The organism is Pseudanabaena sp. PCC 6802, from assembly GCF_000332175.1.
In the GTDB taxonomy this organism is placed as follows: Bacteria; Cyanobacteriota; Cyanobacteriia; order Pseudanabaenales; family Pseudanabaenaceae; genus PCC-6802.
In genome coordinates, this window is record NZ_KB235914.1 from 4004920 (window position 1) to 4235605 (window position 230686).

216 protein-coding genes, 1 tRNA gene and 4 pseudogenes (1 of these 221 cut by a window edge) are annotated in these 230686 nt (G+C 46.2%); 131 read left to right on the plus strand and 90 right to left on the minus strand.

The window, feature by feature from the left end; all coding sequences use genetic code 11:
* Nucleotides 1-22: 22 nt before the first annotated feature.
* The 37 genes from PSE6802_RS0124505 (at nucleotide 23) to PSE6802_RS0124695 (ending at nucleotide 46696) form a co-directional block, all read left to right on the plus strand.
* On the plus strand, nucleotides 23-1303 hold the full coding sequence (locus tag PSE6802_RS0124505; protein ID WP_026103536.1) for a class I SAM-dependent methyltransferase: 1281 nt from the start codon (nucleotides 23-25) through the stop codon (nucleotides 1301-1303).
* Between the two features lie 3 nt (nucleotides 1304-1306).
* A complete protein-coding gene (rfbC, locus tag PSE6802_RS0124510; RefSeq protein ID WP_019502655.1) occupies nucleotides 1307-1846 on the plus strand; it encodes a dTDP-4-dehydrorhamnose 3,5-epimerase in 540 nt (179 codons plus the stop codon).
* A gap of 88 nt (nucleotides 1847-1934) precedes the next feature.
* Nucleotides 1935-3275: a DUF4910 domain-containing protein gene (locus PSE6802_RS0124515; RefSeq protein ID WP_019502656.1), complete on the plus strand. Its 1341-nt coding sequence runs from the start codon at nucleotides 1935-1937 to the stop codon at nucleotides 3273-3275.
* Between the two features lie 73 nt (nucleotides 3276-3348).
* Nucleotides 3349-4203: a glucose-1-phosphate cytidylyltransferase gene (locus tag PSE6802_RS0124520; RefSeq protein ID WP_019502657.1), complete on the plus strand. Its 855-nt coding sequence runs from the start codon at nucleotides 3349-3351 to the stop codon at nucleotides 4201-4203.
* 200 nt (nucleotides 4204-4403) lie between these two features.
* On the plus strand, nucleotides 4404-5378 hold the full coding sequence (locus tag PSE6802_RS0124525) for a glycosyltransferase family 2 protein (protein WP_019502658.1): 975 nt from the start codon (nucleotides 4404-4406) through the stop codon (nucleotides 5376-5378).
* 11 nt (nucleotides 5379-5389) lie between these two features.
* Nucleotides 5390-6154: a glycosyltransferase family 2 protein gene (locus PSE6802_RS0124530; RefSeq protein WP_019502659.1), complete on the plus strand. Its 765-nt coding sequence runs from the start codon at nucleotides 5390-5392 to the stop codon at nucleotides 6152-6154.
* 59 nt (nucleotides 6155-6213) lie between these two features.
* Nucleotides 6214-6870 (plus strand): PIG-L deacetylase family protein, encoded by a 657-nt coding sequence (locus tag PSE6802_RS0124535; RefSeq protein ID WP_019502660.1) that lies wholly within the window; start codon nucleotides 6214-6216, stop codon nucleotides 6868-6870.
* Nucleotides 6871-6966: 96 nt separating this feature from the next.
* On the plus strand, nucleotides 6967-8172 hold the full coding sequence (locus PSE6802_RS0124540) for a glycosyltransferase family 4 protein (RefSeq protein WP_202950726.1): 1206 nt from the start codon (nucleotides 6967-6969) through the stop codon (nucleotides 8170-8172).
* 310 nt (nucleotides 8173-8482) lie between these two features.
* On the plus strand, nucleotides 8483-10093 hold the full coding sequence (locus PSE6802_RS0124545; RefSeq protein ID WP_019502662.1) for a DUF6298 domain-containing protein: 1611 nt from the start codon (nucleotides 8483-8485) through the stop codon (nucleotides 10091-10093).
* Nucleotides 10094-10112: 19 nt separating this feature from the next.
* Nucleotides 10113-11948: an ABC transporter ATP-binding protein gene (locus tag PSE6802_RS0124550; protein WP_019502663.1), complete on the plus strand. Its 1836-nt coding sequence runs from the start codon at nucleotides 10113-10115 to the stop codon at nucleotides 11946-11948.
* Between the two features lie 84 nt (nucleotides 11949-12032).
* Nucleotides 12033-13670, plus strand: coding sequence for a GMC oxidoreductase (locus PSE6802_RS0124555; protein WP_026103538.1), 1638 nt, complete (start codon nucleotides 12033-12035; stop codon nucleotides 13668-13670).
* A 65-nt stretch (nucleotides 13671-13735) separates the two neighbouring features.
* Nucleotides 13736-14848: an NAD-dependent epimerase/dehydratase family protein gene (locus tag PSE6802_RS0124560; protein WP_019502665.1), complete on the plus strand. Its 1113-nt coding sequence runs from the start codon at nucleotides 13736-13738 to the stop codon at nucleotides 14846-14848.
* 37 nt (nucleotides 14849-14885) lie between these two features.
* Complete coding sequence (locus PSE6802_RS0124565) at nucleotides 14886-15986, plus strand: Gfo/Idh/MocA family protein (protein ID WP_019502666.1); 1101 nt, start codon at nucleotides 14886-14888, stop codon at nucleotides 15984-15986.
* The gene (locus PSE6802_RS0124570) at nucleotides 15986-16855 is read left to right on the plus strand and encodes a glycosyltransferase (RefSeq protein WP_019502667.1); all 870 of its coding nucleotides are present in this window, start codon (nucleotides 15986-15988) and stop codon (nucleotides 16853-16855) included. Before PSE6802_RS0124565 ends, PSE6802_RS0124570 begins: the two co-directional genes overlap by 1 nt.
* A gap of 27 nt (nucleotides 16856-16882) precedes the next feature.
* Nucleotides 16883-18010 carry an NAD-dependent epimerase/dehydratase family protein gene (locus PSE6802_RS0124575; protein ID WP_019502668.1) on the plus strand — a complete coding sequence of 376 codons (1128 nt, stop codon included), beginning with the start codon at nucleotides 16883-16885 and terminating at the stop codon, nucleotides 18008-18010.
* Between the two features lie 12 nt (nucleotides 18011-18022).
* Nucleotides 18023-19276: a glycosyltransferase family 4 protein gene (locus PSE6802_RS0124580; RefSeq protein ID WP_019502669.1), complete on the plus strand. Its 1254-nt coding sequence runs from the start codon at nucleotides 18023-18025 to the stop codon at nucleotides 19274-19276.
* A gap of 28 nt (nucleotides 19277-19304) precedes the next feature.
* Nucleotides 19305-20237: a decaprenyl-phosphate phosphoribosyltransferase gene (locus PSE6802_RS0124585; protein WP_019502670.1), complete on the plus strand. Its 933-nt coding sequence runs from the start codon at nucleotides 19305-19307 to the stop codon at nucleotides 20235-20237.
* 93 nt (nucleotides 20238-20330) lie between these two features.
* Nucleotides 20331-20924, plus strand: coding sequence for a YqeG family HAD IIIA-type phosphatase (locus tag PSE6802_RS0124590; RefSeq protein WP_019502671.1), 594 nt, complete (start codon nucleotides 20331-20333; stop codon nucleotides 20922-20924).
* Nucleotides 20925-20959: 35 nt separating this feature from the next.
* On the plus strand, nucleotides 20960-21298 hold the full coding sequence (locus tag PSE6802_RS0124595; RefSeq protein ID WP_019502672.1) for an SMR family transporter: 339 nt from the start codon (nucleotides 20960-20962) through the stop codon (nucleotides 21296-21298).
* Between the two features lie 55 nt (nucleotides 21299-21353).
* Nucleotides 21354-22502 carry an acyltransferase family protein gene (locus tag PSE6802_RS0124600; protein WP_019502673.1) on the plus strand — a complete coding sequence of 383 codons (1149 nt, stop codon included), beginning with the start codon at nucleotides 21354-21356 and terminating at the stop codon, nucleotides 22500-22502.
* A gap of 160 nt (nucleotides 22503-22662) precedes the next feature.
* Nucleotides 22663-23184, plus strand: a complete 522-nt coding sequence (locus tag PSE6802_RS35665) for an acyltransferase (RefSeq protein ID WP_318655549.1) — start codon at nucleotides 22663-22665, stop codon at nucleotides 23182-23184.
* A 40-nt stretch (nucleotides 23185-23224) separates the two neighbouring features.
* Entirely contained in the window at nucleotides 23225-26461 is a 3237-nt protein-coding gene (locus PSE6802_RS0124610; RefSeq protein WP_019502675.1) for a glycosyltransferase family protein, read from the plus strand.
* A gap of 140 nt (nucleotides 26462-26601) precedes the next feature.
* On the plus strand, nucleotides 26602-27948 hold the full coding sequence (locus tag PSE6802_RS0124615) for a hypothetical protein (RefSeq protein ID WP_019502676.1): 1347 nt from the start codon (nucleotides 26602-26604) through the stop codon (nucleotides 27946-27948).
* A gap of 395 nt (nucleotides 27949-28343) precedes the next feature.
* Nucleotides 28344-29474, plus strand: a complete 1131-nt coding sequence (locus tag PSE6802_RS0124625) for a glycosyltransferase (RefSeq protein ID WP_019502678.1) — start codon at nucleotides 28344-28346, stop codon at nucleotides 29472-29474.
* Between the two features lie 100 nt (nucleotides 29475-29574).
* The gene (locus tag PSE6802_RS0124630) at nucleotides 29575-30492 is read left to right on the plus strand and encodes a phytanoyl-CoA dioxygenase family protein (RefSeq protein ID WP_019502679.1); all 918 of its coding nucleotides are present in this window, start codon (nucleotides 29575-29577) and stop codon (nucleotides 30490-30492) included.
* Between the two features lie 78 nt (nucleotides 30493-30570).
* A complete protein-coding gene (locus PSE6802_RS0124635) occupies nucleotides 30571-31500 on the plus strand; it encodes a hypothetical protein (RefSeq protein WP_019502680.1) in 930 nt (309 codons plus the stop codon).
* A 27-nt stretch (nucleotides 31501-31527) separates the two neighbouring features.
* Entirely contained in the window at nucleotides 31528-32676 is a 1149-nt protein-coding gene (locus PSE6802_RS0124640; RefSeq protein WP_019502681.1) for a glycosyltransferase family 4 protein, read from the plus strand.
* A gap of 54 nt (nucleotides 32677-32730) precedes the next feature.
* Nucleotides 32731-33885: a glycosyltransferase gene (locus tag PSE6802_RS0124645; RefSeq protein WP_019502682.1), complete on the plus strand. Its 1155-nt coding sequence runs from the start codon at nucleotides 32731-32733 to the stop codon at nucleotides 33883-33885.
* Nucleotides 33886-33887: 2 nt separating this feature from the next.
* On the plus strand, nucleotides 33888-35138 hold the full coding sequence (locus tag PSE6802_RS30230) for a glycosyltransferase family 4 protein (protein ID WP_019502683.1): 1251 nt from the start codon (nucleotides 33888-33890) through the stop codon (nucleotides 35136-35138).
* Complete coding sequence (locus PSE6802_RS0124655) at nucleotides 35139-36302, plus strand: glycosyltransferase (RefSeq protein ID WP_019502684.1); 1164 nt, start codon at nucleotides 35139-35141, stop codon at nucleotides 36300-36302.
* Nucleotides 36303-36600: 298 nt separating this feature from the next.
* Nucleotides 36601-36840, plus strand: a complete 240-nt coding sequence (locus PSE6802_RS0124660) for a hypothetical protein (protein ID WP_156815649.1) — start codon at nucleotides 36601-36603, stop codon at nucleotides 36838-36840.
* Between the two features lie 131 nt (nucleotides 36841-36971).
* Nucleotides 36972-37499 (plus strand): ElyC/SanA/YdcF family protein, encoded by a 528-nt coding sequence (locus PSE6802_RS30235; RefSeq protein ID WP_202950727.1) that lies wholly within the window; start codon nucleotides 36972-36974, stop codon nucleotides 37497-37499.
* A gap of 71 nt (nucleotides 37500-37570) precedes the next feature.
* Nucleotides 37571-38299 (plus strand): GDSL-type esterase/lipase family protein, encoded by a 729-nt coding sequence (locus PSE6802_RS30240; protein WP_202950728.1) that lies wholly within the window; start codon nucleotides 37571-37573, stop codon nucleotides 38297-38299.
* Between the two features lie 83 nt (nucleotides 38300-38382).
* Entirely contained in the window at nucleotides 38383-40332 is a 1950-nt protein-coding gene (locus tag PSE6802_RS30245) for a glycoside hydrolase family 55 protein (protein WP_026103542.1), read from the plus strand.
* 60 nt (nucleotides 40333-40392) lie between these two features.
* Complete coding sequence (locus tag PSE6802_RS32885) at nucleotides 40393-43731, plus strand: PA14 domain-containing protein (protein ID WP_019502689.1); 3339 nt, start codon at nucleotides 40393-40395, stop codon at nucleotides 43729-43731.
* A gap of 241 nt (nucleotides 43732-43972) precedes the next feature.
* The gene (locus PSE6802_RS0124685; RefSeq protein ID WP_019502690.1) at nucleotides 43973-44737 is read left to right on the plus strand and encodes a sugar transferase; all 765 of its coding nucleotides are present in this window, start codon (nucleotides 43973-43975) and stop codon (nucleotides 44735-44737) included.
* A 705-nt stretch (nucleotides 44738-45442) separates the two neighbouring features.
* On the plus strand, nucleotides 45443-46696 hold the full coding sequence (locus PSE6802_RS0124695; protein ID WP_019498360.1) for an IS256 family transposase: 1254 nt from the start codon (nucleotides 45443-45445) through the stop codon (nucleotides 46694-46696).
* Here the strand turns inward: PSE6802_RS0124695 and PSE6802_RS34360 are convergent.
* Nucleotides 46685-47179, minus strand: a complete 495-nt coding sequence (locus PSE6802_RS34360; protein WP_019502692.1) for a hypothetical protein — start codon at nucleotides 47177-47179, stop codon at nucleotides 46685-46687. The two genes, PSE6802_RS0124695 and PSE6802_RS34360, sit on opposite strands and share 12 nt — an antisense overlap.
* 475 nt (nucleotides 47180-47654) lie before the next feature.
* On the opposite strand from PSE6802_RS34360, the gene PSE6802_RS0124705 reads away from it, so the two are divergent.
* Genes PSE6802_RS0124705 through PSE6802_RS0124715 form a run of 3 tightly spaced genes read left to right on the plus strand, consistent with a single transcriptional unit; the run spans nucleotide 47655 to nucleotide 49418 of the window.
* Nucleotides 47655-47888, plus strand: a complete 234-nt coding sequence (locus PSE6802_RS0124705) for a DUF433 domain-containing protein (RefSeq protein WP_019502693.1) — start codon at nucleotides 47655-47657, stop codon at nucleotides 47886-47888.
* Entirely contained in the window at nucleotides 47885-48226 is a 342-nt protein-coding gene (locus PSE6802_RS0124710; protein WP_019502694.1) for a DUF5615 family PIN-like protein, read from the plus strand. Before PSE6802_RS0124705 ends, PSE6802_RS0124710 begins: the two co-directional genes overlap by 4 nt.
* Nucleotides 48227-48260: 34 nt before the next feature.
* Nucleotides 48261-49418 (plus strand): site-specific integrase, encoded by a 1158-nt coding sequence (locus PSE6802_RS0124715; RefSeq protein ID WP_019502695.1) that lies wholly within the window; start codon nucleotides 48261-48263, stop codon nucleotides 49416-49418.
* 4 nt (nucleotides 49419-49422) lie between these two features.
* Here the strand turns inward: PSE6802_RS0124715 and ureG are convergent, their stop codons facing one another.
* Nucleotides 49423-50019 (minus strand): urease accessory protein UreG, encoded by a 597-nt coding sequence (gene ureG, locus PSE6802_RS0124720; RefSeq protein WP_019502696.1) that lies wholly within the window; start codon nucleotides 50017-50019, stop codon nucleotides 49423-49425.
* Between the two features lie 324 nt (nucleotides 50020-50343).
* Between ureG and gpmI the strand changes: the two genes are divergently transcribed.
* The 4 genes from gpmI to PSE6802_RS0124740 all read left to right on the plus strand — a co-directional run bounded on the left by gpmI (nucleotide 50344) and on the right by PSE6802_RS0124740 (nucleotide 58115).
* Nucleotides 50344-51945: a 2,3-bisphosphoglycerate-independent phosphoglycerate mutase gene (gene gpmI, locus PSE6802_RS0124725; RefSeq protein WP_019502697.1), complete on the plus strand. Its 1602-nt coding sequence runs from the start codon at nucleotides 50344-50346 to the stop codon at nucleotides 51943-51945.
* 139 nt (nucleotides 51946-52084) lie between these two features.
* Nucleotides 52085-54991, plus strand: a complete 2907-nt coding sequence (locus PSE6802_RS32890) for a BON domain-containing protein (protein WP_019502698.1) — start codon at nucleotides 52085-52087, stop codon at nucleotides 54989-54991.
* Nucleotides 54992-55005: 14 nt separating this feature from the next.
* On the plus strand, nucleotides 55006-55539 hold the full coding sequence (locus tag PSE6802_RS0124735; RefSeq protein ID WP_019502699.1) for a Rab family GTPase: 534 nt from the start codon (nucleotides 55006-55008) through the stop codon (nucleotides 55537-55539).
* A gap of 185 nt (nucleotides 55540-55724) precedes the next feature.
* Nucleotides 55725-58115, plus strand: a complete 2391-nt coding sequence (locus tag PSE6802_RS0124740) for a hybrid sensor histidine kinase/response regulator (protein ID WP_019502700.1) — start codon at nucleotides 55725-55727, stop codon at nucleotides 58113-58115.
* Here PSE6802_RS0124740 and PSE6802_RS0124745 read toward each other — a convergent pair.
* From PSE6802_RS0124745 to PSE6802_RS0124775, 8 genes are all read right to left on the minus strand, one after another.
* Nucleotides 58112-59785: a serine/threonine-protein kinase gene (locus PSE6802_RS0124745; RefSeq protein ID WP_019502701.1), complete on the minus strand. Its 1674-nt coding sequence runs from the start codon at nucleotides 59783-59785 to the stop codon at nucleotides 58112-58114. The genes PSE6802_RS0124740 and PSE6802_RS0124745 overlap by 4 nt on opposite strands.
* 127 nt (nucleotides 59786-59912) lie before the next feature.
* Nucleotides 59913-60671 carry a Ycf66 family protein gene (locus PSE6802_RS0124750; RefSeq protein WP_019502702.1) on the minus strand — a complete coding sequence of 253 codons (759 nt, stop codon included), beginning with the start codon at nucleotides 60669-60671 and terminating at the stop codon, nucleotides 59913-59915.
* A gap of 183 nt (nucleotides 60672-60854) precedes the next feature.
* Nucleotides 60855-60977: a photosystem II reaction center X protein gene (psbX, locus tag PSE6802_RS32275; RefSeq protein WP_071592322.1), complete on the minus strand. Its 123-nt coding sequence runs from the start codon at nucleotides 60975-60977 to the stop codon at nucleotides 60855-60857.
* A gap of 92 nt (nucleotides 60978-61069) precedes the next feature.
* Entirely contained in the window at nucleotides 61070-61513 is a 444-nt protein-coding gene (locus PSE6802_RS0124755; RefSeq protein ID WP_019502703.1) for a phosphate-starvation-inducible PsiE family protein, read from the minus strand.
* Nucleotides 61514-61649: 136 nt separating this feature from the next.
* Entirely contained in the window at nucleotides 61650-62507 is an 858-nt protein-coding gene (locus PSE6802_RS0124760; protein WP_019502704.1) for a nitrate ABC transporter ATP-binding protein, read from the minus strand.
* Nucleotides 62508-62557: 50 nt separating this feature from the next.
* Entirely contained in the window at nucleotides 62558-64561 is a 2004-nt protein-coding gene (locus PSE6802_RS0124765) for an ABC transporter ATP-binding/substrate-binding protein (protein ID WP_019502705.1), read from the minus strand.
* Nucleotides 64562-64677: 116 nt separating this feature from the next.
* Nucleotides 64678-65505 carry a nitrate ABC transporter permease gene (ntrB, locus tag PSE6802_RS0124770; RefSeq protein ID WP_026103544.1) on the minus strand — a complete coding sequence of 276 codons (828 nt, stop codon included), beginning with the start codon at nucleotides 65503-65505 and terminating at the stop codon, nucleotides 64678-64680.
* A 110-nt stretch (nucleotides 65506-65615) separates the two neighbouring features.
* On the minus strand, nucleotides 65616-66989 hold the full coding sequence (locus tag PSE6802_RS0124775) for a CmpA/NrtA family ABC transporter substrate-binding protein (RefSeq protein WP_019502707.1): 1374 nt from the start codon (nucleotides 66987-66989) through the stop codon (nucleotides 65616-65618).
* Nucleotides 66990-67446: 457 nt separating this feature from the next.
* Here PSE6802_RS0124775 and PSE6802_RS0124780 point away from each other — a divergent pair, with 457 nt between their 5' ends.
* The 7 genes from PSE6802_RS0124780 to PSE6802_RS35555 all read left to right on the plus strand — a co-directional run bounded on the left by PSE6802_RS0124780 (nucleotide 67447) and on the right by PSE6802_RS35555 (nucleotide 74561).
* Complete coding sequence (locus tag PSE6802_RS0124780; protein WP_026103545.1) at nucleotides 67447-68364, plus strand: LysR family transcriptional regulator; 918 nt, start codon at nucleotides 67447-67449, stop codon at nucleotides 68362-68364.
* Nucleotides 68365-68629: 265 nt separating this feature from the next.
* Nucleotides 68630-70786 carry an IMS domain-containing protein gene (locus PSE6802_RS0124785; protein WP_019502709.1) on the plus strand — a complete coding sequence of 719 codons (2157 nt, stop codon included), beginning with the start codon at nucleotides 68630-68632 and terminating at the stop codon, nucleotides 70784-70786.
* 13 nt (nucleotides 70787-70799) lie between these two features.
* A complete protein-coding gene (gene lpxD, locus PSE6802_RS0124790; RefSeq protein ID WP_019502710.1) occupies nucleotides 70800-71840 on the plus strand; it encodes a UDP-3-O-(3-hydroxymyristoyl)glucosamine N-acyltransferase in 1041 nt (346 codons plus the stop codon).
* Nucleotides 71841-72164: 324 nt separating this feature from the next.
* A complete protein-coding gene (locus PSE6802_RS0124795) occupies nucleotides 72165-72596 on the plus strand; it encodes a tetratricopeptide repeat protein (protein WP_019502711.1) in 432 nt (143 codons plus the stop codon).
* Between the two features lie 181 nt (nucleotides 72597-72777).
* Nucleotides 72778-72987 carry a hypothetical protein gene (locus tag PSE6802_RS0124800; RefSeq protein WP_036947030.1) on the plus strand — a complete coding sequence of 70 codons (210 nt, stop codon included), beginning with the start codon at nucleotides 72778-72780 and terminating at the stop codon, nucleotides 72985-72987.
* A gap of 282 nt (nucleotides 72988-73269) precedes the next feature.
* The gene (locus tag PSE6802_RS0124805; RefSeq protein WP_019502713.1) at nucleotides 73270-74106 is read left to right on the plus strand and encodes a hypothetical protein; all 837 of its coding nucleotides are present in this window, start codon (nucleotides 73270-73272) and stop codon (nucleotides 74104-74106) included.
* A 212-nt stretch (nucleotides 74107-74318) separates the two neighbouring features.
* Complete coding sequence (locus PSE6802_RS35555) at nucleotides 74319-74561, plus strand: hypothetical protein (protein ID WP_193372424.1); 243 nt, start codon at nucleotides 74319-74321, stop codon at nucleotides 74559-74561.
* Between the two features lie 382 nt (nucleotides 74562-74943).
* Here the strand turns inward: PSE6802_RS35555 and PSE6802_RS0124815 are convergent, their stop codons facing one another.
* Both PSE6802_RS0124815 and PSE6802_RS0124820 read right to left on the minus strand, forming a co-directional pair.
* Entirely contained in the window at nucleotides 74944-75345 is a 402-nt protein-coding gene (locus PSE6802_RS0124815; protein WP_019502715.1) for a hypothetical protein, read from the minus strand.
* A 12-nt stretch (nucleotides 75346-75357) separates the two neighbouring features.
* Nucleotides 75358-75696, minus strand: a complete 339-nt coding sequence (locus tag PSE6802_RS0124820) for a helix-turn-helix domain-containing protein (protein ID WP_019502716.1) — start codon at nucleotides 75694-75696, stop codon at nucleotides 75358-75360.
* Nucleotides 75697-75857: 161 nt separating this feature from the next.
* Here PSE6802_RS0124820 and PSE6802_RS0124825 point away from each other — a divergent pair, with 161 nt between their 5' ends.
* A complete protein-coding gene (locus PSE6802_RS0124825; RefSeq protein WP_019502717.1) occupies nucleotides 75858-76256 on the plus strand; it encodes a hypothetical protein in 399 nt (132 codons plus the stop codon).
* Between the two features lie 291 nt (nucleotides 76257-76547).
* Complete coding sequence (locus tag PSE6802_RS0124830) at nucleotides 76548-77174, plus strand: hypothetical protein (protein ID WP_019502718.1); 627 nt, start codon at nucleotides 76548-76550, stop codon at nucleotides 77172-77174.
* Here PSE6802_RS0124830 and PSE6802_RS0124835 read toward each other — a convergent pair.
* The 7 genes from PSE6802_RS0124835 to PSE6802_RS0124865 all read right to left on the minus strand — a co-directional run bounded on the left by PSE6802_RS0124835 (nucleotide 77160) and on the right by PSE6802_RS0124865 (nucleotide 82994).
* Entirely contained in the window at nucleotides 77160-77864 is a 705-nt protein-coding gene (locus PSE6802_RS0124835; protein ID WP_019502719.1) for a DNA alkylation repair protein, read from the minus strand. The two genes, PSE6802_RS0124830 and PSE6802_RS0124835, sit on opposite strands and share 15 nt — an antisense overlap.
* A gap of 62 nt (nucleotides 77865-77926) precedes the next feature.
* The gene (gene thiD, locus PSE6802_RS0124840; protein ID WP_019502720.1) at nucleotides 77927-78766 is read right to left on the minus strand and encodes a bifunctional hydroxymethylpyrimidine kinase/phosphomethylpyrimidine kinase; all 840 of its coding nucleotides are present in this window, start codon (nucleotides 78764-78766) and stop codon (nucleotides 77927-77929) included.
* Nucleotides 78767-78871: 105 nt separating this feature from the next.
* On the minus strand, nucleotides 78872-81037 hold the full coding sequence (locus tag PSE6802_RS0124845; protein WP_019502721.1) for a tetratricopeptide repeat protein: 2166 nt from the start codon (nucleotides 81035-81037) through the stop codon (nucleotides 78872-78874).
* Between the two features lie 68 nt (nucleotides 81038-81105).
* Entirely contained in the window at nucleotides 81106-81543 is a 438-nt protein-coding gene (locus PSE6802_RS0124850) for a hypothetical protein (protein ID WP_019502722.1), read from the minus strand.
* 69 nt (nucleotides 81544-81612) lie between these two features.
* The gene (locus PSE6802_RS31495; protein WP_193372425.1) at nucleotides 81613-82086 is read right to left on the minus strand and encodes an esterase/lipase family protein; all 474 of its coding nucleotides are present in this window, start codon (nucleotides 82084-82086) and stop codon (nucleotides 81613-81615) included.
* Nucleotides 82087-82243: 157 nt separating this feature from the next.
* Entirely contained in the window at nucleotides 82244-82639 is a 396-nt protein-coding gene (locus PSE6802_RS0124860) for a type II toxin-antitoxin system VapC family toxin (protein ID WP_019502724.1), read from the minus strand.
* Between the two features lies 1 nt (nucleotide 82640).
* Nucleotides 82641-82994 carry a DUF2281 domain-containing protein gene (locus PSE6802_RS0124865; protein ID WP_019502725.1) on the minus strand — a complete coding sequence of 118 codons (354 nt, stop codon included), beginning with the start codon at nucleotides 82992-82994 and terminating at the stop codon, nucleotides 82641-82643.
* On the opposite strand from PSE6802_RS0124865, the gene PSE6802_RS0124870 reads away from it, so the two are divergent.
* Nucleotides 82993-84033: an IS630 family transposase gene (locus PSE6802_RS0124870; RefSeq protein WP_019499741.1), complete on the plus strand. Its 1041-nt coding sequence runs from the start codon at nucleotides 82993-82995 to the stop codon at nucleotides 84031-84033. The two genes, PSE6802_RS0124865 and PSE6802_RS0124870, sit on opposite strands and share 2 nt — an antisense overlap.
* Nucleotides 84034-84129: 96 nt before the next feature.
* On the opposite strand, the gene PSE6802_RS0124875 is transcribed toward PSE6802_RS0124870, so the two are convergent.
* A complete protein-coding gene (locus tag PSE6802_RS0124875; protein ID WP_019502726.1) occupies nucleotides 84130-85602 on the minus strand; it encodes a protein adenylyltransferase SelO in 1473 nt (490 codons plus the stop codon).
* A 657-nt stretch (nucleotides 85603-86259) separates the two neighbouring features.
* Between PSE6802_RS0124875 and PSE6802_RS0124885 the strand changes: the two genes are divergently transcribed.
* The gene (locus PSE6802_RS0124885) at nucleotides 86260-86571 is read left to right on the plus strand and encodes a hypothetical protein (protein WP_019502728.1); all 312 of its coding nucleotides are present in this window, start codon (nucleotides 86260-86262) and stop codon (nucleotides 86569-86571) included.
* An 11-nt stretch (nucleotides 86572-86582) separates the two neighbouring features.
* On the opposite strand, the gene PSE6802_RS30275 is transcribed toward PSE6802_RS0124885, so the two are convergent.
* Entirely contained in the window at nucleotides 86583-86969 is a 387-nt protein-coding gene (locus PSE6802_RS30275) for a hypothetical protein (protein ID WP_019502729.1), read from the minus strand.
* A 252-nt stretch (nucleotides 86970-87221) separates the two neighbouring features.
* Here PSE6802_RS30275 and PSE6802_RS0124895 point away from each other — a divergent pair, with 252 nt between their 5' ends.
* From PSE6802_RS0124895 to PSE6802_RS0124910, 4 genes are all read left to right on the plus strand, one after another.
* Complete coding sequence (locus PSE6802_RS0124895) at nucleotides 87222-88034, plus strand: M15 family metallopeptidase (protein ID WP_156815650.1); 813 nt, start codon at nucleotides 87222-87224, stop codon at nucleotides 88032-88034.
* Between the two features lie 16 nt (nucleotides 88035-88050).
* Nucleotides 88051-88713 (plus strand): hypothetical protein, encoded by a 663-nt coding sequence (locus PSE6802_RS0124900; RefSeq protein WP_019502731.1) that lies wholly within the window; start codon nucleotides 88051-88053, stop codon nucleotides 88711-88713.
* Between the two features lie 142 nt (nucleotides 88714-88855).
* Nucleotides 88856-89071 (plus strand): NAD(P)H dehydrogenase subunit NdhS, encoded by a 216-nt coding sequence (locus tag PSE6802_RS0124905; protein ID WP_019502732.1) that lies wholly within the window; start codon nucleotides 88856-88858, stop codon nucleotides 89069-89071.
* The gene (locus PSE6802_RS0124910; protein ID WP_019502733.1) at nucleotides 89068-89817 is read left to right on the plus strand and encodes a glycosyltransferase; all 750 of its coding nucleotides are present in this window, start codon (nucleotides 89068-89070) and stop codon (nucleotides 89815-89817) included. Before PSE6802_RS0124905 ends, PSE6802_RS0124910 begins: the two co-directional genes overlap by 4 nt.
* Nucleotides 89818-89826: 9 nt before the next feature.
* Here the strand turns inward: PSE6802_RS0124910 and PSE6802_RS0124915 are convergent, their stop codons facing one another.
* The gene (locus tag PSE6802_RS0124915; protein ID WP_019502734.1) at nucleotides 89827-90177 is read right to left on the minus strand and encodes a hypothetical protein; all 351 of its coding nucleotides are present in this window, start codon (nucleotides 90175-90177) and stop codon (nucleotides 89827-89829) included.
* Nucleotides 90178-90376: 199 nt separating this feature from the next.
* On the opposite strand from PSE6802_RS0124915, the gene PSE6802_RS0124920 reads away from it, so the two are divergent.
* The 4 genes from PSE6802_RS0124920 to PSE6802_RS0124930 all read left to right on the plus strand — a co-directional run bounded on the left by PSE6802_RS0124920 (nucleotide 90377) and on the right by PSE6802_RS0124930 (nucleotide 93922).
* Entirely contained in the window at nucleotides 90377-90661 is a 285-nt protein-coding gene (locus PSE6802_RS0124920; protein ID WP_019502735.1) for a DUF427 domain-containing protein, read from the plus strand.
* A gap of 201 nt (nucleotides 90662-90862) precedes the next feature.
* Nucleotides 90863-92362: a carotenoid isomerase gene (crtH, locus tag PSE6802_RS0124925; protein ID WP_019502736.1), complete on the plus strand. Its 1500-nt coding sequence runs from the start codon at nucleotides 90863-90865 to the stop codon at nucleotides 92360-92362.
* A 486-nt stretch (nucleotides 92363-92848) separates the two neighbouring features.
* Nucleotides 92849-93169, plus strand: a complete 321-nt coding sequence (locus PSE6802_RS32285) for a DUF3155 domain-containing protein (protein WP_071592323.1) — start codon at nucleotides 92849-92851, stop codon at nucleotides 93167-93169.
* Between the two features lie 174 nt (nucleotides 93170-93343).
* Nucleotides 93344-93922, plus strand: coding sequence for a hypothetical protein (locus PSE6802_RS0124930; protein WP_019502737.1), 579 nt, complete (start codon nucleotides 93344-93346; stop codon nucleotides 93920-93922).
* Between the two features lie 34 nt (nucleotides 93923-93956).
* Here PSE6802_RS0124930 and ileS read toward each other — a convergent pair whose 3' ends face one another.
* A complete protein-coding gene (gene ileS, locus PSE6802_RS0124935; protein WP_019502738.1) occupies nucleotides 93957-96815 on the minus strand; it encodes an isoleucine--tRNA ligase in 2859 nt (952 codons plus the stop codon).
* Between the two features lie 342 nt (nucleotides 96816-97157).
* Here ileS and hemJ point away from each other — a divergent pair, with 342 nt between their 5' ends.
* Nucleotides 97158-97727, plus strand: coding sequence for a protoporphyrinogen oxidase HemJ (hemJ, locus tag PSE6802_RS0124940; RefSeq protein ID WP_026103549.1), 570 nt, complete (start codon nucleotides 97158-97160; stop codon nucleotides 97725-97727).
* 70 nt (nucleotides 97728-97797) lie between these two features.
* Here the strand turns inward: hemJ and PSE6802_RS0124945 are convergent, their stop codons facing one another.
* The 3 genes from PSE6802_RS0124945 to PSE6802_RS0124955 all read right to left on the minus strand — a co-directional run bounded on the left by PSE6802_RS0124945 (nucleotide 97798) and on the right by PSE6802_RS0124955 (nucleotide 99085).
* Complete coding sequence (locus PSE6802_RS0124945; RefSeq protein ID WP_019502740.1) at nucleotides 97798-98022, minus strand: DUF2811 domain-containing protein; 225 nt, start codon at nucleotides 98020-98022, stop codon at nucleotides 97798-97800.
* A 573-nt stretch (nucleotides 98023-98595) separates the two neighbouring features.
* Entirely contained in the window at nucleotides 98596-98736 is a 141-nt protein-coding gene (locus PSE6802_RS33910; protein WP_019502741.1) for a hypothetical protein, read from the minus strand.
* Nucleotides 98723-99085, minus strand: coding sequence for a nuclear transport factor 2 family protein (locus PSE6802_RS0124955; protein WP_019502742.1), 363 nt, complete (start codon nucleotides 99083-99085; stop codon nucleotides 98723-98725). Before PSE6802_RS0124955 ends, PSE6802_RS33910 begins: the two co-directional genes overlap by 14 nt.
* Nucleotides 99086-99150: 65 nt before the next feature.
* Here PSE6802_RS0124955 and PSE6802_RS0124960 point away from each other — a divergent pair, with 65 nt between their 5' ends.
* The 18 genes and pseudogenes from PSE6802_RS0124960 (at nucleotide 99151) to PSE6802_RS0125050 (ending at nucleotide 117659) form a co-directional block, all read left to right on the plus strand.
* Entirely contained in the window at nucleotides 99151-99591 is a 441-nt protein-coding gene (locus tag PSE6802_RS0124960; protein ID WP_026103550.1) for a MarR family winged helix-turn-helix transcriptional regulator, read from the plus strand.
* A 243-nt stretch (nucleotides 99592-99834) separates the two neighbouring features.
* Complete coding sequence (locus PSE6802_RS0124965) at nucleotides 99835-100863, plus strand: J domain-containing protein (protein WP_019502744.1); 1029 nt, start codon at nucleotides 99835-99837, stop codon at nucleotides 100861-100863.
* Between the two features lie 109 nt (nucleotides 100864-100972).
* Nucleotides 100973-102586 carry a transglutaminase-like domain-containing protein gene (locus PSE6802_RS0124970; protein ID WP_019502745.1) on the plus strand — a complete coding sequence of 538 codons (1614 nt, stop codon included), beginning with the start codon at nucleotides 100973-100975 and terminating at the stop codon, nucleotides 102584-102586.
* 219 nt (nucleotides 102587-102805) lie between these two features.
* Nucleotides 102806-103366 (plus strand): elongation factor P, encoded by a 561-nt coding sequence (gene efp, locus PSE6802_RS0124975; protein WP_019502746.1) that lies wholly within the window; start codon nucleotides 102806-102808, stop codon nucleotides 103364-103366.
* Nucleotides 103367-103858, plus strand: coding sequence for an acetyl-CoA carboxylase biotin carboxyl carrier protein (gene accB / locus PSE6802_RS0124980; protein WP_019502747.1), 492 nt, complete (start codon nucleotides 103367-103369; stop codon nucleotides 103856-103858). It begins immediately after the preceding gene.
* Between the two features lie 19 nt (nucleotides 103859-103877).
* Nucleotides 103878-104213 carry a rhodanese-like domain-containing protein gene (locus PSE6802_RS0124985; protein WP_019502748.1) on the plus strand — a complete coding sequence of 112 codons (336 nt, stop codon included), beginning with the start codon at nucleotides 103878-103880 and terminating at the stop codon, nucleotides 104211-104213.
* A gap of 20 nt (nucleotides 104214-104233) precedes the next feature.
* Entirely contained in the window at nucleotides 104234-105058 is an 825-nt protein-coding gene (locus tag PSE6802_RS34565; protein ID WP_019502749.1) for an endonuclease/exonuclease/phosphatase family protein, read from the plus strand.
* Complete coding sequence (locus tag PSE6802_RS0125000; RefSeq protein ID WP_019502750.1) at nucleotides 105055-105498, plus strand: hypothetical protein; 444 nt, start codon at nucleotides 105055-105057, stop codon at nucleotides 105496-105498. The genes PSE6802_RS34565 and PSE6802_RS0125000 overlap by 4 nt, the downstream gene beginning before the upstream one ends.
* A 317-nt stretch (nucleotides 105499-105815) precedes the next feature.
* Complete coding sequence (gene glmM, locus PSE6802_RS0125005) at nucleotides 105816-107192, plus strand: phosphoglucosamine mutase (RefSeq protein WP_019502752.1); 1377 nt, start codon at nucleotides 105816-105818, stop codon at nucleotides 107190-107192.
* 145 nt (nucleotides 107193-107337) lie between these two features.
* Nucleotides 107338-107568: pseudogene (locus PSE6802_RS0125010) on the plus strand (Uma2 family endonuclease); the annotation flags it as partial.
* 79 nt (nucleotides 107569-107647) lie between these two features.
* A complete protein-coding gene (locus tag PSE6802_RS0125015; protein WP_019502754.1) occupies nucleotides 107648-108475 on the plus strand; it encodes an ABC transporter permease in 828 nt (275 codons plus the stop codon).
* A gap of 104 nt (nucleotides 108476-108579) precedes the next feature.
* Nucleotides 108580-109338: a Uma2 family endonuclease gene (locus tag PSE6802_RS0125020; protein WP_019502755.1), complete on the plus strand. Its 759-nt coding sequence runs from the start codon at nucleotides 108580-108582 to the stop codon at nucleotides 109336-109338.
* 77 nt (nucleotides 109339-109415) lie between these two features.
* Nucleotides 109416-110675 carry an ABC transporter ATP-binding protein gene (locus PSE6802_RS0125025; protein WP_019502756.1) on the plus strand — a complete coding sequence of 420 codons (1260 nt, stop codon included), beginning with the start codon at nucleotides 109416-109418 and terminating at the stop codon, nucleotides 110673-110675.
* 6 nt (nucleotides 110676-110681) lie between these two features.
* Nucleotides 110682-111332: a class I SAM-dependent methyltransferase gene (locus PSE6802_RS31500; protein ID WP_019502757.1), complete on the plus strand. Its 651-nt coding sequence runs from the start codon at nucleotides 110682-110684 to the stop codon at nucleotides 111330-111332.
* Between the two features lie 173 nt (nucleotides 111333-111505).
* Nucleotides 111506-112663 carry a glycosyltransferase gene (locus PSE6802_RS31505; RefSeq protein WP_019502758.1) on the plus strand — a complete coding sequence of 386 codons (1158 nt, stop codon included), beginning with the start codon at nucleotides 111506-111508 and terminating at the stop codon, nucleotides 112661-112663.
* Nucleotides 112653-114515, plus strand: coding sequence for a glycosyltransferase family 2 protein (locus tag PSE6802_RS0125040; protein ID WP_019502759.1), 1863 nt, complete (start codon nucleotides 112653-112655; stop codon nucleotides 114513-114515). Before PSE6802_RS31505 ends, PSE6802_RS0125040 begins: the two co-directional genes overlap by 11 nt.
* Before the next feature lie 164 nt (nucleotides 114516-114679).
* The gene (locus PSE6802_RS0125045) at nucleotides 114680-115639 is read left to right on the plus strand and encodes a glycosyltransferase family 2 protein (protein ID WP_019502760.1); all 960 of its coding nucleotides are present in this window, start codon (nucleotides 114680-114682) and stop codon (nucleotides 115637-115639) included.
* 151 nt (nucleotides 115640-115790) lie between these two features.
* The gene (locus PSE6802_RS0125050) at nucleotides 115791-117659 is read left to right on the plus strand and encodes a glycosyltransferase (protein WP_019502761.1); all 1869 of its coding nucleotides are present in this window, start codon (nucleotides 115791-115793) and stop codon (nucleotides 117657-117659) included.
* A 21-nt stretch (nucleotides 117660-117680) separates the two neighbouring features.
* Here the strand turns inward: PSE6802_RS0125050 and PSE6802_RS0125055 are convergent, their stop codons facing one another.
* Both PSE6802_RS0125055 and PSE6802_RS0125060 read right to left on the minus strand, forming a co-directional pair.
* Nucleotides 117681-118640, minus strand: a complete 960-nt coding sequence (locus PSE6802_RS0125055) for a glycosyltransferase family 2 protein (protein WP_019502762.1) — start codon at nucleotides 118638-118640, stop codon at nucleotides 117681-117683.
* A gap of 104 nt (nucleotides 118641-118744) precedes the next feature.
* Nucleotides 118745-119515 (minus strand): Uma2 family endonuclease, encoded by a 771-nt coding sequence (locus tag PSE6802_RS0125060; protein ID WP_019502763.1) that lies wholly within the window; start codon nucleotides 119513-119515, stop codon nucleotides 118745-118747.
* An 81-nt stretch (nucleotides 119516-119596) separates the two neighbouring features.
* Between PSE6802_RS0125060 and cbiB the strand changes: the two genes are divergently transcribed.
* Entirely contained in the window at nucleotides 119597-120601 is a 1005-nt protein-coding gene (gene cbiB / locus PSE6802_RS0125065) for an adenosylcobinamide-phosphate synthase CbiB (protein ID WP_019502764.1), read from the plus strand.
* Nucleotides 120602-120664: 63 nt separating this feature from the next.
* Here the strand turns inward: cbiB and psb27 are convergent, their stop codons facing one another.
* A complete protein-coding gene (gene psb27, locus PSE6802_RS0125070; protein WP_019502765.1) occupies nucleotides 120665-121087 on the minus strand; it encodes a photosystem II protein Psb27 in 423 nt (140 codons plus the stop codon).
* Between the two features lie 364 nt (nucleotides 121088-121451).
* Between psb27 and PSE6802_RS35670 the strand changes: the two genes are divergently transcribed.
* Both PSE6802_RS35670 and PSE6802_RS34370 read left to right on the plus strand, forming a co-directional pair.
* Entirely contained in the window at nucleotides 121452-123629 is a 2178-nt protein-coding gene (locus PSE6802_RS35670; protein ID WP_019502766.1) for a DUF4912 domain-containing protein, read from the plus strand.
* A 371-nt stretch (nucleotides 123630-124000) separates the two neighbouring features.
* Nucleotides 124001-124153 (plus strand): hypothetical protein, encoded by a 153-nt coding sequence (locus tag PSE6802_RS34370; protein WP_019502767.1) that lies wholly within the window; start codon nucleotides 124001-124003, stop codon nucleotides 124151-124153.
* Between the two features lie 136 nt (nucleotides 124154-124289).
* Here PSE6802_RS34370 and rfbD read toward each other — a convergent pair whose 3' ends face one another.
* Both rfbD and PSE6802_RS0125090 read right to left on the minus strand, forming a co-directional pair.
* Nucleotides 124290-125183, minus strand: coding sequence for a dTDP-4-dehydrorhamnose reductase (rfbD, locus tag PSE6802_RS0125085; RefSeq protein WP_019502768.1), 894 nt, complete (start codon nucleotides 125181-125183; stop codon nucleotides 124290-124292).
* Between the two features lie 19 nt (nucleotides 125184-125202).
* Nucleotides 125203-126075, minus strand: coding sequence for an MBL fold metallo-hydrolase (locus tag PSE6802_RS0125090; RefSeq protein WP_019502769.1), 873 nt, complete (start codon nucleotides 126073-126075; stop codon nucleotides 125203-125205).
* A gap of 197 nt (nucleotides 126076-126272) precedes the next feature.
* On the opposite strand from PSE6802_RS0125090, the gene PSE6802_RS0125095 reads away from it, so the two are divergent.
* Together PSE6802_RS0125095 and PSE6802_RS0125100 are read left to right on the plus strand one after the other, a co-directional pair.
* Nucleotides 126273-127895 (plus strand): FAD-dependent oxidoreductase, encoded by a 1623-nt coding sequence (locus tag PSE6802_RS0125095; protein ID WP_019502770.1) that lies wholly within the window; start codon nucleotides 126273-126275, stop codon nucleotides 127893-127895.
* 48 nt (nucleotides 127896-127943) lie between these two features.
* Nucleotides 127944-128123 (plus strand): hypothetical protein, encoded by a 180-nt coding sequence (locus PSE6802_RS0125100; RefSeq protein ID WP_019502771.1) that lies wholly within the window; start codon nucleotides 127944-127946, stop codon nucleotides 128121-128123.
* A gap of 14 nt (nucleotides 128124-128137) precedes the next feature.
* On the opposite strand, the gene PSE6802_RS31510 is transcribed toward PSE6802_RS0125100, so the two are convergent.
* Nucleotides 128138-129508 (minus strand): serine/threonine phosphatase, encoded by a 1371-nt coding sequence (locus tag PSE6802_RS31510; protein ID WP_051050600.1) that lies wholly within the window; start codon nucleotides 129506-129508, stop codon nucleotides 128138-128140.
* 461 nt (nucleotides 129509-129969) lie between these two features.
* Between PSE6802_RS31510 and PSE6802_RS0125110 the strand changes: the two genes are divergently transcribed.
* Nucleotides 129970-130671: a PHP domain-containing protein gene (locus PSE6802_RS0125110; protein ID WP_019502772.1), complete on the plus strand. Its 702-nt coding sequence runs from the start codon at nucleotides 129970-129972 to the stop codon at nucleotides 130669-130671.
* A 94-nt stretch (nucleotides 130672-130765) separates the two neighbouring features.
* Here the strand turns inward: PSE6802_RS0125110 and PSE6802_RS0125115 are convergent.
* A tRNA-Ser gene (locus tag PSE6802_RS0125115) sits at nucleotides 130766-130850 on the minus strand.
* 169 nt (nucleotides 130851-131019) lie between these two features.
* Here PSE6802_RS0125115 and ilvN point away from each other — a divergent pair.
* Nucleotides 131020-131526 (plus strand): acetolactate synthase small subunit, encoded by a 507-nt coding sequence (gene ilvN / locus PSE6802_RS0125120; protein ID WP_019502773.1) that lies wholly within the window; start codon nucleotides 131020-131022, stop codon nucleotides 131524-131526.
* 61 nt (nucleotides 131527-131587) lie between these two features.
* Here the strand turns inward: ilvN and thiC are convergent, their stop codons facing one another.
* The 5 genes from thiC to PSE6802_RS0125140 all read right to left on the minus strand — a co-directional run bounded on the left by thiC (nucleotide 131588) and on the right by PSE6802_RS0125140 (nucleotide 139578).
* Nucleotides 131588-132961 (minus strand): phosphomethylpyrimidine synthase ThiC, encoded by a 1374-nt coding sequence (gene thiC, locus PSE6802_RS0125125; RefSeq protein WP_019502774.1) that lies wholly within the window; start codon nucleotides 132959-132961, stop codon nucleotides 131588-131590.
* Between the two features lie 208 nt (nucleotides 132962-133169).
* Nucleotides 133170-133295 (minus strand): hypothetical protein, encoded by a 126-nt coding sequence (locus tag PSE6802_RS35560; RefSeq protein ID WP_263970396.1) that lies wholly within the window; start codon nucleotides 133293-133295, stop codon nucleotides 133170-133172.
* A 34-nt stretch (nucleotides 133296-133329) separates the two neighbouring features.
* Nucleotides 133330-138189, minus strand: a complete 4860-nt coding sequence (locus tag PSE6802_RS32900; RefSeq protein WP_019502775.1) for a tetratricopeptide repeat protein — start codon at nucleotides 138187-138189, stop codon at nucleotides 133330-133332.
* Between the two features lie 62 nt (nucleotides 138190-138251).
* Complete coding sequence (locus tag PSE6802_RS0125135) at nucleotides 138252-138851, minus strand: GNAT family N-acetyltransferase (RefSeq protein WP_019502776.1); 600 nt, start codon at nucleotides 138849-138851, stop codon at nucleotides 138252-138254.
* A gap of 4 nt (nucleotides 138852-138855) precedes the next feature.
* Entirely contained in the window at nucleotides 138856-139578 is a 723-nt protein-coding gene (locus PSE6802_RS0125140; RefSeq protein WP_019502777.1) for a J domain-containing protein, read from the minus strand.
* Nucleotides 139579-139796: 218 nt separating this feature from the next.
* Between PSE6802_RS0125140 and PSE6802_RS0125145 the strand changes: the two genes are divergently transcribed.
* Nucleotides 139797-140387, plus strand: a complete 591-nt coding sequence (locus PSE6802_RS0125145; protein ID WP_202950730.1) for a Pycsar system effector family protein — start codon at nucleotides 139797-139799, stop codon at nucleotides 140385-140387.
* Between the two features lie 109 nt (nucleotides 140388-140496).
* Here PSE6802_RS0125145 and PSE6802_RS0125150 read toward each other — a convergent pair whose 3' ends face one another.
* The 3 genes from PSE6802_RS0125150 to PSE6802_RS0125160 form a co-directional block, all read right to left on the minus strand.
* Nucleotides 140497-141447: a cation diffusion facilitator family transporter gene (locus PSE6802_RS0125150; protein ID WP_026103555.1), complete on the minus strand. Its 951-nt coding sequence runs from the start codon at nucleotides 141445-141447 to the stop codon at nucleotides 140497-140499.
* 193 nt (nucleotides 141448-141640) lie between these two features.
* Entirely contained in the window at nucleotides 141641-141820 is a 180-nt protein-coding gene (locus tag PSE6802_RS30305) for a hypothetical protein (protein ID WP_019502780.1), read from the minus strand.
* Between the two features lie 135 nt (nucleotides 141821-141955).
* Complete coding sequence (locus PSE6802_RS0125160; RefSeq protein ID WP_019502781.1) at nucleotides 141956-142411, minus strand: nitrate reductase associated protein; 456 nt, start codon at nucleotides 142409-142411, stop codon at nucleotides 141956-141958.
* Nucleotides 142412-142583: 172 nt separating this feature from the next.
* Between PSE6802_RS0125160 and PSE6802_RS0125165 the strand changes: the two genes are divergently transcribed.
* From PSE6802_RS0125165 to PSE6802_RS0125170, 3 genes are all read left to right on the plus strand, one after another.
* Complete coding sequence (locus PSE6802_RS0125165) at nucleotides 142584-142955, plus strand: hypothetical protein (protein WP_019502782.1); 372 nt, start codon at nucleotides 142584-142586, stop codon at nucleotides 142953-142955.
* A gap of 153 nt (nucleotides 142956-143108) precedes the next feature.
* Nucleotides 143109-143258 carry a hypothetical protein gene (locus tag PSE6802_RS33915; RefSeq protein WP_156815651.1) on the plus strand — a complete coding sequence of 50 codons (150 nt, stop codon included), beginning with the start codon at nucleotides 143109-143111 and terminating at the stop codon, nucleotides 143256-143258.
* Between the two features lie 30 nt (nucleotides 143259-143288).
* Nucleotides 143289-144767, plus strand: a complete 1479-nt coding sequence (locus tag PSE6802_RS0125170; RefSeq protein ID WP_019502783.1) for a serine/threonine-protein kinase — start codon at nucleotides 143289-143291, stop codon at nucleotides 144765-144767.
* Between the two features lie 22 nt (nucleotides 144768-144789).
* On the opposite strand, the gene PSE6802_RS0125175 is transcribed toward PSE6802_RS0125170, so the two are convergent.
* The 3 genes from PSE6802_RS0125175 to PSE6802_RS0125185 form a co-directional block, all read right to left on the minus strand.
* Nucleotides 144790-146673 (minus strand): WD40 repeat domain-containing serine/threonine-protein kinase, encoded by a 1884-nt coding sequence (locus tag PSE6802_RS0125175; protein WP_019502784.1) that lies wholly within the window; start codon nucleotides 146671-146673, stop codon nucleotides 144790-144792.
* A 38-nt stretch (nucleotides 146674-146711) separates the two neighbouring features.
* Nucleotides 146712-147479 (minus strand): ATP-dependent Clp protease proteolytic subunit, encoded by a 768-nt coding sequence (locus PSE6802_RS30310; RefSeq protein ID WP_019502785.1) that lies wholly within the window; start codon nucleotides 147477-147479, stop codon nucleotides 146712-146714.
* 358 nt (nucleotides 147480-147837) lie between these two features.
* A complete protein-coding gene (locus tag PSE6802_RS0125185; protein ID WP_019502786.1) occupies nucleotides 147838-149910 on the minus strand; it encodes an SPFH domain-containing protein in 2073 nt (690 codons plus the stop codon).
* 376 nt (nucleotides 149911-150286) lie between these two features.
* Between PSE6802_RS0125185 and PSE6802_RS0125190 the strand changes: the two genes are divergently transcribed.
* Together PSE6802_RS0125190 and PSE6802_RS0125195 are read left to right on the plus strand one after the other, a co-directional pair.
* On the plus strand, nucleotides 150287-151303 hold the full coding sequence (locus PSE6802_RS0125190; RefSeq protein WP_026103556.1) for a sulfate/molybdate ABC transporter ATP-binding protein: 1017 nt from the start codon (nucleotides 150287-150289) through the stop codon (nucleotides 151301-151303).
* 46 nt (nucleotides 151304-151349) lie between these two features.
* Complete coding sequence (locus tag PSE6802_RS0125195) at nucleotides 151350-152360, plus strand: pentapeptide repeat-containing protein (protein ID WP_019502788.1); 1011 nt, start codon at nucleotides 151350-151352, stop codon at nucleotides 152358-152360.
* 91 nt (nucleotides 152361-152451) lie between these two features.
* On the opposite strand, the gene PSE6802_RS0125200 is transcribed toward PSE6802_RS0125195, so the two are convergent.
* From PSE6802_RS0125200 to PSE6802_RS0125225, 6 genes are all read right to left on the minus strand, one after another.
* The gene (locus PSE6802_RS0125200) at nucleotides 152452-153180 is read right to left on the minus strand and encodes a peptidylprolyl isomerase (protein ID WP_019502789.1); all 729 of its coding nucleotides are present in this window, start codon (nucleotides 153178-153180) and stop codon (nucleotides 152452-152454) included.
* 194 nt (nucleotides 153181-153374) lie between these two features.
* Nucleotides 153375-154958 carry a calcium-binding protein gene (locus PSE6802_RS0125205; protein ID WP_019502790.1) on the minus strand — a complete coding sequence of 528 codons (1584 nt, stop codon included), beginning with the start codon at nucleotides 154956-154958 and terminating at the stop codon, nucleotides 153375-153377.
* A gap of 637 nt (nucleotides 154959-155595) precedes the next feature.
* The gene (locus PSE6802_RS0125210) at nucleotides 155596-156126 is read right to left on the minus strand and encodes a phosphate-starvation-inducible PsiE family protein (protein WP_026103557.1); all 531 of its coding nucleotides are present in this window, start codon (nucleotides 156124-156126) and stop codon (nucleotides 155596-155598) included.
* Between the two features lie 284 nt (nucleotides 156127-156410).
* Entirely contained in the window at nucleotides 156411-157268 is an 858-nt protein-coding gene (locus PSE6802_RS0125215; RefSeq protein ID WP_019502792.1) for a hypothetical protein, read from the minus strand.
* Nucleotides 157269-157289: 21 nt separating this feature from the next.
* Nucleotides 157290-158201: a CDF family zinc efflux transporter Cdf31 gene (cdf31, locus tag PSE6802_RS0125220; RefSeq protein WP_019502793.1), complete on the minus strand. Its 912-nt coding sequence runs from the start codon at nucleotides 158199-158201 to the stop codon at nucleotides 157290-157292.
* Between the two features lie 12 nt (nucleotides 158202-158213).
* On the minus strand, nucleotides 158214-158576 hold the full coding sequence (locus tag PSE6802_RS0125225) for a single-stranded DNA-binding protein (protein ID WP_019502794.1): 363 nt from the start codon (nucleotides 158574-158576) through the stop codon (nucleotides 158214-158216).
* A 573-nt stretch (nucleotides 158577-159149) separates the two neighbouring features.
* On the opposite strand from PSE6802_RS0125225, the gene PSE6802_RS0125230 reads away from it, so the two are divergent.
* The 3 genes from PSE6802_RS0125230 (at nucleotide 159150) to PSE6802_RS31520 (ending at nucleotide 162834) form a co-directional block, all read left to right on the plus strand.
* A complete protein-coding gene (locus PSE6802_RS0125230) occupies nucleotides 159150-160703 on the plus strand; it encodes a diguanylate cyclase (RefSeq protein ID WP_019502795.1) in 1554 nt (517 codons plus the stop codon).
* Nucleotides 160704-160944: 241 nt separating this feature from the next.
* Nucleotides 160945-161421, plus strand: coding sequence for a hypothetical protein (locus tag PSE6802_RS31515; RefSeq protein WP_156815652.1), 477 nt, complete (start codon nucleotides 160945-160947; stop codon nucleotides 161419-161421).
* A gap of 36 nt (nucleotides 161422-161457) precedes the next feature.
* Nucleotides 161458-162834: a J domain-containing protein gene (locus PSE6802_RS31520; protein ID WP_019502797.1), complete on the plus strand. Its 1377-nt coding sequence runs from the start codon at nucleotides 161458-161460 to the stop codon at nucleotides 162832-162834.
* Nucleotides 162835-163084: 250 nt separating this feature from the next.
* Here PSE6802_RS31520 and psbN read toward each other — a convergent pair whose 3' ends face one another.
* Nucleotides 163085-163219 (minus strand): photosystem II reaction center protein PsbN, encoded by a 135-nt coding sequence (gene psbN, locus PSE6802_RS0125245; RefSeq protein WP_019502798.1) that lies wholly within the window; start codon nucleotides 163217-163219, stop codon nucleotides 163085-163087.
* A gap of 79 nt (nucleotides 163220-163298) precedes the next feature.
* On the opposite strand from psbN, the gene psbH reads away from it, so the two are divergent.
* The 5 genes from psbH (at nucleotide 163299) to PSE6802_RS0125270 (ending at nucleotide 166436) form a co-directional block, all read left to right on the plus strand.
* Nucleotides 163299-163493 carry a photosystem II reaction center phosphoprotein PsbH gene (psbH, locus tag PSE6802_RS0125250; protein WP_019502799.1) on the plus strand — a complete coding sequence of 65 codons (195 nt, stop codon included), beginning with the start codon at nucleotides 163299-163301 and terminating at the stop codon, nucleotides 163491-163493.
* A 91-nt stretch (nucleotides 163494-163584) separates the two neighbouring features.
* The gene (locus tag PSE6802_RS0125255) at nucleotides 163585-163833 is read left to right on the plus strand and encodes a TatA/E family twin arginine-targeting protein translocase (RefSeq protein ID WP_019502800.1); all 249 of its coding nucleotides are present in this window, start codon (nucleotides 163585-163587) and stop codon (nucleotides 163831-163833) included.
* Nucleotides 163826-164458 (plus strand): aminoacyl-tRNA hydrolase, encoded by a 633-nt coding sequence (gene pth, locus PSE6802_RS0125260; protein ID WP_019502801.1) that lies wholly within the window; start codon nucleotides 163826-163828, stop codon nucleotides 164456-164458. The genes PSE6802_RS0125255 and pth overlap by 8 nt, the downstream gene beginning before the upstream one ends.
* Nucleotides 164459-164760: 302 nt before the next feature.
* Nucleotides 164761-165912 carry a sugar phosphate nucleotidyltransferase gene (locus PSE6802_RS0125265; RefSeq protein WP_019502802.1) on the plus strand — a complete coding sequence of 384 codons (1152 nt, stop codon included), beginning with the start codon at nucleotides 164761-164763 and terminating at the stop codon, nucleotides 165910-165912.
* Between the two features lie 38 nt (nucleotides 165913-165950).
* A complete protein-coding gene (locus tag PSE6802_RS0125270; protein ID WP_225902708.1) occupies nucleotides 165951-166436 on the plus strand; it encodes a hypothetical protein in 486 nt (161 codons plus the stop codon).
* A gap of 30 nt (nucleotides 166437-166466) precedes the next feature.
* On the opposite strand, the gene PSE6802_RS0125275 is transcribed toward PSE6802_RS0125270, so the two are convergent.
* The gene (locus PSE6802_RS0125275) at nucleotides 166467-167660 is read right to left on the minus strand and encodes a pyridoxal phosphate-dependent aminotransferase (RefSeq protein ID WP_019502804.1); all 1194 of its coding nucleotides are present in this window, start codon (nucleotides 167658-167660) and stop codon (nucleotides 166467-166469) included.
* A 132-nt stretch (nucleotides 167661-167792) separates the two neighbouring features.
* Between PSE6802_RS0125275 and trpB the strand changes: the two genes are divergently transcribed.
* The 9 genes from trpB to patD all read left to right on the plus strand — a co-directional run bounded on the left by trpB (nucleotide 167793) and on the right by patD (nucleotide 176517).
* Nucleotides 167793-169019, plus strand: a complete 1227-nt coding sequence (gene trpB, locus PSE6802_RS0125280; RefSeq protein ID WP_019502805.1) for a tryptophan synthase subunit beta — start codon at nucleotides 167793-167795, stop codon at nucleotides 169017-169019.
* A 19-nt stretch (nucleotides 169020-169038) separates the two neighbouring features.
* A complete protein-coding gene (locus PSE6802_RS0125285) occupies nucleotides 169039-169614 on the plus strand; it encodes a Uma2 family endonuclease (protein WP_019502806.1) in 576 nt (191 codons plus the stop codon).
* Between the two features lie 35 nt (nucleotides 169615-169649).
* Nucleotides 169650-170546 carry a branched-chain amino acid ABC transporter permease gene (locus PSE6802_RS0125290; RefSeq protein WP_019502807.1) on the plus strand — a complete coding sequence of 299 codons (897 nt, stop codon included), beginning with the start codon at nucleotides 169650-169652 and terminating at the stop codon, nucleotides 170544-170546.
* A gap of 329 nt (nucleotides 170547-170875) precedes the next feature.
* Nucleotides 170876-172420: a trigger factor gene (tig, locus tag PSE6802_RS0125295; RefSeq protein WP_019502808.1), complete on the plus strand. Its 1545-nt coding sequence runs from the start codon at nucleotides 170876-170878 to the stop codon at nucleotides 172418-172420.
* A 75-nt stretch (nucleotides 172421-172495) separates the two neighbouring features.
* Complete coding sequence (clpP, locus tag PSE6802_RS0125300; RefSeq protein WP_019502809.1) at nucleotides 172496-173182, plus strand: ATP-dependent Clp endopeptidase proteolytic subunit ClpP; 687 nt, start codon at nucleotides 172496-172498, stop codon at nucleotides 173180-173182.
* A gap of 7 nt (nucleotides 173183-173189) precedes the next feature.
* The gene (gene clpX, locus PSE6802_RS0125305; protein WP_019502810.1) at nucleotides 173190-174545 is read left to right on the plus strand and encodes an ATP-dependent protease ATP-binding subunit ClpX; all 1356 of its coding nucleotides are present in this window, start codon (nucleotides 173190-173192) and stop codon (nucleotides 174543-174545) included.
* Between the two features lie 41 nt (nucleotides 174546-174586).
* The gene (locus tag PSE6802_RS0125310; RefSeq protein WP_026103560.1) at nucleotides 174587-175135 is read left to right on the plus strand and encodes an NYN domain-containing protein; all 549 of its coding nucleotides are present in this window, start codon (nucleotides 174587-174589) and stop codon (nucleotides 175133-175135) included.
* 3 nt (nucleotides 175136-175138) lie between these two features.
* Nucleotides 175139-176065 (plus strand): polyphosphate kinase 2, encoded by a 927-nt coding sequence (gene ppk2, locus PSE6802_RS0125315; RefSeq protein ID WP_019502812.1) that lies wholly within the window; start codon nucleotides 175139-175141, stop codon nucleotides 176063-176065.
* A gap of 62 nt (nucleotides 176066-176127) precedes the next feature.
* Nucleotides 176128-176517, plus strand: a complete 390-nt coding sequence (gene patD, locus PSE6802_RS0125320) for a heterocyst frequency control protein PatD (RefSeq protein ID WP_019502813.1) — start codon at nucleotides 176128-176130, stop codon at nucleotides 176515-176517.
* Here the strand turns inward: patD and rsmI are convergent.
* A complete protein-coding gene (gene rsmI, locus PSE6802_RS0125325) occupies nucleotides 176470-177354 on the minus strand; it encodes a 16S rRNA (cytidine(1402)-2'-O)-methyltransferase (protein ID WP_019502814.1) in 885 nt (294 codons plus the stop codon). The two genes, patD and rsmI, sit on opposite strands and share 48 nt — an antisense overlap.
* Nucleotides 177345-177668 carry a phasin family protein gene (locus PSE6802_RS0125330; protein ID WP_019502815.1) on the minus strand — a complete coding sequence of 108 codons (324 nt, stop codon included), beginning with the start codon at nucleotides 177666-177668 and terminating at the stop codon, nucleotides 177345-177347. Before PSE6802_RS0125330 ends, rsmI begins: the two co-directional genes overlap by 10 nt.
* A 273-nt stretch (nucleotides 177669-177941) precedes the next feature.
* On the opposite strand from PSE6802_RS0125330, the gene PSE6802_RS0125335 reads away from it, so the two are divergent.
* Both PSE6802_RS0125335 and PSE6802_RS0125340 read left to right on the plus strand, forming a co-directional pair.
* Complete coding sequence (locus PSE6802_RS0125335; RefSeq protein ID WP_019502816.1) at nucleotides 177942-178361, plus strand: peptidylprolyl isomerase; 420 nt, start codon at nucleotides 177942-177944, stop codon at nucleotides 178359-178361.
* A gap of 283 nt (nucleotides 178362-178644) precedes the next feature.
* Nucleotides 178645-181206 (plus strand): mannose-1-phosphate guanyltransferase, encoded by a 2562-nt coding sequence (locus PSE6802_RS0125340; protein WP_026103562.1) that lies wholly within the window; start codon nucleotides 178645-178647, stop codon nucleotides 181204-181206.
* 350 nt (nucleotides 181207-181556) lie between these two features.
* Here PSE6802_RS0125340 and PSE6802_RS36025 read toward each other — a convergent pair.
* From PSE6802_RS36025 to rpsM, 16 genes and pseudogenes are all read right to left on the minus strand, one after another.
* A pseudogene (locus tag PSE6802_RS36025) lies at nucleotides 181557-181742 on the minus strand (type II toxin-antitoxin system VapC family toxin); the annotation flags it as partial.
* Between the two features lie 42 nt (nucleotides 181743-181784).
* Entirely contained in the window at nucleotides 181785-182972 is a 1188-nt protein-coding gene (locus PSE6802_RS0125350) for an RNA-guided endonuclease InsQ/TnpB family protein (protein ID WP_019502819.1), read from the minus strand.
* A gap of 317 nt (nucleotides 182973-183289) precedes the next feature.
* The gene (locus tag PSE6802_RS0125360) at nucleotides 183290-183556 is read right to left on the minus strand and encodes a hypothetical protein (protein WP_019502820.1); all 267 of its coding nucleotides are present in this window, start codon (nucleotides 183554-183556) and stop codon (nucleotides 183290-183292) included.
* A 239-nt stretch (nucleotides 183557-183795) separates the two neighbouring features.
* A pseudogene (locus PSE6802_RS0125365) lies at nucleotides 183796-184302 on the minus strand (FtsK/SpoIIIE domain-containing protein); the annotation flags it as partial.
* Between the two features lie 85 nt (nucleotides 184303-184387).
* Entirely contained in the window at nucleotides 184388-185866 is a 1479-nt protein-coding gene (locus PSE6802_RS0125370; RefSeq protein WP_019502822.1) for a PDZ domain-containing protein, read from the minus strand.
* 40 nt (nucleotides 185867-185906) lie between these two features.
* Entirely contained in the window at nucleotides 185907-186335 is a 429-nt protein-coding gene (locus PSE6802_RS0125375; protein ID WP_019502823.1) for a hypothetical protein, read from the minus strand.
* A gap of 379 nt (nucleotides 186336-186714) precedes the next feature.
* Entirely contained in the window at nucleotides 186715-187065 is a 351-nt protein-coding gene (locus PSE6802_RS0125385; RefSeq protein ID WP_026103563.1) for a DUF5615 family PIN-like protein, read from the minus strand.
* Between the two features lie 3 nt (nucleotides 187066-187068).
* Nucleotides 187069-187422 carry a DUF433 domain-containing protein gene (locus PSE6802_RS0125390; protein ID WP_019502825.1) on the minus strand — a complete coding sequence of 118 codons (354 nt, stop codon included), beginning with the start codon at nucleotides 187420-187422 and terminating at the stop codon, nucleotides 187069-187071.
* Between the two features lie 72 nt (nucleotides 187423-187494).
* Nucleotides 187495-188247: an amino acid ABC transporter ATP-binding protein gene (locus tag PSE6802_RS0125395; RefSeq protein WP_019502826.1), complete on the minus strand. Its 753-nt coding sequence runs from the start codon at nucleotides 188245-188247 to the stop codon at nucleotides 187495-187497.
* Nucleotides 188248-188428: 181 nt separating this feature from the next.
* A complete protein-coding gene (gene rpsI / locus PSE6802_RS0125400) occupies nucleotides 188429-188842 on the minus strand; it encodes a 30S ribosomal protein S9 (protein ID WP_019502827.1) in 414 nt (137 codons plus the stop codon).
* Between the two features lie 3 nt (nucleotides 188843-188845).
* A complete protein-coding gene (rplM, locus tag PSE6802_RS0125405; RefSeq protein WP_019502828.1) occupies nucleotides 188846-189313 on the minus strand; it encodes a 50S ribosomal protein L13 in 468 nt (155 codons plus the stop codon).
* Between the two features lie 85 nt (nucleotides 189314-189398).
* Entirely contained in the window at nucleotides 189399-190259 is an 861-nt protein-coding gene (gene truA / locus PSE6802_RS0125410; protein ID WP_019502829.1) for a tRNA pseudouridine(38-40) synthase TruA, read from the minus strand.
* Between the two features lie 23 nt (nucleotides 190260-190282).
* Nucleotides 190283-190633 carry a 50S ribosomal protein L17 gene (gene rplQ / locus PSE6802_RS0125415; protein ID WP_019502830.1) on the minus strand — a complete coding sequence of 117 codons (351 nt, stop codon included), beginning with the start codon at nucleotides 190631-190633 and terminating at the stop codon, nucleotides 190283-190285.
* Between the two features lie 139 nt (nucleotides 190634-190772).
* Nucleotides 190773-191723: a DNA-directed RNA polymerase subunit alpha gene (locus tag PSE6802_RS0125420; RefSeq protein WP_019502831.1), complete on the minus strand. Its 951-nt coding sequence runs from the start codon at nucleotides 191721-191723 to the stop codon at nucleotides 190773-190775.
* 76 nt (nucleotides 191724-191799) lie between these two features.
* On the minus strand, nucleotides 191800-192195 hold the full coding sequence (gene rpsK, locus PSE6802_RS0125425) for a 30S ribosomal protein S11 (protein WP_019502832.1): 396 nt from the start codon (nucleotides 192193-192195) through the stop codon (nucleotides 191800-191802).
* A 152-nt stretch (nucleotides 192196-192347) separates the two neighbouring features.
* Nucleotides 192348-192731: a 30S ribosomal protein S13 gene (gene rpsM / locus PSE6802_RS0125435; RefSeq protein WP_019502834.1), complete on the minus strand. Its 384-nt coding sequence runs from the start codon at nucleotides 192729-192731 to the stop codon at nucleotides 192348-192350.
* Nucleotides 192732-193038: 307 nt separating this feature from the next.
* Here rpsM and PSE6802_RS0125440 point away from each other — a divergent pair, with 307 nt between their 5' ends.
* A complete protein-coding gene (locus PSE6802_RS0125440) occupies nucleotides 193039-194499 on the plus strand; it encodes an aminotransferase class I/II-fold pyridoxal phosphate-dependent enzyme (protein ID WP_019502835.1) in 1461 nt (486 codons plus the stop codon).
* 251 nt (nucleotides 194500-194750) lie between these two features.
* Here PSE6802_RS0125440 and PSE6802_RS0125445 read toward each other — a convergent pair whose 3' ends face one another.
* Both PSE6802_RS0125445 and PSE6802_RS0125450 read right to left on the minus strand, forming a co-directional pair.
* On the minus strand, nucleotides 194751-194966 hold the full coding sequence (locus PSE6802_RS0125445; RefSeq protein ID WP_019502836.1) for a hypothetical protein: 216 nt from the start codon (nucleotides 194964-194966) through the stop codon (nucleotides 194751-194753).
* A 79-nt stretch (nucleotides 194967-195045) separates the two neighbouring features.
* On the minus strand, nucleotides 195046-196965 hold the full coding sequence (locus PSE6802_RS0125450) for a transglycosylase domain-containing protein (protein WP_026103564.1): 1920 nt from the start codon (nucleotides 196963-196965) through the stop codon (nucleotides 195046-195048).
* 34 nt (nucleotides 196966-196999) lie between these two features.
* Between PSE6802_RS0125450 and tyrS the strand changes: the two genes are divergently transcribed.
* Nucleotides 197000-198316, plus strand: a complete 1317-nt coding sequence (gene tyrS / locus PSE6802_RS0125455) for a tyrosine--tRNA ligase (protein ID WP_019502838.1) — start codon at nucleotides 197000-197002, stop codon at nucleotides 198314-198316.
* 164 nt (nucleotides 198317-198480) lie between these two features.
* Complete coding sequence (locus PSE6802_RS31525) at nucleotides 198481-201063, plus strand: bifunctional diguanylate cyclase/phosphodiesterase (RefSeq protein WP_019502839.1); 2583 nt, start codon at nucleotides 198481-198483, stop codon at nucleotides 201061-201063.
* 93 nt (nucleotides 201064-201156) lie between these two features.
* Here the strand turns inward: PSE6802_RS31525 and PSE6802_RS0125465 are convergent, their stop codons facing one another.
* From PSE6802_RS0125465 to egtC, 3 genes are all read right to left on the minus strand, one after another.
* Nucleotides 201157-201732 (minus strand): Uma2 family endonuclease, encoded by a 576-nt coding sequence (locus PSE6802_RS0125465; RefSeq protein WP_019502840.1) that lies wholly within the window; start codon nucleotides 201730-201732, stop codon nucleotides 201157-201159.
* A 43-nt stretch (nucleotides 201733-201775) separates the two neighbouring features.
* Nucleotides 201776-202783 (minus strand): GTP 3',8-cyclase MoaA, encoded by a 1008-nt coding sequence (moaA, locus tag PSE6802_RS0125470; protein WP_225902709.1) that lies wholly within the window; start codon nucleotides 202781-202783, stop codon nucleotides 201776-201778.
* 194 nt (nucleotides 202784-202977) lie between these two features.
* On the minus strand, nucleotides 202978-203766 hold the full coding sequence (gene egtC / locus PSE6802_RS0125475; protein ID WP_019502842.1) for an ergothioneine biosynthesis protein EgtC: 789 nt from the start codon (nucleotides 203764-203766) through the stop codon (nucleotides 202978-202980).
* A 60-nt stretch (nucleotides 203767-203826) separates the two neighbouring features.
* On the opposite strand from egtC, the gene PSE6802_RS0125480 reads away from it, so the two are divergent.
* The 3 genes from PSE6802_RS0125480 (at nucleotide 203827) to PSE6802_RS0125490 (ending at nucleotide 206438) form a co-directional block, all read left to right on the plus strand.
* A complete protein-coding gene (locus tag PSE6802_RS0125480; protein WP_019502843.1) occupies nucleotides 203827-204408 on the plus strand; it encodes a D-glycero-alpha-D-manno-heptose-1,7-bisphosphate 7-phosphatase in 582 nt (193 codons plus the stop codon).
* Nucleotides 204409-204449: 41 nt separating this feature from the next.
* Nucleotides 204450-205343 carry a 16S rRNA (cytosine(1402)-N(4))-methyltransferase RsmH gene (rsmH, locus tag PSE6802_RS0125485; RefSeq protein WP_019502844.1) on the plus strand — a complete coding sequence of 298 codons (894 nt, stop codon included), beginning with the start codon at nucleotides 204450-204452 and terminating at the stop codon, nucleotides 205341-205343.
* A gap of 126 nt (nucleotides 205344-205469) precedes the next feature.
* The gene (locus PSE6802_RS0125490) at nucleotides 205470-206438 is read left to right on the plus strand and encodes an NAD(P)-dependent alcohol dehydrogenase (RefSeq protein ID WP_019502845.1); all 969 of its coding nucleotides are present in this window, start codon (nucleotides 205470-205472) and stop codon (nucleotides 206436-206438) included.
* 144 nt (nucleotides 206439-206582) lie between these two features.
* Here the strand turns inward: PSE6802_RS0125490 and PSE6802_RS0125495 are convergent, their stop codons facing one another.
* Nucleotides 206583-207176: a Uma2 family endonuclease gene (locus tag PSE6802_RS0125495; protein WP_019502846.1), complete on the minus strand. Its 594-nt coding sequence runs from the start codon at nucleotides 207174-207176 to the stop codon at nucleotides 206583-206585.
* A 149-nt stretch (nucleotides 207177-207325) separates the two neighbouring features.
* Between PSE6802_RS0125495 and PSE6802_RS0125500 the strand changes: the two genes are divergently transcribed.
* From PSE6802_RS0125500 to PSE6802_RS0125545, 9 genes are all read left to right on the plus strand, one after another.
* Entirely contained in the window at nucleotides 207326-208444 is a 1119-nt protein-coding gene (locus tag PSE6802_RS0125500) for a LuxR C-terminal-related transcriptional regulator (protein WP_019502847.1), read from the plus strand.
* A gap of 305 nt (nucleotides 208445-208749) precedes the next feature.
* Nucleotides 208750-210036 carry an MSMEG_0569 family flavin-dependent oxidoreductase gene (locus tag PSE6802_RS0125510; protein WP_019502849.1) on the plus strand — a complete coding sequence of 429 codons (1287 nt, stop codon included), beginning with the start codon at nucleotides 208750-208752 and terminating at the stop codon, nucleotides 210034-210036.
* Between the two features lie 161 nt (nucleotides 210037-210197).
* Nucleotides 210198-210680: an MSMEG_0572/Sll0783 family nitrogen starvation response protein gene (locus PSE6802_RS0125515; RefSeq protein WP_019502850.1), complete on the plus strand. Its 483-nt coding sequence runs from the start codon at nucleotides 210198-210200 to the stop codon at nucleotides 210678-210680.
* 284 nt (nucleotides 210681-210964) lie between these two features.
* Nucleotides 210965-212008 carry a Nit6803 family nitrilase gene (locus PSE6802_RS30340; RefSeq protein WP_019502851.1) on the plus strand — a complete coding sequence of 348 codons (1044 nt, stop codon included), beginning with the start codon at nucleotides 210965-210967 and terminating at the stop codon, nucleotides 212006-212008.
* A complete protein-coding gene (locus tag PSE6802_RS0125525) occupies nucleotides 211983-213071 on the plus strand; it encodes an MSMEG_0568 family radical SAM protein (RefSeq protein ID WP_019502852.1) in 1089 nt (362 codons plus the stop codon). Before PSE6802_RS30340 ends, PSE6802_RS0125525 begins: the two co-directional genes overlap by 26 nt.
* 108 nt (nucleotides 213072-213179) lie before the next feature.
* Nucleotides 213180-213722 carry an MSMEG_0567/Sll0786 family nitrogen starvation N-acetyltransferase gene (locus tag PSE6802_RS30345; protein WP_083901780.1) on the plus strand — a complete coding sequence of 181 codons (543 nt, stop codon included), beginning with the start codon at nucleotides 213180-213182 and terminating at the stop codon, nucleotides 213720-213722.
* Nucleotides 213682-214662: a sll0787 family AIR synthase-like protein gene (locus tag PSE6802_RS0125535; protein ID WP_026103569.1), complete on the plus strand. Its 981-nt coding sequence runs from the start codon at nucleotides 213682-213684 to the stop codon at nucleotides 214660-214662. Before PSE6802_RS30345 ends, PSE6802_RS0125535 begins: the two co-directional genes overlap by 41 nt.
* Nucleotides 214663-214678: 16 nt before the next feature.
* Nucleotides 214679-215011, plus strand: a complete 333-nt coding sequence (locus tag PSE6802_RS0125540) for a glycosyltransferase (RefSeq protein WP_083901741.1) — start codon at nucleotides 214679-214681, stop codon at nucleotides 215009-215011.
* Complete coding sequence (locus PSE6802_RS0125545) at nucleotides 215004-215300, plus strand: MSMEG_0570 family nitrogen starvation response protein (RefSeq protein WP_019502856.1); 297 nt, start codon at nucleotides 215004-215006, stop codon at nucleotides 215298-215300. The genes PSE6802_RS0125540 and PSE6802_RS0125545 overlap by 8 nt, the downstream gene beginning before the upstream one ends.
* 44 nt (nucleotides 215301-215344) lie before the next feature.
* On the opposite strand, the gene PSE6802_RS0125550 is transcribed toward PSE6802_RS0125545, so the two are convergent.
* Together PSE6802_RS0125550 and PSE6802_RS0125555 are read right to left on the minus strand one after the other, a co-directional pair.
* Nucleotides 215345-215983, minus strand: coding sequence for an NADPH-dependent F420 reductase (locus PSE6802_RS0125550; RefSeq protein ID WP_019502857.1), 639 nt, complete (start codon nucleotides 215981-215983; stop codon nucleotides 215345-215347).
* A gap of 2 nt (nucleotides 215984-215985) precedes the next feature.
* On the minus strand, nucleotides 215986-216705 hold the full coding sequence (locus PSE6802_RS0125555) for a type 1 glutamine amidotransferase domain-containing protein (protein WP_019502858.1): 720 nt from the start codon (nucleotides 216703-216705) through the stop codon (nucleotides 215986-215988).
* Between the two features lie 91 nt (nucleotides 216706-216796).
* On the opposite strand from PSE6802_RS0125555, the gene PSE6802_RS0125560 reads away from it, so the two are divergent.
* The gene (locus PSE6802_RS0125560; RefSeq protein ID WP_019502859.1) at nucleotides 216797-217702 is read left to right on the plus strand and encodes a LysR family transcriptional regulator; all 906 of its coding nucleotides are present in this window, start codon (nucleotides 216797-216799) and stop codon (nucleotides 217700-217702) included.
* Between the two features lie 456 nt (nucleotides 217703-218158).
* Here the strand turns inward: PSE6802_RS0125560 and PSE6802_RS0125565 are convergent, their stop codons facing one another.
* The 11 genes and pseudogenes from PSE6802_RS0125565 to PSE6802_RS32300 form a co-directional block, all read right to left on the minus strand.
* The gene (locus PSE6802_RS0125565; RefSeq protein WP_019502860.1) at nucleotides 218159-219568 is read right to left on the minus strand and encodes an aromatic ring-hydroxylating dioxygenase subunit alpha; all 1410 of its coding nucleotides are present in this window, start codon (nucleotides 219566-219568) and stop codon (nucleotides 218159-218161) included.
* 67 nt (nucleotides 219569-219635) lie between these two features.
* A pseudogene (locus tag PSE6802_RS36105) lies at nucleotides 219636-219719 on the minus strand (IS1 family transposase); the annotation flags it as partial.
* A gap of 31 nt (nucleotides 219720-219750) precedes the next feature.
* The gene (locus PSE6802_RS0125570) at nucleotides 219751-220497 is read right to left on the minus strand and encodes an FHA domain-containing protein (RefSeq protein ID WP_019502861.1); all 747 of its coding nucleotides are present in this window, start codon (nucleotides 220495-220497) and stop codon (nucleotides 219751-219753) included.
* 101 nt (nucleotides 220498-220598) lie between these two features.
* Entirely contained in the window at nucleotides 220599-222434 is a 1836-nt protein-coding gene (locus tag PSE6802_RS0125575) for a serine protease (RefSeq protein ID WP_156815654.1), read from the minus strand.
* 47 nt (nucleotides 222435-222481) lie between these two features.
* The gene (locus PSE6802_RS0125580) at nucleotides 222482-224119 is read right to left on the minus strand and encodes a tetratricopeptide repeat-containing S1 family peptidase (RefSeq protein ID WP_019502863.1); all 1638 of its coding nucleotides are present in this window, start codon (nucleotides 224117-224119) and stop codon (nucleotides 222482-222484) included.
* A gap of 258 nt (nucleotides 224120-224377) precedes the next feature.
* A complete protein-coding gene (locus PSE6802_RS0125585) occupies nucleotides 224378-224914 on the minus strand; it encodes a COP23 domain-containing protein (RefSeq protein WP_051050602.1) in 537 nt (178 codons plus the stop codon).
* Between the two features lie 21 nt (nucleotides 224915-224935).
* Nucleotides 224936-226135 carry a serine/threonine-protein kinase gene (locus PSE6802_RS30350; protein WP_051050603.1) on the minus strand — a complete coding sequence of 400 codons (1200 nt, stop codon included), beginning with the start codon at nucleotides 226133-226135 and terminating at the stop codon, nucleotides 224936-224938.
* Nucleotides 226136-226653: 518 nt separating this feature from the next.
* Entirely contained in the window at nucleotides 226654-228039 is a 1386-nt protein-coding gene (locus PSE6802_RS0125595) for a hypothetical protein (protein ID WP_019502866.1), read from the minus strand.
* Between the two features lie 145 nt (nucleotides 228040-228184).
* Nucleotides 228185-228868, minus strand: a complete 684-nt coding sequence (trmD, locus tag PSE6802_RS0125600) for a tRNA (guanosine(37)-N1)-methyltransferase TrmD (protein WP_019502867.1) — start codon at nucleotides 228866-228868, stop codon at nucleotides 228185-228187.
* The gene (locus PSE6802_RS0125605) at nucleotides 228868-229284 is read right to left on the minus strand and encodes a hypothetical protein (RefSeq protein WP_019502868.1); all 417 of its coding nucleotides are present in this window, start codon (nucleotides 229282-229284) and stop codon (nucleotides 228868-228870) included. The genes trmD and PSE6802_RS0125605 overlap by 1 nt, the downstream gene beginning before the upstream one ends.
* Before the next feature lie 100 nt (nucleotides 229285-229384).
* Complete coding sequence (locus tag PSE6802_RS32300) at nucleotides 229385-230152, minus strand: DUF4241 domain-containing protein (protein WP_071592324.1); 768 nt, start codon at nucleotides 230150-230152, stop codon at nucleotides 229385-229387.
* 27 nt (nucleotides 230153-230179) lie between these two features.
* Here PSE6802_RS32300 and PSE6802_RS35565 point away from each other — a divergent pair, with 27 nt between their 5' ends.
* A complete protein-coding gene (locus PSE6802_RS35565; RefSeq protein WP_263970398.1) occupies nucleotides 230180-230314 on the plus strand; it encodes a hypothetical protein in 135 nt (44 codons plus the stop codon).
* 30 nt (nucleotides 230315-230344) lie between these two features.
* Here PSE6802_RS35565 and PSE6802_RS0125615 read toward each other — a convergent pair whose 3' ends face one another.
* Nucleotides 230345-230686, minus strand: the final stretch of a protein-coding gene (locus PSE6802_RS0125615; protein WP_019502870.1) for a DUF4351 domain-containing protein. 504 nt of this gene lie beyond the right edge of the window; 342 of the gene's 846 nt are visible here — the last part of the coding sequence; its start codon lies beyond the right edge, outside the window; the stop codon is at nucleotides 230345-230347.

The following is a 230686-nucleotide window of genomic DNA, read 5'->3' on the forward strand; positions in this document are numbered from 1 at the left end:
ATCGCTATTCTGGAGGTAACTAATGACTAAGCAAGCCCACTCCGTAAAGCTTCTAGACAAATCAACTGAGCAAGCCCCTAAATGCCGATTTTGCGGGACTGGCTTGCGACATACCTTGGTAAATTTAGGCATGTCACCCCTATGTGAAAGCTTTTTGGATAGCGAGCAACTCGATCGCATGGAGGCATTTTATCCATTGCATGTTCGAGTTTGTGAAAATTGCTTTTTGGCACAACTGGAGGCATATGTTAGCCCGGAGCATATCTTTACAGAATATGCATATTTTTCATCCTACGCTGATACCTGGTTAAGGCAATGTAAAGAATATAGCGATCGCGCGATCGATCGGTTTAATTTAAATGAAAACAGTCAGGTGGTCGAACTTGCTAGCAATGATGGCTATCTTTTGCAATACTTTGTAGAGAAAAATATTCCTGTTTTGGGTGTTGAACCTGCCACCAATATTGCCAAAGTGGCGATCGCTAAAGGCATGCCCACCCTAAATGAGTTCTTTGGAAGGGAATGTGCCCGAAGATTGGTGCAGCAGGGGAAGCAAGCAGATTTAGTAGCGGCAAACAACGTGCTGGCACACGTACCCGACCTGAATGACTTTGTCGCAGGCATCAAGATTTTGCTCAAACCGCACGGTGTTTTCACTGGAGAGATTCAGCATCTTGTGAAATTGATGGCAGCAAACCAGTTTGATACGATTTACCACGAGCATTTTTGCTATCACACCTTCACTACTCTTGAGAAAATTTTTGCTGCACACGGTATGACACTCTTTGATGTGGAAGAGTTGCCCACACATGGTGGGTCTTTACGAATTTATGCACGTCACTCCGATGACCTATCGAAACCTGTGGGAGATCGCGTCACTGAGCTGAGAGACCGCGAAGAAGCTGATGGATTTACGACACTCGATCGCTATACCAACTTTGAAGAGCAGGTGCGAGAAACTAAACGCAAGCTTCTAGACTTTCTAATCAAAGCTAAGCGAGAGGGGAAAACAGTTGCGGGCTATGGTGCACCTGGCAAGGGCAACACGCTTCTTAACTACTGTGGCATTAGAACAGATTTTCTTGACTACACGGTCGATCGCAACCCTTACAAGCATGGCAAGTTTTTACCTGGAACCCATATCCCAATCTATCCTCCTAGCAAAATTCAGGAAACCAAGCCAGATTATGTTCTCATCTTGCCCTGGAACTTTAAAGAAGAAATCATGGAACAAATGAGCTTTATTCGAGATTGGGGCGGTCAGTTCGTTATACCAATCCCTGAAGTTAAGGTCTATCCTTAAACAATGCTTTTCACTCAAACCAAGCTGCAAGGTTCTTACATTGTTGAGCCAGAAAAACTGGAAGATGGGCGTGGTTTTTTTGCTCGAACATGGTGCCAGCAGGAATTTAGTACTCTGGGGCTTGATGCTAACCTGGTTCAATGTAGCATTTCTTTCAATAACAAGAGGGGAACGCTACGCGGCATGCATTTACAAATTCCACCTTGTGCCGAAACAAAGTTAGTGAGATGTACGCAGGGAGGTATTTATGATGTCATTATCGATCTACGCTCCCACTCAAGCACGTATATGCAGTGGACTGCCGTTCACCTGACTGCTAAAAATCGAAAAGCCCTATACATTCCCAAAGGGTTTGCACATGGCTTTCAAACTTTGGCAGATAACACAGAAGTCTTTTATCAGATGTCTGATTTTTATCGCCCAGATTTTGCCCGTGGTTTCCGCTGGAACGATCCAAACTTCAAAATTCAATGGCCCGAGCCAGTTACTATTATATCAGTGCGCGATCGAGAATACGAAGACTTTGAACCAAGTTGGTTATAGCCAGCACATCTTTACTTTAATCTGACACGCGCCATAATGCAATTGCTAATTTCAGACGTTCACGATAAAGCAAGTTGGTATGAGTAGTATGAACATTTATGCGGAAGCACAGAATCTCCATCAACTTGGGTTGGAAATGTACGATCTGATCGCTAAACTATACCCCATTTGTCGGAGCATTACTGGCGATGGGGTTCGAAAATCACTGCATATCCTCCAAGAACTAATTCCACTAGTAATTCATGAAGTGCCAACGGGTACGCAAGTCTTTGACTGGACAGTTCCCAAAGAATGGAATGTTCGAGATGCTTACGTGAAGAATGACTTGGGCGAAAAAGTAATTGACTTCCAAGTATTAAATTTACATTTGCTAAACTACAGTACTCCAATTCATCGAAAGATGTCTTTATCTGAGTTAAAAGAACATCTGTTCACATTACCCGAACAACCCGATCTAGTACCATATCGTACTTCCTACTACAAAGAGAACTGGGGATTTTGCTTAAGTCATAATAGACTGAAGCAACTTGAAGATGGCGAGTACGAAGTATTCATTGATTCCTCGCTTGAAGATGGATACCTTACCTATGGTGAATACTATCTACCTGGAGAAATAGAAGATGAAGTTCTGTTTTCTTGCCATGTTTGTCATCCGTCATTGTGTAATGATAACCTCTCAGGTTTAGCTTTAGCGACTTTCTTGGCCAAATATCTTGGTTCGCAGCCAAATCGATACTCGTATCGACTTCTATTTATCCCTGGGACAATTGGCTCTATTACCTGGTTGAGTCTGAATGAATCTAAGACACATCACATAAAGCATGGTCTGGTAATATCTGGTGTAGGAGATGCAGGTGGCATGACCTACAAAAAGAGTCGTCGTAGCAATGCTGAAATTGATAGAGTAGTAGAACATGTTTTAAGCCACACTGAGCGGGAAAGCAAAATTGAAGAATTTTCTCCATACGGTTATGATGAGCGCCAATATTGCTCGCCAGGGTTTAACCTACCAATCGGACGTTTAACCAGAACGCCATTTGGGAAGTATGCAGAATACCACACATCAGCAGACAACCTGAAGTTTGTCAAACCTAGCTCTTTAGCAGATTCATTAGGAGTTTATCTAGAAGTTATTGACATTCTTGAAAGTAACAAAAGATATCTGAATATAAATTCAAAATGCGAGCCCCAATTAGGTAAACGAGGCTTGTACGGTAATTTTGGTGGCAAGCAAGATAAGAGGGCTGATGAGATGGAAATGTTATGGGTACTTAATCTCTCAGATGGAACCCACTCATTATTAGATATTGCTAATCGGGCTGGAATAAAATTTCAGGCAATTAAGGGTGCGGCGATCGCATTGAAAAAAGCTGCGCTATTACAAGAATGTTCAGAAGAAGTAGTCAGTAGAAATGCTATAGAAAAATAGTAAAAAAGCTGAAAAACAGTAGAGCTAAATGTGATTTTGATTTCTTAATATAAACAATCAAAGGAGCTTGAATATGAAGGTAGTTTTATTCTGCGGTGGTCTTGGCACGCGACTGAGAGAACATTCTGAAACAATTCCGAAGCCAATGGTTGAAATCGGTTGTCGCCCGATTATTTGGCACCTAATGCGGTACTATGCGCACTTTGGGCATAAGGACTTTATCCTATGTCTCGGTTACATGGGGAACTATATCAAGAACTATTTTCTTAACTATAATGAATGTTTCTCTAATAACTTTACCCTTTCTAAAGGTGGGAAAAACATTCAGCTCCATAACAGTGACATTGAAGATTGGACAATTACGTTTGTTGATACTGGACTTAACTCCAACATCGGTCAGCGACTTGTGGCTGTAAAGCCATATTTAGAAGGAGAAGAAGTTTTCTTAGCTAACTATGCAGATGGTTTAAGCGATCTCAACCTTGACGATTACCTCAATAACTTCCAGAGAAGAGGCAAAATTGCGAGTTTCCTCGCAGTACAACCATCACAATCTTTCCATGTGATTTCCTTGAGCGAAAATTCTCTAGTTCAAACTATTGAGCCGGTTGGCAACTCCGATCTCTGGATTAATGGTGGCTTTTTTGCCTTAAAGCAGGAAATTTTTGATTATATTCAGAACGGGGAAGAATTAGTTCTTGAGCCATTTCAGCGCCTAATTCGGAAAGAGCAATTGATTGCCTATCGAAATCCGGGGTTCTGGGCGTGTATGGATACGCTAAAGGAAAAGATGATGTTTGACGAGATGCATGCTAAAGGCAATACTCCATGGTCTGTTTGGGAAACTTCTAAATCTGCAACTGGTGAAATCCTAAAACCTCAACTCTCTGATATGCAGCAAAAGCATCTTTTAGGGGTAAAGAAATGAATCCTGAACCTCACCAGTAGCTGAAGTTCACTAAGCGACGTATACACTGCGTCTTCATCACCAATAATGCCCAGAGCATTTCATCGATGAAGCGCTCTAGTAGTGATTAAAGTAGTGCTTAAAGTCATCGCCAAAGAATCGGTATCTATACATGCTACCGATGTCTGTACTTCCAGAACTTGATATTTCAGAGGTCAGCCATGCCTAAGGTTAGCGTTGTTATTATTAACTATAACTACTCTCAGTATCTAGACGAACGCATTCAGAGTTTCCTAGGCCAAACCTATCGAGACTTTGAATTGCTTATTATTGATAATGGCTCAACGGATAACAGTGTTGATGTAATTCAGCAATACACAAAAGATCCCAGAGTTTCTGTAAAATATTACGATGAAAACGATTCACCCTTGAAACGTTGGAATGAAGGCGTAGAATCTACTCAAGGTGAATATGTGATGATCGCTGCTTCCGATGACAGTTGCGATCCTAGACTCCTGGAGAGGCTTGTTGAAAAACTGGATAATCACCCTTCTGTAGGCTTTGCCTATTCTCAATCTTGGGAAATTGACGATCGGGGCAACAGGCTGTATCTATCCAAACAGTTGATGGATCATCTCCATCCAGGTCTTTGGGATACAGATTTTGTTGCAAGTGGTCGAGAAATGTGCCAGCACATGCTGTTTCTCAATATAATTCGATTCTCTGGGATTGCACGGCGATCTGTTTTTGTCAGCGCTGGTAAGTTTGACACACAATTGCCATACGAAGCGGATTGGCTGCTCTGGTCAAAAATCTTGCTCGTTTCAGATCTCGCCTACGTTGCTGAGCCTTTAACTTTTGGTAGAACACATGCAAATTCACTCGGCAAAGTAGTAAAGAATGCATCAGTCCTTGAAGGAAGACTGATAGTCATTCACTATTTGCTATCTAACATTGAACCACCTGAACACTTCTGGGAAATAGTATATGTCCCAATCATAGCGTATTGGACAAGACTTATGTTATCGGGACAAGTTCCTCTCAACAAAAATCTAAGAATTTATGGTTTATTGAGAGTGATCGATCCTCATGTAAATTATCGGTTGGTTGAGAACCTTTATAGGGTTTCTACGAAAAAACTTGCATTACTCTATAAGATCTTCTCTAAAAAGCAAGAGGTTTCTACTTTAAAATAGTGAGATATACAATGAAAGTCCATGTCTTTTCAATGGCTCATAACGAGTCTCATTTAATTCCCTATTTTGTTCGTCATTATCAGAATTGCTTCCCCAATTGTGATATCACAATACTTGATAATGAGTCCACTGATGACACTGCAACCATTTGTAAAAACTTGGGCTGTGAAGTCATTCCTATTTTTTCAAATGGTTATGTCGATCAACTCCTTTCAGACATGAAGAATGAGCGGTGGAAAAATAGTCAGGCTGACTGGATAATCGCCTGCGATGTAGATGAATTCTTGCAGATTGACCAAGTGGAACTAGAAAGGCTAAATGATTCTGGAGTAACGATTTTACGGACTCAGGGCTTTGATATGGTTGGCAGCAACGGTAACCCTGATAAGATTACAGCCAAGTATCCAAATGATTGGTTTAGCAAGTCTGTATGTTTTAAGCGAACTGAAATCGAAAATATTAACTACACTCCGGGAGCACATCACTGTTATCCAACTGGGCATGTTCAGTGGAGTCCATCAGCTTATGCATTGTTTCACTACAAGTATCTTTCACCAAGCTTAACCTTCGAAAGAATTAAGCTGCGGTGCGATCGCACAAGTGATGATAATCGGAAAAAAGGAATTGCCTACGAGTATTTTGAGTTTAGTGAAATTAAGGTACGCAGAGAATTTGCTCGCGCACGACGGAAAGCCATCGGGTGGAGACTCCTCAGTAAAATTATCCCAAAAGATAAATATATTTTGGGGCATAAATTGATATCAAAAATACCGTAAAGAGGCTCAATGTTAGCTTTCTATAACATCTACTAGATGATTGCGATAAAAACATCTCTATGATTAATCTGTTAAATAATCGTCATCAAAATCCAATTCGCCAACTCCTTTGTCTAGGTGCCCACAGTGATGATGTTGAAATTGGGTGTGGTGGAACAATTCTCAAACTGATTGAAACTTATCCAGATATCAGTATTTATTGGATCGTTTTTGGTGCCGCCGACAAGCGCCAAGAAGAGGCTTTAGCCAGTGCCCATGCTTTTTTAAAAGACGTAGAACACAAAACTATCGTAGTCAAGGGGTTTCGCGATCGCTTCTTTCCGTACATCGGTGCAGACATCAAAAACTTCTTCGATCAGCTCAGTAAAGATGTCCAACCCGATTTGGTTTTGACTCACTATCGCCACGATCTGCATCAAGATCATAGAGTGATCTCTGACTTAACCTGGAACACGTTTCGCAATCACCTAATATTGGAATATGAGATCCCAAAATATGATGGTGATATGGGCATTCCAAATATTTTTGTCCATCTTAACGAGTCAATTTGCCAGAGAAAAATAAATTACTTGATGGAGTACTTTGCTACTCAGTCAAATAAGCATTGGTTTTCCAGCGATACTTTTCTATCAATCCTTAGACTGCGCGGTATCGAGTCAAATGCTCCTGACAAGTATGCAGAGGCATTTTATTGCCGAAAAGCTGTCTTAATTTGATGCACATGTTTGGGGATCCCCAACTAAAGAGTAGTGGTAGCCTATCTCAAAGAATCATAGTCTGTTTTTACGTTAATTAACTCAGAAATTCGGCAAATGCTTGCCAAGGAAGCTAATATGAAAATAGCCTGGGTAACTGCGTACGATGCGCAGGATCTTAACTCTTATGGCACGCGTGGCTATTATGAACCTAAATCTCTCCAGGATCAATCGATCCCAGTTGAATATATTGGGCCTCTCCAAACTCCAAAATTATACCAACCTTTCTTTTATATAAAGCGCCGCCTTCATCATAATCGTTTCATGAAACCAAGTGACAGACGGTGGTACTCTGTTGAAAGATCTCCTCTCATATTGAAAGAATATGCCCGTCAAATCTCCAGAAAACTATCTAAGCTGGGTGATATAGATATAGTATGTAGCGGCCCCACCCCTTGGTCTCAGCCAGTTGCCTACCTCGAATCAGATCTTCCAATTGTGATTTGGACAGATGGTGTCTTTGCCAGTGTAATAGATTTTTACCCTGCATTCTTTAGAAATGTAATATGTCAAGAGAGTATAGAGAATGGAATTGCTAATGAAAGATCGGCACTAAGCCGATGTAAGTTGCTTATTTATGCTTCAGAGTGGGCAGCTCAAAGTGCGATCGCGCATTACCAAATCGATCCTGCAATTATACGAATTGTTCCTTGGGGACCTAATTTTGAGTGTAATAACACTCTAGATGACATCAAAACAATAATAAATGCAAGATCTACTAATTGCTGTAAATTATTGTTTTTTGGGCTTGATTGGTCCAGAAAGCGCGGGGATATTGCGATCCAGGTAGTTAAGCAGCTAAATCAAGCTGGGGTAAACGCGGAACTAACTGTTATTGGCGACTATCCATATCTAGACGAATCTATTCCACATTTTATCAAGTTAACGGCTCCCATCGATAAGACTACTAAAGAAGGATTAGATAGGCTTTTTAAATTACTTGCTGAGTCTCATTTTCTAATTTTACCTACAATAGCTGATGCTAGTCCTTATGCTCTGCCTGAAGCCGGAGCCTTTGGCTTGCCTTGTTTAACTACGGATGTTGGTGGCATTCCTACTATGATTTTGGATGATTTAAATGGTAAGAAATTCCCAGTTAACGCAAGTATTGACGATTACTGTAGTTACATCTCAAATTTATTCGCTAATTACTCTCAATATAAAAAATTATCTTTATCTTCATTCAGCGAATATGAGACACGCCTAAATTGGTCAGTAGCTGGTAAAACAGTCAAAAAGCTATTAACAGATCTAATTTCTTGAAGGAAAGATATCTTCATGGCTCAATCGCCTAACTCAAAGTTAGAACCAAAATCCTGTCTAATCGCTTTATAGTCTGCCAGCAGTTAATTTCTTGTTAATCTTCTTATAACGCTCCCCAGAAATCGGGCAGGAGAATAAAACTATTAAAACACTGGAAAAGTTTAGGGTTAATCTTAATGTCGCCATACTGATTGCACTGAATCTTAACCACGCTTTTGGTAACTGCAATTACATTTTATATTAGCTAACAATACAAGTATGTTCACAACTCAAATGGAACCGCTATAGTGGTTTGCAATTTAATACTCAAATGTCTAAATCTCAATATTTGCTTTCGAGAAAAACTATTGGGCTATTAGGACTTTTTGTTATTGTCCTATGTATTTCCCTTTTAGCAAATAAAATTCCTCGAATCGCAACTAAAATTCTTCACTTACCGAGCGAAATACAAAGAATTGTCAAGTTTAATTTAAGCCCTAATATTGCTGTTACTTCTAGGGATAAAATTTCAATCCAACCCTTAACAGAGATGCGAGCTACTTCGGCAACTGGAGTGTTACGGGTTAATCCAACAAATCCACGCTACTTTACTGATGGTGGAGGTAAAGCTGTTTACCTGACTGGGTCGCACACATGGTCAAATTTGCAGGATAGTGGGGGTTCCCCCTTCCCCCCCAAGTTCGACTATGCTACCTATCTGGGTTTCTTACAGAAAAATAATCATAATTTTTTTCGTTTATGGACTTGGGAGACATCCGGTCCCTGGATACAAACAACCGTTAAAAATTACTGGTTCTATCCAATACCATATCAGCGTATTGGTTCCGATAAAGCGCTAGATGGAGAACCAAAATTTGATTTAACTCAATTTAATCAAGCCTACTTTGATAGGTTGCGCGAACGGGTTAAAGAAGCAGGCAATCGGGGAATTTACGTTTCCGTGATGCTTTTTAATGGTTGGAGTGTAGACAATGGGAAAGGGAATTTCCATAGTAGCAATCCTTGGAGAACACACCCTTTTAATAAAGCAAATAATATTAATGGAATTGATGGTGATTTCAATGGTGATAACAATGGAGAAGAAATTCACACATTGGTTTCACCTGCAGTAACAGCAATACAGGACGCATACGTTCGTAAAGTTATCGACACTGTGAATGATTTCGATAATGTCCTTTATGAGATCAGTAATGAAAGTAATAAGGATTCTCAGGATTGGCAATATCACATGACTACCTATATAAAAAACTATGAGAGAAGAAAACCTAAACAACATCCTGTTGGGATGACTGCATTTGACGAACTTAAGTCTAATTCACCTCTTTTTGATAGTCCCGCTGATTGGATATCTCCTATTGGAGATATTGACGAGCGTCCTGTTGCTAGCGGCAAGAAGGTAATTCTTGCAGATACAGATCATTTATGCGGAATTTGTGGGAATAACCCGCAGTGGGTATGGAAGAGCTTTACAAATGGAGAGAATCCAATTTTTATGGATGCTTATGATAATGCCTTTGTCTTAGGATCAACTTTGATAAATCAAGCACCACCAGATTCACTAAATTATAGTCCGTGGGTCGTGTTACGACGTTATTTAGGATACACTCTAACCTACGCCAATCGGATGAATTTGGCTGCAATGACCCCACAAGGCGATCTGGCATCTACGGGGTATTGTCTAGCTAACCCTGCGTCAAGTGGTGCGGAATATTTAGTTTACGCTCCCTCGGGTGGTAGAACGATCGTCGATCTATCAGCTACTAAGCATGAATTAGTAGCCGAATGGCTGAATCCAAGCACTGGCATAGTTACCAGTGGAATTAAAACGGCTGGAGGCGGCAATCGTTCATTTTTCCCTCCGTTTAGTGGAGAAGCAGTACTTTACATCAAAGATGCTTCCCCTACCTATTCACAGTCCTAGAGAGGGATATACTAATTAGATGAATTATCTATCTAGATTTTTGTATGTTATTCCTGCCCAAAAAGCAAAACTTATACTGATTGTATTTCTTTTTATCACAATCTCTGCATTGGACGCTCTAGGCATTGGTCTCGTCGGTCCATTTATTGCTTTAGCAGTAAAACCAGAAATGATTCAACACAATATCTGGTTATTCAACTTTCAAGAGTATTTGGGATTAAAGAGTGCCAAACATTTTATTGCCTTATTAGGACTATCAATTGTTGTAGTTTTTTACTTTAAATCATTTCTCTACTACCAAATACAGAATTATGTATTGAAGTTCTGCTATACTCAGCAGGTCTTGCTTCGCCTCAGGATGTTGCATACTTATCTATCGCTACCCTATACATTTTATCTAAAAACTAATTCCGCTCATGTAATTCAGAATATCTCCGGCGAGTCTGCAAATTTCACCTATTCGATTGCCATCCCACTTTTGAATTCGATTGCCAATGCTTTTGTTCTCATCGTTCTTTTATTGTTGCTGGTAAAGACAGACTTACTAGCTACAGTCAGTGTTTTAGGGCTTCTTTTAGTAGGCATTGCTCCATTTCACTATTTCAGGCACAAAGTCGCTCGTTGGGGTAAAGAAGGGCTAGAGGCAAATACTGAAACTATCAGGATTGTCAATCATGCAATTGGAGGATTAAAAGCAACAAAACTGATTGGATGCGAAGGCTTTTTTGAAAACCAATTAGTCGCTCAAGCCAATAAGTATGCAAGAGCAGCTAGCCTTTTTCATTCTTTTCAACAGCTCCCTCGAATTGTTATAGAAACTCTTTTAATTACGTTTGTTGTTGGGTTTGTTTCCCTATCTTTAATTTTTGTAGAGAGATCGGAAAACTTAGTTTCGGTTTTGAGTATTTTTGCAGTTGCTTCAATTCGCATAATACCATCAGCTAGCCAGCTTGTAACTTGTATGGGTGTGCTGAGAAATGCAAAGCCTACACTTGATAGACTCTATCTAGATTTGAAGGAATTAGAGAAACCAGATTCTGTGAGATATCTTGCAATGTCCCCTACCTCGACTTCAAGTGACATTTCCAGAAATCATAATATCGATAGCTTGAATATTGATAGAGTAGGAGGGTCTCAAGCTTTCACGGATCGCATAGCCATTGATAGAGTAAATTACTGTTACCCTGAAGCTTCTACAAATGCACTGAAAGATGTTGGCTTGACGATTCGAAAGGGGGAATCGATCGCTTTAATTGGTAAGTCAGGATCTGGCAAAACTACTCTCGTTGATGTTTTCTTAGGGTTATTGATTCCTCAGTCTGGTGATATTCAAGTTGATGGTTTGTCTATATACAACAATCTGCGATCCTGGCAAAATCTGATTGGCTACATACCTCAGTCCATTTTTCTAATGGATGACACTATTGAGAGAAATATTGCATTTGGCTTACCAGACAGTCAAATTGATAAGCAAAAACTCGATCGTGCGGTCAGAATGGCTCAACTCTCAGAGCTAGTAGAACAACTGCCAGATGGTCTGCAAACCTTTGTTGGAGAAAATGGAGTTCGTCTTTCTGGGGGGCAACGTCAAAGGATCGGCATCGCCAGAGCACTTTACCACGATCGCGAAATATTGGTGTTAGACGAGGCAACTTCTGCCTTGGATAATGAAACGGAAAGTTTGATTGGCGATGCACTGCGAGAATTAAGCGGTACTAAAACAACGATCGTGATTGCCCATCGTTTAACAACGGTAGAACATTGCGATCGCATTTATGAAATGAACAGTGGACGCATCGTTAGAAGTGGTAGCTATCAAGAAATTGTCATAGAAGGCCAAAACTACCAGAGTTAATGATACTGTAGCAGTACCTGCGTTCCCTTTTACTAAAACTTTGTGTAGATATTAATTCAAATACTTATTGTTCTATTAAAAGTAATGATGATTGATGCGCGATCGCTACCACCAGATGAAGTACTGGAAACACATGTTTGCATTATTGGGGCTGGGCCAGCAGGCATTACCTTAGCCCGAGAGTTTGCCAACCAGGATTTTCAGGTTTGTTTGCTAGAAAGTGGCGGATTGGAATTCGATCCGGAAGTTCAATCTTTGAGCGCTGGCACTGTAATTGGCGATCCTTATCCCGAGGTCAGTAGTACACGCCTTCGTCAATTTGGCGGTACTTCTCATACTTGGGAAGGGCAGAATGGTTATAAGGAATACGGCTTTCGGTGCTTGCCCCTCGATGAAATTGACTTCGAGCAGCGAGACTGGGTGCCTTATAGTGGCTGGCCTTTTACCAAGGCGCATCTAAATCCATTCTACGAGCGAGCGCATGAGGTTTGCCAAATAGGCCCTTATGCTTACGATCCTGAGGATTGGCAAGATCGACGAGCAAAGCCATTAGCTTTTAAGAGCGATCGCGTTACCACGTCCATGAGCCAATATGCTCCCCGCTATCCCTTTACGGAAGGGTATCGAGAGGAAATTAGGCGATCGCCAAATATCAAAACAATCCTTTATGCCAATGTAGTTGAAATCGTTACCGACGAAACAAGGCAAGCAGTCACGCGCTTGCGTATTGCCTCATTCCCAGATCGACAATTCTGGCTGAACGCCAAGGTATTTATTTTGGCTACAGGGGGACTAGAAAATGCCCGTTTAATGTTGGCTTCTAACCGCCAGCAACCAGCAGGATTGGGCAATCAAAACGATTTAGTGGGTCGATTCTTTATGGATCGCCCCATTTTAAGCTGTACGCTATTTCCGTACAGCCATAAACTACTGGAGCAAACTGCCCTGTACGATATTTATCGAACTAAGGGAGTTCCAGTTATGGCGAGAGTTCATCTCACAGAGGATTTGATGCGCCGCGAACGCCTTTTGAATAACGGTGCTCAAATCTTCCCTCGACCGTTACAACATCAACGGGAGGCTACTCTTGCCCTCCGTTCTCTAGTCTCTGCAATTCGCGAGCGCAAACCGCTTGAGGATTGGTTTAAGCATGTGAGTGTAGCACTGAAGGGCAGTGACTATATTATGGCATCAGGATTCTGGGCAGCAATCCGACAGTTGCCGACACTGCGACGCGGTGCCTGGTCTTACCTACCCTACGAAAAAAGACGGTTTTCTCAGTTTGAGATCTTCTATCAAATCGAACAAACTCCCGATCCTAATAACCGCGTGATGCTAAGTGCAGAGCGCGATCGCTTCGGTCAAAACAAAGTCGAGATTCACTGGCGTTTAAACGAGATAGACATTCAAAATGCCACTCGGGTACAGGAGATTTGGGCAGAAGAGTTTGACAAAGCAGGGCTGGGTGAATTGCAGTTTGCGCGGAAACGAGAAGATTGGAAATTAGAGAAACCTGCGATGCACCACCACATGGGCACCACCCGGATGCACGACAATCCCAAACAGGGAGTAGTTGATGCCAACTGTAAAGTTCATAACATTGCAAATCTATTCATAGCTGGTTGTTCTGTATTCCCCACCGCAGGGTATGCTAACCCCACACTTACAATTATTGCCTTATCTCTGAGACTAGCAGATCGTATCAAAACATTGATGCAATAACGAACTGCTTCTTCGATCCGACTTAACTTAATTGTGTAAACTCTAGCTTTCTAAAGTAAACGATAATGAAGATTGGTATTGTAGGAGCCAACGGATTTGTTGGCAATCGGGCTGTTGAAATACTTCATCTTGAAGGAAACGAAGTGCGCCCGATCGTAAGGTCTGCTGCCAGTATCGATCGCCTGACGCAAAAAAACTTAGACTGTCGCATTGCGGGTGCCTTCGATCGAGCTGCACTAGAAGCAGCATTTAAAGGCTGCGATGTTATAGTACACTCAATTTTAGGCAGTCCTGGATTGATTCGCGGTAGCATTGCCCCTGCCTATGAAGCTGCCCAGCGAGCTGGAGTTCGTCGCATTATCTACTTAAGCTCGATGATCGTCCATCGTTCTGCGCCAGCCGTCGGTACTACCGAAGCCAGCCCCTTTGTGGAAGATCAGCCTTTCCCTGCTCATTCTGCCAAAATCTATGCAGAGCGCAAACTATTGGAATTGCGAAAAAATGGTTCTGTAGAGGTTGTAATCTTTAGACCCGGAATTGTATTTGGACCGCGATCGAGATGGGTCATAGATCTGGCAAATCAACTTTCTCAGGGCACAGCATACTTTATCAATGAAGGTAAAGGCATTTGTAATAGCGTCTACATCGATAATCTCATTCATGCAATTCGATTAGCGATGACGGTGCCAGAAGCGGATGGGGAAGCATTTTTTGTGGGCGATCGCGAGCGTGTTACGTGGTTCGAGTTCTATCGTCCTTTTGCCGAAGCTTTTGGAGTCGATCCAACGCAAATTCCGCATCTGAATGCCCCTGAGTTTAACCATAGCTGGAAGCAACAAGTTAAGGATACACTTTGGAACTCACAAGTTGTGCAAAAAGTTTTAGCAGCAGTATCTGACGATCTGAAGCAAAAAATTAAGTCTGCAATTCCAAAACGGAATAAACGGACAATAGAGATAGAGCCATTTCAGCAAGCTGAGACTAAACCACAACCTGTAGTAACTGAAATGATGGCTGAATTACAACAGTCTCAGTACAAACTTCCCTTTAGCAAGGCAGAAAAAATATTAGGCTATGAACCCATCATTTCCTTCGACGAAGGTTGCCGTCGCTCTATAAAGTGGTTGGCAGAGACCAAACAATTCCATCAACTACTAAAGCTAGTTGAGATCGATTAATACTAGACCTCCTCTATAAAATAAAGGGGATATCATCATGACACTCAAAGTTGCAATTGCTGGGGCAGGACATATTGCTAACGTTCATGCCAAGGCTGTTACCAATCAGGGATGTGAAGTGGTAGCATTGATTGAAAAATTTCCAGACAAAGCTGCCGCTTTTGCCCAAAAGTTCCACATAAGACACCAATATTCCACATTAGAAGCAGCACTAGCTGAGGCAAAGTTTGACGCTTTAGTTATTGGTACCCCTAATTTCTTGCACGCTTCACAGGCGATCGCTGCTCTCAATGCTGGAGTGCCAGTGATGGTCGAAAAGCCAATGGCAATGAACGCTATTGAGGGCGAGCAAATGTTAGCGGCAAGCCTGAAATCAGGCACGGTGCTGATGGTAGCGCACTGCTGGCGCTTTGATGAAGAGGTACTATGGCTCAGAGCGCAGACTGATAAATTGGGTAAGATCGTCCGTACGAAGAGTTACGGCGTGCATACCCACTGGGGGCCAGGCGGTTGGTTCGTCCAGAAAGAATTTGCTGGGGGTGGTGCAATCGCGGATATAGGTATCCACGCACTCGATACAGCACGTTTCTTGCTCGGCGACCCGCAGCCTGTAAGCGTGTTTGCCCAGATTGGCACGCATTACCAGGATTTCGACGTGGACGACACTGGTCTTATCATCGTCAATTGGGATAGCGGTGCCACTTCGTATATCGAATCAGGCTGGTGGCAGCCTTATGCCGATGGGCCACAAGCCAGTACGCAGCTCTATGGAACGCAGGGTTTTGGCCAGCTCTTTCCCACTCGGTTGCTGCTTCCCAACCCGAAACCACAAAAAAGTTTTACTCAATTCCTTCCCAGTCGCCTGCGGTCGAGGCTAAGGAGTAAAGAAGTAGTGGAGGTTAAATCTGGTTTTCAGTTCCCACGCAAAGCACATTATCCACAGTCTATGTACGATCGACAGATGGCACATTTTTTTAAATGCATTCAAGCCAATTGCAATCCTATCTCCGAAGCAGTAGGCGGAGCAATTAACATGAAGGTTATTGATGCAGCTTATGAGAGCGCAAAAACGGGGAAAGCGATCGAGCTTTCTAGAATTGCACAGAGTAATTTTGAAAAATTATCGAACAGGATGTAATGGGACAGTTTATTCACTTCTTTCTCACCAAATTCAATGTCAGAAGTTTCCCGGAGCTGAAACCTGGCTGCGATCCTATCTGGCTTAATAGAAGGTTTGAACTGTTTGACAAGTTCTGCTTTCCATCCGTCCGCAGCCAGTCCAATCAAAATTTCAAGTGGTTGGTTTTCTTTGACATTGACACACCAGAGCCTTTTAAACAAAAAATATCAGAATACGTTCAAACATGGGGAAATTTTGTGCCAGTCTATCTTGACTGCCCATTACCCTATGGGGAATTTCCTGACGAGGTGAGGAAGGTAGTCAGTCAATACATTCCTGCTGATTGTGAATACCTGATTACAACCTGGCTTGATAACGACGATGCTATCCATAAAGATTACGTCCAAATGATTCAGGACAATTTCGATTGCCAGGATGGAGAAACTTTGAATTTCTTCTTTGGTTACCAGTTAGCTGAAGGCAGGCTTTACTTTGATTTTGAGCTTGCCAACCACTTCATTAGTTTAATTGAAAAATATAACCCGGAATCATTTAATACTTGCCTTTGCAGACCGCACAAGGAGCTATATAGGGTATGCAAATCTGCTAAGAAGATATTTTGCAAGCCAGTTTGGGTTGAAGTTGTCCATAACTCCAACTATATGAATGTTTATCGCAAAGGTTTTCGCGTACCACCTGGAGACATTTTAGATGAATTTTCGATTAAGGTAGAGAAGAAGAACGATCGCGCAATTCCATTTCTGCTCGAACAAGCTAAAATTGCAGTTTTCTTCCCCTACTACTTCCTTAGAAAGGTCTTTCTAAGAGTCAAGCACAAACAGCTTGAGGAGTTGACTATGAGTCGCTTCGAATTTAAGAACTATTGATACTTAAAATTAACAGGAATTCTACCTATGAAAATTCTCATTACTGGTGGAGCTGGCTTTATCGGCAAGTGGTTGATTGAGAAGATACCACCTGAAGTTGAGATTGTTGTCATAGACTCTCTAGACAAGCAAGTTCACCGCAAGTCTCAGGATTTTGCACCAGAGTTAATAGCACGTGCTAAATGCATTAAAGCCGACGTTCAAGAGATCGCCGATTACCGAGAGAGCGTAGAAGGGACGGATGTAATCGTTCATTTGGCAGCTCAAACTGGAACAGGTCAGTCAATGTATGAAATCAGCCGTTACGTGCAGGACAATGCAAATGGTACGGCAAAGTTACTTGAGTTGATTTCAGCGCTCGATCGCAAACCTCGTCGCATAGTCTTGTCTTCCAGTCGAGCAGTTTATGGTGATGGGGCTTATACCAACGGACAGAACGTCCTTTACCCCAAAGGGCGATCGCTAGAAAATTTACAACGAGGAATTTGGGAGGTTTGTGGCTCTGAAGGTGAAATATTAACGCCGTTGCCTATGCAGGAAACCCATCTCACCAAACCGACTTCTGTCTATGGCTTAACCAAACTATGGCAAGAGCAGTTACTAGAAAATTACTGCGAGAGCCAAGCGATCGATCTAGTGACGCTCCGTTTTCAGAATGTTTATGGCCCGAAGCAAGAACTAGGAAACCCATACACTGGGATTATTGGCATTTTCACCAATGCGATCTCGCAAGGCAGTCCGTTAGAAATTTTTGAAGATGGGCTGGTAACAAGAGATTTTGTATTCATCGGCGATGTTGCTGATGCTGTAATTAAATGTGTCGCTGACACAAGACCGCTGACCACTACTATTAATGTAGGTAGCGGTCGAGCTGTTACTCTGATCGAAGTAGTAGAAACCATCGCCCAGCTTTTGCATAAAAAAGCAGACTTTAGTGTCTCAGGGCGTTTCCGTGTAGGGGATGTTCGCCATGCTGTTGCTGACATGAATCACTATGAAACCATATTTGGGAAATGGCAACCCACATCTCTCAAAGCTGGACTAGCTCAATATCTTGAGTGGTATTTACATCAGGAGCCTCTTAACCCAAGTACTTTACAAGCATCATTAAAAGAAATGGAGCAGAAAGGTTTGTTATTAGCTAAACATACTTAGGCTCTGAAAAAGATGAAAGTTTTACACCTGAGTACTTCTGATGTTGACAACGGGGGGGCAAGAGCAGCTTACAGGTTACATCAAGGTCTACAATTGCTTGGCTGTTCTTCGCAAATGTTAGTGCGAGCTAAGTTCAGCCACGAAAATACGGTTATTGCCGAAAAGTCTTTACTAACCAAGCTAGCCCCCCCCATTTCTAGCTTTCCTCTGCGGATTTACCCCCAGCGTAATTCTGCCATGTTCTCGCCACAGTGGTTTCCTGATGTACTAGAAAGAAGAGTCAAGCAACTCAATCCAGACATCATCAACCTTCATTGGGTTTGTAATGGGTATCTGCAAATTGAAACGCTTCCGAAATTTAGCAAACCTTTAGTATGGACCCTTCACGATATGTGGCCCTTTACTGGAGGGTGTGACTATATCAGAGATTGCGAAAATTTTAAGGAATCTTGTGGAAATTGCCCGCAGCTACTAAGCAGATCGCCATGGGATCTTTCCCGTTGGGTATGGCAGCGAAAACATAAATCTTGGAAAAATGTAAACCTGACTGTTGTTGCAACTTCCTCATGGATGGCAGATTGCGCTCGATCGAGCTCGCTGTTCCAACATCTACGCATAGAAACAATTCCCCTTGGTCTTGATACGGAAAAATATAGGCTGATCGACAAACAGGTAGCCCGCAACTTACTAAATCTGCCTCAAGATAAACAACTCGTGCTTTTCGGTGCAGTTAACGCCACCTCAGATCGAAGAAAAGGATTTCAGCTATTGCTGCCAGCTCTACAGCAACTTAGCAGTAGTGGATGGCAAGATCGTCTAGAACTAGTTGTTTTTGGTTCGTCAACGCCAGAACAATCGATTGATTTGGGTTTCAATACTCACTATCTGGGATTCGTACATGATGACATCGCGTTGGCATTAATCTATGCAGCAGCAGATGTAGCGATCGTGCCATCAATTCAGGAGGCATTTGGACAAACTGCTTCTGAGTCTCTCTCCTGTGGTACCCCTGTTGTTGCTTTTAATACAACTGGACTGAAAGATATTGTCGATCACAAAAAGAATGGGTATCTTGCCACCCCTTTTGAAATTGAAGATCTGGCTAAAGGAATTGTTTGGGTTCTGGAAGACGTAGAACGCCATCAAAAATTGCAGGACTCTGCCCGGGAGACAGGTTTACGGGACTTTGCTTCTAAAATTCAAGCTCGCCGCTATCTAACCTTATACGAAGAGATTTTAGGCGGCAGTAAACCAGGACGTACATAAGTACAGAGAAATATTGCTAGCTAAGTTTATGAAGTTAAATTCTCTACGATCGCATTTAAAGGCACTGCGGCCAAGACAATGGACAAAAAATTTAGTTGTATTTGCTGCACCTCTGTTTGCTTTTGAAATTTCAACTAAATCACTATTTGGAGGCTTATTGGCATTCTGCCTTTTTTGCGCAGCTTCTAGTAGTTTTTACCTGCTTAACGATATTTTTGATGTCAAATCCGATCGCCAGCACCCGGTTAAATGTAAACGCCCAATAGCATCTGGTGCCGTAGCAATTCCAACTGCGATCGCCATGGCAGCGATCCTCTTAATAACTGCACTGGCTATAGGTTGGTGGAATTCAACAGGTTTAGGGTTAGCAATTCTTTGTTATGCCCTTTTGCAGGTTGCCTATAACCTCCGGCTCAAACATACAGTAATTTTGGATGTTATCGCGATCTCAAGTGGATTTATTCTCAGAGCATTTGCGGGTGCTGCCGCTACCGATATTGTACTGTCTTCTTGGTTCCTGCTCTGTACTGCCATGCTAGCTCTATTTTTAGGAATTGAGAAGCGAAAAGCAGAGCTGAGACTTTCAGAGCTAAGAGGCGGTAAATCTCGTTCAGTTCTCCATCGTTATTCTCTTCCCTTGCTAAGCAGAATGGAAAGTGTCGTAACCAATGGCACGATTATTACCTATGCACTGTGGAGTTCTGGCCCCTTGGTGCGAGGTGCCTCTACAGCTTGGATGATGTTGACATTACCTTTTGTGTTGTATGGAGTCTTTCGCTATCAATTGCTAAGCGATCCCCAGGAGATCGCTCGCCGTAACAATGAGAGTGAAAGTGGAGGACAAACTGAGCGCCCAGAAGAAGTTCTACTGGGTGATAAGCCATTATTGCTAACCGTAATGGCTTGGGTAGCAACAACGTTTAGTATTTTATTTTTAAAACGATATGGATATATATCCTGAATATTTTCTGACAGCCAGAGTGATAGCAATCTGCAGGCTGTTTAAGAGACAATACTTTGAGGTGTATGCCAACTTACCTTTTGTGAAGAGTAAATGTTAAATAGTTTAACTATCATCCTCAAAAAACTCCTGTTCTTTATTCCACAATTCTCATTACGGCAATCAAGTGAGAGAATTCAAAAGAGGCAAGCGGCATATCTTCCAAGTCAGGCAGATATATTAGCTTCTATCGATCTGAGTTGCTTAATATCATTTGGAATTTGTGGGGTTATTCTCGACCTGGATAATACCATTGTCTCTGAAGACGATCGCTACCTGTCTCCCAATGCCGAAATTTGGATCGAGCAAGCCAAGGGTAACAACATCAAATTTTTTTTGTTGTCGAATGGTAAGAAGCGTTATCGTGTCGAATATTGGTCGGCACGTTTGGATATACCAGCGATCAGCCCAGCTAGAAAACCGTTCCCTAAAGCATTTCGAAGAGCTATAAAGCATATGCAGCTTCAACCCAAACAGGTTGCTGTAATTGGAGATAGCCGCCATACTGACGTTTTGGGGGCATGGCTGGCGGGGTGTACGAGCATTCAAGTTGCGTCCCTACCCCATCCACCTCGTTGGTGGGAAAAACTGCTAGGAAAATACGTGCAAAAACCTTATCCTAAAGGTCTTAGTCTTTGGAATTTTTAACCATTTGACTCCTACAAGCGAAATTGAGTTTTCTCATGCCAAGTTATCTTTTACCGAGTTTACTGATTCTGATCACCGTTGGGTTAAATACTTTAGCACAATATCTGCTAAAACTCGGCTCTGGTCAAAATCTCCTGAACCTCTACTTAGTGGGGGGACTTTTTGCTTATGGATTAAGCACAATTTTCTATATCCTGGTTTTGGGTAAATTAAATTTATCTGTTGCCTATCCTATTGCAATTGGGTTGACTGTTACGTGCACCACCATTACTGGTGCAACTCTTCTAGGAGAAAAGGTAACTACTGTACAATGGTTTGGCATAGGGTTGATGTTAAGTGGGATTTCTGCAATCGCTTCTGGAGTCAAACAATAATTAACTTGCTACTCTCGATTAATTTGTGCAACAGCAGAAATAGCAATTATTGATTATGATCGATCCTTTAGCTCAGCACGAATCGCAAGAAGAGAAACAATTAAAATTACCCCTAAAACAAACATCAAAATTTCATGGGTTTGATTTTTTGCGTGCCATTTTTTCAGTTGCAATAGTAGCAGATCACGCTGGTCTTTTTACTTTAGCAACTGTGCAAGGAGTAGATACGCTAACGAACCTGCTATATGGCAATTTTAGTTATCTTGCCGTTCCAACTTTTTTTCAAATTTCTCTCTTTTTGTTTTATTTCAAAAGTAAAAAAGTAGAGTTTCGTAGATTTTTTCAAAAAAGAATTATTAGACTGATCTCTCTTTATCTTTTTTGGGTTAGTCTTTTTGTATTGCTGAGGTTTTTATTTAAAGGAGGAAATGCTGGAACTGCTCAATTTGCACCTATATCAGTAAGGGGATGGATAGAATTTATTGTAAGTGGTTGTAATTCCCCATTTTACTTCTTTTTTTCACTAATTTTCACAACCATTCTCGCAGCTCTTATAGCTTTATTTTTTAAAGCCTCGGAAAATAATTCAATAAGAGTGATTTACTTTTTGTTTGTTATCTCTTGTATTCTAATATTTCTCTTTTCGATATTCGATCCAATTATTAGTAATAGTTATATTGGCGATCGAGAATCATCGCTTGTACAGACAATATCCGGTATTGCTCAGTGGGATTATAATCCCCTCAATTTCCTACCCTATGTTTTTAGCGCTGCTATTGTTGTACATGAGTTGGATCGGGGCAAGCTTGAAGAAATAACTCCACTATTCCAACTGAAACTATGGAGTTTATTAACCTTATTTTTAATATTTACTTTGTTAGAGTGGATACTACTTGCAAGTTTAGTTCACTATTCCAGACTGTCGCTTGTTTTTGGTTCTTGGCTCCTCTTGTACCTTGCCTTGCTAACAACTAGGCAAGTCCCTTGTGTTGTTAAACTAATCTCAGACTGTTCTTTGGGACTCTACGCACTTCATTTATTTTTTACACATATTCTCTTTGCGGAGAATACAAGCTTTCTGCACGCACTTAGCGCTCTAGTCCCCGGTCTAGATATATTAGTCGAGTTCTTACTGGCTTTAATCGGTTCGATTGCCCTAACACTTCTTCTAAAGAAGATCGAAGGTTTGAAAAATTTTGTTTAAAGTATTAAGTAGTTAAAATTTTAGGGCTTAGGAGTAGTTACTGCGTCACTGCGATTGAATAACTGAAATATTAAATATAATGAACCCTCGATTAATTCTAAAATCTATAATATGGTGCTATCAAAAGTATAGATTAGGTGCAATTGGACAAAAAACCAATGTGAGTGTTTTTGCCGACTTTCTTGGCGACAGAAAAAAAATATTTTTGGGGCAAGAGATCACAATATGTAAGTATGCCACTTTGGAAGTCGATCCGTCGGATACCGATCGCTCGAAGATTATTATTGGCGATCGCACGCTAATTAGTTCATTTGCAATTCTTCGTACCTATGGCGGCACGATTAAAATCGGAAGCTCATCTTTTGTGAATTCCTTCTCGGTGCTCTATGGACATGGAGATCTCACAATTGGCAACGGTTGTTTGATCGGGCCGCAAGTAACAATCGTTCCAGTCAACTATGGTTTTCAAGACCGCAATATCCCGTTTAGGGAACAAATTCCCAGCTTAAAAGGAATTGTAATTGAAGATGATGTATGGATTGGCGCAGGAGTAACAATTTTAGATGGGTGCATAGTTGGAAAAGGTTCTGTTATTGGCGCGGGAGCAGTAGTAACTAAAAGTGTGGAACCTTACTCAATAGTTGCTGGCGTTCCAGCCAAGAAAATCGGGAGCCGAGAGTAAACAAGATCGGGTGAAGATGAACGGGATAAACGGAAAAGTAATGAATTTAAAGTTAGTGACTTTACCACTGGTAAAGCATATTCGCCAGTATCGGATCGATATTGCGATCGCTATAAGTTTGTCGATTGCGATCGCAATTGCCACCTATTTCGGTACCTATGCAATTCCTGACCCCATTTTTACCGATTTTTACGCTCAAGATGTCTGGTTCGGCAGCGATATTCCCACTGTGTTTGGGAATATCACTAGTGTAAACAGCGATTTTGGCCGCAATAACAAGCATCCCCTGTTTCCTCTGCTAGTCTTTCCATTAGTCTTTGCCGTAAGTAAGCTTTTTCACCTCGAGCCGCTCTCAGCAGCGAGAATTGTAGCGGTTGGTGTGTCCGTGCTGTGGGTTAGCTCGCTCTATGCTCTATTCAGAGTTATGGGCTGCTATCGACTCGATGCCACTTTATTTAGTCTCGTAGGTGCAGTCAGTGCGGCAGGAATTTTTTGGCTCGTCATTCCCGAATCGTTTTCCTTTGGCTCTCTAACTATTATCCTGGGCTTAGTATTTGTTGCTTTAACCCAATTTCGTTCGCTGTCTACTGCTTGGTACGTTGCAGTCAATGTCCTCACGGTTAGCATTACGATCACAAATTGGATGGTTGGGATTCTCGCTACGTTTGCAAATCATCGCTGGCGCAAAATGCTTCAGATCCTGGCTATTTCTTTACTAGTAGCAACAGGGCTATGGATTTTGCAACGGATTGTCTTTACCAATTCTGGCTTTCCTTTCCAGCCTGGAACTTTTATTGGGGAAAAGAAATTCATCTCTACTCCTGGTAAGGGTGGCATTCTGGCAGTCATGAGTGCGATCTTTTTCCAAACTATGGTCATGCCAGCCACCCAGATTGTGGACTTTCCCATTCGCCCCGATTGGATAAAGTTTGATGTTAATACCCTGGCTCCGGCATCGGGAAGTTGGTGGGGGGCGATCGCCGTGTTTAGCTGGACGGCGTTACTTGGCTTGGGCGTGTGGGGCTTCTTTACGACCAAACAGCAACCTAAACTACGCCTGGTTCTAGGATTGACCCTCATTGCCCAGGTTCTTATGCATAGCATCTATGGTGTGGAAGAAACATTCCTCTATTCTCTCCACTTCATTCCTCTGTTGCTTACCCTAGCAGCATTTGGTCTGTTTACTCGCCTTCGTTTACTCAGTCTTCTCCTGGTTGCCACCTTGATCGTTAGTGCCGGGATGAATAACCGATCGCAGTTTAGTGCGGCTGCCGCTACCCTCTGGGATTACGGTACTCCCCAGCAGCAAGTCAAAGCCCAAATGAAATTGCGATCGTCCGATCCCTGGCCGCGCGGTGCAGGACATGTAGTGTTGGCACAGCCCGGCAGCACTCCAGAGCATAAGGCTTTCCACGAACCAGGTGGTAGTTTTAGCCCACAACCAGGTAGTTTCGGCGTTTCAATCTGGGTGGTTGACCCTCAAGGTAATCTCAAAGCCACTAGCGACAGTATTCCTCTCAGCGAAATCCAACAGCAATTCACCGACCTTTCTGCCCAGAACGTTCCGGGGATCTTAACTAAAACCAAATATTACGAAGCATCTTGGTCGGCACCGCGATTGGGTAATTGGCTGCTTAACCTTAAATCGCTAGCTGGTAATCAAGATCGGTTAGTCGTTGCAATCCGCAGCGTTGGACCAGCGGGTGGAGCAATTCCATCCCTTGATTGGGATGGCAATCGCCTCTCAATCGGCGATCGCTGGATCGTCAACGATATAACCAAGCAGGCAAAGGTTTATTTAGGTAGCGAAAATACAGCGGGTTGGAGCCGCGAGCAATCCTCCCGTTCTCGCTGGGAAGACCCATATGGATGGGGGTACGCTCGCATTGAGCTTAACCCTGGAGAAAGTAGTAACCTTCTGATTAGCGATCGTCGGACTAGTCCAGACACGACATCACCAGTGACTGGGGTGACATCCAGTTTAAGCCTGGAATTGCCAGATGTACAATTTACCGATAGCCTAAAGGCTCAGGTCAGCCATCTGATGATGGGGCTTGCAGGTAACCGCACGTACCCCAGCGATCCTATTAGTTATCCCCTACCTCGATTCCGCGATGGAGCTTACCAAATGGTGGCTCTAGCTCGAGCTGGAAAAGTTGAGCTTGCCAAGCAGCTATCTTCCTACTTTGCCGAAAATGATTTCTTCAACGGCAACCTACCAGAAACAGATATCCCAGCCTTGGGGATTTGGGCACTTGAAGAGGTAGCGATCGCGATCGAGCAACCGGACTACGATCGCTGGCTCTGGCCGCATGTACAACGTAAAGCTAAATTAATCGAGGATATGCTGTCGAGTAATCGACCAGGCTACCCTGTCTTAATGAACGCCAAATCTCCACTCGCGGAAAATCCCGATCTTGTCAGAGTCGATCTGATAGCGGGTAAGATGGAGAGCGTACCTGGTGCCATCAGCCTCGACCCTGCTGCCAATGCCATGAGCTATCGCGCCTTGCTCGATGCGGCAGATCTTGCCGATCGCATGAAACAGCCCGATGATGCCAAGCGCTGGCGATCGCGAGCAGAGCAATTAAAATCTGCGTGGCAAAAAGCCAATCAAACTGGCACTGCCGACCTGACAAATAGTCTCTGGCCGAGTGGAATTGCGGAAGGCGATCGCGCCACTCTAACCCAGAAATTCCAAGAACGTTGGGAAGCATCCCGAGATGCTACGGGAACTTTTCGCCAAAATCCGCCTTCCATGCAGGCTCAACTCTCAGAGGCGCATCAATGGTTGTTGCTGGGCAGGCCAGAACGATTATGGGTAAGCCTCAAGTCCGCTTGGCACAATCAGGCATCACCAGGTTTATATACCTGGTGGGGCGATCCCGATGGGCTGGGAAAAGAGATATTGCCCAAGAGCTTTTCGCAATGGCAGCGCTTGCGGGGATGGAGCGATCGAAGCGATCTGACACCTCATTATTGGACAACAGCAGAGATGTTGCTGCTGCAGCTAGATATGTTGGCTTATGTCGATCGTTCAACGAGTTCGCCGACTTTGATCCTTGGAGCAGGCATTCTACCAGTATGGCTAAAACAGCCCATAAGTGTCAAAGGTCAATTGGTTGAGGGCAATTTAGTTAATTGGGCTTGGGACGGAAAGCAAGTGACAGTACAAATTAAAGGTAAACCGATGAAGGTAAAAGCTGGTAATGGGTTTCCTGCCGGGACACAAGTAAAAGTGGAACATTTACCCAAAAAACTTCCTCAACCAACATGAAAACCAAGGTGATTAAGGATCTGTTTGACAAACGCTATCCTCAGAGCCTGCTTGTGCGCTAGCTTGAGAATAGGCCACTGTTGGCTGCGGCAGGTAAACTGGTTGTAGAGCTTCTGAGCTACTAAAAGATAGACAGATAAATGAGTATTGCATCAAAATCAACATCTAAGTCAAAAGGAAGTGTTAACAACGTAAACTTGACCCTACTTGGAGTCGGTACTGCTCTCTTTCCTAGAGTGCTTACCGCACTAAAGATACCTTCTTTAATTAACTTTCTGCACTTTGCCGCAGTTCCATTCGCCTGTGGGTCGGTATTGCTTAAGTCTCGTATTACAGATCCAAAGCAGCGTGCCATTTCAGAAAATCTTTTATTCAGTTTATTTCTTTTTTTAATAGTTGTCTTTGCCAGTACTCTCCTAAATGAAGCTGGAATTATTAATGGAGTTTTGGACTACTTATTACTAACAGAACCATTTATTTTGATTCTCACGATTGTCAGCATTCCCATGACGCCTGAAAGCTACCAACGCTTTCGGGATTGGGTTTTGCAAGCTGCTCTAATCAACATGCTGTTTGCTTATGTCCAGAAATATGTATTTCGAATGGATAAACTGATTGGTCTTGAAGATAATATTAAGGGAATTTTTATAGGACAGGGGGCAGGACATGTCATTGGTGGTTCTGTAGCAATGACTTTTGCAGCTTATTACTTTGTCAGTGCGAAGAACAAACCTCTCTGGTTTCGCATTGTCATTCTTTTGGCTTGCCTCAACCAACTTATTATTTCAGATACTAAACAGGTGTTAATATCATTTGGTTTGGGCTATGTACTCCTGTATTTTCTCAATCTCAAGGATATAGTGAAAGCTCTAACATATTTGATCCTTGGAGCTGTCTTTTTTAGTATCTTCTACTGGGCTATCTATAATATTGAATATCTATCAAGCTATACAGTTTGGATTAGACCAGAACTCTATGGATCGGATGGAGAAGCAACCCAATTAAAATTCGCAACTTTTCGCATTGTCCCTCAATATTTTCATTCTCCTCTCAACTGGTGGCTTGGCTTGGGACCCGGTCACACCGTTGGGCGATTGGGAGGATGGATGTTGGAGACTTACTGGAATTTATTGGCACCCCTAGGAGCCACCATACATCCTGCTAGTAAAGCGATTTGGGTCGCGGTAAGTAAAAGTTGGTTGGGCGATCAATCCAGCATGTTTTCCCCTCTATTTGGTTGGGCAGGCATCTGGGGAGATTTAGGCCCACTGGGGTTAATAGCCTACTTTTATATGGCGTTTGTAGTCTGGCGTTTTGTTTGCGTGACCGACATGTCTAAATACCTCATGTTAACGGTATTTGCCTTTGGTCTGATCTTCTCCCAACTTGAGGAGCCGGGGTATACCCTTTTTGTCGCTAGCATGATTGGGTTAGGCTGGCAGGATAGTAGAATTGCTGAGGAAACCAAGCTTGCACCTAATGTTTAGCACTTTTTGACTTCGAGGACTTATTGATAAAACTGGGTTGGTAATTCAGGGTAAGTTAAAAGTGTGAAGGATTCTTAACACAATAGCCGTAATGACAATTTGCACGATCACCTGAATGGGGGACTGCTCGTTTCCACCTCCTTCGCCCCCTCCTGTTTGAGCCAATGCAGGGTAAGAAATACTCAGAAACAGCATAAACGCAAGCAAAAATTTGAATCTAGAATACATCAAACTCAAAAGTTATTGATTACTAAACGATGCTAAACCTAATAAGGATGCTGCCATCTAATTCATGATGTGTCAAGAGTTGAGAATGTGCGATCGATAATTTCAAATGCGAATATTCTATGGGGGTTCAGTTTTGATACAGTTAAAACTAGTAAGGTGGTAAAGGCATGTCTGAAATCAGTCCCCGCGTTGCTTTTTTTATTGGCTCTTTTGGTGGCGGTGGAATTGAGCGTATTACTGCTCGTCTTGCCCATAATTTTGTGAAGTTAGGCATAAAAATTGATTTAATCCTTAATCGGAGCGAAAGCCCTCATCTATGGAGAATGCCAACAGAAACGCGGGTTATCGATCTTAAAACTCCTAATTTATACATGAGTTTACCTGGACTAGTTCGATACATAAAACAAGAGCGACCGACTGCTTTACTAGCAGCCGATCATTACTTGAATGAGATTGCCCTGCTGGCAAAACGCATTTCTGGAGTGCCGTTGCAGTTAGTTGTAGCCGAACACAACCAACTTTCCAAAACAGCTCGAAATGCAACCACATGGAAAGGACGATTAGCTCCCGTGTTTGCACGGTTGTTGTATCCCTGGGCTGATGGAATAGTAGCTGTTTCTCAAGGAGTTGCCAAAGATCTTGCTAGTACGGCTGCTATACCTTTAGAAAGCATTCACACGATCTACAACCCAGTCATTAATTCTGAAATGTTGGCAAATGCAAAAGAGTCCGTAGAACACCCCTGGTTTAAGTCAAAAGAGATACCAGTTATCTTAGGTGTTGGCAAGCTGGAACAGCAAAAAGATTTTCCTAACCTGATTCATGCTTTTGCCAGAGTACGTCAACTTAAGCGCGCACGCCTCGTCATCCTGGGTTGGGGACCAGATCGCCCAGAACTAGAATCACTAATCAAAAAGTTGGATTTGCAAGATGATATAGATCTCCCAGGATATATACAAAATCCTTATGCTTACATGGCGCGATCTTCAGTATTCGTACTATCATCAGCTTGGGAGGGGTTGCCCACAGTCTTGATCGAGGCAATGGCGTTAGGTACACCTGTGGTATCTACCGATTGCGAGAGTGGCCCCTCTGAGATCCTGGCAAATGGCGAGTATGGCTATTTGACTCCGGTGGGTGACAGTGAAGCTCTTGCAGATTCAATTTTAAAAGTTCTATCAGGTAATCTAAAGTCAATTGCTCCAAACTGGCTCGACCAATTTGGTCTAGAGGTTGCCACTCAAAGATATCTCGATGTGTTAGGGATTACTACCACTTGTCCAGCTATCAATTGCTGATATTAAAGAACCTTAGACGATATCTCAAATGATGCGTTTATTTTTTCCAATATAAAATATATTGCGCTAAAATTAAAAATATAGTATCGGAGTTTAGTTTATGTTACTCACAAAACTTTCTATTAGTGAAAAACTCGCTATCAAAGAATACTACGATTCCTACGGTTATGTGATTATTGAGAATCTGTTGAGTCAATCTAAAATTGAGGAATTCCTCATCTCTTACGAAATAGTCAAGCACTCAAGTTCCTTTGTATTTTTTAGTCAGGATACGCATCTTCCGAGCCGACCAAGACTAACTCCAGAAGGTTTCATTGAAAATTCGATGTTAAATCCTGCAAGTTTAAAACTTTGGAAACAGTTTTCGCAATCTGTGGAAGAATGTCTGGTAGATGAGGGTATCACTACAGCACTTAGCATTCTTTCAGGAGTATCTAAGCATGTAATGATGCAAAATATGTTTTTTGATAAGTCAACAGGAACAATCGAACATCAAGATCACTACTATCTAGACTCGGATCCACCAGGTAGAATGATAGCTGTTTGGTATGCTTTAGAGGATATCCACAAAGATGCTGGTTGCTTTTTTGTGCTACCTGGTAGCCATAAGGGTAAAGTAGTACAGAGAAAGAGTGCATCAAACTTTTCAGATCACGATGCCTTTGTAAAAGAAATTGCACATTTGATTAATGAGGGCAAATATGAATATCGCAGTTTTCCCCTAAAAAAAGGGGACGTACTTTTCTGGCACCCATACACCATTCATGGAGCATATAACAATCGCGATCCGCGTTTCAGTCGCAAGTCGCTAACTGCTCACTATTATCCAGCTAATTTGAATCCCCTTTATGCAGGTACAATCCCAACCGTTAGAAAAACATCTAATTCAAACATTTCAATCTTGGGTAGCGAACGAGAATGCTATGTGTCCAATGTCATGCACTACGTAAGATATATAGCAAATTATATAAGAGGTAGGGGTCCTGATTATGATATGCGCAGGAATAGCTATGAATAAATATGGGAACTACTTTAAACTTGATAGTAATTGAGAGACCTTTAGCAAATAGCTCCCATAAGTTGAGGTAAGTTTAGTGTGAAGTTAGCCATTTTGTTTTGGTTTTATAAAGAGCCAGATATTTGTAAGAATCGTCTGGAACTCCTGCGTCAACATAATCCTACAATTCCTATTTATGGTGTTTATGGAGGCGATCCATCTGCTGCGGACCAATACAAACTTCAATTAGATCGATACCTCGACGACTTTTATGCATTTACTGAGGATAAGGATTCTCTTTGGAAGTGGCTTCAAGGAGATCTAATGTTAGCACATTGGTATCGAGAGCGTGGTAACCACCTATCTTGGGATACGGTGGTGGTCATTCAGTGGGATATGCTGGTTTTCGGTGCTATTGACCAACTTTTTGCTATGCTCAAGCCAGATCAGATCTTGCTATCAGGACTTAGACCGATCGCGGAAGTTGAGAATGACTGGATGTGGGTAACCCCAAAAATTCCAGCTAATAGAAATCAATATATGAAATTTTTAGAGTACGTCGGCAAGAAATATAGCTATCGCCAAGATCCCATGGGGTGTATTTTTATTGTTGCATGCATGCCAAGGATTTTTCTGGAGGCTTATTCAAAGATAGAGCAGCCAGAGCTAGGATTTCTCGAATATAGAATTCCAATATACGCTCAGATATTTGACATTCCCTTTTGCGAGAATCATCCTTTTGAAGCTTGGTGGGTAGATGGCGATCCAAAATTTCACGCTCGAAATTCGATTCAGCGAGCTATTAACTTATTGCACCTCAGGTTAAATCCTAATTCACTGAATCCGACTCGCAGTGACATTTCTTTAATCCCGATATGCAGGCATTTGAGCCATAAGAAAGGTTCTAGAATTTTCCATCCTTATCAATATCTGTTTCCCCTAAAGAAACAACATTGGCCAGGGGCTTTACTGCGTGAGTTTAGGAGGGATTTTGATTGGCTAGCCCAGAAATTAGTCGCTCGGAATTAAATTTTGCGAAATTAATTGTTGCGTGAAATGAAAAATACTGATAGTCCTTGTATTGCCTGGCTTCTCCCAGTAGCTTGGTTTTACTGGCAACCTTCTCTAGTCGAATTTACTCGATTCTTTCCCAATACAACTATATTCACGGGTCTCTTTCCTGGATTTGTCAAGGGGTCAGAAGAACAGCTTAAGATTGAAGTAGTTGGACAGTTCAGGGTAATTGAAATCAATCGGGATAAGGGTAGTTATGGTGATAACTTTACCTATTTATCACCGAAAATTATTGGGCATTTGCTGAGGCTTAGACCACAAGTCATTTTCTCCAGTTCGTTTGGAGTTTGGACAATTTTGGCTCTATTGCTAAAGCTTCTATTTTGGTGGAGAGTTATCATTGCCTATGAAGGTAGTTCTCCAGGAGTTGATTATCGTAATTCGGCGTTAAGATTGTTTGTGCGCCGGTTAATGGTTTGGCTAGCTGATGCCTATATTACCAACAGTCAGGCTGGCAGTGCGTATTTAATTGACATATTAAAGGCTAAGAAAGATCGTGTTTTTGTTCAACCATATGAAATTCCAGACGAGCGAACTTTACCTGGTAGTGCTGAAGTCAAAGAGCCAAAGGCACTGGAATTACAGCGTCCGGTCTTTTTGTTTGTTGGGCACGTGATTCCTCGTAAAGGACTGCCTCTACTATTACAAGCTTGTGCTATGTTGCAAGCTAGAGGTTATGAACAATATACTTTACAGATAGTGGGAGATGGTTCGCAGCAGCAAGAATTGAAGGCTTTTTGTCAGGAGCATCACTTAAGCGATCGCGTGCAATGGGCAGGACGAGTCGCCTATGACAGCATTGGCAATTATTTTCATAATGCAGATGTTTTTGTCTTCCCGACACTGGAAGATACTTGGGGGGTAGTAACTTTGGAGGCAATGCTACTGGGCAAGCCAATCCTCTGTTCTCAAGGGGCGGGCACCTCCGAACTAGTCGTTCATGGTGAGAATGGTTATGTGTTTGCACCCGACGATCCCGATAAGCTAGCCGATTTGATGCAGAAGTTCTTGAACGAGCCAGACTTAATTCCCGCTATGGGTGAGCGATCGAAACAGATTATGGCTCAGTACACCCCAGTAGCAGCAGCCCAATGCCTAGCTGAGATTACCAAGTTGGTGATGACCAATTAACCCAAGCTCCTAATTTTAATTGCAAGCCCATGACAGAAATAAATTGTAGCAGTAATGAATACACCTAAGATTTCAATACTAACGCATGATATTAGTGGGGGGGCATTTACGAACCTCTGCACGGCGCTCGTACGAGGATTTCAGGAACTGGGAGTAGATTGCAATTTAGTTATTTTGTACGCTAGTGATAAAGAATTAGCTAAGTATTCTGATATCCCCATTGTAACTTTGAATGTAAAACGCACTACTTTCTCGCTCATGGCAACTGTTCGCTATCTGCGTGAATATCAGCCAGATACCATCTTACCCATGCCTTGGTATTTCAATATTGTGGCGATTTGGGCACGGTATATTTCAGGAGTAAAGACAAAAGTAATTATTGGAGAACACAACATCATTAGCTTAGAAGCTAGTGTTGAGCACCGTGATAAACTTCATCTCCGTTTCTTACCAGTTCTCATGCGGTATACATATCCGCACGGTGACGGATTAGTTGGAGTATCGAAAGATACGATTACTGATTTAGTTGAGACGCTCAAGATTGCTGCGAAAATTCCAATGCGGGTAATTTTGAATCCAATTAACCCTGTTCGCTTACAGAAACTTGCCCGAGAGCCAATTACCCATCCTTGGTTTCAAAACTCGGAGATTCCAGTAATAGTCACAACTGCCCGATTAGCAAAGCAAAAACAGATAGATAACTTGCTTAGAGCTTTTGCTCGAGCGATCGAGGAGACTCCGAGCAGATTGGTAATTTTAGGAGAAGGTCCATTGAGAGCCGATCTAGAAATCCTATGCCAGAATCTTGGCATTAAAGAATCAGTGTGGATGCCTGGATACGAGCCAAGTCCTTATCGCTATATGGCTAACTGCGATCTATTTGTCTTAGCTTCGGCTTGGGAAGGTTGCCCGATCGCACTGCAAGAAGCAATGGCATGTGGAGCAGCAGTAGTAGTCACAGATGCCCCTGGGGGAATGAAAGATATTGTCGATGATGGCAAGTATGGCATGATGGTACCAACGGGCGATCCTGATGCTTTAGCTAAGGGAATGCTGCAAATACTGACACAGCCTGATTTAAAGCAACATTATCGAGAACAAGCAAAGCAGCGATCGCAGGATTTTCATTATTTGAATATCAGCAAACAGTACTTTGACTTTTGTCTATCTGTACTAGCATCCCATTCTAAGAACAAGGAGATCGTTTAGTTATGAAGGTTTTGCTGTCAGCTTATGCCTGTGAGCCAGGACGAGGGACAGAACTCGGAGTAGGCTGGAACACAGCTTGGGAAATTGCTAAGTACCACGAAGTGTGGGTGTTGACGCGACCTGATGATGGGCGAGAAGCGATCGAATCAGAGCTCAGTCGCAATCCAAATCCAAATCTACACTTTGTCTATTTTACACTTCCTGTTTTGGGATCTATTTGGCGATTTGGATCTATTGCCTTCCTGATTCACTACTATTTTTGGCAGGTACAGGCATATTTTGTGGCTCGCCGCTTGCACCAAGAAATCAACTTTGATGTGGCTCACCATGTGACATTTGTACGGCACTCAACACCCAGTTTTCTAGCATTGCTCCCGATTCCTTTCATCTGGGGGCCGGTGGGTGGCGGTGAATCAGCACCCAATCCGTTTTGGCGAGATTTCAGCTTTCGCAATAGAGTTTACGAAATTCTGCGTAGCGCGGCAAGATGGTTTGGCGAACGCGATCCATTTGCCCGCATGACGGCTCGTCGTAGCACTATTGTGCGGGTTACCACTCAGGATACTGCTATTCGCGTTCAAGAAATGGGTGCAAAGAAGATCGAAGTATTTCCTGAAGCCAGTCTCACCAAAGAAGAGATCGTGCGCCTAACCCAATATGCCAGTACGGATATTACTGTAGCTCGATTTATTAGCATGGGTCGCCTTTTGCATTGGAAAGGCTTTCACCTTGGGTTGCGAGCGTTTGCTCTGGCAGGACTCCCAGAGGCTGAGTATTGGGTTTTTGGGGATGGTCCCGAACGCCAAAGATTGGAGTCTCTAGCCGCAGAGTTAGGTATCGCCAACCAAGTTAAATTTTGGAATCGGCTGCCACGGGATGAAGTTCTTCAGAAGCTAGGAAGTTGTACTGCGCTAGTTCATCCCAGTTTGCATGATTCTGGAGGGTGGGTTTGCCTGGAAGCTATGACAGCAGCACGACCAGTGATTTGTCTTAATTTAGGTGGACCTGCCATTCAGGTAACTGATAAAACGGGGTTTAAAGTAAATGCCTCCGATCCCGATCTTGCCGTTCAAGGTTTGGCAGCAGCAATGGTGCGTTTGGCAAATGATCCTGAACTGAGATTGGCAATGGGGCAAGCAGGTCAACTACGAGTCAAGGAGTTCTACAATTGGGAGATTCGCGGACAACAGATCGTCAAGCTGTATGGAGATGTGGTTAGGGCGACGTCGCTATCAGTTGGGGTTAGTTCGTAAATGAGAGTTTTAACCGTCCACAACAACTACCTGCAACCTGGCGGCGAAGAGCAAATTTTTGCTACGGAGAGCGCTCTACTGGAATCCTACAGGCATGAAGTTTTGCGCTACACCCTCGACAACGACCAGATTTCTCGGACAAATCCGCTTTTGCTGGCTAAAAATACGGTGTGGAACAGCACGGTTTACGATGAATTGCGATCGCTAATCCGCCAAAAAAAGCCGCAAATTGCACATTTTCACAACACCTTTCCCTTGATTTCTCCCGCAGCCTATTATGCTGCTAAAGATGAGGGTGTAGTCGTCGTGCAAACATTGCATAACTATCGACTGCTCTGTCCTAATGCCCTCTTTTTTCGAGAAGGGCGCGTTTGTGAAGATTGCCTGGATAAAGTGCTGCCGTTACCAGGTATTATGCATGGCTGCTATCGAGGTAGTCGGAGCGCAAGTGCGATGGTGGCTGCAACGGTGAGTTTTCACTCCCTGCTAGGTACCTGGAATAAGGCGGTAGATGCGTTCATTGTCTACAGCCAGTTTGCGATGAACAAGTTTATTCAGGGTGGCTTACCTGCCGAAAAACTTGCCTTTAAAACCAACTTTCTACATCCCGCACCTTCAGTCGGTGAAGGTAAGGGTGGCTATGCTGTATTTGTTGGGCGGCTGTCGGTCGAAAAAGGGCTAGGAGTAATGCTGGAAGCATGGCGACAACTCGATCGCAAGATCCCGCTCAAAATCCTAGGAGACGGCCCAATGGCTGGTTTAGTAACTGAGGCGGCACAGGAAATACCTGAAATAGAATGGTTGGGGCGCAAACCTTTAGAAGAAGTATATGAAATAGTTGGTAATGCATCCTTTCTCGTGTTTCCTTCCGAGTGGTATGAGACGTTTGGGAGGGTAGCGATCGAAGCTTTTGCAAAGGGTACTCCAGTGATAGCCTCCAACATTGGGGCGATTGCAGAACTCGTAGAACATGGTCGTAACGGATTGCTTTTCTGCCCTAGTGACCCCACCGATCTGGCACGCAAGATCGATTGGCTCCTGGCACATCCTCAAGAAATGAGTCAGATGAGATTAGCGGCACGAGCAGAGTTTGAGGCTAAGTATACCGCTGACGACAATTGCAAGCGGCTCATAGAGATTTACCAAACTGCTATCAATCGGTAACTAGCTGACGACAATTGCAAGCGGCTCATAGAGATTTACCAAACTGCTATCAATCGGTAACTATAGGATAAATGCGATGCGTATTAAAAGCCTAAGTCTATATCAATTTAGATATCTAAATCTTGACAACCTATACCCACTTTATATCTAGCTAATCGGCTATTTAATAAAGTTTTGAGCATACCTTCCGATGCTGCTTGTAAACTCAATTACAACAGTTAATCCATACTAATTCCTCTGATTGGCTAACCTCTTGCATTGGCAAAGCTGGAACGGTTATGTTTACTGACACTGCCCGATGCTACTATCGTGGGAAACCACCTTCAAAAAGCGATCGCGCCGCGATTTTTTCCACTATTTCAGCTATCGTCCTAAAAATCCCTTCTACTGCGATCGCTCTCCCCTATCTAGCCAGCAAATTGCAGACTTTAACAAACAGCTTCCGCCCCATCTTCAAGGATATCTCACCTGGAGAGAGCAGTACCCAGGCATTGGACGATACATTCCCAAAAATTATATGCGAGTTGATAATTGGTAATCGCTAAATATTAATGTTTATTACTATTTTCTGTATCCAAATAGGAGGAACAGCAATAGTAGGACTGGTAATTTTTATGAGTTGCTTAACTGCTTTGGGTAGTTTGGCAATTTTAAATATCCATCCCTATCTTGGCTAAAAGCTCACCTATAAACGCAGATATTTTGGTTGTGGAAGGATGGCTACCAGACTATGCCATCCAGTCAGCAGTAACTGAATTCAAACAGGGTTCATATCACAAACTTATTACAATTGGTGGTTCGTTGCCCAAAGGCTTCTATTTATCTGAATATAAAACCTTTGCGGAACTTGCTGCGGCAACTTTAATGGCTCTTGGTGTTGATCGAGAGCAACTGATCGTAGTTTCCGATCCCAGCCAATCTCAAAGTCGAACCTACAATTCTGCTGTGATACTCAATCAATGGTTATCCACTTCAGAACTACAGATAAAATCACTTAATATCTATACTCTCGGTACGCATGCTCGCCGAAGTTGGTTGCTATTTAAGCAGGCACTAGCAACCAAAATATCAGTGGGGATTATTGCAACTGAGCCATTAAACTACGATTCGAAAAATTGGTGGCACTCTAGTGAAGGGGTTCGAACAGTCATTCCTGAACTACTTGCCTACCTGTATGCGTGCATCTTCAAATTTTGATGTTACTTGGAGTGAAAGTGAGATCTCTGACTACACAAGGATCTATGAGAACTAGGGCGCTCTTGAAATCGATGGCTATTTCGATCGCAAAGATACTTCTACCTAATTTGTGGCAAAAGTGGGAGCAACAGAAAGCTCATTTGAATGATTGGCCGCAACTGAAAGTATATCAACAGAGCAACCTTGCTCTTGCTGCTCTAGAAACAGACGAACATCGGGTTGTCTTCTTTGGTGATTCCATTACTGAGTTCTGGGATTTGAAAGCAGCTTTCCCAGAGAAAAATTATATCAATCGTGGTATCTCTGGACAAACAACTGCACAAATGCTCGTCCGCTTTCGTCCAGATGCAATCTCCTTACGCCCCAAGGTTATTGTAATCCTCGCAGGGATAAACGACATTGCCGGAAATACAGGATCGATGACCCTCGAAGCGATCGAAGGTAATTATTTATCTATGTCCCAAATTGCTCGAAGCAGTGGTATTAGCGTTATCTTCGCTTCGGTCTTACCCATCCACGATTGCAGCCCCATAAAACAATCCGATCCATATTCTCCTGAAAAGATTCGCGCATTAAATAACTGGCTACAACTTCACTGCAATGAGCAGCAGCACATCTATCTTGACTATCACAGTCATATGATAGACAGTCATGGGATGTTACAAACAGAGCTATCTGACGATGGAGTACATCCAAATATGAAAGGCTACAAGATAATGACTGCATTGGCAGAAACTTATATTCAGAAAGTGTTTCAGCAATTAGAACTTATTACACGCAACGCTACATTATTATCATGATCTAAGAAATAGATGTGAGCCTAATTCTTTGCTGACTCACAATAATAATCTGGATATACTAGTAATTTACCTTTCCCTCAAACATGAGAAGTCCAATAGTTATGAAGCTGTTAATTCTAGGTATATTTCTCTCCTTACCTTTAGTTTTTGTATCGCTCTCAAAACAAGAAAATGCTGGTGATAGGGCTGATAGAAATCTTGTCAGAAATACAGAAAAACAACTCAAAGCAGCTAACCAACCTGGAGAGAATATCATTTTTCCAGCAGATGCTGGCGTACTCAATGTTAAAGACTTTGGGGCAAAGGGGGATGGCGTTACTGATGACACAGCAGCAATTCAAGCTCTACTCAACGCTTACCCTAATGGTCAGCGAATTATTTATCTGCCCAATGGAACTTACTTGGTCTCTGAAACATTAAGATGGCCAGCAGGTACCCCAGGCAAGGGTGATGACTACAAGAATACTATTTTGCAGGGACAGAGCGAGCAAGGGGTAATTATTAAACTGAGAGATCGTGCTGCTGGCTTTACAAATGAGTTATTCCCCAAAGCGGTTATTTTCACCGGTCCCGCTCCTGCACAACGATTCGGCAACTCAATTCGCAACCTGACTGTAGATACGGGAAATGGAAATTCTGGGGCGATCGGCGTCCAGTTTAACGCCAGCAACCAAGGTTCCATGCGCAATGTGACTATCCAATCTGGAGATGGGCTGGGCGTTAATGGATTGGACATGAACTTTGCTGATGAAATTGGACCGTTGTTGATTAATGGGGTCACAGTAAAGGGTTTTAGGTATGGTATTCGAACTGGTTACAGAGTTAACAGTCAGACGTTTGAGAATATCACACTTCAGGACCAAAGCGAGTACGGACTTTACAATACAGGACAGATTATCAATATTCGGAAACTGCATAGCAATAACACCGTTACTGCAATTTACAATGCAGGTGGACGCATGACTGTTATTGACTCAACATTAAATGGCACTGGCAATGCTTCGAGTAAACCTGCGATCAAGAGTGATTTCCCTCTAGATCTTCTGGTTAGAAATGTGACAACTTCAGGCTATCAATCAGCAATCCAGAATGCTGGTACTACCCTTGTAGGGCCAGGTATTGTAGAGCTTGTGTCTGGTGCGATAATCAGCCAGTTCTCATCTCCAGCGCGAACTATGAATCTGCCAATTAAGGAGACCCCAGATGTTCCTTGGGATGACCCGATCCAAACTCCTTGGGCAAATGTAGTATCTTATGGTGCTGTACCAAATGATGGTAAGGATGATACAGATGCAATTCAAGCTGCTATTGACTCAGGGCAGACAACAGTTTACTTTCCAGTTGGATATTACAACCTGCAAGGAACCATCTTAATCCGCAAGAATGTTCGTCGAATTATCGGGACAGAGTCACTTGTTGAGGTACCAAATACAGTCAGTCCAGGTTTTAAAGTTGTGGATGGGACAAGTCCAGTTGTCGTGTTTGAGCGGATTAGCAGTGGATACAATCCAACTCCCACGCTTGAAAATGCTTCAGCCAGAACTTTAGTTATTCGCGATGCTACTAATGTATCTGGTAATATGACAGGATCTGGAGATGTATTTATTGAAAATGTAGTCTCCAACCCATGGCAAAGTTGGACGTTTAATAAACAAAACATCTGGGCACGCCAGTTCAACGTGGAGAACGAAGGCACTCATATTACGAACAATGGTGGGAATTTGTGGATTTTGGGACTAAAAACAGAGCGCGGTGGAACGTTAATTGAAACCAGAGGGAGTGGCAAGACAGAAGTACTGGGATGTTTAGCTTACACAACTACAGGTGGCCCAAATAACACCCAAAGTTTCCCAATGTTCATCAATGATAAGTCTTCAGTTTCTATTAGTTGTGGAGAAGTTAACCACGGGGCACCAAACTATAAGATCTACGTTAGAGAGACAAGGGGTAACACCACTCGGGATTTACCCGCAAGTAGCCTGACAAATTATGTTGACACAGGAAAGCATATTCCGCTCTACGTGGGATATTAGACAGAGTGTTAGACACTCAATACCGCAGATCCTAAATTAAAAATCGTTTAGAAACTGGACATGGAAAATATTAGATCCTTTCTACACGCTAATGATGATTTTTTGCCAAACATCAATACGGATTCCCAAACACTAATTGGATATGGCTCCGATCCCTGTAATCTCTCTCACGGTTCTGGTCACAGGCAATCTGCGATCTCATCGAAAGAGCTAGGATTTCTGGATGACCATATTATTGCTTCTTGGTTGGAGCGATATCCCAAAATTGAGGTAGCAGTTCTTAGGGAAGCACTACGAATAACTGTAGAGCATCTAGCTGCTTTTGCCACATCTACAGATTTTCCTCAAAAGATGGGTCTGACTTTTGGAGATTCCCTTTTAAATAACCAGTTGACAAACTTACATAATGAGTGGTTAGAAGGCGACTATTGGAATTTTCCTAATATCAAGATTTTGCCTGGAGAGCAGCTAAATGGTGCATTTGGAGCTTTTGGACGGGAAACAAATACTATTTATCTGGCACAGGATTATATCGCTCGCAATGCTGCCAATCCTGAAACGATTTCAAGCGTATTGCTAGAAGAATTAGGTCACTTTGTTGATTCAAAAATTAATTTGAACGATGCTCCAGGTGATGAAGGTGCAATTTTTGCAGCACTTGTGCAAAGTGGTAATCTAGATAATTCAACCTTCCAAGCACTCAAAGCAAAAGACGACAGCGCTACCATTACTTTGGGTGAAAAGGTTATCCAGGTCGAACAAGCTACGACGGACACAGGAAATGGCTTGCGAGGAGAGTATTTCGATAATGCTAACTTGACCAACCTTAAACAAACTCGCACTGACAGCACTGTTAACTTCAACTGGGGAACAGGTTCTCCTGATGCTGCGATCGCTTCCAATACTTTTTCAGCCCGTTGGACAGGACAAATACTGCCCACTACTTCTGGTACCTATACGTTTTTTGTGCAGGCAGATGATGGGGTGCGATTGTGGGTAAATGGCAGGCGGTTGATTAATGATTGGGAAGACTATGGGACTGTTCGCGAAAGGCGCGGAACTATCTCTTTGAATGCCGGACTGCAATATGACATCCGACTCGAATATTTTGAAGAGAGCGGACAGGCATCTGCTGTCCTACTATGGTCAGGGCCGGGGGTAACTAAACAGGTTATTCCCCAAAGCCAGCTATTCTCAACCTCCCTGGTCGATTCAACCTTGCCAACTGCTACGGCAACAGCAGCAAATGTCACAACCGCAGGCAGTGCTACCTATGACTTTACCGTTACCTATTCGGATAATGTAGCGGTGAATGCCTCAACCATTGATGGTAGTGATGTGCGAATTACTGGCCCCAATAATTTCGATCGGCTTGCCAGTCTGGTGAGTATCAATCCCAGCGGTAATGGCACACCGCGCACGGCAACCTATCGCATTACTGCACCCGGTGATGCTTGGGATAATACTGATAATGGAACATACACTTTAGCGTTGCAAGCCAACCAGGTCAGCGATACCAGCGGTAACTTTGTCGCAGCCAATACTTTAGGAACCTTCTTAGTAAATCTGATGCCGCCTAGCTCTGGTGAAAATACCATCTTTCCAGCAGATGCAGGTGTTATCAATGTCAAAGACTTTGGTGCTAAAGGAGATGGGGGTACCGACGACACAGTGGCAATTCAGTCAGCGCTTAACGCCTTTCCCAATGGCAAGCGCATCATTTATTTACCGAATGGCACTTATCTAGTCTCGAAGACATTAAGCTGGCCTGAGGGCAGTCCAGGGACAGGGGATGACTTCAAAAATACTATCTTGCAAGGGCAAAGTGAAGGATCGACAATTATCAAATTAGTTGATGATGCTTCAGATTTTAACGATCCCAACAATCCGAAAGCTGTAATCTTTACCGGTCCAGCTCCTGCTCAAAGATTTGGCAACTCGATTCGTAACTTGACAGTAGATACTGGGAACAATAATCCTGGTGCGATCGGCATTCAGTTTAATGCCAGTAACCAGGGTTCCATGCGTCAAGTAACAGTGAGATCGGGTGATGGACAGGGGATTGTCGGATTGGATTTTGATTTTACAGATGAAATCGGACCACTTCTGGTGAAGGATGTTACAGTCAATGGGTTTCAGTATGGTATTCAGAGCGGCTACACCGTCAATAGCCAGACCTTTGAAAATATTACGCTCCAGAATCAAAGCGTCTATGGCTTCTGGAATTACAGCCAGGTAGTCAATATCCGCAATTTGACCAGTACCAATTCGGTCCCGGCAATTTACAATGCCCTTGCTGATAGTTTTAACCCGAATGGATTAGGTCATATGACCCTGCTTAATGCCTCTCTCAAGGGCATTGGCAGTGCTTCCAGCCAGCCAGCTATTGTTAATGGCGGAACCCTGCTAGCCCGAGGGATCGCGACCACAGGCTATCAGTCTGCGATCGCCAGCGGCAGCACGACGATCTCTGAACCTACTGTCAATGAGTTTGTGTCAAAACCCGTGACGAGTTTGTTTACATCGCCCGCTCAAACATTAAATTTACCCATTCGAGAAACCCCTGATGTGCCCTGGGATAACCTGACAGACTGGGCAAATGTAGTGTCTTTTGGTGCCGTTCCCAACGATGGCCTCGATGATACAGTTGCAATCCAGGCGGCGATCGATTCCGGCAGCACTACAGTCTATCTTCCCGTTGGTAGTTATAACCTTCAAGACACTGTCTTTATTCGTAATAATGTTCGCCGGATTATTGGGACAGAAGCACTCGTTGATGTACCTAATACAGTTAATCCCGGCTTCAAAGTGGTTAACGGTAGCAGTCCAGTAGTTGTGTTTGAGCGGATTAGTAGTGGCTTTGCCTCTACCCCAACACTTGAGAATGCTTCGGCAAGGACGCTAGTTATTCGCGATGCCATTAACGTGGCTGGCAATATGACGGGATCTGGCGATGTGTTTATTGAAAATGTTGTCTCCAGTCCATTCCAAAATTGGACATTTAACGGACAAAATGTTTGGGCACGCCAATTTAACGTGGAGAACTCGGGTACTCACATTACGAATAATGGCGGTAACCTTTGGATTTTAGGACTGAAGACCGAACGAGGCGGCACCTTGATTGACACAAGAGGTGGTGGGAAAACAGAATTATTGGGTGGCCTAGCTTACACTACTACGCCTGGTCCTGACGGCACCCAAAACTCCCCGATGTTTATCAACAATGAGTCTTCAGTCTCCTTTAGCTTGGCTGAGGTGAACTATGGCGCGCCCAACTACACCACTTACATTAGAGAAACCCGAGGAGGAGTGACTCGTGACTTATCCGGTAGTAGCTTGCCAAACTACTGGGGAAGTGGCAAAGATATCCCCCTGTATGTAGGATATTCGGGCAATTAAACAACATGTCTCTAGTGTTGCAAATCATAAATTTTGCAACATGGGGGAATGGGGGCAAAGCCCCCAGAAGGGGGTGAAACCCCCTCCACCCCCTCCAAAACTTTGGTTTTGGTGTACTAGCTTTGTATTTGGGTATAAAACCGATCGCAACCAGACTAAACCTTCCCGAGTTTTTCACTTATTTCGCCTATAAATGTACTCAATAAGTAAAAAATAAAAACAACAGGGGAGGAGATTGAGGATGCAATCTCAGAGAAAACTTAAGGTCGTGCAACCTGACCAACCTGAAGTACGACTCTTAGCAGGCAAGAAAATTGTTAAGGTTCTTTCTGAGCAAAATCTGCAATCCCTCGATCGCAGTGTGGGGGAGGCGAAAAACAACCTGCTTCAGCAGGAACTACATTGCTCTGCCTCTAGTAAAGCTAAGCGTTTTATTGATGTTGTGGGTGCGATCGCTGGTCTAATTATTACCGCCATTATTTTTATCCCTATTGCAGTGGCAATCTATATAGACAGCCCTGGGTCTGTCCTTTATTCGCAAATCCGCTGCGGGTTGCAAGGCAATCTCTTTACGATTTGGAAATTTCGGACAATGTGTACTGATGCCGATCGCAAGCAGCATCTGGTTGAAAACGAAGTTGAAGGGCATGTCTTTAAAAACAAAAATGACCCCCGCGTCACCCGAGTCGGCAAGTTCCTACGTTCCACTAGCTTAGATGAGTTCCCCCAATTTTGGAACGTGTTAAAAGGGGAGATGAGTCTAGTCGGCACTCGTCCCCCTACCCCCAATGAGGTCGAGAAATACGAAGGTCATCACTATCAGCGCTTGCTAGTAAGGCCAGGCATTACAGGTGAGTGGCAGGTACGCGGTCGGTCTGGAGTCAAAAGTTTTGACGACATCGTGCGTCTAGACATCGATTACCAGCGCAAATGGTCTCCCCTTTACGATCTGAGTCTGATCGTGCAAACCATAGGTGTTGTATTTAAACGAGACGGAGCGTATTAGAAAGCTATCGGCGTTCGGCAGTCAGATCCCTTCTTGGCGATCTGAGCAGATCGCATAGAACTGCCGTGACGTGTATTCCTTAAAGCACCATTCATTTATCATCTAACGTGAGTTCGGGTTAAGCCGAAGGTAGCAAATTGTGGTCAATGGCAATCGCGGGCTTCTTGGGTTGGTGACAGTAGGCAATCAATCCGCAGTTGAGTCCGGCACACGTCCAGCGATCGCGCGAACGTAGGCACGGCTTAAAGCTTCGGCAATGTGTTGGGCAGTTAACAAAGTTGCTTACTGGTAAGACAAGGCTAAATATAGTACCAATTTCCATAGGCTTTATGCACCAGCTTAGCTGTGTCAGTCCGCTACAAGATAGCGATCTCGCTATGGCGTTGTTTGTGGAGAAGAGGTTGATGAAGAATTTGTTGGGGCAGGAGAGTTTTGTACAGGATTACTTTTCAAAGAATCAACTTTTGAAGCGAAAGTGTAATAAGAAAGTATGTTGGTTCCTATGACTGTTACTAATGCAAAAAATAGCCCAATTAGATTATTCCTGAAGTGACTATCAACAGAACCTTCTATCTTTGATACTTGTTGACTTAACCTGGCAAAATCATCTTTAGAGACCAAAGGACTAGTTGAATTTGATAATTCGAGACTGATCAGAATTTTGTGTAAGCGGTCTAGAATCACAAAAACCAAGGAGACCGCAACATGTTAAGAGGCAAACAAGCAACTAATCGTACAGATGAACTACTAGACGAGTTGGTGTCAGAGTGCCATAGCCCCGAGGACATTCTAGGAGAATCGGGCTTACTGAAGCAACTGAGTCAACGACTAATCGAGCGAGCGCTCACGGGAGAGCTGAGCCATCACCTCAAATCAAGCACGCCTAAGGGAGAGGAAGCGGTAGAAGACGAAGTTGTGCGACGCAACAGCCGCAATGGCTACTCGCAGAAGACGGTGCAGTCGCAACAGGGCGAAATGGAGTTGTCGATACCGCGAGACCGTAACGGCGAGTTTGACCCCGTGCTGGTACCGAAACACCAAAGGCGAATAGCAGGACTCGATGAGAAAATCCTGGCTATGTATGCACGGGGATTAAGCACCCGAGACATTAGTGCTCAACTCGAAGAACTCTATGGTGCCAAGATCTCCGCCGCACTCATCAGTGAGGTCACTGATGCAGTTAGCGACGAGGTCAAGGCTTGGCAGTGCCGTCCCCTGGAACCTGTATATCCCATCATTTACCTCGATGCCCTCTACGTGAATATCAAGGTGTCGGGTCGGGTGAGCAAGCGAGCGGTCTATGTCGTCTTGGGTATTACGGTTGAGGGCAACAAAGAATTGCTTGGGCTGTGGATTGGGGAGGTGGAATCCGAAGGCGCTAAGTTCTGGCTCAAGGTGCTGACTGACCTCAAAAACCGTGGGGTCAAGGACATTCTGATTGCCTGTTGCGATGGCTTAGTGGGATTCCCCCAGGCGATTGAGGCTGTTTTCCCGCAAACCCAGGTGCAACTATGTATTGTGCATCTGATCCGCAACTGTTTGCGTCATGTGCCCTGGAAAGACGCTAAAGCTGTTGTGGCTGACCTCAAGCCCATTTATCATGCTGCCACTTTGGCAGAAGCCGAAGCTGCGCTTGAGGCTTTTGCCGCCAAGTGGGATCGCCTATACCCCGCGATTAGCCAAATCTGGCTGCGCCATTGGCAGAACATTATCCCCATCTTTGACTATCCCATGGACATCCGCAAAGTCATCTACACTACCAATGCCATTGAATCCCTCAATCGCTCCCTGCGCAAGGTGATTAAAACCAAGGCTGTCTTCCCCGATGAGGAATCTGTCTTCAAGCTCATGTTCTTGGCCATGCATAACATTGCCAAGCGTTGGACTCGCCCCCTTAAAGATTGGAAGGCAGCGTTGTCATATTTTGCTATCCTATTCCCAGGACGTTTAAATTACTGACCTTATTTCTCGCTTACACAAAAATCTGAGCACTCTCGATAATTCCTTTCTAATAACCTCCAGACTTGGAAGCTCTTTTACTTTTTCATTAATTCTATCTAAATCTAGCTCCCGAATTCCCTTAAGTGATGTCTCTAGAAGTTCCAGAGCTTTGCCTTGATTGTTAAATTTTTCTACAAAAATTTGAAATCTATCCTTAAGATTGTCATCAATACTGCTAGAGTATTTCTTAAAACGATCTGTTTCATCCTTAAATTCGTCTAATTTCTTATCAATGGCTCTAACGGATTCATTAGCTTCACGAATTAGTTTTTCATGTTCGCCTTTAGCAGCCTCCCACATAGAAAATAGGATCTCTTGCTTATCTGCTGTGAGCGCCAGCTTATCTCTTGTATCCTTGAGTTCTTCCCCGATCTTGTCAATAACCGTTTTCAAGCTATTTAGGAATTGAATACGATCTTCTTCTGTAGGTTTAGTTGTCATAATCTTACAATCATAAACAATTGTTAATTTTTTATGTCCTAATGCTTCTAAACGTCAAGTAGGCTTCCAGTAATTATATTCTTGATTTTCTTAAATCTGGCACCAGCATATAATCATAATAAAGCACCAATAAGTGTTCGCCCCTACAAATCCGTCACATAATGCAGAATCTTTACATGATTATTATCAATACTCCGGACAAATTTTGGGAATCAACGCTAGAATTAGGATTCTAGTCAAGTTATTCATTGAGTTGATGAACGAGAAATCAAAGGTTTCAGACTTTCTCTAAAAAATGTCCGAACCATTGATTATGTAGATTTGAATTATACAGAAACTTTACTTTATAGTAATTCCCTACTTGATGCCACGAAAACATTCTGCCTATTCAACGTACGTGGGGATTGCTAGGTGGCAGATTTTGCATAATTAATCATTAAACTGGAGATCGACAAACTAACTTGTAGGTATCCTCATGAATTCAACAACGAGCTTGTTAACTCGTATTACTCAAACTCCCGGTCAGTGCGGCGGTCGTCCCTGTATTCGAGGGATGCGAATTCGAGTTACCGATATTTTAGAAATGCTGGCTGAAAATGTTAGTGTGACTGAGATTTTAGAAGATTTTCCAGATTTAGAATTTGCCGATATTCAAGCCTGCCTAGTCTTTGCCGCAAGACGTACTGATTTTCCTAGACTAACGGCATGAAGATTTGGATTGATGCTCAACTACCTCCAACTCTGGTAAATTGGCTGATAGATAACTTTGATTTAGAAGCAGTTGCATTGCGGGATTTGCAACTACGTGATGCTAAGGATACTGAGATTTTTGAAGCAGCACGCCTCGCGAATGTTGTAATCATGCCCAAAGACAGCGATTTCATCGACTTAGTATGCCGATTGGGATCGCCTCCTCAAATTTTGTGGTTGACCTGTGGTAATGTCACAAACTGTAACTTACAGCGATTGCTTGCTGCCATTTTACCAGATGCTTTAGTAAAACTACGGCAAGGAGAAGTAATCGTAGAAATTAGTAACAAACCTTAAAAAATCTCATAACTCGAACCCAAACCCCATCACAATGGAAGATTTTGATGAAAAGTTAGCGGCAATCAATCAGACCTTTAGGGCAGTAGAGATGGGGTTGCAGATCGAGCAGCGCGGCGGGCAGTTGGTCTTGAGGGGGACGCTGCCGCCTAAGCCCAGTAGCAAGAGGTTGCAAGCACATCAACAACGCATTAGTTTGGGATTGCCCGCAAATTCAGAGGGGTTAAACCTGGCGGCACAACAGGCTAAGTTAATTGCGGCACAGACGATCCAGGCTAGTTTTAACTGGCAGGGGTACGATGCGGCGGATGTTCTGAGCGATCGCGGTGGGAATAAAAGCGATACGTGGAGCGATCGCATTGCTGCATTCGAGCAACATTTTTGGGCAACCCGTAGCAAAAATGCCTCTAGCCGTTCCACATGGGAAACAGCCTATAAACCGTATTTAGGTAAGTTAGTCGAAATTGCCGAGGCAAAGCCGCGCCTCAGTGCGGCGGAACAGGTTTATCAAACTGTTCTGGATACTGATGGGCGATCGCGATCGCGTCAGGTCTGCTGTACTGCCCTCAAAGCATTATGCGAATTTCTAGATTTGGCGGTGCCGTTTGATTGGCAAAAGTTGTGGGGCAGCTATAACCAGCAAAGTTTGCAAACTCGCAACCTCCCCGATGATAAAACCATTGTTAACTGGTATTACCAAATTACTCATCCTGGTTGGCAATTTGTCTATGGCGCGATCGCAACCTACGGATTGCGCAATCATGAAGTATTTTTCTGCGATTACAGCGATCTCAAGGCAGGCGGTCAAACCATAACGGTCTTGGAGTCTACTAAAACAGGCAGCCATGAAGTGTGGCCGTTTGCACCGGAGTGGATCGATGTATTTCAACTGCGCGAGCAAAATATATTGCCAGCGGTGAATACCGATCTCGCTAGCACGACATTACAACGAATTGGTCAACGGGTAACGCGCCAATTTAAGCGCTACGATCTGCCCTTTTCGCCCTACGATCTTCGCCATGCCTGGGCCGTCCGCACGATTCATTATGGGTTGCCCGACGCGATCGCTGCCCAAATGATGGGGCACTCGCTGAGCATTCACACCCGCACCTATCAGCGCTGGATTACCCATCGCGATCGCGCTCGGGCGGTAGACGATGCTTTGCAAAGAAGAAAATCTCAGGAGCGATGAAGGGCTAGGCAATTTGCGAGGTAACAAACTCTATTACCCGTTCTAGCCCATCTTTTGTCTTGAGGTTGGTCATAATGAACGGCTTATCGCCGCGCATTTTTTTAGCGTCGCGCTCCATTACCTCTAAGCTGGCTCCAACGTAGGGTGCTAGATCGATTTTATTGATCACGAGCAGATCTGATTTGACGATCCCCGGACCACCCTTGCGGGGAATTTTGTCCCCAGCGGCGACATCGATTACGTAGATCGTGGCATCAACTAGTTCAGGGCTGAAGGTGGCAGCCAGATTATCACCACCGCTTTCAACAAACACAAGATCGAGGTTTTGAAACTGGGACTCTAGTTTCTCGATCGCGGCCAAATTCATGGAGGCATCTTCGCGGATAGCAGTATGCGGGCAGCCACCCGTTTCTACGCCAACAATGCGATCGCTGCTTAAAGCCTCGCTGCGCACCAGAAACTGAGCGTCTTCTTGCGTATAAATATCATTAGTAACGACGGCAATATTGTAGCGATGCCGCATTGACTTACATAGAGCGTCCACTAAGGCAGTTTTACCAGATCCTACGGGGCCTGCGACCCCGACTCGAAAAGTACCCATGAATTTTCCTGTAAATAAAATACCTGTAGTGTATCAGCCCTAAAAAGCTAACCGTTAACCGCTAAAAGCCGATCGCTGCAATCCCAATTAAAAAGCTAATCGCTAAAAGCCGATCGCTGCGATCCCAATTAAATTGTGAAAATTATGAAAGCTTGGGTGGAGATAGTACCAACATAGCAAGTCTAAAAAGTGGGTTTCAGAATACTTTCAGGGCAAGGTCTGACACGGTAACTTTGGGTACAGAAATACGCTGATTGTTTGCAATTTGCTGCAATGGTATGATTACACATGAGTGCTTAAACTAATGAGTAAGGAAATATCCCTATGGTGATGGAGTCTGTTCCTCCACTTGTTCTAGTCATATTAGACGGCTGGGGATATCGGGAAGAGGCTGACGGAAATGCCATTGCTGCTGCCAATACCCCTGTGATGCGCAGTCTGTGGCAGGCTTACCCAAAAACTCTGATCCAGGCATCTGGTAAGGATGTGGGGTTACCCAAGGGTCAAATGGGCAATTCTGAGGTGGGTCACCTCAATATCGGTGCTGGGCGAGTCGTACCCCAAGAGCTAGTCCGTATATCTGACTCAATCGATGACCGTAGCCTTTTTGCTAATCCTGCTTTGCTGGAAATTTGCGAGTCGGTAAGGACAAACAATGGCAAGTTGCATCTGATTGGTTTGTGTTCCGATGGTGGCGTGCATTCCCATATCGACCACTTGCTGGCATTGCTCGAGGTTGCTAAGGCTCAGGGTGTCCATGATATTTGCATACATGTAATTACAGATGGGCGCGATACGCCTCCGACTTCGGCTCCAGGTTACCTGAGAAGATTGCAAAGCAATATTGACCTGCTGGGTGTAGGTCGAATTGTGACGATCAGCGGGCGCTACTACGCTATGGATCGCGATCGCCGTTGGGATCGCGTGCAAAAAGCCTACGATGTCATGACCGGGGATATAGTTACCGCTAATATGTCCGCTGCAGAGGTTTTAGAGTACTCCTACGAGCAAGATGTCACCGACGAGTTTATCGTGCCAGTCAGGATTGCTAAAGGTGCGATCGAAGCGGGGGATGGCATAGTTTGCTTTAACTTCCGTCCCGATCGCTCGCGCCAACTGATTCAGTCCCTAACCGTACCTGATTTCAAGAGTTTTGAGCGATCGCATCACATCGCGCCGCTCCACGTTGCTACCTTCACCCAATACGATCCCAGTTTTAACGTGAGCGTGGCATTTCCGCCTCAAAACTTAGACAACATGCTCGGTCAGGTAATTGCAAGGCATGGTTTGAAGCAATTTCGGGCAGCAGAAACTGAAAAGTACGCCCACGTCACCTATTTCTTTGATGGCGGCCAGGAGGAGCCTAGCCCCGGCGACGATCGGGTGCTGGTCAATAGCCCTATGGTTCCTACCTACGATGACGAGCCAGGCATGTCAGCCCAGCAGGTAACCGATATCGCGCTGGCAGCCGTCAATAAGGGCATATATTCACTGATCGTGATGAATTACGCTAACCCGGATATGGTAGGACACACGGGTAATTTTGAGGCGACCGTTGAGGCGATCGAGCACGTAGATACCTGCTTGGGCGAACTGGTAAAAGGCGTGACTAAAGCTGGCGGCACTTTACTGATCACTGCCGATCATGGCAATGCGGAGTACATGTGGGATGACGATCGCAATCCCTGGACCGCCCACACCACCAATCCCGTCCCATTTATCCTGGTGGAAGGCGAAGGGCTAAAAATTCGCGGCTATGGCGGCAATGTCAAATTACGCGATCGCGGTCGTTTAGCCGATATCGCGCCCACGATTCTCGATATTCTCCAGATTGACAAACCAGCGGAAATGACTGGTACTTCCCTCCTGGAAACGGCTGACTATGAGGTGGCACAATCTAGAACCCCCGTGAAGATTAGACTTTGATAGGAGTTGGGTTATGGGGGGTGGGGTTTGGTTTAGCTAGTATCTAAATTCAGCAAGCTAAATTAGATATGAACTATTTTGCAATCCCTATGGCCTACTCTTCTTCCCCCAACGCCCAACCCCTAGTCTCCATCCTCCGATGAACGAGCAGTTGGATGCCTTGCTCAGTTTGCTGGCAGAACTGCAAGATCGGCGATCGCGCAAAACGATTACCGTTACGCCCGTTCCAGAAAGTTCTGAGTCCGGACAAGAAGAGGGCGATCGTAAGGCGGACTTAGCCCTAGAGGCTGAGTTGATACCCAATTCAGGTATCGATTCCGACGACGCACCGCCATTACAAACATCGGCTAATTTACCCAATTACCTGAAGCAACTGGCGGAAGAAGCAGGTATAGATGTTGCTGCTATTGACGTTGGCGGAGCAGACATAAGTTCTGCCCAGCAGTTAAGCCAAAGCCCGAGTTCAGATGTACCGTTGCGGAGTCAAGGAGATCGGGTTCCAGCAGGGGATGCCAGTCAGCATTTAGAACAGGGTTTAAAGCAAATACCAAGCTCGAATACAAGCGATCGCGTCCCCCCCTTTGTAGAGATAGAAAGCCAGGTGGACAACCTGGACGAAATCGCTGATTCTATGGCATATATCCAGGATTTGCTATTTGGCTATGTACCTGGGGTGCAAGCAAATATGTCAGAGCTATTAGCACAACCAGATCGATTGGCTATTGATGCAGCAGCACCCGCCCCTAAGCTAGCATCGCTAAAAAATACTCCAAATAATTTCAATAGCAACAGGCTCGACGAACAAAAATCAATTGAAGTACTGCAAAGTATTTTGGTGCAGCCTGAAGTTGCGGTTCTGCGTCAATCTTTAGCACACCTGGAACAAAAGGTCTCCCATCTAGAAGAGCAGGTCAACGATCCGAGCGCGATCGATGGGCTGAATCAACAGCTAGCAATACTACAAGATGGCTTAAGCGATCGCTCTGTCGCGCAGAGCAGGCAAGCGGCATCTCTAGCACGCTTAGAGCAGAAGATTGCAAGTGTAGAAGAGCAGGTCAACGATCCGTCTGCAATGGATAGCCTCAAGCAAAAGTTAGCGTCCGTGCAGGATCGAGTTAGCGATACGTCTGCCATGCAAAACATGCAGGCAGAAATGGAGAAACTGGCACGACAGCAGGGCAATTTACCCAGTCAAATTGCCAATCTCAAACAAAAACTCGCAGATCTAGAGCAACAGCTAACTTCAGCTCTTGAAGATCGCAGCACTCTCAAACACCGGATTGCAAAGATTGAGAATTTAATTGACAATCCCCAGGAATTAATCGAGTTGCTTTTGCCCGTACTGAATCGCCTGGTCAGTCGTGAAGTGGCGATCGCCGGTGAAGAACTCGCTAGGGCACTAGCTCCGATTATCGATCGCATTATCGACTGCAATATTCAAGTTGACAAAGAGCCGATGAGCGAGACGCTAGCACCAGTTTTACCTGGGGCAATTAGGCAACAAATTCTCAACTCGCCAGGGGAGTTTGCCAGCGCGATCGCACCCGAACTCGGCCCTGCCATTACCGATCAGGTCAAAAATAATGCGAACTCCATGATCGATGCGCTCTACCCAATTATCGGTAGCACGATTGCCAAGTATATCGCCGAAGCAATTCGCAATATTAATGAAAAAGTCGAACATACCCTGAGTTTTGAGGGTATGTTCCGCAAGATCCGCGCTAAATTCCAAGGTATCTCAGAAGCAGAGCTACTGCTCAAAGAAGCGATCGGTTTTCAAGTCCAGGCAGTATTTTTAATTCACAAGGTTTCCGGCCTGGTAATTGCTGAAGCTCAGCCAGCGCAGGAACGCGCGCTAGAATCAGACATGATTGCTGGAATGTTAACTGCAATTCGTAATTTTGCCAACGATTGTATTGTTACTTCAGATCGCACTTCCGAACTAGATGCGATTGACTACGGCAGCTTCAAGATTCTGCTAGAAGTAGCTGGTTCCTGTTACCTGGCGATCGTGGTAGAAGGCGAACCCCCACTAAAATTCATTCATAAAGCGCGGCGTACGCTCGGCAAAATCGTACGGGAATATCACGGTCAGATCGATCGCTTTGAAGGCGATTCGGCAACAGTTCCTCAGCCAATTGCCCCAACGATCGCCGAACTAATAGAAAGCCACATCCAGCAAAAAACCAAGCAATCTCAAGGTCTGTGGATTTTGTTGGGGTTGATATTCACCCTGGTCATTGTCCCTTGGGGCTGGTGGCAATATCGCCAGAATGTCGAACGTCGCTTGGCAGAGCAAGTATCGCAGGCATTACTAGCTACGCCAGAGCTATCGGTCTACCAACTCAGTGTCAGGGCGGAGCAGGAGCGAGTGACTTTGCAAGGGCGCGTCCCCAATTCATACCTGCGCTCCTTAGCAGAGCAAGTCACCAAAACTGCTGTTCGAGATCGCAGTGTTGACAATCAAATTATTGCCGTCCAGATCCCTGCCGACCCAACCCAAACAGCCGCCGAGATAGAACGGGCGATCGCGACATTTAATCAACGAGAGGGCACAAAAATTAAAGCTACCTACGCTAAGGGCAAAGTAACCGTTGCAGGCAGCGTGAGCGATCGGCTCGATGCCGAGCAGATCTCCCAAAGTTTGGCTCGCATCCCTGGCGTAGAGAAGGTTGTGACTGCGGTTGAGGCTACCCTGCCTATCGTGAAAGCGCAAATTTTCTTTAAGCTCGAATCAGCACAACTGGAACCAAAAGAAGCAGGGAACATTAAACAAGTTAGCGATTTCCTCAAGCGCCATCCCGCATATCATCTCCGAATTATTGGCGGAAGTGATAATATTGGTTCTACCGAGACAAACCAGCTATTAGCGCTAGAAAGGGCGCAGGCGGTTAGAGCAGCTTTGATCGCACAAGGTGTAGAGCAGCATCGTTTGCAAGCAGTTTCTCGACCAACTTTAAGCATTAGCGAGGACAAGCCTCGCTCGACTGACAGGCGTGTAGAATTTGAGGTAGTTCAACCTGGTGCTCGCAATAATTTGCAATGATTCGTAAGTAGTGTATGTCCGCCATAGCAAAAAAAATTTGCCTCGTTGGCGACTTCGGCGTGGGCAAAACTAGCCTGATTCGTCGGTTTGTCGATCGCTCCTTTAGCGATCGGTATTTGTCCACCGTAGGGGTAAAAATATCGCGCAAATTAGTCGAACTGTCGGGGGAGGGCGCGCAAGGCTCCACTAGCGTACAACTTGTGATTTGGGACTTGGAAGGTGACACTAAATTTAAAGCGATCTCGGCTACGCACCTTCAAGGTGCATCAGGTATAATCATTGTCTCAGATGTGACCCGCTACGAGACGGTGGAAAATGCGCGCAGTCACATCGACCTCTGTGCCAAGATCGATCCTAAGTCCTGGGTAGTTGTGGCATTAAATAAAGCCGATCTGATCGATGCCGAACAAATGGTTAAATTTACCAAACTCTGCAACTTTACAGATCGACCACTGGTAATTGGTACTTACCAAACCTCAGCCAAGACAGGAGAAGCTGTGGACTTGATTTTCCAACAGCTAGCCGCCAAAATGATCTTACCCGCCTAGCAGATTTCTAGAAAAATATAGCTATATCCAACAGGCTTAGGACGGGGTGCAGGGGTGGAACCCCTGCGTGGGGGCACAGCCCCCACACCCCCCTGTCCTAACAGATCTGCATACGGCTATACAATTGGGGGCAGGTTTAGTTCAAATTTAATGGATCGAGCTGTAGCTTGATTTCCCAAAGAGTAATGCGTCCCTTATTAAGAAAATTACTGGCTCCACGCCAGATGGAGTATTTGATTATCGACCGAAGCTTTCAGATCAAGGAGGTTTCGGTGGGTATGAAAAGGTTTGCGGAAACTGACGATGCCCTGCCAGAAGGCAGCGATGCGCGGGACAGTTTCCCCGAATTCATAGGATTGGAAGAAGTTCTGGACGATATCGTGCAAGGGTATAGAGCTTCGTTTGAACTCAAAGGCATAACCAGGGGTGACAAGACCAATCGATTTCAAGCCATCTACTTTGATGTCACGATTATTGCCGATGATGATGGGGAACTACTAGGGGACCGCTTGATTGTCCTGTTTGAAGATGTGACAGAGCGCATGGAACTGGAGCAAGCTTTGGTACAGAGGGGAAATGAAGCCAGTTTGCTATTAAGCGCGCTCAACACCGCCCACGACTATTTGGGCAAGATTATTATCTCCATCGCAGATGCACTGCTAGTTACTAATGCTAGTGGGAAAATTAAAACTGCTAACCCTGCGGCTCAAACCATATTTGGCTATAGCGAAGCCGAGTTGATCGGCCAGCATATCTCTGCGGTAACGCCATTGCAGGAGCTGTGGCAGAGAGCGCAACAAGCTTACGAGTTCGGTCAAGCCGATTTGCTCTTGCATATGGAAACTAATTGCGTAACTCGTACGGGCAGACAAACAGCGATCGCTTTCTCCTGCTCTTTAATTACCTCCAACGAAGATGACAGGCACGACTTTATTTACATCGGCCACGATATTACCGAACGCAAACAAGCTGAGGAAAAATTGAAGGCAGCAAGGGCGATCGCCGAGTCCGCCTCCCAATCCAAGAGCTTATTTTTGGCGAGCATGAGCCATGAAATTCGCACGCCGATGAATGCAGTGCTGGGCATGACGGAATTACTGCTAGATACCCCCCTCAGCATGGAACAGCACGACTTTGTCGAGAATATCCGCACTAGCGGTGATGCTTTATTGAACTTGATTAATGAAATTCTGGATCTGTCGAAGCTGGAAGCAGGTGAGATGAAACTAGAAAATCTGGAGTTCGATCTAAGATCCTGCGTAGAAGAAGTGGTAGAACTACTGGCTCCCCAAGCCCAAAGTAAAGGATTAGAAATTATCAACTGGATTAAGAACGACGTACCGGATCGGGTTTTGGGCGATCGCAATCGGCTCAGGCAGGTAATTACTAACTTAATGGGCAATGCCATTAAATTTACTTCAGAGGGCGAAGTGATGGTGCGCGTGGAAATGCGATCGCATCATGGCAACACCGATACTGTTCACTTCTCAATTATAGATACGGGCATAGGCATCGCTCCCGAACAACGAAATAAGCTGTTCGTGCCCTTTTCACAGGTTGATGCTTCTACAACTCGCAAGTACGGCGGCACGGGGCTGGGTCTGGCAATTTGCAAGCAAATTGTGGAAATTATGCACGGTGAAATTGGTATTGCGAGCAATTTGGGCTCTGATGTAGAACGTGGCTCGATATTTTGGTTTACGCTTCCATTCCAGCGCCCCAATAATTCTGGACTGCAACCCGGCAACCCGGCAAATATTACTCGCATGGTTGGTAAGCGCCTGCTGGTCGTAGATGACAATGCCAATAGCCGTAGCGCGATCGCTGAATTATTGACACGTTGGCAGGTACAGGTCGATCTCGCTGCCAGTGCGACAGACGCAATCGCTGCCCTGCGTAGTAGTTTGACCGAGCAACGTTTCTACGATTCCGCCCTGATCGATCTAGAAATGCCGGATCTAGATGGAATTGCGCTCGGACGGCAAATTAAAGCGACACCTGAATTTGCATCTCTACCGCTAATCCTGCTAACCGCAACTCACCAGATGGATATCACTCGTCAAGCAGTGGGTACGTGTTTTAGAGATTATACGTTTAAGCCAGTGAGATCGTCGCGGCTACTGGATGTATTGGAGAGAACCCTAGGCATAGGTAATGCCGATAATACGGCTAACCCATCGCTAACTTCTACCCAAACACCCCCAAAATCTAATTTACGCATTCTCTTAGCCGAAGATAACCCCACCAATCAAAAAGTAGCAGTCAAGCTGCTAGAAAAGCTAGGTTACAGGGTTGAAATTGCGGTCAACGGTCAGGAAGTACTGACACGTTTAGAGCAAAAAACCTACGATCTGATTCTGATGGACTGCCAAATGCCGATCGTGGACGGTTACGCCGCCACGCAGGAAATCCGCCGTCGCGAGGGCGATCGCTCTCACACGATAATTATCGCCATGACCGCTAATGCCATGAAAGAAGACCGAGACAAGTGCATCGCCGCTGGCATGGACGACTACGTGAGCAAGCCGATCTCCAAGGATCAGATTCAGGCAGTTCTACAAAAGTGGGGAAATTAAAACAAACGCTTGCTGCCGTCAGGACGGATCGTACTCCAGTTCGTTTTTGCCGTAGCTAATTGCTCGTCAGTTACCTTGGCACCTTTGAGATCGGCACCGCAGAGATTAGCACCTCGCAGGTTAGCTTGACTGAGGTAAGCACCTTTGAGGTTGGCACCGCTGAGATTGGCACCGGTGAGATCGGCTTTGCTCAAGTAGGCGAACTGTAAAGTCGCCTCTCTGAGATCTGCTTGTGCCAGACAAGCACCACCAAGGTCGGCTTTAGTGAGAATGGCTCGTTGCATTTTTGCCTGCGATAAATTTGCCCCGTTCAGTTTAGCTTGGGTCATGATCGAGCCCTGAAAGCTTGCGCCCACAAGGTTTGCTTGACAAAAATCTGTCTCGGTCAGCTTAGAGCGACTTAGAACAATACCTGTGAGGGTAGCGCTAGCCAATGAAGCTTTTGCCAAGTCCAGGCTAGCAAAGTTACGCTTGCCGTGACTGTACTCTGCAATTACCTTGCGCCCTCCTCTAAGGTCTTTGCCAAATCTGGTGTAGCCCTGCGTAGAATCAACGTTGAACTGAGTGTTACCTGCTTGCGAACTAGCCAGGTTGCGAGCAGCCTGGATGCGCGAATTAGGTAGTGGCGCTGTACGATTCTGCGGAGAAGCCACAGAAATGGATGACAAAATTGGTGTTGGTGCGGCAGAATCAGGGGTTTCTGTAGGAGCGGTGGGGGAGGCTCCACCACCACTTAATGCTTGTACAACTTCGGATGCTGTCCGAAATCGCTCGGTAACAGTAGGCCGCAACATTCGATCGAACACAGCCGTGAGATGGGCGCTAACCTGGATTTGCGATCGCCAATTAATTTGACCGGTATAAGGATCGTGGCCGAAATCCTTGGGCGATCGCCCTGTAAGCAGATACAAACAACTCATAGCGACAGCATAAAGATCGCTAGAGTACACGGGTCGCATTGCCATCTGCTCTGGCGGAGCAAAGCCTGGAGTCCCGATTGCAAAGTTAGTCAAAAGTCCGCCAGGATCTTCTTCGTCCGAGTCTTCTGCTGCAGTGGCCTTATTCACCTGGGTCGATACAGCCCCAAAGTCAATTAACACCAACTGGCCATCTTGTTTGCGCCGGATGATATTAGCGGGTTTAATATCGCGATGGATCACGCCGCAATCGTGGATGAATCCAAGCGCGGGCATAATTTCTTGTAAAATCTTGCGAATATCAACCTCGCTAAAAATACCGCGACGCTCGAATTCTTGCTTTAGCGTTTCCCCTTCTACATATTCCTGAACCAGGTAGAAATTTTTGTCTTCAACAAAATAGTCAAGCAGGCGAGGAATTTGGGGATGGTTGCCAATTTTTCCTAATGTAAAGGCTTCGCGTTCAAACAACTCGCGTGCCATTTTGAGAACGCTGGGCGACTGCGAGTTGGGACGCAACTGCTTGATCACGCAGGTGGGATGCCCAGGTAAGCCCTCGTCCGCAGCGAGGAAGGTTGCCCCAAACCCCCCCTTACCAAGCGGACGCATGGCTTTATAGCGATCGCGCAATCTCAGGCTCGAACCACAGGCAGCACAAATGCTATCCTGGTCGGAGTTTTCGGGTCTAGGACAATTCGGATTAACGCAATAGCTCACAATAATATTACTGCTAACTTCTAATCCCTTCAGCATGCTTTGGGGCAACTATAAAAAGATACATGATGTATCACTGAGAAACTATTTTGCCCAAATATTTTTAAATTTTAGCCCCCCATCCAGATAGATCTTGCATTTGCAATTACTAAAACTGACTGACTTGCTAATAATCTTCGCGCTCCCCTTGATCTCTGATGTTGAAATCAGTGACTACATCAACATCAGGAGAGGATGACTCAGGGCGCGATGAAGGACGGCGACGCCTGGATGACGATCGCTCTGAAATGTCGGGATTGCGATCGTCCCACCCATTAGAGCTGTCGTAATTATTACGTGGAGAACTATTATTAGGATTATTACTGGGCCTAGGGCGACGTTGCTTTGGCGTTACAGGGCGAATATCATCATCGTCAATGTCGATTACGGAGTCAGAGTCTCGCCTGGAGCGGCGAGATGACCGCTCCTGACCAATATCGCCTCTAAGCTCGGTGGGGCGATCGGTGTTAGCCCCTGTACCGCGCATCCGCCTGGTATCGCGCTGACGACGCGATGCGATCTCTCTGGTTGGGTCGAGTTCCACGCGATAGTCCCGCCCAATTGGCTCGTCGTCCATTATCGGCCCCATAGACTGGTTGGTACGTCTAGCTTGAGTTGACAAGGCTTGACGCAATACGAGAGTCTCGATCGCAAACCAGCCACCAAAGCCAACCACTAGGACGTGGGCAAGCTGCGTGGTAATGTCCATACGGAAATTGAATGCCAGCAGAATAATGCCATACACCAAGGCGATGGCAGAGAAAAAGATATCGTGATCCCTAGCTAGCTCTGGCCGGAAGCTTCGCACAAAATAAAGTCCTACACCTCCTAGCGCTGCAACTATTGCCAGGATAATCATCAGCGGATTACCGCCTATATTAATCATGATGCTTTGTTTCTCCTACGTCTTGCATGTGAGGCATATAAACAACTAGCGCCCTCCTGGATATCCTCTAGTTTATATCTTAACCACAGATCGTCAGCTCAGGTCTACAACTAGCTAGCTGCACCCACTATAAGCTCGGCACATATAACCTCAGCTAAATTGTGAACTCCTGGCGTTCGGGAATTAACCGCGCCGCGTGACTTTGTCTCTTTGGCTAATCCAAATTAGGGCAGCAGTAATAGGGATCACGACGATCGCCGCACCCCACACCAGGCTCCACAGAAAGTTACTTAAAGATGCTGTCATAATAATTAGTCCTAAATAGTGATGAATAATATGTGAAATTTCTTGAGCTATCTTAACATTTTCGCGATGTTTAGAGTGCCATGAAATATCTACTAATGTTCGCGATCGCCATCGTTACGATTGACCCACCGCACGATCCAGTAGCCGATCGCCAGACACAAAACCGCCAGCGCCAGACCAGCAATATCAGCGTTTGCCGCTTTGCTATCAAAAATGATGATCTTACGCGCCACGGCTGTCAAGGAAGTCACGATCACCAGTTCTAGCTGGATCACGTGCTTGCGCAGGTAAGCTGTAATATTTTCTAGAATTTCTAAGGCGATCAGAATATTTAAAAACAGGCCGAAAATTGTAATCAGAGAGGTAGTAAAAAAACCTAAGGGTTCCGCGAACAGTTCCTTGGACAAATATATGCACAGATCGCCTACCGCCACTAAGGTGACTACCACCATAGCGATCGCCAGTACCTTAGACACAAGGTTCTCAATTCTTTCGATCGAATGAAGAAACTGATTGTCCTCAAAGGCGATCGCCATCCGTTTTGATAGTCGTTTAAATAGCTGCACGATCTTGATTTAGGCGATAAAAACTAGGGACTATCTTAGCCCCTAGAGTTAAACAATTCCTTAAGGTAAAAAAGATATTTAATAACAGCGCCCTGCGAGTTAGAACTCAGCTCTTCTCATCCTCATCATGGGCAAAACGATTGTAGAGAAAGTCTAACGCATAGTTGCGGAGGGCGTAGTATTGCGGATCTTCCATAATTTGGGTGCGATCGCGCGGACGCGCAAACGGAATATTCATAATTTCGCCGATGTTTGCGGCTGGGCCGTTGGACATCATCACGAGGCGATCGGCCAGGAATAAAGCTTCATCGATATCGTGGGTGATCATCAAGACCGTGCAACGGTTTTCACTCCAGATATTGAGCAACTCTTCCTGCAATTCTTCTTTCGTGATCGCGTCCAGCGCGCCAAACGGCTCGTCGAGAATCAGCACCTCAGGACGGATGGCGAGGGCACGGGCGATCGAGACCCGCTGTTTCATACCACCAGAAATTTGAGGCGGTTTCTTTTCTGCTGCTTCTGACAGTCCCACCATTGCTAAGTGGTGCTGCACGATGTCTACCTTCTCTGATTGTGGCTTGTCGGGGAACACTTCATCTACTGCTAGATAGACGTTTTCAAATACAGTCAGCCAGGGTAAGAGGGCATAATTTTGAAATACCACCATGCGATCCGGGCCTGGCTTGGTGATGAGATGCCCCCGCAATCGGACTTCACCTCTAGTAGGTTTAGCAAAGCCCGAAACCATATTCAAAAGCGTCGACTTCCCACAACCAGAGTGACCGATAACGCAGATAAACTCTCCTTGAGCTACCGTCAAGCTGACACCTTCCAGCACCACATAAGGACCAGTAGAAGTGGGGTAAACTTTGGCAACCTGCTCGATCGATAAGAAGGCATTTCGAGCGTTCTCTTGTGGCGATCCTGTCGAACGACCTGTATGAGTAAGAGTTGAATTAATCATATTTGAAATTATCATTACCTAAGGTTTAAGCAAGCGATATAGAAATTAAATTAAGCCACTGCGGGGGATCGAGAGTCCATGACGATTTCGGCCATGGTGAAATCGCGTTTGATTTCCAGGCTATTGAGGTAAGCGATCGGATCTTCGGCATTGAACGTAGTGCCGTCAAATAGCTGAATGGGACCCCGGTTATATGTAATTTCAGACAGGCCGAGTTCTCTGGCCGCAGTGCTGAACGTACCGACGCGACAGGTTTTCTCCACTACCTCTACCCAGTTACGCGGGAAAGGCGTGTCTCCCCATCGCGCCATTTGCGTCATGTGCCAGAGTTGCTCCGTACGGCTGGGGCGATTTACACCAGCACCATAAAAGAGATGGTGGGCGTACTCTCGCATGGGCTGCTCCAAACTACATTCAGTACTATTGGGGTCGCCCAGTTGAATGTAATTAATGTTAGTACTTACATATTCTCGTTGCGACAAAATTTGCCTGATTTCTTGAGTATGGGCGGGATCCGTACAGTAAATGCAAGCTTCTAGCAAAGCTTTCACAAGGGCAATGTGAGTGTTGGGATAGGCATTGGCCCAGTCTTCCCGCACTCCCAAGACCTTGCCGGGATGGCCTTTCCAAATTTCCAGATCCGTGGCAACTGTAAATCCCACCCCTTCTATGGCTGCTCGCAGGTTCCAGGGTTCGCCGACACAGAAACCATCGATCGTGCCTGCTTTTAAATCCACCACCATCTGAGCTGGGGGGATCGACTTGAGCTTGACATCGCGATCCGGATCGATGCCACCCGCTGCTAACCAATAGCGCAAGAGCAGGTTATGCATGGAGGAAGGATGGACTACACCCATGCGATGTTGTTGTTCGGGAGAGCTGCGTAACATTGTCTTAAAGTCCGACAGCGTATAGATGCCTTGCTCGTAGAAGCGCCTGCAAAGGGTAATAGCATTACCGTTACGGGTCATGTTTAGAGCGCTGACGACAGGTATGCAACGACCATCATTACCACCGAGGGTTAACCAGAGGGGGAGCCCAGAAGGCATTTGTGCGGCATCTAAATAGCCGCCACTAATACCATCGACGATACCGCGCCAACTAGTTTCGCGGACTAGCGTCACTTCATCTAAACCGTGTTTGGCAAACAAGCCCTTTTCTTTGGCGACGGCGAGCGGCGCGCAGGCCGTGAGCGGTACGAAACCGATGTCCAGGTTTACCTTCTCCAACCCGTGACGGGCAACAACCGCTACCTTCTTGGCTCTGAGTTTCTTAATGCGTTTTTGCTGGTTGAGGAAGTAAATAATTTCCGATCGCAAGCTGTAATAACTGGGATGGTTCACGACTTCCATGCGCTTGCGGGGGCGGGGAATATCCACCTCCAGAATTTGGCCGATTTTCGAACCTGGACCGTTGGTGAGCATGACAATGCGATCGGAGAGCAACACGGCTTCATCGACATCGTGGGTCACCATCACGGCAGTGGCGTGGGTTTCTTCGCAGATCTGCATCAGCTTTTCTTGCAAATTGCCTCTCGTCAGCGCATCTAGCGCCCCAAATGGCTCGTCCAGCAACAATAACTTGGGGCGTACGGCCAGGGCGCGGGCGATCGCCACCCGTTGTTTCATCCCGCCTGATAGCTGGCTGGGCGGTTTATTCACCGCATGGGCCAGACCAACCATCTCAATGTGGTGCTGAATGATTTCGTTGCGCTCGGCTTTGGGGAGGTTGGGCATCACCTCATCGACAGCCAGGGCAATGTTTTCCCGCACGCTCAACCAGGGCAATAGAGAATAATTTTGGAAGACTACCATTTTATCCGGCCCTGGTTTTTTGACGATCTGACCTTCCAGGGTTACCTCGCCATCGCTCGGCAAATCCAGACCCGCAATCATGTTGAGTAATGTTGACTTACCGCAACCAGAGTGACCGATCAAGGAGATAAACTCCCCCTTCTTAATCTGCAGGTCGATACCTGTCAGTGCGATGTATTCGCCGCCACCACCCAATGGAAAAACCTTATGAATGCTATCTGCAACTACGTAAACGCTCATGGAAACTTCTTCCTCTCCTTCAGTTATCGGTTATTAGTTAGAAGATGCAGACTGGAACTCTTTCTCCTACCTTCCGCATCAGTTTGTGTTTGCCATTCGTTGCTTACCGGGGCAGGTTATCTTTGTTCTTCCGGTAGAATTTGCGTTTGCAACCAGGCCATGCAGCGATCGAGAATCAAGCCAATCGCACCAATATAAACTAAAGCCAGGATAATGTCGCTGATATAGTTATTCTGATAGGCATCCCAGATAAAGAAGCCGATTCCCACAATCCCCGACATCACGATCTCTGCGGCGATAATTGCCAACCAGGCTAAGCCGATTGCAATTCTCAGACCGGTAAAGATGTAAGGCAGTGCGGAAGGGATGAGGATCTTGAAGAAGAATTTTCGGGGGCTGAGCTGTAAAACTTTTTTGACGTTGATGTAGTCTTGCGGTATTTGCTGCACGCCGACCGCCGTGTTAATCAAGATCGGCCAAACAGCCGTAATAAAGATGACAAAGAGAGCTGCTGGTTGGTTTTGCTGCAAAGCAGCTAGAGCGAGGGGAACCCAAGCTAAAGGAGGGACGGTTCGGAGAAATTGGAAAAGGGGATCTAAGGCTTTATTGGCAAATCGGCTTAACCCGATTAAAATGCCGACGCTAATCCCTACGATCGCCGCTAGCGAATATCCAATCAGCACCCGTTGCAAACTCGCTAATGACTGCCAAAAGAGACCGACATCGGTGCCGCCGCGATTAAAGAAAGGATAGAGCAAATAGATACGAGTGCGCTCGTCCGTCCAGAGAGAAGTGGGAGGTGGCAGCTTGATCAGGCCAACCATTGAAAAGAACTGCCAGATAAGCAGAAATCCTAAAATTCCAATGATGGGAGGAAAAGCATTATTCCAGAATTTTGCGAGGGATTTATTCCTACTTCTAGAAGGAGTTAAAGTTGATGCCATGTTCTGAATGTTACCCTAAATGTTGTGAATGTGCAGTGTTGTGAACGTGCAGTTCTAACGTGATGCAGATAAGGTCTGAATCTCGCACTTAGCCTTGCTAGATTGCTAAACTAAACTTTCTTGATGGCTAGACTATCGAGATAAGCCTTTGGATTTTCCGGATCGAAGACCTTGCCATCGAAGAACTTTTCAACTCCACGAGAATCGTTAGTCGGGATATCGGCAGCAGGGATACCAGCTTCTTTAGCAGCTTCTTTCCAAATGTCCGAACGATTGACTTTGGCAATTAGTGCTTTGGCATTATTTTCTAAAGTGGACGGAGGCAAGAAGCCCCAACGCACGCTTTCCGTTAAGAACCAAAGATCGAGGCTCTTATAGGGATAAGAAACGCTGCCGCGAGGAGATTTCCAGTACATAGCAGCTTTTTGGAAGTCTTCAATCCCTGGTTGGTTATCGCCCATGATGTACGTTCCCAATAACATAGGTTCGAGGATCTTCACGGGAACGTTATAGTATTTAGCATTAGAGAGAATTTGAGCCATTTCAGGGCGATTTTCTTTCTTGTCGCACCATTGCTGGGCTTCCATAATACCCTTGAGCAACGCTTTAGTTGCCTTGGGATTTTTGTCTACCCAATCAGCTCTCATGGCAAAATATTCTTCCGGGTGAAAGGGCCAGATCTGAGCCGTCAAAGCTGCCATAAAACCGATACCTTCACCGACGATGCGAGCAGGCCAGGGGTCACCCGTGCTGAAGCCTTCCATCGTCCCCGTCTTCATATTGGCAACGGTTTGGGCTGCGGGTACGGTCAGCAGATTGACATCAGTATCGGGATTGATGCCGCCTGCTGCTAACCAATAGCGAAGCCAAAAGTCCTGGTTAACTTTAGGGAACGTGTAGGCAGCTCTGAAGGGTTTGCCAGCTTTTTTCAGCCCTGCAATATAGTCTTTCGCCTTGCTCATATCCAGGCTAATGCCCTTCCCTTCTTGACTTTTGGCGATCGCGATGCCATTACCTTGAGTGTTCAACATCGCCAGTACGTACATGGGAATTTTGGCATTGTTCTTGGTAATCAGCCCTTCCGAGATCAGGTAGGGCATGGGCATTTGCCACTGACCGCCATCGATCCCTCCTGCGACAGAACCAATTTCGACATTGTCCCTAGCCGAACCCCAGTTGGCTTGCTTGGAGACATCGACTTCTGTCATGCCGTACTTGGCAAAGAACCCCTTTTCTTTAGCGATAATTAGCGGTGCTGCTTCAAAAATGGGAATAAACCCCAGCTTGGCACTCGTCGTTTCTGGTGTGGTTTCAGCGGTCAGGTTTGCAGTCGTTCCTGTAGATGGATTGCTGGAAGTACCTGATTTTGTCGACTCCGGAGGATTGCCCAAGCAGCCTTTGAGTAAGATAGAAGTCGCGGCTGTGGCTCCTGCCGTAAATAAAAACTTGCGTCTGGAATAGCTGGGATCAAATAGGTTTCTCATAGAACTCCGGTCAATAAGCGCACTATAAATTGGGCATTCCAGAATGGAAAGACACGCAAAGTGCTTTCAAACTTAGATTGCGAGTATTATTACTACTGTTGAATAAAAACAACGAACTGGCTGGAGTGCTAGCCAACCCGCCACCAGACAAGACGGACTCGGTTCCTAGCCAGCACTTGCACGAACCCATCAAGCACATACGTTGCAGGCATGCTATGAAGTGATGAGTCATACAACAAATTGCATAAGCAAATGTAGCTGACAGTTAAGGAATTTATTTAAGGTAGATGCTCAGATCTTGGGAGATCCGAGCATCGCTTGCTTGTTCCTTGTGTTAGCGAATATGCTTAAGACAACATTAAGATAGTATTGCTAAATGAATATAAATAAAAGTCAATATTGTGTATAATCTTCATAGACTAATGTCTATACTATTGTCGCTTTACTAAAAAATCCCTTGAAGAACGCAACTCTTCACCAACTCAAAGTGTTTGAAGTAGCAGCCAGGCACGGCAGTTTTACTCGCGCTGCCGAGGAGTTATTTCTCACCCAGCCAACCGTTTCCATGCAAATTAAACAGTTGACCAAAATCGTCGGACTGCCACTATTCGAGCAGGTGGGGAAGAAGCTCTATCTCACGGAAGCAGGCAAAGTTCTCTTTAACACTTGCCAGGATGTCTTCGAGCGGCTCTCTCAATTTGAGATGACGATCTCCGATATGAAAGGGTTAAAACAGGGTCGTCTTTCTCTAGCAGTAGTTACAACTGCCAAATATGTGGTACCACGCCTCTTAGGGCCATTCTGCCAAGCCTATCCTGGCATAGATGTTTCCTTGAAAGTAGCCAACCACGATCGCTTGCTGGAACGACTAAACGATAATCAAGACGATCTCTATATTCTCAGCCAGCTACCGCCAAATACCGATATCAGCGTCTATCCATTCTTAGAAAATCCCATGGTGGTAATTGCATCGCGCGAGCACCCGCTTGCCCAAGAACACAATATTCCACTAGAAAGGATGGCAGAAGAACCTATGATAATGCGCGAAGCAGGATCGGGCACGCGTCGATCTGTTCAAAAGATGTTTGACGAGCGCAAAATTCCCCTCAAGATCAAACTTGAGTTAGCCAGCAATGAAGCGATTAAACAAGCCGTTGCCGGTGGTTTGGGCATATCAGTACTGTCACGTCATACTCTCGCCTTAGAAGGTGCAATGGGCAAACTCACAATTTTAGACGTACAGGAATTTCCAATTAAAAGTCATTGGTATGTCATTCACTTAGCAGGAAGACAGTTGTCGGTAGTTGCTCGCACTTTTTTAGAGTATCTCCAAACCGATGGTAAGAAACTGGCAGATAAAGCGATCGAAAATTAACAGCATATCTATATAGCTAACCATTTCTGATGGCTATATAACGTAAGTTAATGTATTTTTTGCCATCTATAAGATATAATGCCACCGTTAGTTTTAGCTCGTGTATTGCCCCCTGTACTCTGAGCCACTAGTGTTGCAAATCATAAATTTTGCAACATGGGGGAATGGTGGCAGAGCCCCCAGAAGGGGATTTCACCCCCTCCACCCCCTCCAAAACTTTTGTTTTGGTGTACTAGTCTATAGTCATTATTTCTGTAGGAAGTAAATGGTGCAAATTGCTCTAGACTTTTACCGCATATTAGGACTACCACCACAGGCTAACCTGGAGCAAGTTCATCATGCTTATCGCGATCGCTCGCTGTCTCTACCGCGCCGAGAATATTCAGATACGGCGATCGCAGCACGGCGACGCATAATTGACAAAGCCTACGAGATCCTGAGCGACCCTATCTATCATCAGGCCACCGATCTGGAACTGCAATCGCCCGAACTGCGATCGACAGAATCAGGATCCAACTCACCTCAAGAAGCGCAATTAGAATCGCAGGTTCAAGAGCCGGTAGAGATCCCTCAAACTATTGAAGTAAGCGATCGAGACCTGGTCGGTGTTTTGTTACTGTTACACGAATTGGGCGAATACGAGCAGGTTATAGATATTAACAACTCGTACTCCATCTCCAAGCAGATTGCTTCGACACTACAGCGATTAGATAGCGATCGGGATATCATTTTGACCGTTGCCCTATCGCACTTGGAAATTGGGCGCGATCTTTGGAAACAAAGAAAGTACGATGATGCCGCACGGGAGTTAGAGAGCAGCTATGAAATGCTTCTGAGTGAAGGTCTATTTCTGAGTATTCGCAGTGAGATTCAAGCCGATCTATTTAAACTCAGACCCTACCGCATTCTAGAGCTACTTTCGACATCTGAAGAACTCTCACCGACTCGCAAGCAAGGCTTAACGCTCCTGCACGAAATGCTGGAAGAGCGACGAGGCATAGATGGAACCGGCAATGATTACTCCGGTCTAGACATTGATGGGTTCCTGCGCTTCATCCAGCAATTACGCGGATATATGACCACAACCGAACAGCAAGCAATATTTGAAGACGAAGCGCGTCGTCCTTCTGCTGTGGCAAGTTACTTAGCTGTTTACGCCCTGATTGCCAAGGGGTTCTCGCAAAAACAACCTGCTTTAATTCGACGTGCTAAGGGGTTACTAGTAAAGCTTAGCGGTAGGCAAGATATCCATTTAGAGCAGGCAGTTTGCGCCCTTTTGCTCGGTCAAGCTGAAGAAGCTAGCAAAACACTGGAGCAAAGTGGGGAAAGAGAAAAGCTAGATTTTATTCGCGATCGCTCTAAGGGCGAGCCAGATCTATTGCCCGGCCTGTGCCTATACTGTCAAACCTGGCTCCAGGAAGAAGTCTTTCCCCATTTCCGCGATTTGCACGATCGCGCCGCCAACTTAAAAGCATACTTCGCTGACGATTTAGTGCAAGAGTACCTGGAGGAGTTATCCAGTGCCAATAGTGCAGTTGGCTCAGAATGGACTGCGGCAGCATTGCCACGCAGAAAACTACCGCTAACCTCATCAAATGAGCTCGTTCATCAGAGTTACGACAGTTATCTCAATGCATCCGAGCAACAGACATCAGATTCTCTACCCGAAACAACTACTTACTCTGGTCGGGTTCCCGTGCTAGATCGACCTGCAAGCATAGAAGAAAATAATGTTGTTGCTGAGTATTTGTCGCCACCTGCCTATAGAGAAAAATCGCATACCAAGCACAAAGAACGCAAGAAAGTTGTCGATCGCAAACCGAGATCCAGACCAAAGCCACAGATAAGCCGGGTGCTCATCCTCCTATTTGCTGCAATTGCTTTTTTGGCCGGGGGTGCATCGTTGTTAGTTTGGGGATGGCGATATCTCATCAGTCCAGCGAAGCAAGAAGCCTCAACCAAAATAGAACAACCAGTAGCCGTGTTGCTGGATCCCAAGAAATTAGAGACAAATAGCGTAGCAGCGCTGCCGGGGTCGCTAAGTCAAGAAGCTGCTACTAAACTGGTGCAAGCATGGCAGGTGGCCAAGTCAAAAGCGCTTGGCAGCAGTCACGATATCGCACTACTAGACAATATCCTTACCAATCCTGCCCTGTCTGATTGGCGATCGCGTGCTAAATCTCTCAAAGCAAATAACGCTTATTTGCAGTACATTCCCAAGTCACTGGAAATTAAAAAAGTTGTCCGTAAAGGAGATAATAAGGCAATTGCGATCGCGCAGGTGGGAGAAACCAGAAACTACTTTAGCAATGGCAATCTGGATCCTAGCTCATCCAAGACTGACACGAGCTATGAAGTGGAATACGTGCTTGTGAAAGTGGCAGATAAATGGCTAATTGCAGATATGGTAGTGGCGGAATAACAATCTAAGCGAAATGAAATTTAGCGATCTATTGCAAAAACTGGGTATCGACCCAACAGACCCCAGCGTGTCTTTTGAATATGGCGATCCGGAGATTTCTGGTGTGGCAAATCTTAAGGAAGCAGGCTCCTGCGACCTCAGCTTCATGGAAAGCAGTCGCTTCTTTTCCCAATTAGGCGAAACTAAAGCTGGGGCGCTTCTGATCGTTCAAGATGCGGAAGTAATTGCGCTAGTCAGGTCAAAGAGAATTCCCTACGTAGCTTTACCGCAGCCCAGACTAATGTTCGCACAGGCCGTTGCTATTTTTTACCAGCCCATTCATCCCCAACCAGGGATTCACCCCAGTGCCGCGATCGCCGATGACGTGCAGCTAGGCGAAGATGTGTATATTGGGCCGCATGTCGCGATCGCTTCCGGTACTAAAATCGGCGATCGCGCGATTATTTACCCCAATGTCACGATTTATCACGGTGTCACGATTGGCGATCGCACCGTACTGCACGCCAACTGCGTAATTCACGAACGCAGCGCGATTGGCAACGATTGCACGATCCACAGCGGTGCTGTCATTGGTGCCGAAGGGTTTGGTTTTGTTCCGCATACTGACGGTACTTGGGTCAAGATGCACCAGGCAGGGCGTACGGTTCTGGAAGATAATGTCGAAGTGGGTTGCAATGCCGCGATCGATCGCGGCTCGGTAGGCGATACCAGAATCGGGCGCGGTACTAAAATCGATAATCTGGTGCAGATCGGACACGGCTGCCGCACTGCGGAAAACTGCCTCATGGCAGGTCAAGCAGGTATGGCGGGCGGAGCAGAACTAGGTAAAAACGTGATTCTGGCGGGACAAGTTGGCGTTGCCAACCATGTCAAAATCGGCGATCGCGTCGTCGCTGCCGCTCAAACTGGCATTGCCCAAGATATTGAAGCAGGATCTCAGGTAATTGGAGCGCCTGCCATTCCGGTCAAAACATTCCTGAAAGCATCAACACTATTTCGAAGATTGCCAGAGATCTATAAAACGATCAAAGAAATCCAGAAGAAGTTGGGATAGATGGGGGTTGGGGTACTCCCTGCGGTCGTCAGGGGTTGGGGGTTGGGTTGATTCGATGGGTGGTGGATGATGAGTGATGGATGATTTGGGGTGATGGGCATGGGCGTAACGCAGGGGTTTAGCATTTGTCCGATAACCTTCGCATCAAACGCAAGCATTCATGACAAATGCTAAACCCCTGCCAGGGTCGTTTCCGGGTTCGTTTCCCGTTACGCGATCGCCGTTCGCTGTTCCCCCATATTGTTTTTATCCCCCCTCTCCCGGATGGTTTCAAGCCCTTTCGCGTAAGATAAGTAAATAATTAATGACTAAATAACTGACGATATGACTACAGAGACAGCGGAATCATTATTTAATCAAGGACTTGAACGCTATAAGGCGGGGGAAGATGCCGCTAGCCTGATTCCTACCTTCGAGAAAATATGCGATCGCCAGCCTAAAGTTGCCAGTAGTTGGATCTGCCTATCATGGTTGTACTTGCTAGATGGTAAGTCAAATCAAGCGCTCAAAGCCGCCCAAAAAGCTGTCAAACTCAGCCCAGAAGACCCTCAAGCGAGGATTAATCTGGCGATCGCCATGCTGGAGACCTCACAAAAAGGTATCCGCGAGCATATCGAGGTTGCACAGAACTGGTTGATGCTGATGAAGGATTTAAAGCCAGAAATTGTTGAGAATTTTGAAGAAGGTATGCGACGCAAGCCAAATTGGACTAATCTTGAAAAGGTTAAAAATTGGGTATTTGAACCAAATACGTAGTTGGGTATTGTTAAATTTCCTTCATGTAAATCGTTAATTCCGACGTAAAAACGTCAAAAGTTTACACAACTTTAAGATCGCCTGAGTTTAGCGCAGGAAAACTTAACGCATCATTTAATTTTGGAATGATAACCTTAGAGAATAATTGATGTTTAAGTTTCGATTTAATAAGGAGTTTAAAATGATTGATAATGTCAGAGTAAAACCCGATACCAGAAACCACAAAGGCTTCTTCGTCTTAGAATCTTCTTATAAATTAATTGATATTAATCAGAATGGTTGGGCATTAATTTGTCTTGATGATGCTAACTGCCACTATGTCGATCCTGACGATCTCAAGATGCCCAAAGGTTGGAAGAAAGCTGAAAACGGAAAGTTTGCTTCTGTGTAGAAATATTGGATTTCTATCCAACTTTTGTGGTTTGATCCCAGTCAAGCCACAAATTTTTTTATGAGGATTTACGATGATATAGCCATTGGTTTGTGCCTTCTTAAAATACCTATGCGGCGATCGCTATTGTTAGACTACTTTAGTACTTAGCAACTTGTAACCTGTAATAAAGTTCTAAGAATTTCTAAATTTTTATACATTTATACATATTTTATATATGGGTGACAAATTGCATTTCTAAACAGTTGCCACTACAATCTGTGATATTTTTCGCGATGTCCTATGCAAACTAATTCTGCTAAGCAGTCCGAGCCATCCCAAAACAACTATCAGCCTTCCGTCCCAATATCCCTATATAAGGAGCTAGCAGCGGAACTGCAATCAGCGCAGCATAAGGTAACTTCTTTGCAGTTGCAAAACGAGCATTTGCTAAAAACAAATCAAACTTTAATTCGAGAATTTACCAAGGAATTCGAGGCGATCGCCATCTCTAGCCAGCAGTTGCTTCAGCTTCTGAAAACTCTGAGCGTAGATACACAGGAGCAGTTATCGCCACAACTAGAAATCAAGCCGCAAGAAATCAAGCCGCTAGAAGAACCCAAGCTGCAAGATTTCACCCCGCCGCCATCGGTAGTAAATCATTTAGTGGAGCCAGTTGCTAAATCTAAAGCTGTAAATTACTTACAGGTAAGTACGCCACACGTACAGGGAAATAAGGCACAGGAAAGCAAGCCGCAGGGAAATAAGCCCAGACCCAACAACAACAGCAGCAGTAATAGTAACTCTGCAAAAGTAGATCGCGTCGATCTGCCTAGAAAGTCCCAGGAATCTGTAGTAAAGCCGAAACAGGCGAATGTGTCGTCACCGCAAACCAAAAAACAAGCAGTTACCAGGGTTGTCGCGGATGCTAAGCCCCCCACATCATCGCCAGCCAGTTCCTCACCCGCATCTAAACTGAAGACGCACCAGGAAGAACCATCCAACCTAAATAATCTGGAATCAACCTCCGACGAGGGCAGTATCAATGGCTGGTGGTTGGCACTAACAATCCTCCTGATCGTAGTTACTTCCTTTGGTGCTGGCTACTTTTTAATGCGCCCGCTTGTTAAATCCAAATAGTCGCCACTGAAAAAACTGGCAACCCCTTTTGACTATGCATGACGGCATTATTCATGAAGAATACTAAGGAAGGGTAAAGATGTGCTGCGGTCGTTGTCTTCTGCGTATTTTGGTATGAACTCACGCACGCAGCCTATGGAGAAGTTTGTCGTTGCAAGGGGATCTTCGATATACCTGATGGACGTGCCTTTTATATCGACTTTGTAGAAGGCATGACAGATAGCATCTATGTACCGCTCAATCTACCTAGATGGTTAGAAGAAAGACCCGAACGCTTTAGTGGTATTGAAGTAGTGGGGCGAGGTTTTGATAGTCCTGTCTGCATCATTTTTAACTTCTGGCGATCGCTGCCTACACTCATCAGCGATCGCTTTTTAATATCTGTCCCTTTCCAACTGCTCTATGGCTCGCTGCCAATACCATTCTTCAGGCTTACCAGGATTCTTGACCTTTAGGTTGTTAACTAGACGATGGGCAGCAGCGCGATCGCCTTGCAATCTTTCAAATAGTTTCTTCTGTAGGTCATAGGTTCTACTTACGCTTGCAGTTTTGTTTTTACTAGGGTAGGGCTTAAACGGCTTGAGTGGTGTTCTCCCTCCTGGACGTTGAAAATCTTTCCAATTTACTCCAAAGAAAAGCCCGTATAGCAAAATAACCACAGCTACCTGTGGAATCATGTATAGAATATGAAAACTCAAGGGGGGCTGAGAATATAGCCGGATTCCTATGATGGCGTAGAGCGTAGGGGTGAGAGCCGAGGTAACTGAGACTGCTAGAGAGGAGGATAGTATCCAATAAGCTATTTTTGTATTAAGCATCTTTTCCCCCTACACAATATCAAAGACAGGTTTTGGCTTCCTTAGATACACCAGATCCCACGGCTAGCTCTTTATGGCATTCAATGCCATTTCTTAGAATCGTTACCTTGACTTGAGAATTACTGCTGTATAGGCTACCTGTGGCAGTGACATAGGCACTCCTAGGAGCATTAAAGGTTACTTTGTAAGGAAGCCTATCTTCTATCTTCTCAATTCTCGTAGGTATAGTCCCGATTATATAAACTCCAACAAATCTATCCCCCGTACTGCCCTCAAACCTGATTTCGTAGCTATCTTCTCCCTGAATCGCTGCTACTGGGCTAGAGACAATTGAGGTGGGATTGCTATCTATCTTTGCAAGTATGAAGCCCGTAGAGAATCCCGCTGCCAATAGAAAAATTGAACCGATCGGCTTTTTCATCTAATTCCAGCCTCACCCCGCCATTGTTAATAAGAGTTCAGCACCCGTTTTAACAACCCTCAAGACATCTTCGCGGGGAAGATTCTCTAAATCTTTAATTACTGCATCTACAGGTTTAGCTTGTTGATGCGGTTTCCCATCCAAGACAGCCTTTATCTCATCTAGCGTATAACCTGCCATCATTGCGATTTTGGCTAGGTTCTTAGTATCTGGAATTGCTCCGTTCTCCCAGCTTATGACAGCACTGGCAGAAACCCCCAAACTACGTGCAAAAGCCCTACGACTTTTTGAACGCTTTACCAAGTCGTTAATTATTTTTTGCAGTTTTTCTCTACCTTCAAGGCTTGACATGGTGATAAGTCTACTTACCGACTAGTCAACATTTTACCCGTTTCCCTAGTCAACCTGGTGACCACTTGACAGATAAACTTATCACCCTGTGGCTTGGTAGATGTAATTATCAACTGGTCATATGAATAACCAAAAAACAAAGAGGAAAACTACCCCCAAAAATGAGCGTCCTGTTAAAATTTCCTGCTTTCTTCCCTATGAACTGGCTGAAAGGGTTCGTTTTGAAGAGTATTCAGAGAAAAAGACAAAAAGTGCTATTTGTTCTGAAGCGCTACAAGAGTACTTCCACCGCCGCGACTACGCACAGGAGAGAGCCTAATGCTGACGGCAGAGAAATTCCCAGGCTACGAACTGCGGCTCCCCTTCTACCTGGAAGCCTTCACCGAGTATTTACCGCGAAGCGACGGCGACGCTTGAGAATCCCGATCGGCTGCTTACAGCAACGGAATTTTTGCGCGTCGGCAAACGGCTATCATGAAATCGCATGGCTGCTCAAACTCCCCGACTTGCCTCCACCAGGCAAGCAATTATTGCGGGAGCAATGGCAGCTAATGCATTGATTTTATGGCTACGCAGGGATAAAAGCCATGCCTATGAGCCGCGCACTTTATCCCGTTGATTGGGAAGCGATGTCACCGCCGCGCCCACGCTAGTTGCTCCTCTAACTATCAGGAAAGGCTATCAAACTGACCTTCTGCGGGTAACGCAAATAGCCTGATTATTGGAAGGGTTAATATACAAGACTTCTAGGTTCCTTTAAATTATTTTGGACTAATTTACTTGGACTAGCTTATTTACTTGTCTATGTGTAAAATTAGCTCCACATAGGCATTCTAGCTCTTTAATCCAAAATGTCAACCGAGTTTAATTTTGACGAATCATGCTGGTATTCCGGCTGCGATGATACCTATTTAGCAGAGTTGCTGCCAGCCCATCCTGGCTATTGGTTTGTCGTGCTTCTAGGTCGCGGCTATCTGGCAACATCCGATCGCCCTTTTCCCCGGAAAAACATCGTCAACTTCCTGGCTAAGCATGGCTTTGTGTTCGATCTCGCGATCTGGGAATCCGTTGTATCCGATCGCTTCACCCAAAACCCCTTTTTATCAAAAACATCTGCTCGCAGGGCGATCGCGGTTTGTCAAACTGGCAAGCATCAATTACCCCAAAGACCTGCTGTAGTTGAATTCGGTCAAAATACCGAGACAAAACCTAAATCCAGGCGGAGATCGCAGGTTTGCTTTATCCTCACCGCCGACCGGGAATTTCTGCACGTAGGCACGGCGCTCGATCCGCACAGTTCTCTGCAAAAGCTCCAGGCTGCTTACCCGCAAACATTAAACCTGATTGGCTCTCTTCCCGATCGCCGTAAGCTCGGCCAAACGATTCACCAGCAGTTCGGGCACCTGAATACTCAGGGAAACTGGTTTCGCTATTCCCAGGAACTACAAGCCCATATCGCATCCCTACTTGCGACTTAAATAGGCTTTGCGTTTCGGTTCCTCGAAGTGCTCGATCGCGTATCTTAGCATCGTGCGCGGCATCTGCGTGCAATAACGATCCAAAAAAGTCTCCAGGGTTTGCCTATCTTTCTTCCCAACTTCGCGCAAAGCCCAGCCCACCGCCTTATGAATTAGATCGTGCGGGTGGTTAAGCAGAATAACCGCAATCTGCCACGTATCCTCAAATTGGTCGTGCTTGATAAATTCCATCGTCGTAATTATGGCAATCCTTTGCTCCCAAAGGCTTTCAGAACGCGCCAGATCGTACAGAACACTGCGATCGCGCTCTAGCAAGTACGCTCCCAAAATCGGGCGACAGGTGACATCCACTAAATCCCAGTTATTTATCCATTCTGTATGTTGCAAATAGAAGGTCGCGATCTCTGATTGCTCTGCCACAGAGGCTTTAGGAAACTGATAGGTCAAAATTAGTAACGCTGTCAGGCGTTCCTCGTGAATCTTACTCTGCAACAGATTTTCGATATCCAACAGATTCAAATCCACATATGCCTTTGCTAGCTTGCGTTGCTCGGGGACGGCGATTCCCAAGAACTCATCGCCTTCGCCATACTCGCCTTTGTCAGTTTTAAAGAAGCGGCTGAGTGCCTTAGCCTTCTCTGAATTGCTAAGAGCCTTTAGCTTTTGTTTCAGGTCGTCAAGTCTACTCACGATTTTGTTATCATACTAAGAATATGAGACTTATATTTAGTCTAATTTCAATTTACTGAGTCTTAAATGAGACCAGGTGGAGCCGATAATAGCGGAAAGAAATGACCGACTGGCCCCTGTCCCTTACCGATCGCCAGACTGTGTTTTAATGCCTGCGTGACATAGGTTTTCGCATCTTTTACCGCTATTAGCTTGGGCTTACCCAGTGCCAGATTGGCGGCGATCGCTGCCGATAGCGTGCAACCCGTACCGTGCGTGTGGGGAGTCTCAACCGTCTCAGTTCGCAATACCTCGATCTGCCCATCCTCACACCACACATCCACGCCGCGCAGTTCCCCTGGCATCCCACCGCCCTTGACCAGCAGAGTTTTTACACCTAGGGATAGGATCTTCTGGGCGGCCTGTTGCATATCCGCTAGCGTGGCAATCTCCATGCCAGCTAGGATTTGGGCTTCGTAGCGGTTGGGCGTGGCGATCGCGGCAAGGGGTAAAAGCAACCGCGTCATGCTTTGCACGGCATCGTCATCGATTAACTGCGCTCCGGTACGCGATACCATCACCGGATCGACTACGACATTGGCAAAACCCATTGCCGCCAACTTCTTGGCAATCGTGCGGATAATCTCCTGGTTCAAGAGCATCCCCGTCTTAACTGCCAGGACGCGGATATCCGTCACCACCGCCTCGATTTGCGCCGCCACCGCCTCCGGTGACATGGCATCTACCCGATTTACTCCCAGCGTATTCTGCGCAGTCACGCAGGTAATAGCGCTCGTACCGTGCACGCAATGAAATGCAAACGTCCGCAAATCCGCCTGAATTCCCGCCCCACCGCCGCTATCCGAGCCAGCGATCGTCATAGCAACAGGCACGTTCGTTCGATCCAAAATATTAGTTGGCATATCAAAATTTATAGTCTTATTTCTAGAATGCAAGACATATACTGAGTCTATAAATAACATTATGAGTCTTATTCATAGACAAAAAAGAAGAATCTTCTCCGCGAGCTAAGTAGTCGGATTGCTCTTTATTTGTTGAAGTAGTTCTATTATGGCATTTGGGTTGTTCTGCATCATTTGCTCCAATGCATCTTTACTCATACCCGTTTCGCGTTGAAGGGAAAGCATCATCAGCGAAATCGCCACGGATTGCGTATGCGGATGATCTTCGCCAAATGTTGCCATTAAAATTCCCAAAGCCCTTTGGAAAAGCGGTTCCGCCTCCGCGTACTTCCCTTGCGATTGGTATAGCAATGCGAGATTATTGACGCTTTGTGCGACATCAGGATGGTCAGCTCCCAGTTTTCGTACCCTAATTTCCCACGATTTCAGGTGTAACAGTTCTACGATTTCGCCGTAATTCCCTTGCAATTGGTGTAGATACGCGAGATTATTGAGGCTTCGTGCGACATCAGGATGGTCTGCTCCCAGTTGCCCTTTAGTAATTTCGAGCGATCGCAGGTATAGAGGTTCCGCCTCCGCGTACTTCCCTTGCAACTGGTATAGATGTGCGAGATTATTGAGAAAGGTGGCAACATCGGGATGGTCTGCTCCCAGTTGCCCTTCAGTAATTTTGAGCGATCGCAGGTATAGAGGTTCCGCCTCCGCGTACTTCCCTTGCAACTGGTATAGATGTGCGAGATTATTGAGAAAGGTGGCAACATCGGGATGGTCTGCTCCCAGTTGCCGTTCAGTAATTTCGAGCGATCGCAGGTATAGAGGTTCCGCCTCCGCGTACTTCCCTTGCAACTGGTATAGATGTGCGAGATTATTGAGAAAGGTGGCAACATCGGGATGGTCTGCTCCCAGTTGCCCTTCAGTAATTTTGAGCGATCGCAGGTATAGAGGTTCCGCCTCCGCGTACTTCCCTTCTGCTTTGTATAGCTCTGCGAGATTATTGAGGCTTTGTGCAACACGGGGATGGTCTGCTCCCAGTTGCCGTTCCCAAATTTCCCGCGATCGTCGATACAGCAGTTCTGCCTCTGCGTAATTCCCTTGCGATTGGTATAGAAATGCCAACCAACTTAAACCTATTGCTAAAGATTCTGGACTTCCTGTATCTTCCAAACGTTCCACTAGAAAACTCAGATGTGGCATGACGAGATTCGTTTCTGCCCACAGCGAGTATCTGGGGTTTTCCGAACTGCGTTTTGCCTCTGCCACTATCGCATCATAAGCCGCAGAGTCTAATTCTGAAGCAGTTTCCAATTGCTGCCATTTCACCGCAAAAAACTCTCGTAGCAGTTGGTGCAGTTGATAGATATCCTTGCCCACCCTCTGCAATAAATGCAAACTTACCATCTCGTCTCGCCGATCTTCTAGATCTTCCTCATCCCATTCTGGTAAACACGCTCTCACCATGCTCCAGGGAATCGGAGCGAGAGCAAATCGACTCAGCAGTCCTGCTAATGTTTGAGATTCCAATGTCAGTGTTTCCCAACTCACATCAAATGCCTCCGCCACTCCCAACGGGGCTGTCATGCCAGGATAGGCTTTCTCCAGTGCCTTTGCATCCAGGCGTTTTTCCTCCAGCCGTTTTCGCAGCGTCGCCAATCCCACATCCGTTTTTTGCTCTAGGTAGCGCCCTACCAGTTCTAACCCCAAGGGTAAGTCGCCTAGCCATTCGCACAACCACTCTGCCTGCGTCAGGTCGGCATCGATCCGACCGTCCTTCACCAACTTTCGCAACAAATTCAGAGATTCCGATCGCTCCAAAATATCCAATGTCAATTCTTGGATTCGCCCACCCAAGCGCAACCGCGTCGTCAGCAACACCTTAAAGCGAGGATTTACCGGCGGCAAAAATGGCTCGATCGCTTTATAGTCCCCCACGTCGTCAAAGATTACCAGCACCTCCCCTTCCTGCCAGTAACGCCAGCAATAGGCTATCTGCTCCGACAGTTCTGCGTCCTCTCGCGGGTTTAACAGCAACTGCGAGCGAGCAAATGCCACGATCTGACTGCCCGCATCTTCGCGCGATCGCAGCCAGCACAGTCCGCCTGGATATGCTTGCCCGTATTTCAACCCGTATTGCAATGCCAATTCCGTTTTACCGACACCGCCCATCCCCCTAACCGCCGTAATGGCAATGCGATCGCCCCCTTGCAACATCTGATGCAGTTGAGTTAAAGCTTCATCCCGCCCGACAAAAGCGATCGCGCCACTGCGCGGCAAATTATTCGGCGCTCCACCTGATATTTTGTCCTGCCCCTCCGCCGTGGTGGAATCGTTAGGCGAAGAGGCTACTGAGGGGAAAGGTATTTTTTGAGAAAGCGCTTTGTGCTGTTGTAAACAGGGCTATCCTCGCGATCGCTTGGCTGCGGACGGCAAATCGTCAGGTGATCTGTGCCCGTTACGCGGATCAAAGGTAAATCTTTGCTCAAGGAAGCGCTGACTTCATCCACGACAATACCTACTACTGGCAGGGGCTTTGTCTCTCCAAAGCACCACACAGGAATCTTGCTCAGTTTTTCATCCTGTAAGAAATCATCGTTCAACTCGCGCAAGCGACTGTGCCCAAAACTCAGTTCTTCGACGCTAGCCGTTACTTTTAATATTTTTAGCAGCGCATCATTAGCAGCTTGAACTTTGTCAGCGAGGGACGAGCCGACATGAGGAGTTGCCAAAAAGAGAATCCCTTTGGTTTGCTCTGCAACCTGCCGCCATTCCTCAGAACTCATTTAAGAAAGTATAAATACTTAGTATTTTTTGCTGCTTCAGGGGATGTATGGTACTGAAATGCTGACTTCTTACATGGTAGCAATGTGACTAAAAGAAGCTTTTCTTGACTTCCCAAATGGGTTCTCAGACTTAGCACCTTTAGCATTGCGCAAGGTCTGCTTGATTAGCAATCCCCCCATGCTATGCGTGACAAAGACCACAGGATGCCTACCTATCTCTCGGTTAGCAAACACCTCAAGCACCAGATTAGCCTGATCGTAAAGTGGATTTGTATCGCCACGCCATGCCGTGGGTGCTACCTCATAGTCCAACGACCATATCCCCAAATCTGGACGATCCTTTCCCAACCATACCGGCCAGAAATCTAATTGACCTGCATCTAGCCTAGTGCCATCGCGATCGCACTGTTTCTGCAACTGCTTAATCTCATCGGGGTTTGCGTGCCACGTTTCCAAACCGTCGCCTCCCAACCCATGCACGAATACGACATCCCCAAACCGCTCCAGATTGTCGCATCCCCCAATCTTAATCAGCTTTGCCATCGCAACCCTAAACCTATATTTATATGCAAGAATTATAGCTGTTTTCAAAGTAAAAAGGGCGTTTGCGCGATCTTTGACTTTGCTATATCCTGGCATGCCCCCAATATCGCTCTTACAGCGTGAGTCTTAATTTATAGACAAAAATTGCTCGACTAAATTATTTATACCAATCCGCAATCGCAAGCCCTACAACTCTTGAGAACTCACTAACGTTATGGGTCACAAGAGTTGCCTGACGTGCCAAAGCTGTCCCAGCAATCAAAACATCGATTGAACCTATAGGCGTACCTTGTTTCTCTAATTGAGCGCGAATTGATGCAGCAGCAAAGGCATCAGCATAATCGAACGGTACTAAATTAACTTGGCTCGATAGTTGTTGAAGCTGTTGGATGCGTTTTGCAGGTGAGATGGACTTTGCAATTCCAACATGCAATTCAAAAAGAACGATTGTAGAAATAGCAATTTCTTGAGGAGAGACGCTAGCAAGATTTTTTAAAACCTGCCCTTGACCTTTAAAGTAGTAGATTAGAGTATTGGTATCTAGAAGATACATCTTATAGGCTCTCCCGTAAAATGTCGTGTCCAGAAGTTGCACGAATCTCCTCTAGCGAAGGGAAATCCTCACCCCAGCTTCCTGCTAAGGAATTAACAAGCTCTGTCCAGGAACTAGTAACGCCAGTACTATCTGTTCGATCTGCATTTAGAGATTTAGCACGAATAAATTCAGCAAAGTCCAGGATTTCGCTAGCTTGCTCTTGAGGAAGGGATTTAACAAGTTCGTAAATTTGTTCGGCGATAGTCATAATGTTCCACAGATGAAGTAAACAACTTAAAGGCGGTAATATTGCTCCGGCAATGAAAAAGAAAGCATAGGATAATAGAAGTAAAGGCACAAGGAGGTTTGACATGGATAAACCAGATGGCCGACACCTATCGATAGAGACGCAAAATTACCTTCGACAGCAAGCGATCCGGTTGCGAGAACAAGGGAAACGAGTATGTGATATTAGTGAGTACCTGGGGATTCATCGTAACACGATTACGGAGTGGTGGTGGGCGTATCAAGATTACGGAGAAGCAGCCCTGTTTCAGCAGCGACGAGGACGAGAGGTAGGGGAAGGGCGCAGTTTAAGTGCCTCAGAGGAAACAACGATTGAAGAAATGCTGCGGGGACACAGCCCGGAGGAATACCAGATCGAGAGCGCCTTGTGGAGTAGACGAGCCGTAAAAGCCTTAATCGAGCAAGAATTAGGTGTGGAGATGCCAATCCGCACAGTGGGGGAATACCTCAAACGATGGGGCTACAGCCCCCAGAAGCCGATCGAACGTGCCTATGAGCAAGACCCCGCTGCCGTGAAACACTGGTTACAGGAAGAATATCCCGCGATTGAGCAACGGGCACAAGCAGAAGGTGCCGAAATCGAGTGGGGAGATGAATCGGGACTCAGTTCTGATGAGTATGGAGGGCGAGGTTATGCACCCAAGGGGCATCCCCCTGAAATTCGTCCTAGTAAACGCGAGCGGACACGGTTGAATTTCATTGCTAGCATCAGTAATCAAGGCACGATTCAATTTATGCTTTACACCTGTACCTTGACAGCCCCAGTATTTATTGAATTTCTGCAACGGTTGATTGACAAGCGTTCAAGCAAACTGTTTTGGATCGTGGATCGCCATCCCGTCCATCGAGAGCGCCCCGTGCAGCAATGGTTAGAACAGCACTCCCAGGAGATCGAGTTATTTTATTTGCCTTCCTATGCGCCGCAGTTGAATCCAGTAGAGTATTTCAATGGTGATGTGAAACAGGGAGTTCACGCCAAACCTCTGACGCGAAACCTGGGTCAATTAAAACATAGATTGCTATCTCAACTGCAGAAATTGCAGAGATTGCCTGCCCACATTAGGAGTTACTTTAAGCATCCATCTATTATTTATGCTGCTCTATAGATTGCATTCTATTTTATTGCCAAGGCAATAACTCAATTATATGAAGCCCAAACACTTCTCGTTTCGTTATAGTCTGGCACAGTTCCTATATTGCTTTTACAAAGCTTGAATGCGCTTTATCAGGTCATAGAACGGCTGCCAATCATCCTCTTCCGTAATTCTCTCCCATACCGCTTCGATTTCCGGCCTGAGTAGACTCGTCGTGGGATTGGCCTGCCGCAACCGCTCTGCGATCGCCGCCATCTCCCCCTCAGGCATTCTAATTAGATAATGATGGTAGAGCGATCGCCAGTTATCTAAAATCTGCTGATGCTCTTCGCCCAGTTCCCATTCCACCCGATCCAATATATTGCTGCGATCTTCTCGCCAGGTGCGATCGAACTGCTGTCTGAGTGCGATGAAGAAGTCATGGTAACCCATCTGCGTAGAGCCGACAAACTGAAGAGTTAATGTAATAATTTCCTCTGCTTCTGAGGGCGAAAGCTGCTCCAATCCCAACCGATTTAGCATCATGCGGCAATACTCTTCGCGATAATGCTCCTTGAATTTCGCTAAGCCCGCTTCCAAATCCGACTGTTCCATCACCATGCGCAATGGATACTGCAACATCTCCAGATTCCAATAGCATACCGCTGGCTGATTGGCATAACGGTAACGCCCATAGTAGTCGAAATATGCCGCTGTAAAATTTGGATCGTAGGTGGAAATAAACGCATAGGGGCCATAGTCGAAACTCTCACCCGTAATCGACATGTTATCCGTATTCAAGACCGCATGACAGAAACCCACCGCCATCCATTGCGCTACAAGGGCTGATGTCCTCTGCACTAGTTCGGCATAGAACTCTGCATAAAGCTCTCGTTCGTCTACCTGAGCGATCGCTTTGCCCCTCAGCAAATGCGAATAATACACTTCGATGACATGATTCAAAAGCTTTCGAATGAAATCCGCTCTGCCGATTGCGTGCAATCGCTCGAATGTCCCAAAGCGAATATGCGATCGCGAAAATCTCACCATCACCGACGAACGTGTTGGAGAAGGCTCGTCGCCCCGCCACAACTTCTCACCTGTTTCGATCGCGCAAAGGCATCGCGAAGTCCTGACTCCCAAGCGATGTAACATCTCGGCTGCCAACACCTCCCGCACTCCCCCTTTCAGCGTGAGGCGACCATCCGCCGTCCGCGAGTATGGAGTTTTACCCGATCCCTTCGTACCGAAATCGTATAACTCTCCATCTATTGCCCGTACTTGCCCGTACACAAATCCCCGACCATCTCCCAACTGTGGATTGTACTCGCCAAACTGATATCCATGATAGCGCAAGGCTAGAAACGGGCGAATCCCCTGAAATGTCCCAAACGCTTCTACAAAATGCCGATCTTCCACCTCCTTAGAATTCAAGCCAATTTGAGGCAAAAGCTCGTCATTGCGCCAGCGCAGAACGTGCATTGGGAACTCCGCTGCGGCTACCACATCGTAGTAATCATCCCCCAACGCTTCCATCGCTTGCTCGTATTCCAAGTTTAGAAATGGGTTGGAAGAGAGGTTGGTTTGCAAAGACTGCTGCATATTCGGATCCGGAGATACTTTCTGTACTTTCACTATCTTTACACTTCAGCGCTACTAGTTGGCGGTAACCCTTCAACAACGCAGCAGTTTCTTTTCAAGAATAGAATTCTTAAATTTAGACCTACTACAATACCCTGAGTCTCGTACTAAGACGCAGACATATAGAAAACCTCTGTATTTGGCTAGAAGTACTGCCCCATACCAAATCTGCATTAATTAGCCCTATGATTTCTAGTGATTGGAAGTTGTGGCCGCACGAACAAAGTCTGCCTGCGCAGACTCCAAGAAAAGGGGGGTAGCAAACCAGGATTTGGGATTGGTCTTGACCAAAATCTTAATTAATCCTTCAGGATTTTTGGTTTCACTTTGCAGCATATGTAACAGTCTTGCCCAGGTGCGTTCGGCTATTAACTATAGCGATCCTACTTTGGGTTGTAAAATTTCTTCGTCGATCGCAGATCGCCAATAACTGTTAAATCAACTGAATAATCCCTTCAAATTAGCGAAACTTTCCCGCACTAGTTTGCGTCTCCCCAGTTAGGAGATTTGATGTAAAGATAGCCCATTTGGATGAGTCATTCAGGCGAAGCAGTGGGTATGTCTGACTGGTTATTGTAATGGTTTAGAACGAGACTGAGGGAGAGGAGGCTTGAGAAGATGGATAATGTTCTCAGTATTAAGGCAAGTATTGCAGCACTCGTGCTTGGAGTTGCAATGCTGTCAATCTCCCAAGCTAGTAGTAATGCTGTCTATCAGGAAGTAGCTAATAGTGAAAATAGTTCTTTGCCAGTTGCTGCACCGTTAACTACTAAGACTGACATTGTATCCCTAGAATTAGATAGCGATCCCGGTTGGCTCCCTGTCGCAGACCGCGATGGCAAGTCTGGGTGCTTGAAAAATACTGCTTCACAAAAAGTTTTGTGCAGTATTATCAATATCCGCAAGATCGCACAGCAAAAATCTAACTAACCGGATTATAGCTACTGCTCGTCCTGGTCGCGGTTACGACGGTTCATGAACCGTATCTCTTGCAATAGGACGTTAAAACGCTGGTCTGTTTCAGCCTGACGCTGCTCAATTATGGTTTGCCGCTCGTCCATTCTGGACATTAATTCAGTAAGTGTATCGATATTATCTGCCAACATGCGATGTGTCTCTGCCATATATGCCTGATTGGCTTGTAACTCACGTTGACCGATCTGTAACTCGCGTTGACTGGCTTGCCACTCGCGTTGACTGACTTGTAACTCGCGTTGAGTTTCCGCCATATATTCAAAATTGCTTTCCATCCGCAGCTGTGTCTCAGTCAGAATGGTAATAGCTTCTTCAACCGTGCGAACTCTTCTTTCCAGTGGTTCTTGAGTCATATGATGTAAGTGCCCTTATATAAGTGAATTATAGCCCTGCCCTCATAGCGCAGGGCTTGTTTGTTTGTAAACTGTGGCGATTTGTCGCAGATTACCAGCCTGAGAATAAGGATCTAAACCACAACCCGTTAGATTTTAGGGTTTCTCTGCAATTTGGTAGTTGATTTTCTCGAAAAAACAAGTCTATATATATATCGTCTAGATATTGTCCGGTTTTTGGGTTTTGCCACAAAGTTTTTCTGCCTAGCCTCTATGCCTATCCCCAATGACATTCCAGTTGCACAACGCATCAATAGTCCGGCAAGATCTGCAACCCATCCATTCGTGCGATCGCTCAAAGCGTTACCCTGGTGGGTTTACATTCTTGCCATAGTTGCCTTTTTCCTTCCCATGGTTGGCATGCACTTCATGTCCGGGAGATCGGATAGTAGGAACGCTAATAGTCAGAAATCGACTGCGATCGCTCCTGCCAACAGTTCGTCAGATCGAGATCCAGGCATAGATCCCACCACAGGCAGATCCTCCGAACAGATATTCGGTCATTTGGCTTATGCTGAAACTCCACTATCATCCCTGCGCGTAATCTCTAGAGCCAGCGACGGTTATGAAATCCGACTAAAGGAGCCTGCCGCCAAAGCATTTTTGCAAATGGCGGCGGTAGCTAGAACCAACGGCATAGAATTAGTTCCCATCTCCGGATTTCGCACGGTTGACGAACAAAAAAAATTGTTCTTCGACATCAGCAAACAGCGCAACCAAACCCCAGCCCAACGAGCTATGGTCAGCGCCCCGCCCGGCTATAGCGAGCACCATACCGGCTATGCGATCGACATTGGCGATGGTAGCGCTCCTAGTAGCAACCTTTCCCCCGATTTTGACAAAACAGAAGCTTTCCGTTGGCTTGAAAGCAATGCCGCCCAATTTGGCTTCGAGCTATCTTTCCCAAAGAATAATCCTCAAGGAGTTAGTTACGAGCCTTGGCATTGGCGTTATGTCGGTGATAGCGAAAGTCTTGCTACTTTCTACAAGAATCAACCCCAAAGTCAAACTAGCTCGCGTCGATAAGCAGATATAGGATGAGATGAATAGAAATAGTGACGAAGATCTAACTCTACTGGCGATCGCCATCTTTACGCTCTCCATGTCGGTGTTAATTGGGCCAGCCATAGGCTTATCGCCCCTCATTCCCACTACTCTGACTGCAGTTCTATTAGGGTTATATGGCATTTATGCATCTGGATGGGGCGGGCAAGGGCGATCGATATTGATGGCCTGGTGGCAGGAAGCCTCACCCCAGCAGCGCGATCGCCTCCTGCACCACGAAGCCGGACACTTCCTGGCCGCCTACCTGCTGGGAATTAAGATTGTGGGATATAACCTCAGCCCCATCGCTGCCGCCAAACAGGGACAGTTGGGCGCGATCGGCGTTGAGGTGGATGTCGATCGCGTTATGCCCGATCGCTTAGAGCGTTATTGCACGGTTTGGATGGCAGGCATCGCCGCCGAGGAATATATTTACCAGGATGCTAAAGGAGGCGCAGAAGATATTCGCCAACTGCGGAACGCCACAGCACACTTGCCAAATCCCGAGCTGCACCAACGTTGGGCTTTGTTGCGGGCGCGAACTTTAATCGCAGAGCATCAAGAAGCATATCAGGCATTAGTTTTGCAAATGCAGCAAAATGCTACAGTCGAAAATTGCTATGCAGCTATAGATTTAACTCTATCAAATAAGACTATATAATTACATATATAGCCATAGACAGATCTGTTAGGACAGGGGGGTGTGGGGGCTACGCCCCCACGCAGGGGTGGAACCCCTGCACCCCGTCCTAAGCCTGTTGGCTATAGCTATATTAAAAACTTCAAGGGAGAGCATAATTCAGATGAGCGATACGATTTTCCCAGGATCGGCTGTGCGCGTAGTCAATCAAGGCGATACCTACTTTGGTTTTGAAGGGCAAGTACAGCGCATTACTGACGGTAAAGTGGCGGTACTGTTTGAGGGTGGTAACTGGGATAAGCTAGTTTCTTTTCGCATGTCTGAACTCGAACCCGTCGATGCCACTCTCAGCCGTAATAAGGGTAGAAAGAAGGCTTGAGCGAAACCATAATTGTCATTCCTTGCTACAACGAAGCAGAGCGGTTGTCAGTCGAACAGTTTAAGACCTTCTGCGATCGCCATGCCGACATAAATTTTTTATTTGTAAATGACGGTAGTGAGGATCGCACCCTGGAAATTTTGCAGGAATTGGCTCAAATCAACCCCGATCGCTTCAGCGCTCTCGATCTCCAGCCAAACCGAGGTAAGGCTGAAGCCGTGCGCGCTGGAGTCCTGGCAGCATTCGATCGATCTCCTGTCTATATTGGCTATTGGGATGCCGACCTCGCCACCCCTCTCCAGGAAATCCCTAACTTTATCGATCTGCTAGCTCGCAATCCCCAGTACGAACTACTATTTGGTGCCAGGGTAAAACTGTTGGGGCGATCGGTGCAGCGTAGCGCAGCGCGTCACTATTTGGGACGTATTTTTGCCACGGTTGCATCTATGGTTCTATCTCTAGCCATTTACGATACCCAGTGCGGAGCCAAGCTATTTCGCGCCACACCCCCACTGAAGGCGCTGTTCGCAGAACCCTTCATAACGAGTTGGGTATTTGATGTGGAAATTATCGCCCGTCTTATCCGATCGAGACATGGGCAAGACATGCCTCAAGCCGAGTCTGTAATTTGCGAAGTCCCGCTCCAGGAGTGGAACGACATTCCCGGCTCCAAGGTCAAGCCCTATGATTTCCTCAAAGCAATGGTAGAAATGATGCGAATTTACTGGAGCTATTTAAGAAATTGACACTCTCAATTACTGAACGGGTTTGGATTTAGGCTCCAGTGCAGAGGGAGTGGTAACGCCTTGCTTGCGCTGCTGAGCGCGGAACTGAAGTACTGCATCGTTTAGAGACTCAGCTTGATCGTTGTTAAATTGCTCCGGCGATCGCCCATTTAACAGATTAGCGTTGTGAATTAGTTGCATGACGCTGAGGTTGCTGTTCCCGACCGAATATAGCGATCGCGAGTCCTGGGTTTCCTGCAAAGCTTGTTGAGATTGAGTAGTTTGAGTAGTTGTGACTGTTTGGGCAGCAGCACTCAAACCAGATCCTGCAACTAAAACACTGCTACCAAGTAAGGTGAAAAATAATTTACGGGCTGACATAGAGATTTCTCCTTCGAGAGCGATAGCGCGATCGATATAAATTCTAATATACGTCACAGAAAATACTAGAGAGTAGCTTTAGTTAAATGGTTCCCACTACTATAGCCGCAGACAGATCTAATGATACAGGAGGTATGAGGGCTGCGCCCCCACCTATAGTATAGAAGAGGACTATTAATTACTTAATTTGAATACAGCTATGACAAGAGCAACTTGGCAGGGTGCCGTTTTGGCAGAGAGCGATCGCTGCGAGGTCGTAGAGGGCAATCAATATTTCCCACCCAATGCGATAAATTCAGAGTATTTCAAAGCGAGCGATACCCATACCACCTGTCCTTGGAAAGGTGTTGCTAGCTATTACAACATTGAGGTTGACGGTAACGTTAACAAAGATGCCGCCTGGTACTACCCCAACCCCAAAGATGCCGCCGCTAACATCAAAGGCTATATTGCTTTCTGGAAAGGCGTACAGGTCGAGCGGTAATTTAATCTAATCGCCGATTGTATAAAAAGTTATTATCTCAATTAAGGGTCGCAGGGGCATAGCCCCCGCTCTGGTTTTGTTCCCCTCTCCCTTGGGGAGAGGGTTTAGGGGTGAGGGTTTCAGGACTTTGCACAAAGTGAGTTAATCACAGATATAGGTTGTCGCCTATTATGGTGAGTTGCGGTTAAAAATTACAAACTGATGGTTGATGCGGATGTAATAGTAATTGGCTCCGGTATGGGCGGGCTGGTAACGGCAACTCAGCTAGCCGCCAAAGGAGTCAGGGTACTGGTTTTAGAAAAATACTTAATTCCAGGCGGTAGTGCTGGCTATTTTGAGCGCAATGGCTACCGCTTTGATGTCGGTGCGTCCATGATCTTTGGATTTGGCAAACAAGGCACGACCAACCTCCTGACCCGTGCCCTCGATGCCGTACGCGTGCATCTGGAAACAATTCCCGACGATACCCAGATTCATTACCATTTACCAAATGGACTGGATATTAAGGTCGCCCGAGACTACGAGAAATTCATGCAGGACTTAGGCGATCGCTTTCCCCACGAGCGCCAGGGCATCCGCAAATTCTACGATACCTGCTGGAAGGTATTTAACTGTCTCAACTCGATCGAACTGCTTTCCCTAGAAGAACTGGGCTATCTCACCCGTGTATTTTTTCAAAACCCCCTTGCCTGTTTTGGGTTGCTGAAATATTTGCCCCAGAATGCTGGGGATGTGGCCCGGCGTTATATCTCCGACCCAGAGCTACTGAAATTTATTGATATGGAGTGTTATTGCTGGTCGGTGGTTCCTGCCGATAGAACGCCCATGATTAATGCAGGAATGGTATTTAGCGATCGCCACTATGGCGGCATCAACTACCCCAAGGGCGGTGTCGGTCGCATCGCTGAAGTTCTGGTAGATGGCTTGACCAAAGCTGGCAGCGAAATCTGCTACGGTGCCAGAGTAACGCAAATTATACCTAAACCTAAAACTGGCGGCGCGATCGCCGTCAAGCTTGCCAATGGCGATACCCTAACTGCTAAGAGAGTGGTCTCGAATGCAACGCGCTGGGATACATTTGAATATTTGCTCAAAGACGAACCGATGCCAGCCAGCGAGCAACGCTGGCAGCAAAGATATCAGCGATCGCCCAGCTTCCTCAGCCTGCACCTTGGCGTGAAAGCCGACGCAATTCCACCCGGCACCGACTGCCACCATATCCTGCTGGAAGACTGGGCAGATATGGAAAAATCCGAGGGTACGATTTTTGTATCTATACCCACGCTTTTAGATCCCGATCTGGCACCACCCGGTCACCATATCGTCCATACATTCTCGCCAAGTTGGATGCAAGAATGGGAAGGCTTAAGTGCTAGCGAGTACGAACAACGTAAAGAAAAAGCGGCAAGTCAAATAATTGCGCGGTTGGAAAAAATTTTCCCAGGATTAGAAGCTAATCTGGACTACCAGGAAGTCGGTACGCCGCGCACGCACAGACGCTTTCTAGGCCGCTACGACGGCACCTATGGTCCCATCCCCAGCCGCAAGCTGATGGGTTTGTTGGGCATGCCCTTTAACCGCACCGCTATTCCCAATCTCTATTGCGTAGGTGACAGTACTTTCCCCGGCCAGGGCTTAAACGCCGTCGCATTTTCCGGCTTTGCTTGCGCGCACCTAGTAGCAACTACCCTGAAGTTGTAGTAATGGTGTCATAGCAGCCTTCAGCAACACATCGCGGGTATCTTATTTTCATGCACATAAATTTACTCGCGCAATCGGCGAGCTGGCATATAAAACAAAGTTATATATGCTACAAAAAAGCAGCTATTTGGCCTGAAATTTTAGAAACAACAAGCAAACCCATGTAGTTTAACTTGTTATGTAGAAAAATTAAGCGATTATTTAAAAAAATTAAGCTATCTATCCTGAGAGGTACAGGAATTGTCTTGCAGATAATGCCTCTGCACGGCTGTCCTGTCAGGCTGTAAATGCATGAAACCCTTGCGGGAAAATAGTTTTGGCGACATTACAAAATCTAAAGTTATTGCATACCCAAATTGCCGTTACTAGCGAACATTTGTTAAAAAAGTTTGAAGTCTTCCTTTAGGATTAGATATAATAACTTAGGTTTGTAACCTTAATTACATACAGATCGAATATAAAAGGTCTTAACAGGAGGTAGCAAAGTTGGCACGTAGACGTAAGCGCAAGAGTAGACGTCGTTTAGAGGGTAGAAAGATTCTCGAACATATTCCTCAGTTCAGTATTGATAGTGGAGAGGATAAGCCAGTGACTGCGGCACGTAAGTTTATTCACTCTTCAGGAATTGTACCGCCAGCGCTATTGTTGGTGAGACGAAACGAGCATACCACCGATCGGTATTTTTGGGCTGAGAAAGGACTTTTCGGGGCGCAGTATGTAGAAGAGAATCATTTCTTATTCCCCAGTCTCAGACCGCAGGAAGAAACTCCAGAACCTCGTTATGAATTTGCTGGCTCAGTTCGATAGAAAAGAATTTTAGTCAAGTAAGTTTTTAACAAAATCCCCTGCATTATTTACTTGTTATTCTGTTGGTGTCACGCAGTTACAGGTAGTAGTGCAGGGGAAATTTTATTGATTTCCTCGACAAATGCTAATATTTGCCTACTGGCAATGCTGCTAAATGCTATATTCCCAAAAACTATGGCACAGGAAAAAAAGGGGAAACCCAAGTGGATTAAAGAAATACTCGAACTAAAACCAGATCATGGGTGGGAAGCGCCAGCAGGCTATAAAATTTTTGTCGCCGATCGCGGAGCCGTGCGCTTGAACGTCCCCCAAGATTGGTACTTCGAACCTCAGGAAAAATCGTTCAAGTTTCTCGATAAAAAGCCGCCCGACGAAGATTGCGGTCTGGAAATATCCTTCAACCACTTGCCTCCCCATGACTGGAGCCAGTTCCCACTGGAAGCCACCTTAGAAAAAATCATGGCAGATGACTCTCGTAATGTAGTTGAAAGGGGCAAAGTCATTACCCTCAAGCGCCAGACCGCCAGAATTGTATGGTCGGAAATGAAGTTTATCGACACTCAAGCAGAACCGCGCGAGGCTTTCTCGCGAACTTGTATTGGTTTGGGCTCGAACGTTCAATGTTTGATTACATTTGACTTCTGGGCAGACCAGGCCCCGCAACTAACACCTATTTGGGATGAAGTCCTGCGATCGCTCACACTAGGTTTGTACATTCGCGATCCGAGAACGGGTATGGCCTTCCCAGACTGATTGTCAATCAGCAAAATTTTGCCCGGAAATCCAGCTAAAACTTACCTGCTAAGGCATTGACACAGCGATCGCAAAGCAGTGGATGCTCGACCGACTCGCCCACATGGGTGGAATAGTTCCAGCAACGCGGGCATTTCTGTCCGTCAGCATTGACAACAGCAATCTCTAAGGTTTCCAGGTTGGCGGTATGACTGAGATTCGCGGGAATAGATTCCACAAGTTCGGCCTGCGAAGCAATGAATAGGTATTGTAAATCGCTGCCAAGGGAACTCAGTCTTGCTTGTAGGACGGGATCGCTTACATGCAGCAGTACTTTAGCATCCAGTGAAGAACCGATCGCCTTCGCATTACGCGCCGCCTCCATCACCTTATTGACCTCAGAGCGCACTTCACGCAGGTTCTGCCACTTTTCAGCTAATTCGGGATCGTGCCATTCCTCTAAAGGATTTAACCACCCTGCCTGAAATACCGATTTACAGGGAACTGCATAGGGCATGTGCTGCCAGATATCCTCTGCGGTGTGGCATAGCACCGGAGCGATCGCTTTTGCCAATACTTCCAAACACAGCGATAATACAGTTTGACAACTACGCCGTCTATGGGAATTAGCAGCACTGATGTACAAGCGATCCTTGCCAATATCCAAATAGAAGTTGGATAGATCGACCGTGCAGAAATTTTGTATAGTTTGGAAGAAACGGAAGAACTGAAAGCGATCGAAGGCATCCGTAATCTCCAGGCAAACTTCGCGCAGGCGATGCAATAAGTAGCGATCTAAATCGGGTAACTGTTCGAGGGATACTGCGTCCTTGGTCGGATCGAAATCATAGAGGTTGCTCAGTAAGAACCTGGCTGTATTGCGGATTTTACGCGATACATCCGCCATCTGGTTGAGAATGTTTTTGCTAAGTGGAACATCAGCACCATAGTCAACGCTAGATACCCACAGTCTCAGGACATCGGCCCCGTAGGGAGGGGCTTGCTTTTGATCCTTCCCACCATTAATCACTTCCATCGGATCGATGCCATTCCCCTCCGACTTGCTCATCTTACGACCGCGATCGTCTACGATAAAACCGTGGGTGAGTACGGTTTTGTAAGGAGCGCGATCGTTCGCCGCCACGCTAGTCAGCAGAGATGATTGGAACCACCCGCGATGTTGATCGGAACCTTCTAAATATAGATCGGCAGGATAATCTAGTTGTTCGCGCTGCTTGAGTACGGCTGCCCACGAGGAACCGGAGTCAAACCAAACATCCATCGTATCCGTCCCCTTGCGATAGGTCTTGCCGTTATTGCGATATTGCGGTGGCAGCAGTTCTTCCACGCTGAATTCCCACCACACATCAGATCCGTGCTGGTGGATGAGAGCTTGGATATAGTCGATGGTTTCAGCATTGAGCAGTACTTCACCTGTCTCGGTATCGTAAAACACGGGGATGGGTACGCCCCAGTTGCGCTGGCGCGAGATACACCAATCAGAGCGCTCCTGCACCATCGCAGTAATCCGATTCTCTCCGATCGCGGGAATCCATTTTACAGATTTAATTGCTTGCAGTGCAGCTTCGCGGAATCCCTCCACCGAAGCAAACCACTGTTCTGTTGCCCTCACAATCGTGGGCTTTTTGGTACGCCAATCGTAGGGATATTTGTGCTCGTATGGCTCTTCTTTCAGCAACAAACCCCGTTCGGCAATGGCATCAACTACCGCTGCGTTGCCTTCCTTTAAAACATTCAACCCCGCAAATTGTCCTGCTTCTTGGGTAAAAATGCCGCGATCGTCAACGGGTGCCAGGATGCTCAAGCCATATTTTTTCCCGATCGCATAGTCATCCTGACCGTGCCCTGGAGCAGTGTGCACCAACCCCGTTCCGGATTCCGCCGTGACGTGGCTGCCTAGCAGGATGGGACTTTCGCGATCGAAGATGGGATGCTGGCAAATCGTATGTTCCAGTACCTCGCCAGAGAAGGTAGCTCCCTCGACCAGTTCCCGTTCAAATTTTGCTGCCAGACCGGAGACCAGCTCGGTAGCAACAATATAATACTTTTCGCCTGCGGATACGACGCTATAACTGAGGTCGGGATTCGCACTGATGGCTAAATTAGCGGGAATCGTCCAGGGAGTTGTCGTCCAGATTAAAGCATAGAGGCGAGCTGGATTTTCTAGAATTCCAGGAATTCGATCGTTTAATTGACTGCTTAATTTCTCGCTCAACTGCTTGACCGGAAAAGCGACGTAAATACTGCGGGAAGTATGACCTTCAGGATATTCCAGTTCCGCTTCGGCCAGCGCAGTTTGCGAACTGGGCGACCAGTAAACTGGTTTCAGCCCGCGATAAATGTAGCCCTTCAGTGCCATTTGCCCGAATACTGCTATCTGTGCCGCTTCGTATTCCGGCTTGAGCGTGTAGTAGGCATTGCTGTAGTCGCCCCAAATTCCCCAGCGCTTAAAACCAGCAGATTGCTCCGCGATCGCGTCTAGAGCAAAATCCCGTGCCCGATGTCGTAATTCCAATGGGGTCAAGCTCTTGCGTTCTTCCGGCTTCAGATTCTGGATTACTTTCAGTTCGATCGGCAAGCCGTGGCAGTCCCAACCCAAAACGTAGCGCACTTTGCGCCCGCGCATAATTTGGTAGCGATTGATAATGTCTTTGAGAATCTTATTTAAGGCGTGTCCGGTGTGCAGGCTGCCATTAGCATAGGGTGGGCCATCGTGCAAAATAAACTTCTCGCCCTGATTGCGGGCAGCCAAATCTTCATAAATTTTCTGTTCTTCCCAAAATTGCTGAATCTCCGGTTCCCTATCTTTAGCATTAGCCCGCATCGAAAACTCAGTTTGGGGCAGGTTAACCGTGTCTTTATATTCAGAAGTTTCTGTGGTCTTAGAAGTCATGTTTTAGTATCTGGGTCTGCTACTGCTATTATCGAGCCGAGTTAACGATAGTTATAACACCTGTACTACAATTATAACATCGATACTACAACTATAACAACAATACTACTCTATCTATAGCGGTTTTCAGATCGAAAAGAGTAGGGGGTGTGGAGGCTGCGCCCCCACGCAGGGGTTCTACCCCTGCACCCCGTCCTAAGCCTATTGTATATAGCTATAACTGGACTTACACATCACAATTGCAGAAAGCCAGGAAATCAATGCCAGGTGCAACTCCTACAGGTATTGGGATTGCTATAGTTAACAGAATATACTTTCACTATAAGCAAACACTATATGGATATGGGTTACTTTTGGTTTAAAACCTTTCATATCATTGGCGTTGTGGTTTGGTTTGCAGGATTGTTCTATCTGGTGCGCCTCTTTATTTATCACGTTGAAGCAGAGCAAGAGCCGGAACCAGCACGGTCAATCTTGAAAAAGCAATATCAAATCATGGAAAAACGCCTCTATGACATCATCACCACTCCAGGCATGGTGGTAACCGTGGCGATGGCAGTTGGCTTGCTGACTACCCAACCCGAGGTACTTAATGATATGTGGATGCATTTCAAGCTTCTATTTGTCGGAGTCCTGGTTGCCTATCATTTTTACTGCGGGCGCTTGCTCAAACAACTAGCGGCAGGAGAATGCAAATGGAGCGGGCAGCAACTGCGCGCGCTCAATGAAGCGCCTACGGTACTTTTGGTAGCGATCGTTTTGCTTGTCGTCTTTAAAGGCAGCCTACCACTGGATGTTACCACTGTAGGTATTCTGGGCATGATTGTCGCAATGGGGGCTGCGATTCAACTTTACGCCAAGAAACGTAGGCAAGATCGAGAGAAGCTAGCACTAGAAGTATCTCAAGATTAAAAACTAGCTTTTAGCAGTCAGCTTTTTTAAACATAGCAATTGCCGGACTACCCACCCCTAATTGCGTACCTCATGCCGTACGTTGAAATATACTGCTGAGGTAGACCTTAGCCGCACTGCGATATTCACGCGACGAAGCCGTGCTATCGCAGTTGCCGTTTTGCAGAAGGAATAAAGATAAAGCAGCGGCAAATACCCGATCTTGATCCCAGTCGGGGTGTGTTTCCAAATACCCTTTCAATGTTTCGTGCAACTCTTCGGGAATTTCCGCCAATATACTAACCGTCGCATCCATAGTTTGCCCCTCACTCCCTCGTTTCAGGAGTTGTATGTAGATGTTGTGGGCTACATTGTGTGACCAACAATAAGAGCTTGTCAACGCGATCGCCGCTTAACAAATCGGCATTTTCAGGGGTAGTTGACAACTAACAATCGATATTTTGACTAGAATTTCGTTACATAACTTCAATTATTGGCTCGGAATAGCAATTTCCCCAAGCTCGGGGCGCTCGAACTTGCAAGACTCTTATCCTGGAGGTTCGTATCTTCCAAGCCGTGCTAACAGCCTGTGGAAAACTTCTAAAAACCTGTGGAAAATTCCAGCATATCTGGGGAAACTCCTGTGGAAAAGTTAGAGTGAGATCGAAGCACGAATTATTTTCCCAGGCCGATCGAATGTTATGAAATCTTGACTTTTCGATCGATCTCAATAAAAAAGCAAAAGCTGAAACTGTTGCTAATCAAGGAATTAACTTTATTAATAAGCACCTGCTACAGCTTGCACGGGACTTCGCGATCGCCTCCCTAAACTAATTTGGTTAGTTATATAGCCGTACCGTCATAAAATATCGCCCAAACAATTAGATCGTCAGAGAAATCCACAAAGCACCGATAACTTGCTATGTGTAAATACACGCTCGAATACCTGAGCAAAGCGATCGCCACTTGGACTGGGCAGATAGCCCATCGCTTCGGCGATCGATATCTTTAAGCCATCAACTTTCGGCATAGCAAGCGTTAGAACGATTTACTTTACCAGCATTGTCGAAGTAAAAGGTTTCTGCTGCTAGACCGCGTATGCTTTGATAGTAGAGAGTAATGCTATTAATGCCAATCAGCAGATTTACAGGTACAAATTGTAGATTGGGCATCAACTGCAAACATTTCCCCCAATAGGCACTAATAGCCTGCTTTCCCGTCAACTTGCCTGTAGGTTCTTGGGCTACTTGAATAATAAAAGGCGAGGACAACTCAAAGTCTTCTGCATAGTGCGACAGAATGCGATTCAAGTCGTGACTGTTCCATGCAGCAAACCATTCAGAGGCAAATTTAGAGGCGAATGCTCGATCGATTACCATACGCGCTTCCCTAAATAGGTCAACATATATGACTTAATATAAAAGCACCTCGAGATTACGTCAATATGGTTGACCTAAAACGCGAACAGGAATTAAATACGGCACTAGAACTCATGTACTTTGCATTTCGAGCGATCGTTGCCAAGCCCGATGAAATGCTAGCTGAACGCCGTATGTCGCGGGTGCATCATCGTATCCTTTACTTTGTCGGGCGCAATCCAGGAGTTAGCGTTACCCATCTACTAGAAATTTTGGGTGTTTCTAAACAAGCGCTCAACGCGCCGTTGCGTTTGTTAATCGCACAAGAATTAATTAAAGCAACTCTCGATCCTGGCGATCGCCGCATCAAACAGCTTGCCCTCACAGACAAAGGAACACAATTTGAGAATGCTTTATCAGGAAATCAGCGGCGCAGGTTTGAATCGGTCTTTACACTAATTGGTAAGGACAAAGAAACAGCTTGGCGGGAAACAATGCAATTGCTTGCTGATTCTCGGTTTGATTAGCCAGAATGTATAGCTTCAAAATCTTAGTTTTTAAGGATACAATTATGGTTAGTCTTTGCAGTCAAACCAGTTTACATAGTTAATAACAAATAACGTATAGTTAATAACTCTGGTAATTGGGTAAGCTACTGTAACCGTCCTAGTAGTTGTTTGGGCACATTTGTACTGCCAGGCTGATTTCTTGCTAGGGAATCTGCCACAGTAGATTTAGAGCAGTAGGTTTAAAGCAAAGTTCGGGGACATATGGAGCTAAAAAGCAGATTACTGAGAATTAATAAAGGGATCGGTCATCAAGGGTTTGACGATCACTATGCCATATTAGGTCTACCAATCACTGCTACTGAGCGTCAGGTGCGCGATCGCTATCTGACCATCGCCAAAAGGCTGCACCCAGATGTATGCCGGCTCACAGCCGGTGACAAGGAGTTAGCTACGCGTTTTTTTGCTCGACTGGTCAACCCTGCTTACTTTGCCCTCAATCGCAAGCGAGAGCGAGCCGAATATGTCAAGGTACTAAAGCTGATTCCCAAATTGATGCTCAAGCGCAATCAAAAAGTTTCCCCTCAGTCACCTGTAGCCCAAAAGTTAGCTAACGATCCCAGCCAGGAAAAATACGAAAGAGCAGTTACCGCGATCTCAACCGTACAGTTTGAGAACATGACTACTTACATGGATTTTGCTGGCGATCTGAGCGAGTTAAATTTAGTCTTTTTACTCACTAGCGAAGGCTGCTCGCATTTAATCGCCCAGCCATCCCAGGAAAGCGAGCAGCCTTCTAGCCAGCCTAAAACTAGCGATCGTCCTACGCCAGAGCGGATGCGTCCGGCTCGCACGGGATACTACGATACAACTGCAGGAACAGCGGGTAAAAGCGGTGCAGGTGGCGACACTTCAGGAACAATCTCAAAGCCACAAGCCGATCTCAGCAAAGCAATGGCGAAAAAGCACCTGCAAGAAGCCCAAGCCCTCATCAGTCGCAGACAGTGGCAGGATGCGCTCAAAGAACTCCGCAATGCTTTGAAGCTAGATAACCAAAACAGTCAATGCCACGTTCTGATGGGTATTGTGTATATGAATCAGGAGTTTGTCGGTATGGCAAAGTCGAGTTTTCAGGAAGCACTAAAGCTCGATCCCCAAAATCGCGTTGCTCTAGACAATCTCCAAAAACTGGATGCCAAAATGCCAAGGAAGCAAAGTGGTAGCGACGCTCAGGGTAGCGCTAAAAAACCACCGAAAAAAGGAGGTTTGTCCTCCTGGCTACCGTGGTGGTAATTTTGTCGCAAAGTAGCAAAGCAATTTTGTAACAAAATATCGTCGCCAGACTAGATGCTAGTGGTAGCATTTGCCGAGAACTGCCAATGTAACCGCTGATATAACCGCAATGTCAAACTTGTCTGATAGTTTGCCCAATTTAATTCGCCCAGCCGCTGCTTATACGCTTTACGGCTTAGTATGGATCTCATCCGAGGCTATACCCTATGCGATCGCTCTGGATACTTACCAAGGAAACTTACTTAAGATCGATCCCCACACTGATAGCGCATCCATTTTAAATCCCTATACTGCCAGACAATTTCGCAATGCCTCGGGCATTGCCATCAGCGGCGATAAGCTGTTTGTGACTAAAGGCAACAGCATATACTACTGCAACATGATTGACTTTGACTTGCAGCCATACATGGAACTGCCAGATCGAGTTGAAGGTATTGCTGTTTCCGAAGGAGGTGTATACGTATCCTCTAGTCAAGCGAGCAAGATTTTCGTTTTTGGTCGTGCGACTAGAGGGTTACTGCGCGTGATGCCAGCTCCTGGCATTGGGCTTGAGGCGCTGACTTTGCGCGACAACGAGCTATGGATATGCGATCGCACCGAAGAAACCGTGTATTGCCTGGAGGCCAAAACTGGTGCCATCAAGTTTCGAGCGCTCGTGCCATTTCCCAAACCCACAGGTTTGGGCTTCTGCGGTAATGACTTATACGTTGTTTATACAGACGACGAATACTACATTCGCGATAATCCCAACGATCCCGAGCCACTGTCAGTACAGGTACGCGATCGCACCTTCATCCACAAACTGAACCTGATTCAGGTGGATGCCAAACCGCGCTATACCCTCTCTAATGGCTACCTGGTCGAGATGATCTATTTAGAGGAAACATCGTCCGAAGATCCGCAGGACGTACACGATCTGACATGGCGCATTGCCTTGCCCACCAATACAGATCGACAAAAGGTGCGATCGGTAGAACCAATGGGAATGCCTTTTACCGAGGAAATCGTAGAAGGTCAACGCGTAGCCGTATTCGAGATTGGCGAACTGCGCGCTGACGAAGCCAGGCTATTTGGCTGGAAAGCTATCCTGGAAATGCGCGGTATTAAATACGAAATCCCCTACACAGAAGTCGAAACTATCCCGCCGCTGTCGCCGGAGATGCAAGCCCAGTACCTGATCGACGATGACGGCTTAGGCATGGATCTGCCCGCTGTCCAGGCGGCTGCCAAAGAGGCAGTCGGGCGCGAAACAAATATCATCCGTAAAATGTTGGCCATTCGAGATTATGTCTATGACAAACTGCAATACCGCATGCAGCCATACATTGATACGCCAGATCTGGTATTAGCCAGAGGTACGGGTTCCTGTGGCGAATACGTGGGCGTGCTGTTGGCACTGGCCCGCTTGAATGGTATTGCCTGCCGTACAGTTGGTCGCTATAAGTGCCCTCCCGAAGCCGATCGGCATAACGTGCCCCTGTACCAGTACTACAACCACGTTTGGATTGAGTTTTACGTACCTACTATTGGTTGGCTGCCAATGGAGTCAAATCCCGACGATCTTGGCGATCGCCCCTACCCCACTAGATTCTTTATGGGCCTACCTTGGTACCACGTAGAAATTGGCAAGGGCATTTCCTTTGAAACCATTCAACCCCAACCATTTTCGATAGGCGAGTTAGCTCTTAACCACGTCAGATTCAGGATTTTAGGCGAGTTGTGAATTTTCGTCTATGTCCTGTATGTAGGGGGCAGGTTTTGCCAGAGCGCTATCGATAAAAGTTAAAAAACTTTAGCCAAACCTGCCCTTACGCCCTGGATTTTTTGCAGTAACAATTATGTTGCATCTCTAAGGTAGAATGGAGGGCGGTTAAAGTTGCCCACATTAGTCTCTAGCTAAAGCAGATCCTAAAGTACACAGTCCAAGATATAAAGTGACAGCATGATTTCTAGTAACGATTTTCGACCGGGTGTGACCATCGAGCTGGATGGAGGAGTATGGCGTGTAGTGGAGTTTCTACATGTTAAGCCAGGTAAGGGATCTGCCTTTGTGCGCACAAAACTCAAAAATGCCCAAACGGGTAGCGTTGTCGAACGCACATTTAGAGCAGGTGAAACTGTACCCCAAGCAACTCTAGAAAAAAGCACGATGCAGCACACCTACAAAGAAGGTGAGAATTTCGTGTTCATGGACATGTCTACCTACGAAGAGTCAACTTTAAGTGCCCAGCAAATCGGCGATCGCGTCAAGTACATCAAAGAGGGTATGGAAGTTAATGTCGTGCGCTGGGGTACTCAGGTGATTGATGTGGAGTTACCCAACACCGTGGTGCTGGAAGTTACCCAGACCGATCCAGGTCTGCGGGGCGATACTGCCACGGGTGGTACTAAGCCTGCAATTCTTGAAACCGGAGCGCAGGTGATGGTGCCGTTGTTCATCGAAATTGGCGAGCGTATTAAAGTTGATACTCGCAGTGATACTTATTTGGGGCGTGATAACTAGGTGGAATTTAACTTAGACCAACTACGGGAACTGATCGCGATTCTAAATCAAACCGATATTTCAGAGTTGACTTTAGAATCCGGCGATCTGCGCTTGAATATTCGCAAGAGCGAGACAAAGTCTGTCATCGTCGAGTCAACCGCGCCAGTTGTAACGACATCACAGCCAATTAGCGCGACCGTAGCCACAGTACCAGCAGCAGCTTCAACCCCACCAGTCTCATCTCCTCTAGAAGCATCTCCTGCTCGCAAGCTAATTGATATTACTTCACCGATGGTGGGAACGTTCTATAGTGCTCCGGCTCCTGATGAGCCACCATTTGTGGAAGTTGGCGATCGCGTAAGTAAGGGGCAAACCGTTTGCATTATTGAGGCGATGAAACTGATGAACGAGATCGAATCCGAAGCTTCCGGTCGCATCGTCGAGATTTTAGTAGACAACGCCCAACCGATTGAGTACGGTCAGTTATTGATGCGAGTAGATCCTAGCTAGCCAGCCACATCCTCAAGCCATGCAAAAAATCAGTGTAGAAGAGTTAGCAATTTATCTCAATTCTGGCGATCTCGAAAGCTTGCAGTTGATCGACGTGCGGGAACCAGAAGAATTAGCGATCGCTAGTTTAGAAGGCTTTAGAAATCTCCCACTCAGCCAGTATCCCGAATGGTCCGGACAAATTTCCACGATCCTGGATCCCCATGCTGAGACGCTCGTACTCTGCCATCATGGTATGCGCTCGGCTCAGATGTGCGAGTGGCTGATTTCTCAAGGCTTTACTAACGTCAAAAATATTAGTGGCGGTATTGATGCTTACTCGCTCGCAGTCGATCCATCGGTGCCCCAGTACTGAGGGACTCGTACCTTGAGCCTATGCTGACATTCCTATTCTGGAACCTTAACAGGAAGGATTTGATTTCTTCCTTAGTCCAGTTAGTCGTTACTCATAATGTAGACATCCTGATCCTAGCGGAATGTACGCATACTCAGCTATTCCCTGATAACATACTGCTTGCGCTTAACCCAGAGGGGCAAAAAGCCGAATTTCACTATGCTCCTAGCAAGTGCGATCGCATTCAAATCTTCACGCGCTTCTCAGATAGCTTTGTTAAACCTATTTCGGAATCAGAACGCTACACGCTTAGAAGGCTTACTCTACCGGGTCGTGATGCGTTATTGCTAGTAGCTGCTCATTTACTTAGTCAACTGCATGCCAAAGAAAGCACCCTCATATTTGAGGTAGGGCAGTTTGCTGAAGAAATACGACGTACTGAAAAAGAGTTAGGGCATTCTCGTACAATCGTAGTTGGAGACCTGAATATGAATCCTTTTTCTGATGGTGTGGTCTCGGCTAGCGGATTGCATGGAGTTATGACTCAGGAAATTGCTCGTAAAAAGCTAAGAACGGTTCAGGGCAGAGATTACCCTTTCTTTTATAATCCCATGTGGAGATGTCTGGGAGGCAGCACAATTGCGCCAGCAGGAACTTATTACTACAGAAGTTCAGATCACGTATGCTATTTCTGGAATACCTTCGACCAAGTACTAATACGTCCAGACTTACTCGATCAGTGGGACGATACATCACTCCAAATACTCACCAACGATGGCACACAGAGCTTACTAATGCCAAACGCTCTACCTGACAAAACAAATTTTTCCGACCACCTGCCACTTTTATTCAGGCTTAATTTATGAAAGAAGGAAATGCTGCCATGACCAATACAAATATTGAAAGCTTATGGCCAGAAGAAGATTTTGGTGTACCTGAAATTACACCACCTATCGTTATTCTCCGCCATCAAGCATATGCCCTAGGACAAAAAACTAGAAACGTTTTGGAGGGAGCAGTAGTGCAACAAATTAATCCTAGTGGAGGTAGTGCATATTTAGAGGAAACTTTTTACATTCAAGCTCCTCTCCTAGGTGGATACCGATACTACCTTTTCCATGTAAATCATAAAGCTTTTCCAATTTACCCATTAAATATTTATTCAGATGAAAGACAGCAAAAGCCTATAAAGGTTGATGATGAAGAAGAATTTCGGGGTGCACTACGCCAAATCTTTGCTTCGGAAAAAACAAAAAATGTTATTCAATCGCTTTTAGCGCAAAGCCTTTCTGAGACTGCTAGTTAGAACTTAGGATGTAAGCCTCTTGTTCGCAAGTTATCAGTAAACCTGAGCCATTTGCTTGCTAAGAGCGATCGCTCTCGATCTTTCCCCATCCCTCTTGACCCGTTCCTAAATTTTGGAACAATTATTTCCCGATAAAATTAAATCTTGCCATAAATCTGCAATTGCGCAATAATGCCTGCAATGTGGTTTGGGTATAACATAGCAGGAATGCTTGCACCCAAAAAATACCTAAATATTTCACTTTTACTTGCTAAGATACTTGACATTTAGCGGCCAGAAGCACTGAAATATATCCTGTGTGTGATGAGTGGAAATCTATGAAATTATTCGGGACTGATGGTATACGCGGTCATGTTGGTAGCTTCTTAACCGCTCCATTGGCTTTAAAGGTGGGCTTTTGCGCCGGTCAAGTACTGAAGCACCACTACAGCAGTACTTCAACAAACATAATTTTAATTGGGCAAGACTCCCGCACATCAAGCAATATGCTGACAGCAGCTCTGGCAGCAGGTCTAACCGAAGCAGGCTTAAATGTGTGGAACTTAGGGTTATGCCCCACACCCACAGTGGCATACCTGACCGCCACCACACCGGAAATTACGGGCGGTATTATGGTTTCCGCCAGCCATAACCCCCCAGAAGATAATGGCATTAAATTTTTTGGTAGCGATGGCATCAAACTCAGTACCGAGATCCAACAGCAAATCGAGCAGATGGTGCTTGCTAACCAATCAGAACTGGAGAGCAGCAATGAAATATCACATTGTGGCGGATGGGGAACTTATCAAGAACGCTCTCCTCTAGTCGATCTCTACCAGCGATCGCTACACAACTCAATTTCTGGGAACCTGCAAGGCATCAGGGTAGTCCTGGATTTAGCCTGGGGTGCGGCTACGCAGGTTGCACCTCAAGTATTTCAGCACTTAGGCGCGGAAGTTATCTCTCTACACGATCGCCCTGACGGCGATCGCATTAATATTAACTGCGGCTCCACGCACCTCAAACCATTGCAAGAAGCGGTTAGGCAAACTGGCGCAGATCTGGGTTTTGCCTTTGATGGCGATGCCGATCGCGTCCTGGCCGTCGATGCCAATGGTGGCGTAGTAGATGGCGACTATATTCTTTACCTGTGGGGACAGGAATTATTGCAAGCCGAGCGGCTGCCCAATGCCTCAATTGTGACAACAGTGATGGCAAATCTGGGCTTTGAACGCGCCTGGCAAAAATTGGGCGGGCAGATGGTACGCACTGCCGTTGGCGACCAGTACGTCCACGCTGAAATGCTGAAGTCTGGAGCAATGCTGGGTGGCGAGCAATCAGGACACGTCCTGTGCCGTCACTATGGTGTCAGCGGCGATGGGCTGCTTACCGCATTGCACTTGGCCGCATTAGCAAAACAGCGGGCACCCTTAGCAGAACTGATGCAACAAAGCTTCGTGCCGTTCCCACAATTACTAAAGAACGTACGGGTTGAGAATAGGGAAATTCGCCTCAACTGGCAATCCTGCGATTCTCTGGCGCAAGCAATCGATCGCGCCGAGCAAGATCTCGGCGATCGCGGTCGAGTTTTGGTACGCGCCTCCGGCACAGAGCCAGTCATGCGCGTGATGGTAGAAGCCGAAACCTTGGACTTAGCTCAGCACTGGACGGATAGCCTCAGCCAAACGATCCAAAATCATTTGGTGGGTGCTTAGATTCTGCATTGGGCGATCGCAAATCGCTAGTAGATTACGAACTAGGGCATACAATAATCTTAGATAGCAAGCTTACTAGCAGGCGAGGACATCATGTTCTTAACAGCACAAGAGCTAGAGGCAGCAATGCCTGATGCCACTCAACTATCAAGAACTAATGCCCAATCAACAGGGGTGGCTTTGGAGCGAAGTCTTGGATTTATACTTGGGTATATACGAAAATAAACTCCGCTACTTCACTTTGGCAGGAGATCTGGTGCCGACTCCCGAGGAATGGGCACTACAAGAGCACCAACGCGCCGAGCAAGAGCACCAACGCGCCGAGAAATTGGCGGAGCGACTAAAAGCCCTTGGCATAGATCTCGATCGTGAATAGCGCGATCTGCATAGATGCCGATGAGCGATCGCATTTTGCATATACACGGGTATGATGCAAAAGTAAATGTTAAGCCGCGATGGAAAACCCACCAGAATTAGTTATTAAAGCGGGGCGTACAGAAAGTCAGTACTGGCAGGATCTGTGGCGTTATCGCGAGTTGCTGTACTTTTTGGCATGGCGGGATATTCTGGTGCGCTACAAACAAACCGCGATCGGGGTGGCGTGGGCATTATTGCGCCCCTTTCTGACTATGGTCGTCTTTACAATCGTGTTTGGGAATTTGGCAAATCTGCCGTCTGGTGACGTACCGTACCCGATTTTGGTGTTTGCAGGCATGTTACCCTGGCAGTTTTTTGCCGATACACTTTCGCGCTGTAGTAACAGCCTGGTGGGTAACGCCAATTTAATCTCCAAGGTTTATTTCCCGCGTTTAATCGTGCCTGCTAGCGCTGCGATCGGCAGTTTTATCGATTTCATGGTCTCAGGCATAATTTTGCTGGGGCTGATGGCCTGGTACAATTTCTTACCCAGTTGGCATATCCTGACACTACCGATCTTCATTATTATTGCGGCTGTAGCCGCTATGGGTCTGGGCCTGTGGCTAGCAGCGCTCAATGTCAAATACCGCGACTTTCAGTACATCGTGCCCTTTCTCATACAATTTGGGCTGTATATTTCCCCGGTTGGGTTTAGCAGCAGTATCGTGCCGGCTCAGTGGCGATCGCTCTACTATCTCAATCCGATGGTGGGCGTAATTGACGGTTTTCGCTGGGCAATTTTGGGCAGAGACACGCAAATTTACTGGATTGGTTTTACGCTTTCCATGCTTTTAATCGTGCTTTTACTCATCAGCGGTATCTGGTATTTCCGCAAAACAGAGCGCACGTTTGCCGATGTGATTTGAGTTATTATGGCGATATAACAGGCTTTACGGATGTTGGATAAACTGGGAAATAAAACAGGATTTAGTACGACAAAAGATGGCTATAGTCTCTAGAGGTGATATGTATGACTGAAACTGTGTTACTTGAGCTAGATAATACTCCAGAAATTCAACTCCCTCCAACACAGGACGAGCTACTCTCTGACGATGGTATACCCATGGAAACTGCACGACATAAATGGCAGATGGAGTTACTAGTTAATCCTTTGACTGCCTGGTTAGCTAATCGGAATGCCTATGTGGGGGGCAATATGTTTGTCTACTTCAGCCCCAATCAGGTCAAAAATCATGACTTTCGCGGACCAGATGTTTTTGTAGCTTTGGATGTGCCAAAAGGCGAGCGCAAATGTTGGGTAGTTTGGGAAGAGGGAAAAGGCCCTGATATTGTAATTGAGTTGCTTTCCGAAAGCACGGCGATCTCTGATAAACAACAAAAGAAGGAGATTTATCAAAGACGCTTGAGAGTGCCAGAATATTTTTGGTTCGATCCCTTTAACCCCGATGATTTCGCTGGCTTTGCTATTCAAGATGAAATCTATCAACAGATACCTCCCGAGTCTCAAGGCAGATTAATCAGCCGACAATTGGGTTTAGCCTTGGTACGCTGGTCTGGACAGTTTGCCGATGCTAATACAGTCTGGTTGCGTTGGGCAACGCTAGAGGGGGATTTATTGCCCACAGACCGGGAAATTGTCGAACAAGAGCGGCAACGCGCCGAACAAGCAGAGTCACTCCTGGAACGAGAAAGGCATCGGGCAGAAAGACTAGCCGGACAGTTGAGAGCGCTTGGCGCAGATCTAGATATTGAGCAAGATGAGCATTAATTGTAGGGTTTAACAGGAGCGATCGCATATTACACTCAAATGGGTAAGATGAAATGTGTCAACCAAAGGCATAATGGATGTCTGATACGGTAATTAGAGTTGAAAATTTAGGCAAAAAGTACATTATCGGTCACCAGCAACAGGGTGGCTACAAAACGCTACGGGATGCGATCGCCTCGTCCGCAAAATCCTTAGTAAAACGCTTTAGAAGCTCTGATGACAAACCTAAAAACCAGTACGAAGAATTTTGGGCGTTAAAAGATGTATCGTTTGAGGTAAAGCAAGGCGAAGTTGTGGGTATCATCGGTCGTAATGGGGCGGGGAAATCAACTTTGTTGAAAATCCTCAGTCGCATTACCGAGCCAACAACAGGTGAGGTAAGAATTAAAGGTAGGGTAGCAAGTTTATTGGAGGTGGGGACAGGCTTTCATCCAGAATTGACAGGTAGAGAGAATATTTTTCTCAACGGTGCGATTTTGGGGATGAGTAAATCTGAGATTAAAAAGAAATTTGATGCGATCGTTGATTTTGCCGAGGTTGAGAAGTTTTTAGATACTCCTGTTAAGCACTATTCCTCTGGAATGTATGTGCGCTTAGCTTTTGCCGTAGCAGCACATCTAGAGCCGGAAATTCTCATAGTTGATGAAGTCCTTGCCGTAGGAGATGCTCAATTTCAAAAGAAGTGTTTAGGGAAGATAGGAGACATTGCGACAAAAGAAAGTAGGAGTATTCTATTCGTGAGCCATAACTTAGTTGCCCTAAAGAGCTTATGTAATAGATCGCTGCTATTAGAGTCAGGACATCTAATAGATGATGCTGAGACAGATAAAGTTGTCTCACATTACCTGGGTTTAGGTGCAAGTATGCTATCTGCAGAAAACGTTTGGAACGATCTAAACATTGCACCTGGGAATGACAAAGTACGTTTACACCGAGCTGCTGTATCACCCGTAGGAAATCAGTCACAAGAAATAACAGTTTTCACACCCATAAAACTTGTGTTTGAATACTGGAACTTTTTACCTACAACTAACCTAAATTTTAGTCTTGTATTGTACGATCTTGAGGATGTTTGTATATTTAACACTGTATCACCATCTATCCTATGTTCTGTTGGTAAGATAAGAGGCCACTGCTACGTACCCGAACACTTTTTAAATAGTGGAAGCTATAGAGTTAGATTACTAATCGTTCAAGATATGTCCACTCCGTTAGTTGATTTGGAAAATGTAGCAACATTTGAAGTGCATGATATTAAGCGGGAAGGGGGTTGGTTCGGCAAATGGATTGGAGCAGTTCGGCCAAAGCTCGACTGGCAGGTGGAAATAATTGATTGAAAAATTATGCAAAAAGTAAATGCAATTATCAAAAAGATTGCTTCTCTTTCAAATCGGCAGACAGAAAAGCGGAAGATTCAAGATACTCAAAATGCTTTAAAGCAATTTCGTAAGCCTTACAAACTGCATATAGGCTGTGGATTAATTAATTTTTTAGAGTGGATCAATATTGATATTGAAGAGCAGCCAGGCATTGTGAATCTGGTATGGGATGTGAGTAATGGGCTGTCATTCCTGGAATCAGCATCATGTGATTTGATATACAACGAACACTTTCTTGAACATCTAACCATCGATTGTGCAAAGGTATTCTTATCTGAAAGCTATAGAGTCCTTCGACCAAATGGAACTTTAAGGATAGCTATGCCATCTCTTGAGTACGTGATTGATAAATACAAATCTGGGAATTGGAGAGAACAAGATTGGCTCAAGCTAGATGAATATCAATTTATTCTGACTAAAGCTGAGATGATTAATATTGCCTTTCGATGGTGGGGACATCAGTGGCTCTACGATCGCGAAGAATTGCACCGCAGGTTGAGAGAGGCTGGATTTAGAAAAATCAAAGATGTCAATTGGGGCAGCAGCGAAATTTTAGAATTAAGAAACCTAGAAACTCGCAAGGATTCTCTACTAATTTGTGAAGCCCAGAAGTAAGCAAACCTTATTACCCAGGAAAATAATTATAATTTAATTTTTATTATATTAGCAAGAGCATAGATTATATAATTTTGAAAACCAAATGAATTTACAAGGTTCTGAGATTTGCGATCGCTATTGTTTGAATTTGCCAATACAAATTAAAGCCTACAACTACCACACAAATTATCATGCCAAGAGTTTCAGTTATTATTCCCTCATATAATCATAAAAAGTATGTAGCTGAAGCGATTCAAAGTGTCCTAGATCAAACCTATCAAGATTTTGAAATAGTTATAACTGATGATGGCTCTAGCGATCGCACTGTAAGCATTATCAAGAGCTTTACAGATCCAAGAATCAAACTCTTTTGTTTCCCTAAAAATAGAGGCGCAGCTGTTGCTGTTAATCATTGTATTGCAGAAGCTAAGGGGGAATTTATTGCTCTGCTAAACTCAGATGATGTTTTTGTAGTTGATAAGTTAGAGAAACAAGTTGATTTTTTAGATCGGAATCCTCAAGTTGGCGCAGTCTTTAGCTATGCACAATTTATAGATGAAGACAGCCAAGAGATTGCAAACACCGAACATCACTATGCTAAAGTTTTTCTTCAGCATAATCGTTCGAGATTTAAATGGTTAAACCACTTTTTTTATCATGGCAATTGTCTTTGTCACCCTAGTATTTTGATCCGCAAGGAATGCTACGACACTGTTGGGAATTACGATAGAAGACTCGCGCAGTTACCAGATTTCGATTTCTGGATAAGGCTATGCCAAAAATACGAAATTTTTATCCTTCCAGAAAATTTAGTCAAGTTTCGGATTCGTAGTGATCGAACAAATGCAAGTGCTGATACGCCAGAATCAAGAATTCGCATCTCATTTGAAACAATCCAGATATATAGAAATTATCTTAGTTTACAAATTCAAGAGAATATAAAGCAGATTTTCCCAGAAATAGTTGCAATTTGCAGTATTAATGACTCCAAAATAAGTAAAGAAATAGCACCTTTATTTATTGCTAAGCTAGCTTTGCAAAGTGAAAGAAATACCATCAAATATTTTGGCATATTAACCATCTATCAACTCCTGGGGGAAAATGAATTTATTTTATCAGAGTTAAAAGAAAAATATGATTTTGATTTCACTGATTTGATTAAACTAACTGGCAAGATTGAAATATTTATCACTCCAGAAATACTATCGACTTTATCTGAAGCAGTACCTGTTGCAAACCTTGTCAGAACTAGTAGAATTTGGAAATTATGGGAAATGTGGACGCGCGTAAAGGTCTACTTAAAGTCTAAATATCAAACTTGGTTGGGAATCAATAAAAATGATAAATAAATCAGATGTTCATTTAAAAAAAACTATTAAGAGCTATCTGCCGTTATGGTTTATAAGATTCAATATAAATCTGCGCCATGGCATTAAAAAATTCATTATTGATTTATTCATTGGTACAACAAAGTTTCTGATTAGAAATATTGTTCCTGATATTCCTTTGGCTAGCGATAAAGATTACTACAAATGGCTTGTTAACAACTACCCTCGAAAATCGGATTTACATATGATGGCTGAGACAATTAGCTGCCTCAAATATAAGCCCGTTATTAGTGTGATTTTGCCTGTGTTTAATTCTCCTTTAGAGCTTTTGAAGGAAACAATTGAATCAGTTATCGGTCAAATATATCCTTACTGGGAATTGTGCATTGTTGATAGTGCTTCTACTCAAGAAGATATCAAACCTATTTTAGAGAAATATATATCGCACGATGCACGTATTAAGGTTTCTTTTAGAAATAAAACTGAATATATTTCTGTCTGCTCAAATTCAGCGTTAGAGTTGGCAACTGGTGAATTCGTAGCTTTATTAGATCAAGATGATTTGCTTACCCCTGATGCTTTATACCAAGTTGTCATTGCAATCAATAAAAATCCTAATGTTGATATGCTATATTCTGATGAGGACACAATTGACCATGGTAATCGCTTAAAAATGCCATTTTTTAAACCTGGTTGGTGTCCCGACTCACTTTTATCAGGAATGTATACATCTCACCTTGGAGTTTATAGGCTCAGTCTCGTTAAAGAAATTGGAGGATTTAGAATTGGGTATGAAGGAAGTCACGACTACGATCTTGTTCTAAGACTGACAGAGAAAACTAGCCAAATCGAGCATATACCCAGGATATTATATCATGATAGATCGTATCATGATTCAGTGCCTAAATGTACAGTTAACCAAGATATTTCACTCACCTCAAAGAAAGCAGTTAATGATGCATTAGAGCGAAGAGGAGAGATTGGTAAGGTGATTTCAACTGCTAAAGGTTGTTGGATTGTTAGATACGAAATTCAAGAATATAAAAAAGTAAGTATTATTGTCCCAACCAAGGATCTGGGCAATGTTTTGAATAGCTGCCTGCATTCCATTTTCGAGAAATCTTCCTATCCTAATTTTGAGGTTTTGGTTATTGATAATGGCAGCAAAGAAGCTAAAGCTCGAGAAGTTATTAGCTATTGGAGGAAAAAGGAAAACAAGCGTTTTAGATGCGAAATTTTAGATATCCCTTTCAATTTCTCAAAAATAAATAATTATGCAGTAACTCATACAACAGGTGATTATTTATTGTTTCTGAACAATGATGTAGAAGTAATTACTTCGGATTGGCTAGAAGCAATGATCGAACAAGCACAACGTCCAAGTATTGGTGCTGTAGGTGCATTACTTCTTTACCCCGATCGAACCGTCCAGCATGCTGGAGTGATTGCAGGAATATGGGGGTTAGCGGGACATGGCCACAAATATTACCCAGCTAACGCTGGAGGTTACTTTAACCGAATTCAGACAGTAAATAATTATTCTGCGGTAACTGCTGCTTGCCTAATGTGTAGGCGAAAAGTCTTTGATTTAGTTGGAGGGTTTGATGAAATTCTTTCGGTTAACTTTAATGATGTTGATTTGTGCTTCAAGATGGTAGAGAAAGGTTATAGGAATATCTACTTGCCTCACGTTCAGCTATATCATTACGAATCAAAGAGTAGGGGGCACGATAATACCTATGAGAAACGGAAACGCCTTTCAAATGAAATTGAATATATGAGGAATAAATGGAAAAATCTAATTGACAACGACCCATGCTATAGTCCCCATCTAACTAGAAAATATGAAAATTTTAACATTAGATTGAATTGATAGGAGTATAAGAGTTAAGATCTATCGCTTTCAAGGTTGCCTCTCCTTCTGACATCTTAAGTGGGGCTACTGAGTGAGATGTTCTCATCTGAAAATCAATGTATTTGCTCTAATGTGCTGTGTTAATCCTGCAGATGTCCTGAATAACAATTTGAGCAATAATTATGATTAGACAAGTGGATTATAAGGTTGCCGCTTATATTACTGCCTATGAAGATAGAAACGCAGTCGAACACTGTGTTTCCGCCCTAAAAAAGCAGACTTATCCTATTCAAGAGATATTTATAGTTAACAATTCAAAAGAACAGCTTATCTCTCCTTTACTAGAGACAGACGGTATCGTAGCCGATTTTCATCCTGAGAATATAGGCATAGCATCGGGAATTCACATAGGAGTCAAATGGGCTATTAATAAAGGATATGATTTTCTATGGACATTCGATCAAGATAGCGAACCTTTGCAAGACGCACTTGAGAAACTAATATTTTATTATGAAAAACTCTCTTGCCAAGGGTTATCTATTGGTATTATTGCACCCCGAGTAATTGATGTTAAGTCAAACCTGGAGATACGGGGAATGATATTTGAGAAATATCAATTCATTCCTGCTGCTGCGCCTCATATGAATCCTCAAGAAGCTTATCATGAGGATTTTTATGAATGTGATATTGTGATTACTTCTGGTTCTTTGATATCTTTAGCCAACGCTAAGAATGTTGAATTGCCAAGGCAGGAATTATTTATAGATGCAGTAGATTGGAGTTATTGTATGAACTTTAGAGATAAAGGGTATGCAATAGTAGTAGTAACTGAAGCTATTTTAAGGCACTATTTGGGTACTTATCAAAGCAATAAGCGTTTTATTAATACTCAAATTCCAATTTATACATATTCTCCTTTACGCTATTACTATACATGCAGAAATCACACTTTCATCGAAACTAGACTTTCTTTGCAACAACGATATCTTTACATGTCAATTTTATTTAGAGTACGCACTCTTGTCAGAAAAGTAATTAAGATAGTTTTCTTCGAGGATGATTTAAAGTTTCTCAAGATTTGGGCTTGCATGCGCGGAACATATGATGGATTTTTAGGAAATATAGAGAAAAATTGGAGATGAGAAACAGTTTATTGCTCTCTACAGTTGTATTAAATTCTACTCCTGTAAAGCTTTAATATTACCTTTCAGTAGACAAGAGGTAGAGATCGTTGAAAATGCAACTGCCAATAAAGTAATATTTTAAATCTCAGCTCAAAAATTAATAGATAAAATGTTAGGTGGATTATTAACCGATCTCAAGAAGACTATTAAACCATTTATGCCTCTTTGGTTTATTAGATTTGTTGTAACTGTAGTTTACAAAATCAAGGATATCATTATTAACTTGCCCTTAAGCTTGATAATCAATTTTACCAATAGCTTAATTCTAGATATTCCCTTAAGTTGGGAAAAATACTACTCCAAATGGTTGATTGAAAATTATCCTCGACAGTCAGATCTAGATAGAATGTCTGAGACTGTTAACTGTCTTAAATATCAACCAGTTATCAGCATAATTATGCATGTATTTAATTCTCCCCAAGAATTTTTGGAAGGAACTATTGAATCAGTTGTAAATCAAGTATACCCCTATTGGGAATTATGTATTGCTGATGATGCTTCTACTAATGAGTACATCAAACCTTTACTAGAGGAATGCATGTCAAGCGATCCCCGCATCAAAGTTGTTTTTAGAAATAATACTGGTCACATATCTGCATGTTCCAATTCAGCATTAGAGTTAGTGACTGGTGAGTTCATAGCTTTATTAGATCAAGATGATTTACTTACTCCTGACGCTTTATACCAGGTTGTAATTGCAATTAATAAACATCCCAATGTTGATATGCTCTATTCTGACGAAGATCGAATTGGTCGGAATAATCGCTTAAGTGCACCTTTTTTTAAGCCAGACTGGTGCCCAGACTCCTTCTTGTCAAGAATGTATTCTTGCCACTTAGGAATTTATCGGGTAAGTCTCGTTAGAGAAATTGGAGGCTTTAGATTTGGGTACGAGGGAAGTCAAGATTACGATCTCGTTTTGAGATTAACAGAGAAAACTAATCAGATCGTCCATATCCCTAAAGTTTTGTATCATTGGAGGATACATCCTAACTCAACATCTGTTAAGAATGAGAAAAGCAAGGATTACGCTTTTACTGCTGCTCAAAGGGCTGTCAGTGATGCCTTGGAACGACGGAGAGAACCCGGTACAGTAATCTCCACTTCTAGGCGTTATTTAATTGTAAGATACGAAATTTTAGAGCCTAAAAAAGTAAGCATTATAATTCCTACTAAAAATTTTAGTAATGTTTTAAATAACTGTCTAACTTCTATTTTTGAGAAAACCCAATATGATAACTATGAAGTTTTAGTTATTGATAACGGCAGTACAGAAGCTGAAGCTTTAGAAGTTTTAAAATACTGGAAAACTACAGAAGCAAAGAGGTTTGAGTATAAACATTTAGATATTCCTTTTAACTTTTCTAGAATTAATAACTATGCCGTAAATCATACAACTGGCGATTATTTGCTATTTCTGAATAATGATACTGAAGTAATTACTTTAGATTGGTTAAATGCAATGGTTGAGCAGGTGCAAAGACAAAGTATTGGTGCAGTTGGTGCTTTACTGTTATATCCTGATGATACTATTCAACATGCAGGTGTAACCGCAGGAGTAGGAGGTGTGGCAGGGCATAGCCACAAATACTTTAAGGCTTATGCAGACGGTTATTTCAGCCAAATTCAAACAATAAATAATTACTCTGCTGTAACAGGTGCTTGCCTAATGTGTCGGCGATCTGTCTTTGAAGAAGTTGGTGGGTTTGAAGAGGAACTTTCTGTAGCCTTTAATGATGTCGATTTGTGCTTCAAGATGGTAGAAAAAGGATATAGAAATATTTACTTACCACATGTTCGATTATATCATTATGAATCAAAAAGTAGGGGGGCTGATAACATAGGAGAAAAGGAAGTACGTTTTCGTAAAGAAAATTTGTACATGCAAAATAGGTGGAAAGACTTGATAGAGAACGATCCTTGTTATAGTCCTCATCTGACTAGAAAATATGAGGACTTTAGTATTAGGTTGGATTAATAGGGGGATGAGCAATGAAGTTTATCGATCGCATATCTTTAGTAAAATTCCAAATAAGTGACGTAGGGTGAACCATTTAAGAGAAGGTTGTAGCTGTTTTAAAGATTGAAGGTTAAATAAATTCATAATTTGTGATGCTTCTGAAAACTCTCTGACTCGAAGCCTCCGATAAGTACCAGCTAGGATAAATTGGTGAAAGAAGTTTGATTTACTCTTCTCTAGAAGATTTTGACCTAACATTCTAGTTACATCTGCTTTTGAAAATAGCCGCAATAGGTCTTCTATTACCTCCTTGTTAAACATAGCTGTAGTTAGGGCATTTGTGTGGACAGTGTATGCACTGGTTGTGAAAGGTACGCATAATATTCCAAATTTACTAACTAATTGAATCCACATATCTAAATCTGCAATGCCACCGATCGCTTCGTCGAAATATCCAACATCTTTAAAGACTTGTCGGCTGATGCATATTGCAGGGAATCGAATAAATGATGAATTGGATAGTAGCCTATATAGGGCTTGTTGGGGTTCTAAATATTGTTCGCGTGAAAACTTTTGCCTTTTAATTACTTTTTCTTTATCGTTAACAACATCTACACCAAATAAGAGTACTGGGTAGGAATGTCTATGTTTCTTGATGCTTTGGAGAATTTTTTTAACGGCGCGATCGCGCAGAAAATCATCATCATGTAGGATCAGAACGTATTCCCCAGATGCTAACTGAATTGAGCTGTTCCAATTTTTTGCCATTCCCAATCGGGGTTGGTTGAAAACGTATTTCCAGATTCCCGGCCAGCTAGCTAAAGTTTCCTTACTAATTTGACGACACTCATCGGTTGTCGAATCATCTGAGATAATTATTTCTATATCTGATGCAGAACTTAAGTTGGTCAATATTATAGATTCTAAAGCTCGCTCGAACCATTTTGGGCGATTATAGGCAGGGATACAAATACTGAGTATTGGAGCTGTTTGATTCATCTGTATTTAGCCTGAGCATAACCAGCCTTTAAACTATATCATCGAAGACTTTGAAGAATGGCAGCTAGAGAGCGATCGCCATTCCTCAAACCTTCATTAGACAGTTAAACTTCAGGCTCAACCCCTAGTGCCCTTAACTGGGCTTTAAGCATTTCTACTTTCTGCTGCTCCTGCTCCGCGCGCTGACGCTCCTGCTCCGTGCGCTGACGCTCCTGTGCAATCTGCTCCTCTTGGGTGGGCAACCATACATTATTAGCATCGTACCAACGCAACCAGTCGGACTCTATGCCTTGATAAAACCCATGCCAAATGCCCAGCCCCAATTGCAATTCCTCAACCCAAAACCTGGCTGCTTCCCTATCTTGTTCGGTATATTTGCCGTTCTGCCATCTGAACTTGCGAAACTCGCTATTACGCTCGTCAAACGTGATATAGTGTGGCACTTGCAAAATCTGTTCGTAAACCTCCCACTTAGTTGGAGGACTGCCAAGTTTGCGGACATTTCTCCCTAAATCCTCCGCCTCGGTACCTTCAGAGATCAACTCCACCACTAGTAAAGGACTCTTGCCTTCGTCCCATAGCACGTAGCTTTGGCGCATTTCTCGATCGCGATACAGTCGAGTCCCGTCCACCACCACAAACCAATCGGGGCGTTTGTACCAGTTGAGATGGTCGAGGTCATAGTACAGATTGAGATCGCTGGCGATAAAAATGCGATCGCTCGGATAGTTAGGCGGCTGACAAGTTTGGCTGAGTACTTGTGGCTGATATAGATGGAATTCGTCAGGCAATCCTGAATCCTCTGGATAGTCGCTAGGCAGATCGTACATTGTTGGTTGTACTTTGCCTACGAGTGGCTTAATGGGTTGATACATTATTGCTTTCTCCTAAGGGATTGAGTTAACCTAATGGCGATCTAAATAAGTAAAGGATTGTAGCGATCGCTAAGCAATGTTATGGTGGCTGACTTCGCCGGATGGCTGACCATTTTTTCTCTAGATCCAGCCGCTACGACTCTTGTAACTGCTAGTGTTATCGATTATATCGTAGGCGATCCGTGGGGATGGCCGCATCCGGTGAGGGTGATGGGATGGACGATCGCGATCGGGACAAAAGTAATATTGCACTACTGTAAAACTCCGCTAGCTCAGCGAATAGCTGGTGTCTTGCTGGCTATTGGCATTATTGGTGGTAGCGGATTTGTCAGTTGGGGATTAGTGTATCTGGCTTTACGAGTCAACTACTGGTTGGGATTCTCTCTGCAATGCATTATGCTAGCTTCCTGTTTCGCTGGCAAGAGCCTTAGGGATGCCGCGATCGCCGTACTTTCTCCTCTGGAAGCAGGAAATCTCCAACGAGCGAGAGACGCTCTCAGTCTTTACGTGGGTAGAGATACTGAAAATCTCAATGAAGCAGAGATTCTACGAGCTGTGTTGGAAACTGTGGCTGAGAATTCTACCGACGGAGTTATCGCACCATTATTTTATGCCGCGATCGGTGGATTGCCATTAGCAATGGCTTACAAAGCTGCCAGCACTCTAGATTCCACGATCGGCTACAAGGAAAATCCCTATACTTACCTTGGGTGGTTTAGTGCCAAATTAGAAGATGTTTTAACCTGGCTACCTTGTCGCTATACCGTATTGTCCGTTGCAATATTTAGCGGTCACCCTTTAAGAGTCTGGCAAATCTGTTCTCGCGATGCCCCCCAAGATCCAAGCCCTAACTCTGGATGGAGTGAATGTGCGTTTGCAGCCGCTCTGCAAGTGCAGCTAGGAGGCATAAATACTTACCGAGGTGTAGCTAAGCACAAGCCACTGTTAGGGAACGCGATCGCACCCATAAAACCTGAGACGATTAAGCAGGCACTCCGACTAATGCAGCTCTGTATGTTTTTACTGCTGGCGATCGCTGTGGCTTTGATGGGGGTTGGGGGTTGGGGTTTAGCATCTGTTCGATAGCCTTCGCATCAAACGCAAGCATTCATCGCAAATGCTAAACCCTTACTATCGGTTCCACTCGATCTAGCGACCTTGAGCCAATGCGGCTTCGACGCGATCTAACTCGACCAGGACGCGATCGCGTACCTTTTCTGGCACGCTACGTCTGGTACTGCCGTTATAATAGGTAGCCAAAGCATTAAGAGCGGTGCGCATAGTCGTGTATGAATATAAACCAGCACTTTCGGTGTTGAGATGGTAACGCGCTGCAAAAGCACCAATTTTGGCGCGGGCATCCGCTTGAGCAGCGGTACGATCTGGTGCATCAGCAGGTAGTTGTACTGTATAGCGCAGGCTTTTGACTACAGCTAGCGTATCTTCGGTGTAATTTCCTGTTAAACCACCTGGATCGGCAGCACATCCTACTAAGCCGATCGTTGCTACAAGTAGTAGAGCAAGAAAGCGTGGCAATAACCGAGACACAAAATTAGCAATACTTTTTTTCATACTTTTACAGTTAGTTTCTATCCAATCTTAATAGTCTTGCGCAAATTAAAAACCTCAACCAAAGACGCATTTATTTTTGCGGGATCGAATGTCATGGTTTCATAACATTTAATTTGGATCGATCCCCGTTGCTAAATTGATTGCATAACTGAGTAGGAGAGGATTTTACCTAGGTATTTACTCACGTTTGCATATGACAGCAGGCTAAAACTGTTTCAGAAACTCGTGATCGGTGATTGACCGTACAATTATTTTCGGTAAAGAATAGGATCGTTAAGCTTAGTTAATAAATAACGATCCAATGCGATCTCTAGCAGTGATTAGCTTTTGGATTGTCGTGCCATCCATACGGAGGTAAAAACCAATGGCTAAAATCAGGCCACCACTCGAAGAAATGACTTTGCGCCAATTGCGTAGGGTTGCTCAGGAGTACGAAATTTCCCGCTATAGCCGTATGCGCAAGTCTCAATTGCTTGAGGCTATTTTGGCAGCAAAAGCTCAGAGGAATGAGTTGCACTCTCTTGGGCATCCCTCCCATCACAATATGGATATGCAAGAGATCGTAGAAGCCAAAAAATTTGATTTAGGAAGTGAGGAGCCAGTGTCCGTATTATTAACGCAGGTAGATGAAGCTTTAGGCGACCTACCAGGAGGTTATGGGGAAAGTCGGATTGTCCTAATGCCAAGAGATCCGCAATGGGCCTACGCATATTGGGACATTTCCAACTCTGAAAAAGAGAAAAAACGCCAGCAAGGTGGTCAAAAGCTAGCTTTACGTCTTTATGACTCCACCGGGCTGAATTTGGATCGTCAAGTTCCTCACAGCGTTCAAGAATATGGCTGTGATGAGTTAGCTAGGGAATATTATCTGCAAATTCCAGTCAGCGATCGCGACTATATTGTTGAAATTGGCTATCGCTGTGCTGACGGTCGTTGGCTACCCATAGTTAAGTCGGCATCAGTACGCGTCCCTCCCATGTATCCATCCGACTGGGTAGAAGATCATTTCATTACGGTTTCTTGGGAAAAGGGACTGAATGGAGAGAACCTGTTTGCACTGGTATCGCCCGATGGAATGGATACCGTTAACGAACTCGAGCCAGAGTCTGCCAATACCTTGGAAGCGCAGCACCTTGCAGGGTCCCTCCAGGAGCGATCGCAGATGTCTGGTGCGGGCATGATGGAAGAATCCGTGAGTTCTTACATTTTCCCATCGGGTATGGGGGCATGGGCTAGCGGCAGTGGCATGTCTGGTGTCGGTGCGTCTGGTGTTGGCACGTCCGGTGTTGCTATGTCTGGCGTTGGCATGTCCGGTGTTGGTATGTCCGGTGTCGGTATGTCTGGCGTTGGCATGTCTGGCGTTGGCATGTCCGGTGTCGGTATTTCCGGGGTCGGCATGTCTGGCGTTGGAGTTAGCCTATCCGGTATTGGTATGTCTGGGGTCGGCATGTCCGGGGTCGGTATGTCTGGCGTTGGAGTTAGCCTATCCGGTATTGGTATGTCTGGCGTTGGCATGTCTGGCGTTGGTATGTCTGGCGTTGGCATGTCTGGCGTTGGCATATCCGGTGTCGGCATGATGTCCGGTGTCGGCATGATGTCCGGTGTCGGCATGATGTCCGGTGTCGGCATGATGTCCGGTGTCGGCATGATGTCCGGTGTCGGCATGATGTCCGGTGTCGGCATGATGTCCGGTGTCGGTATGTCTGGTATTGGTGTTGGCATGTCCGGTATTGGTTTATCCGGTGTCGGTATGTCTGGTGTCGGCATGTCCGGTATTGGCGTTGGTATGTCCGGTGTCGGTATGTCCGGTATTGGTGTTGGCATGTCCGGTGTCGGCATGTCTGGTGTCGGCATGTCTGGTATTGGTGTTGGCATGTCCGGTATTGGTTTATCCGGTGTCGGTATGTCCGGTGTTGGTATGTCCGGTATTGGCGTTGGTATGTCCGGTATTGGCGTTGGTATGTCCGGTGTCGGCATGTCTGGTATTGGTTTATCCGGTGTCGGCATGTCCGGTATTGGCGTTGGTATGTCCGGTGTCGGCATGTCTGGTATTGGCGTTGGTATGTCCGGTGTCGGTTTATCCGGTGTCGGCATGTCTGGTATTGGCGTTGGCATGTCTGGTATTGGTTTATCCGGTGTCGGTATGTCTGGTGTTGGCATGTCTGGTGTCGGTATGTCTGGCGTGGGTCTGTATGGGCTTGGCATGTCTGGCATCGGCATGTCTGGCATCGGCATATTCTCTGGATCCGGTGTTCCGCAACGTCCTCGGCAGTTCTGGTTAATTGCCGATGCCGAGTTGATCGTTTATGGAGCCACAGAACCGGATGCCAATGTTACGATCGCCGGTCGTCCCATTGCCCTTAATCCTGATGGCACTTTCCGTTTTCACATGTCCTTCCAGGATGGTGTTATTGACTTCCCCATCTTTGCCGTAGCAGCCGATGGCGAACAAAATCGCTCTATTCACATGAAGTTTGAGCGTCAAACACCTGAGCGTCGCACTAATACCAAAGAGGCAGCAGTGCCAGAGTGGATCGGATAGGTCACATCAAAACCTCATCTAGCTAAATCAGCTAATAGCAATGCGTCCCGACTAGAAGGTTCTGGTCGGGACGTTTGTTCTGTCTACAGCTATAGCACTTTTCAATTGAGAACGGGTTTTATTGATGGGGTGAAGGGGTTCCACACGGCAGTGGCTCTAGCAGGGAACCCCCAAGACCGCCCTGCCTCCCCTTCTTGGGGGCAATGCCCCCAAACCCCCTTCTCGTTTTCATCTGAAAACCGCTATACACTTCGCAACAAAAATTAACAAAAAAATCTCGAAAAAATTACTGAAACAGTAGCTTTAGATACAATTTTATATTAGTATGTTCTTACGAATAAAAAGTTCACTAACTCATAGAGGAAAAAATTATGTCAGTCAAAGAGCAAGCACGCAAAATGGTAGCCCGTAATCGCAACCAAGATAAATTACGTGAAGAAACAGTTCTAGGTCGCGCTGCTAACGAAGTAGGTTTATCTACTCAAGAAGCTACTAGCCATAACTGGCACCAACACGTTCACTAAACTCTTTATTAAAAACACCTTTACAATAAAGGCTTGATGGGGCAATTGATGCTAACCTCAGTGCAGTCCAATTTAAGCTAAAACCCCTGTGGTTCGACTTACGAGCCCAGGGGTTTTGGTTTGTTGTTAACGCAAGCTATGTATGGGCGATCGCCAGTTGCAGAGACTGTTTCCAATCCGGTAGTTTTAGTCCAAACGTATCGTGCAGTTTGGTATTGTCGAGGAGCGAATAGGCAGGACGTTTAGCTGGGGTGGGATAGTCAGAAGTATTAATGGGTAGAACTGCTGTGACTGTTTGTTCCGAGCGCTGGGGATCTGCTTCTAAAATAGCCTGGGCGAATCCATGCCAACTCGTTACTCCACAAGCACTAAGGTGGTAGATACCACTACGATCGTGCAGGAACTCATGTAGATTGCGCGCTCCTTGCGACAGAATTTGAGCCGTGGCCTCTGCGATCGCTCGACTCCATGTCGGCGCGCCGATTTGATCGCTGACAATACGCAGTTCCGAGCGTTCTCTGGCTAAGCGCAGAATAGTCAACAAAAAGTTTTTCCCCATCCGGCTGTAAACCCAACTCGTACGCAGGATGAGATGAGGTACACCAGAAGATTGGATGGCTATTTCTCCTTCAAGTTTGGTTTTACCGTAGATACCGAGAGGAGCTGTGGGATCGGTTTCTCGATACGGGGTATCGCGATCGCCGCTAAAAACATAGTCAGTTGAGAAGTGGATAATTCCAGCACCAATTTTTAGAGCTTCTTCCGCCATAATTCCAGGTGCAATGCCGTTAATCGCCATTGCCAAATCTAATTCTGATTCAGCTTTATCAACGGCAGTATATGCCGCTGGATTAACAATCAAATGGGGCTGAAATTGGCGTATGGCACTGCGGATACTATCTGGATCGCTCAGATCGATCGCTCTACGATCGACGGGAATAATTTCGCCCAGAGGCAACAGCGATCGCTGTAGTTCCCAACCCACCTGTCCGGTTATACCTGTAAGTAATATTTTTAGCTGCTGCCCCATATGTAACCGTTTCTCCGTATTAGTTAACTTCCATCCAGGCAATGCATTTTTGCATTTCTTGGCGCATAGTGGCGCGATCGCTATGATAGCGACGACCGTGCCCTGGCAATACCCACTCAAAATCATAGTTGGCGAGCCTTTTCATTGACTCTGTCGTTGCCGACCAGGAGTACCAATTCGCGGATCTAAATGCGATCAATTGATTCAACCTTGCCGACCACGCTAGATGATCGCCAGAGAAGAGGAACTTGTCTTTATACAACAAAACTGTGTGACCTTTCGTGTGCCCCGGCACTGTAATAATTAATAGATCTGGTGCTAATTGCAGTGGTTCCGTATCCATCAGTGGCATCTCAATATTGCGAGTGCCTGCACCAATCTCGTCTTGATGTAAAATGCGATCGCAACCGAAGCGATCGTGAAATTTCTGATGATCCGCCACATCATCGCGATGGGTTAGATACATGTAGCGAATCCCACCCATACTCTCTAGCCTTTGCACCAGTGGAGGTGCGTAGCGCGGTGAATCCACTAGAATATTACCTTCCGGTCTTTGGATAAAATAGCTGGCCGCACCGTAGGAACTTTCAGAATGGAATCCACAATGGTAAACATTTTCAGCAATATGAACTGGGAAGCTTTGCTGTACGGTCAGGATATCTAGCGGTTTCTCTACGGTGCCAATGGAAGAGGTGGGACAAGAGAGGAGAGCTTGCATTGCCTTCAGCCGTTCTGCTTCGCTCTGGGGTTGGTGGAAAACCGCCGATCGATCGCCATCGCGATGAAATACCTCTGGAGCCATCCAGCGACAGGTATCGCAGTCGATACAGGTACTATCGACATAGAGATCGCCGCTGACATTTTGCGATCGCCGCTGTTGTAACTTAGCCATACGAAATACTCAAGCTAGATCCTGATGCTAGTATAGCCCTGCGTCCTTGAGGAAATTTCTAGCAAATAAACCACTTTACAGAGGGAATCCCCCCACAATCGCCCCAATTGGTTGAGGGCAGAAGGCTCTGCCCCTATCCCCCCTAATAATCCTACAATTATTGGTATATTGGTACGTTTTCTCCTGGGGATTGCGCTATGACCGTAACTGAATCATTGCTGGATCGAATGCCTGCCAATACAATGCAGAATTTGCAGCGCGTCGATCGCTTTTGGCAAGCATATAGATCCCAACAGCAGACAATTCCAGTGGTGGTACAGCAGAGCGCAGTAGACTTAAACGAGCTTGACTGCGATGTGGTAATTTGTGGCGGCACGCTTGGCGTGTTTATTGGTTGCGCTCTAGCTGTGCGGGGATGGCGAGTGACGATTGTCGAGCAGGGAATTTTGCGCGGTCGCGAACAGGAATGGAATATCTCGCGCCCGGAATTAGAGGCTTTTCTAGAACTAGATCTGCTAACCCCAGAGGAATTGCAACGGGCGATCGCCACAGAATACAACCCCGGTCGAGTTAGCTTCCTGGGCGGTGTAGAACTGTGGGTAAGGGATGTCTTGAATATTGGAGTCGATCCGGTGTTTCTGCTAGAGGCATTGAAACAGAAATTTCTCGCTAGCGGCGGTAAACTCCTGGAAAAAACTGGGTTTGAGAAAGCAACCGTGCATCCCAATGGCGTAAGTGTTATGACTAACGCGCTGGAACCCGATCGAGAGTCTGGGACTGCAATTAAAGCGCGATTACTCCTGGATGTAATGGGGCATTTCAGCGCGATCGCTCGCCAGGCTAGGCAAGGACAAAAAACCGATGGGGTTTGTATGGTCGTGGGCAGTTGCGCCCAAGGGATGCCACAAAAAGACTTTGGCGATCTAATCGTGACGTTTGCTCCCATAAAGAACAAGTGTCAATATTTCTGGGAAGCTTTCCCTGCCAGAGACGGCAGAACCACGTACATGTTTACCTATGCTGACGCTCGTCCCCAGCGCCCTAGCTTTGCAGAATTATGGGAGGAATATCTCTCGCAGTTGCCGCAATATCAGAATGTCGATCTCCAGCAAGTTAAATTCCTGCGTGCCCTATTCGGATTTTTTCCATCCTATCGCGCTTCTCCTTTGCAAACCGCCTGGGATCGGATTCTGCAAGTGGGAGATAGTAGCGGCAGTCAGTCGCCCCTGAGCTTTGGGGGGTTTGGTGCCATGTTGCGGCATCTCGTGCGCTTGGCCAATGGGATTGACTCAGCGTTAAAGAGCGATTGCCTCAGTTGCGAAGCATTGCGCTTATTGCAACCCTATCAACCCAATCTGTCCGTGACGTGGCTGTTCCAAAAAGCGATGAGTGCGGACATAGATCGAGATGTCGAACCGGAGCGGATAAATTATATGCTTTCGACCGTATTCCAATGCATGCAAGCACTGGGAGAACCAGTTCTGAAGCCTTTTCTCCAGGATGTCGTACAGTTTCCGGCTCTATCGCAAACGATGTTGAAGATGGCGATCGCCGATCCCGTGTTAGTAGGCAAAGTCATCCAACAGGTAGGCATAGTCGCTTTACTAGATTGGACGCGCCATTACCTCAGCTTAGGCGGGTATAGCCTTTGCGATCGCCTTGGAGAAGTACTCAAACCCATTTTGCCGAATCTGATCCCAGAGCAACAGTATTTTTGGCAATGTCAATTAGATGCTTGGAAATTCGGCTCTGGTGGAGATTATTTGACTGAATTAGCGATCGGCAGTCAGCAGTCAACTTTTAGCGAGAAAATCTTATAATCAAAACTTAGGATTGCTATATTTAGGGATATTTTGGAGGCTAAGCATATGGATCGCACTACATTTATTGCAACATTAGCGATCGTGGGTGGAATGGTATTGTTTGCTTCATTGCCTAATAGCATGTATAAAGCAGACAAAAAGGTGGCGATCGTCTCTTCCTCTATTTTCTTAGTTCTGAGCGCGATCGTTCTCGCAATAATCTATCACTTCCTCAAGCTGTCCTAGAATTCGCTGATGGGTTACTGCTCGAATTGGCAGCGTATTAGAATCGCGGTGATGTTGTCGTGACCGTTGATCGTGTTGCCAAGATTGATGAGATTTCTCACGCCAGATTTCAGGTCGGCATCGCCAGCCAGGAGCGGTAAAAGATGCGTTTCCCAATTTTGTTCTACTAAATCGTTATCGCATAGACCATCGGAACATAACAAAAATAAGGTCGGCTCGCTAACTCTTAGGAAGGAGATGCCTGGATCGACTTGAGAATTAGCATAGGGGCCGAGTGCTTGTGTAAGTTGATGTGCGTCATGACGAGACATTGCCTCTTGCAGTTCTATACCCTGGTCGATCAGACGATTGGCAACTTCGTGATCGCGGGTAATTTGTTTCAACTCTGTGGCGGTGACTTGATAGATGCGACTGTCGCCAACATGGGCGATCGCCACTTCATTTTCATAATTTGCTAGAAGTACCAGGGTCGTACCCATGCGTCCGGCATCGCGACGCAATTCGATCTCGTTGCGATCGTAAATTGCCTGATTCGCGACGTGAATAATCTCTCTGAGTGTCTTAATCCCTGGCAATTTATTGATCCAAAAGGGACGAAACATTTCCATAATTGTCTGGATCGCCATGGAGCTTGCTACTTCACCGCCAGCATGGCCTCCCATACCATCGCACAGAATGAATAACCCTCGTGATGTTACCTGAGCTTTGCGATCGGGCATTTCCGTTGTTGCAATCTGCGTACCGATCGCAAAGTTATCCTCGTTATGGTCTCGTTGCTGACCGACATCGGTTAATCCAGCATAACTAATGCTGAAAATTTCTGACTTTTGAGTCTTAGCTTCTGATATTTCAAGATCTAATGGTAGGGTTGGGTTATCTGGTTCTGTTGCTGCTCGATCTGTTAGTTGTTCTGAGGGGCTAGCAGTACGTGCTTCAAGATCGTTCGCATCGGCGCGATCGCCAGGATTGCTAATATTCTTAACATCATCAGTATTTACGCTGCCAGTATCTTCATCAGTTGTGGCAGGTGGTATAGCCGGATCGCTAGGCGCGATCGTACTCTCCGTTTCAGTAGTAACGCCATCTACTACATCAACCGCAATAGGCCCGTGCCCAATCTCGGCCTGATTCGCAGGATTAATAGTTTCTGTAGTTGCTGCTGCACTAGTTGTACTTGTAATGGGGAGATCGAGGGACATGGCAGCAATGTCGCGATCGGATATATTTTCCCAGGCAGAGCTTTCACTTTCGGTTTTAGGGATTTGTATGGTAGTGTTTACACCAGCATTGGCACTGGCATTGGCAAAGTTAAAGCCACAGTTTTGACAGAACTTATTGCGATCGGGATTCTCAAAACCGCATTTAGTACAAACGATCGTAGGCATCTTGAGGGAAAGTTAAAGGACAGAAATTCTTGGCTCTCTTTAACCCTAAGCCAGAAATTCTAAGTTTGGTGGAACGATCCACAATTTTTCAGCAATAAGCATTTTGTTAGATTTGTTATACCAATTTAAATTGTTGTGGTTACGGATGGGGGGTGGAGGCAACGCCCCCACGAAGGGGAGGCAGGGCGGTCTTGGGGGTTCCCCGCTAGAGCCACTGCCGTGTGGAACCCCTTCACCCCGTTCGATCTGTCGTGTGTACTGTTCAAATTGGTATTAGAAAAAACTCCATGTTCAAGCCATCACAGCCCTACCGCCATTACCGTAAAGCTTTTTGCTGGCATGGGTTAGCCTGGATATTTAAATGGTTTTGTCTGCTTGAAACTTATGCCACCAATCTCGGTAAAATAAAGGTTAAGATAAGTTAAAAAATATGACGCTAAAATAGTGTTTAAGGGTGTTTTATGATAACGAAAACCCACCCAAACCTTAATTCCTTGACAGTGCAGCACCTGCGGCAGGTGTTTGCATCAGTTGATGCCGCAAGTTGCCCCCATTCGCTCAATTTTCACCTGCATACCGTTTACTCCGATGGCAAGATGCAGCCTGAGGAATCGATCGATCAGGCGATCGCCCTGGGTATGTCCCATCTGGCGATTACCGACCACCACACAACACGCGGATATTTCGTCGCGATCGAACACCTGGAGCATCGTGCTAGGCAAGCTTCAGAGCGAGATGTTCCTAAACTACCGCAGTTATGGGCTGGGGTAGAGATCAATGCTAGCTTGCTGTTTACAGAAGTACATATTTTAGGCTACGCCTTCGATCCGCACCACAAGGCAATATCCCCCTACGTACAGGGTAGAAACACTGCTGGGCTAGAATATCAGGCTGTCAGTGTAATTAATGCCATTCATAGCGCTGGCGGTATTGCTGTTTTGGCACACCCGATGCGCTACCGCCGCAGTCCGCAGGAGCTGATCCCAGCGGCGGCGGCTTTGCAAATTGACGGAGTTGAAACCTACTACGGCTATGACAATAGCGATCCGTGGCAACCCAGTCCCAAACAAACCAAATTAGTGCGTCAGCTTGCCGAAACTCATGGTTTGCTATGCACCTGCGGAACCGACTCCCACGGTAGTAAAATCACCCGAAGGTTGTAGTAGCGTGCAGTGAGCTATCAGCGGTTAGCTTTTCTTAGACTTGCAAGGCGTACTCCCGGACTTAGGGACTATATCAGGAATGGATAGCATAAGACGGAGAGGGGGGGATTCGAACCCCCGATGGCTTGCACCATAGCGGTTTTCGAGACCGCCGCATTCAACCACTCTGCCACCTCTCCAATTGTTATGCAGGTAGCATTCTAGTCGAGTTTAGCATCAGTCTGCTCGATCGTCGCTCAAAATATATTTCGATCGCAGGCGAAACCGATCGCAATGTTTGATTAATATTAAAAGATTGCCAATTTTATGATTGCCAATTTATTCGTTCAAACCTAACTGCTAATTACCATGAAACACACCCTCTCTGTTGTAGTTGAGGATGAGGCGGGGGTACTCACTCGTATAGCAAGCTTGTTTGCTCGCCGTGGATTTAATATTGAAAGCCTTGCTGTTGGAGCAGCAGAAGAAGGCGGCTGCTCTCGTATTACTATGGTCGTACCAGGAGACGATCTCGTCATCGAGCAACTGACAAAACAGCTTAACAAGTTGATTAACGTCATTAAGGTAAACGACGTAACTGAGATCCCCTGCGTTGAGCGGGAGTTAATGCTGATCAAAGTTAATGCCGTTCCTGAAAAGCGATCGGAAATAATTGAGATCGCTCAGATCTTCCGCGCTCGTGTCGTAGATGTTTCGGATGACTCGCTGACACTTGAAGTAGTGGGCGATCCGGGCAAAATGGTAGCGATCGTGAAGATGCTACAAAAATTCGGTATTCGTGAAATTGCCCGAACGGGCAAAATCTCCCTGACCAGAGAGTCAGGCGTTAACACCGAATATCTCAAAGCTTCTTGAGAGAACAAGCCAATTTGCAGGGTGGGCAATGCCCACCCTAACGTTTGCTGGGAAGTAATACCTATGCGCTTGCTACAGGTTCTTTCATTAAGAACTTCTCTAGCTCAGTTAAAGCATCAGCATCTACTTTTGTTTGCATGGGGCAGAACTTAGGCCCGCACATCGAGCAAAATTCTGCGGTTTTGTAGATGTCGGCTGGTAATGTTTCATCGTGATACTCTCGCGCTCTTTCTGGATCGAGCGATAATTCAAACTGGCGATTCCAGTCAAAGTTATACCGTGCTTTAGAGAGTTCGTCGTCCCTATCTCTGGCACCGGGGCGATGGCGGGCAATGTCAGCCGCGTGAGCTGCAATCTTGTAGGCGATCAAACCATTGCGCACGTCCTCGGCATTCGGCAAGCCCAAATGTTCCTTAGGCGTGACGTAGCACAGCATGGCAGTACCGTACCAGCCCGCCATCGCTGCCCCGATCGCCGAAGTAATATGATCGTAGCCAGGTGCAATATCCGTCACTAGAGGCCCCAGGACATAGAAGGGCGCTTCCGAACACTCTTCCATTTGCTTGCGCACGTTAAACTCGATCTGATCCATCGGTACGTGACCGGGGCCTTCTACCATTACCTGCACGTCGTGTTCCCAGGCACGACGAGTTAACTGACCGAGCGTCTTGAGTTCTGCCAACTGCGCGTCATCGGAAGCATCGTGGGTACAGCCAGGCCGCAGGGAATCTCCCAAACTAAACGACACGTCATACTTTTTGAAAATCTCAATAATATCGTTGAAGTGCGTGTAGAGAGGATTTTGTTTGTGATGGTGCAGCATCCACCGCGCCAAAATCCCACCGCCACGGGAGACAATGCCTGTGATGCGGTTTCTGACCAGGGGCAGGTGTTCGATCAAGATACCCGCATGGATAGTTTGGTAGTCCACGCCCTGCTGTGCCTGTTTCTCTATGATGTGGAGGAAATCATCGGGCGTAAGATTTTCGATTCTGCCATGTACGCTTTCGAGAGCCTGATAAATTGGCACTGTACCGATGGGGACAGGGGAGACATTAATAATCGCAGTCCGAATCTCATCCAAATTGCCGCCACCAGTGGAAAGATCCATGACGGTATCGGCACCGTACTTAACCGCGAGATGGAGCTTGGCAACTTCTTCTTCTAGATTAGAGGAATTGGGTGAAGCACCGATATTGGCATTGACCTTACATTTGGAGGCAATCCCGATCGTCATCGGTTCGAGGTTTATGTGGTTCTTATTGGCAGGAATAATCGCTCGACCTCTAGCGACTTCTGCGCGTACTAATTCTACGGGCAGGTTTTCCCGCCATGCCACGTACTGCATTTCCGTGGTAATTTCACCGTTACGAGCGCAATGCATTTGCGTGCCGCGAAATTCACCCCGTCGTTTGGGGGTTGTTTCAGTAGTCATAGGTTTTTCCCTCAATAAATAGCTTTCCTACGCCGGTGTGAGCCGGAATCAGGTTCCAAGGATCTAATCTCAGCCTGGCGATCGCTCTAAGCGATCGATACCAGACACTCCTAGCGCTGAAGTATGGTAACACCCCTACGACAAGTTAGCAGCAACTTTTAAATACATCTTTATGTTTTATGTTCTAGGCATAATAACGCGATCGCCACTAAACCAAAACGTAACGATCGCTTTGCGATCGCTTCGGCAATATTCCGACACAAATTTCAGGGCGATCGCACGGCGGAGCTATCTTGAGAACGGCTTGCTTTGCCGATTGTTCGCCTTGATTCATTTATACTGAATCGCTGCGGCGGAATTGAGTCTAGTCAACTTATCAGATCCCGAAATCTCGGATCGGTGCGAATGCGATCGAAATCTGCATCTGTCTTTGCCATCTCTCGATACTGATCGGGATTGAGTTGAATCGCTCGTTGCAGATTCTCAAGAGCCAGATCGATGTCACCCAGCAAAGCATAAGCACAAGCTTTGTTGTAAGAGGGGTTAGGAGCGTCAGCTTTAATCTCAATGGCTTTGTCATAGGATGCGATCGCTTCTTCATAGCGTCCCAAATAAGCGAGAGTAACACCTCGGCTGTCCCATGCTTCCTGTTTATCGGGTTTAATTTCAAGGGCTTTGTCATAGGATGCGATCGCATCCTCGTAGCGGCCCAAGCTAAATAGAGCATTACCTCTGAGGAAACATGCATCCTTGTGGTTGGGATTAATGGCAATTACTTTATCGTAGGAAGCAATTGCCTCTTCATAGCGTCCTAATTTCCCCAGAGTATTGCCTCGGTTGAACCATACGTCGGGGTTGTCGGGTTTAATCTCAAGGGCTTTGTCATAGGATGCGATCGCCTCTTCATAGCGTCCTAAGTCATTTAGAGCATTACCTCGGTTACCCCATGCTTCGTACTTATCGGGCTTGATTTCCAAGGCTTTATCATAGGAGGCAATCGCCTCTTCATTCCGTCCTAACTTTCTTAAGACAACACCTCGGTTATTCCAAGAATCATGGTTGTCAGTTTTGGTCTCTAAAGCCTTGCCATAAGAAGCTATCGCCTCTTCATAGTGACCCAAGTTATATAGAGCAAGGCCTAGGTTCTTCCATGCTTCGTGAGAGTCGGGTTTGATCTCAATAGCTTTTTCATAGGAAGCAAGCGCCTCCTCATAGCGTTCCAAGTTAGCGAGAGCAAGACCTCGATTGTTCCATGCTTCATATTTGTCAGGTTTAATCTCTAGAGCTTTGTTGTAGGAAGCTATCGCCTCTTCGTAGCGTTCTAAGTTAACAAGAGCACTAGCTCGGTTGCTCCATACTTCGTGAGAATCCAGCTTTATCTCCAGTGTTTTGTCATAGGAAACGATCGCTTCTTCATCTCGTTCTAAGTCTTTTAGAGAATTTCCTCGGTTTTCCCATGCAGCGTTGTTAAATGGGTTTATCTCTAAAGCTTTATCATAGGAAGCGATCGCGTCTTCATTGCGCCCTAACCTTCTCAGAACAACGCCTCGATCGTTCCATGCAACGCTGTCATCGGGTTTTATCTCTAGAGCCTTGTCATAGGAAGCAAGTGCCTCTTCGTAGCGTTCCAAGTTAATAAGAATATTACCTCGGTTAATCCACGCGACTTGGTAATCGCTGTTAATTTCAACGACTTTATTATAGGAAGCTATCGCCTCTTTATTGCGCCCTAACCTTCTCAGAACAACGCCTCGATTTTCCCATGCAATGTCGTCATCAGGTTTTATCTCTACAGCTTTGTCATAGGAAGCAAGTGCCTCTTCATAGCGTTCCAGGTCAACAAGAATATTGCCTCGGCAAACCCATGCATTCTGGTAATCGCAGTTAATTTCAACAGCCTTATTGTAGGAGGCAAGTGCCTCTTCATTCCGTCCTAAGTCTTTTAGAACATTGCCTCGGTTTTTCCATGCACCGTCGTAATTAGGTTTTATCTCTAATGCTTTATCGTAGGAAGCTACCGCCCCTTCATTCCGTCCTAGTTTTCTTAGGACAATACCTCGGTTGCTCCATGTATTGCAATCCTCAGGTTTTATCTCTAGGGCTTTATCGTAGGAAGCAAGTGCCTCTTCATAGCGTTCTAGGTCAGCAAGAATATTGCCTCGGCAAACCCATACATCCTGGTAATCGCTGTTAATTTCAACAGCTTTACTGTAGGAAGCAAGCGCCTCTTCATTCCGTCCTAAGTCTTTTAGAACATTGCCTCGGTTACCCCACGCTTCATACTTATCCGGTTTAATCTCTAAAGCTTTGTCATGACAAGCAATTGCCTCTTCGTAGAATCTCATGTTTCTCAGAGTGCAACCTTTGTTATTCCAATCTTCGTGTGAATCCGGCTTAATCTCTAAAGCTTTTTCATAGGATGCGATCGCCTCTTCATGACGCGCCAAATTGTATAGTGCAAGGCCTCGGTTGCTCCATGCTTCGTGAAAGTCGGACTTAATCTCTACAACTTTGTCCCAAGAATCAAGTGCCTCTTCATCGCGTTCCAAACTATATAGAACATGACCTCGGCTGTACCATGCTTCATGGAAGTCAGGTTTTATCTCTAGAGCTTTATCAAAAGAAGCGATCGCATCCTCATAGCGTTCCAATTTATTGAGAGCAAAACCTCGACCGTACCATGCTTCATGGAAGTCAGGTTTTATCTCTATGACTTTGTCCCAAGACGCGATCGCTTCCTCATAGCGTTCTAATTTATTGAGAGCAAGACCTTGGCCATACCATACCTCATAGAAGTCAGGTTTTATCTCTATGACTTTGTCCCAAGACGCGATCGCCTCTTTATAACGTTTCAAACTATTATATAGAACACCACCTCTAATGTTCCATGCTTCATAGAAGTCGGGTTTTATCTCAAGAGCTTTACCCAAAGACGAGATCGCATCCTCATAGCGTCCCAATTTATTGAGAGCAAGACCTCGACCGTGCCATGCTTCATGGAAGTCGGATTTTATCTCGAGAGCTTTGTCCAAAGACGAGATCGCATCCTCATAGCGTCCCAAATTATATAGAATACTCCCTCGATCATGCCATGCTTCATGGAAGTCGGATTTTATCTCGAGAGCTTTGTCCAAAGAAGAGATTGCCTCGTCATAGCCTCGCAAGTCATGTAGAGCAAGACCTCGTCTATACCATGTCATGTATAAGTCAGGCTCGTTGTTTAAAGCTCTTTCCCACAAAGAGAGTGCCTCTTCGTAGAACCTTAATTCGTAAAATGAATTGCCTAAGTCCGCTAAAAGCATACCATTGGCGATGAGCTGTTCTGCCTGTTCCTTAGCTAGGGAAAGTATTTCCTGACGCTTCACTTTTGTGCTCCGCTTGGCTTTATACAATAAGGCAGCAAACTTTGCTATACCGTCCAGCCGATCTATTTGTTCAAAACAAACCTGTAGGGATCTCTCGATTTGCTGTTTGGACAGCCCAGCTTCTTTCTTAAGCTCATCCCATGGAATCTCTTCTGAAGTAAAAATTACTCGCCCACGGAAAGTAACGGGCATGATATCTCTTAAGAATTTACTTGTTTCGTTGTCTATGATAGGGGAGCCTTGTGAAGACAGTCTTTCTCTCTGTAACGACAGGCCAATTTCTGAGTCAATTACAATGAGTACACTCGCTATTATATCATTGTGACCAAAATAACAAGTAGTGAATAAGTGAGAAAGAAATTGAAGCTGAAAATCTGCTTGATGTGCAAAAGCACTATGATAGAGAGAGCCTGTTACATATCCTCGCCAGCGATCGCTTCGATATTTCATGCTTGGTGGGCGATCCACTGCCACTTCTAAACTAGCCTCCCCATCGTAGAATTCTGCCAACGAATGATGGATTTGACAGAATTGCCTGCGATCGTCTACATACATTTGCCTGCGAAATACATCCCTTGCCACATCATCGAAGCGGTACTTCCCCTGTACAAATTCCACAAAATATAGCTGCGTCAGCCACTCAAAGCAATCCTGGTTTTGGTCGGCAGCGGTCAAAAAATCTAATTGCTGCGATTCTGTCAAGTGTTTTACTAGCGATCGATCGAAGGAACGACAAAAAGATGCTAATTGGATAATGGTTCTTTGCGTTCTACTGAAACCTTCCAACAGCAATTCTGCAATTTCCTTCTCCCCATGCGAAAAGTCGATCGCTTCTCCCCTATCAAGCTTTTGGCGAATCCAGTCCAAATATTTGGGTAACCCCTTTGTGACGCGAAATATAGTCTCCGAGTCAGTTGAGATATGACTCCGCTCGCGATAATCTTCTGTCTGCCCTGGATTAAATTTCTCAATCTTACATTTGTAGACTTGCCTCGATAGCTTATTCCAGCCCTCATTCTGTAGGTCATACCTCCCAGCCACTACAATGCGGATTAGATGTTTTTGAATATCCGTATTACTGAGTAGCGATCTCCACAGCCAGACATCTATGTTCGGACATTCTGCCTCCGCCTTTTCGTAGGTATCCAGAATCAAGACGATCGCTTTGTTTAGTACCCTAGACCTCTGCTCCAAGCTGCTTACAAAAGCCGCCGTTAGTTGCGGTAGAGGATTTTGCATCAAGTCAATGAGATTGTTTTTACCCTTAGTAGCGGAATGCTGCAACAATAAGTCTTTAGCAGTCAGAGTGGCAGCAGCTAATTGTACAATTCCTTCTCCTGCCTTTTCACTTGTTGTCTTGTCCACTATTCCATGCGTGACTTTGGGCAAAACAAACCCCATCGCATTTTTTGCCAATTCGCGAACAGCCTTCATCTGGTCGGACTCGACCGATTTTTTGCCTTCGATTGGTGAGGTTTGGAGTTGCTTTAAGGTGCTGTTGTACTGCTCGTAAAGCTTTAAAAATGGATCGCGAACCGCTGCGGGTAAATTTTTTATGTCTTGCGTTAGTAAATTCCCAGGTTGAGGTAGCCTTTGATATAGGTAATGCATCAAGGCAATCAGCGCTGGCATTTCTCCCCCTTTGCGCCATTCTGTCTCCCCAAACGAGACCGCTGCAAAGCTAGCTCTATCCTCAAAATTGCTTTGAAGTTTCTGTACGAGAGTTGATTTCCCTACGCCGCCAATGCCCCAAATGTGAAATAGTATTGGCTGGTTTTTTTGTGTTTGCAAAGCGCGGTCAAAGGCAGCTTGTAAATCTTCGTCCTCTTGCCGCAAGATGTAAAGGGGAGATGGCTCTGGCAAATGTAGACCCTCCAGATTGGCATTACATCACATTTTAATCGATTCAAATCCCCATAAACTGTCTAAAGGTTATCGAGCGGGAAATTAAGTAGCGATCGCGCCTCGAAGTGAAAGTCGGTTTTCGGTTTGATAATTGCGTATAGTTTCACATCTACGTATTGCTCCCTAATAAAGGCGTATTCCCGCAATATACCCTCATATTGCATCCCTACTTTTTCCATAACGCGAGCCGAGGCAGCATTATCTACCATGCAGGTAGCTTGAATGCGGTTGAGCAGCATGGCATGAAATCCGAACGAAATAACCGCCCGCACTGCCTCTGTCATATATCCCTGTCCCCAATACGGGCGAGCCAGCACGTAACCGATCTCGGCACGAGCATGGTTTGGTTCCCAATTAATCAGCCCACAGGTGCCGATCAGTTTACTATTGCCCCTGTGCACGATGCCCCAATCCATTGGCCTTTCTGTATAGTACTTGTGCATTACAGACTCCAGAAACTGCTGGCTGTCCGCGATTGTTTGATGGGTCGACCAACTCGTATACCTGGTAACTTCCGGATCGCTGGCATATTCAAACACCTCCGTTGCATCGCTCATCTGCAATTGCCGCAACAGCAGGCGATCGGTTGTTAAGGTTAGTAGTAAATCTGGAACATCCAAAACTCTAGCCTCCCATTTCCCGCTGAATCCGCTCTAAGTCCCGCTTCACCTCAAAGCAAAGCTCGCGGTTGCCTGGATCGGTATTCATAGCTTTGGTGAGGTAAGCTTCAGCTTCCTTCAACTTGCCAGCCACAAGTAACTCGCTACCGCGACGTTGGTAGGTAACGGCTTGCCAATGAACCACCTCAGGCGCATTTTTATAGCGCTCTCGCAAACCCTCAGCAATGGCGATCGCCACCACATATTTCTTTTGCTTTAATAACTCCATCAGCCGCCCCAACATATCGACTTTTAGCCTTACTTCTGGATCTGTGGCGATCGGGTCTTGCTTTTGCCGAACTTCTTTGGTTTCGATCTTGATTTTAGGTTGGGGGTTGGAAGTTTTAGTTTTTTGGGGTTGGGGGTTGGGTTTAGGTTGAGGGTTAGGGGTTGGGGGTTGGGGGTTGGGAGTTTTAGTTTTTTGGGGTTGGGGGTTGGGTTTGGGTTGGGGAGATGAAGTAGGTGTGCGGGATGCACGGGATTGTGGTTGTGGCATCACGCCAGCGGCTGCATCTTTTAAAATTTGATATGCCTCCTGCACGAGACGAAACTTGTCGGCGGCGGCGGGGTCGCCCTGGTTGACATCGGGATGGTACTTGCGTGCCATGCGACGATAGGCAACCTTGACATCTTCAGGCGAAGCATTACGGGGTAACCCCAGCAATCTATAGCATTCCGAAAGTTGCATCCAGGTTAGGCAGTGGTAAGGAAGGTACAGCTAGCAAAGTATAACTCAGCATCAAAGCTTAGAAACAAGTTTGGTAAACAAACAAGCAGTTACTAGGTAACCTAGCACTGAAGTTATTGAGATCGCCTTCGACTACCTACTATCAGCCCCATCCCGCCTATAACTTATAGTTTTGGAAGGATCGACTTGCGGTAAATTATTTTGAGGCTTTGACTGAGGTGAAGCTTGATTCTTACCCTGACTATTCTTTTGCGATTCGTTTGCCATCTCTAAAAATTCTTGCAATGACTAACATTAGACTTACCTATGAGTATACTTTAAACTCAATTAAGGTTGTAGATGAAAGTATTGATAAAATAAACACAAAGCTTGCCATAGTTATTACTCTCAGTGGAGTTCTAGTTAACTTTGGGAAGGACTTACCCGGCTATTCTACAACCATATGTGAAAAAGTTAATTACCCTTGCCCAGCTTGCTATTTCATGAAGCTGGCAGCATATGTCTGCATTATCATTGCTATTGGACTAGGTTTATGGGGATTATCGCCTGCTAGCGCTGGTAAGATAGTCTTGCCAGAACAGCTACTTATGGATGAGTGGAATCTAGCAAGTGAAGAAGATTACATGACTGCGCTAATTCAATATTTAGAGAAAGAAACACTGCTAGTACTCAACAAAATTCGAGATAAAAAAGCTAGCACGCTAGATTGCGCTGTTCGCTTCATAGCAGCTTCTGTCGTACTGTTAATCTTAGATGAAATCTTAGTAACTTCTATCCCGATACTTGGGAAGCTTTGCCTGAACCTGTAATTGCGACTTTGAATTAGGGCAAATTGCTCTAAGAATTAATTTAACAAAGTATAAATACTTAGTGCTTTTACTGCTTCTGAATTTAACCGCAAGCTCCTTAGCTCTCATTCTAAATTTGGCACTTTGATTCAAGAAGGCAAGGACGATCGGAGTCGCCGACTTCGATTTGAACAGTGGCATGGTGAATGCCGAAGCGATCGCGTAACTCTTGAGCAATCTGAGTCAGAAACATATCGCCTGGATGTCCTGTAGGGATAACTAGATGGGCTGTCAAAGCAGTTTCCACCGTACTCATGCTCCAAATGTGTAAGTCATGTACCTGAGCTACGCCCGAGTGCTCGGAGAGATAGGTACGAACCGCACGTTCGTCAATGTTATGCGGGACTCCATCAATTGCCAGGTGAAACGAATCTTTTAATAGTCCCCAAGTGCCGAACACGATCGCAAAACTGATAATCAAGCTAACTGCTGGATCTAGCCATAACCAGTGGGTAAACAAAATGGCAATGCCTGCTATAACTACGCCCAGCGATACCATTGCATCTGCCATCATGTGTTGAAATGCAGCTCGAATATTCAGGTCTCCTTTACGACCTGACAAAAACATCAAGGCCGTGCCAGTATTAATTGCAATGCCAACAATCGCAACTCCGATTACGATCGCACCATTCACCTCACCAGGATGAACTAGTCGCTGAATGGCCTCCCAAATAATTCCACCTGTTGCAACCAGCAGAAAGACAGCATTGAGAAAAGCAGCGAGAACCGATGACTTGCGCCATCCATAGGTGTATCGAGCAGAGGGCTGACGACGAGCCAACAAACTTGCAATCCATGCCAGCAATAACCCTAAAACATCGCTGAGGTTATGTCCTGCATCTGCAATAAGCGCCACCGAGTTAGCCAGAACTCCAAAGATAAGCTCTGTGACGACAAATCCTCCGTTCAGTAGCAGCCCCAAAACAAAAGCCCGATTGTAATTGGTAGAGTGATGCCCGCGATCGCCATGGGAATGTTCGTGGTGATTATGTGCATGTTTATGACCATGTCGATGTGTCATAAATTCAAGATCCCAAATGTTGCCAGAGAATCGATAAAGTTCCCCTAGCATTCTAGTCCAGAATCCTTACGAGTTTGGGTATTCTTTCGTATATAAAATGGTTCTCATTCTCAAGTTCTAGCCTCAGAACCCATCAATGACCTATCGCTTGTTTCTCTATAAAGAGCCAAGCGGCATACTAATTCGTTCAGGTTTATTCAGGCTTTTTGCGAACCGAATACTTACCTTTCGCTGTTACGGGCGATCCCTTATTCTCTGCTAAAAGTTTCATGTATTGGTCTATTGCCTTTTCCTTGGAGGGATATTCTGCAATCACGTGAATTTTACGGCTATGGGCCATTTCCATTACTACTTGGGTCAACGTAGAAGTCATAGGTGTTACCGTACCCTTTTTATACAAGAAATAATAGCGACAGAAACTTATATGCAAAAAGATTCCCAAATTTTGCCGATTTCGATCGCATAAACAGCAAAAAATCAGCAAACTAAGTTGGAAAATTTGAGAAGACTACAACAAAAGCTGAAATTCCTTAAGGGCAGGCACGAAGTTACTATTCTCGTGGCTGGAACGACTGAGCTTAATCAAGACAAACCGTTGTAAAGGCAGCAGACCTGCCCACTGTGCTGGGGAAAGTACTGCCCCTACTTCTTGTAATTTTGCCTGCACTTCCGCAGGGATATTTTGCGCGTCTTCCCAGGCAGGCTCAGGATCGATGGTTAGCGGGGTGGCGCGATCGCCAGTACATTCCCGTATCAAATCCTGGAGGAACTGATGGTAGTTTTGCACCTCTGGTTGAGTCTTGCAGGGCATGTCTACTAAAAGTTGGCGCTGGGCGCGGCTAAATTTATGCCATTCTGCTAGTTTGAGCTTGATGCCGCAGGTATCTAACTTAAACCGCACTTGCATTGGAATGCAACGCAGCGATTCCACAAAGTCAGCTTCAAAGTTAAATAGATCGTTCATGTGGTGTGCTGCCAGACCCAACCTGTTAATAACCCTACAACTTTTAAACTAATTTGGGTAGATTTCCCTACTCTAACAAACCTGAGATTCGGGGTTATGATGAGGTCAGATTGTAGGTGTGTTTGCGCATACACTTAGAGTCAACAGTTTTGAACGGTAAGGGCAACTAGTTATGAGATTCTATACGTTTGGCAACGGCGGCGGCAATGAAGATCGATTTGCAGGTCTGCGATTCTGGCTTACCGTATTTTTAGTAATTTGGGGCTTGAGCGCCCTCGGTCTTGGCTGGCTGGTTGATTCGTTGTTTATTTTGATCGCGATCGCTACAGTCGCTCCCATAGTTGCATTCTTTGGCCTCCAGTGGTGGGTGAAGCGCAGCATTATCACTTCAGAATGCCCGGTATGCGGTCATGTTTCCATGGCATCTCGCAACAGCCAGTTTAACTGCCCCAGTTGTGGCGAACTTTTGCAGGTGGAGAAGCAAAAGTTCGTACGATTTACGCCACCAGGGACGATTGACGTAGAGGTACAGGCAGTTGATTAGTTGGGTGATGGGTGATGGGCGATGGGTAATGGGCGATGGGCGATGGGCGATGGGTGATGGGTGATGGGTAATGGGCGATGGGTGATGGGTGATGGGCGATAACGCAGGGGTTTCGCATTTGTCCGACCATCTTTGCATCAAACCCAAGCATTAGTGACAAATGCTAAACCCTTACTTACCGTTCGTTCCATACCGTTTGCCATCCCCATACCGTTCGTTCCATACTGTTTGCCATCCCCATACCGTTCGTTTCATACCATTTGCCATCCCCATACCGTTCGTTCCATACCAGCCGATCGCTGACAGCTATTTATTCCCTACCGTAAAAGAAGCGTGGATATCTATTGCACCCGTCCTGGCTGCCCTAAGCCGCTTAACTCGTTTGCCGATCTCGATACTAGCGGCACGATTAAAACTATTACGCAAAAGTTTTGTACTAGCTGTGGTATGCCACTCATCCTCGGCGGTCGGTATATTACAGAGAAACCTCTAGCCAGGGGTGGGTTTGGCGCAACTTTTACCGCAGTCGATCGCTACACGCCTTCGATGCGGCGCTGCGTGGTGAAGCAACTGTTGCCGATCGGGTTAAATCCCAAGCAAATGCAATTTGCCAAAGAATTATTCGAGCGTGAAGGTACAGTACTGGATCGGTTGGGCGGGCACCCCCAAATTCCTGACTTACTAGCTTTTTTTGAGGTGCAAGCACCATCGCGCAGTCCCGCCAATCCCGATCAGTTTTTTTATCTGGTACAGGAATTTATTGACGGGCTGACATTAGAGCAGGTAGTAGAGCAGCACGGCGCACTGAAAGAAGACGAAGTATTGGAGATTATGACTAGCCTGCTTCCTGTTTTGCAGTTCGTCCATGAAAGCAACTCTATTCACCGCGATATCAAACCCTCGAATATTATGGTGCGCCCGCAGGATGGCAGATATTTCCTGCTTGATTTTGGAGCGGTGAAGTTGGTGACCGCAGCAGCGGCAGGGCAGAAATCTACAGGTATCTTTACCCCAGGGTTCGCGGCACCGGAACAAATGCGGAGCGATGCAGTTTTTCCTTCTACCGACTTGTATGCATTTGCAGTCACCTGCATTTATCTGCTCACGGCCATGCAACCTGAGGATCTATTCGATCCGGCCACGAATAGCTGGAACTGGCGATCGCATGTAGTTGTAAGTTCGCAACTTGCCAATATCTTAAATAAGATGTTAGCCAATGCCCCCAGCGATCGCTTCAGTTCGGCAGCGGAAGTATTAGCTGTCCTAACTGGCTCTCAGCAAGCAGTTTCACCTACTCCATCTAAACCAATTGCCCCCACAGCCCCCTCTACTCCTCCAATTTCCATCATCCCCTCTAACCCCCAACCAACCCCCAACCCCCAACCCCCAGCCCCCGTCGCTCGCCAGGTACCGCATCCTCGCCCAGTTCGGCCTCCATCGCCACCCTTGGTTTTACCACCTCTGGGCAATCAGCTATTCGCTGCTTTTCTGATGGGATTTGAGGGAATGGCATTGGGGATTATTGCCCATAGCGTCGGCTTAGCTTTAATCGGCCCATTTAGCTATGCCATCCTGGCTGGAGTAATGCTGGCATTTCTGTGGCTGCGCTCCAGTCAGATTATGGATAACAAGGATTTGCTATTTCTAGTTGGGATCACCGCACTTTTGTTGTGGCTGAGTAAGATATTTCTCAACTGGGCAACCCCACCTTTACCAGATATGTTTCTATTAGCTGCGATCGCGGGGTTTGCTACAGTAGCGATTATTACTTTATTCCGTCTGGTCTACCAGACCATCTACAGTCTGCTGTGAGCATGTCGAAGCGAGTTAATAGTTACAGGCTTAATCTTCTACCTATCTCCCAAATGCCGATTGTTTTATCTTTACTGGTAGTTGCGAGAGAGAAACCCCGATCGGGGGCGATCGCCCTAACTGCTAGATCGAAAATAGAATCCTGGTGACCTTCTAATACAGCCAATTCCTCGCCAGTTTCAATATCCCAAAGTTTTATTTTTTTATCCCAACTCGCACTTAATAGTAGGGTTTTGGAATTGGGTAAAAAAGCAATGCAGGAAACCGACCAACTATGCCCGGATAGATTGCGTAGCAATTGATGGGTTTTTAAGTCCCAAATCTTAATATCTTTGCCATCGCCAGCACTGGCTAGAATGCTGGCATCGGCATTAAAAGCCACGGATTTAATCGCCCAATTGTGCCCCTTTAAACTATGCTTTAACTCCCAATTATCAGTTTGCCAAATCTTCACTATGCGGTCTTGAGATGCACTTGCCAATAGAGGCGATCCGATCGCAAATTGCACGTCAGTTACGGCTAAGCTATGTGCTGCTAAAGTGGTAATTAGCTCTTTAGTTTGGCGATCCCAAATTCTTATTTTTTTATCAATATGAGCGCTGGCTAGCATGGGAAGACCAGGATGAAGGGCGATCACAGCTACTCCACTGCCCGTGTCTAATTCGTGGACGATATCGCTATCTGCATTGCGACCGCCGTTCCAACGCCAGAAATAGATCTTACCTTTACGATCGCCACTAATTAAGATATTGGTATTTGGAACGAATTTAATATCTGCGATCTGCCCCTGATGCCCGTATAGATTTACAATCCTGTCCCCTGTTTCTACTTCCGAGATCGAGATCTTTTTGTCCTCACCACCACTGGCGATAAACTTGCCATCGTCGCTATAATCAATGCAATTCAGTCCTGCGAAAAGTTCCTCGTCAGCGCGCAGAAACTTCTGACAGGTCCAGGTATATTCGAGTGCGTCCTGGTGCCTTTTCTTGCGAGCGATCGCGCTTTCCCAATCTGTGACGCTACATCCCATCATGCGTAAAACATCTGACGGAGAGCGCAGCCTTCGATCGAGATCTGGGACAATTAACTTATCGATTAACTCGCCTAATCTCTCGCGGCGATCGCTATTTACTTCTGCTTTGCTAATTTGCCAATTATCCCGCCATACCCAGCTACGATCGATCGTATTGAAGACATCGAAGGGGCGCAATCCTGTCAACAGATATACACAAACTAAACCCAAACTATAAAGATCGCTCGCAAAACACACTGTCCCTTCCAAACTTTCTGGCGCTGAAAATTCAGCAGAACCAGAGTATATATCCAGAGAAGTATCAGACTGAATATTGCGATCGCCTTTAACTTTGGTTAAGCTCATCCAATCCACTAAAATAAACTTATTTAGCTTATCTGAATAAATAATATTTTGCGGTTCGATTTCTCGATGAATTAACTTGTAACTGTGCAGATGATGTAGAACGGGCAGGATATTGAGGAGAACTTGCCAAACGCGATCGACCGCAAAAGTGCCAGAGCGATTTACCAATGTTTCCAGATTATTACCTTCGATAAATCCTCTTACCAAATAGCAATAACTATCTGTCTCAAAGCTATCGATATAATCGGGAATATCAGGATGCGGTTCGATCTCTTTTAGATAAGTAACGAGGCGGTTGAAATAGTTATTGTAGGGGTTATCTTTGTGAATTTGTCTTAGAATACAAGAATTGGTATTGAGGCGATCGCTGACTCGAAAAACCTGACTGCGATTATTTTTATGTAAAATCGCGATCGCTTGATAGCGATCTTTCAGACTTAAAGCAGCTCCGCAGTTGTGGCAAAACTGAGAGTCATTATCTCGATTAATTTGCAAACAATTGGGATTGAAACAGTATACCCTTGGCATGATTATATTGAAAATTATTCTGAGAAAAAAGGAATCTGTTATCGCCGCCTATTTCGATGTCCTGCTAGTTTCTGCCACATTTGACGGATTGTAGTTATGAATGAAGATATACATTTCAAAAAAACTTGAGAACCTTTAGGCTGACTGCTAATTGTGCGATCTTTACTTGCTGGCACCTGCTTTGGGGGAATAGATCGAGCAGGAGGCGAAACGGGCATCACGATGATTGAAGGATTAGAAGCTGATAGTTGGAGATCGGCGATCCGATCGACAATGCCATATTGTAGGGCTTCTTGAGCAGATAGAAAAAAGTGTTGTTCCGTATCCCGTTCAATCTTCTGCACTGGCTGCCCCGTGTGTCGAGCCATAATCCCATTTAATGTTTGCCTAATTTTACAAAGTTCTACAGTCTGCGCATCTAATTCAGGGCTGTTATTAACTCCTACTGAAGGCGGACAAAGCATAATCCTACTATGAGCGAGCGCCAGCCTTTTTCCCTTTGCACCTGCTGCCAATAACAAGCCAGCTATTCCTCCCGCAAATTCAATACAAACTGTTGCAACATCAGCTTGAATACTCTCAATTGTGTCGTAAATTGCCATGCCTGCTGAAACCGACCCACCAGAAGAATTAATATAGAGATAAATATCTGCGTTCGCATCTTCGGAGTCCAAATACAGTAATTGCGCTACAGCAGCAATAGCCGTTTCGTTTGTTATCTCTTCTCGCAAAACAACAATCCGTTTTTGGACTAGATCGTTATAAAATTCTTCATTCTGGTTCAGGAAATCATTTGAATTATCCATTTCAATCTCGATCTCTCCTTAGTATCTTGAGGTTATATAGCGGTTTTCAGATGAAAGCGAGAAGGGGGTTTGGGGGCGTTGCCCCCAAGAAGGGGTGGAACCCCTTCACCCCGTTAATAAAACCTGTTCTCAATTGAAAAACGCTATAACTGACTTTACGTGGAAGATTCTGGAGTCCTCACCCCTCCGCGTAACATCAGGTTATAACAGTAGAGTGGGGGTGGGCAATGGGTACATCTCAAGTTTGCAGGCTCATAACCCCACCCATCCTCCCCTTGACAAGGGGAGGTACCGGAGGTGGAGGGGTAACTGCAAAACTGGAATGCTCCCTGGGCAATGCCCTGTTATCTATAATCCCCTATAAATCCTTGGGAGGAACGATACTTGCCAAAGGATTATCTAATACAGGTTTCTTAGTTGCTACAGGTTTTTCCTCTTTAACACTATTTGCACTCTTCAAACCAGGTACCCCCGGTTGTTGCAATTGATTTTTTAGCAACATTGCCAACAAACCATCCAATAAACCACCGCCATTTGCACTGCCGCTTACCGATACATCGGGGACGACGCGAACCTGGCGATCGCCGATTACCTGCATCAACTGAAGCACAGTATAGGCTTGAGACCCCAATGCCGTCACCCCCGCTTTGTAGGCGGCTGCCTTAGCTTCCCCAGTAAGGCGGATTGCCTCTGCCTCGCCATTTGCCTCCTTGATCTTAGAACTGGCCGCCAACTCTGAGATGCGCACGCCTTGTTCTGCTTTAACTACCTCCTGTTGGATATCTGCTAGCGCAGTTTCCCTCACTAACTCCTGTCGTTGGGTTTGCGCCGTACGCTGCACTTCGTAGGTCTTTTGTTGTTCTTCGGCGATTTTTCTTTGCGTCAAAGTCTGCATCAATTCTGGTGGCGGCGTAATCAACCCGATTAAAGTATCCACCGCCTGCACGTCATAGGCACGCAAAGCCAACCGCACGTATTCTGCTGCCTCTGCTTGTCTCTGACTGCGTTCCGTCAAGAAATCGAGAATCGTGTATTCCTGCGCCGAGTTACGGAAATAGTTAGCGATAATCGGGCGCAGAACGTGATCGACAACATTTTGCATCGAACCCAGACGAGAAATTACCTTTGGTGCATCTAACGCGCCGATATGGATGATTTGGAATACCTCTAAATCGTACGTGAATCCATCAAAAGACAGTAGCTTCAACGCCGTTAGTTTGGAATCGTAACCGTGTTCCCCTGTAATGCGTTCCGAGAAATTTAACACGATATTCGTGGTTGGCACCAATTCCACTCCCATAATCCGCGTATTCAGAGGATGCTTGCCCGGATATAGAGGTGTTACCCAAACTCCTTTATGACCGGGGTTAACCAGCGAACCGTGGGTAAATGCTTCGCCACTAATATCTTCGGTAGTTTTGCCCACAAAGGAAATGACTACCCCCACATAACCGATGGGAATTTCTGTCATCCTTACCTGTTCGACTTGTGCAAACCAGGGATTGAGATTCCACGAACCCGATAGAATGACTTGCTCTTGTAAGCCCCTTCTGCCGCCGCCATTAATAAATTTTTGAGCGTTTTGGAAATTGTCGTGACCCGGAATCACGGGGCCAGCTATTTCTCCTTCTTCGATCGCCAAACCATCCAAAGTCGTAACGATACCTACCGTGTTTGGGTCTACTGTATGCACTTTGAGATCGTTGGGGTGCATTCCTTGTTTGCTAGCAGTTGTCGCCGTGATAATCGTGAATAATCCGGTGTTAATGCGATACATACCTGCGGTGAGAATGCCTAGCTGTCGTCCCTTCTCGCCACCGTTGACTAAAAATTTGTGTGCGTCTTGAAAATCGTCGCAGGGAACGACCTTACCTAATATCCTCTCCGGTGGGATGGTGGCACCGTCATTGGCAACTACAAGGCCGATTTCTCCTTGAGGGATAATGCAAACAGATTCCTTTTTGATGCCATATTGCCAGGGCCAAAAGCCCCAGTGCCAACCTGGTGGTAGGGTACTGGCCTGCAAACCACCTTCTCCGTGCAAGGCAATTAATCTGCCAGCGGGTAAGCTTTTGCTGGCAAATTTCTTGGTGACGATCCCAACTTCTTTTTCCCCAATCACAACTAAACCCAAAATCTGGCAGATTTGAGGAAAGAAAATCAAGCAAATAACTACGCCAGCAACGGGGATCAGCCAGGTAGATATATCCGCCTTGACAATCTGTGGTTGAGATTCAATCTTTGATGTTGTTTCTGGGGTGGATAGCGCAGTGATGAGTTCGCTGTGGGTAACGGTTCGAGATTGTTTAACTGGTAGTTCTTTGGCTGCGGCAACATTTCCCGACAGCATGATTCCAGCCGCAAGTAATGAGGTAACAGACAAACCCCGACTGAGTTTGCCACCTAGCAACTTATTCTTCGTGCTTCTCATAGTTGTTATTCTTTGTATCGAGACGTATCGAAATCGAGATATTGAAACTTCAGCAAAGAAAGACTTTGTTCTCCTATGCTTCACAAAAGTTAATAATCAAAATAGATAGGCATTCAAGAACCTAATGAAGATCTATTAAGCTCGGCTTCTTCAATGTTAAGTGAGATAGATTTTTCTCACTGTCTACACTATTCTAAGCGATCGCTCAGTTTAACTTTTGGAAGAAAGCCTAAATTCAGATTTAATTAATCCTGTGCCGTGAATAACTATGCCTTATGCACGATAATGTTATACGATCGGTTAATCTCCGGTAAGCCTAGCAGTTAAAGGGGGATTGTGCTAAACCATTCTACAAAATATGTCGAGGAAAGGTGAAGTGGGTATTGTGGTTCAGGAAGTGTCAAAAAGCTTTGGCGACTTCCAAGCGGTGGACAACGTTAGTATAGAAGTCAAAAGTGGCTCTTTGGTAGCACTTTTGGGGCCGTCCGGTTCCGGGAAATCTACCTTACTCCGTTTAATTGCGGGGCTAGAAATACCCGATCGCGGCAAGATCTTTTTAACGGGCGAGGATACAACTTTTCAGGATGCCCGCGATCGCAATATTGGGTTTGTGTTTCAGCATTATGCCTTGTTTAAACACATGACCGTGCGCCAGAATATCGCCTTTGGGCTGGAAATCCGCAAGCAGGAAAAGTCAAAAATCCGCAATCGCGTCGATGAGTTACTGGAGTTGGTGCAGCTAAAAGGTATGGGTAACCGCTACCCCTCGCAGCTATCGGGCGGGCAACGGCAGCGGGTGGCATTGGCAAGAGCCTTAGCTGTGGAACCCAAAGTTTTATTGCTGGACGAACCTTTTGGGGCGCTAGATGCCAAGGTGCGGAAGGAATTACGGGCTTGGTTGCGCCGCCTGCACGACGAAGTGCACGTTACCAGCGTCTTTGTTACCCACGATCAAGAAGAGGCGATGGAAGTAGCTGATGCGATCGTGGTGATGAATAAGGGTAAAGTCGAGCAAGTTGGTACGCCAGCGGAAATTTATGACAACCCTGCCACCTCATTTGTGATGAGCTTTATTGGCCCGGTTAATGTTGTACCTGCTAGTACGAATATTTGGGGGAAGAGTAAGCACGCCAACGATCGCGAACATGTCTTTATTCGCCCGCAAGATATTATGATTAAAACACAGGCAACCGATACGACCGTACCGGCTCGTATTAGCCGCCTGATTCATCTAGGCTGGGAAATCCAGGTCGAGCTGGCACTTGATGACGGTCAGGTACTAATGGCTCACCTTACACGCGATCGCTTTGACGAGTTAAAGCTAGAACCGCAGCAGCGCGTGCACGTCCAGCCCAAAGATACCCGCTCGTTCCCTTTAAACTATTCAATTTGAATTGAAGCCCTAGTCTCTAACTCCAAAATCATCTAGAGTTGGGAACATGACTGAATCTGCTCCCTTGAATTTTGCCGATCGGGATTTGAGCGATCGCTCCTTCAAGCACCAGTACTTGAGGGATGCAAATTTTCGTGGGGCGAATATTCGAGGTTGCGACTTTGGTGGGGCGAATTTAATCGGTGCTAACTTTGCCTATGCCAGAGCCGGACTGAGCCGCAAACAAGTAATTACTTTGGTTATCTGTGCCATTGGGTTTGGGATTGCCTACATCGATGCTCTGGTATTCGCACTAATTGGGAGTTTCTCTATGGCTGTGGCGATCGCGCTTTCCACATCGATGCTAGCCGCATTGATCTCGCCATTTACCTTGAGTTTGGGGATCTGTTCCTTAGTAGCTGTATTCGCAAATTTATTCAGTGCCGACAGTGGTTGGGAAGTCTCAACCGCAATCGCGATCGCGTTTGGTTGTGCCGTCGTTCTGACGATTAACCGAACTTTGTTTACCGTGTTTCTTGGCGCGATTGCGTTTAGCCTGCTAATCGCCTTATTTTTCGGGTTTGCTGGGAATTTAGAGCAGACCCTGACCTCTTACCGCGTGGTTACTGTGGGCATTACATTTAGCAGCATTGTTACCCTGACTGTAATGGATGGCGATCGGGATTTCTATGCTGCTAGCGTAGCAGGCAAATTTACGATCGCCGCCGCCGCTGCAGGTAATTGCCTGGTGTTGAGTGCCCTAGCCTTCGCAGTTGCCCGTAAGTGCTTTGATGATGACCTACCACTGGAGGAATTCGGTTATGTATGCTTTGCGATCGCTTCTGCGATCGGCGGGTTGGTACTCTTAGCCAGAGCAGTTAAAAGTATTAATGATGCGATCGGCACGTCGTTTCAAAATGCCGACCTTACTGGCGCGAGATTTGACAAAGCCGTAATGTCCCATACCGATTTTTCTCAAGCCAGATTATCAAAAGTAAGTTGGTCGCGCGCGCGCCTCAGAAAGTGCTTCATGCGCAGTCGATCGAGGGATAACGGGAGCGGGTCGCTAGACCTATAGTTATGATGACGATCGCGAGGCAATTCCCTCAGGAATGCGTACCGCTGCAAGGAAATTGCTTCCTACAGGTAATTTGTTTATGGGAAATCTCCTAAGCAGGCTTGACTGCACCAATCTGTTGGATCTGTTCTTTCATCCAGCTTTCATATAATTCATCGATTAATTGCTGGCGTGTATTTTCATCGAGCTGCGCTGGATAAAATTTCTCTAATCTAATCAGGACAAACCATTCCTCTAATCTGGTGGGCGGCCATAACTGTCCTGGTTGACTAATAGCCAGGGTGCGGGCGATCGCAGGATGCGGTGTAACCAAAGGCGTAGGCCCCACTAAGCCACCCGTTGCAGCTTCGCCGCCTTGAGAATACTGCTTTGCAAGGTCTGCAAACGACTGCTCTTCTTCCTGGATGCGAAAGTAAAGTTCCTGGGCGGTACCCAAGTCCTTGGTACGGATCAGCGAATATAACACCCGATCCAGGGCGGGTTTGCGCGTCATAAAGTACGACTCAACTTTATGTCCAAATTTTTCTTGTTTGAAGCGTGACAGACGAGTTGGACGCATCACGACATCCTCCAGTTGACTGTCCGTCAACCCCTGCACTTGCTGCCAGGACGATCTCGCTTCGGGAGTTTCTAGCTTATTTTGCGTAAAGAACTTTTCTAGCAAATCCTTGCGTTCGGTTTCCGTACATTCATAACTAGCGATCGCCTCATCTATAATTATTCCCCTAATCAGTTGAGGGAGTAATTGATAGCGGCGCAGAAGCCCGATTAATGCCTCTGCCTCAATTTTTTTATTACCAATCTGGAAAATTTCTGCCATAGCCTCATCATTAAACCACAGTACTCAGGCAGTTAATCCAGCCCCGCATACCACTTTTTAGATTACAACTAAATCAAACTAAAAATAATGAGGCAGTTACTACCTACCTCATCCTTCACCACATCTTAAGCCTGCTATATAGCCGTTAAAAAACTGACAGCCAATCCGCTGAATCTGATTGCTTCTTCAAACCACTAAGCAACGATTACAAGATTTAAAGCAGTGAATGAGTGAGGGAATACCGCGAATTGGATCTGGGCGATCTTGGTAAATAATTTGGCGGTACCAGCACCATCCTGGTCGTAGTATAAGCCTCCCTTGTTTGTATCGTAGTAGAAGGAAGAAGTACCAATAGGAGCACCTACAACATCTGCATTTTGACCTTCCACACTGCCAGAATTGGTTGAAAAGAAGAAGCTGGTTGGTGCAGTCCCTGAGCGGTCTTGGCCTGCAACTAGCGAACCACCAAATGCAGCAGCGCTAATCTGAACTACATCAATAACCCCAGAGGTAAAAGTAAAAGCATCAAAGTCAGTAATTGTATCGTATCCACCAGGCTCAAATACGTTTAAGAGGAATGTGTCATAATCCTCAAAACCGCCTCCGGTTAGCGTATCAAAGCCTGCTCCGCCAATCAGCGTATCGCCCTTACCGGAGTTCAACTCTTGAAAGAAGGAGGTTCGCCGATCGCTGCTATCGCCACCATTGATGCTGTCATTACCAGCACCGCCATCCATAACATCATTGCCAGCATTACCAGCCAGGGTGTCGTCGTTGACAGTAGATTGGAGCAGAATGCCATTAGCCGTCGTTGCTACGCCAGCAATAGGGGAGAATGTGTCAGGTGTAGGCGCTCCTACCAGGTTCTTACCCTTGATGTTGGCACCAGGTTGACCTTGACCGACAGTGAAGGTAGACGTACCGCCGTTATCACCCGTGTTGACGGTGTCATTGGTGGTGATGAAGCTACCGTTGATAGCGAATAACTGCGATCCTGGTGCCAGTAGCTGCTCTCTAGTTACACCCACGACCGTGATGGTTTGGTTGGCAGGAGTGCCATCGCTAGCTGTGCCTGCAATTGCAATTACCGCTGCGCCAGCCGAGTTGGTGGTAACCGTTACTGTGGCGTTGCGGTCTAGTTGGGAAATTGAAATCGTGTCGCCAGTAGCGAAGTCAAAGATCGTGTCAGAGCCACCAAAGCCGCCTCTGCTGCGTATCACTTGCTCTGCACCTGTAAACGCCACCAGATCCTGCGGTACGGCGGTAAAGAATTGGAACTGGTCGTTGCCAGATTCTCCAAACATGTCATTATTGCCACTGCCACCAATCAGGGTGTCGTTACCGTCCGCACCCAACATGCGATCGCTCCCGTTACCAGCAATTACCACGTCGTCGCCGATGTCGCCGTTCATGGTGTTGGCATTGGCAACGCTACCGTAGATCGTGTCGTTGCCTTGACCGCCAAACAGAGTGTTTCCACCATTGGTAGAAGCGACTAGCAAGTCTGCGTCCCTATTACCGCCCAAGCTGTCAGCGCTGAAGCCAAAGCGAGCGCCAACGAGGGTGTCGGCACCCTGACCGCCAAACAGGCTGTCGTTGCCGCCTGCGGTTTGGGTTAAGCTATCAGCAAACAGAAGGTCGTTGTCAGCATTACCGTTAAGCGTATCTCTGCCGACGTTACCGATGAGAGTGTCATCGCCTCTGAGACCTCTAGCGTTATCGCCTTCCGTAGTTGCTAAATAACTGTCGTTAGCATTTGTTCCTGTAAAAACTGCCATTAAATTTTGCACTCCTCACGTTTTCAGTTTCTTAAGTTCTTGGTTAAGTGGTGCTTTCCAACTCTAACTATTGCGATAGCTCTTATATTGCTTTAGCAGGCAATTAACCGAACGTTTGTAAGCTTGGCTCGAACTCAGAAACCTCACCACCATACATAAACTAGACATATCACAATAGGCACTAAATAACCGTGCAGGTTTAAGCAATATTCTGCGCAGAAGCAAGTAAACTTGCCAACAAAGACAGTTATGCATCAAAAATGCAGACAAAAAAGAGGCAGTTAGTACCGCCTCTTTTTAACCTGTTAGCTTAGTAACTGATGTTACGCGGAATCCTCATCTCTTTTAACCTGCACGCATCTTTACACATAAGGGTCGCAGGGGCACAGCCCCCGCTCTGGTTTTCTTCCCCTCTCCCTGAGGGAGAGGGGCCAGGGGTGAGGGTTTCAGGATCTTCCGCGTAAGGTGAGTTAGTAACTGAGCGTTAATCCACAATTACCAAACAAGCTTAAACAACAATTACTATGTGAGAAGAAGTAAATGCATTGTTAGGGGTGGAACCCCTTCACCCCAAAAATAAAACCCGTTCTCAAGTGAAAACTGCTATAGCGCGCTGAACCTGGTGAATTATCAATGCTTAACTGTGGCTGTTGAGAATAGATGTTTCTGGCTGTGCAAGGTTCTTTTTATATCTTCGAGAGACTTCTTGTTCGGGATCGATACCTTCAAAGGTTGGTGGCAGCCAGACTCTGAGTACCATCAAACCTCCTAACACCACAAGGAAAACACATGCAGCTAAGACCTGCGTAAAGGTTGTCTCAAGCACGCCTCTTACGATCGTTTCTCGCAAGACAGAAACAATGGAAACTTCTACTGCTACTCCGATCGATACTCGTTGCTCCTGGAGGTAAATAATCAGCAGGCGGAATAATTCCACTAAAATCAGTAATGAGAGAATATCTGCCATTACGGTATGGAACTGGATGGGTGGAATTAAAGAAAGGAACATGGTACCGATTTGCAGCACCATAAAGCTAAATAGTCCGATGCAGAGACAAATCACGATCAGATCTTGAACTAATTCCAATGCCTGCACGATTCGAGGCAAGTGCAACCAACTATCGCGTTTGATTGGTTTGAGGGGAATATCTTGTAGTAAGTTATGCATCTTGCTAATACCAATTCGATAGAGGGCTAGAGGTACCAATCCAAAACAGCATTGATACATCGAAGGTGGCGGGGTGTGTCCCACCACCTGACTGCAATAAACTGTTATTGAAATTGGTATCGATCGTAGCTATAGTCAATAGGCTTAGGACGGGGTGCAGGGATTCCACCCCTGCGTGGGGGCTGCGCCCCCACACCCCTGTAATAACCGATCTATCTACAGCTATAACTTTATGGTCGGGCAACGAGCAGTATTTGTAAAATGCCAATTCCTAAAGGAATATATTAGTATTCCTTATGAGATTGCAGATCTTGTACGCTGCTAAACTTATGTATGAGTTCTCGATCGCCCAGCAACTCGTCAATTAACCCAGCGATCGCTTTGCAGCAACTATCCGGCGATCGCCCCACCTGAAAAGCACTGAATCGCATCACAACCCATCCTGCGTCCAGGAGATATCGATCGAACTCCTCATTTGGTAATAACCCTTGAGGTTCGTCCGTTTCATCTAAGGCGATCGCGATATGAAGATTTGTCTCGGGATCGATGTAAGCAAAATCTAATGTCAAACTCCGATCGGGAAATTCAACCTGGCATCCCACATGAGTTGAGTTAGGAAAATATTGGGTTAATACCCGGGCAAAATCGCTTTTTATTCCACTCAGAGTAATATTCGTAGCATCTTCCACTCTATTGTTAGAGCTTACTTGCTTCAGGAGTTCCAATAACTTTGCTCGTCGATATTCTCTCAGTCGATTGGGGCTGCGAGCTACGGCAACTTTACTCTCATGCTGAGCTTGCTTGCGGGCATAAGTTTCTAGGGAAGTAAAGTATCCAGCCAGGATGCGATTGTATCTTTGCAAGCGCTGCTTGTAGCTCTTAAAGCGCAGGTGTTGATATGTAAAAATAGCTCCTAGACCAATCAGAAGTACAATCGTACCTAAATTCTTGTCAACGCGATAAATGAGAGATGTGCCTGCGATTAAAAGCGCGATTTCAATTACAGCTTTGAAAAAATCAACTGGTTGTGGTTCTGATGCAGAAAGTACAGGCGATCGCTCCGTAAATATCGGCAAAGCAGGCAACTCTGACTGAATTCCTTGCACCTCAGGTGGTATGAGAATGATGGGAAAGCAACTCATAGTTGTCAGATACCGTCCCATTTACTCATAGGTAACCCGATCGGACTTGTAATTTGGTGGCTCTACATGGATAGCGATCCTTACCGGGTCGAAATGCTCGTGGAGAAGATCTTCAACCAATTCTGTAATCTGATGGGCAGACTCCACATCAGTAGGTGCAACAATCATATGCATTTCGATGAATATCTGTCTACCTAACACCCCTCTAGAAGCGATATCGTGACAATTAATTACACCTGGCACCTGACGAGCGATCGCATCAATCGTTTCCGGTGCGATCGCCATCTCATCAACTAGCATCGGCAAGTTACTTGCGATTACTTTCCAACCGCTCCAAAATACCAAAGCAGCAACGGGTAAAGCCAGTACCACATCTATCCACTGCAACCACTTCATGCCGGTCAGTTCGCCGCACCACACCCCTATTAGACCGGCGATCACAATAATCGTAATCCAAACATCGCTCATAGTGTGCTGAGCATCGGCAATCAGAATACTACTACCAATACGATTGCCGACCCGACGCTCGTAGAAGGTAATGATAATATTCATCCCTAAAACCACGATCATCAGCCATAATGCGGGAGCAGAAACATCCACTTTATGTACCGCGCCGCTCGTAACTCGATCTATAACTCCCTTGAGAATTTCCAAGCAGGCCATGCCCAGAAAAGCAGAGATACTTAGTGCGGCGATCGCCTCAAATTTCTGATGTCCGTAGGGATGTTCTCGATCTGGGTAGGGCGAGGCAAATCGGATGGCAACTAAGCCCAGCACGTTATTAAAACTGTCGGTGACGCTATGCAGAGCATCGGCAATGAGGCTGAGCGATCCGGTCCACAGACCTACCACCAGTTTGACTAGCAAAACTAGTATGTTGAGTAGCAAAGTGATCAGTAGTACCCTGCGTACTTGAGGACGTATATCTTCCACTCCGAACCCTAATTAAAAGTCATCATCGTAATTGCTAGCGGCTGCTTGGTCGTCGCGCTTGGAGCCTAGTAAATCTAGCTGCTCGACAAAGATAATCGGTTTGGAGCGGTCTTCGCCCGTGGTGCGATCCTGCCAGCGATCGAATTTCAGCGATCCTGTAATCCCAATCAGGCTTCCTTTTTTAACATAGTTGGCAGCTATCTCAGCGGTCTTGCCCCAAATCTCCAGATCGAACCAATCCGGCGGTTCGTCGCGATTGCTAGTCCGGCGATTGACCGCCAGGGTAAACGTACATTTTTGCGAACCGGACTCAAAATATTTGACTTCAGGATCTCTACCTGCGCGACCGACCAAATTAATTTTATTTAGTGACATAGTCTCAAGTTTATTGCTTTATTGACGACTCCCCGTCCTAAAGGCGCGGGGATTCTTGGATCGTCGGGAGTCCAACGACTTTACCCTCACCAAAATTCACTGCGATGCGCCCCACCGCTGTATAAGAAAATTTCTGTTGCTCCCTTGGAGCTAAAACTTTCTTAGGATAGTACGCCCATTGCGAGACAGGTTCCTCCGCTCATGGCGCGAGTCTCTGCCTGTGTGGCGATTGAGTTTATTGTATCAAAAAGCCGTGCTAGAAGCACGGGGCTTGCATCCCAGTTTTTTGGTCAAAATTGTAGTGCAGGGATCGATATTGAGGAAATAATTGTAGAAATCTCCTAGGGGATTCAGAAAGTTGAGGTACAAATATTAAGAGAGATATTCAAAGTTGCAGATAGGGGTATTACTACTCTTCTAGGCAGGGTATTTTTGATTTGAACTTCTGGGACTGTAATACGCAATCCCTTCTATTCATGGCGCTTGACAAACATAATACGATCGTGTTTTTTAACTAATAAACGTCAGGTCTTCCCCCCACTGAATGTAATGAACGGTAGTTGTAGTGAATCCATGGAACAGGATGTTACTGCCTGTTTGCACGATCTGGTCAGACTGGCTACCTATGCTTGTCAGGTACCTACAGCTCTAATTACAATTTTCGATGGGGAAATATTAAATTACTTCATTAGTTTTGGATTGAAAGCAAAAAGTTGGTATGCAGAGTTACCTTTTTGCACCTATGCCCGACGTGGCTCATCCTTGTTTGTAGTAGAGGATGCCTCAACTGACTCGCGCTTTGCCAAACACCCTTTGGTTAAAAATTTGCCCCACATTAAATTCTATGCGGGGATGCCCCTGATCGCGGACGATGGAAGAGCGATCGGTACGTTTTGTGTAGTTGATTATTTGCCTCGGATGCTAAGCACCGAACAAAAGGAAGCGATCGCGCTTCTAGCCCAGCAGGCAGTAATGCAAGTGCAACGGCATAATTCCCGCGTGCAGGGCGCAAAGCTTGAAACTCTGACAAAACAGGTAGAAGCTCTGCAATCGGAATCTCAGTTCCTGCGATCGCAGATTAAGGATCTCGAATGGGAGAACGATCGGATGCAGTTGCTGTACCGCCTGGGAATGGCGCTGCAAACCTGTTCTAACTTTGAGAAAGCATATCAAGCGATCGCACCACTGCTGCCTCAATTATTCCCAGACTGTACCGGTAATATTTTTATAGGATTAGAAACCCATTGGAATATTGCCCATTCGGTTTTGGCGTGGGGAGAGCCACCGCCATCGCCTCTAAAAGAGATTTATCTGGATCGTTGTCAATCCCTAATATCTCATCCAATGTATCGGCAGTCTTGCTTATCTAATGCCAGCAGTACTGCGAATAATCCTGAGGAGTATTGCCTTTGCTGTCATCAGGAGAAACTATTACAGGATCGAAAGCTATTGTGTTTCCCGCTTAATATCGAAGACAATGTAGTAGGTGTTTTGCATCTGTATCCTACCTCTCAAGTGCCCTGGACTGAGGAGCGCAGATTGTTTGTTGAGAAAGTAGTTAACCAACTGACAATTGCATTTGGGAATCTCAAAGTACTGCATACGTTTAAACTTAAAAGTATTCGAGATCATTTAACCGGTTTATTCAATCGTCGCTATTTTGAAGAGATCTTAGAACGCCTGCTCAATCGTGGCGAACAGGGGAACTATGCGGTTAGCTTGATCGTGCTCGATATCGACTATTTCAAAAACATAAACGATACGTTTGGACATTTAGCTGGAGATGCTGTTTTGAGGGATATTGGGATTTTTCTGAAGGGTTCCGTGCGACCTACAGATATCGCATGTCGGTATGGTGGGGAAGAGTTTGCGATCGTGTTACCGGCATGTCCGATCGAAATTGCTGGGCAAAGGGCAGAAAAGCTACGTCGAGGGATTCAATACCTAGGAATGGAATACCAAGGACAGAGTCTTGGGAAGGTAACAATTTCTGGTGGGGTGGCAGCATTTCCAGATTGTGGCTCAACGTTAGCCGAGTTGGTCAGTGCGGCAGATACGGCTTTGTATCAAGCAAAAGTAAGCGGGCGCAATCGTATTTGTATAAGTAACAAATTAACCGTGCATTAGTTCCGCAGCAACTTTTGCTTTCAGGGAAAAAATGCTATTTGTGATTTATACCAATTCTTCAAAATCGAACTACATATCAATCTACGTACGGGCGAACGGCCGTTCGCCCCTCCAGCAATCTGTAATTTTACTTGAGAGAATTGGTATTAGCTATCAGCTACTAGTGAAGAAATTTTGCAATTCGGATAGGATTGCTATATAACTTCGTAGATCTTACAAATAATCTAAAGGCGGATGTATCATGGCATTTAGTAGGGCAAAGATGTCTCCTAATCCTCAGACTGACGGTCTAGTCACCGGGCGGTCTCGCCGCAGTCAAGGCACCGTCCAAACATTACCCGAGTTCGATACTTATCCCGTGCCTAAATGGTTGCGCTTCCTCATATCTGCCCAACGGCTGTCAATTACTGTCACTGTTCTGTTAACTGTTGCTGTTTTTGGCGTGTATAGCTGGACTGTATATGCTCAAGAGGCTTGGAACAAGCAGTACAGGAAATTAGAGGAACTAAAGCGTCACGAGCGCAACCTCACAGCCACAGAAGGATTGCTAGAGCACAGTCTGATCCGCGATGCCCAAAGAAATTCCAACCAGAGATTAGTCAGGGAAACTCCAGAGCAATCAATTTTCTTGCAGTCCGCACCTAGACGATCGCTAGCACAACCCAGCGAAGCAACTAGGGAAGATCTGGGCGTGCCCTTTGAACCCCTAGGCTACTAATCGGCAATTAAGGAATTGGCGATCGCTCGCGAAGTAATGCAAGAACCCAGTAACTACTACGAAATTTTGGGAGTGCCTCAAAATGCCAGTTCTGCTGATATTAAAGCAGCTTATTATCGATTAGTTCGTAAATATCACCCAGATTTAAACCAGACCGATCTAACTGCCCAAGACAAGTTTTGCCAGGTAACAGAAGCCTATCAGGTGTTAAACGATCCCGAACGGAGATTGGTTTACGATCGCCTGATTAATAACTTAAATAATGCACGGCCAAGTAACGCGCAGGCAGGCAATCCTACGCAAGATGCTGAAACTGCCTATACTCGCGGCCTAGATAAGCTCAACCGAGCTGATTGCAGAGAAGCGATCGCGCACTTTACAGAAGCGATCGCGCTCCATGCTAGCTATACGGCAGCATATAATTGTCGCGGCCTCGCTTATTACAAACTAGGAGACTCGGCCTCGGCAATTATCGACTACACTCAGGCAATTCGCCTAAACCCTGATTTTGCGGAAGCCTACTATAATCGAGGACTGGCGAGGTTTCGCTTAGGCTACAGCCAGGCGGCAATTGAGGATTTTACCAAGGCTGGGGAATTGCAGCCAAACTACGGGCAAGCCTACTATAGGCGAGGGTTAGTTTATGTCGATCTAGACGACCGCACCCATGCGATCGCCGATCTACAGATGGCGGTGGAAGCATTTACAGCATGTTCGGATCTGCCGGGCGTGCAGTTGGCGCAGTCAACCCTACAATCGCTCAAGGTCAAACATAAATCGCGGCAAATTGTTAGTAAAACCAGGGAACTGATCGATGACACTCGCATGGCTCTGGGTAATTTCATACCCAATCCTTTGGGGGGGATGCTGCCTGTCTATGCCAGGTTAACTGTAGTTCGAGCAGTCAGGTTGAGTATCTGCATAGCAGTTATTTTCAACCTCTGCTTTACCATAGGTGCCTATATGCTCTGGCGGCAGATCTACAACAATACCGTACCTACCGATAAATTGATTTTCACTGGTGGAGTGGTATTTCTAGGCTTTGCCGTTTCTAGCTTTGTCATGCGGAGCTTTTTGCGCGGTAGAGGTAGCTTCGTTGGCGATCTGTTTATCGCCGGAGCCTCATTACTACCAATAGGAGCTTTAGTTTTACTGAGCGGTTTGGTAGGAGTATCGCATGGCGCGATCGCTCTGGCAATTTTCGCTGTATTCAGTATTTCCTATGCCATCCTGACCGCCTACAGCGGCTGCAACCAGATCTCTAACATGTCAGAATCCGCATCTACCCTAAGCGTACCAACAATCTTTTGTTTAACCGGGTTCATCCTCGCAGCCTGCATCGCCTGGATGAGACCCATGGGAATTCGCCCTGATGGTTTGGTAACTTTCTTGATGGGTTTCTTAATAAACTAATCCTACCTGTAAATTTTTCATTGATATGCTCATTGATATGCTCCATGTACGGGCAGGTTTAGCTAGAAGTTTTTGCTTGTTAATACCAATTTAAATTGTTGTGGTTACAGATGGGGGGTGGGGGCAACGCCCCCACGAAGGGGTTCCACCCCTTCACCCCGCTCGATCTGTCGTGTTTACTGTTCAAATTGGTATAACGATAACGCTCGTACAAAACCTGCCCCTACCAATGGATTTTTCACGGCAACAACTAATCCTCGTGATCCTCAAATGGATCGCTTAGTTTTTTATTGGGTGGGCCAAAGGCTGTATAAATCGATATTGCAGTTAGACAGATCGTAAACACCGCGATCGCTAAAGTAATATACAGAGCATCATTTTCCATGAAATATCTCGATCGCTTAATATATTGGTACAATTGTACGACAACAGCAAATTAAATTTCTTTTAAAATAAGTCGCACTATGTCACAACGTACTTGGTTGGGAGATATTCTCAGGCCCTTAAATGCTGAATATGGCAAGGTTTCCCGTGGTTGGGGAACTACAACGGTTATGGGAACATTTATGGCTCTATTCCTGGTGTTTTTGCTCGTTATTCTCCAGGTATATAACTCGTCTTTAATTCTAGAAGGCGTTAATTTAAACTGGGGCGGCTAGACCGCTAGTTGCCTACAAGTTAGGAAATCAAAGGTATGCCCTGCTAGTTGGCAGGGCATACCTATCTGAATTAGACAGGGGTATAGGCAGGATGAATATTTTTGGTATTGGTTTACCCGAGATGATCGTGATTATGGTAGTAGCACTACTGATCTTTGGGCCTAAAAAATTACCGGAAATTGGACGCAGTGTGGGTAAGGCCATCAAAGGATTTCAAGATGCTTCCCGCGAGTTTGAGTCTGAGTTTAAGCGCGAGGCAGAGCTATTAGAAGAAAGTACCAAGCCTTCAACTACTGTCGAGACATCGAGCGAGTCTTCAAAGCCATCAGCAGATGCCTGAATTTAATACTTTAGCTGCACCGCCAATTGACCTGATTGTGGGGTTGGGTAACCCTGGCGATCGCTACAAGCATACTCGTCATAATATTGGGTTTATGGCGATCGACTATCTAGCCAGTCACTGGCAGATTCAACTTACGACCGATCGCAAATTTCAAGGCATCTACGGTGACGGTAGGTATCCTAGTGGTCAAAGGGTACGCCTGCTCAAACCTACAACCTATATGAACCTTTCCGGTCAGTCGGTGCGATCGCTCTGTGACTGGTTTAAGATCGAACCTCAGTCTGTCCTGGTCATTTATGATGAAATGGACTTGCCCTTTGGCAAAATTCGCTTGCGTCCATCCGGCTCGGCGGGCGGACATAATGGCATGAAATCGATAATTTCCCACTTAGGCACGCCAAATTTTCCGCGCTTGCGGGTGGGTATCGGCAGGAGCACTCATGCCGTACCTACAGCTATCAGTCACGTTCTAGGTAGCTTTAATCCGGAAGAAACCCATGCCCTGCCCGACATCCTGAGATTGGTAGAAGATACAGTTAAAACTCTGTCCGCTGAGGGCATCGAAAAAACCATGAGTATCTATAACAGCCGCACCATTACCATTAGTGCTGGTATTGTATGAGTTTGTCCGAGGCGATCGCTACGAAAAAACTCACGACAACTAAGATAAGTATAGCCGTAGACAGATCTGCTAGGACAGGGGGTGTGGGGGCTGCGCCCCCACGCAGGGGTGGAACCCCTGCACCCCGTCCTAAGCCTATTGGCTATAGCTATATGTGGAGAGACTAAGGTTCATGGCAAAAGCCAGGTGAGTCTCAATGAAGCAGAAACTAGACTTCAAAGTCTAACTTTGTCTAAGTTCTAGAGAGCGGATAATATGGGTAAAACAAATAAGGACGCAGGTTGGACTGAGGAGAAAAGCTTATGAAGGCCATGATTCTGGCTGCTGGCAAAGGGACGAGAATTCGCCCTATTACATACGTGATGCCAAAGCCAATGATCCCGATCATGCAAAAACCCGTAATGGAATTTTTAGTCGAACTATTGCGGCAGCATGGCTTCGATCAAATCATGGTCAATGTCAGCCATTTGTCAGAGGAAATTGAGAACTATTTCCGTGACGGTCAAAAGTTTGGCGTGCAAATGGCCTACTCCTTTGAAGGTAGTATCATCAATGGTGAATTGGTAGGGGAAGCTTTAGGTTCAGCGGGTGGGCTGAAGAAAATTCAGGATTTTTCGCCTTTCTTTGACAGCACGTTTGTGGTGATGTGCGGCGATGCGTTGATCGATCTCAACCTGAGCGAGGTGGTGGCGTGGCACCGTTCTAAAGGTGCAATGGCAACAGTCGTTACCAAAACCGTACCGAAGGAAGAGGTATCTAGCTACGGTGTCGTGGTAACCGATGATGAGGGTAGAATTTTAGACTTCCAGGAGAAGCCCAAGGTTGACGAAGCTCTCAGTAATAATATCAACACGGGTATATATATTTTCGAGCCGGAGGTGCTTAACTACGTCCCCTCTGGCAAGCAATACGATATCGGTAGCGATCTATTCCCGCAGTTGGTAAAGGCGGGAGCGCCTTTCTACGCGATCGCGATGGACTTTCAATGGGTAGACATTGGTAAAGTACCCGACTATTGGCAAGCAATTCAGGATGTACTGCAAGGTAAGATCAAAAATGTCAAGATTCCGGGGCGTGAAGTATTACCAGGGGTATTTACGGGTCTGAATGTATCGGTGGACTGGAATAAAGTGGAAATTACAGGGCCTGTATACATTGGGGGCATGACCTGCATCGAAGAGGGAGCCAAGATTATTGGACCAACGATGATTGGCCCCAACTGCCATGTTTGTAAGGGGGCTGTGGTAGAGCGCAGCGTCATTTTTGAATATTCGCGCCTTGCCGACGTACGCTTAGTTGATAAGTTGGTATTCGGTCGCTATTGCGTTGATAAGACGGGTGCCACGATCGATCTACAGGCGGCGGCTCTGGATTGGCTGATTACCGACGCACGTCAGGAAGCACACGTCCAATCCCCCCTTGCTCTTGGTGTTCCCAGTACAAATGCTCCGTAAAAAATTTACTGTTTCTATAGATTTGAGGGTGTTAGATTATGTTGTTACAGGCACGTAGACTAGCGATACCTACAATACTGACGAGGGCGATCGCACCCGTAACTTTGCTAGGTGCGATCTTCAGCATGACTTCAGGAGTTGAAGCCAGAAATTGCCGCCCGCTAGAAGTAGTTGGTGGTGCTGGTACAGTCGTTGAGAAAAAGATTACTCCGGGCGGTACTCTACTCACCAACGATAACTGGAACACTGATTTTGCAGTACCGAGCGGGACTAACTTTAACCTGTATACTGCAACGATTACTCCCAAAGATAATGCCAACTACGCCATCAAGCTATTTCTCAAGTACAGTAACAATACGCTCGATAAGTTCTACGACCAAACTACCCCCCTTAAAAAAGGCAAGCCTTTAGTAATTACCGGGGAACCGAGGGCAAGAGAATCTCCCTATCAAATCAACGTATTGGTGGGCGGACTCGAAGCGATCGGTACGGAATACTTGCTTACCGTATCTGGATGTTATTAGCCGATCGCCGAGTGCTGAAAGCTCTACCCTCTAACGGACTGTGGGTCTTTGATTGTTAATCCGATTTTTTACAAACGTATACAGGCGATCGCAACCGCGCTCGATCGTATTGAGATCGGTGGCGTAGGAAAGGCGAATATTCGTATCCATGCCAAAGGGAATGCCTGGTATGACTGCCACCTGTGCTTCTTCTAGTAGCATCTCCGCAAATTGGAGCGAACTCAAACCTAGTTCCTTAATATTAGGGAAGAGGTAGAATGCCCCATCGGGTTTGAGGCAACTAATACCTGGAATTGCATTCAAGCGCTGGAACATGACTTCGCGCCGCTGGGCAAAAGCCTGCCGCATTGACTCCACGCAATCCTGGGACTCTGTCAAAGCAGCTAATGCACCGTATTGAGCGAAAGTACAGACATTTGACGTACTATGACCTTGAATCTTGGTGGCAGCTTTAATTAAATCCAAGGGCCCCGCTAGATAGCCAATTCGCCATCCGGTCATAGCGTAGGCCTTAGCAAAGCCACTGCTGATAATCGTGCGCGATCGCATCTCCGCACTCACAGCCCCAATACTTAAATGCTGCGCCCCATCATAGAGAATCTTTTTATAGATTTCGTCAGCGGCAATCGCAACTTGTTCGTGGTGGCTCAGGACTTCTGCGATCGCGCGAATCTCCTCGGGCGTATATACCATCCCTGTGGGATTAGAGGGCGAATTGAGGATAAACAGCTTAGTACGCGGTGTAATGGCTGCTTCTAGTTGCTCTGGTGTAATTTTGTAGCCATTAGCTGCATCGGTGATGACAAATACTGGCTCGCCATCTGCTAGCTTGACCATTTCGGGATAGCTCACCCAGTAAGGCACGGGAATAATTACCTCATCACCCGGATCGAGCAACGCCATCATCAAGTTATACAAAGAATGCTTGCCACCATTCGTGACAATTATCTGGTCTGCGGTATATTCAAGCCGATCTTCTGAGGCGAGTTTATCGGCGATCGCCTGCTTGAGTTCTGGCATTCCCGCAGCAGGGCCATATTTGGTTTTACCCCGATCCAGAGCTTGTTTCGCCGCCGCTTTAATATGTTCTGGCGTATCGAAATCTGGCTCGCCAGCACTAAAACTGCAAATGTCCATCCCGCTTGCCTTGAGAGCTTTAGCCTTGGCATCGATCGCCAAAGTCATAGATGGAGTGACTTTACTAACGCGGTGGGCTAATTGCATAAGCTGTATTCGATCTGCTGATTTATACCAATTATTCAATGTATTGTCGATCCCGCGATCGGTTTTTAACGATCGCTTAATCTAGTCTACGTTTGGTATTCTTGAAAACAACAGTAACTAGACTTTGAGACCATGACACAGACTCCCCTCGCATCTATTCCCTCCCTTCAGGCCAACAGTCGCCCAGATGCACTGGGGCGATTTGGTATTTTTGGGGGTAAATACGTTCCAGAAACCCTCATGAGCGCTTTGAGCGAGTTGGAAGTGGCGGCAAAGTATTATCAAAACGATCCCGAATTCCAAGCAGAACTGGATGGGCTACTGCGCGATTATGTGGGCAGACCCAGCCCCCTCTACTTTGCGGAGCGCTTGACCGATCGCTACGGCACCGCCCAGATTTACCTCAAGCGCGAAGATCTCAACCATACGGGCGCGCATAAGATCAACAACGCGATCGCTCAGGCTCTCCTCGCCAAACGCATGGGCAAAAAACGGATTATTGCCGAAACTGGTGCGGGACAGCACGGCGTTGCCACTGCCACCGCCTGCGCGCGGTTTGGCTTGGAATGCGCGATCTACATGGGCGACCAGGATATGAAGCGCCAGGAATTAAATGTATTTCGCATGAGGTTAATGGGGGCAGAAGTCAGACCTGTATTTGCGGGAACGGCAACCCTCAAAGATGCCACCTCCGAGGCGATTCGCGATTGGGTTACCAATGTCGAGACTACCCATTATATTTTGGGATCGGTGGCGGGGCCGCATCCCTACCCCATGCTGGTGCGCGACTTCCATGCTGTCATCGGGCGGGAAACGCGATCGCAATGCCAGGAAAAATGGGGCGGCTTGCCGGATATCTTGCTTGCCTGCGTTGGTGGTGGTTCCAATGCGATGGGCTTGTTCCACGAATTTGTCGAAGAGCCAACAGTGCGCCTGATCGGGGTTGAGGCTGCTGGCGAAGGTGTAGATACCGACAAACATGCTGCCACCTTAACTAAGGGCAGAGTAGGCGTTCTGCATGGAGCCATGAGCTACCTATTGCAAGATGCGGAGGGACAAGTACAGGAAGCCCACTCCATCAGTGCCGGACTCGACTATCCCGGCGTGGGGCCAGAACACAGCTACCTGAAAGATTCTGGCAGAGCCGAATACTACAGCGTCACCGATCGAGAAGCCCTGGATGCCTTCCAGCGCTTATCTCGACTAGAGGGGATTATTCCGGCGCTGGAAACTGCCCATGCGATCGCCTACCTGGAAACCCTGATGCCACAGTTAACTTCAGACAAACGCATTGTGATCAACTGCTCTGGGCGCGGCGATAAAGACGTACAAACCGCGATCGCTCGGTTAACCATTTAATATTCTGGGATTGCAACCTATGACCGCTCTAACCCTGGATCTACATCTTGCCCTGGAACTGACAGACGAGCAGTTCGAGCAGATCTGCCGCACAAATCGGGATTTGAGATTAGAACGTACTGCAAAAGGAGATTTAATTATTATGCCCCCGACCGGAGGCGAAACTGGCAATCGTAATATCAAGCTCAGCACCCGTGTTGAGATTTGGAATAGCCAGACAAATTTGGGAATTGCCTTTGATTCGTCTACTGGGTTCAAACTGCCAAATGGTGCGATTCGCTCCCCAGATGCATCCTGGGTGCAATTGGAGCGATGGCAGGCGCTCACACCTCTGCAACGGCGAAAATTCATACCGCTTTGTCCGGATTTTGCGATCGAGCTAATGTCTCCTACCGACGAGCTCGGGGATACTCAAGCCAAAATGCAAGAATATCTGGCAAACGGACTGCAACTGGGATGGCTGCTCGATCCCGACTCCAAACAGGTAGAAATTTACCGACCCGCACAGCCAGTAGAAATTCTGCAAAACCCTGCTAGTCTGTCGGGTGAAACCGTATTGCCAGGGTTTGTCTTGCACTTACAAGAAATCCTGTAAAGAAATCCTGTGCTTAAATCTTTTTAGGGCTGTCAATGCTTGAATACATCACTACTTTAGTCATTCTTGGTTCCATATTTGCCCTCTTTAGTCTGGGTTTAAATCTGCAATGGGGGTTCGCCGGGCTGGTCAATTTTGGGCACGTGGCATTTATGACCATTGGAGCCTATACCACCATCCTGCTTAGCTTAAGAGGCGTACCCTGGTATTTTGCCTTTCTCATCGCTTCTGCTCTAGCTGGCTGCCTTGGCCTGGCGATCGGCAGCACCACACTACGTCTGCGCGAAGACTACCTGGCGATCGTGACGATCGGTGTATCGGAAATGGTCAGATTGGTCGTGAATAACGAGGAATGGCTCACCAGGGGCACCAGAGGCGTATATGGCTACGAGCGTCCCTTATTTGGGCTGGTACCGCCAACCTCCTACCCTTTCCTATTTGCAGCGATCCTTTTAGTCGTGCTCGGTCTGGTCTACTGGCGGTTGGAGTGGTTGGTGCGATCGCCCTGGGGGCGCGTCCTCAAAGCAATTCGCGAAGATGAGGAAGTCGTAAAAGCATTGGGAAAAAATGTATTCTGGTACAAATTGCAGGCATTTGTCATTGGTGGCGCGATCGCCGGTATGGCAGGCAGCTTTTTCGCCTGGCAACTGACTACGGTTTATCCAGATTCATTCATACCGCTAATTACTTTCCAAGCCTGGACGATCGTGACGATCGGTGGGGCGGGTAGTAATTTAGGCGTACTGATAGGAGCTGCGATTTTCCAGATTTACAACGTACTGCCCAGGTTTTTACCAGCTCAAATCCGCGCTGACGGCGGCAAGTTTGAGGCAATTCAGCTAATGTTAATCGGTCTTACGCTGATCTTGTTAATGCTGTGGCGACCGCAAGGCATTCTTGGCAATAAGGACGAACTGACCCTAAATCGGTAAATACACGATATATAACAACTATAGCCAATAGGCTTAGGACGGGGTGCAGGGGTGGAACCCCTGCGTGGGGGCGCAGCCCCCACACCCCCTGTCCTAACAGATTCTGTCTACGGCTATATTTGCCAGAATTCTCCTTTTTCTTAGTCCGCGCCAGTGGACTTTGTTTGTTTAGCTGCGACTTCCAGTCGCCAGACAAGATCGCGCAATGGTTAAGAGAGTCGATAGATATTGAATTCTTGACGATCGCTAACCGATAATGGCCAACTGATATAAACTAGATATTTGCCAATATCTGGCGCAACTGCAATCTTAAAACTTTGAGCAAATCCATGAAGGTTACCCTAGAAAAACTCCCTAAAAGCCAAGTCTGCTTTGATATCGAAGTCGAGGGAGAAAAATCGCAAGCAATTTACGATCGCACGGTGCAAAAATTGACGCGATCGGTTCAGGTACCGGGATTTCGTAAGGGTAAAGCACCTAAGCAGCTCGTGATGCGGCAAATAGGTACTGAGCAAATCAAGGCAGGCGTACTGGAAGATCTCCTGGAAGAAACCCTAACCCAAGCCCTCAAAGAACAAAAAGATATCGATGCCATTGGTAGCTTTGAGCTAGTTACGCCCATTGAAGAATTACTGGCGAATTTTGCCTACGGACAAACATTTAATTTTCGCGCCGCGATCGACGTGCAGCCAGAGGTAACGCTCAAGAATTACAAAGGTCTGAGCGTTAAAGTCGAAAAGATCGAGCCAGACCTCACACAGGCAGACAAGACATTACGCGAGTTTCAAATTAAGCATTCTACCCTTGTCCCCGTTGAGGATCGGGGCGCGCAAATAGGCGATGTCGTCACCATCAATCTGATCGTAATCGATCGAACTACTGGAGAGGAGATGCCAGATGCTGGTGCTGAAGATCTCCAGCTCGATATGGAGGTGGATGACTTCATCCCCGAACTAATTGAGGGGATTGCGGGCATGACCGTGGAGGAAACCAAGGAGATTGATGCTGATTTTCCAACAGACTTCATCAGCCGCGATCTGGCGGGTAAATCGGTTAAATTCGTAACTACGCTCAAAGATCTCAAAGCCAGAGAGCTACCTGCCCTCGACGATGATTTTGCCAAGACGATCAGCGAAAAGGAGACGATGGCAGAACTGCGCGAGTATCTGGAGACCCGCGCTGTAGAAGAGGCTGAGGATAAAACCAGGGAAAATACTGAAAAAGCCATTTTAGAGGCTCTCGTACAGGAGATAGAGGCAGATCTACCTACTAGCCTGGTTAACAAGGAAGCAACTATCATGCTCCAACAACAGGCAATGTACCTGCAACGCAGTGCTGAGGGGGCAAGGCTGGCCAAACAACTATTTACCAAGGAGTTAATTGGCGAAATGCGGCGGATTAACGAGCCGGAAGCGATCGCCCGCCTCAAGCGCACGCTAGCCCTAGCAGAAGTCGCCAAGCTAGAAAAACTAGAAAATACTAAGGAAGAAGAAGACAAACGGGCAGCGGAAATTTTGCAGGCTTTGCAGGGCGAGGTTGTCGATCCTCAAAAACTGGCTGAAGTAGTGGCAGACGAACTGCTGACTGAAAAGGCAATGGAGTTCCTGAAGCAGAACGCCCAGATCGAGTACGTGGCAGAGGGAGAACTAAAACCAGAACCAGCGGCGATTGCAGAAACAGTCGCCGAGCCAGAAGCGATCGCCGAGACAGCCGCTGCCTCAGAAGAAGTAACCGTAGAAGTAGTCACCGAGCCAGCCCCAGAAACACCAGCCCCAGAAGCACCAGCTTCAGAGGCGCTCGCCTCTGAAGCAGAGGTTGCAGACAAGAAACCACCTGCCAAAACAACCAAAAAGACGAAAAAGGTTAAGGCCTAGCCGCTACTTTAACAACATTTGAGGCATAATAGCTCTCAGTGGAGTAATACTGCAAATAGTAAAGTTGGTGAAACCATGTTGAACGCTCTATATTCAGACCAACCCAGCCAGGTGTTCGCTGAAGGTACCCCAGTTAATGAGGTAGTACCGATGGTAATCGAACAATCAGGTAGGGGAGAGAGGGCTTTCGACATATTTTCGCGTCTCTTGCGCGAGCGGATTATTTTTTTGGGTACACAGGTTGACGACTCTCTGGCTAACGTGATCATGTCCCAGCTTTTGTTTCTAGAAGCTGAAGATCCGGAAAAAGACATTTACATATATATCAATTCGCCCGGTGGCTCTGTCACCGCTGGTATGGCGATCTATGACACGATCAAGCATGTTAGACCTGATGTATTTACAATCTGCATGGGTTTAGCAGCTAGCATGGGAGCCTTCCTATTGTCAGCCGGAACCAAAGGCAAGCGCTTGTCTTTGCCCAACTCGCGCATTATGATTCATCAGCCCTTGGGTGGAGCTAGGGGGCAAGCGATCGATATTGAAATTCAGGCAAAGGAAATTTTGCATCATAAAAATACTTTGAATCGCTTGTTAGCCGAACATACAGGTCAACCCCTAGAAAGAATTGAGCGCGATACCGAAAGGGATTTTTTTATGTCCCCAGAGGAAGCAAAGCAGTATGGGCTGATCGATCAAGTTGTCACTCAAAAGAAATCATTGACACACCCAACTCCGGTTCTCGCTAGCGTAGCCAATTGAGAAGAATATGCCAAGTAAATATGACTCCCACCTCAAATGTTCATTTTGCGGCAAATCCCAAGAGCAGGTTCGCAAGCTAATTGCTGGCCCGGGGGTTTACATTTGCGATGAATGCGTCGATCTGTGCAACGAAATCCTGGATGAGGAACTATTTAGCAGTTCTTCATCGCACCCACCCCAGCGCAAAGAGCCACAACCAGAAAAGCGCAAGAATAAGTCTGGTGGAAGCTTTAACCTCAATCAGATCCCCAAGCCGCGCGATATCAAGCGCTACCTTGACGAAAACGTGATCGGTCAGGATGAAGCTAAAAAAGTACTGTCGGTTGCCGTCTACAACCATTACAAGCGCCTCAGCTTCCTGCAATCTTCTTCGGGTAATGCTAATGGCAAAAACAATCCCTATGAAGATGGCGTAGAGCTACAAAAATCGAATATTCTGCTCATCGGGCCTACAGGTTGCGGTAAAACCCTGCTGGCTCAAACCCTCGCAGAAATGCTGGACGTGCCATTTGCCGTTGCCGATGCCACAACCCTAACGGAGGCGGGCTATGTGGGCGAGGATGTTGAGAATATTCTTCTGCGTCTTTTACAAGTTGCCGATCTGGATGTAGAAGAGGCGCAACGGGGCATTATTTACATCGACGAAATTGATAAGATTGCCCGTAAGAGTGAAAATACATCGATCACTCGCGATGTATCCGGCGAAGGCGTGCAGCAGGCGTTGCTGAAGATGTTGGAGGGCACGATCGCCAACGTCCCCCCCCAAGGCGGACGCAAGCACCCATACCAGGACTGCATTCAAATCGATACTAAGAATATTTTGTTTATTTGCGGCGGTGCATTTGTCGGCTTAGAGAAGACGATTGAGCAGCGCATTGGCAAGAAGTCGATGGGCTTTATTCAACAAGGTGATGGCATACCTAAGGAAAAACGCACCGCCGACGTTTTAAAGCATCTACAGCCCGACGACCTGGTTAAGTTTGGCATGATTCCCGAGTTTATCGGTCGCGTTCCCGTTACTGCTGTCGTCGATCCACTCGATGAAAGCACGCTGATGTCAATTCTGACCGAGCCGCGTAGCGCGTTAGTCAAGCAATATCAAAAGCTGCTGAAGATGGACAACGTGCAGCTAGAGTTTCACCCAGCCGCGATTAAGGCGATCGCTAAGGAAGCTTATCGACGCAAAACTGGAGCCAGAGCATTGCGCGGCATAGTCGAACAACTCATGCTCGATGTTATGTACGAGCTACCTTCGCGTAAGGATGTGACCCGTTGCACGATTACCGCTGAAATGGTGGAGCAGTTGTCTACCGCAGAGATCCTACACCATCCGTCCTCTCTTCCAAAGCCGGAGTCAGCCTAGCTCTTGCCTAGTTTTGTTCGGGGTGTAGATGGTTTACCGACATGTCGCAATCTCACCCACCAGTCATGTTAGTCGATGGCTACAACGTTCTTGGAGCTTGGTACAGGCTAATGACACTTCGCGAAGTGGAGGGTTTTGATGCCGCACGGCAAGAGTTAGTGGAGGTAATGACTAACTTTAGCGCCTATCATGGTTATCAGACGACGCTCGTGTTTGATGCTTACAATCTAGCTACTCCCGGCGTAACTGAGAAAGTAACCAAAAATCTCAAGCTGTATTTTACCGAACACAAGCAAACCGCCGACACCTACATTGAAAAAATCTGCGCCCAGCTATATCGCCATCCTCTGCGTCACCTTAAGCGTGTAATCGTTGTCACCTCAGACCGCGCCCAGCAGATGACAGCGGTGGGCTTCGGTGCGGAGTGGATGTCAGCCCAGGCATTAGAGTTTGAGGTAGAATCGACATTTAGTAGTGTAAAACATCGACAGAAGCCGCGAAAAGAGTCCCCCAAACGCATGTTAGGACACGTAATTGATGCGGAGACCAGCAAGCGACTCAAGAAAATGCGTAAAGATCTGGAGTTTTGAATCATGAACGAATTTTCACCTGCGATCGCCGAATCACCCACACCAAAATCTAAAGATGCCAAGAAGAAGAAAAAGAAGAAGAAAGAAGACAAGCTCGTTGACAGCAATAATGGCATGTCGACCTACATAACTATGTCCGAGCGCGAGAGCCAATCTAAGCTCTCCAGTCGAGAATATGAGAAAGAACTAGTCCGACTGCAAGTAGAGTTAGTGAAATTGCAATACTGGGTCAAACATGTAGGCGCTCGAATCGTGATTATATTTGAGGGGCGCGATGCTGCGGGTAAAGGCGGTACGATTAAGCGCATTACCGAACCGCTAAATCCGCGCGGCTGTCGAGTTGTGGCACTGGGTACGCCGAGCGATCGCGAAAAAACGGAATGGTACTTTCAACGCTATGTGGCTCATCTGCCATCAGCGGGCGAGATCGTTTGCTTCGATCGCAGTTGGTATAACCGCGCTGGTGTCGAGCACGTAATGGGTTTTTGCACCGACGAACAGTATCAGGAATTTCTGCAAACCTGTCCCGAATTCGAGCGGATGCTGGTCAGGTCGGGCATTATTTTGATCAAGTACTGGTTTTCGGTCAGCGATGAAGAACAGGAGCGTCGGTTTCAGTCACGCACGCTCGATCCAGCTCGTCGCTGGAAACTGAGTCCGATGGATTTGGAATCGCGCGATCGCTGGGTGGAATATTCTCAAGCCAAAGACCGAATGTTTGCCCACACTAACATCCCCGAAGCACCCTGGTTTACAGTCGAAGCCGACGACAAAAAACGCGCCCGTCTCAACTGCATCGTTCACTTCCTGAGCAAGATTCCCTACGTTGACATGACCCCAGAAGCCCTGGAACTACCCCCGCGTAAATCTGCTCCTAACTACGTGCGACCGCCACGCAACGAGCAATTCTTCGTGCCACATGTCTATTGAGCTAACCGCTAAAGGCTATAACATGTTGTAATGGTCGGGAGAGTGTTTGAATACATACTGGTATGGTTTATCAGCCTGCTAAATACCTTAATTTGAAAAGTCAGTTTAAAGCGATCGAGGAACGGCTAGCTCAAGACTTAACTTCTAGCAGTACCAATAGTACAAAAAAGCTGCTTGCTCTGCACGCTCAAGTACAGGATTTCTTTCAGACGCAAATTCTCGACAATCCCGATCCCCACGAAGCCGGGGAAACTCAAGTTGACGAAGAGCTAATTCTGTCGCACTACGTAGAAATTAATAAGCAATTACGCTTGTTGGGTGCAGACCTTACCATGTTACACGCAGCGCGCAACCCCGACACATTTGTCCAGCGACAACAGCAAGCTAGCGATCGCTTGAATATGCTAATTAGTTACTGTAGTGCTTTGCTCCAAATCGACAGTCAAAGCTAGCTGGTAAAGGTAACGGCGGGGCAACTTAGAAACTGCCGCCAGTTGGCGGCTAGCCTGCGATCGCGATACCCCATCCCCAGACAGCATGATCGCCTTTAGTTCTGCCAGTAACTGCGCCTCCGTCCAGACTATCTGCGTGGCAGTCGCCCCATCGACGACAAGGGTAAATTCTCCTTTGGGGTGGCGATCGCTGTAGTAGGCGATCGCGCCGCCCAGGTTGCCGCGCCAAAATTCCTCGTGTAACTTGGTTAGCTCGCGGGCGATCGCTACTTGTCTACTCGATCCCAAATGCTCGGCTAGATCCTGCAAAGTTTCTAGCAAGCGATGCGGTGCTTCATAGAATACAATCGTGCGAGTTTCTGAGGCTAATGCTTCTAAGCGCGATCGCCGTTCCTGATTGTCCGTCGGCAAAAAGCCCTCAAACGCAAATCTGTGCGTTGATAAGCCGGATGCGGTTAGGGCAGTAATTACTGCCGTCACGCCCGGTATCGGCACCACCGCGATCGCAGCCTCAACGCAAGCCTTCACCAATTCGCAGCCAGGATCGGAGATACCAGGCATTCCGGCATCGGTGACGATGGCGATCGCTTTACCCGAACGCAGGAGATCGATCAGTTCTGGAATGCGCTCTTGACAGTTATGCTCGTGGTAACTAAGTTGGGGAGTCTCAATTTGCCAATGTTTCAGGAGCTTACCCGTATGGCGCGTATCTTCAGCGGCAATTAAATCCACAGTTTGTAGGGTTTTGACGGCTCTCACCGTCATATCGTCTAGATTGCCAATGGGAGTACCGACTAAGTAAAGTATGCCTGGTGACTCAGATGCGGTTAGCGCCAATTTTTATCCTCCATATCCCTCAGTTGCCGCTCCAGGCGATCGATACGCCCGCGCAACTCGTCAATTTCATTCTGACGGGGTACGCCCAGATCCTGCATAACGTTGCGAATTTGACGCTGGATCAAGGACTCCAGATTCACCTGATCGCTTTTAAACCGTTCGGTCATCTCGTTGATAAAGTCCGTCGCCTGTTTGGGGTCGATTTTGCCTTCCTTGACCCATTCATCGGTGACTTCCTTCAGGCGCTCTGCCATAAGCGAGGTCGTGCCTACCCCGATCATCAGTAGCTGTTTTAGTAAATTAGCACTATCCATAACTGTCTGGCTTTTGTTTTTATCATTTAGCTTCTACTACATTCTGACTCAGAAACTATCGACTTAGCCACTCTTCAGCCATCCTGTACGTATGGGGGGCAAGCTAATAGCTGGTAGCCAATTGCTACTCGGTAAATCTGCATACCACATCCTCTAACGCATATCGCTTATGCTATCTATTACCTATGAGTAAATAGCTTTGCTTGCTATATAGGCGCGATCGCAGGCAATATAGCAATATAAATTCAAGGTTCATTTAACAGGAGTAACATTATGACTCGCGCCATTATGGAAACGGAAAAAGGCACTATTAACTTAGAATTGTTCGATCTCGACGCTCCTAATACCGTCAAAAATTTTACCGATCTGGCTCAAAAGGGGTTCTACGATGGGCTAACCTTTCATCGCGTGATCCCCAATTTTATGATTCAGGGTGGTTGCCCCAAGGGTGATGGTACTGGAGGGCCTGGCTACAGAATTAAATGCGAGATCAATAGCAACAAACACCTTGCTGGAACTCTCTCCATGGCTCATGCGGGGCCTAATACCGGAGGCAGCCAGTTCTTTATCTGCCACTCGCCCCAACCGCACCTGGACGGCGTACATACTACATTTGGGCAAACCAAGGATATGGATGTGGTGAATGCCATCCGTAAGGGCGATAAAATTCTCTCAGTTAAGATCGAAGCGTAGAAAATATAAAAACAACACATAACCCTTCTCCTCGCAGATCGGGAGGAGAAAGCGTTATCCTCTATTCCCTTTAGAAATCCCTTTAAAAACTTTAGAACCTGCACACTTGAATGCTGAAATCCCGATCCCCCCTAGCCCCCCTTATCAAGGGGGGGATTCTAAAAGCTAACTTTCCCCAGGCTTTGCATTCCCCTAAGTGTGGGGGGGTGGGGGGCTCGGTTTTATATAAGTCATGCACTTTTAAAACGACTAAAAGCCAGATTGTAATTCTGGAGGCATCCCTATGAGAGCAGTGTTGATGGCTGGCGGATCGGGAACGAGGCTGCGCCCGCTCACTTGCGATCTACCCAAACCCATGGTTCCTATCCTGAACCGCCCCATCACCGAGCATATTTTACATCTGCTCAAGCAGCATGGGATTAATGAAGTAATTGCAACTCTGCACTATTTGCCCGATGTAATTCGAGACTATTTCGGAGATGGGCACGATTTCGACGTTAACATGCACTACGTAGTGGAGGAAGATCGACCGCTCGGCACGGCAGGGTGCGTTAAAAATGTGGAAAGCCTGCTCGATAGTACGTTTTTGGTCATGAGCGGCGACAGTATTACCGACTTCGATCTCAGCGCCGCCATTCGCTTTCACAAGCAAAACAGGTCGCAAGCCACTTTACTCCTCAGGCGCGTTAACGAACCCATGGCGTTTGGGGTTGTGATTACCGACGACCAACACCGCATCCAACGGTTTTTAGAAAAGCCATCCACTAGCGAGGTGTTTTCCGATACGGTAAATACAGGAATTTACATTCTAGAGCCAGAAGTACTGCGCTATCTCCCACCGAATACTCCCAGCGATTTCTCAGAGGATTTGTTTCCAGTATTGCTAAGTAACAATGTGCCGATGTTCGGCTATGTGGCAGACGGTTATTGGTGCGATATTGGTTCGCTCGATGCCTATCGCCAGGCGCAGTACGACGCAATTAGAGGCAGGGTAAATCTGAATTTGGGCTATCTACAGCAGCGCACGGGCGTGTGGGTGGGCCAGCATACAGAAATCGATCCTACAGCCCGCATCGAAGCGCCAGTCCTGATTGGAGCTAATTGTTCGATCGGTCCCAGAGTCAGTATTTCCGCTGGCACCATCATTGGCGATCACGTTACGATTGGCTCTGATGCGGACTTGCAAAGGCCAATTATCAGTAATGGAGTAGTTGTAGGTGAAGAAAGCCACCTTTGGGCGTGTACGGTGGCGCGTAATGCGCGGATCGATCGCCGCAGTCACGTGATGGAAGGTGCGGTGATTGGCACTAGCTCGATCGTGGGCGAGGAAGCGCATATTTGCCCTAACGTGCGGATCTGGCCGAGCAAAAAGGTAGAGGCAGGTGCAACGCTGAATAACAATCTGATTTGGGGTTCGATGGCTACCCGCAATCTGTTTGGACAGAGGGGAGTTTCAGGTTTAGCTAACGTCGATATTACGCCCGAATTTGCCGTGAAGTTGGGAGCTGCCTATGGGGCGACTCTAGGCCCTGGAGCGCAGGTGATGGTATCTCGCGATCAGCGCCCGATTTGTCGAATGGTGACGCGATCGCTAATCTCTGGGTTAATGTCCGTTGGCGCTAATATCCAGAACTTAGAAGATAAAGCCATACCGATCGCCCGCTTTACCGCACCGGGTTTGGGCGTAGCAGGTGGCGTGCACGTTCGGATTCATCCAGATAAGAACGATCACGTCCTGATTGAATTTCTCGACAGTAACGGTATCAATTTGGACAAAACCCAGGAAAAGAAAATTGAGAATGCCTACTTTAAAGAAGATTTTCGCCGCGCTCGCATGGAAGAGATTGGTGAAATCTCTTATCCATCCCGCGTATTCGACTATTACAACAGCGGCTTTGCCCGCAACTTAAATATAGAAGCAATCCGCAATAGTAGTTTTAAACGGGTGATTATTGATTATGTCTACGCAGTTTCTGGGGCAGTTTTGCCGCGCATTCTGGGCAAGTTTAACTGTGACGTGATCGTGCTGAACGCCAGTCTCAATCAAGTTGCACCTCCCATCTGCGAACGCGAAAAAATGCTGGAGCAACTGAGCGATGTGGTAGTGGCACTCAAAGCGAGTTTCGGCGTACAGGTATTCGCTAATGGCGAGAAAATGATTCTAATTGATGAAACTGGAGCAATAATCCGAGATGAGATTCTCACTGGTACGATCGTGGATATGGCGCTAACAGCACAGCCAGGCAGTACAGTAGTCGTACCAGTTTCAATTTCGGGCTTGGTCGAGCAAGTGGCAACTCAGCATCATGGTAAGGTAGTTCGGACTAAATCCAGTCCTACAGCGTTAATGCTGGCGTGCCAAAAGACTGAGGGAGCTATTCTGGGAGGCTCGGCGGAGATGGGATTTATCTTCCCCAAACTGCATCCTGGTTTTGATGCCATGTTTTGTGTCGCCAAGATTATTGAGTGGCTGACCATTCAAGAGCGAACTCTATCGCAAGTGCGGCAGGGGTTGCCCAAGTTCTACCATCGATCGGATTTTGTCCGCTGTCCCTGGAGCGTTAAGGGGGCGTTGATGCGGCATTTAGTGGAGTCATACAGCCAGAAACAACTGGAACTGGTGGATGGAGTGAAAATTTTCTATTCTCCCTATGATTGGGTACTGGTGTTACCCGATGCTGGCGAGCCGATCGTGCATATCTATGCCAATGGCATTGACAATAGTAGCCATGAGGGACAGAAATGGGTGGAACATCACATGCAGGAATTTCGCAAGCATATTGAATCGTTCTGTAAGCTGCAGTTAGCCCTGTCTAAAGATACGGCGCTGTTAGATACATATTAGTAGATGCATACTTTAGGTCTGGTTTGTTAACCCTTTTTCCTGGGGTCTGCGCAGGTAGACTTTGTTCTGTGTATAGCGATTATGGAAGTCGTGTTAAATATATCTGTTACTACTGTACATGCAAATCCCCCTAAATCCCCCTTTTCAAGGGGGATTTAGGGGGATTTGCATCTGTAGCATAGCATTAGAGAATTGGTATTACTTTAGCTTTTCTTTTTCGGCGAAATTCCTCATCCAACATCGAATAGAAGGCAGAATATAGCGGTTTTCAATTGGATAAATTATCGATCCATTTCGCCTTGGTGCTATTGAGAAGCTAGAGAAATGGTTGCAGGAGTACGGCGTTATGGTCAGTTTTGAAAAAGGTTTTCAAATGGTTTATTGTTCTTCCAACGGTAGGTATTAAAATCTCGATAATCGATAGACAGAATACGGCCATGACCGATTTCCTCAGCAAGTATAACTAGGGATGCATCAGCTAAGTCCATTGGCAAATTGGCATATTGTTGCATGAGTTGCGCTATTCTTTGAGCGTGTTGACATCCTCACCGAGCTAAAGCAACGGTGATTCCTAAGACTCACGACTTAGGTTTCTGTTTCTTCCCATTACTGGGGTTTCGCAACTGCCCTTTAAACTCATGCCTATCGGGTCTTATGTTCGCTCCACAGACTGCCACGGCAAGCCCTGCCGCCAAAATATTCTTACTTGCGTTGATATCTCGGTCATGGTTCATCCCACATTTAGGGCAATCCCACTCTCTAATATTCAACGGCAACTTTTCGACGATGTAGCCGCAATGCCCACACCGTTTAGAACTCGGAAACCAACGGTCAATCTTAATCAATGTGCGGCCATACCAGTCGCACTTATATGTGAGTTGTCTGACCAGTTCGCCCCAGCTAGCATCACTGATAGAGAGGGCAAGCTTCCGATTCTTGACCATATTCTTCACAGCCAAATCCTCAATGGCAATGGTTTGGTTTTCACGCACCAATTGAGTCGTCAACTTGTGAAGAAAATCTTGTCGTGCATCGCTAATTTCTTGATGCACCCTGGCTACTTTGAGACGGGCTTTTTCTCGGTTGCTAGAACCTTTTTGCTTACGACTCAACGCTTTCTGTGCTTTACGCAGTTTTTGGCGTTTCGCTTTAAAGCCTTTAGGGTTAGCAATCTTTTCACCGTTACTCAATGCAACCAAACTTGTAATGCCCAAATCTATTCCAATCTGATTAGGAACAATTGGCAATGGTTTTATCTCGACATCTACCAACAAAGAAATTGTCCATCGTCCAGAGGGCGAGAGCTTCACCGTAACAGTGGATGGCTCAACACCTTCTGGCAGCATCCTACTCCAACGAATCGGCAACGATTCGGAACATTTGGCAAGATATACTTGCCCGTCCTTGAACTTAAATGCCGATTTAGTAAATTCAGCACTGCCGCCATTACGCTTTTTCTTAAAGGTTGGGTATCCAGCCCGACCCGCAAAGAAGTTAGCAAATGCAGACTGGAGATGTCTCAATCCTTGCTGCAATGGAACGCAGCTAACCTCATTGAGAAATTGAAGCTCGGCTTCCTTTTTCCAATCGGTCAGCATTGCAGAGCTTTCAACGTACCCTACTCGTTCTTGCCGTTCATACCATGCCTCAGTCCTGGCGGCGAGGGCACGATTATAGACGAGACGAGTACAGCCCAACGTTCGTCTCAACAGGGTTTCCTGTTCGGGCGTTGGGTAAAATCGGTACTTGAATGCTCTTTGCGTCATGCTTCACATTATAGCACGCATTCTGTGAAGTGCTCAACTTGATTGATGTAAAGCCGTCCTCCGCGTTGCTAAAGGACGGGGTTTCAAACCCATTTTTCTGATGATTTTGAAGGTCAAACAACTCAAATGCTCCGTTTGCGATCCCGGTCATGAAAGCGGTCTGGGCAGGTACTCCCTTGCGTGTCAGCAGCATATAGCAGGTTTCTGTAACTACACACCATGTTGTAATCAGTGGCTCATCGATCTTTCGTAGCGTTTGTTTAGCTAACTTGTGATTAGTGTCCTGGCGATCTGCTAAAGCCAGCCAGAAACCTGTATCAACGATTACCATATTTTGCTTCAAGTTCGGTGGCAAGAACTTCCTTGTACTTAACAGAGAGATCGCTTTCTACAGAACAGCAGCCAATAAAACCTGATTCTTCTAAAAGTTCAAAGGGTGTTTTTTCCTGTTTACGCTTTAGCTTTTGATAATAAGCATCAATGGCATCACTAAGAATATCGGGCAGGGATTGGTTGGTTTGTTGCTGAATATATGCGAGTTTTTCGCTAGTTTCGCGATCGATTTGGGTAATGATTTGTGACATTTAAGCTTCTCCTAAAGGCGATCGAGAGTTATAGCTATAGCCAATAGGCTTAGGACGGGGTGCAGGGGTTCCACCCCTGCACCCCGTCCTAATAGATCTGTCTACGGCTACATTAACTAAGACTAGATTTATTTTGGCAAATTTACTAGCATATCGATCACGGCATTGGATGAATTATCACTCTATTGAGCTTTGGTACGACCGAGCCGTCCGATAAATGGTTGCAGGATCGGGTGAAATCAAGATAAGTATAGGGCGATCGCATCAGCAAATAAGCTCTGCAAGCGCAGAAGTTGCGCCCCAGACTGATATAACAAATCGCCTTTACCCAATAAATTTGCAGCAGATGTTTCCTTGCCACCTAAGATAATCGCCGAGTCAGCTTCGCTAGCTGTGCGCAATGCAACCCTTCTGGGCAGATTGGAACGAATTAAGGGAGTGACTACTTTGGCCTCTGGGCGCTGCGTGGCAACAATTAAGTGGATGCCTGCGGCGCGAGCCATTGCACCGAGGCGTTTGATACTTTGTTCTAGTTCAGTACGCGTTTCTTTTTCTGCCATAAAGTCGGCATATTCATCAAAAATACAAACAATGCGCGACAGGAATTGTCCATCCTGTCCTTCCATTTTCTGATTGTAGGTTTGGATATCTGCGCATTTAGCTTTCTCAAATCGGTGATAGCGCTGTCCCATTTCTGTTACTAGCTCTGACATCAAAGCGATCGCTCGATCCCTATCTTTAACCATCTTAAACTGCCTATTTTATACGCTTATTGATCCATTTTTAGGACTTAACAATCTATACAGTTGTAATCCTGCCATTTTTCAGGAGTTAGATATGCATCATCCCAACGCCAAGAGCCCCAGAATTAACTAACACTGTTTGACGTTGAAATATACCAGTATTGCTCATTCGCAAGTAAGTTAGCTGAGTTGAGTTTTTTTCTATGGAATTGTCACGTAGAGCCATCTTAATATCATTAATATTGGCAATAGTCTTATCTCCATATCCAATAATAATGTCACCAACTTTGAGTCCAGCACGATCAGCTATTCCACTTTGCTCAATCTCGTATAGATAAACTCCACCACTAACATCAAGCTTTTTAAGTTGCATTGTAAAATATTGAGCAGTTCGTGAATACTGTTTTGCTGTTGGATCTTTTTCAGAGAACATATCAGCGTAACGAGAGAATGCTACAACAGCTTCATTAGTTCGACCTAGCTCCCGTAAGATAATTGCTTTACGCACAACCTCGTTTTGAGGATCGGAAGGTTGAATTACTATCTCTTTGTTGAGTTTTGCGTACTCATCAAGTTTTGCGTCTCGGAGATTCTTGGCTTCTTCAACAAGCGCGGCCCGTCGTTTTACAAGGCTTTCTGCTTGTTTAACTTTTACTACTAACAGTTGATTTGCTTCTTCTCTACTAATCAGTTCATGTGGCTTAAGATGTTGGAGAAGGCTGAGATGGTCTTGAGCCTTAGGTAATGGAGTTTTTAGACTATCTAGCACCATCAAGCCGTAGAGATATGCAATTTCAGATCGATTGAGTAACCGTTCTAAATCAAGCTTTACACGTTTCTTATGATGGGAAACTATTTCCAAATCTGTAGAAGTTTCTGCTGCTGCGGTAGACAACCCCTTAAGCAGAGATTCTGAGACATCTTGAACTTCTGCTAAACTGCTGTAAAACACTCGCACTCTTTCTGCATCTGCATTTCCATCAATCAATACCTGAATCAACGGCCCTCGCACTTCGGATAATTGGCGACTAGCAAAGGCTCCTCGAAGCGATGAAATTTGTTGTTGACGAATCAGCCTGTTATAGCCTGAATCGAAGATATGATTGAGAGAAGGAGCAATCTGATTACGGACATCTTGAAGACGTTGATCAAAATTATCATCTTCTAGAGCAGTTTCAACATAACTTAATCGGGCATCCATGTTGGTAATGTTTGTGAAGATCTCCTCAGCAATTAAGCTTTTGGCTTGTTCTAGTTTCCTTTGCCGAACCTCTGGAGGATCTCCTTTATAAATAGTTAATTCATTAGCAACAGTAGATCCCTCTCCAACATTTCCTTGAATGCTGATAATATAATGTTTACCACCAAAGATAATACCAACTGCACCAACAATAGCTGTTAAAACCCCAACAGTAATACTGACAGGTTTTTTAATGATCTTGACTACAGAGTCTCGAATTTGTGTCAAATTACGTCCCGCTTGACCTAGTTGGCTATTCTGCACTGAGGAGCCTGAAATGCTAAGGTCTTGATCTTGTTCTGAGGGTTTGGGGGAATTCTCTGCCATATATCTATGCATCAAGTAAAAATAACTTCATTCCAGTTCTCTAGCCTAATAAATTAGAAGCAAAACCTAGCCAAGATAGCAATTGATTGAGAATTGGCTGTACTTTTTGCCAAATACCTTGACTTGCTTCGATAGTTTCATTAGCCTCTTTTAGAACACCAGCAACTTTTTTCAAGCTATCTGCTGTGAACTGCTTGTCAGGATTTATAGTTTGTGATTCCTCTTTAGCAGCACCTAAATATCGCAGAGCCTTATTCTGGTACTCTAAAGGCAAGGCAGGCATTTTCAATAGTTCCTCAAGCTCTTCTAGTAACTCTACTGCGCGTTGTTGCGTTACAACTTGCATTCCTGAAGCCTGGGAATCGTGCTGAATTTGAACTAAATTCTCACCTGCTACTCCAACTAAGCCAGAAACTTGACCGCCATTAATTGAAATAGATTGAGACGAATGCGGTTTCTTACCAAACATAGATTTTCCCTAAGTCAAAAAGTTAATCAATGACACTATTCTAGACAAATAGAATTGCACTTGAGTTAAGTCTTAACAAAAAGATCTCTTTGCTACGTTGTCAGTTTCTCTTGCTTAATACTGATAATGCCTACAGGTGGATTTTAAGGCTTTGTTGTTAGCCATCTACTTTTAACCTTGTTTCCCACTTTTGAACAAAAGCCTCATATCTCATCTATTATTTCCGGATCTGCTGATGGGGGTTCATTTAACAACATGATTTTGGATCTGCACCAGTATTATCGGTATATCCACGATCATACCTCCTTCTAGAGCATACTTATCATAGCCAAGTTTTTGGGTAGCAGAAATATCCTCATTCATCTAAAAGGTCATCACATTAAGAAAAAGGAACAAAAAGAATTTGATTTTCGTAATCTTCAGGCTTACCACACAAAACTAGTAGTTCTAAATCATCAACAATCTTACCAATAGGCGCTGTTGCGATCGCCTCAACAACTCCAGGCATAGGCAGTCCTCGATCGATTCTTTCATAGGCATACATCGTAATAGTCGCTACATCGTGGGTAAGCAAGATGCGTCCCTCGCTGGCAGCCCACTCTAAAATATCTGGATCGCTAGCATTTATAAGCCCAACATCTTGAACTCGTACTATATCCAAGTCAGGCAAGCGTCTCATCAGACCGCGTAATATAGCTCCGTTAAAGTTTTCATCAGTTAGAAGCCGCACTTGCTATTTACTTCCTTTTGACTGATAGCGGGCAAGCAAGCGCTGCCTCAGATCGATTAAGTTATGCCTTTCCGTAAGTTGATGCCTCAGTTGTTGAGCTTGATTGCTGCGCTGTTCTAAATAACCATCAATTTCCTGACGATGGTTTAGATAATAAGTAATGGCGCTGTATATGTCTTCTAAACGCAGAGATGAAAACTGAATAGCAATTTCTTCGGGTGTAGAGCCATTTTGATATGAGGCAAGCACGCTATCCAGGGTTACTCGACTCGAACCGATACGGATACCGCCAGCTTCGTCATAACGGAAAGGAGGAGAGGTTGCTTCAAATTTGATTGGGGTAGTTGTTAGAGACATATTGTACCTGAGCTAAGCAGTACAAGGGTATTTTTAGCAATAAGTTTATCAATCGAGATTGGGACTTAATCTCTATAAAATCTGCGATAGGAATTTCTGAGTGCGCTCCTCTTTGGGATTTTGGAAAAAGTCAGCGGAGTTTCCCTCTTCGATAATCGCGCCACCATCCATCAAGATGATCCGATCCGCTACTTCCCTTGCAAAACCTACCTCGTGCGTCACCACTACCATTGTCATTCCCGAATCAGCCAGCGATCGCATCACATCCAATACCTCTCTCACCATTTCCGGGTCGAGTGCCGATGTGGGTTCGTCGAATAACATGATTTTGGGTTGCATGGCGAGAGAACGGGCGATCGCCACGCGCTGCTGTTGACCGCCAGATAGCTGACCTGGATACTTGTGCGCCTGCGGGAGAATTCCCACCCGTTCTAAAAGCTGCAAGGCGACCTCCTCTGCCTTGGGCTTCTTCCAACCTCTCACGTGCATTGGTGCGAGGGTGATATTTTGCAAAACCGTGAGATGAGGGAAGAGATTAAACTGCTGAAATACCATCCCAACTTCGCGGCGAATCGCATCCACATTTTTCTGCTTGGGAGATAATTCGATGCCATCGATAACAATCTTGCCCTGCTGATATTCTTCTAAAGCGTTAAAGGTACGGGCTACAGTGGATTTACCGGAGCCAGACGGCCCCATAATTACTACTACTTCACCGCCGCTAACAGTGAGGCTAACCCCTTTTAAAACGTGAAAGCTGCCATACCACTTATGGACATCCTCTGCCACAATCATAGGTTGTTTGACGGTTGACCGATCGCTCATATGGGTTAGCTCCTAAGCCTGTATCTATTGCTAGCATACTGTAGCCGCGATCGAATTTTTGTGCCTCTTGCTAGATTCCGATCCGGCAACGATCGTACAACGCAAAAAGCCTGCGATCGCAGGCTTAAAGTTTTATATTTGTACGGCAAACTCAAAAGCTGAGCGCTGAAAGCTATAAAAATTACCGCTTCGAGTATTGGGGAGCCTTACGTGCTTTGCGCAAGCCGTACTTCTTGCGTTCCTTAGAACGAGGATCGCGGGTTAAGTAACCTTCTACCTTCAAGGGCTTGCGGTTTTCTGGTGCTAGTTCGCAGAGGGCGCGAGCTACGCCCAACTTGATCGCATCGGCTTGTCCGGTCACGCCGCCGCCGTGGGCATTCACCAGGACATCGTATTCGTTTTCCAGTCCTAAGGTTTCTAACGGAGCTTTTACACCAGAGATGTGATCTGGATTGAACTGCAAGTATAGATCGCCAGGCTTGCCGTTAATTACGACATTACCGCTGCCAGGAACGAGACGCACTCTGGCGATCGCAGTTTTACGGCGACCTGTGCCCCAGTAAACGGCACGATTAGACTGATCGGTGGCTTGCATGTTCTATTTATCTCCAGGAATAGTGTTGAGTACGAGTGTTTGAGGCTGCTGTGCGGCATGGGGATGATTTTCGCCCGCATAGACTTTTAATTTGGTGAATAACTGACGACCTAAGGTGTTTTTGGGCAGCATCCCCTTCACAGCATGTTCGAGGATGCGCTCCGGTACGCGCTTAATTAGCTTATCGAAGGTCTCTTCCTTCATGCCGCCCGGACGACCGGAATGACGGCGATAAACTTTTTGGGAACTCTTTTTGCCCGTTACGGCAACTTTCTCAGCATTAATTACGATCACGAAGTCGCCCGTATCGAGGTGAGGGGTGTAGGTAGGCTTGTTCTTGCCGCGCAGGATTCTGGCAATTTCAACAGCCAGTCTACCCAGGCGCTGATCGGCAGCGTCAATCAGGTACCACTGGCGATCGCTGTCCTTTGGTAAAAAGGTACGGTTTTGATTGAAGGTTGATGTAGTCATGGAATTGATTGAGATTTCAGAGGTGGTTGGGTTTAACGTATTTGGTCAAAGCGTATGCAAAGCTGCGGAGCAGTAACGATCGAACTTAAACTTGCATGACTATCTCCCCAGGCAATCTCGCCACTGGCCTTTGCCGCCTGTCAGCCGTAATATTATCGGCAGAAATTTGAGCAAAGGGATCGTTATTATAGCCCACACCGAGCAGGCATAACCCCTGTGGTGGTGCGGCATATTTGACATCGCAACGGCGTTGCTGCTGCCAGATGCGAGTGAACTCGCCCACGCTCAGGCGCGATCGCCCCACTTCCACCAGCATCCCTACCAACAGGCGCATCATGCCGTAGAGAAATCCACTTGCCTGCATTTCCAAATAGACAAAGTCGCCCTCGCGCCAGCAGATCGCCTCCTGCACGGTTAACCAGGCATGGGGACGCTTGGAACCAGCACGCTGAAAGGCCGCCAGGTGTTGTTTGCCTAACATCGGTGCGATCGCTGCCTGAATTAAATCTCGATCTAGCGGATCGAGATAATAATGCCAACTGTAATCGCGCACGAACAGGTTGGGCGTGGCATTAGTAAATATGGTGTAGCGATAGCGCCGCCAGGTGGCGGAAAATCTGGCGTGCCAGTCGGAGGAAACCGCGACAGAAGCCTTAATCAGAATATCGGCGGGCAAGTAAGCATTCAGTACCTTTGCCCAGCGCTCCGGGGGTACCGGGCTGTTGGTATCAAAATGAGCCACCTGTCCGGAGGCGTGCACGCCCGTGTCCGTGCGTCCTGCCGCATGTAAGACCACTTTATGCTTGCAGATACCCGTGAGAATATCTTCAATGGTTTGCTGCACTGATATGCCGTTTGACTGCCGCTGCCAACCATGAAAACGAGTGCCCAGGTACTGGATCGCGAGGGCAACTCGATGCATTGGGGAGTCTACAACAGCAACCATGACAGCTTCTACAGTCTCTTACGCTAGACCAACTGAATTACTGCCATTTCCGCATTGTCACCGCGACGACGAATCGTGCGCACGATGCGAGTATAGCCACCATCGCGATCGCTGTAACGCGAAGGCACTTGTTCGAACAAGGAATGTACTAGCGCCTTGTCATAGATATAACCAAGTGCTTGGCGACGCGCGTGCAGAGAGCCATCCTTAGCCAGGTTAATCATCTTATCGGCAGTGGATTGCACGGCTTGTGCCCTTGCCTTAGTGGTTTTGATTTCACCTCGACGGATTAGCTCGGTGGTAAGGGTACGCAGGAGAGCCTTGCGCTGATCGGCAGGCTTGCTCAGTTGGGGAGTACGACAACGGTGACGCATGGCTTTTACTTACTAGACCTTTACTTAATTAGTTAACTAACTTAAATGACTTTAGATGGATTCTGTTAATACAGGGGGTGGGACTGCATCCCATGCAAGGGATAGCATCCCATGCACCCCATCTAAAATAATCGAATCTTTAACCAGCTTTAGCTGCTTTTTCTTGGGGCAGGGTCAACCCAAGATGGCGCTTGAGCGCTTCAACGACTTCCTCCGCCGATTTTTGACCGAAATTCTTGATTTCCAGCAAATCGTCCTGGGTGTAGTCCAGCAAGTCAGCAACCGTATTGATTTGGGCGCGTTTGAGACAGTTGTAAGCTCTTACCGAAAGCTGCAGCTCTTCGATATGAATTTGCTTGGTCTCATCGCCGTCATCTTCCAGAGTTTCCTTGGGTGGAGCCAGGGTGATTTCCTGGAGCGGTGTAAACATGCCAACCAGGATGTCGGCTGCCTGAGACAGTGACTCTTGGGGGGTTAGGCTGCCATTGGTGGTAATTTCAATTACAAGGCGATCCTTTGACGTACCGCTGCCAATGCGAGCGTCCTCCACCATGTACTTAACCTTACGCACGGGCATGAAAATCGCGTCAATTTGCAAAAAGTCAATTGCCGAAACTTCTTCCTTCGTGCGCTCTACGGAGCGATAGCCCTTACCCGTTTCAACCTTAAATTCCATTTCCAGAGTTGCCCCCTCGCAGAGAGTAGCGACGTACTGATCGGGGTTGATTACCTCAACATCCGAGGGCAGATTAAAATCGCCAGCCGTAACCGTACAAGGGCCTCTGGCAGTGAGGCGACAGATTTGTGAATCGGAGCTGTACGATTTCAGTACAATCTCCTTCATATTGAGAATTAGATCCAGAACGTCTTCGCGTACGCCAGGAATTGTGGCAAATTCGTGGTTAACTCCGGCGATGCGCACGGCTGTTACGGCTGCGCCTTCTAGATTGGATAGCAATACTCGCCTGAGGGAATTACCAACGGTAGTACCTTGTCCTCTTTCTAGGGGCTCCAGTACAAACCTGCTGTACTGACTTTTGTTCTTTGGATCTTCATAAGACTCAATACACTCAACCGTGAAGTTTGCCATTTTTGTACCGATGCGATCTCAGAAGGATTGGACTAGAGTGAAAAATTTGCAGATTGCAGACTGAAAGCAAGAAATATTAAACGCGACGGCGCTTGGGCGGGCGGCAACCATTGTGCGGAATGGGAGTGATATCGCGAATGAGCGTAATTTCTAAACCTGCTGCCTGTAAGGCTCTGACCGCAGTTTCGCGACCCGATCCCGGCCCTGAGACCATCACTTCAACTTGACGCATTCCCTGTTCCATAGCCCGTCTGGCAGCACCTTCAGCTGCGGTTTGTGCCGCAAACGGAGTGCCTTTCTTGGCACCTTTAAAACCACTGGAACCAGCGGAAGCCCAAGAAATCACATCACCGCCAGTATCGGCAATAGTAATAATTGTGTTGTTAAAAGTAGATTGCACGTAGGCGATTCCGGTCGGGACATTCCGCTTTTGCTTACGCACACCAGTGCGACGAGTTGCTGGGCGAGCCATAGTTAAATTTAGTTGGTTGCTTTAGTAATTTTGAATTATTGTTTAGATGGCGATTTTGTCGAGCGATCCAGTTGCCGATCGCGTTGGTAATTTTTCTGCCACAGAAATTACTCTGGCTAGCTCGATTACCAACGCTCGATATCGTAGAAACTCTATTTCTTAGAAGGAGCTTTCTTCTTACCAGCAACAGTGCGACGACCACCGCGTCGAGTACGTGCGTTAGTCCGGGTACGCTGACCGCGTACGGGCAAGCCAAGACGATGTCGCCTGCCCCTATACGTACCGATATCTACAAGGCGCTTTATGTTTAAACCTTCAAGACGGCGCAGGTCTCCCTCGACCTGGTAATTTGTCTCAACCTCTTGGCGTAAGGCTGTTACTTCCGCGTCACTAAGATCTTTTACTCTGGTGTCGGGGTTGACTTTTGTTTCTGCCAAAATCTTCTTAGCACTCGATAGTCCGATGCCAAAAATATAAGTCAAGCCAATCTCGACGCGCTTTTCACGAGGAAGGTCTACCCCTGCAATGCGAGCCACTATTTATCTCCCTAATACTCCTTTTGGTGCCATGCTAAGTAATATGAAATCATATGCTAGCTGGCAATTTTGCAGCCGTAGTTTAAGCTTCTAAGCGAAGCAAAATTTTGGGCAAATTCTATAATATACCGATTGTGCCAGTACGTGTCAAACTTATTTTTTGGGTTTTCCAGTTTCTCTTATGGCAGTTGCGGGATTGGCGAGGATGGAGTGCAGGGGGAGAATCCCTGCGTGGGGGTAGTAGCTCCTCCACGCGCTCATTTCAAAATTTGATTATTTACAGCTATATTTGCGTGGCGTTTGGGGAATGAATCAAGAAATCGCTCCTTTGCTAGAATTTGCGCGCGATTATTTGCGGGTTAATCATGCCCCATTTTATATGCCCGGACATAAACGCGGTCAGGGTATAGATCCTGAGTTTGCAGATTTGATCGGCAACAATCTATTTCGCTTAGATCTGCCCGAACTCCCTGGTTTACCTGAAGCGATCGCCGTGGCGCAGGAATTAGCAGCAAATGCCTATGGTGCCGATCGCACCTGGTTTCTAGTCAATGGTTCTACGTGCGGCATCGAAGCGATGCTGCTGGCAACCTGTCAGCCAGGCGACAAGATTTTATTAGGGCGTAACTGTCATAAGGCGGCGATCGCGGCGCTGATCCTATCCGGTGCCGTACCTGTTTATCTGGAAACGTCGTATGATGCGACGCTCGATCTCGATCTGGGTGTAACCCCAAGTACTTTGCGGTCTGCTCTGGAAGCTCATCCCGAGGCTAAAGCTGCGTTTGTCGTCAGTCCGAATTACTTTGGGGTCTGTGGTGAGATCGAGGAATTAGTGGCGATCGCCCACGATCGCAGCATACCCCTATTAGTCGATGCCGCCCACGGCGCGCATTTACACTTTCATCCCGATCTGCCCATTTCGGCGGTGGCGGCGGGCGCGGATCTGGTGGTGCAATCTACGCATAAAGTCAATGCCGGACTAACTCAAGCTTCTATGTTGCATCTACGCGGCAATCTGGTAGGGGGCGAGCGAGTCAGCCAGGCGTTACAGCTCGTGCAGTCAACCAGTCCCAGTTTGCTCCTACTGACATCGCTGGATGTGGCGCGGCGGCAAATGGCAGTACATGGCAAGGAATTGCTAGGCCAAACTTTAGCGCTGGCAGAATGGGCGCGATCGCAAATTCACAACCTACCCAACCTGGATACCTTCGATCGCCAACAAATTCCCACGCTCGACCCCACGCGCCTCACAGTTATGGTAGATCGACTAGGCATCACTGGCTTTGATGCCGATGCCATTCTGTACGAGCAATTGGGTGTAATGGCAGAAATGCCCACCCTGCGACAACTGGTATTTATTCTGACGTTTGGCAACACCAGTCAAGATATCGAGCGCTTAGTGAGGGCATTAATTCGTTTAGAGCAGGCACGCAGAGGGCAGTCACAAGGTAAGGGTTTAGCATTTGTGCGACAGTCTGGGCATCAAACACAAGAATTCATGACAAATGCTAAACCCCAACCCCAAATCTCCCCAAGAGAGGCGTTCTTTGCCAAGCGCGATCGCGTGGAATTTAAGTTAGCTTGCGATCGGATCAGCACCGAAATAATCTGCCCTTACCCACCAGGTATTCCCGTTATTTGTCCTGGCGAAGTTATTACTCGCGATGCCATAGACTTTGTGCTGGCAATTAAACAAGCAGGAGGCACGGTTAATGGTAGTTCAGATCCCACCCTAGAAACGATCGGAGTAGTTGCCCACAACAGCTAGCAAGGGGCAGGTTTTGTTTGGGCACGATCGATAATTATAGCTATAGCCAATAGGCTTAGGACGGGGTGCAGGGGTTCCACCCCTGCGTGGGGGCGCAGCCCCCACACCCCCTGTCCTAACAGATCTGTCTACGGCTATAAAGCAAGCGATCGGAAATTAGCCAGCGCCAAAAAAAAAGGAGCTGCTAGCTCCCTCAATTCACGTCTTAAATTCGGTTTACCTGTTTTGGAGATTTTGGAGATTTTTGGAGATTAGTTGATGGAGCGCAACAGGCTTATAAAGCCCTCATCGGCACCATATTCGATCACGAGCAAAAGGACAAAGCCCAGCATGGCAAAGCGACCGTTCCACTTTTCGGCAAACTCGGTGAAACCTACACGGGGTTCCTCATCGAAATATACGGGGGGTTCGTAGGCAAAATTGTTGAGGAGTCCGCGATCGTCTTTAATTACTGTGCGTTGGGTCATGGCTTTTCGTGGCTTGAATTTTATATTAAGTAATGTAACAAAAACTCAAGCGATCGCCATCATTCCTTAGAAATAAGATTCAACCCTTTTTATTAGGGGTTTCCACTTCTGAAGGTACAGGGAAGTTCTGGACGGGCGATCCGGCAAGTGCCCTATCCATGAAGTTGCGCCAGATCGGTGCGACGTAAACACCGCCCGTAACGCCGTTTGCCATTGGCGAATAGTCATCATTACCAATCCAAATCGCGGTTGCTAATTGGGGTACGTATCCGACGAACCAGGCATCGCGGAAGTCAGAAGTCGTGCCAGTTTTGCCTGCGACGGGGCGACCGTCGCTCAGGGCTGCGGATGTACCGGTACCATTGTTAATTACACCCCTAAGTACATCTGTAACTTCCGCAACCGCAACCGGATCGAGCAATAGTTCGCGCTTTGGCGTGTTATCGAGGATGACATTGCCATTACTATCGGTTACTTTAGCAATCAGGGTTGCCCTCACCTTGTAACCGCCATTGGCAAACATGGCATAGGCTCCGGCAATTTCAAGTGGCGTAACATCAGCCGCTCCTAATGGCAGGGACACTACGGGTGCGAGTGGACTGGTAATCCCCATTTTGCGACAGTCTTCGATTACCTTCTTAATTCCTACATACTGCCCTAGTCGAATAGCAGGAATATTGCGCGAAACAGCCACGGCTTGACGAATACTAATCGGCCCCATGAAAGTATTGTCATAATTGCGCGGCACGTAAGGTTCATCACCATCAGAATAGGTCACGGGAGTATCTTGGATGGTTGAGTCGGGCGCGTAGTCTCGGGTAGCAAATGCGGAATAGTAAACGAAAGGTTTAAATGACGAACCTAGCTGGCGGCGGGCTTGCACGGCGCGATTGAATTGATTGTTCTGATAGGGGCCAACTCCACCCACTAACGCTTTCACAAAGCCCGTACGAGGATCGACTGCCACCAGTGCTAGTTGATCGGCATATGCGCCGCGATCGACTAACTCCCGATGGCCTTGATTGGCGACTTCTTCGGCAATGCGCTGCATTTTTAAGTCGATCGTAGTTTGAACCCGCAGTCCACCCTTTAAAACCGCATCTTTACCGAATTTTTCCTCTAGCTCGGCGGCAACAGCTTGGGTAACATAAGGTACGCGGCTAGCTTCGTAGGATGTTCCCTTACCGAGTTTAATTGGTTGAGCTTTTGCTACTTTTACTTCCTCGGGTGTAGCCCAGCCTAGCTCTAGCATCCGATCCAGGATCAATCCCTGGCGGTGTTTTGCGGTTTTATAGCTGTCAAACGGGTTGAATACCGAGGGAGCCTGAATGATTCCTGCCATCATGGCTGCCTCGGCGAGGGTGAGGTCGGCGGCGGATTTGTTGAAGTAATTCTGGGCTGCGGTTTCGGCTCCGTTAGTATTTCTGCCCCAAAATACTTGATTGAGATACATTGCCAGGATTTGATCCTTGGTAAATACCTGCTCTACTCGCATTGCCAATACAGCTTCAGCTAATTTGCGGCTAATGCTTTTTTCGTTGGGCAGAAACAGGTTTTTGACTAGCTGCTGGGTCAGAGTAGAGCCACCTTCCACTGTTTCGCCGCTTCTAAAGTTAACCAGCACGGCACGAGCAATGCCGCTAGGATCGACACCTTTGTGCGTGTAAAAGTAAGCGTCTTCGATCGCCAGGACAGCGCGTTTGAGATGGGGGGAAATGCGATTAAGCGGAACGACTTCGCGATTCACATCGCCGTGCAGCCTGGCAATCAGATTGCCGTTAATATCGTATATATAGCTGGTTTCTGTCGGTGCGTATCCTTTTAACACCCTGACATCAGGTAGATCTCGGAAACTCAGCGCCAAACCTACTAAACCACCAGCGATCGCGCTGCCGCCTAGCAAAACTGCTGCCAGCATAGTACCACCAACGGTTTTAGCAACGGTTTTTAAAACATCTCTTTTCACAGGTCTAGGCTGTTTTAAACTATTAGATGCCACTGTAATACACTCGCTCAACAAAACCAATTCTGCTGTGAGTTTAACCGACACTGACCCCAATTTGCCACAACAAGAAATTAAGTTACTGAAGTCGCTGCTGGAACGCGGCGTAGTCGAAGTCTTTCCCGATACTGTCGGAACAGAAACTACTGATGGCAGTTTTTGCTCTCATACTTTGGCAGACAAACTTAGGATTGCTAAACAAGAAGGTCGCCGTTTGCGCGTCAAGTTAGGCATAGATCCCACTCGTCCCGACTTACACCTCGGGCACACGGTTGCTCTCCGTAAATTGCGTGCCTTTCAAGATGCCGGTCACGTAGCAGTATTGATTATTGGAGATTTTACTGCCCAAATAGGCGATCCAACTGGCAAATCGGAGGCTCGCCCGCGTCTTAGCGCCGAAGATGTAGCTCATAATGCTGCTACGTATCTCGATCAAGCTCGAAAGATCCTGGACTTCAGCCCCAAATGCTTGGAGTTACACCACAATAGCGAATGGCTGGGCAAGCTAGACTTGTCAGAAATAATTAGCTTGTTGTCAAGCATGACCGTAGGACAAATGCTGGCAAAGGAACAGTTTGGAGAGCGCTATGAGAAAGGCACTCCTATTTACCTGCATGAGTTTCTTTATCCATTACTACAAGGCTTTGACTCGGTGGCGATCGCATCAGATGTCGAGTTGGGCGGCACAGATCAAAAATTCAACATCCTGGTAGGTCGAGATCTGCAATCGCATGGTGGGAAATCTCCTGGCGGTTTTATGGCTCAGCGCCTGCGCGACTATGATGGGCCAAGGCAATTCGGTATGCTGTTGCCGCTGTTGGTTGGTCTTGATGGCGTGCAAAAAATGTCCAAGTCACTGGACAACTACGTCGGTCTGACTGAAGATCCGCTCTCCATGTATTCAAAACTGGAAAAAGTGCCAGATAATTTGGTTAATAGCTATTTCGAGCTATTAACCGATCTCGAAATAGCTTCGCTACCTGCAAATCCTCGGGAAAAGCAAAAGCTGCTGGCGCTGACAATTGTGGGTCAGTATCACAGCCCTGAGGCGGCACGGCAAGCCCAACAGGATGCGGAGAAGATCGTCCTATCCGGCTCAACTGAAAGTTTAGGCGAAGTGCCGGAATTCGATCTGTCTCAAGTGCAATTTCCTACGCCTTTGTTTTATTTGGTGAAAGCAAGTGGATTGTGTAAAAGCAATAGCGAAGCGCAAAGTCAGATCAAAAATGGTGCGGTGCGTCTAGATGGCGAAAAATTGCAAAATGCCGACCTAGGCTTTGCTACTGCTGAGGAATTGAGAGGTAGAGTCCTACAGGTTGGCAAAAAGAAATTTCTTCGCTTAGTTTGACATCCAAGCGTAGTTTTAGTTAGTCTTTCAGGAATGATGAAAACATTGATAAATAGATTATTATCAATGCATATCTTTGTCCCCATTGATAATTGGTAATAGATGCTAGAACCCCTGAATTCGAGATCGCTAATTAAGAATACCTAACCTCGTGCAGCAACGTCATGCAGCAAAAAAACAAGCGATCGCGCTCATTGCCATTAAATTTAATCCTGATTGCCCCATTTGTAGTTCAAATTGTCGCAGCAATTGGCATTACAGGTTGGCTGTCTTATCAAAACGGACAGCGCACGGTTAGCGATCTTGCCACTGGGTTGCTCGTCCAAGCTAAGTTGCGCGTCAAGGAGCGATTGGATGGACTGTTAGATCGGTCCGAGGCGGTCGTCCAATCCAATACTTTTGCTTACCAACAAGGTCATATATCTCTAGATAGAGAGGCAGATTTACAAAAATACTTTTGGGAGCAAGTTCGTCGCAATCGTTCTTATCAAAGAGCCTTTTTTGTAGGGGATGAAAAAGGCAGGTTTCTGTCAGTACGTTCTGATAATACAATGACAGCGATCGAAAATCTTGAGACTCAACAAAGAGTTCTCTATTCCCTGGATAGTCAAGGAAATCGCCAACAGCCGCTCAAGCGCATTCGCTACGATCCTCGCCAACGGAATTGGTACAAGCAAGCCTTGCTTGAGCTAAAACCGATCTGGACAGAGCCATACCTTTTTGCCTCTGGGGTGCTGGGTATTACCACTGCTGAGGCGATTCGCAACCCTAGCGGACAAGTTATTGCAGTATCAGGGATTGATTTGAGTTTAGATGATTTTGATGCGTATTTACAAAGTATTCAGCCCAGTCCATCCAGTCAGCTATTCGTCATCGAGCGATCGGGACGACTAGTTGCTGCTTCTCATAAGCCATCTAACGTAAACGCACCCAACGATACCGCACCGTTGCAGCGTATTCTGGCAACTGACACTAACAATCCCATCATGCGCGAGAGCACAAGGTACCTGTTGTCAACTGAGGGTAATCTCAAGCAAGTCAATGAGTCTCTGACAGTTGAGTTGTTTATTCAAAATGACCGATATTTTCTTTCAGTGCTTCCGTATCGATTTAACGAAAACCTGGACTGGTTAGTCCTGACAGTTGTTTCAGAAAAGGACTTCTCGCGTCAAATCCAGGAAAACAATCGCACGACGTTTCTGCTGTGCGGCATCTCTCTGTTTGTAGCGATCGCGATTGGGATGCTGACTTCGCGATCGCTGACGCGAACAATTGCACGCTTGACTAAAGCAACTGATGAAGTGGCACAGGGTAATTGGCAATTACCAGTGGTATCGAACGGCGGCTCCAAAGAGATGAATACTCTAGTTGATTCGTTCGATAGTATGGTGGAGCGCCTGCAAGAAGTGTTCGGCAAACTTGAGAACTTTGCCTATGTTGATGCCTTAACCGGCCTGCCTAATCGTGCGGCATTTCTCGTGAGCTTGCAACAGGCAATTGCGACGGCTAAGCATTCTACACCGCAGTCATTTGCAGTACTGTTAATAGAGCTTTACTCTTTTAAGTTGATCGAGAATAGTCTGGGGCCAGCGATCGGAGACTTATTGTTAAAAAGCGTTGCCACTAGACTACAGGAATGTCTGCAAGTCAATGAAAATAGTGCGGTCTACATATCGCGACTCGAACGCGACGAATTTGCCATTCTCGTCAAAGACATCGCTGAGGCAAGTTCTGCAGTTACTACCGCTCAAAATATTTTACAGGCATTCCAGCAGCCTTTTCGTCTCGGACAACAGGATATCCTGGCAGAGGCGATTGTCGGTGTAGTTGTCGATCCCGAGCAATTCAATTTACCTGAAGAAATCCTGCGTAATGTCAACCTTGCTAAGTTTAGCGCCAAGGCGCAAGGAAAGCAGCGCTATGTTGTATTCGATGGCTTGATGCGGATTGAAACTACCGAGCGATTGCAGTTGGCAGCCAACCTGCAATACGCGATCGCTCGAAACGAGCTTGAGCTTTGGTATCAACCGATTATCACGCTCGATCCAGGGCGGATTGCTAGCTTTGAAGCACTGGTACGCTGGAAACATCCCACTTTAGGTCTAGTGTCTCCTCTGAAATTTATTCCGATCGCTGAAGAGACCGGCACAATTGTCAGTATTGGTGAATGGATTCTGCGTACTGCCTGTCTGCAGAAACTAATGTGGAACGAGCAAAGCCCAACTCTACAAGCGGTTCAGATTAGCGTGAACGTATCTGCTCAACAACTACTATCACCTGATTTTGCCGATCGAGTAGAACAAATTTTGCAAGAGACAGGTTTAGAAGGGCATCACATTCAACTAGAGATTACCGAAAGTGCTGCTGTGAGCCAGCCAGCCACGATCGGACAGATGCTAAAACGCATACAAGCGCTAGGAATGAAGATTTGTATTGATGATTTTGGTACGGGGTACTCGCATTTAAGCCATCTTTTGCAACTACCAATAGATATACTCAAAATCGATCGCTCGTTTGTGGGAGAGATTGGGGTCAATCCCAAAAATGCCGAGATTGCGAAGACAATTCTGGCGTTGACTAAGAGTTTGGGAATCGAAGCGATCGCTGAAGGTGTAGAGACATCAGGTCAGTTGGAGCATCTGCGATCGCTCAACTGTCTGAAATTCCAGGGTTATCTCTTCTCGCCTCCTATCCCTGCGGATCGAGTACTTAGTTTCCATCCCACCATTCCTGGGCTTAAATCCTGATTGCAACCTAGAACTATCGGTGGTAGGCTCAAAATCTGTCTCCTCAAGCCAGGTTCGCTATGACCCTTATTATTCTTTGCAGCAAGTCAGTCGTTACCAAATTGCTTCAAGATTAAGCGTGAATCCAGGTAATACATCTTCACCTGAGAGCGAAGTTGGAGATTGTAGTATCTCGACCGATCCGTCAAGACGATAGATTTCGACTTGCCTATCCTTGCGATTAATTAACCAACCCAGCCTTACTCCATTTTCCTGGTATTCTCGCATTTTCTCTTGAATGACTTTGAGGTTATCGCTTGGCGACATTAGCTCCATCACAAAGTCGGGACAGATGGGTGCAAATTTTTCGCGTTGTTCTAAGCTCAGTCCTTCCCACCGTTCTGTTAAGATCCACGCTGCATCTGGAGAGCGATCGCTCCCGTTAGGCAACTTAAACCCAGCAGAAGAGTCAAAGGCAACTCCTAGTTTTGCTTGACGATTCCAAATTCCCAGATCGGTATTAAATTCAAAATTACGCCTGCCTGTATCGCTACCTGCGGGTGCCATGATAATTAAATCTCCTTGTGCATTGCGCTCAAATCTAAGGTCAGTATTTTTTTGACAAAGTTGAAAAAATTGCTCGTCTGTCAGTTCAATTGCAGGTTTTAAGCTTACAGTTAGAGAGTTCATAGATTAATCGCCAACTTATTAATACTTATTGTACATGCCCAATCTAGCCGCCAATCTGTGACATGGTACGATGATATGTCTTTTGTTCGCCCGTGCCGCGATCGCGATCTTTAAAATTAATCTCTGTCTTTAAAAACAGTAATTCCTCTACTTTGCCTCGTAATATTTCATATCCATCTCCCTTCCGGAGCGACGTTTTTAAATCGATTTGACCGGACTCATTCAGTAAGCAGGGACGCAACCAGCCATCAGCAGATAGACGCACGCGGTTGCAGCGATCGCAAAAGCACTCTGACATCTGACTGATAAAACCAAGCGTACCTTTGGCACCAGGAATTTGGAAGATATCGGCGGGGCCATTACCGCGACAGTTACTTTCGATCAAGCCGTAGCGATCGCTAATCAGTTGTCGAAGGGTGGCAGAATCTACCCAGCCTTTATGCTCGAATAAATCGGTGTTGCCAATCGGCATGAATTCGATAAAGCGGACGTGCCAAGCGCGATCGATACTGAGGGCGGCAAGATCGAGAATTTCGCGATCGTTTACACCTGGGATAACCACCACATTCAGCTTTAACGGATCGAAGCCCACTGTATGGGCTGCTTGAATGCCTTGCCAGACTCTCTCCCAGCGATCGCGTCCGGTAATTTGCCGAAAGACATCGCGATCGAGCGAATCGAGACTGATATTGATCCGTCGCAGACCTGCATCGTAGAGCGATCGCGCCATATCCGATAGTAGATAAGCATTTGTCGTCATCGCCAGATCTTCTGTCTCTGGAAGAGCCGCAATTTCCCTGACTAGATCCACTATGCCCCGCCGCAGCAATGGTTCTCCGCCTGTAAGACGAAACTTATGAAAGCCCAGGGGAATGAATACTTCGCGTAGAAGCGAGATCAATTCCGAATTTGTTAACATCTCCTGCGACTGAATGTAGTCAAACTCTGCTCCCTCGGGCATGCAATATTGACACCGAAAATTACAGCGATCGATTAAGCTGATGCGAAGATAGTCAACAGTATTCCTGGATATATTCCCTGATGTATTCACGAACAAAGTTCCTATCAGCTAGTAAATCGCATGGCAAAGCATACCTTGCTGTAGGGGCAGGTTTTGTAGTTAACCTACAACTAGATTCGTTAGATACGGGCTAAACCTGCCCCTACTAGAATCTCCCTGAGTCCCTCATCGAATGTATGATAATCCATCCTAGCCTATGCCGCTTCGATCGCGGCGTTGGTTGGTTAGGTAAGCCCGTGCCACTTGACTTGCAAATCCTGAGAAACCGCTAAGATGCTGTTCTCTGGGAAAGCGATCCAGGCTTCATCCGGGAATAATCGTTCTGAAGCAACTACGATCGCACGGGGAAATTCGACACAACCTTGCAACCAGTATAGCGATGGTGCGGGTGAAAGGCTGGCGCAACGGCAGGCAACCAGTTGTTTGCCATCGCTGAGGATTAAATTTAAAGAGACTTTCACGCCAAATACTCGCGCCCAATCCAGTACCTGTAGAAGCGTGGTTTGCAGTCCTGCAATGAGGTCGTTCGATCGCTGCAAATTATGGCACAATAGCGCGAAAATATGTTCGGAATCGGTCGTACCGCCAATTGCCTGATAGCGATCGTCATCGAGTTCCTTGCGCATAGGACGATAGAGAGAAGCGCGAAAGTTTTCGATATAGCCATTGTGAATGCCCAGGAGGCGATCGCTGCTAAAGGGCTGGCAGTTACTGAGATCGACGGCTTGACCGGGCGTGGCGCTTCTGACATTAGCGAGAATGCAACTCGACTCGATGTAGTGGCTGAGATGAGGTAGATTGATATCGCTCCAGATCGGCAGGATGTTCTTGTAGGTGAAGGGCGTAGCTTGTCGAGATAGGTCATACCAACCAATGCCAAAGCCATCCGCATTTAACAATCCCCCCGTCATTTCCTGAGGCTTGTAACTCTGTACTACTAAGGAGTGCGTTGGTTTTTCGATCAGATTATGTAAAAGTGTAGGTTGACCTAAATAGCCCAGTAAGCGACACATAGTAGTAGAACTTTTAATTGCATACTATTGCATATTACTAGCGATTTACCAGTCAACCCTATGCTCAAACCAGCGGTATTTCTCGATCGCGATGGCGTGCTCAACCAGGAAGCAGGCTACATCGATCGCCTCGAAGACTTAGTACTTATGCCTGGAGCGGCAGCGGCGGTGCGATCGCTAAACGATCGGCAAATTTTTTGCTGTCTTGTTTCCAACCAGGCGGGAGCAGCCAGAGGTTACTACTCTTTAGACCACATAGAGGCTCTGCACGTCCGCCTGCAATCTTTACTGCAACAGGAGGCAGGGGCACGCCTGGACGCGCTCTACTACTGCGGTTCGCTCAGCGCTCCAGAGGGGGGAGTTAATCCCGAGCTAACCTATTGGTCTACCTGGCGCAAGCCGAATACGGGTATGTTAGTGGCAGCCGCGTGGCAGCACGATCTGGATCTGCGCTGCAGTTTTATGGTGGGCGATAAAGCAACCGATATCGATCTAGCTCGTAATGCAGGCTGTAAGGCTATTCTGGTTGCGAGTGGCTATGGAGCGCAGGTACTATCTGGAGATTATCAACATCCGGTTCAAAGCGATTATGTTGCGGCGGATCTGCCCAAAGCTGTAGGCTGGATTCTGCAACAGCAATAGCAAGTCCAATTTTAACTATTCTGAATCGCACTGCGATTTTTATGACATTGTCCGATCTAAAGTCTGTCCCAGCACAAGAATTTCACCATGTTCCAGTTCTAGCTGATGCTCTGATTGCAGGGCTAGAGATTGTAGCTGGCGGAAATTATTTGGATTGTACTGTGGGTGGTGGCGGGCATAGTGCTTTAATCCTCGCGGCTGCGCCGCAGGTGCAGTTAGTCGCAATCGATCGCGATGAAATGGCGATCGCCGCCGCACGAGTAAAGCTAGCCCCCTTCCCATCGCAGGTACAGTTTTGGCATGGTAACTTCAAAGACTACCTGCCCCCTAATGGACTGCTATTTGATGGCATCATTGCCGACCTGGGCGTAAGTTCGGCACAACTGGATCTGCCGGAACGAGGTTTTAGCTTCAGAGAAACGGGCAATCTGGATATGCGCATGGATCGGCGGCGATCGCTTACTGCCGCAGAGCTAATCAACCACAGTTCCGAGGAGGAATTAGCCAATATCTTTTACCAACTTGGTGAGGAGAGACTATCGCGCCGGATTGCCAAGACAATTGTGACCCAAAGACCGTTTTATACCACTACCGCACTGGCAGAAGCGATCGCCCGTTGCGTGCCGCGCAGCTATCGCTACGGCAGAATTCATCCCGCCACTCGCGTATTTCAAGCTTTGCGCATTGCAGTCAATCAGGAATTGGAATCTCTGGAAACATGGCTAAAACTGGCACCAGACTGGCTCAAACCGGGTGGCAAGATCGGCGTAATTAGCTTCCACAGCTTAGAAGATCGCTTAGTCAAACATGCATTTAAGGAAGACGATCGCCTGCAAGTTATTACCAAAAAGCCAATTATCGCTACCGAAGCGGAAATGGCGACAAATTCGCGATCGCGATCGGCAAAATTACGATTAGCGCAGCGCGTAGGTTAGTTACTTGAGTTCCCACTTTTTCTAGTACTTCCTTCCATGCCCGTCTTAATTTTTAGGCGGCTTGCGCCGCCCGACTGCCTGCGTCTAAAATACCTCATTCGCTAAGTCTATTTTTGAGGAACACTCATGAAAGCGTTTGTATGCACAGAGTACGGATTGCCTGAGGTTATGCAGCTAAGGGAGATAGAAAAACCTACTCCCAAGGGCAATGAAGTACTGATTAGAGTATATGCAACGACAGTAACGTCAGCAGACTCGCGCATACGAAAAGCCGATCCATTTCCCGTCAGATTTTTTTATGGGTTGCTCAGACCCAAGAAAAACACCGTACTGGGGTGCGAACTGGCTGGAGAAATTGAAGCAGTAGGCAAAAATGTAACTCTTTTTAAAGCAGGCGATCGCGTGTTTGGGGGAACGGGAATGGGGTTTGGCGGCAATGCTGAGTACGTATGCCTGCCTGAAGAAGGAGCGATCGCCATAAAGCCCGTCAACATCCCCTATGAGGAAGCCGCTGCCCTTACTTTTGGAGCAACAACCTCATTGATTTTCCTTAGAGATAAGGGAAATATTCAGAGCGGGCAAAAAGTGCTGATCTATGGAGCTTCTGGAGCGTTAGGGACGGCAGCCGTGCAGCTTGCCAAATACTTTGGTGCAGAGGTTACAGGGGTATGCAGTACGGCGAATTTGGGATTGGTAAAATCCCTAGGAGCCGACGAGACGATCGATTACACTAAAGAGGACTTTACCAAAAGCGGTAAGAGCTACGATATTGTGTTTGACACGGTAGGCAAAAGTCCGTTTTCAGGTTGTCTGCGATCGCTAAAACACAATGGAATCTATCTCAGAGCCGTCCACATCGATCTGTACTCGATATTTCGAGGTCTATGGGCTTCAGCGACAAGCAGCAAGAAAGTAATTGGTGGGGTAGCAATGGAACGTGCGGAAGATTTGCGCTTCCTTGCGAGTTTAGTTGAGGCAGGAGCGTTCAAACCAGTCATAGATCGCCGCTATCCATTCGAGCAAATCGCAGAGGCTCACCGCTACGTCGATACCGGACACAAGCAGGGGAATGTAGTTATAGCGCTTTTCAATTGAGAAAGGGTTTTTGTTTATGGGGTAAAGGGGTTCCACATGGCAGTGGCTCTAGCGGGGAACCCCAAGACCTCCCTGCATCCCCTTCTTGAGGGCAACGCCCCCAAATCTCCTCCTCGGTTTCATCTGAAAACCGCTATAATTCAATTACGTCTCTGCTGTTTTGGGCGATCGCGACACAAATATCTGTGCCACCTCACAGGTGAAGCCGGGTAGCAAAGGAGAAGTAATTGCGTCTCCAACTAACAGCGTTTTTGCTAGCGCCAACTGAGCCTGCTCGCGACGATATACTTCAATTCTTTGGGCGATGCGATCCACAATCCAATATTCCCGCACGCCCTGCACCGAATACAACTTCAGCTTGGCAGAGCGATCGCGATCTTCATTCGCCTTCCCAGGCGATAGTACTTCCACCACTAGTTCCGGGGCACCGCGAAAATGTCCGGCATCATCTTGAATTTGAGCGAGTCGTTCGTAACTGACCCAAACTAGATCGGGAGCAACATTGTCAGAATCCGAAAAAATCAGGCCGGGCATAATTGAGGGTTCCCCTAAACCGCTGTCAAGAGACCAATTGTCCAATACTGAGAAAATTCGTCCGATTACATACTGGTGTTTATGGTGAGGGGCACGCGTCACAAACAGTTCTCCATCTATAATTTCATAACGAATCCATTCGTTATCTGGTAACGCTTCTACATCCTGAATAGTCCAACGTACGCCGACCTTAGTTTGGCTCATGATGGTTTCTCGGCAGAGTAGTGTATGAGGTTATTTTAGGCGATCGCTCTACCCAGACCAACAAGTACCGGAAGGTTTTGTGATTTGAGATACAAAGTCAAGGGCTTATTTGCGCGTCAATTAGGACTGAGTATGTTTCATGTAGGCAAATGTCTAACGCCCTGAGCGATCGCTTAGAAGCAACGCGGATTCTGTTTGACCTGCAGCAGGGGACGGAAATCGTTCAGAGTTTGGCGGGATGCTTGGAGCCAGAGGAAATCGCTCGACGGGTGACGGATGGTTTAGTCGCTCGCTTTGATTGTGCGTTTGCACGGCTCTGGTTACTAGAGGAAGATCTTGGCATTCTCAAACTCGTCGCTTCGTCAGGGCTATATACCCACACAAACGGTTCCTTTTCCCGCGTGCCGATGGGGGCTTACAAGGTAGGCAAAATCGCGCAGAATCGCGTATCTTTTCTCAGCAACAACCTGCCTCAAGAATCCTGGGTAGGCGATCGCGACTGGGCGATCGCCAATAATATGAATGGGTTTGCAGGCTATCCTTTAACGGTGGGCGAGCGGGTGGTGGGAGTTCTGGCGTTTTTTAGTCACGGACGCTTAGAGCCAGAATTCCTGGAGGTGCTACAAACCCTATGCGCGATCGCTACGATCGCCTTAGATAACGCGATTCAATACCAAAAGGAAAAACAAATCTGGCTTAGCCATCCGCCTACAGTGGAAAATCCGGTTCTATCCGATCGACTGGTTAGCATTCTCAAAACAACACGCTTAACTTTGATTGGAACTGAGCGATCTCTCAGTCCTCCGGTAAATTTTCTGTTTCTACAAGTGGCTGAGTGTTTGAAGCAGAGCGGCTGCAGCTACGGTCGATTGATTTATGCTGAGGAGTCAGTGACTTTAGAAGCGCTCGTACCAACAATGCGCTCGAAGGCAAAGCATTGGCTACAAGTTCAGCTAGAACAACTTAATTTTATGCTGCGCTCTCTTGGCGGCGCGATGCGCGTTCAAATCAGCCCAAATAATCGCGCGATTGAGGTGGTGCTCAGTATTCCCTATGTTTGCGAGCGCGATCGACAAGTGCTATCGGAGCGAGAAGTGGAAATTCTCACTCTTTTAACCAGAGGCGATCGCGATCGAGATATTGCCGATCGACTGGTCATTAGCGAAAGTACGGTCAAGTTTCATATCAATAGCGTAATGGCTAAACTTAAAGTGCGGACTCGCTATCAAGCCATTCATCAGGCTCTGATTAATGGGTGGATTCAGTGACCTGTTGATTTAGATAGGAATTTGGAAGCAAGAGGAGTATTTGCGATCGCTCTACCTCTCCTTACCGCTAGACTTATCGCTTCTGTAATCAATGCTACAAAAAGATATCTCCACTCAAATCTAGTCTTGTAGGGTGGAGAATGCCCACCTTATAGCGGTTTTCAGATCGGAAAGAGTAGTGGGTTTGGGGGCGTTGCCCCCACCCCTTCACCCCAAAAATAAAACCCGTTCTCAAGTGAAAACCGCTATAGCTATAGGCTCTCTGCATCAGTTCTAACCAGTTTATATAATCGAGAAATAATCCCATGACAGAGCATTATGCTGTAGCCATTGTTGGAGGAGGGCAGGCAGGTCTATCCATGAGCTACTGCCTCAAAGAACGTGGCATAGACCATATTATTTTCGAGCAAAACCAGATCGGTTATGCGTGGCGCGATCGGCGTTGGGACTCGTTTTGTCTGGTAACTCCCAACTGGCAATGCCAACTGCCGGGCTTTCCCTATGCCGGGAACGACCCGCATGGGTTTATGCAAAAAGACGAGATTGTCGAGTACATTAAAGATTACGCGCGATTTGTTGACCCACCCATTCGAGAAGGGGTTTCCGTGACAAGCGCGCGCCAAAATAAATCGACCGATCGCTTTGAAATTACAACATCCATTGGAGACTTCACCGCAGATCAGGTCATAGTTGCGGTGGGTGGCTATCACATTCCCAAACGTCCAAAGATGGCGGAACGCCTTCCTGCGCAGATCGTACAAATCCATGCTTCTGAATATAAAAACCCGCAAAGTCTTCCGGATCGCCCCATCCTGGTAGTGGGAACAGGACAATCCGGGTGTCAGATTGCGGAGGATTTACATTTGGCAGGCAAAAAGGTGCATTTATGTGTTGGCAGCGCACCGCGCTCTCCCAGACGCTACAGAGGCAAGGATGTCGTAGATTGGCTGGATCGGATGGGATATTACGATCTAACCATTGACGACCATCCCCAACAGGAAAAAGTGAGAGCGAAAGCAAATCACTATCTCACTGGCCGGGATGGGGGGCGCGAAATCGATCTGCGTCAGTTTGCTGTGGCGGGGATGCAGTTGCACGGTAGACTAATAGATATTTGCGATCGCAAATTGAAATTCAGCCCCGATCTCAAGCAGAATTTAGATGGAGCCGATGCGGTGTCGGAAAGCATCAAAAAAACAATCGACAATTTTATTCAAAAACATCAGATCGAGGCACCCTTGGAAGATACCTACCAGGCTGTTTGGGAGCCTGAAGCAGAAATTCTGGATCTAGACTATGTGGAAGCAAATATTGGCGCAGTAATCTGGTGTACGGGATATCATGCCAATTTTAGTTGGGTTGAAATTCCCGTCTTTGATGGCAAGGGCTATCCAGGTCACGAACGAGGAGTTACGACTGTTTCCGGTCTTTACTTTTTAGGGTTGCCCTGGCTCTATACCTGGGGATCGGGCAGATTCTCAGGCATTGCCCGCGATGCCCAATATATTGCAGATTACATCGCTGCTCGCAAGAAGAAAGCAGTCAGTTCAGGCGGCTGGAGTGTCGTAAATGAATTTTTGCTGGGATCGTGACACCCCCCTATCGAAATCGATAGGTCAATCGCGAGCATATGGAGCCTGACAGCCTTTCCCCTAACCATAGTGATAGACTTCGCACTTCGGTAACGTGCTACACAAAATGGCAGTTTCACGAACCGTAACCTAGTGATTTAGAACCATTTAAGGAGAAAGTTATGCCTGAGGTTACAACGCCTGCCCATAAAGTTGGCGATTTCTTTGTAGATTATGAAGAGAAAGTTTTTCCTGATGTCAAAGCGGAGCCAGGAGAGAAAGCCTTAGTCACTTTTCATACTGTTGCCTTTGAAGGATCGATTGGACTTGTAAACATGTTGCAAGCAACTCGCCTGCAACGGAAAGGATTTGAAACCTCTATTTTGTTATATGGCCCAGGCGTAACCTTAGGAGTTCAACGAGGGTTTCCAAAGCTCGGGGATGAAGCCTTCCCAGGACATCAGAATTTCACAAATCAAATCACCAAGTTTATGTCGGAAGGCGGCAAGGTTTATGCCTGTCGCTTTGCTTTGCAAGCACTCTACGGTCACGGCGAACCTTCTCTAATTCCCGGTATTCGCCCCATCAATCCCCTTGATGTGCTCGATCTAGTCCTGCTACATCGTAAAGATGGCGCGTTTATCCTGGATACCTGGACGCTTTAATTTTGGATCGAAACGCAGTCCTAATTTAACTTGTTGGAAACCCGATCGATTGTAAAGGAGGCAATTCCTCTCGATCGCCCGAGTGCTGAGGGGTAAGGATTTGATATCAGTTGTGTATAGCGGTTTTCAGATCGGAAAGAGTAGGGGGTTTGGGGGCGTTGCCCCCAAGAAGGGGTTCCACCCCTTCACCCCAAAAATAAAACCCGTTCTCAAGTGAAAACCGCTATAGGATGCGTTAGCGATTAGCGTAACGCATCACTGTTTCTCTACTTAAGGAGGAATTTGTGAACAATTTAAAAATTGTGCGAGCCGCCGCCGTACAAATCGCTCCAGTTCTATTTAGTCGGGATGGTACAACGGAAAAAGTTTTGGAGGCGATCGCAAAAGCAGCTCAAGCAGGCGCTCAACTGATTGTTTTCCCAGAAACCATTATTCCCTACTATCCCTATTTTTCCTTTGTTCAACCCCCTGTTCTCATGGGCAAAGAACACATGCGCCTCTATGAAGAAGCGGTTGCGATCCCCAGTGCTGTCACCGATGCGGTCGGTCGTGCGGCGCGATCGCATGGGATTGTCGTGATATTGGGGGTGAACGAACGGGAGCATGGTTCCCTCTATAACACCCAACTCGTATTTGATGCCGATGGCACTCTACTTCTAAAACGGCGCAAAATCACGCCCACCTATCACGAACGCATGGTTTGGGGACAGGGCGATGGCGCTGGATTGCAAGTTGTGGAAACAGCCGTGGGAAGATTGGGCGCTCTGGCTTGCTGGGAGCATTACAACCCTTTAGCTCGCTTTGCTTTAATGGCTCAGCACGAACAAATCCACTGCGGTCAATTTCCAGGTGCGATGGTGGGACAAATTTTTGCCGAGCAGATTGAGGTAACCATGCGACACCATGCTTTGGAATCCGGTTGTTTTGTGGTGAACGCGACGGGCTGGCTTACACCGGAACAGGTCAGTCAAATTACACCGGACGAAAAACTGCAAAAGGTCTTGAGTGGAGGTTGCTATACCGCGATTATCTCACCCGAAGGCACGCATCTCTGCCCTCCTATTGCGGAAGGAGAAGGGATGGCGATCGCGGATCTGGACTTCTCTCTAATTGCAAAGCGCAAGCGCATGATGGATTCGGTTGGACACTATTCCCGCCCCGATCTACTGCAACTGCAAATCGATCGAACAGTGAGGAGCTCCATCAAACCCCTGGCAGAATTGCCCAATACCTCCAGCAACTTGCCATTAATAACAGAGCTAACTGTTCCCGAACCCACTTTCCCTGAATCTATCCGTAACAATGAACAAACAACAGCTCATAACTGAACTCCAATCCTTTGGCTTAAAGATATTGGATAAAGAATCTGGGGTCGCTGGCAGAAAGGGCGGTGCAGGTCCCTCCGATCACAAAGCCGTAACGATTGGAGGCACCACTGTTATGGTACCGATCTATAATAATTCTGCTGCCGTATCTCCCTATACGGTCAATATTCAAGCTTCTCCTGGCAATACGATCTTGGAATTTAAAGGGGAAAGTATATCGCCAATTCTTTTCCCCCCACATCCCAAGTTCTACAGCCTCTCCACTGCAGACGGAATTCCCTACTGGAAAATAGCCCTGCTTCACAGTCAAGACGTGCTAGCGACAACAGTGTTGCAAACCTGCATGCGCTATAACAATGTCGCTACCGCGTGCCAGTTTTGCGCGATCGGACAGTCCCTAGCAGCAGATCGCACGATCGCCCGCAAAACCCCAGACCAGTTAGCCGAAGTGGCTGAAGCAGCAGTAAGACTGGATGGAGTGAAACATATGGTGATGACGACCGGAACGCCCAACACCAGCGATCGCGGTGCCGCCTATTTAACAGAGTGCGCCGGAGCGATCGAAGCGCGCGTCAATCTGCCGATTCAAGCTCAGTGCGAACCTCCCGATGATTTCATCTGGTTCGAGCGGATGAAGGGTGCCGGAATCGATAGTTTGGGCATGCATCTGGAAGCAGCCGATCCGGAAGTGAGAGCGAGGATTATGCCTGGGAAAGCCACTATACCTCTAGATTATTACTTTGCCGCATTTTCCAGCGCCGTGCAGGTGTTTGGTCGCGGCCAGGTCAGTACCTATCTGCTTGCCGGGTTAGGGGATAGTTTGGATACTCTGGTGGCGACGTGCGATCGCTTAATCCAACTGGGCGTGTATCCCTTTGTCGTGCCCTTCGTCCCGATTACAGGCACCCCGTTAGCCCAACATCCAGCTCCAAGGAGCGAGTTTATGTTCGCGATATACGAGCGAGTGGGGGATATGTTAAAGCGATCGAGCATGTCTTCCACAGATATCAAAGCCGGGTGCGCTAAGTGCGGCGCTTGCTCGGCGCTCTCTCAGTTTGAAGTATAGCTTAGTACGGGGAGTGTGGGGGCTGCGCCCCTACGCAGGGGTTTTACCCCTGCCCCCAGTCCTAAGCCTGTTGGCTATAGCTCTATAAAACATAAACCTGGATGTCAAATCGTGTCTCACTACGAATTTAGATTAGCGACAAAACTATCGGAAATCGAAGCCTACTTTGACCTGCGGCGGGCGATCTTCGCCCAAGAGCAGCAACTTTTTAGCAACAATGACGATTGGGATGAAATCGATCGAACTGCCTATCCTATAGTGGCGATCGCCATCGATACGCAGAAAGTTGTAGGAGTCGTGCGGATTTATCAGCCGGAACCAGGTCTCTGGTATGGCGGACGCTTGGGTACTCATCCCGAATATCGCAAAGGATGGGAGATCGGCAAGGGCTTGATCTATAAAGCCGTTACTACCGCGAATGCTTGGGGGTGCGATCGCTTCCTCGCTACGGTACAACTGCAAAACGTGCGCTTCTTTCAACGACTGCACTGGCAATCTTTAGAAGAAGTAACCATTTGCGATCGCCTCCATCACCTGATGGAAGCAGATTTGAGTTACTATCCACCCGATCCATCATATCTTTCCATTACATCACCGCAAGAGGCAATCAATGCTAGCATCCCTCGCCGTTCAACTGCGACAGTCGCTTAGTTTGCTGCAAAAGCAGGATATCCAAATCGCGGCAAAGTTCCATTCCTCGTTCGCAAACAAAACTACATCGGCGATAAGAGTGGGTGACGATTGTGCGGCAATCCCAGATGGGGATGGGTATTTGCTATTTGCTGCTGAGGGGATGCTGCCAGAGTTTCTGGAAACCGAACCCTGGTTTGCGGGTTGGTCCGCTATTATGGTGAACGCGAGCGATATTTACGCGATGGGCGGTCGCCCGATCGCTGTAGTCGATACTCTCTGGAGCCAGCCCCAGGATACAGCTAGAATTTCGATCGATCGCATTTGGGCTGGCATGAATGCGGCGGCTCAAGCCTACCAAATTCCCATCGTGGGCGGACATACTAATTGTCACAGTACCTATAATGCTCTCTCAGTGGCAATTTTAGGTCGCGCTCAGAAATTGATTTCCAGTTTTACCGCTCGACCGGGAGATCGCCTTCTGCTTGCCATCGATCTGCGTGGCAAACCCCATCCCCACTATCCCTTTTGGGATGCCGCTACCACTGCCCCCCCAGAGAGACTCCGTCAAAATCTTGCGATTCTGCCCCATCTAGCAGAAGCAAAATTATGCGATACTGGGAAAGACATTAGCAATGGAGGGCTAATTGGCACAGTTTTGATGTTGCTGGAAACCTCGAGTTGCGGTGCCGTTCTGAATTTGGATTGGATTCCTCGTCCAGATGGAGTGTCTTTAGATCGCTGGCTGCTGAGCTTCCCCAGCTACGGTTTTCTACTCAGCGTTCGCCGCGATCGAGTGGCAGCAGTGCGGGATTGCTTTCAGGAACAGGATTTAATTTGCGCAATTATCGGTGAAGTGGAAGTGGGAGCGAAATTGACTCTGCGATCGCAGCAAGAAGAAGTGCTCTTTTGGGATCTCGAACAAAAGGCTCTGACTGGATTTGGTGGAATAAAGCCATGAGTCTCAAGATTGCCCTATTTACCTACTCAACCGCACTGCCGATGCTTTTGTGTTTCCATCCCTAGTGGAAGGATGGGGCTTAGTAGTATTAGAAGCGATCGCCTCTGGTCTACCTGCGATCGCTTCCGATCGAGCGCCCTTCACGGAGTTCCTCTCTCCCGATCTAGCTCTGCTCGTCAATCCCAACGATCCTGGAGCGATCGCTCAGGCTATGAAAGCGATCTTGTCGTCCGATATTTCCCATGCATTGATTCAAAACAGTCAGTCTGCAGTCGCTCAGTATACCTGGGAATCTTCTGCTAGAATGCATATTAAACACTATCAAACACTTCTTGATTCCTATGCCTGAAATTCATTTTAAAATCCAATGGCCTGATGGTAGCGAAGAGACTTGCTACTCTCCTTCCTTAGTTGTCAAGAAATACTTCACTCCCAGTAGCGATTATACATTAAAGGATTTTGTGGAGCGATCGCGCCAATCTCTCACAATTGCCAGCGATCGGGTTCAGGCGAAATACGGAATGCCCTGTAGTTTGGCTCTCGGACAATTACAGACGATAGAAGCTAAGTCGGCTCAATTCCAGAATCTTCCTCAGCCCACGGTTAGATTTATCGAGTTTATCGACCAGGACGAGTAGTAGAGAATCGCGATTCACCCTTACTAGAATTTGGAGAATTGATATTACCGTTGTAGCATTGCCCACACAAATCCCGCACCTCGACCCTGCACCCTTGCCATATTAATCCACAATAAAGTCATATGTTCCAGGTGCAGGCTCATGGAAAGATTACCCGTATCAATTGGCTCCCACCCGAGTTGATGGCATAGATCGGCGACTACTTCTTTTGCAGAGAAATCATTCCCAGCAACCAACATGACAGGTTTCAACTCTCCATAACCAGGATAGTTGCTATCTTCAAAGTTTTCGTAGCCGTAAATCGTGAATGCTTTGACAACCCGAGCATTCGGCACCAATTGCTGAACGGTTTCGCTGCCTGAGATTTGACTTTGCAAACCGTGGGTCAAATTAGCACCGACAGGATTGGTACAGTCCACTAAAATCTTACCGTCGAGGACAGACTTGAGAGGTGTTAGGGCAGGCTCGATCGCGGCAAAAGGAGTTGCTAAAAATACCACTTCGGCTGACTCGATTGCTTCTAAAGGTGCCTGCACAAGCAAATTAGGATTGCGACTCAGTGCATCTCGAACTTTTTGGGACTGAGGATCGCGAGCGGCGATCGCCACTGTATGACCTTGGTCTTGCAGCCGATCTGCAAGCGGCGCGCCCACATTTCCTACTCCGATAAAAGCAATATTCATTACTAAACTCCCAACGCCTGTAAAACCAGTTTTGCAGTTTCCGCACCAGAATTTTGCTGCTGCCCTGAGATCAGATTACCATCTCTGAGTGCGTGGGGAGTAAAGGGTTCTTTGGTCACAAAGTTAGCTCCTAATTGTTTAGCTTCATCTTCGATGCGGAAGGGCATGACCTTCTGACCGACAACCCGATCGGCATAATCTTCTTCGCTGTTGGCAAATCCCGTAATAGTTTTCCCTTCAATCAAATATGCTCCATTTGGCAGTTTAACTTCTAATAGCACACAAGTACCGTGGCACAGAGCTGCCGTAGGTTTGCCAGTGAGATAGAAGTTGGAGAACAGTTGAATGAGAGCCGTGTCTTGACGGAAAGTAAACATGGGAGACTGTCCACCACACACGACAATAGCATCAAACTCGCCAATATCCAAAGCGGCGATCGCAGGTGTATTCTCCAGCAATTGCATGAATTCTGGCTGGTTGATGTACTGAAGTGAAAGAAGATCGTCCTTGGAATAACCCGATGCATCGCGAGGGTCGCTCATAGCATCAAATTCCACCTTGCCCCCCTTGGGGCTAGCAATCGTCACCTGGCAGCCCACTTTGACAAAGACATCATAGGGGTGGATTAATTCAGATGCCCAGAAACCGACGGGTACTCCCAGCGTTGTTGACATCGCAGGATTGGCAACAATTAGCAGAATAGATTTAGCGATCGTCTCCATAACTATACTGACAAATATGCGAACGTTCTTAGTGTGGATCGGATACCATGTATTTGTCCAATAGATATTTCGTATAAGTTACATTCATCAAATGAATCTTACTAGTATAGATCTCAATTTACTTGTTGTCTTTGATGCGCTGATGAACGAACGCCAGGTTACCCGTGCCGGAGAGAGCATTGGACTCAGTCAACCAGCGACCAGTAATGCCTTGGCACGATTGCGCAATTTAACTAGCGACGAACTATTTATCCGAACCAGGGTTGGGTTACAGCCCACACCTCATGCGATCGCCATCGCCCAGCATATTCAACCCGCACTAAAGCAAATTCAGGCTGCCCTGTCACTAGAACGGAATTTTGACCCCATGACTAGCGATCGGGTCTTTACAATTGGCATGACAGATTATGTCGAGTTTGTATTGCTTCCAAGCCTGCTGTCGCTTCTGGGAACACGGGCTCCCAATATTAAAATTCAGGTGCGATCTGGCGATCGCCAGCATCTCCTTGCCTTATTAGATAGCGGTGAAGTCGATCTTATTTGCGGATTATTCCCAGAGAAAGTTCTCTGGCATGAGGAACAACCTCTCTTCCAGGAAAAATACGTCTGTGCGTGTCGCTACGATCGTCCAGCAATCGGAGATCGTCTTACTTTGGATGATTACCTATCGGTTTCCCATTTATTAATTTCAATTCAAGAGGATATGGTTGGTCGTGTAGATAAAATTTTGGCTGAGCGAAACTTGAAGCGACATATCTCGATTTCTATCCCCCATTTTCTAGTCGCGCCCTTCATTTTGTCTCATACCGACCTAATTGCAACCCTTGCCAAACGAGTAGCGAATGAATTTTCTACTACTCAAAACTTAAAAATCTTTCCATGCCCACTACCTATTGAAGGATTTTCCGTATCGATGCGCTCGCACCGCAGTACTCATAACCACGCTGCACATGTCTGGCTAAGAGAGATAATTACAGAAGTAGCTAGGACAATTTGAAATTGGCAAGCCACGTATTCTATGGGAACTTATAGCGCTTTTCAGATCGGAAAGAGTAGGGGGTTTGGGGGCGTTGCCCCCAAGAAGGGGTAGAACCCCTTCACCCCAAAAATAAAACCTGTTCTCAAGTGAAAACCGCTATATACCAATTCTTCAAAATTGAACTATAGATCGATCTATGTACGGACGAACAGCCGTTCGCCCCTCCAGCAATCTGTAATTTTACTTTAGAGAATTGGTGTTAGCTAGCAGTATATGCCCAAATTTCAAACTTTGCCTTAGATGATATCTCTGCTTCCAAGGAGCCATAGCGATCGAGGCAAAACTCTTCAAACTCTTCCTCCAAGCGATCGCGAGCGCGCCTGCACTGTTCCTCATCTGGTATGTAGTGAGGATCTTCAGGAATTAGAATAATCCAAACATCGGATATTTGAGTATGCCTGCAATATAACGGGCTTATGACTTTCTATCGCGCTTTGATTCGGGCAAATTGCGGGGAGGGATGCTTCGACCTTCAAAGAACTGACGTTCTAATCGTCCCAATCCCATCCATCCTGCGCCACAGACTAGACTGAGGGCGGTCAAAATCGCGATCGCGCTTACAGAACCCTGACCCAGCGTCACCGCTAATAATGGCGAGATAATGCAGGCGATCGCCCCTATAATTGCCGCTCCCTTGCGCAGGCGCTGAATATTTGCCAATGCCGTACGACAGCTAGCGCAATTAACCGTATGGGAATGATAGCGATCCAGGAGCTTTGCCTTAGGTATAGCTGGCGGCAAAACGTCGCCAGGGAATGGATCGATGCTGTAGCAATTTACCCATTGCCGCAATTCTATGACAAACAAATCGGCCTTTGTGGGTAAATAAAACGCTTTGGCAAAGTTATCGCTACCACCATGTGCTTCCAGGTAGCGCTCTTGTCTGTATAAAAAGATTTGATCGTCTTCTAAAATCGCATTCTGATTGATATGAGAGTACCAGCGCGGTGAGAGTTTAATTAAAAAACCCGGTAATTTGGTGGCAAATTTGAAGGGAAATCTGGCAAATAATCGACATTCACCTTTGCGAATGGGAGTTGCATAGACAACGGTTAACGTGCGCCCGAATTGCTTTGAGGTCAGATCGTGCCACATCAAACCAGGAGCGATATACGTGGTATCCTGTCGTCCCAATTTACCGCGTCGGGGGCCTTCTTCCCATTTTCCTTGAAATCCCCATTTACCTGATGCCACAACTTCCAACTCTACTGGGGCAGCATTGGCGCGGTTGCCAACGGAGCGGTGGTGAGTATAGGGCAAGTGGCTGGAATCCAAGACATTTTCCATAAGAGTTAGCGCGTCGTAGGGGAGATCGCGAAATGTATCGACGCAAACCCACTCATCGGCAGATTCCTCTAGTGGCTCGACAATGGGAATATCTACCTTCGCTGCATTATCTGCCTGACCGGGATAGACGAATAACATGCCCTGGCGAATCGCCGTGGGAAACGATCTGACACAAGCTCGTTTGGAGATTTCTGCGGTGCTGCCATCAACCTGCTGTGGAATGCGATCGCAAGCCCCCGTCCCTGTAAACGCCCAACCGTGGTACGGGCATTCCAGCGTACCATCTTCGGCAATACGCCCCTCGGATAGCGGTGCGAGGCGATGCGGGCATTTATCCTCGAATACGCGCCAGGTCGCCGCCGTTCGATCCCACCAGATGACAAGATCTTGTCCCAGCAATGTAAATGACAGGGGCTTAGCGCGATCCAAATCCCGAACGTAGTAAATGGGGTACCATACTTCTTTCCAGTCGAAGCGAGCTGGATCGTTGCCGCCTGCTAAACTTAACTCTCTGTTGGTAGCGATCGCCTGCACCATGTTTACCCTCTCTATTATCGAGCTTCAAGTCGTTTGCTTAATATAACTTAATAATAACTTATTAGCCCCTTTGTCGCACTGTGTTATTAAACCGCTCGATATAGCTCGTTCTACCAGTTTCTTTACCAACTGTCCGATGGTGTCTGCTAGGAGGGTCATTATTACTGTGCAGCACTGCCAATTTAGTTAAGAATTTTGATATCCAGGAGATAACCCTTCCCACGTATAGTTTTAAGGAATTGCGGTTCGCCAGCATCTCGCTCAATTTTATCGCGTATTCCCCAGACCAAGGCACTAACTTCATTGGTAGAATGACCAAAGGCTTCTGTCCAGATCGCTGGAATCAGTTCCTCATAATCGCAAACAATTGGTTCGTCGTTATTAGCACGATTGCGCTTTGCCATATGGTGAACGAGCAATCGCTCTTGGGGTCTGAGGCGGATCTCTTCGCGGGTTTGGCGAGTAGCTCGATATAGTCGTTGCTGGCTGAAGTGATATTCGATAAACTCGGGTGTCTGAAACTTATCGATCAGGTCAGTCTCGTTGGGATCGCGAAAGGTCAACTGCCAGAAGATAGGCGTATCGTTTTCAGTCCACTTACCCAGAATCAGAATCACATTCCCATTTTTGAGGGGGACGCTGCCTTCGGAGCGGACATCGATTTCGGCTTTGCCATCTCCCTGGCGGAGGAAGGTGCCATTGGCGCTATCTGTATCCACCAGCCACCAGCGGCCAGAGCCGCGTTCGATCGCGGCATGTTGGCGGGAGACTTTTTTGTGCGGATCGGGTAGGACGATATCGTTATCATCGCCGCGTCCGATCGTGATGCGAGGTTGGGCTTGTTGTCGCTCGATAAACTCTTTGAGTTCGATCGTGGATGTTTTACCTTCTGGATCTTGAATCTTTAGGAATGGATATTCGGGGTTCATAATTTTTCTCGATCGGTAGAAAATAGTATACTTTCCTTTAAATATTGGATCTAATCTAGAGATGGGCAAATGGCTGATTGAAATTACCCTTCAAGAAATAACTAACGACTGATTTGGCTTAGCAGACGAATTACTTCTCGATATCTAGATTGCTTACCCTGATCCTCATATAGAATGGCAGCCTTCTGAAGATCGGCGATCGCTCCTTTTTTATCTCCTAAAGCAAGGCGATTAATCCCCCGATTCTTATAGGCAAGCGCACTCTTAGGATTCAGATAAATTGCCCGATCGAAATCCGCGATCGCACCCTGCTTATCTTGCAACTCGGCGCGGGCGATCCCTCTATTAGTAAAAAAACTATCATTATTAGGATTGAGGCGAATCGCCTGGGTATAATCTGCGATCGCACCCTTTCTATCACCCAAATCAGAGCGGTTAATCCCCCTTCCATTGTAAGCAATATCAATATTGGGATTGAGGCGAATTGCCCGATCGTAATCTGCGATCGCAGATTTTGGATCTCCTAACTGAGTATGAGTTATTCCTCGGTTAACGTAGGCATCAGCATAGTTAGGATTGAGGCGAATTGCCTGGTCAAAATCTGCGATCGCTTCCCTGTGAGATCCCAAATCAGAGCGACTATTCCCACGGTTCATGTAGGCTCGGTCAAAGTTAGGATCGAGGTGAATTGCCCGATCGTAATCCGCGATCGCTCCTTTTTTATCGCCTAGAGCAGAGCGGGAAAGTCCTCGATTATTATAGGCTATCTTCAAATTAGGATTGAGACGAATTGTCTGGGTATAATCTGCAATCGCTCCCTTTTTGTCACCCAAATCAGAGCGAACTTTTCCACGATTATAATAGGCGGGGGCAAAATTGGGATTGAGACGGATTACCTCGGTATAGTCTGCGATCGCTTCCTTGGGCTCTCCTAAGCTAAAACGGATATTTCCTCGTCCAAAGTAAGCAGCAGCAAATTTAGGGTTGAGACGAATTGCTCGGTTGTAATCTGCGATCGCTCCTTGCCGATCGCCTGCAATATGCTTATCAAGCCCTTGAAGAAAAGCATCATCTGCCTTCTGCTCAGGAGGTACTGTCGGAGCAGCAACGGTCTGAAATCCTAATCCTGGCTCTAACTGGGCAATGAAACGCATAGGGATATAGATAGGAATAGCTAAGTTCAATCCAAATTTCATCCCTATTTCGGGGTCAATTCCCTTCTGTTCAACTAAATCAGTCGCAACTTTGCTCTGTCCATGAATACCAATCAATTTTCCCTGCTCATCCAATACTGGCCCTCCACTCATCCCACTGAAAGTGTCATTGTAGTAGGCTAGAGCATATCCTTCTTTCAGTGGATATCCTGCATTAGCCGAAATCTGCCCATCACTAAAGCGATAGTTCTGCATAGTGCTTTCCTCAGATTGGAGGGGAAATCCTGCTACATAATTTGGTGTATCTGCCACTGCTTTTGCAGAATCGCCAATCTCCACCACGCGGTAGTCCTTGTCGCTAGTAAATTGCAAAATAGCGAGATCGATTTTGTCAGGGAAGCGTTTGACCGTTTTGTAATCGATGGAATACTGTTTGCTATCGGGTGTGACAACCTTATACTTATCCTCAGTTGCTACCACATGCGCTGCTGTGAGGACAGTGTAGACATTACCTTGGCGTTTGATAATTACGCCAGAGCCAGGGGTCTGGCTGGTGATGCAGACCGTCACCGCTCTGGCAATTTCGCTCACCTTTTGGACTGTGGAGCCAGTATAGGCAATAGGAACACCATGAGAGCACGAGGTGCTACTACTAGCGCTTTCCTGGACTGCGGGTGCAGGTGCGTTCTGTTTCTCTGTTGGCTGAGGTGCGCAACCAACCAGAGTCATCGTTCCTGCTAAGACGGTTCCCAAAATTAATATTAATCGGTTTAAAGTGTTCATAATCTGATGCTGAGAGGAGTATGTAGTTTGTTTGGAATGGGAAAAAACTAACGACTGATTTGATTTAGCAGACTAATTACTCGCTGATATCCATCTCGATCGCCCTGAGCTTGATATAGATCTGCCGCTTTCTGAAGATCGGAGATCGCTCCCTTGTTATCTCCCAAAGCAGAACGGGCAAGTCCTCGGGTGCCGAAAGCCTGCGCATCATTAGGGTTGAGACGTATCGCTTGGCCATAATCGGTGATCGCTCCCTTTTTGTCTCCTAAAGCAGAGCGGGCATTCCCTCGGTTATAGTAGGCATCGGCATCATTAGGATTGAGACGAATTGCCTGGTCATAATCGGCGATCGCTCCCTTTTTATCACCTAAAGCAGAGCGGGCAACTCCTCGGTTATAGTAGGCGCTAGCATAGTTAGGATTGAGACGAATCGCTTGGTCATAATCTGCGATCGCTCCTTGTTTGTCTCCCAAATCAAAGCGGTCAATCCCTCGGTTATAGTAGGCGCTAGCATAGTTAGGATTAAGACGAATCGCTTGGTCATAATCTGCGATCGCTCCTTGTTTGTCTCCCAATGCAGAGCGGTTAATTCCTCGTTCATTGTAGACATCGGCATAGTTAGGATTAAGACGAATCGCTTGGTCATAATCTACGATCGCTTGAATTTTTTCTCTCACATCAAATTTATGTATAACAGAGCGGGCATACCCTCGCTTAAAGTAGGCGTCGGCATAGTTAGGATTAAGACGAATCGCTTGGTCATAATCTGCGATCGCTCCTTGCTGATCGCCTACGATTATCTTATCAAGTCCCTGGAGAAAGAAATCATCTGCAGTCTGTTGTGTCGACACTGCAACAGCAGCCACAGGCTGAAATTCCAGTACTGGTTCTACCTGTGTAATCAAACTCAAAAAGGTATAGATGGGAATAGCCAGGCTTAAGCCTCTTTTATCGCCAGTTTCTGGGTTAATTCCTTTGTTCTCAATCAAGTTATTCCTAACTTTACTCTGTCCGTGAATGCCAATCAGTTTTCCCTGCTCGTCTAATACTGGGCCTCCACTCATCCCACTAAAAGTGTCATTGTAGTATGCAAGAGCATATCCTTTTTCCAGTGGATGTACAGCATTGGCCGAAATTTGTCCGTCACTAAAGCGATAGTTCTGGATCGTACTTTCCGCAGACTGAAGTGGAAATCCAGCTACATAACTGGGCGTGCCTATCACGGCTTTTTGAGAATCGCCAATCTCAACCACGCGGTAGTCCTTGTCGCTGGTGAATTGCAAAATCGCGAGGTCAATTTTGTCAGGAAAGCGTTTGATTTTGCTGTACTCGACGGCATACTGGTTGCCATCAGGTGCAACGAGTTTGTACTTATCCTCAGTTGCTACCACATGCGCTGCTGTGAGAACTGTATAGACGTTACCATGACGTTTGATAATTACGCCAGAACCAGGGGTTTGACTGGTGATGCAAACTGTGACTGCTCTGGCAATTTCGCTCACCTTTTGGACAGTGGAGCCAGTATAGGCGATAGGAGCGCCATGAGAGCAGGAAGATGGTATATCCACGCTAGCGCTCTCCTTCACAGAACTTGTCGTCGAAGAAGTAGGCTGTTGGGTAGTACAGCTATTCAGCGTAATAGCTGAGACCAAAGTGAGGGCAAACAACAGTTTTGGGAATCTCATAATCTTTATCCATAGAATTTTTGCTTATTGCCCTTCTCTCACAAGGCGAGAAAAGGTTGAGACATAAGAGATAGGCACATTTCCGCATGAAATGATTCCACAAAATAGAGGAATCTATCTATTTGCAATTGAACAAATCCTGTAGGGGCAATCCCCTCGTGGTTGCCCCGATGCGTGGGGGGTAGGCACGGGGGCGCTACCCCTACAAGAATTGCATCGGTCATTTAAATATCGTCAAAAAGAACCAAAATCATATCCTTACCAGAGTGGCTTCGGCGATCGCCCCGAAGAGTCAACTCCTAGAAATTTATCAACATCTAGATAAGGTCGTTTCCCAGTCTCTGTCAAAGTTTCGTTGCTGCCATGCCGAATCGCAATTAGCCTTTGCAAAGTCACCTGCGGGTTAAATCCAGGTTTGACCGTGAATAATAAGTCCGTGCAGTCGCCACCTTCGCGGCTAGCAGTACAGATCGCATTCTCACCATTGATCTGTCCCGTGGTGATATATTTCAAAGAGCCAGATTGATAAAAGGTTTGAAATCTACCAGACACCTCCGCACAGCGTTTCTCCGGCGACCAACCTGCCGCATCAAAGCTATTAGATACCCATTTAATGATAGGAATATCAGAATTTTTTGTCTTTGCCACCGTAGTGGGAACTCCGTCAACCTGAGCGCAAACAAAGCTAGCCTCTTTAGCCTGTACCGAAGAGAAGTTAGAGCAACCGGAGATATTGCCAACCAAAATCGCCACGACTGGAACCATCAGAATTATTGAAAACCTTTGATTTAACATAAACCACCTACAAACTTTAGTTCACTTTGATTTATCAAATAGATCGGTATTCTTGGGACAGTTGTTGAGCAACCGACATACCTCAGAATTACGAGGCAACCAAATCCCCACAATTGTGCCAAAGATGGCAATGCAGACAATACCAACCAGACCGCGCCAGACCAACGCCCTAATTTTCAACTGGTTTGGGTTCAATTGATACCCACTATTGTTAGTCTTGTTGTTAGAAAGACCCTCAGTCGAGCCGCCACCCTGCTCCATTCCCTTTAGATCTTTCAAAACTTCAGTTGCACTCTGATAGCGGTCTTGCGGCTGCTCCCGCAATAGTTTGCTTAAAATCCGGATGAATGGATCGCTGAGCGGAACCGGAGTATCCCACCTCCAGTTTTTTGTTCCGTTATTAAACAATTCCCATCGATCCTTGCCCGTGAGTAAATTTAGGGCAGACAAAGCTAGGGAATATAAGTCACTGCTAGACGAGCATTCTCCGGTGAGCATTTGTTCCGGTGCCGAAAATGCGTGTTTGCCGACAGTTGTTCCCCAGATCTTCCTGGCTTCGGGTGAAATATCCACACCAGCTTCAATTACCTTCGCAACACCAAAATCAATCAACATTGATAGAGGTTCATTTTGCCGATCGCTCCGATCCCCAGATTCCTGGATCGAAGGTTGCATAATGTTATCCGGGGAAATATCGCGATGAATTACCCCTTGTGCGTGTATATACGCTAACACTGGTAACAGATCCTTCAACCACTGGATCGCCTCAATTTCTGAGAAGGTTTGCCCTCTTTGCAGGCGTTGCCGCAGAATATCGGCATAGGTAAGCCCCTCAATATAGTCCTGTACCAGAAACCAACGATTATCCTGCAAGAACCAGCCATGGAACTTGGGGATCTGGGGATGGCTGAGCCGATCCAAGGTTTTAGCCTCTCGTTCAAATAGTTCCAACGCCTTCGGTATAGCAGCTTCCGACACGTTCCGCGGACAAAACTCTTTAACCACACAATTGCGATCGAAGCGCTTGTTATCCACGGCAAGATAGGTACGCCCTAATCCACCCTGCCCAAGCACTTTTACAATTTGATAGCGACTATCCAACACTGTATCAATTGGTACAGGCTTCTCAAAATCTAAAAATGGGTCTGAAGACGGGTCTGATGTAGGGTACATGACCGTTAACGAAGGGGAGAATGCCAAAATGGTATCAAGAACAATCATGTCAGTCAAACTCCGGCAACATTAATCAATAGTCTCGTAACTAACCTGAAACATAAATACATCTTGCGGCTAAGCGAAATATATTCAACTACATTCATAGTAGGGGAGAAATATCTTGGATAAACCAGTCAAAGATTTAAATTAGATCTAAACTAGATATAATTTGGCTTCAAACAGCCTAATACCAATTCTTCAAAATTGAACTACAGATCGATCTATGTACGGGCGAACGGCCGTTCGCCCCTCCAGTAATCTGTAGGAATTGGTATAATTTGGGTGCATCTCATATTTGCAGATTAATAATCCCATCCATCCTGCCCTTCTTGAGAGGCAACGCCCCCACCCCACTACTCTTTCCGATCAGAGCGATCGCCGCTTTGTGGTCAATCCTACCGTGTGCCCCCGATACTTGTCACATGCCATGCAACAGACGACAGATATTGAGATCGCGAGCAAATTGGATGCGACTTGAGTTTGAGAGTGTCATAGAGATGGGATAGATATGTGCAACGATCGGTTTACTCGACTTCCATAGGCGAAAGCTCGATCAGAGATTCCAATGCTAGCTGCAATTCCTTCGTCAATTGACTGTTGCACTCTTTGGCAGCAGCGCGACTGGATTTGTAGGTTTCGTAGCGATCTCTGACTGATATAGGTTCGCCGATGGAGATAATAATTTTGCGATTGCCAATGTAGGGATGCCTGCCAAATGTCTCAGATTTTACCCGACTCAGCGCCCGCCAGATCAGGAGTAACGTGTCGGCAAAGCGGGTAGGACTGGGATTTTCCTTGACATAGTTACCCGTGACTGCTGTTAAACTTTCCGCAATCCGCATGTGCCATTCACTTATATGCGCTTCTTTGGCTAGTTGGTTGGCGAAACTGCGTTCCAAGGTGGAAAGAGCTTTAATCCCTTGCATATCCTTGATATCGTTGCGGAATATTCTCTCCCAAACAGATTGTTCCAGGCGGCGGCAGCGATCGACGATGCTGCCCTTTGGCGTGATATCGAAAGTAGCTTCTGAAACCGATAAAATTTGATTTAAGAGAGCCTCCAACCTCACGTTAATTGACGCGCTGTCATCTGGTAAAGATTTAGCGTACGCAGAGTAGTACTTTTTATAGCGATCGCTCGCATAGCCAATTAAATATTCGCCTAGATCGACTAATCGTTGGTAACGCTCTTGAGGTTGCAGAGGAGGTTTCGTCAAACCGCATTCCCGTTCTAATTCCATTAATAAGCGATCGATTGTCTCCCAGGGCGCTCCCAGGTACTGATATTGAATGCCCACTGGTAAAACCACCACACTTTCATGCCGTCCGGCTTTTTCGAGATCCTCAGCCGCCCAGAACGCGATTTGCGCCACGCCTGGTTCGATCGCGCTGACTAATTCGTTGTGTCCGTTGGTACCGCCCTCAGGCGCGATCGCGATGGGATATTCTCCCGTTAAGATATGCTGGCGGATGGTAGTAAAGCCCTGGCGATCGGCTTTGCCGCGATAAATGGGCAAGCCCCCCACGCGAGGATAGAGCCACTTCGCAATACCGCCTGCCCATAATGGAATACCGCGATCGTAGACAAAAAAACTATGTGTGGGCTGTTTAATCTTGACTCCCATTCGCGCCGCCGCCTTGGGAATATTCCGCGATAGGAGATGCAGCATGGCAAACTGATCGTCAATTGTGGGATGCCGAAATGCCAGAATATACTTTACTTTCCCTGCCTGAAACTGCTGAGTTAAGCGCACCAGGCGATCGATATTGCGGGTTTCGATTTTGTGAATGCCAGCTCGATAGCGCAGCCAGTAAGGTAAAAGGGATCGTACCCCCGACAGCACCCAATCGTTGATATTGGGGTGAAGGTACTCCATGCTGGGTTGAACTTGGTGCAAGGAAATAGCCATTAATCTAATCTTTACAGGGAATGTGGACATCATTGGTAAGGTGGGCAATGCGCACCCTACTTATTCAGAATGTGGGAATTAGTAAATTAAATATCTCATCCTACTCCACAGTTTTGTTGGTGTATTTGTGCCACTAGTAGCTGTGTCACAATTCATCGCGATCGAGCAGATCGGGACGGCGATCGCTGGTGCGCTGTCGTTGTTGTTGTTCGCGCCAGGCTGCTATGTGGGCGTGATTGCCCGACAGGAGTACCTCTGGCACTTCCCAACCCCGAAAATTCTGGGGACGGGTATATTGCGGGTAGTCTAGCAATCCAGACTCAAAGCTCTCTAGCTTGAGGGATTCTGTTTTGCCCACCGTGCCTGGTAGCAGCCGCACCACGCCATTAATCAGGGCGATCGCCGGAATTTCGCCGCAGGTCAGGACGAAATCGCCGAGGGAAATTTCGCGGGTGGCAAGATGCTGGCATACCCGTTCGTCCACGCCCTCATAACTACCGCAGATCAAAACTAGCTGGTCGTAGGTAGCTAATTCCTTCAACAGGTTCTGATGCAGGCGATCGCCCTGGGGTGTCAGCAAGATTACCTCGCGCCGTGCCAAAACGGGCAAAGACTCCACTGCCGCAAATAACGGCTCTGGCTTCATCAACATGCCCACACCACCTCCATAGGGTTCGTCGTCAACCCGATGGTGCTTGTCGGTGGTAAAGTCACGCGGATTGGTCAGGTGGACGGAGGCAATGTTACGGGCGATCGCCTTGCCTAGCAAACTGGTGGATAGAGGTGATGTAAAAAATTCGGGGAAGAGGGTAACAACGTCGATGCGCATTAGTTATTCTGCTGCCGTATGCTTTCTAGCTCTGCTCTGAGGTCAGCGATCTGCTGCGTCAGTTCCTTGAGATCTTCTGGTACGGATTTTTCCCCTACGGTAGAAGCCGTGGTATTCACAGTCACGTTAGTAAAATTATTCGCATCAGTCTCTGATGTGCTGGAGTAATTAGACGTTTGTTGGTCCTTATTAATCTGGCGCGATATCAGCGTATCGACAAAGTTACGGGCTTCTGCTTCTGTAACTGCGCCTTTTTCTGCTAATTCCTGCGTAAGGCTATCGATGTCCTGACGGAGAGAATTGAGATTCTGCTCGCGCTTGGCAGGATCCTGGAGCATCTCTAGCAAACTTGCGGTTGCACCCAGGGTGACATAAAACCCTTTTTGTAATATCTGAGTCAGATCGGTAGCGTTCATAGAATGACTGGCATGATTATAGTTTTTTCTTGCTCCTCAATCTTAACCGACCCTCAACGATCGTTGCAGGGATAAGCACAAATTTGGATCGAGTTCTACCTCAATCTTCGGTTGAATTTTCGGATTCGAAGAGGGCAAAATCAGTGACAAGACAAGTTGCTTCCCCACTTGCATCATAGCCCCAATAAGATGCATATCCACCATCTCCCCAACCTGATGAAAATAAAATTATATTTGCAGAAGTCTCTTCATCGACTTGAACATCTGCCCAACTTGCTATACCAGAATAAAGACCAAATTGGTTTTCTTCCATCTGTTCAATCGCTTTGTCACAAAACTCACGCTCAAATCTTTCTGATGCTGCTAAAGTTAGGTTCCATGCTTGCTCTGAGCTAATTTCACTTGCTGCTGCATAAGCAAGGGGATCGGGGTGTGCCAAAGTACAAAGAGATTGCATGGCATCAAAATCCATGAAGCACCCCGTACCAGAATCAACACCATATCCATACATCTCTCCTTCGTCGTGTAGGGGATACTGGTCGTTAACAACAGCTATTTCCCATTTTTCAGTGGGTTGTTCGCTAATGCGAAGCATAGCACAAGCGAAACGAGTGGTTCCAAATGGTTGAAAGTCTGCAACACTAACAAATACTGGATATCGTCCTGGAGGTATAGATCTAGTGAAGTAGTAACGAGAGTCTGGTGTCATCAAAGGATCGCAGGCAATTATTCTGCCTGATGTAAGAATTAGCTCTCCAATTCGGTGAACTGAGGTTCTTACAGTTTGCATACCTTTATATGAAATGTTGTATTGAAAGGAGTTCCCACTTTCTTGTAGAACTGACTTTAAGTCTGTTATAGGATTCATATTAATATATAGTCTCTAGGGTTTGCAGTGCCCACGTCTTCCACTTTCATCGTCAAGCGATCTATGCAAGAATCGAGCGATCGCCATGCTTTCAAAAATAATGGAAAGCGATCGCTTTTTCGAGAAACTGCTAGAGCGATCGCTCTGGTACGGAATATGTAGATTAATTACAAAGCGATCGCCTCAGGTCACTCAATTTTGACGCAACCAACTTGATAGATCGTCAAGAGTTGTAAAGTCTAGCAAAGCCTCGCCCAACTCTTCCAGTTGAGCCGTTGACAATTGTTGAATTGTTTTTGCCAGTTGAGTAGGAATATTGCCAAACTTACGCTTGAGTTGCTTTACCACAAGGGTGAATTCTCCTTGTTGTAGACCTCGTTGTAAGCCCCGTTGCTCGCCCCGTTGCTCGCCTTCTTGCAAAATATTCTGGTAGATTACAGACTCGCGCATCGCTTCACTCCGTAAAATCTGACGAATAGAAATTGTATCCAGAACCAACCCCGCCAACACTGCCGAAGCGGCCATTACATCCTG

What these genes read in the sequence shown, in the direction of transcription:
- PSE6802_RS0124505 (WP_026103536.1), top strand. Translation starts at nt 23, where the DNA reads ATGACTAAGCAAGCCCACTCCGTAAAGCTTCTAGACAAATCAACTGAG.
- rfbC (WP_019502655.1), top strand. Translation starts at nt 1,307, where the DNA reads ATGCTTTTCACTCAAACCAAGCTGCAAGGTTCTTACATTGTTGAGCCA.
- PSE6802_RS0124515 (WP_019502656.1), top strand. Translation starts at nt 1,935, where the DNA reads ATGAACATTTATGCGGAAGCACAGAATCTCCATCAACTTGGGTTGGAA.
- PSE6802_RS0124520 (WP_019502657.1), top strand. Translation starts at nt 3,349, where the DNA reads ATGAAGGTAGTTTTATTCTGCGGTGGTCTTGGCACGCGACTGAGAGAA.
- PSE6802_RS0124525 (WP_019502658.1), top strand. Translation starts at nt 4,404, where the DNA reads ATGCCTAAGGTTAGCGTTGTTATTATTAACTATAACTACTCTCAGTAT.
- PSE6802_RS0124530 (WP_019502659.1), top strand. Translation starts at nt 5,390, where the DNA reads ATGAAAGTCCATGTCTTTTCAATGGCTCATAACGAGTCTCATTTAATT.
- PSE6802_RS0124535 (WP_019502660.1), top strand. Translation starts at nt 6,214, where the DNA reads ATGATTAATCTGTTAAATAATCGTCATCAAAATCCAATTCGCCAACTC.
- PSE6802_RS0124540 (WP_202950726.1), top strand. Translation starts at nt 6,967, where the DNA reads ATGCTTGCCAAGGAAGCTAATATGAAAATAGCCTGGGTAACTGCGTAC.
- PSE6802_RS0124545 (WP_019502662.1), top strand. Translation starts at nt 8,483, where the DNA reads ATGTCTAAATCTCAATATTTGCTTTCGAGAAAAACTATTGGGCTATTA.
- PSE6802_RS0124550 (WP_019502663.1), top strand. Translation starts at nt 10,113, where the DNA reads ATGAATTATCTATCTAGATTTTTGTATGTTATTCCTGCCCAAAAAGCA.
- PSE6802_RS0124555 (WP_026103538.1), top strand. Translation starts at nt 12,033, where the DNA reads ATGATGATTGATGCGCGATCGCTACCACCAGATGAAGTACTGGAAACA.
- PSE6802_RS0124560 (WP_019502665.1), top strand. Translation starts at nt 13,736, where the DNA reads ATGAAGATTGGTATTGTAGGAGCCAACGGATTTGTTGGCAATCGGGCT.
- PSE6802_RS0124565 (WP_019502666.1), top strand. Translation starts at nt 14,886, where the DNA reads ATGACACTCAAAGTTGCAATTGCTGGGGCAGGACATATTGCTAACGTT.
- PSE6802_RS0124570 (WP_019502667.1), top strand. Translation starts at nt 15,986, where the DNA reads ATGGGACAGTTTATTCACTTCTTTCTCACCAAATTCAATGTCAGAAGT.
- PSE6802_RS0124575 (WP_019502668.1), top strand. Translation starts at nt 16,883, where the DNA reads ATGAAAATTCTCATTACTGGTGGAGCTGGCTTTATCGGCAAGTGGTTG.
- PSE6802_RS0124580 (WP_019502669.1), top strand. Translation starts at nt 18,023, where the DNA reads ATGAAAGTTTTACACCTGAGTACTTCTGATGTTGACAACGGGGGGGCA.
- PSE6802_RS0124585 (WP_019502670.1), top strand. Translation starts at nt 19,305, where the DNA reads ATGAAGTTAAATTCTCTACGATCGCATTTAAAGGCACTGCGGCCAAGA.
- PSE6802_RS0124590 (WP_019502671.1), top strand. Translation starts at nt 20,331, where the DNA reads ATGTTAAATAGTTTAACTATCATCCTCAAAAAACTCCTGTTCTTTATT.
- PSE6802_RS0124595 (WP_019502672.1), top strand. Translation starts at nt 20,960, where the DNA reads ATGCCAAGTTATCTTTTACCGAGTTTACTGATTCTGATCACCGTTGGG.
- PSE6802_RS0124600 (WP_019502673.1), top strand. Translation starts at nt 21,354, where the DNA reads ATGATCGATCCTTTAGCTCAGCACGAATCGCAAGAAGAGAAACAATTA.
- PSE6802_RS0124610 (WP_019502675.1), top strand. Translation starts at nt 23,225, where the DNA reads ATGAATTTAAAGTTAGTGACTTTACCACTGGTAAAGCATATTCGCCAG.
- PSE6802_RS0124615 (WP_019502676.1), top strand. Translation starts at nt 26,602, where the DNA reads ATGAGTATTGCATCAAAATCAACATCTAAGTCAAAAGGAAGTGTTAAC.
- PSE6802_RS0124625 (WP_019502678.1), top strand. Translation starts at nt 28,344, where the DNA reads ATGTCTGAAATCAGTCCCCGCGTTGCTTTTTTTATTGGCTCTTTTGGT.
- PSE6802_RS0124630 (WP_019502679.1), top strand. Translation starts at nt 29,575, where the DNA reads ATGTTACTCACAAAACTTTCTATTAGTGAAAAACTCGCTATCAAAGAA.
- PSE6802_RS0124640 (WP_019502681.1), top strand. Translation starts at nt 31,528, where the DNA reads ATGAAAAATACTGATAGTCCTTGTATTGCCTGGCTTCTCCCAGTAGCT.
- PSE6802_RS0124645 (WP_019502682.1), top strand. Translation starts at nt 32,731, where the DNA reads ATGAATACACCTAAGATTTCAATACTAACGCATGATATTAGTGGGGGG.
- PSE6802_RS30230 (WP_019502683.1), top strand. Translation starts at nt 33,888, where the DNA reads ATGAAGGTTTTGCTGTCAGCTTATGCCTGTGAGCCAGGACGAGGGACA.
- PSE6802_RS0124655 (WP_019502684.1), top strand. Translation starts at nt 35,139, where the DNA reads ATGAGAGTTTTAACCGTCCACAACAACTACCTGCAACCTGGCGGCGAA.
- PSE6802_RS0124660 (WP_156815649.1), top strand. Translation starts at nt 36,601, where the DNA reads ATGCTACTATCGTGGGAAACCACCTTCAAAAAGCGATCGCGCCGCGAT.
- PSE6802_RS30240 (WP_202950728.1), top strand. Translation starts at nt 37,571, where the DNA reads ATGGCTATTTCGATCGCAAAGATACTTCTACCTAATTTGTGGCAAAAG.
- PSE6802_RS30245 (WP_026103542.1), top strand. Translation starts at nt 38,383, where the DNA reads ATGAGAAGTCCAATAGTTATGAAGCTGTTAATTCTAGGTATATTTCTC.
- PSE6802_RS32885 (WP_019502689.1), top strand. Translation starts at nt 40,393, where the DNA reads ATGGAAAATATTAGATCCTTTCTACACGCTAATGATGATTTTTTGCCA.
- PSE6802_RS0124685 (WP_019502690.1), top strand. Translation starts at nt 43,973, where the DNA reads ATGCAATCTCAGAGAAAACTTAAGGTCGTGCAACCTGACCAACCTGAA.
- PSE6802_RS0124695 (WP_019498360.1), top strand. Translation starts at nt 45,443, where the DNA reads ATGTTAAGAGGCAAACAAGCAACTAATCGTACAGATGAACTACTAGAC.
- PSE6802_RS34360 (WP_019502692.1), bottom strand. Translation starts at nt 47,179, where the DNA reads ATGACAACTAAACCTACAGAAGAAGATCGTATTCAATTCCTAAATAGC.
- PSE6802_RS0124705 (WP_019502693.1), top strand. Translation starts at nt 47,655, where the DNA reads ATGAATTCAACAACGAGCTTGTTAACTCGTATTACTCAAACTCCCGGT.
- PSE6802_RS0124710 (WP_019502694.1), top strand. Translation starts at nt 47,885, where the DNA reads ATGAAGATTTGGATTGATGCTCAACTACCTCCAACTCTGGTAAATTGG.
- PSE6802_RS0124715 (WP_019502695.1), top strand. Translation starts at nt 48,261, where the DNA reads ATGGAAGATTTTGATGAAAAGTTAGCGGCAATCAATCAGACCTTTAGG.
- ureG (WP_019502696.1), bottom strand. Translation starts at nt 50,019, where the DNA reads ATGGGTACTTTTCGAGTCGGGGTCGCAGGCCCCGTAGGATCTGGTAAA.
- gpmI (WP_019502697.1), top strand. Translation starts at nt 50,344, where the DNA reads ATGGTGATGGAGTCTGTTCCTCCACTTGTTCTAGTCATATTAGACGGC.
- PSE6802_RS32890 (WP_019502698.1), top strand. Translation starts at nt 52,085, where the DNA reads ATGAACGAGCAGTTGGATGCCTTGCTCAGTTTGCTGGCAGAACTGCAA.
- PSE6802_RS0124735 (WP_019502699.1), top strand. Translation starts at nt 55,006, where the DNA reads ATGTCCGCCATAGCAAAAAAAATTTGCCTCGTTGGCGACTTCGGCGTG.
- PSE6802_RS0124740 (WP_019502700.1), top strand. Translation starts at nt 55,725, where the DNA reads ATGCGTCCCTTATTAAGAAAATTACTGGCTCCACGCCAGATGGAGTAT.
- PSE6802_RS0124745 (WP_019502701.1), bottom strand. Translation starts at nt 59,785, where the DNA reads ATGCTGAAGGGATTAGAAGTTAGCAGTAATATTATTGTGAGCTATTGC.
- PSE6802_RS0124750 (WP_019502702.1), bottom strand. Translation starts at nt 60,671, where the DNA reads ATGATTAATATAGGCGGTAATCCGCTGATGATTATCCTGGCAATAGTT.
- psbX (WP_071592322.1), bottom strand. Translation starts at nt 60,977, where the DNA reads ATGACAGCATCTTTAAGTAACTTTCTGTGGAGCCTGGTGTGGGGTGCG.
- PSE6802_RS0124755 (WP_019502703.1), bottom strand. Translation starts at nt 61,513, where the DNA reads ATGGCGATCGCCTTTGAGGACAATCAGTTTCTTCATTCGATCGAAAGA.
- PSE6802_RS0124760 (WP_019502704.1), bottom strand. Translation starts at nt 62,507, where the DNA reads ATGATTAATTCAACTCTTACTCATACAGGTCGTTCGACAGGATCGCCA.
- PSE6802_RS0124765 (WP_019502705.1), bottom strand. Translation starts at nt 64,561, where the DNA reads ATGAGCGTTTACGTAGTTGCAGATAGCATTCATAAGGTTTTTCCATTG.
- ntrB (WP_026103544.1), bottom strand. Translation starts at nt 65,505, where the DNA reads ATGGCATCAACTTTAACTCCTTCTAGAAGTAGGAATAAATCCCTCGCA.
- PSE6802_RS0124775 (WP_019502707.1), bottom strand. Translation starts at nt 66,989, where the DNA reads ATGAGAAACCTATTTGATCCCAGCTATTCCAGACGCAAGTTTTTATTT.
- PSE6802_RS0124785 (WP_019502709.1), top strand. Translation starts at nt 68,630, where the DNA reads ATGGTGCAAATTGCTCTAGACTTTTACCGCATATTAGGACTACCACCA.
- lpxD (WP_019502710.1), top strand. Translation starts at nt 70,800, where the DNA reads ATGAAATTTAGCGATCTATTGCAAAAACTGGGTATCGACCCAACAGAC.
- PSE6802_RS0124795 (WP_019502711.1), top strand. Translation starts at nt 72,165, where the DNA reads ATGACTACAGAGACAGCGGAATCATTATTTAATCAAGGACTTGAACGC.
- PSE6802_RS0124800 (WP_036947030.1), top strand. Translation starts at nt 72,778, where the DNA reads ATGATTGATAATGTCAGAGTAAAACCCGATACCAGAAACCACAAAGGC.
- PSE6802_RS0124805 (WP_019502713.1), top strand. Translation starts at nt 73,270, where the DNA reads ATGCAAACTAATTCTGCTAAGCAGTCCGAGCCATCCCAAAACAACTAT.
- PSE6802_RS35555 (WP_193372424.1), top strand. Translation starts at nt 74,319, where the DNA reads ATGACAGATAGCATCTATGTACCGCTCAATCTACCTAGATGGTTAGAA.
- PSE6802_RS0124815 (WP_019502715.1), bottom strand. Translation starts at nt 75,345, where the DNA reads ATGAAAAAGCCGATCGGTTCAATTTTTCTATTGGCAGCGGGATTCTCT.
- PSE6802_RS0124820 (WP_019502716.1), bottom strand. Translation starts at nt 75,696, where the DNA reads ATGTCAAGCCTTGAAGGTAGAGAAAAACTGCAAAAAATAATTAACGAC.
- PSE6802_RS0124825 (WP_019502717.1), top strand. Translation starts at nt 75,858, where the DNA reads ATGAGCGTCCTGTTAAAATTTCCTGCTTTCTTCCCTATGAACTGGCTG.
- PSE6802_RS0124830 (WP_019502718.1), top strand. Translation starts at nt 76,548, where the DNA reads ATGTCAACCGAGTTTAATTTTGACGAATCATGCTGGTATTCCGGCTGC.
- thiD (WP_019502720.1), bottom strand. Translation starts at nt 78,766, where the DNA reads ATGCCAACTAATATTTTGGATCGAACGAACGTGCCTGTTGCTATGACG.
- PSE6802_RS0124850 (WP_019502722.1), bottom strand. Translation starts at nt 81,543, where the DNA reads ATGAGTTCTGAGGAATGGCGGCAGGTTGCAGAGCAAACCAAAGGGATT.
- PSE6802_RS31495 (WP_193372425.1), bottom strand. Translation starts at nt 82,086, where the DNA reads ATGGCAAAGCTGATTAAGATTGGGGGATGCGACAATCTGGAGCGGTTT.
- PSE6802_RS0124860 (WP_019502724.1), bottom strand. Translation starts at nt 82,639, where the DNA reads ATGTATCTTCTAGATACCAATACTCTAATCTACTACTTTAAAGGTCAA.
- PSE6802_RS0124870 (WP_019499741.1), top strand. Translation starts at nt 82,993, where the DNA reads ATGGATAAACCAGATGGCCGACACCTATCGATAGAGACGCAAAATTAC.
- PSE6802_RS0124865 (WP_019502725.1), bottom strand. Translation starts at nt 82,994, where the DNA reads ATGTCAAACCTCCTTGTGCCTTTACTTCTATTATCCTATGCTTTCTTT.
- PSE6802_RS0124875 (WP_019502726.1), bottom strand. Translation starts at nt 85,602, where the DNA reads ATGCAGCAGTCTTTGCAAACCAACCTCTCTTCCAACCCATTTCTAAAC.
- PSE6802_RS0124885 (WP_019502728.1), top strand. Translation starts at nt 86,260, where the DNA reads ATGGATAATGTTCTCAGTATTAAGGCAAGTATTGCAGCACTCGTGCTT.
- PSE6802_RS30275 (WP_019502729.1), bottom strand. Translation starts at nt 86,969, where the DNA reads ATGACTCAAGAACCACTGGAAAGAAGAGTTCGCACGGTTGAAGAAGCT.
- PSE6802_RS0124895 (WP_156815650.1), top strand. Translation starts at nt 87,222, where the DNA reads ATGCCTATCCCCAATGACATTCCAGTTGCACAACGCATCAATAGTCCG.
- PSE6802_RS0124900 (WP_019502731.1), top strand. Translation starts at nt 88,051, where the DNA reads ATGAATAGAAATAGTGACGAAGATCTAACTCTACTGGCGATCGCCATC.
- PSE6802_RS0124905 (WP_019502732.1), top strand. Translation starts at nt 88,856, where the DNA reads ATGAGCGATACGATTTTCCCAGGATCGGCTGTGCGCGTAGTCAATCAA.
- PSE6802_RS0124915 (WP_019502734.1), bottom strand. Translation starts at nt 90,177, where the DNA reads ATGTCAGCCCGTAAATTATTTTTCACCTTACTTGGTAGCAGTGTTTTA.
- PSE6802_RS0124920 (WP_019502735.1), top strand. Translation starts at nt 90,377, where the DNA reads ATGACAAGAGCAACTTGGCAGGGTGCCGTTTTGGCAGAGAGCGATCGC.
- crtH (WP_019502736.1), top strand. Translation starts at nt 90,863, where the DNA reads ATGGTTGATGCGGATGTAATAGTAATTGGCTCCGGTATGGGCGGGCTG.
- PSE6802_RS0124930 (WP_019502737.1), top strand. Translation starts at nt 93,344, where the DNA reads ATGGCACAGGAAAAAAAGGGGAAACCCAAGTGGATTAAAGAAATACTC.
- ileS (WP_019502738.1), bottom strand. Translation starts at nt 96,815, where the DNA reads ATGACTTCTAAGACCACAGAAACTTCTGAATATAAAGACACGGTTAAC.
- hemJ (WP_026103549.1), top strand. Translation starts at nt 97,158, where the DNA reads ATGGGTTACTTTTGGTTTAAAACCTTTCATATCATTGGCGTTGTGGTT.
- PSE6802_RS0124945 (WP_019502740.1), bottom strand. Translation starts at nt 98,022, where the DNA reads ATGGATGCGACGGTTAGTATATTGGCGGAAATTCCCGAAGAGTTGCAC.
- PSE6802_RS33910 (WP_019502741.1), bottom strand. Translation starts at nt 98,736, where the DNA reads ATGCCGAAAGTTGATGGCTTAAAGATATCGATCGCCGAAGCGATGGGC.
- PSE6802_RS0124955 (WP_019502742.1), bottom strand. Translation starts at nt 99,085, where the DNA reads ATGGTAATCGATCGAGCATTCGCCTCTAAATTTGCCTCTGAATGGTTT.
- PSE6802_RS0124960 (WP_026103550.1), top strand. Translation starts at nt 99,151, where the DNA reads ATGGTTGACCTAAAACGCGAACAGGAATTAAATACGGCACTAGAACTC.
- PSE6802_RS0124965 (WP_019502744.1), top strand. Translation starts at nt 99,835, where the DNA reads ATGGAGCTAAAAAGCAGATTACTGAGAATTAATAAAGGGATCGGTCAT.
- PSE6802_RS0124970 (WP_019502745.1), top strand. Translation starts at nt 100,973, where the DNA reads ATGTCAAACTTGTCTGATAGTTTGCCCAATTTAATTCGCCCAGCCGCT.
- efp (WP_019502746.1), top strand. Translation starts at nt 102,806, where the DNA reads ATGATTTCTAGTAACGATTTTCGACCGGGTGTGACCATCGAGCTGGAT.
- PSE6802_RS0124985 (WP_019502748.1), top strand. Translation starts at nt 103,878, where the DNA reads ATGCAAAAAATCAGTGTAGAAGAGTTAGCAATTTATCTCAATTCTGGC.
- PSE6802_RS34565 (WP_019502749.1), top strand. Translation starts at nt 104,234, where the DNA reads ATGCTGACATTCCTATTCTGGAACCTTAACAGGAAGGATTTGATTTCT.
- PSE6802_RS0125000 (WP_019502750.1), top strand. Translation starts at nt 105,055, where the DNA reads ATGAAAGAAGGAAATGCTGCCATGACCAATACAAATATTGAAAGCTTA.
- glmM (WP_019502752.1), top strand. Translation starts at nt 105,816, where the DNA reads ATGAAATTATTCGGGACTGATGGTATACGCGGTCATGTTGGTAGCTTC.
- PSE6802_RS0125015 (WP_019502754.1), top strand. Translation starts at nt 107,648, where the DNA reads ATGGAAAACCCACCAGAATTAGTTATTAAAGCGGGGCGTACAGAAAGT.
- PSE6802_RS0125020 (WP_019502755.1), top strand. Translation starts at nt 108,580, where the DNA reads ATGACTGAAACTGTGTTACTTGAGCTAGATAATACTCCAGAAATTCAA.
- PSE6802_RS0125025 (WP_019502756.1), top strand. Translation starts at nt 109,416, where the DNA reads ATGTCTGATACGGTAATTAGAGTTGAAAATTTAGGCAAAAAGTACATT.
- PSE6802_RS31500 (WP_019502757.1), top strand. Translation starts at nt 110,682, where the DNA reads ATGCAAAAAGTAAATGCAATTATCAAAAAGATTGCTTCTCTTTCAAAT.
- PSE6802_RS31505 (WP_019502758.1), top strand. Translation starts at nt 111,506, where the DNA reads ATGCCAAGAGTTTCAGTTATTATTCCCTCATATAATCATAAAAAGTAT.
- PSE6802_RS0125040 (WP_019502759.1), top strand. Translation starts at nt 112,653, where the DNA reads ATGATAAATAAATCAGATGTTCATTTAAAAAAAACTATTAAGAGCTAT.
- PSE6802_RS0125045 (WP_019502760.1), top strand. Translation starts at nt 114,680, where the DNA reads ATGATTAGACAAGTGGATTATAAGGTTGCCGCTTATATTACTGCCTAT.
- PSE6802_RS0125050 (WP_019502761.1), top strand. Translation starts at nt 115,791, where the DNA reads ATGTTAGGTGGATTATTAACCGATCTCAAGAAGACTATTAAACCATTT.
- PSE6802_RS0125055 (WP_019502762.1), bottom strand. Translation starts at nt 118,640, where the DNA reads ATGAATCAAACAGCTCCAATACTCAGTATTTGTATCCCTGCCTATAAT.
- PSE6802_RS0125060 (WP_019502763.1), bottom strand. Translation starts at nt 119,515, where the DNA reads ATGTATCAACCCATTAAGCCACTCGTAGGCAAAGTACAACCAACAATG.
- cbiB (WP_019502764.1), top strand. Translation starts at nt 119,597, where the DNA reads ATGGTGGCTGACTTCGCCGGATGGCTGACCATTTTTTCTCTAGATCCA.
- psb27 (WP_019502765.1), bottom strand. Translation starts at nt 121,087, where the DNA reads ATGAAAAAAAGTATTGCTAATTTTGTGTCTCGGTTATTGCCACGCTTT.
- PSE6802_RS35670 (WP_019502766.1), top strand. Translation starts at nt 121,452, where the DNA reads ATGGCTAAAATCAGGCCACCACTCGAAGAAATGACTTTGCGCCAATTG.
- PSE6802_RS34370 (WP_019502767.1), top strand. Translation starts at nt 124,001, where the DNA reads ATGTCAGTCAAAGAGCAAGCACGCAAAATGGTAGCCCGTAATCGCAAC.
- rfbD (WP_019502768.1), bottom strand. Translation starts at nt 125,183, where the DNA reads ATGGGGCAGCAGCTAAAAATATTACTTACAGGTATAACCGGACAGGTG.
- PSE6802_RS0125090 (WP_019502769.1), bottom strand. Translation starts at nt 126,075, where the DNA reads ATGGCTAAGTTACAACAGCGGCGATCGCAAAATGTCAGCGGCGATCTC.
- PSE6802_RS0125095 (WP_019502770.1), top strand. Translation starts at nt 126,273, where the DNA reads ATGACCGTAACTGAATCATTGCTGGATCGAATGCCTGCCAATACAATG.
- PSE6802_RS0125100 (WP_019502771.1), top strand. Translation starts at nt 127,944, where the DNA reads ATGGATCGCACTACATTTATTGCAACATTAGCGATCGTGGGTGGAATG.
- PSE6802_RS31510 (WP_051050600.1), bottom strand. Translation starts at nt 129,508, where the DNA reads ATGCCTACGATCGTTTGTACTAAATGCGGTTTTGAGAATCCCGATCGC.
- PSE6802_RS0125110 (WP_019502772.1), top strand. Translation starts at nt 129,970, where the DNA reads ATGATAACGAAAACCCACCCAAACCTTAATTCCTTGACAGTGCAGCAC.
- ilvN (WP_019502773.1), top strand. Translation starts at nt 131,020, where the DNA reads ATGAAACACACCCTCTCTGTTGTAGTTGAGGATGAGGCGGGGGTACTC.
- thiC (WP_019502774.1), bottom strand. Translation starts at nt 132,961, where the DNA reads ATGACTACTGAAACAACCCCCAAACGACGGGGTGAATTTCGCGGCACG.
- PSE6802_RS35560 (WP_263970396.1), bottom strand. Translation starts at nt 133,295, where the DNA reads ATGAATCAAGGCGAACAATCGGCAAAGCAAGCCGTTCTCAAGATAGCT.
- PSE6802_RS0125140 (WP_019502777.1), bottom strand. Translation starts at nt 139,578, where the DNA reads ATGCAACTTTCGGAATGCTATAGATTGCTGGGGTTACCCCGTAATGCT.
- PSE6802_RS0125150 (WP_026103555.1), bottom strand. Translation starts at nt 141,447, where the DNA reads ATGACACATCGACATGGTCATAAACATGCACATAATCACCACGAACAT.
- PSE6802_RS30305 (WP_019502780.1), bottom strand. Translation starts at nt 141,820, where the DNA reads ATGACTTCTACGTTGACCCAAGTAGTAATGGAAATGGCCCATAGCCGT.
- PSE6802_RS0125160 (WP_019502781.1), bottom strand. Translation starts at nt 142,411, where the DNA reads ATGAACGATCTATTTAACTTTGAAGCTGACTTTGTGGAATCGCTGCGT.
- PSE6802_RS0125165 (WP_019502782.1), top strand. Translation starts at nt 142,584, where the DNA reads ATGAGATTCTATACGTTTGGCAACGGCGGCGGCAATGAAGATCGATTT.
- PSE6802_RS0125175 (WP_019502784.1), bottom strand. Translation starts at nt 146,673, where the DNA reads ATGCCAAGGGTATACTGTTTCAATCCCAATTGTTTGCAAATTAATCGA.
- PSE6802_RS30310 (WP_019502785.1), bottom strand. Translation starts at nt 147,479, where the DNA reads ATGGATAATTCAAATGATTTCCTGAACCAGAATGAAGAATTTTATAAC.
- PSE6802_RS0125185 (WP_019502786.1), bottom strand. Translation starts at nt 149,910, where the DNA reads ATGAGAAGCACGAAGAATAAGTTGCTAGGTGGCAAACTCAGTCGGGGT.
- PSE6802_RS0125195 (WP_019502788.1), top strand. Translation starts at nt 151,350, where the DNA reads ATGACTGAATCTGCTCCCTTGAATTTTGCCGATCGGGATTTGAGCGAT.
- PSE6802_RS0125200 (WP_019502789.1), bottom strand. Translation starts at nt 153,180, where the DNA reads ATGGCAGAAATTTTCCAGATTGGTAATAAAAAAATTGAGGCAGAGGCA.
- PSE6802_RS0125205 (WP_019502790.1), bottom strand. Translation starts at nt 154,958, where the DNA reads ATGGCAGTTTTTACAGGAACAAATGCTAACGACAGTTATTTAGCAACT.
- PSE6802_RS0125210 (WP_026103557.1), bottom strand. Translation starts at nt 156,126, where the DNA reads ATGCATAACTTACTACAAGATATTCCCCTCAAACCAATCAAACGCGAT.
- PSE6802_RS0125215 (WP_019502792.1), bottom strand. Translation starts at nt 157,268, where the DNA reads ATGAGTTGCTTTCCCATCATTCTCATACCACCTGAGGTGCAAGGAATT.
- PSE6802_RS0125225 (WP_019502794.1), bottom strand. Translation starts at nt 158,576, where the DNA reads ATGTCACTAAATAAAATTAATTTGGTCGGTCGCGCAGGTAGAGATCCT.
- PSE6802_RS0125230 (WP_019502795.1), top strand. Translation starts at nt 159,150, where the DNA reads ATGGAACAGGATGTTACTGCCTGTTTGCACGATCTGGTCAGACTGGCT.
- PSE6802_RS31515 (WP_156815652.1), top strand. Translation starts at nt 160,945, where the DNA reads ATGGCATTTAGTAGGGCAAAGATGTCTCCTAATCCTCAGACTGACGGT.
- PSE6802_RS31520 (WP_019502797.1), top strand. Translation starts at nt 161,458, where the DNA reads ATGCAAGAACCCAGTAACTACTACGAAATTTTGGGAGTGCCTCAAAAT.
- psbN (WP_019502798.1), bottom strand. Translation starts at nt 163,219, where the DNA reads ATGGAAAATGATGCTCTGTATATTACTTTAGCGATCGCGGTGTTTACG.
- psbH (WP_019502799.1), top strand. Translation starts at nt 163,299, where the DNA reads ATGTCACAACGTACTTGGTTGGGAGATATTCTCAGGCCCTTAAATGCT.
- PSE6802_RS0125255 (WP_019502800.1), top strand. Translation starts at nt 163,585, where the DNA reads ATGAATATTTTTGGTATTGGTTTACCCGAGATGATCGTGATTATGGTA.
- pth (WP_019502801.1), top strand. Translation starts at nt 163,826, where the DNA reads ATGCCTGAATTTAATACTTTAGCTGCACCGCCAATTGACCTGATTGTG.
- PSE6802_RS0125265 (WP_019502802.1), top strand. Translation starts at nt 164,761, where the DNA reads ATGAAGGCCATGATTCTGGCTGCTGGCAAAGGGACGAGAATTCGCCCT.
- PSE6802_RS0125270 (WP_225902708.1), top strand. Translation starts at nt 165,951, where the DNA reads ATGTTGTTACAGGCACGTAGACTAGCGATACCTACAATACTGACGAGG.
- PSE6802_RS0125275 (WP_019502804.1), bottom strand. Translation starts at nt 167,660, where the DNA reads ATGCAATTAGCCCACCGCGTTAGTAAAGTCACTCCATCTATGACTTTG.
- trpB (WP_019502805.1), top strand. Translation starts at nt 167,793, where the DNA reads ATGACACAGACTCCCCTCGCATCTATTCCCTCCCTTCAGGCCAACAGT.
- PSE6802_RS0125285 (WP_019502806.1), top strand. Translation starts at nt 169,039, where the DNA reads ATGACCGCTCTAACCCTGGATCTACATCTTGCCCTGGAACTGACAGAC.
- PSE6802_RS0125290 (WP_019502807.1), top strand. Translation starts at nt 169,650, where the DNA reads ATGCTTGAATACATCACTACTTTAGTCATTCTTGGTTCCATATTTGCC.
- tig (WP_019502808.1), top strand. Translation starts at nt 170,876, where the DNA reads ATGAAGGTTACCCTAGAAAAACTCCCTAAAAGCCAAGTCTGCTTTGAT.
- clpP (WP_019502809.1), top strand. Translation starts at nt 172,496, where the DNA reads ATGTTGAACGCTCTATATTCAGACCAACCCAGCCAGGTGTTCGCTGAA.
- clpX (WP_019502810.1), top strand. Translation starts at nt 173,190, where the DNA reads ATGCCAAGTAAATATGACTCCCACCTCAAATGTTCATTTTGCGGCAAA.
- PSE6802_RS0125310 (WP_026103560.1), top strand. Translation starts at nt 174,587, where the DNA reads ATGTCGCAATCTCACCCACCAGTCATGTTAGTCGATGGCTACAACGTT.
- ppk2 (WP_019502812.1), top strand. Translation starts at nt 175,139, where the DNA reads ATGAACGAATTTTCACCTGCGATCGCCGAATCACCCACACCAAAATCT.
- patD (WP_019502813.1), top strand. Translation starts at nt 176,128, where the DNA reads ATGGTTTATCAGCCTGCTAAATACCTTAATTTGAAAAGTCAGTTTAAA.
- PSE6802_RS0125330 (WP_019502815.1), bottom strand. Translation starts at nt 177,668, where the DNA reads ATGGATAGTGCTAATTTACTAAAACAGCTACTGATGATCGGGGTAGGC.
- PSE6802_RS0125335 (WP_019502816.1), top strand. Translation starts at nt 177,942, where the DNA reads ATGACTCGCGCCATTATGGAAACGGAAAAAGGCACTATTAACTTAGAA.
- PSE6802_RS0125340 (WP_026103562.1), top strand. Translation starts at nt 178,645, where the DNA reads ATGAGAGCAGTGTTGATGGCTGGCGGATCGGGAACGAGGCTGCGCCCG.
- PSE6802_RS0125350 (WP_019502819.1), bottom strand. Translation starts at nt 182,972, where the DNA reads ATGACGCAAAGAGCATTCAAGTACCGATTTTACCCAACGCCCGAACAG.
- PSE6802_RS0125360 (WP_019502820.1), bottom strand. Translation starts at nt 183,556, where the DNA reads ATGTCACAAATCATTACCCAAATCGATCGCGAAACTAGCGAAAAACTC.
- PSE6802_RS0125370 (WP_019502822.1), bottom strand. Translation starts at nt 185,866, where the DNA reads ATGGCAGAGAATTCCCCCAAACCCTCAGAACAAGATCAAGACCTTAGC.
- PSE6802_RS0125375 (WP_019502823.1), bottom strand. Translation starts at nt 186,335, where the DNA reads ATGTTTGGTAAGAAACCGCATTCGTCTCAATCTATTTCAATTAATGGC.
- PSE6802_RS0125390 (WP_019502825.1), bottom strand. Translation starts at nt 187,422, where the DNA reads ATGTCTCTAACAACTACCCCAATCAAATTTGAAGCAACCTCTCCTCCT.
- PSE6802_RS0125395 (WP_019502826.1), bottom strand. Translation starts at nt 188,247, where the DNA reads ATGAGCGATCGGTCAACCGTCAAACAACCTATGATTGTGGCAGAGGAT.
- rpsI (WP_019502827.1), bottom strand. Translation starts at nt 188,842, where the DNA reads ATGCAAGCCACCGATCAGTCTAATCGTGCCGTTTACTGGGGCACAGGT.
- rplM (WP_019502828.1), bottom strand. Translation starts at nt 189,313, where the DNA reads ATGACTACATCAACCTTCAATCAAAACCGTACCTTTTTACCAAAGGAC.
- truA (WP_019502829.1), bottom strand. Translation starts at nt 190,259, where the DNA reads ATGGTTGCTGTTGTAGACTCCCCAATGCATCGAGTTGCCCTCGCGATC.
- rplQ (WP_019502830.1), bottom strand. Translation starts at nt 190,633, where the DNA reads ATGCGTCACCGTTGTCGTACTCCCCAACTGAGCAAGCCTGCCGATCAG.
- PSE6802_RS0125420 (WP_019502831.1), bottom strand. Translation starts at nt 191,723, where the DNA reads ATGGCAAACTTCACGGTTGAGTGTATTGAGTCTTATGAAGATCCAAAG.
- rpsK (WP_019502832.1), bottom strand. Translation starts at nt 192,195, where the DNA reads ATGGCTCGCCCAGCAACTCGTCGCACTGGTGTGCGTAAGCAAAAGCGG.
- PSE6802_RS0125440 (WP_019502835.1), top strand. Translation starts at nt 193,039, where the DNA reads ATGAATCAAGAAATCGCTCCTTTGCTAGAATTTGCGCGCGATTATTTG.
- PSE6802_RS0125445 (WP_019502836.1), bottom strand. Translation starts at nt 194,966, where the DNA reads ATGACCCAACGCACAGTAATTAAAGACGATCGCGGACTCCTCAACAAT.
- PSE6802_RS31525 (WP_019502839.1), top strand. Translation starts at nt 198,481, where the DNA reads ATGCAGCAAAAAAACAAGCGATCGCGCTCATTGCCATTAAATTTAATC.
- PSE6802_RS0125465 (WP_019502840.1), bottom strand. Translation starts at nt 201,732, where the DNA reads ATGAACTCTCTAACTGTAAGCTTAAAACCTGCAATTGAACTGACAGAC.
- egtC (WP_019502842.1), bottom strand. Translation starts at nt 203,766, where the DNA reads ATGTGTCGCTTACTGGGCTATTTAGGTCAACCTACACTTTTACATAAT.
- PSE6802_RS0125480 (WP_019502843.1), top strand. Translation starts at nt 203,827, where the DNA reads ATGCTCAAACCAGCGGTATTTCTCGATCGCGATGGCGTGCTCAACCAG.
- rsmH (WP_019502844.1), top strand. Translation starts at nt 204,450, where the DNA reads ATGACATTGTCCGATCTAAAGTCTGTCCCAGCACAAGAATTTCACCAT.
- PSE6802_RS0125490 (WP_019502845.1), top strand. Translation starts at nt 205,470, where the DNA reads ATGAAAGCGTTTGTATGCACAGAGTACGGATTGCCTGAGGTTATGCAG.
- PSE6802_RS0125495 (WP_019502846.1), bottom strand. Translation starts at nt 207,176, where the DNA reads ATGAGCCAAACTAAGGTCGGCGTACGTTGGACTATTCAGGATGTAGAA.
- PSE6802_RS0125500 (WP_019502847.1), top strand. Translation starts at nt 207,326, where the DNA reads ATGTCTAACGCCCTGAGCGATCGCTTAGAAGCAACGCGGATTCTGTTT.
- PSE6802_RS0125510 (WP_019502849.1), top strand. Translation starts at nt 208,750, where the DNA reads ATGACAGAGCATTATGCTGTAGCCATTGTTGGAGGAGGGCAGGCAGGT.
- PSE6802_RS0125515 (WP_019502850.1), top strand. Translation starts at nt 210,198, where the DNA reads ATGCCTGAGGTTACAACGCCTGCCCATAAAGTTGGCGATTTCTTTGTA.
- PSE6802_RS0125525 (WP_019502852.1), top strand. Translation starts at nt 211,983, where the DNA reads ATGAACAAACAACAGCTCATAACTGAACTCCAATCCTTTGGCTTAAAG.
- PSE6802_RS0125535 (WP_026103569.1), top strand. Translation starts at nt 213,682, where the DNA reads ATGCTAGCATCCCTCGCCGTTCAACTGCGACAGTCGCTTAGTTTGCTG.
- PSE6802_RS0125545 (WP_019502856.1), top strand. Translation starts at nt 215,004, where the DNA reads ATGCCTGAAATTCATTTTAAAATCCAATGGCCTGATGGTAGCGAAGAG.
- PSE6802_RS0125550 (WP_019502857.1), bottom strand. Translation starts at nt 215,983, where the DNA reads ATGAATATTGCTTTTATCGGAGTAGGAAATGTGGGCGCGCCGCTTGCA.
- PSE6802_RS0125555 (WP_019502858.1), bottom strand. Translation starts at nt 216,705, where the DNA reads ATGGAGACGATCGCTAAATCTATTCTGCTAATTGTTGCCAATCCTGCG.
- PSE6802_RS0125560 (WP_019502859.1), top strand. Translation starts at nt 216,797, where the DNA reads ATGAATCTTACTAGTATAGATCTCAATTTACTTGTTGTCTTTGATGCG.
- PSE6802_RS0125565 (WP_019502860.1), bottom strand. Translation starts at nt 219,568, where the DNA reads ATGGTGCAGGCGATCGCTACCAACAGAGAGTTAAGTTTAGCAGGCGGC.
- PSE6802_RS0125570 (WP_019502861.1), bottom strand. Translation starts at nt 220,497, where the DNA reads ATGAACCCCGAATATCCATTCCTAAAGATTCAAGATCCAGAAGGTAAA.
- PSE6802_RS0125575 (WP_156815654.1), bottom strand. Translation starts at nt 222,434, where the DNA reads ATGAACACTTTAAACCGATTAATATTAATTTTGGGAACCGTCTTAGCA.
- PSE6802_RS0125580 (WP_019502863.1), bottom strand. Translation starts at nt 224,119, where the DNA reads ATGAGATTCCCAAAACTGTTGTTTGCCCTCACTTTGGTCTCAGCTATT.
- PSE6802_RS0125585 (WP_051050602.1), bottom strand. Translation starts at nt 224,914, where the DNA reads ATGTTAAATCAAAGGTTTTCAATAATTCTGATGGTTCCAGTCGTGGCG.
- PSE6802_RS30350 (WP_051050603.1), bottom strand. Translation starts at nt 226,135, where the DNA reads ATGATTGTTCTTGATACCATTTTGGCATTCTCCCCTTCGTTAACGGTC.
- PSE6802_RS0125595 (WP_019502866.1), bottom strand. Translation starts at nt 228,039, where the DNA reads ATGGCTATTTCCTTGCACCAAGTTCAACCCAGCATGGAGTACCTTCAC.
- trmD (WP_019502867.1), bottom strand. Translation starts at nt 228,868, where the DNA reads ATGCGCATCGACGTTGTTACCCTCTTCCCCGAATTTTTTACATCACCT.
- PSE6802_RS0125605 (WP_019502868.1), bottom strand. Translation starts at nt 229,284, where the DNA reads ATGAACGCTACCGATCTGACTCAGATATTACAAAAAGGGTTTTATGTC.
- PSE6802_RS32300 (WP_071592324.1), bottom strand. Translation starts at nt 230,152, where the DNA reads ATGAATCCTATAACAGACTTAAAGTCAGTTCTACAAGAAAGTGGGAAC.